The organism is Geodermatophilus sp. SYSU D01036 (assembly GCF_054050435.1).
Window position 1 is genome coordinate 1 of sequence record NZ_JBJGZJ010000007.1, and the last position, 182709, is coordinate 182709.

The following is a 182709-nucleotide window of genomic DNA, read 5'->3' on the forward strand; positions in this document are numbered from 1 at the left end:
GGGGGGGCAGGCTGGGACGCGCGGGGGCGGGAGGGCGGCGCCCCGCGGCCGGCGCGGCCGCCGGGGCGCGGCCCCCCCCCCCCCGGCGGCGCGCAGCTTCACCAGCGCGCTGTGCGCGGCCCCGGCCAGTTGCGCGGACTCCCACAGCCGCAGCGCCAGGCCGACGGCGGCGGCCTCCTCGCCGGTGAGGGTGATCTCGGGCAGCTCGTAGTCGGCGCGGGCGATGCGGTAGCCGTCCTCGGTGTCGAAGACGCTGGTGCGGCCGGTCTCCAGCGGGATGCCCATCTCGCGCAGGTCGGCCTTGTCCCGCTCGAACATCCGCTTGAACGCCTCGTCGGCGCGGGCGGTGCCGTCGTCGGGCTCGTAGCCGGGGACGGTCGCCCGGATCCGCGCCGCCGTCACGTACTGGCGGGTGCCCAGCAGCGCGATGACCAGGTTGACCAGCCGCTCCGCCCGCTTCGCCGACACATCCCCACCCTAGACAAAGGACCCCCTGCCCCCCGCTGCTCGCATGCTCGCAGCGGGCCCCTGCAGGGGGCCACGGGGGGCGCGGGGGGCACCGGGGTCCTTAGGCTCGCCCCGTGGGGGAACGGACGACTGAGCAACGGATCCGGTGGCGACGCGGCACGGTGACCGCGACGGGAAGGAGCTGGCGCGACGCGCTGGAGCTCACCGTGGAGGTGCCCGGCGACGGCGCGGTGCGCTCTCTGGCGCACCCGTCGCTGGTGGGGGTGCCCGAGGTCGGCGACGAGGTGCTGCTCAACACCACCGCGTGGGCGCAGCGGCTGGGCACCGGCGGGTACGCGCTCGTCGTCGCCGTGCCCGACCGGCTGCCGCCGGACCCCGCCGGCCCCGGCCACCTGGTCAAGGCCCGCTACACCCCGCTGCAGGTGAGCGTGCAGGGCGTGGACGAGCAGGACACCGAGCACCACGACACCATCGCCGCGGCCGAGGACCTGGGCGGGATGCCGGTCGTCGTCGCCGACCTGCACTCGGCGCTGCCGGCCGTGCTCATCGGCCTGTTCGCCACCGACCCCGACCTCAAGGTCGCCTACGTGATGACCGACGGCGGCGCGCTGGTGGCCGGGTTCTCCCGGACCTTGCACACCCTGGCGCCGTCGCTGGCCGGGGTGGTCACCGTCGGGCAGGCCTTCGGCGGCGACCTGGAGGCGGTCACCCTGCACACCGGGCTGCTCGCGGCGCGGCACGTGCTCGGCGCGGACGTCGCCGTGGTCACCCAGGGGCCGGGCAACCTGGGCACCGGCACCCCGTGGGGCTTCTCCGGGGTCGCGGCCGGGGAGGCGTGCAACGCCGTCAGCGTGCTCGGCGGCGAGCCGATCGGCGCGCTGCGGATCTCCGACGCCGACCCGCGCCCCCGCCACCGCGGCGTCTCCCACCACTCGCTGACCGCGTTCGGGCGGGTGGCCCTGGCCGGGGTGACGCTGGTGGCCCCGCGCGGGCTGGGCTCGGAGCTCGGCCGGCAGGTGGAGGAGGACCTGGCCGGGCAGCCCGAGCGCAACCGGGTGGTGTGGGTCGACGTCGAGGGGCTGGACGAGGCGCTGCAGCTGTCGCCGGTGACGCTGTCGACGATGGGCCGCGGCTGGCCCGAGGAGCGCGCCTACTTCCTCGCCGCCGCGGCCGCCGGCCGCTACGCCGCCGTCCGGGTGCCCCTGCCGGACTGACCCTGCCCGGCTGACCCGCGCGCGTCCCCGCGGACGGGCACCGTGCCCGCCCGCGGGGGGGGGGTTCGCGGACTACATGGACGCGATGAGCTTCTCCACGCGCTCGTCGACGCTCTTGAACGGGTCCTTGCACAGCACGGTGCGCTGGGCCTGGTCGTTGAGCTTGAGGTGCACCCAGTCGACGGTGAAGTCCCGCCGCTTCTCCTGGGCCTTGCGGATGAACTCCCCGCGCAGCTTGGCCCGGGTGGTCTGCGGCGGCACGTTCTTCGCCTCGAACACCCGCGGCTCGTGCGCCACCCGCTCCACCTGGCCGTTGCGCTCGAGCAGGTAGTACAGCCCGCGCCGGCGGGAGATGTCGTGGTAGGCCAGGTCCATCTGCGCCACCCGCGGCGAGGACAGCGACAGGCCCCGCTTGCCCCGGTACCGCTCGATCAGCGACAGCTTGGTCGCCCAGTCGATCTCCCGGTCGATGAGCGAGAGGTCCTCGGTGTCGACGGCCTTGAGCACCCGCCCCCACAGCTCCAGCATCTGCCGGTGCACCGGGCCGAAGCCCTCCCGGTCGACGAACTCCGCGGCGCGGGAGTGGTACTCCCCCTGGATCTCCAGCGCGCTCATCTCCCGGCCGTTGGCCAGGCGCACCTTGCGGCGGCCGGTGACGTCGTGGCTGATCTCCCGGATCGCCCGGATCGGGTTCTCCAGCGCCATGTCCCGGATCGGCACGCCGGCCTCGATCATCCGCAGCACCAGGTCGGTGATGGTGACCTTGAGCAGCGTCGTCGTCTCGTTCATGTTCGAGTCGCCGACGATCACGTGCAGCCGCCGGTAGCGCTCGGCGTCGGCGTGCGGCTCGTCGCGGGTGTTGATGATCGGCCGGGACCGGGTGGTCGCCGAGGACACGCCCTCCCAGATGTGCTCGGCGCGCTGGCTGACGCAGTAGATCGCCCCGCGCGGGGTCTGCAGCACCTTGCCCGCGCCGACGATCAGCTGCCGGCTGACCAGGAACGGGATGAGCACGTCGGCCAGCCGGGAGAACTCCCCGTGCCGGCCGACCAGGTAGTTCTCGTGGCAGCCGTAGCTGTTGCCCGCCGAGTCGGTGTTGTTCTTGAACAGGTAGATGTCGCCGGTGACGCCCTCCTCGGCCAGCCGCTGCTCGGCGTCGACCAGCAGGCCCTCGAGGATCCGCTCACCGGCCTTGTCGTGGACGACGAGCTCGGTCAGGTCGTCGCACTCGGCGGTGGCGTACTCGGGGTGGCTGCCGACGTCGAGGTACAGCCGCGAGCCGTTGCGCAGGAACACGTTGGAGCTGCGCCCCCACGACACGACCCGCCGGAACAGGTAGCGGGCCACCTCGTCCGGGGACAGCCGCCGCTGCCCCCGGAAGGTGCACGTGACGCCGTACTCGGTCTCGATCCCGAAGATCCGTCGGTCCACGGACCGAGCCTAGGCGCCGGATGCGACTCCGGCCGGTTCCCGGGCGTCCCTTCGACGGCGCCGCTCAGCTGCCCCCGTCGGTGCCGCCGCCGACCCCGTCGGCCGGGCCCGGCTGGGGGCCGCTGCCCTCACCGGACCCGCCCGTGCCGCCGGCGGTGTCCGGCGCCGAGGGGTCGCCGAGACCGGCCGGGGTGCCGGGCATCGCCGCGCTCGGGACGTGCGTGTGCGTGGTGCCCTCGGGGGCGGCCTCGCCGGCGCTGCGGTCGCCGAGCAGGGTGCCCAGCGCCGCGCCGACCACCCGGCGGAAGGCCCGCTTGGGCCGGCGGCGGTCCAGGACGGCGACCTCGAGCTGCCCGGCCGGCAGCAGGCCGCCGGCGCCGTTGCCCGACATCGCCGGGCTGGACGCCGACAGCGCCCGGACGCCGACCATCAGCGCGTCCCGCAGCGCCAGGCCGGGGCGGAAGTCCTCCCGCAGCCGGGCGGTGACGGCCTCGGCCTGCCCGCCCATGACCACGAAGTCCGGCTCGTCGACGACCGACCCGTCGAAGGTCAGCCGGTACAGCTGGTCCTGCTCGGCGGTCTCGCCGACCTCGGCGACGCAGAGCTCCACCTCGTAGGGCTTCATCTGCTCGGTGAAGATCGCCCCGAGGGTCTGCGCGTAGGCGTTGGCGATGACCCGGCCGGTGACGTCGCGGCGGTTGTAGGAGTAGCCGCGGACGTCGGCCAGGCGCACCCCGGCCACCCGCAGGCTCTCGAACTCGCTGTACCGGCCGACCGCGGCGAAGCCGATCCGGTCGTAGATCTCGCCCACCTTGTGCAGCGTGGAGCTGGGGTTCTCGGCGATGAACAGCACGCCGTCGGCGTAGGTGAGGACGGCGACGCTGCGGCCGCGGGAGATGCCCTTGCGGGCGTACTCCGAGCGGTCGCGCATGAGCTGCTCGGGCGAGGCGTAGTACGGCATGGTCATGGCGCTCAGCCCTGCCCCTCGGCGGCGGCCCGCTCGTCGACGATGGTCTTCGCGATGGCGGAGACCTCGTCGTCGGTCAGGCGGACCGCGCCCTCGGCGTCGACGCGGTACACGATCGGGTACAGCCGGCGCACCGGGTCGGGGCCGCCGGTGGCCGAGTCGTCGTCGGCGGCGTCGTAGAGCGCCTCGACCAGGCTGCGGGTGGCGTCGTCGCCGCCCATCCCCGGCCGCCACGTCTTCTTCAGCGAGTTCCGGGCGAACAGCGAGCCGGAGCCGACGGCGGCGTAGCCGCGCTCCTCGTAGTTCCCGCCGGTGACGTCGTAGCTGAAGATCCGGCCCGGGCTGGTGCCGGGAGCGGCGTCGAGGTCGAAACCGGCGAACAGCGGGACGACGGCCAGGCCCTGCAGCGCGGCGCCGAGGTTGCCGCGGATCATCTGGGCCAGCCGGTTTGCCTTGCCGTCGAGGCTGAGGGTCAGCCCCTCGATCTTCTCGTAGTGCTCGAGCTCCACCTGGTAGAGCCGGACCATCTCGATCGCGATGCCCGCGGCGCCCGCGATGCCGATCACCGACCAGGAGTCCGCCGGGTACACCTTCTCGATGTCGCGGCTGGAGATCAGGTTGCCCATGGTGGCCCGGCGGTCGCCGCCCATGAGCACGCCGCCGTCGTAGGTGACCGAGACGATCGTGGTGCCGTGCGGGGTGAGGTCGCCGGCGTGCACCGACGGCACGGGGCGCCGCCCGGGCAGCAGGTCGGGCGCGGCCTGGGCGAGGAAGTCGGTGAACGAGGAGCCCACCCGGTCCAGGTAGGCGGGCGGGAAGCCGCTCCGGCCGGTGTGCGACTGGGTCAACCCGTCTCCCCTTCCCGCGCCCCTCCCGGGGTGCTCCTCAACGTGCCGTCGACAACGTGCCGTCGACGTGCCGCGGACGTGCCGCGGCGGCTCGTCGCCGACCCTACCGGCGCGACTGGCAGGCCACCCGGGACGCGGGCGGGCCTGGTCGGCCGCGACCGCCGGGTCTACGGTGCGCCGGCCTCGATCGACCGGAGGGGAGCTGGCGTGACCGACGGACCGCACCTGCAGGAGGCGGGGAGAGCACCGCACGTCCCTCGGGTGCCGGCGGCGCGCCGCCGCGCCGCCCTGGCCGCGACCGGGGTGCTGGTCGCCCTGCTGTGCGGGCTGTGCGCGGTCTCGGCCCGCGCGGCGCTCGAGGGCCGGGCCGGGTGGACGGCGGCCGGGGCGGCCCTGGCCGGGCTCCTGGCCGCCCAGTCCCTCTGGCCGCGGGTCCGGCAGGACCGGGCGGGCCGGCTGCGGCTGGAGGGGACGGTGCTGGTCGGGCGGACCCTGCTCGGCGAGCAGGGGGTCGACCTCGCCCGGCTGACGGCGGTGTCCGCCGGCCGGGACGTGGACGTGGACCAGATCGTCAGCGTCGGGCTCACCGACGGCGGTCGGCACCTGGTGGTGCCCTGGTCGCGGCTGGACGGCCTGCCGCAGGCACGCCGGCTGCTCGTCGACCGGCACCGGCGGGGCGTGCTGCTGCCGCCGGCAGTGTGCGACGCCTGGGACCTCCCCGCGCCGCCCGAGGTCCCCGCGCCCTGGCCGGTGCGCCGGGACGGGGTCGAGCGCGCCATCGGTGCGCTGACCCTCGTCGGCTCGGTCGCCGCCGTGGCCGCCGGCGTCCTGCTGGCGTGACCCCGCCGGCGCGGTGGTGCCGCGGGTGCCAGTGGTGCCGCGGGTGCCAGTAGTGCCGCGGGTGCCGGACCGGCGCCGCGGCCGGGCGCCGGCCGGGGCGGGGCGCTGCTCGTGCTCGTCGTGGCGCCGGCGGCGGGCTGGGCGCCGGCGAGCCGGCCGGGCGGGCTGGCGGTCCCGCTCGCCGGCGCCGGGGAGGCAGCCGCGGTGCTGCTGTTCGCCGCGGTCCGGCTGCTGGTCGACGGCGGGAGCCCGACCGCTCACTCCCCGGCCTGCGGTCTCACCGACGGAGCGGCCTGCAGTGCGCGGTGGTGGAGGACGTAGCGGGCGGCCGCGCGCAGGATCTCCGGGTCGTCCTTGAACTGTCCGAGACCACCGTTGCAGTCGAAACACAGCAGCGCCCGCACCGCACCGGTCACGTGGTCGTGGTCCACGTGCTGCGCCGCTGCCCGACGGCAGATCGCGCACCGGCCGTCCTGCTGAACGAGCATGACGTCGGCCTCGGCGGCCGTGATGCCGTAGCGCCTCTTGAGGTGATAGGTCCGTGACCCGCCGACCTTCTCCTTCGACGCCTTGCCGCGGGCGTTGTGGCAGGGCTTGCAATAGGGCTGGCGCCCCGAGGGCTGACTCCGGTTGCGCACGAAGTCGTCGATCGGCTTCACCGAGCCGCAGTCAGGACACCACTTGTGACCGTCCGGCACGGCGATCTCGCGTCTGTGCCTGCTCTTCGGCGGCCCCTGGCGCGCGTCCTTGGCGCGGAGGAGGCGACGGCGAGCGTGCACGCAGCAGTAGAAGCTCAGGCCGTCCGAGCGCGACCGGTCGGAGGAGAACTCCCCGACCGGCCGCTCCTCACCACAATCCCGACAATACTTGGTATTGTTTACTGCACGAGGAGTGCTGTCGGGAGAATGGTCTATTGGCCCCCCTTTTGCACATAACTGCGCACAAATTCCTCTGCGTTCTCCTCGAGCACGTCGTCGATCTCGTCGAGGATGGCGTCGACGTCCTCGGACATCTCCTTGTGCCGCTCGGCGACCTCGGTGTCGACCGAGGCCTCGACCTCGTCGGCCTCCTCGCGCGTGCGCGTGGTCCGCTGCTGCCCGCCGGTGTCCCTGGTGGCCATGTGCCCTCCCCTGGTGCGCGCCGAGTGCGTGCTGCCGCCGAAACTACCCGCAGGTACCGACACCCGGCGGCCTCAGCGGGCCGCGCCCAGCCGCGCCAGCAGCGACGCGCGGATCGCCGGGCGCGAGCCGAACACGAGCAGGAACACCGCCTCGCGCGCCGTCCGCTCGGCGACCGAGCCGGCGCGCGCGGCGCCGCTGCCCGTCGCCACCACCAGGGCCGCGGCCGCCCGGTGCGCCAGGGCCGCGGCGGCGGCCCGCGCCTCCGGCAGCTCCCCCGGCCCGGCCGCGTCGAGCCGGGCGCGCGCGTCGGCCAGGTCGTCGTCCAGGGGTGAGGGGCCGAGCAGCCGGGCGCACCGGAGGACCAGCCCCAGCGCCAGCGAGCCGTTGAGCCGCAGCCCGGCCGCGTCGCCCGCGCGGACCTCGGCCAGCGGGGTCGCGCCCAGCAGCCGGGCGGCGGGCACCCGGTGGCCGCGCAGGTGCAGCTCCACCGTGGCGCTGGCCTGCACCGCCGCCAGCGCCTGCGGCACCGCCGCGAGCGTCGGCCCCTCCGCGGCGTCGACCAGCACGAACGCGACGTCGTCGCCGTCGCGGGCGGCCACCAGCAGCACGTCGACCAGGCCCCAGCCGGTCACCCACGGCACCGCGCCGTCGAGCACGAGGTCGCCGCCGTCCCGGGACAGGATGACGGGCGCCGCGTCCGGGCGGGTCGCGGCCTGCAGCGCGATCCCGGCCCGCCGGCGCCCGGCGCACAGGTCGGCCAGCAGCTCCGGGTGCGCCCCGGATGCGGTCAGCCGCCCGACGACGCCGTGGTGCTGCAGCCAGACGAACGCGGTCGCGAGGTCGCCGGCCGCGAGCTCCTCGACCACGGCCGCCAGCGTCGCGCCGTCGCCGTCCAGGCCGCCGGCGTCCGCGGGCCCGACCAGGCCGTACAGCCCGGCCGCGGCGAGCGCGTCGAGGTGGCCGCACGGCAGGACGCCGGTGGCGTCGACGGCGGCGGCCGCCGGCGCGAGCAGGCCCCCGGCCAGCGCCCGCGCGACCTCGACCGGCGAGGCCACTAGGCGCCGGTGATGGTGTCGACCAGCTCCTGGGCGCTCGCCGTGGACTCGAACAGCAGGCCCACGTGGTCGCGGGTGCCGCGCAGCGGCTCCATCGTCGGGATGCGCACCAGGTTCTCCCGGCCGAGGTCGAACACCACCGAGTCCCACGACGCCGCGGCCACCTGGGCGGGGAAGCGCCGCAGGCACTCGCCGCGGAAGAAGGCGCGGGTGTCGGCCGGCGGGGTGACCATCGCCCGGGTCACCTCGTCGTCGGTGAGCAGCCGCTGCATCGAGCCGCGGGCCACCAGCCGGTGGTAGAGCCCCTTCTCCGGGCGGACGTCGGAGTACTGCAGGTCCACCAGCTGCAGCCGCGAGTCGCCCCAGGACAGCCCGTCGCGGGACCGGTAGCCCTCCAGCAGCCGCAGCTTGGCCGGCCAGTCCAGCCGGTCGGCCAGGCGCATCGGGTCGGTGGCGAGGTCGTCGAGGACCTCCGCCCAGCGGCGCAGCACGTCGGTGGTCTGCTCGTCGGCCTCGCCGTTCCGGTCGACGAAACGCTCGGCGTGGTCGAGGTAGACGCGCTGCAGGTCCAGCGCGGTCATCCGCCGCCCGTCCCGCAGCCGGACCTGGGTGGCCAGCGACGGGTCGTGGCTGACCGCCTGCAGCGTGGCGACCGGCTCCTCCAGCGAGAGGTCCTCGCGCAGCGCCCGCGCCTCGATCATCGCCAGCACCAGCGACGTCGTCCCGACCTTGAGGTAGGTCGACAGCTCGGCGAGGTTGGCGTCGCCGATGATCACGTGCAGCCGGCGGTACTCGTCGGGGTTGGCGTGCGGCTCGTCGCGGGTGTTGATGATCGGCCGCTTGAGGGTCGTCTCCAGGCCCACCTCGACCTCGAAGAAGTCCGCCCGGGAGGAGATCTGGAAGCCCTGGGTGCGGCCCTCGGTGCCGATGCCGACCCGGCCGGCGCCGGCGAACACCTGCCGGGTCACGAAGAACGGGATCAGCCCGCGGATGATGTCGATGAACGGCGTCCGCCGGTCCATCAGGTAGTTCTCGTGCGCGCCGTAGCTGGCGCCCTTGCCGTCGGTGTTGTTCTTGTACAGCTGGATCGGCTGGGTGCCGGGGATGCGGGCGGCCCGGTGGGCCGCCTCGGCCATGACCCGCTCCCCCGCCTTGTCCCACAGGACGACGTCGCGCGGGTTGGTGACCTCCGGCGTGGAGTACTCCGGGTGCGCGTGGTCGACGTAGAGCCGGGCGCCGTTGGTGAGGATGACGTTGGCCATCCCCGAGTCCTCGTCGAGATCGGTGTGGTCCAGCGCCTGCGCCGGGGACAGGTCGAAGCCGCGGGCGTCGCGCAGCGGCGACTCCTCCTCGAAGTCCCAGCGCGGGCGGCGGCGGGTCGGGGCGTCGGCGACGGCCCAGGCGTTGACGACCTGGCTGGACAGGGTGGTCGGGTTGGCGGTGGGCTGCCCGGGCACCGAGATGCCGTACTCGACCTCGGTCCCCATCACCCGGCGCACGCTCATGCACCGAGCCTAGGCGTCCGGCGCCGGGCCGCCGGAGCGCCGCCCCGGGCCCCGGGCGCACCGGCGACGTCGTCCGGCCGCCTCCGGCGGGGACCAGCACGCACCGCGCGTACGGCGTCTGCGCCCACTCGCCGGGGATGTCGACCGCACGTCGACGACGGCGCCGCCGGGCACCTCGCCGCCGGGGTGCGAGGGCGACGATCGGCCGCCTCGCCGTCCGGCCGCCCCGCGCGGACGGGACGGCCGGCCCGGCCTAGAGGTACTGGCCGGTGTTGGTGGCGGTGTCGATCGCGCGGCCGGAGTCGTTGCCCTTGCCGCTGATGAGCGTGCGGATGTAGACGATCCGCTCGCCCTTCTTGCCCGAGATCCGCGCCCAGTCGTCGGGGTTGGTGGTGTTGGGCAGGTCCTCGTTCTCCTTGAACTCGTCGACGCAGGCCTGCATCAGGTGGCCGACCCGCAGGCCCGCCGTCCCCGTCTCCAGGTTCTCCTTGATGGCCATCTTCTTGGCCCGGTCGACGATGTTCTGCAGCATGGCGCCGGAGTTGAAGTCCTTGAAGTACAGGACCTCCTTGTCACCGTTGGCGTAGGTGACCTCGAGGAAGCGGTTCTCCTCGCTCTCGGTGTACATCCGCTCGACGGTGCGCTGGATCATCGCCTGGATGGTGGCCTCGGTGCTGCCGCCGTTCTCGGCGAGGTCGTCGGCGTGGATGGGCAGCGTCGGGGTCAGGTACTTGCTGAAGATGTCGCGCGCGGCCTCGGCGTCGGGCCGCTCGATCTTGATCTTCACGTCCAGCCGGCCGGGCCGCAGGATCGCCGGGTCGATCATGTCCTCGCGGTTCGAGGCGCCGATGACGATCACGTTCTCCAGGCCCTCGACGCCGTCGATCTCGCTGAGCAGCTGCGGGACGATCGTCGACTCGACGTCGGAGGACACACCCGACCCGCGGGTGCGGAAGATCGAGTCCATCTCGTCGAAGAACACGATGACCGGGGTGCCCTCGCCGGCCTTCTCCCGGGCCCGCTGGAACACCAGCCGGATGTGCCGCTCGGTCTCGCCGACGTACTTGTTGAGCAGCTCCGGGCCCTTGATGTTGAGGAAGTAGGACTTGGCCTGCCCCTCCCCCTTCACCGCGGAGACCTTCTTGGCCAGCGAGTTGGCCACCGCCTTGGCGATGAGCGTCTTGCCGCAGCCGGGCGGGCCGTAGAGCAGGATGCCCTTCGGCGGGCGCAGCTGGTACTCGCGGAACAGGTCCGCGTGCAGGAACGGCAGCTCGACGGCGTCGCGGATCTGCTCGATCTGCCGGGCCAGGCCGCCGATGTCGGAGTAGTCGATGTCGGGGACCTCCTCGAGGACGAGCTCCTCGACCTCGCTCTTGGGGATCCGCTCGTACACGTAGCCCGACCGCGACTCCAGCAGCAGCGAGTCACCGACCCGCAGCGGCTGGTCGGTGAGCGAGTCGGCCAGGTAGACCACCCGCTCCTCGTCGGTGTGGCCGATGACCAGGGCCCGCGGCGTGACGCCGTCGATCGGCTCCAGCAGCTCCTTGAGCATGACGACGTCGCCCTGCTTCTCGAAGCCGAGCGCCTCGACGACGTTCATCGCCTCGTTGAGCATGACCTCCTGGCCGGGCCGCAGCTCCTCGGCCTCGACGGCCGGGGACACCGAGACGCGCAGCTTGCGGCCGCCGGTGAAGACGTCGACCGTGCCGTCGTCGTGCTGCCCGAGGTAGACCCCGTAGCCCGACGGCGGCTGGCCGAGCCGGTCGATCTCCTCCTTGAGCGTGAGCAGCTGCTCACGGGCGTCGCGCAGGGTGCCGGCGAGCTTGTCGTTGCGCTCGGACAGGAAGGCCGCGCGGCCCTCCGCCTCGGCGATCCGCTCCTCGAGCGCCCGCACCTGCCGGGGGCTGTCGGCCACCTTGCGGCGCAGGAGAGCGATCTCCTCCTCGAGGTAGGAGATCTGGGAGAGCAGGGCGGAGACGTCACGTTCGCGCCGCGCTCGGAACTCGTCGGGACCGCTGACAGGACCGGGGCCCATCGCGCACCTCCGCACATCGGGGGGAGCCAGGAGGCAAATCTATACACGCCTGCCGACACCGTGCCCGACGCTCGCCGGAGGTCGACTCCCCCCTGCAGGGCTACTTCTGGGGACGCCGCTGGCGGACCGGGGCGACGACGCCCTCGGCCAGCCGGCGGGCGGTCACGAGGAACGCGGTGTGCGCGACCATGCGGTGCTCGGGGCGGACGGCGAGGCCGACGGCGTGCCACGGGCGGACCAGCGACTCCCAGGCGTAGGGCTCGGTCCACACGCCCTGCGCGCGCAGCGCCTCGACGTAGGTGGACAGCTGGGTGACCGTCGCGACGTAGCCGACGAGCACGCCGCCGGGCCGCAGCGCCGCGGCCACGGTGGGCAGCACCGCCCACGGCTCGAGCATGTCCAGGACCACCCGGTCGACCACCTCGTCCGCGGGGTGGTCGGCGAGGTCGCCCAGGCGCAGGTCCCAGGTGTCCGGCACCCCGCCGAAGAAGGCGGCCACGTTGCCGCGGGCGACGTCGGCGAAGTCCTCGCGCCGTTCGTAGCTGGTGACCCGGCCCGACACCCCGACGGCGCGCAGCAGCGAGCAGGTGAGCGCGCCGGAGCCGGCGCCGGCCTCGAGGACCCGCATGCCGGGCCCGATGTCGCCGCTGCCGACGATCTGCGCGGCGTCCTTGGGGTAGATGACCTGCGCGCCGCGCGGCATGGACAGCACGAAGTCGGCCAGCAGGGGCCGGAACGCCAGGTAGCCGGTGTTGGCCGTGGAGTGCACGACCGAGCCCTCCGGCGCCCCGATGAGGTCGTCGTGGGCGATGGCGCCGCGGTGGGTGTGGAACTGCTTGCCGGGCTCGAGGACGACGGTGTGCAGCCGGCCCTTGGGGTCGGTCAGCTGCACCCGGTCGCCGACGGCGAAGGCGCCCGGCACGGTCGGAGGACCCTCCTGCCCCCCACCGCTCGCAGGCTCGCGGCGGGCCCCGGCAGGAGGGCCGTCCTCGGCGGGGGCGGCGCTCGGCGCGTTCTGGCTGGGCTCGGGCTGCGGGTCCACGGGCGGCCAGCCTAGGCGAGCGGCGGGACGGGTCCGTCCGGCGCGGGCACTCGGAACTGTCGGCGGGGCGACGTAGCGTCGGGTGCATGACGGCAGTGGCGCAGGACCCGGCGCGCAGCGGCACGGTCTTCCCCGACACGGCGTCCGACGGCGGCGAGCAGGCTCCCGACGGGCGCAGGGCCCCGCGCCGGCCCTCGCTGTCGCCGAGCCGGGCGGCGGACTTCAAGACCTGCCCGCTGCTCTACCGGTTCCGCACCATCGACCGGCTGCCGGAGAAGAAGAGCGCCGCGGCGGTGCGCGGCACGCTGGTGCACGCGGTCCTGGAGCGGCTCTACGACCTCCCGCCGGCCGAGCGGACCGTCGAGGCGGCCCGCGGCCTGGTGGCGCCGGCGTGGGACGAGCTGCGCGCCGACCCCGAGGTCGAGGGGCTGTTCACCGCCGGCGAGGAGGGGCAGCAGCCGCCGTCGCTGGAGAGCTGGCTGGACTCGGCCGGGAAGCTGGTGGAGACCTACTTCCGGCTCGAGGACCCCACCCGCATCCAGCCGGAGGGCCGCGAGCAGCTGGTCGAGGTGACCCTGCCCGACGGGCTGCTGCTGCGCGGGTACGTCGACCGGCTCGACGTCGCCCGCAACGGGGCGCTGCGGGTGGTCGACTACAAGACCGGCTCGATGCCGCGCGAGGCGTTCGAGTCCAAGGCCCTGTTCCAGATGAAGTTCTACGCGCTGGTGCTGTGGCGCACCCGCGGCGTGGTGGCCTCCCAGCTCAAGCTCATCTACCTCGGCGACGGCGACGCGCTGACCTACGCCCCCGAGGAGGCCGAGCTGGTCCGCTTCGAGCGGACGCTGCTGGCGATCTGGGCGGCGATCGAGCGGGCGGTGGCCACCGGCGACTTCCGGCCCAACCGCACGCGGTTGTGCGACTGGTGCGACCACCAGGCGCTGTGCCCCTCCTTCGGCGGCACCCCCCCGCCGTTCCCCGCCGAGGCCGCCGCCCGCGCCGGCTGGGCGACGCTGCCGATCGTCGAGCGCGACTGACGCACCCGGCGCCCGCTCCCGTGGCCCGGCGGACGCACGCCCGGGACGATCACGGCGCCGCGGTCGCGCCGCGCCGTCGCCGTCCGGCGTGTCGCCACCGGGCCCCGTGACCACCGGACCGCGGCGCCGGGGGGTCCTCCGGCAGGTGCTCTCCCCCTCGCTCGCAACCGGCCGACCAGGTCGGCGCCTGAGTTGGGGATAACGGTTGACGTCGCGGACGGCGGCGTGAGCGAGACGCGCCGGTCCACGTCGACCCGGCGGCGCGGCCGGTCCTAGCGTCGGCTCCCCCGCCATCCCTGGGAGGACCGGCATGCGCGGCTACCGGGCCGACCGGGCCTTCGACGGCGAGCGGGTGCGGCGCGACGGGGCCCTGGTGCTGGTCGACGACGGCCGGATCGTCGCCGTCGAGCCCGCGGGGACCGCCCCGCCCGACGGCGTCCCCGTCACCGCGCTGCCCGGGACGACGCTGCTGCCCGGGCTGGTCGACACGCACGTCCACCTGTGCGGCGACAACGGCCCCCGCGCCCTGGACCAGCTCCCCGAGCTGGAACCGGCACAGGTCGACGCGATCGTCGCTGCCGCCCTGCGGCAGCACCTGGCCGCCGGGGTGACGGCGGTGCGCGACCTCGGCGACGTCGGCTGGGCGGTCGTCGAGCGGGCGCCGGCCGACGGCCCCACCGTGGTCGCCTCCGGCCCGCCGCTCACCTCCCCCGCCGGCCACTGCGCGGGCATGGGCGGCGTCGTCCGGGGCGTCGAGGCGCTGCGGGCCGCGGTCCGCGAGCGCGCCGAGCGGGGCGCGGACGTCGTCAAGCTCATGGCCAGCGGGGGCGTCATGACCCCGGGCACCGACATGGCCGCCTGCCAGTTCAGCACCGCCGAGGTGCGCGCCGTCGTCGACGAGGCGCACCGGCTGGGCCTGCCGGTCACCGCGCACGCGCACGCGCTGAGCGCCGTCCGGCAGGTGCTGGCCGCCGGCGTCGACGGCATCGAGCACTGCTCGTGCCAGACCGCCACCGGCTGGGGCGTCCCGCCCGCGCTGGCCGCGCAGCTCGCCCGCGCGGGCACCGCCGTCTGCCCGACGCTGGGCCTGGCCGACGGCGTGGTGCCGCCGCCGCGGATCCGGGAGCTCCTCACCCGGATGGACATCACCGACCCGGCGCGCGCCGCCGACGCCGCCCGCATGCACCGCGCGGGCGTCCGGATCGTCAGCGGCGTCGACGCCGGCATCGGCCCCGGCAAGCCGCACGGGCTGCTGCCGCGGGCGGTCGCCTCGCTCGCCGGCGGCGGGGTGCCGGCCCCGGAGGCGCTGGCGACGGCGACCTCCGCGGCGGCCGCCGCCTGCGGTCTCGGCGGGCGCACCGGGCGGCTGGCGCCCGGCCTGGACGCCGACCTGCTGCTGGTGGACGGCGACCCCACCGTCGACGTGACGGCGCTGGAGCGGGTGCGGCTGGTGGTCTCCCGCGGCCGGGAGGTCGTGCCGGCCGGCTGAGGGGTCAGCGGCGCCGCGCGGCGTCCCGCCCGAGCAGCAGCGCCTCCAGGTCGGCGAGCCCGACGCCGGCCAGCGTGTCGCGCAGCACCAGGCCCGGCGCGGGCTCCAGCGGCTGCAGCGCGGGCACGCCGAGGACGGTGGCGCCCGCGGCCAGCCCGGCGGCCACCCCGGCCGCGGAGTCCTCGACGACGACGCAGTCGGCCGGGTCCACGCCGAGCGCGGCGGCGGCCTGCAGGTAGGGCGCCGGGTCGGGCTTGCGGGCGGGCACCTCGTCGCCGCACACGGTGAGGTCGAACGGCGGCACGTCCGGGAACGCGCGCTCGATGTGCGCGATGACCACGTCGGCCAGGCGGCGCGACGTCGTCGTCACCAGGGCCGTGGGCAGCGCGGCGGCGCGCACCTCGGCCAGCAGCTCGCGCGCGCCGGGCCGCCAGTGCAGGTCGGTGGCGAGCAGGCCGGCGACGGTCTCCTCCACCCAGGCGACGTCGGCGCTCGTCTCCCCGGGGGTGCGCTCGATCCCGAGGTCGGCCTGCAGGATCCGCATCGACGTCGCCATGCTGGTGCCGACGGTGGCCTCGCGGGCGGGGGCGCTGAGTTCACCGCCCAGGCGCCGGGCGAGGGCGAACAGGGCGTGTCCCCAGTGCTGCTCGGACTCCACCAGCGTGCCGTCCATGTCGAAGAGCACCGCGCGCAGGTCGGTCCGGGCGTCAGGGGCAGGGAGGGTCACGGCAGGTCTCTCGGGCAGGGAGCAGGGGCACGACGGCCCAGGCCGGCCGACGTCCCCAGTGTCCCACCGCCCCGGCCCGGGCCGGTGCCCGCACGGGGAGCGGTCAGTCCTCGACGCGGAACCCGATCTTGAGCGTCACCTGGACGTGCGCGACCTCCCCGTCGGCGACCTGCCCGCGCACCTCCTGGACCTCGAACCACTCGACGTTCCGGATGGTCTGGCACGCCTTGCCGATCGCGGTGCGGATCGCGTCGTCGACACCGGTCGGGCTGCTGCCGACGACCTCGGTGAGCCGGTACACGTGGTTGGCCATGGCGGTCTCCTCCCCGCACCCGGCGGCACCGGGCGCGGGTCGATCCTGGCCCGGCGGCGCCGGCCGCGGAACGAGGCGGTCAGCCGGGCAGGATGTTGACCACCCGGGCGAGCACCACCACGAGGACGCCGAGGGAGATCGTCGACTGCAGTGCCATCAGGCCCTTCACCCGCAGCGTCAGCGGCAGCGTGTCGGTCGGGCTGAAGGCGACGAGGTTGGTGAACGCCACGTACAGGTGGTCACCGAAGCGCGGACGCCACCCCGGCGCCGCGAGGCCGGGCGCGCCGGTCTGGGGGAACTGGAAGTCGGGATAGGGCCGCGGCTCCGCGACCCGGCCGGCCGGCCCGCCGCCGTCGAGCTGCCAGTAGAGCAGGGCGAACGTGACCACGTTGACCAGCAGCACCAGCCCCGCCGCGACCAGCAGCCGGTCGGCGGTGAGCGGGACGTGGTCGACCTCGCCGTCGCCGAGCACGAGGACCACCAGCCGGGCGGCCGCGGCGGCGTTGGCGACCACGAGGGTGCCGAACAGCGCGAGCACCAGCGACCGGGCGCCGCGGGGCACCGGACCGGGCCGGGCCGCGACGGCCACCAGCACCAGCAGCGCGGCCCCCTCCACGAGCGGGACGAGCAGCGGCGGGCCCACCCGGTACCGGGCGGGGATCAGCACCTGCAGCAGGATGACCAGCACGCCGGTGAGCAGCGGCCAGGTGTAGCTCTCCGGGGTGCCGGACCGGGTCCGGCCGACCGTGCGGTCCATCGCACCACCGCGTCCCTTCGGTCCCACCCCCCAGCATCCGCGGGTCGCGTCCCGGGCTCGTCACCCGGCGCGGACGAGTGCGCCGGTCAGGCGGGGCGGACGGGGGCGCCGGTCAGGCGGGGCGGACGGGGCCGCCGGTCAGGCGGCGCGGCGGCGGGCCCGCCGCAGCAGCACCGCGCCGACCCCGCCGGCCACGGCGACGCCGATCGCGAGCCCGGTGCCGTTGCCCTCGGCCGGCATCTGCGTCGAGGGCGGGCACTCCGCGCCGGCCTTGCGGGCGGCCAGGTTGGTCTCGCCCAGGTGCCACATCGGCCCGCCGCCGTTCTCGACGGTCACGGAGAACACGGCGTGCCGCACCCCGGGCGCGAAGGTCGTCGGCTGCGGCTCCCCGAGCGGGGCCGGCGTCACCTGGTTGGCCGGGCCGACCGGGATGTCCACCGTCTCGCCGGTGCGGTTGTCGTAGCCGAACACCGCCGTCCAGCTGCCGTCGGCGTGCCGGACGACGCAGTCGACCAGGGGCACCACGTCCGGCGGGTCCGACCGGTTCGGCGCCGCCCCGGCGACACCCGGGGTCAGGGCGACGACCGCCCCGACCGCGGTGGCCGCGAGTCCCCGCGCGAGGCGGCCCCGTCGCGTCGTCGAGCGTCCCGTCGTGTCCATGCCGTCCCTCGTGTCGCTGGTGAGCTGCACCTGACACGGGTCCATCGGCAGACGTGGAGGCGGCGGGGAGCCGGATCCCGGGATCCCACCCGGGCGGGTGAGCCCTACTCGAAGCGCACCGGCTGCCCGGTGGCCTCCAGCACCGACATCCACAGGTCGCCCAGCGGGTCGACGTGGTTGCGCCGGCTGACCGCCAGGGACATCGGGAGGTGCACGAACCGCCGCCGGCGGCGGGCCACGATCACCTCGGTGCGGCCGGCCATCGCCGCGTGCACGGCGGCGTGCGCCAGCCGCAGGCAGTAGGCGCTGTCGTAGGGGTTGGCCGGCACGCTGCGGATGGCGTAGCTGGGGTCGAAGTAGCGGACGTTGTTCTCGACCTTCGCGTCGTCGAGGTGCTCGGTGATCAGCCGGCGCAGCAGCCGCCCGATGTCGCCGAGCCGGACGTTGCCCGACGCGTCGCGGCCGGGCTCGTGCTCCTCGATGTGCTCCTGCCCGGCGCCCTCGGCCACCACGACCACGGCGTGCCCGCGCTCCTCCACCCGGCGGCGCAGGTGCTCGAGGAAGCCGTGCTCGCCGTGCAGCGCGAACGGCACCTCGGGGATGAGCACGTAGTCGGCGTCGTCCTTGGCCAGCGTCGAGTAGCAGGCGATGAAGCCGGAGTGCCGGCCCATGAGCTTGACCAGGCCGACGCCGCCGGGCGCCGACCGGGCCTCCACGCTGGCGGCGTGGATCGACTTGGTCGCCTCCGACATCGCGGTCTGGAAGCCGAAGCTCTGGTCGATGTAGGGGATGTCGTTGTCGATGGTCTTGGGCACCCCGACGACGGCGATCTTCAGGCCGCGCTCCTCGACGACCCGGACGACCTCCATCGCGCCGCGGATCGTGCCGTCGCCGCCGATGACGAACAGCACGTTGATCGCCAGCCGCTCCAGGGCGTCGACGATCTCCTCGGGGTCCTGCATGCCGCGGGAGGTGCCGAGGATGGTGCCGCCCTCGTCGTCGATGTGCTGCACCACCTCGGGCGTGAGGTCGACGACGTCCTCGCCGTAGTGCGGGATGAAGCCGCGGTAGCCGTTGCGGAACCCGACGATCCGGCGCACGCCGTAGTGGCGGCACAGCTCGAGGACCAGCCCGCGGATGACGTCGTTGAGGCCGGGGCACAGCCCGCCGCAGGTGACGATGCCGACCCGGGTCTTGGCCGGGTCGAAGTAGATGCGCTTGCGCGGCCCGCCCGGCTCCAGGCTGGGCAGCCGGTCGACCGGCACGCCCCGGGTGCCGGCCATCGACAGGGTGTCGTCGAAGAGGATCCGGTCGTCCTCCTCCACCGAGTGCTGCGTGGTCTCCCGCGCGGCCAGCCGCTCCGCCAGCGGCGAGTCGATGCGGCACGGACCCAGCGTCCGCACGGCGAGGTCCTCGTGTCCGATCACACACGGAACGCTCCCACACACGGGTCACGCCGCTGCGCGCGGCACCCCGGTCGTCAGGACGTCATGTCGACCTGGATCTTGGGGCCGGGCCCGGACCCCTCCGGCCGGCGCCCGGCGAGCACCTCGCCGACCTGCGCGAGCCCCACGGTGGCGGCCACCAGCGGCCGCGGGTCGACGGTGCCGGCGGCGTAGGCGGCGACGGTGTCGGCGAGCCCGGGCGAGGCGGAGAGCACGCCGACGGCGGTGACGTCGGCGAGCACCAGTGCCCGGGTGTCGACGGCGCTCGGGCTGCCGGCCAGCCCGATGCAGACCACCCGGCCGGCGGGCTCGACCAGGTCCAGCGCCCGGGCGGGGGCGCCGGCGTCGGTGGAGGCGTCGACGACGGCGTCGAACGGCCCGGCCGGCACGGTGTCGGCGGCGGCGAACCCGAGCCCGCGGGCGAAGGCCAGGGACCCCGGTGTGACGCCCAGCAGGTGCACCTCCGCGCCGGCCGCGCGGACGAACATCGCCGTCAGCAGGCCGATCGTGCCCGGCCCGACCACCAGCACCCGGTCGCCGGGCCCGGCCGCGGTGGCGCGGGCCGCGCGCAGCGCGTTGCCGCCGGGCTCGACCAGCGCGCCGAGGACGGCGTCGACCGCGTCGGGCAGGGCGTGCAGGAAGCGCGCCGGCACCGCCAGCCGCTCGGCCAGCGCGCCGGGCCGCCCGCCCCGGATGCCGACCTCCTGCCGCTGCGCGCACACGTGCTGCTGCCCGCGCCGGCAGCGCCGGCAGGTGCCGTCGCCGAGCATGGTGTCGCCGGTGACCCGCCGGCCGGCCCAGCCGGGGTCGACCCCCTCCCCCACGGCGGCGACCGTGCCGGCCCACTCGTGGCCCAGCCGCATCGGGTAGGCGGCGTGGCCCTGGTGCAGGTAGGCCATCTCGCCGGTCCAGAACTCGACGTCGGTGCCGCACACGCCGACCCGCTCGACGTCGACGACCACCTCCCCCGGCGCCGCGACCGGCTCCGGGACCTCGGTGACCCCGCCCTCGCCCGGCCCGGTGACGACGAACGCGCGCACGCTCAGTCGACGAGGTCGAGCGCCGCGCCGACCAGCGAGTCGACGTCGAGGCCGTGGTGGCGGTACACGCTGTCGAGGTCGCCGCTCTGGCCGAACCGGGTGACGCCCAGGTGCGCCGCGGGCACCCCGCGGACCCCGGCGAGGAACGCCAGCGTGTGCGGGTGCCCGTCGAGCACGGTGACCAGCGGCGTGGCCCGGTCGGCGGGGAACGCGCCGTCGAGCACCCACGGCGCGGCGTCGTCCAGGCCGCGGCGGGCCTGCACCGCGCGGAACAGCAGCCCGGGGCTGGTCACCACGACGACGTCGGCGGGGAACCCGAGCCCGTCGAGCCGCTCGGCGGCGGCCAGCGCCTCGGGGACGACGGCGCCCATCGCGGCCAGCGTCACCGCCGGGCGCGGCACCCGGCGCAGCGGGTAGGCCCCGGCCACCACCTGCCGGCGGCGCCGCTCCCGGGCGGCCGGGTCGGCGGGCACCGCGGCCAGCGCCTGGTCCACCGGCCGGGTGGACAGCCGCACGTACGCCGACTGCCCGCCGGGGCGGCCCATCTGGCCGAGCGCGGCGAGCAGGCACCACTCGGTGTCCAGGGCGAACGCCGGCTCGTAGGACAGGCAGCCGGGCTGCTCCAGCCCGATCGACGGCGTGGTGACCGACTGGTGCGCGCCGCCCTCGGGCGCCAGGGTCACCCCCGACGGGGTGCCGACCAGCAGCGACTGCCCGCCCGCGTAGATGGTGAACGACCACGGCTCCAGCGCCCGCTCGACGAACGGGTCGTAGAGGACGCCGACCGGCAGCAGCGGCTGCCCCCACCGCGACCAGGTGGCGCCGAGCTCGCCGATGGCGCCGACCAGGTTGGTCTCGGCGATGCCGAGCTCCACGTGCTGGCCCGAGGGCTTCTCCCGCCAGTGCAGGATCGTCTCGGCGTCGTCGGCGAACCAGTCGCGGCGGTCCTCGTGCGACCAGACGCCGACCTTGTTCACCCAGCCGCCGAGGTTGGTCGAGCTGGACACGTCGGGGCTGACGGTGACCACCCGCCGGCCCACCTCCGGGGCGGCGCGGTTGAGGTCGAGCAGCGTGCGGCCGAGCGCCGCCTGCGTGGTGGCGGTGCCCGACGGGGTGCGGCCCAGGTCGGCCGGCACGGGCGGGACGACGGCGTCGTCGACCGGCGGCCGGGCCAGCCGGGCGGCCGCGGCGGCGAGCAGCTCGGCGGGGCGGCTGCCGGCCGGGAACCCGGCCCACGGCTGGCCCGGGTCGACACCCACCCGGGCGGCCAGCTCGTGCAGCTGGGCCTCGGTGAGCAGCGCGGAGTGGTTCTGCGGGTGGCCCTCGGTGGCCAGCCCGTAGCCCTTGAGCGTGTAGGCGATGACCACGGTGGGGCGGGTGTCGTCGATCTGCGCGAACGCCTGCCGCAGCGCGGTGAGGTCGTGCCCGCCGAGGTTGCGCACCGCGGCGACCAGGTCGGCGTCGGGCACCCCGGCGACCAGCTCGGCGATCGCGGCCGCGCCGGGCCCGTCCCCGGGCAGTTCGCGGCGGACCTCCGCCGGCGTGCGGCGCAGCAGCCGCTGGTACTCGGCGTTGCTCATCCCGTCGATGCGGTCGCGCAGCGCGGGCCCGCCGGGCCGGGTGAACAGCTCCTCCAGCAGCGCGCCGTACTTGACGGTGAGCACCTGCCAGCCGGCGGCGGTGAACATGCCCTGCAAGCGGGTGGCGCCCATGGTCGGGACGACGCGGTCCAGCGACTGCCGGTTGAGGTCGACGATCCAGTTCACCTCGCCGAGCTCGGCGACCATCGGGTCGAGCACGGCCTCCCACACGGCGCCCTCGTCCAGCTCGGCGTCGCCCACCAGCGACCACTGCCGGCCGGTGCCGCCGGCGCCGAACTGGGTGTTGACGTAGCGGCGGGCCAGCGCGCCCCAGACCGGCGCGGTGGCGCCGATGCCGACCGAGCCGGTCGAGTAGTCCGCCGGGACGGGGTCCTTCAGCCGCGACGGGTAGGACTGCAGCCCGCCGAACGCGCGCAGCGTGGTCAGCCACGAGGCGTCCAGTTGCCCGAGCAGGAACTCCAGCGCGTGCAGCACCGGGCTGGCGTGCGGCTTGACGCTCACCCGGTCGTCGGCGGCCAGCTGCTCCAGCCACAGCGCGGTCATGATCGTGACCATCGAGGCGCTGGACGCCTGGTGCCCGCCCACCTTGAGCCCGCTCGGGTCGGGGCGCACCCGGTTGGCGTGGTCGACGATCGCCGTGGCCAGCCACAGCACGCGCTGCTCGATCTCGCGCAGCGCGGCGTCGTCCGAGCCGGTGGCGGGGGGCCGCGGGGCGGCGAGCGTCATGGTCACTCCTGTCGGGTGGGCGGACGACCAGCATCGCGCGTGCGCGCGACCTCCCCGGAGGGAGGGCCGGTGTGCCACCGTCGCTCCCCGTGACCACCCCGGACCGCCCCGCCCTGCTGCGCTCGCTCTACCGGGCCTTCACCGCCCGCGACCTCGACGCGGTGGTGGCCGCCATGGCCCCCGACGTGGACTGGCCCAACGGCTGGGAGGGCGGCCGGGTGCGCGGCCACGACGGCGTGCGGGACTACTGGGAGCGGCAGTGGGCGCAGATCCGCCCGCTGGTGCGGCCGACCGGCGTCGAGGAGCGCCCGGACGGCTCGGTCGCCGTCACCGTGGCCGTGACGGTGCGCGACCCGGGCGGCGCGGTGCTCTCCCGCGAGACGGTGCACCACGTCTACCGGTTCACCGGCGACCTCGTGCAGCGGATGGACATCGAGAGACAGGACGCCGCGCGACAGGACGCCGCGCGGTAGGACGCCGGGCGGTCGGGCGTCCGGTGGGGACGCGACCCCCGGCCGGGGCGGGCCGGGGGCCGCGCCCGCTCACGGCACGAGGATCGCGCGTCCCCGTACCCGTCCGGCCGACAGGTCGTCGATCGCGGTCTGGAAGTCGTCGAGCTCGTACCGCTGGGTGTGCAGCGTGACCTTCTGCTGGGCGGCCAGCGCCATGAGCTCGACCAGGTCGTTGTAGCTGCCGACCAGGTTGCCCAGGATGTTGATCTCGCTGGAGATGAGGTCGATGGTCGGCACGTCGATGTTCTCGCCGTAGCCGACGACCAGGTAGTCGCCGGCCCGCCGGGTCATCGCCAGCCCCTCGGCGGTGGACCCGCCCTCGCCGACGAAGTCGATGACGACCTCCGCGCCGGCCACGCCGGTGAGCGACAGGACCTGCTCCACCTGGCCGCCGTCGGCGTGCACGGTGTGGTCGGCCCCGACCGACTGCGCCAGCTTCAGCGCCTCGGGGTTCCGGTCGACGACGATCAGCTCGGCCGGTGAGAGGGCGACCATCACCTGGATGCCGATGTGCCCCAGCCCCCCGGCGCCGATGATCACGCACCGGTCGCCGGGGCGCAGCCGGCGGGCCGCCTTCGCCGCGGCGTGGTAGGCGGTCAGGCCGGCGTCGGCGAGCGCGGCGACGTCGGCCGGCTCCAGCGACTCGTCGATCTTCACGCAGCTGCGCGCCGAGGTCTTGAGGTACTCGGCGTACCCGCCGTCGGTGTCGATGCCGGGGAACCGCGAGTCCTCGCAGTGCACGTCGTCCCCGGCGCGGCAGGCGCGGCACAGCCCGCAGGTGACCAGCGGGTGCAGGATCACCTTGTCCCCGACGGCCACGTTGGTCACCGCGTCCCCCACCGCGTCGACCCAGCCGGCGTTCTCGTGGCCGATCGTGTACGGCAGCGTGACCTGCGACTTCTCCGCCCACTGCCCCTCGAGGATGTGGATGTCGGTCCGGCACACCCCGGCCCCGCCGATCCGCACGACGACGTCGTGCGGGCCGGTCACCTCGGGCTTCGGGACGTCGTCCATCTGCAGCGGCTCGTGGTAGCCGACGACGCGGACGGCCTTCATGGCAGCACCTCCAGGGGGATGAGCGGACGCTCGTCGGGACGGGGGGTCTGGTCGGCCTCGGAGCCGGGGTAGCGGGTGGTGAGCAGGCCGCGGCAGAAGTGCGCGTTGCCGTCGACGGAGATCCGCACCGAGCGGGCCCGGCGCAGCACCGTCGGCGCGTCGTCGGGGCCCGGACGGGTGCCGTCCTCGCGCAGCAGCACCGGGGCGGCGTCGTCGACCGGCAGGCCGAGGGCCGCCCGCCGGCGGCGCAGGGCGGCCGCGGCGTCGGCCGGGAGGTCGCCGAGGGTGACCGCCCGGACGTCGGCCGCCGGGTCGGCGCGGAGCAGGGCGGTGAGCGCCCGCTCCATGGCGGCGGTGTGCGCCTTGCGGGTGAACGTCGCCCGCAGGTCGTCCAGCGACTCCTCCGCCTCGTGCCCGAAGGTGCCGCGGTAGCCGAGCCCGGCGGCCAGTCCCCGGTTGATGAGGTCGGAGTCGTGGTGGTCGTCGAGCTCGACCACCACCCGCCGCACCCCGGGGACGGCGGAGAGGGCGTCGTGCGCGTCGGAGACCATCAGCCAGGCGAAGTTCGGCGCGCAGAACGACGTCGGCAGCCGCAGGTGCACCTCGACGGTGCCGCCGTGGACGGCCACCGAGCGGACGAACCCGAGGTCGGTGATCGGCTCGTCCAGCTCGGGGTCGACGACGGACCCGAGGGCCGCGCGGACCTCGGCGGCGAGGTCGGGCAGGACGGCGGTCACCGGACGCCCGCGAGGTCGGCCGCGGCCGGCTCCCGGGGGCCGGTCTCGGTCTCGTCGGCCAGGGGCAGCCGCAGGTGCTCGGGCACCGGCAGGTCGTAGAGGCGGGCGGCGTTGAGGCCGAGCACCTTCTTCTTCTCCTCGGTGGTGATCGGCGCGTACTCGGGGCTCATGTCCTCCGGGATCTGGAAGTCCACGAACTTCTCGACCAGCCACTTCGGCGTCCAGAGCGCGTAGTCGCTGGAGAACAGGATCCGGTCCACGCCCAGCCAGTAGACGAGCTCGCCCATGATCTGCGCGAAGTACCGCGGGCGGCTGTGGATGAACGGCATGGCCACGGCCAGCCCCGCGTACACGTTGGGCTCCTGGGTGGCGATCCAGCAGAAGTCCTCCAGGCGCGGCAGCCCGCAGTGCTCCACCACGAAGGTCAGGTCGGTGAAGTCGCTGGCCACGTGGTCGACGTCGGCGACGTCGAAGGCGTCCCGGTCCAGCGGCCGGATCGTCGGGCCCTTGTGGATGTGGATGTTGCGGATGCCCAGCTCGCGGCACAGCTCGAAGTAGCGGTAGGCCATCGGGTCGGTGAGCTTCCAGCCCCGGGACTCGCCGTGCCAGTCGGCGGTGTAGAGCTTCACGCCCTTGAGGTGCATCCGCTCGGCGTTCGCGCGCAGCGCGTCCAGGCCGTTCTCGCCGTCGCGCGGGTCCCAGTAGTGGTTGTAGGTGAGCTTGTCCGGGTGGGCCTGCGCGAGGGCGAACGCCTCCTCGGTCTGGCCGAACCCGCGGTGGTAGAACTCCGCGAGCCGGGCCGGCTGGAAGACCGCGTGGTCGACGATGCCGTCGACGAACACGTCGCGCATCAGCCGCTCGCCGCCCTGGTAGAGGTACTCCTCGTAGCCCCAGGTCTCGGACTCCGGGCTGAGGTTGCGGTGGTAGTCGTAGAAGCAGTCGATGAACTGCTTGCCGTGGACGTTGCGCTGGTTCTCGGGCCGCGCGTCCCACAGCGCGATGTGCGCGTCCACCACGTAGTACTGCTCGCCGTCCTTGGTGTACATCCGTCGGCCTCCGTCGGCTCCGGTTGTGAGGCGGGTCACCTCTCCGCCGCCGACGCTAGGGCGGGTCGCGAGGCGCCGAGAACCGTCCCGGTGTCCCACTTTGAGACGCCCCGGCCACCGCGGCGGCGGGTACCTTCCGGTGACACAGGCCACAGGTGTCCTGCTGTCCGGAGGTGACCGTGGACGAGCTGGTCACCCCGCCGGAGCCGCTGCCCGCGACGGCCGGCCAGGGCAGCGCCCCGCGGGTCCGCGCGTCGTGGCGGCGCAGCCAGGGCTACGGCGTGCCGCCCGACGAGGTGGTGCCGGTGTTCACCGGGAGCCCGGACACCGGGTCGCTGCTCTACGAGTGCGCGCACCGGGTCCTCACCGACCTGCAGTCGACGATCGCCAACGAGCCGGTGAGCCTCATGGTCGCCGACCCCGCCGGGTTCGTGCTGGCCCGGATCGGCGACGACACCTCGATCCAGCGGGCGCTGGACCGGGTGCACCTGGCGCCGGGCTTCTCCTACGCCGAGCGCAACGCCGGCACCAACGGCCTGGGCCTGTCGCTGGCCGACCGGGCACCGTCGCTGGTGCGGGCCGACGACCACTGGGTCACCGACCTGCGCGGCTACACCTGCGCCGCCGCGCCCGTGCTGGAGCCGGTGACCGGCGAGCTGGCCGGCAGCATCAACCTGACCACCTGGTCGGACTCCTCCTCCGACCTGCTGCTCGGCCTGGCGCAGACGGCGGCCAGCGCCACCAGCGCCCTCATGGCGGTGCGCTCGCGCGGCCGGCTGCTGCGCCCGGCGCCGCGCGGCGAGGTGTTCCGGGTGGTCGGCGGCTCACTCGCCCCCGACGACGGCGACCCGTGCGTCTCCCCCGCGTGGCGGGCGGCGGTCGACCGGGCGGCGGTCGCGGTCGCCTCGGGCCGGCTGGCGGTCGTCGTCGGCGAGGAGGGGGCGGGCAAGGCGACGGCGGCCGCGCTGGCCCGGCGGCGGCTGCCGGGCCGGCAGCGGCTGCTGCAGGCCCGCGCGCCGGAGGCCGGGGACGTCGCGCCGTGGCTGGAGCTGTGGACCCCCGAGCTCCGCGACGCGGACACCTGCGTGATCGTCTCCGGGCTGCACCGGCTGCCGGCCTGGGCCGCCGGGGAGCTGGCGCAGGTGCTGGCCACGGTCCGCCCCGCCGGGCGCCCGCAGCCGGCGGTGCTCACCGCGCCGGAGTACGCGGCGCTGCCCGAGCCGATCGCCCGGCTGGCCGACGCCGTCGTCGAGGTGCCGCCGCTGCGCGACCGCGCCGACGACGTGCTGCCGCTGGCGGCCTGGACCGCGCGGCAGGAGCGGCACCGGGACGTGGCGTTCACCCCGCGGGCGGCCCGGGCGCTGGCCGCCTGCGGCTGGCCGGGCAACGTCGCCCAGCTGCGGCGGGTGGTGCGGGAGGCGGCGGCCCGCGCCGACGTCGTCGACGTGCACCACCTGGCCCCGGAGGTGCTCGACGGCGGCGCCCGGCCGCTGTCCCGGCTGGAGCGGCTCGAGCGCGACGAGATCGTGCGGTGCCTGACCGAGCCGGGCACCACGATGACCCGCGTCGCCGAGGAGCTCGGCATCGGCCGGGCGACCCTCTACCGCAAGATCGCCCAGTACAAGATCACCGTCCCGCAGCGCTGACCCAGCCCGGGCGACGTGCGGGAACGGCCCCGGTGCCCCCCACGCCCCGCGCCGAGCCCGCGAGGCGTGGGGGGCACCGGGTCCTTCACTCCTCGTCGGTGCGGTAGCCCAGGTTGGGGGCCAGCCAGCGCTCGGCCTCGGCGAGCGTCCAGCCCTTGCGGCGGGCGTAGTCCTCGACCTGGTCGCGGCCCAGCCGGCCCAGGTTGAAGTACCGCGCCTCCGGGTGCGAGAAGTACAGCCCGCTGACCGCCGCACCCGGCCACATGGCCATCGACTCGGTCAGCTGCAGCCCGATCGAGGCCTCGACGTCGAGCAGCTCCCAGATCGTCTGCTTCTCGGTGTGCTCGGGGCAGGCCGGGTAGCCGGGCGCGGGCCGGATGCCGCGGTAGCGCTCGGCGATCAGCGCGTCGTTGTCCAGCCGCTCGTCGGCGGCGTAGCCCCAGAACTCGCGGCGCACCCGCTCGTGCAGCCGCTCGGCGAACGCCTCGGCCAGCCGGTCGGCGAGCGCCTCGAGCATGATCGCCGAGTAGTCGTCGTGGGCGGCCTTGAACGCCGCGACCCGCTCGGCCGACCCGAGCCCGGCGGTGACGGCGAAGGCGCCGACGTGGTCGCGCAGCCCGGTCTCCCTGGGCGCCACGAAGTCGGCGAGCGACTTCCGCGGGGCGCCGTCGCGGCCCTCGGTCTGCTGCCGGAGCTGGTGCAGCACCGCGCGCACCCGCGTGCGGGACTCGTCGGCGTAGACCTCGATGTCCTCGCCGTCGACCCGGGCCGCCGGGAACAGCCCGAACACGCCGGAGGCGGTGAGCCAGCGCTCGGCGACGATCCGGTCGAGCATCTGCTGCGCGTCGGCGTACAGCCGCCGCGCGGCGTCGCCGGTGGCCGGGTTGTGCAGCAGGTCGGGGAACCGGCCGCGCATCTCCCAGGCGGTGAAGAACGGCTGCCAGTCGATGTAGCCGCGCAGCTCCTCCAGCGGGTAGTCGCGCAGCACGCGGGTGTGCGCCACCTCGGCGTCGCCGTGCGCGTGGTCGCAGGCGGGCCCGGTGCACACGTCGCGGGTCTGCTGCAGCAGCATCCGCGGCCGCGGCGGGGTGTAGGCCGACCAGTCCAGCGCCGGTGCGGCGGCGCGGGCGGCGGCCAGCGGCAGCAGCGTCCGGGTGTCGGTGCGCGCGGCGTGCCGCTCGCGCAGCGCCTCGTACTCGGTCCCGGTGGCCGCCAGCAGGCCGGGGCGCTGCTCGTCGGACAGCAGCGCCGCGACGACCGGCACCGACCGCGACGCGTCCTTCACCCAGATGACCGGCCCGTGGTAGCGCGGCGCCACCTTGACCGCGGTGTGTGCCCGCGACGTGGTCGCCCCGCCGATGAGCAGCGGCACCTCGAAGCCCTGCCGCTCCATCTCGGCGGCCAGGTTGACCATCTCGTCCAGCGACGGCGTGATCAGCCCGGACAGGCCGATGACGTCGGCGCCGACCTCCTTGGCGGTGTCGAGCACCTTCTGCGCCGGCACCATGACGCCGAGGTCGACGACGTCGTAGTTGTTGCACTGCAGCACGACGCCGACGATGTTCTTGCCGATGTCGTGGACGTCGCCCTTCACCGTCGCCATGACCACGGTGCCGTTGGTGCGGTCGGCGTCGCCGGGCTGCCTCTCCGCCTCGATGAAGGGCACGAGGTGGGCCACGGCCTTCTTCATCACCCGCGCGGACTTCACCACCTGCGGCAGGAACATCTTCCCGGCGCCGAACAGGTCGCCGACGACGTTCATCCCGCCCATCAGCGGGCCCTCGATGACCTCGATCGGCCGGCCGCCGCGCGCGGCGATCTCCAGCCGCAGCTCCTCGGTGTCGGCCTCGACGAACTCGTCGATGCCCTTCACCAGCGCGTGGGTGATCCGCTCCCCGACCGGCAGCGCCCGCCACTCCTCGGCGGCGGCCTCCTCGGCGGCGCCGGAGGCGGCGTACTCCCCGGCGATCTCCAGCAGCCGCTCGGTGGCGTCGGGCCGGCGGGCCAGGACGACGTCCTCGATCCGCTCGCGCAGCCGCTCGGGGACCTCCTCGTACACCTCCAGGGCGCCGGCGTTGACGATGCCCATGTCCATGCCGGCGGCGATCGCGTGGAAGAGGAAGACGGCGTGGATGGCCTCGCGGACCCGGTTGTTGCCGCGGAAGGAGAACGAGACGTTGGAGACGCCGCCGGACACCAGCGCGCCCGGCAGGTTCTCCTTGATCCAGCGGGTGGCCTCGATGAAGTCCAGGCCGTAGCGGGCGTGCTCCTCGATGCCGGTGGCGACGGCGAAGACGTTGGGGTCGAAGATCACGTCCTCGGCGGGGAAGCCGACCCGGTCGACGAGGACGTCGTACGCGCGACGGCAGATCTGCTGCCGGCGCTCGAGGGTGTCGGCCTGCCCGTCCTCGTCGAAGGCCATGACGACGACGGCGGCGCCGTACTTCCGGCACAGCCGCGCCTGCTCGACGAACTCCGCCTCGCCGTTCTTCAGCGAGATCGAGTTGACGATCGACTTGCCCTGCAGCTGCTGGAGGCCGGCCTCGATGACCTCCCACTTGGAGGAGTCGACCATCACCGGCACGCGGCAGATGTCGGGCTCGGCGGCGATCAGGCGGGTGAAGCGGGTCATCGCCGCGACGCCGTCGATCATGCCCTCGTCCATGTTGACGTCGATGACCTGCGCGCCGGCCTCGACCTGCTGGCGGGCGACGGCCAGCGCCGTCGGGTAGTCGCCGTCGCGGATCAGCCGGCGGAAGCGGGCCGAGCCGGTGATGTTGGTGCGCTCGCCGACGTTGACGAACAGCGAGTCGGCGTCGACGGTCAGCGGCTCCAGCCCCGACAGCCGCAGCGCCGGGCGGACCACCGGCGGCGTGCGCGGCGGCAGCCCGTCCACGGCCGCGGCGACCGCCGCGATGTGCTCGGGCGTGGTGCCGCAGCAGCCGCCGACGACGTTGACGAAGCCGTCCTCGGCGAAGCCGTGCAGCACGCCGGCGGTGTCGGCGGGCGCCTCGTCGTACTCGCCGAAGGCGTTGGGCAGCCCGGCGTTGGGATAGCAGGAGACGAAGGTGCCGGCCATCCGCGCCAGCTCGGCGACGTAGGGCCGCATCTCCTTCGCGCCCAGCGCGCAGTTGAGCCCGACCACCAGCGGCCGCACGTGGCGGACCGAGTGCCAGAACGCCTCGGTCGTCTGCCCCGACAGCGTCCGCCCGGAGGCGTCGGTGATGGTGCCGGAGATCATCACCGGCCAGCGGCGGCCGCGCTGCTCGAACAGCGTCTCCAGCGCGACGATCGCGGCCTTGGCGTTGAGCGTGTCGAAGATCGTCTCGACCAGCAGCACGTCCGCGCCGCCGTCGACCAGGCCGCCGGCCTGCTCGAGGTAGGCCGCGACCAGCTCTAGGAAGGTGACGTTGCGGGCGCCGGGGTCGTTGACGTCGGGCGAGATGGACGCCGTCCGGGTGGTGGGGCCGAGGGCGCCGGCCACGTAGCGGCGCCGGCCCGGGGTGCGCGCGGTGGCCGCGTCGGCCTCCCGGCGGGCCAGCCGGGCCGCCGCGACGTTGATCTCCCGCGCGAGCCCGGCCATGCCGTAGTCGGCCAGCGAGACGGCGTTGGCGTTGAAGGTGTTGGTCTCGACGAGGTCGGCGCCGGCGTCGAGGTACTCGCGGTGGATGCCCGCGACCAGCTCCGGCCGGGTGAGCACCAGCAGGTCGTTGTTGCCCTGGACGTCGACCGGCCAGTCGGCGAAGCGCTCCCCGCGGTAGCCGGCCTCGCTCGGGCGGTCCCGCTGGATCGCGGTCCCCATCGCGCCGTCGAGCACGAGGATCCGCTGCTCCATCAGGGCGGTGAGCTCCGCCGTCGCGTCGGGCCGGAGGTCGGGGGCGTCGGTCACGGGCATCCTCGGGGTGCGTTCGGGACGGTGCCGGGAACTCCTGTGCAAGCGTGCCCCACACCGGAGCCGGGTGGTCCGGGGAGCAACCCGGGACGTCCGGGACATCTTCCCATCCCGCTCCACCCCGGCCGGGCCGCCCGACCGACGTAGGCTCGCAGGGGTGATCGACCCGAAGTCCGCTCCCGAGGAACTGCCCCAGCTGAACCAGCCGGTGGCGGTGGTCGCCTTCGAGGGCTGGAACGACGCCGGGGACGCCGCCACCGGGGCGCTCGAGCACCTGGAGCTCATCTGGGACGCCACCCCCCTGGCGGCGCTCGACCCCGAGGACTACTACGACTTCCAGGTCAACCGGCCCACCGTCTCGCTCGTGGGCGGGGTGAGCCGGCGCATCGAGTGGCCGACGACGCGCATCTCCGTGGCCCGCCCGCCGGGCAGCGACCGCGACGTCGTCCTGATCCGCGGGATCGAGCCCAACATGCGCTGGCGCGGGTTCTGCGCCGAGCTGATCGAGCTGTGCGAGGAGCTCGGCGTCCAGACCGTGGTGGCGCTGGGCGCGCTGCTCGCCGACACCCCGCACACCCGGCCCACCCCGGTCTCCGGCTCGGCCTACGACCAGGAGTCCGCGCGCACCTACGGCCTGGAGACCTCCCGCTACGAGGGGCCCACCGGCATCCTCGGGGTCTTCCAGGACGCGTGCGTGCAGGCCGGCCTGCCGGCGGTGAGCTTCTGGGCGGCGGTCCCCCACTACGTCTCCCAGCCGCCCTCCCCGCGGGCCACCGTCGCGCTGCTGCAGCGGGTCGAGGAGGTGCTGGAGCTGGCCGTGCCGCTCGGCGCGCTCCCCCAGCAGGCCGACGAGTGGGTGAAGACCGTCGACGAGATGGCCCAGGAGGACGCCGAGGTCGTCGAGTACGTGCGCTCGCTCGAGGAGCGCGCCACGGAGAGCGACCTGTCCCAGGCCGACGGCGACCAGATCGCCCGCGAGTTCGAGCGCTACCTCCGCCGCCGCGGCTCCTCGCCCAACTGAGCGGCCCTCCCCCGGCAACCGGCCCCGCCTCCGGCGGTGCCCACCGGCCGGGGTCGGGGCCGAGTTGGGGATAACGGTCGGGACGGCGACGGTGCGGGCGTTCCCCGTGCCCTGCCGGTCCTGCAGCACCGGCAGGGCACGGGCGGCCCCGGCGACGGCCCGGCGTCAGGCGGGCGCGGCGCCGAGGACCCGGCCCCGCACGCTCACTCGCGGCGCAGCAGCGGGGCCATGCGGGCGGCGGCGTCGTCGCCGAAGAGCCGGTCGTGGGTGGCCAGCGCGTACCGGTCGGTCATCCCCGAGACGTAGTCGACGACCTGGGTGACGACGTCGGCCTCGGTGTCCCGGTAGGACGCCGGGATGAGGCCGGGCGCGGCGAGGTGGTGGTCGACCAGCCGGCGGATGACGTCGACCGCCAGCTGCTTCTGCCCCGCGGCGGTCTCGGACAGGTAGACCCGCCGGAACATGAACGTGCGCAGCTCGTCCATCGCGGCCAGCGGCTCGGCGGCCATGACCACCGCGCCGCCGTCGGCCAGGGACCCGGCGACGACGGCGTCGACCATCGCGCCCACCATCGCGCTGCCGGGCTCGCCGAACAGCTCGCAGGCGCGGGCGGGCAGGTCGGGGACCCGCAGCACCCCGGCGCGGACGGCGTCGAGCGCGTCGTGGGACAGGTAGGCGATCCGGTCGGCGTACCGGACGCACTCCCCCTCGCGCGTGGCCGGCGGCGGGGCGATCTTCCAGCTGTGCGCGCGGATGCCGTCGCGCACCTCCCAGGTGAGGTTCAGGTGCTCGAGCACCTCGACGATCCGCACCCCCTGCGCCGCGTGGTGCCACCCGCCGGGCACGTAGGGGTCGAAGGCGTCCTCGCCGATGTGCCCGAACGGCGAGTGGCCGACGTCGTGGCCCAGCGCGATCGCCTCGGCGAGGGTCTCGTTCAGCCCCAGCGCGCGGGCGATCGCGCGGGCCACCTGGGTGACCTGCAGCGTGTGGGTGAGCCGGGTGACGAAGTGGTCGCCGTCGGGGTTGAGGAAGACCTGGGTCTTGTGCTTGAGCCGGCGGAAGGCCTTGGCGTGCAGGATGCGGTCCCGGTCCCGCTCGAACGCGGTGCGCAGCGGGTCCTCGGGCTCGTCGACGGCGCGGCCGCGGGTGGCCCCCGACCGGGCCGCGGCCGGGGCGAGGCCCTGCTCCTCCCGCTCGCGCGCGGCGCGGTCGGTGAAGCAGAAGCCCCCGCCCATCAGCCCTCCTGCAGCGCGGTGTCGAGCTCGATCCCGAGCAGCGCGTCGACGGCGTCGGCCACCATCGCCGGGGCGCCGTCCTCGGCCTCCCCGTCCCCGGCCAGCGTGGCGGCCGCCCAGGCGTCGACGCCGGCGATCGCGCCGGGGCTGTCGAGGTCGTCGGCCAGCCGCTCGCGCAGCGCCGCCAGCACCGGCGCGGCGGGAGCGCCGGCGTCGCGGGCGACGGCCCGCCGCCAGGTGGCCAGCCGCGCCTCGGCGGCGGACAGCAGGTCCGGCGTCCAGGCGCGGTCGGTGCGGTAGTGCCCCGACAGCAGCGCCAGGCGGATCGCCATCGGGTCCACGCCCTCGCCGCGCAGCTTGGAGACGAACACCAGGTTGCCCCGGCTCTTGCTCATCTTCTCGCCGTCCAGGCCGATCATCGCCGCGTGCACGTAGGCCCGGGCGAAGGGCTTGGTCCCGGTCAGCGCCTCGGCGTGGACGGCGGAGTACTCGTGGTGCGGGAAGACCAGGTCGCTGCCGCCGCCCTGCACGTCGAAGCCCATGCCGATGGTGTCCAGCGCGATCGCGGCGCACTCGACGTGCCAGCCGGGCCGGCCGTCGATGCCGCGCGGGCCGGGCCAGGACGGCTCCCCCTCGCGGGCACCGCGCCACAGCAGCGGGTCGAGCCGGTTGCGCTTGCCCGGGCGGTCCGGGTCCCCGCCGCGCTCGGCGGACAGCGCGAGCATGGTCGCCTCGTCGTAGCCGGACTCCTCGCCGAAGCCGGGCGCCTGCGCGACGTCGTGGTAGACGTCGCCGGTGCCGTCGTCGAGGACGTAGGCCAGGCCCGCGTCCAGCAGCGTCTCCACGTGGGCGACGATCATCGGGATCGCCGCCACCGCGCCGACGTAGTCCTCGGGCGGCAGCACCCGCAGCGCGGTCATGTCCTCGCGGAACAGCGCGGTCTCGCGCATGGCCAGGACGACCCAGTCCTCGCCGTCGCGCTCGGCGCGCTCGAGCAGCGGGTCGTCGATGTCGGTCACGTTCTGCACGTAGTGGACCGCGTGCCCGGCGTCCCGCCACACCCGGTTGACCAGGTCGAAGGCCAGGTAGGTGGCGGCGTGGCCGAGGTGGGTGGCGTCGTAGGGGGTGATCCCGCAGACGTACATCCGCGCCACGGCGTCGGGCTCGGTGTCCACGACCTGCCCGCGCGCGGTGTCGTAGAGCCGCAGGACCGGACCGGGGCCCGGGAGGGTCGGCAGGAGCGGGGCGGGCCAGCTGAGCACGTCATCGAGCCTAGTTGCGGTGCCGGCGCGCCCGCGGGCGCCGCCCCCACCTGGGGACGGCGCCCGCGGGCCCCGGCCGGCTGCCGGTCGGCTACTCGTCGTCCTCGTCGACCCACTCGAGGGTCCGGGTCACCGCCTTCTGCCACTTGCGGTACTGCCGGTCGCGGGTGGTGTCGTCCATGCCCGGGCTCCACCGCTTGTCCTCGGCCCACTGGCTGGTGAGCTCCTCCTCGTCGGCCCAGAACCCGACCGCGAGGCCCGCGGCGTAGGCCGCGCCCAGCGCCGTCGTCTCGGCGATCTTCGGGCGGACGACGTCGACGCCGAGGATGTCGGCCTGGAACTGCATGAGCAGCTCGTTGACCACCATGCCGCCGTCGACCCGCAGCTCGGTGAGGGCCACCCCCGAGTCGGCGTTCATGGCCTCGACGACCTCGCGGGTCTGGTAGGCCGTGGCCTCCAGCACCGCCCGGGCCAGGTGGCCGCGGTTGACGTAGCGGGTGAGCCCGACCAGCGCGCCGCGGGCGTCGGAGCGCCAGTGCGGGGCGAACAGGCCGGAGAACGCCGGCACGAAGTAGGCGCCGCCGTTGTCGTCCACCGACCGGGCCACCGCCTCGATCTCCCCGGCGCCGCCGATCAGGCGCAGGTTGTCCCGCACCCACTGCACCAGCGACCCGGTGACGGCGATCGAGCCCTCCAGCGCGTAGACGGGCTTGCGGCCGCCGATCTGGTAGCAGACCGTCGTCAGCAGGCCGTTGCGCGACGACACCGCCTCCTCGCCGGTGTTGAGCAGCAGGAAGTTGCCGGTGCCGTAGGTGTTCTTGGCCATGCCCTGCTGGAAGCAGACCTGCCCGAAGGTGGCCGCCTGCTGGTCACCGAGGGCGCTGGCGATCTTCACGCCGGCCAGCGCGCCGGCGTGCCGGCCCTCGCCGTAGACCTCCGAGCTGGACCGGATCTCCGGCAGCATCGACATCGGGATGCGCATGTCCGCGGCGATGGACTCGTCCCACGTGAGGGTGCGGTAGTCCATGAGCATCGTGCGCGAGGCGTTGGTGACGTCGGTGATGTGCTGGCCGCCGGTGGTGCCGCCGGTGGCGTGCCAGAGCAGCCAGCTGTCGACCGTGCCCATGAGCAGGTCGCCGCGCTCGGCGCGCTCGCGGGCGCCCTCGACGTTGTCGAGGATCCAGGTCACCTTGGGCCCGGCGAAGTAGGTGGCCAGCGGCAGGCCCACCTTCTCCTTGTACCGGTCCGCTCCCCCGCCGAGCTCGCCGAGCTCGGTGCAGATGCGGTCGGTGCGGGTGTCCTGCCAGACGATCGCGTTGTAGACCGGCTCGCCGGTGGTCTTGTCCCACACGACGGTGGTCTCGCGCTGGTTGGTGATGCCGACCGCGGCGAGGTCGGAGCCGACCAGGTCCGCGCGGGCCAGGGCCTGCCCGACGACCTCGCGGACGTTGGTCCAGATCTCCATCGGGTCGTGCTCGACCCACCCGGCGCGCGGCATGATCTGCCGGTGCTCGGTCTGGCCGACACCGACGACGGCGCCGTCGTGGTCGAAGATCATGCAGCGGGTGCTGGTGGTGCCCTGGTCGATGGCGGCGATGTAGCTGCTCACGGTTCCTCCGGGTGCGTCGTTGCAGGGGGACGGTGCAGGGGTCGGGTGCGGACGGTCGGGACGGGGGCCGGCGGGACGGCCGGGCGGTCAGAAGCCCTGGGCCAGCAGGCCGGCCAGGGCGCCGCCGACGAGCGGGCCGACGACGGGGACCCACGCGTAGCCCCAGTCGCTGCCGCCCTTCTTCGCGATGGGCAGCACGGCGTGCGCGATCCGCGGCCCCAGGTCGCGGGCCGGGTTGATCGCGTAGCCGGTCGGCCCGCCGAGCGAGTTGCCGATGCCGATGACCAGCAGGGCGACGGCGACCGGCCCGATCTCGCTCGGCGTGTTCCCGAACCTCAGGATGATGTAGACGAGCGCGAAGGTGCCGATGGCCTCGGTGAGCGCGTTCCACGGAAGGCTGCGGATCGCCGGGCCCGTGGAGAAGGTCGCCAGGATCTCCCCCGGCTCGTCGTGCCTGGCGTAGTGCTTCTGGTACGCGAGCCAGGCGACGACGGCGCCGAGGAACGCGCCGACGAACTCGCCGGCGAAGTAGACCAGCGTGCTGCCGAACGTGACGTCGACACCGGGGGCGTACTCGTCGGCCCCGGAGGCCCACAGCCCGACGGTGACCGCCGGGTTGAGGTGGGCACCGCTGCGGTAGGCCGCGTAGACGCCGGCGAAGACGCCCAGGCCCCAGCCGAAGTTGATGAGCAGCCAGCCGCCGCCGTGGCCCTTGGAGTCGGTGAGCAGGACGTTGGCGACGACGCCGACGCCGAAGAGCAGCAGCATTCCGGTGCCGAGCACCTCGGAGAAGAAGACGGAGGTCAGTGACACGCTGAGACACCTCTCTGTGTCCGGTTGTGCCGTGATGGGGGCCCGCCCGGTGCGGGCGGGTCGTGCCGAGCCCTCTGTCCACCTCCTCTCCGGCAGCGGCGGTCTCGCCGGGCCGGCGGGACGCCCCGCCGGCCCGGGGTCTCAGGAGGCGCCGGCGAAGGGCCGGATCTCCGGCGCCCGCAGCCGGGCCTGCTCGGCCGAGGTGTCGTCGGGCATCGCCTCGGCGGCGCGCTCGGCCTCCACCCGTGCCAGGTAGGTGCTGATCTCCCGCTCCCGCTGGTCGTCGTCCCAGCCGAGCAGCGGCGCCATGAGGTCGGCCGCGGCGCGGGCCGAGGCGGTGCCCCGGTCGGCCTGCTCATAGGACAGCCGGGTGCGGCGGGTGAGCACGTCCTCCAGGTGCAGCGCGCCCTCGGCGGTGACGGCGTAGACGACCTCGGCCGGCAGGTAGTCCGGCGCGCCCTCCAGCGGGCGGCCGAGCTCGGGGTCGGCGTCGACCAGGGCGAGGACCTCGTCGACCAGGCTGCCGTAGCGGTCGAGCAGGTGCTCCACGCGCTGCTCGGTCCAGCCGTGCGCGGCGGCCAGGTGCGCCTTGCGGTTCCAGCGGACCCGGTAGCCGTCGGCGCCCACCAGCGGCAGCTCCTCGGTGAGCGAGGCCGGGATCGGTGCGTCGGGGTCCTCGCCGGGCGCCCGGTCGCGCAGCGCCATGTCGACGACGTCGCGGGCCATGACGCGGTAGGTCGTGTACTTGCCGCCGGCGATCATCGTCAGGCCCGGCCGCACGGTGGCGGCGGTGTGCTCGCGGGAGACCCGGGTCGTCCCCCCGGCCTCCTCGTCGACCGGCTGCAGCAGCGGGCGCAGGCCGGTGTACACGCCGAGGACGTCGTCGCGGGTGAGCGGGCGCTCGAGCACCGCGTTGGCGTGGTCGAGCAGGTAGTCGACGTCGGCGGCCGAGGCGACCGGGTGGTCCTTGGCCAGGTCCCACGGGGTGTCGGTCGTGCCGATCACCCAGTGCGTCGGCCACGGGATGATGAACAGCACGCTCTTCTCGGTGCGCAGGATGAAGCCGTCCTCGCCGGCGATCGCCTCGCGCGGCACGGCGATGTGCACGCCCTTGGAGGCGCGCACGGTCAGGCCCTGGGCACGGAAGAGCTCCTCCGTCTGGTCGGTCCACACCCCGGTGGCGCCGACGACGTGGCGGGCGCGGACGGTGAGCTCGCGGCCGGTCTCGAGGTCCACCGCGCGCACGCCCGCGACCCGGCCGTCCTCCTCCAGGTAGCCGGTGACCTGGGTGCGGCTGGCGGCCAGCGCGCCGTGCCCGACCGCGGTGCGCACGAGCACCTGCACGAGGCGGGCGTCGTCGACCTTGGCGTCCCAGTAGCGGATGGCGCCGACGGCGACGTCGTCCTTCAGCGAGGGCGCCACCCGGCGCAGCGCCTTCTTCGACAGGTGCCGGTGCAGCGGCACGCCGTGGCCGTCGCGGCGGCCGAGCAGGCCCCCGAGGGTGTCGTAGAGGGCGATGCCCGCGCCGATGTAGGCCCGCTCCCACACGCGGTGCCGGATCGGGTAGAGGAAGGGCACCGGGTGCACCAGGTGCGGGGCGAGCCGGCCGACGAGCAGGCCGCGCTCGTGCAGCGCCTCGCGGACCAGCGCGAAGTCCAGCATCTCCAGGTAGCGCAGCCCGCCGTGCACCAGCTTGCTGGCCCGGCTCGAGGTGCCCGAGGCCCAGTCGCGCTGCTCGAGCAGGCCGACCGTCAGGCCGCGGCTGGCCGCGTCGAGCGCGGCCCCGGCCCCGGTGACCCCGCCGCCGATGACCAGGACGTCCAGGACGTCCCGGGACATGCGGTCGAGGGCGTTGGTGCGGACCTCGGGCGAGAGGGCTGTGGACACCGGGCACTCCTGAGGTGGTGCGGGGGTGGTGCGGGGCGCCGGCGGGGTGCCGGCACCCGGGGACGAGGGTCAACCTGCACCTGTTGGCCTCGCAGGGCAACCACCTGCACGTCCGTGCACCGCGGCGTTAGCGTGGGACCGGTGCGTGGGGTCGCCCGCGCCGGGAGGGAGCCAGGGCGTGGCGGCCGACGAGGACCTCGAGCGGGTGGCCCGCCGGTACTGGCTGGACCGCGTGCGGATGGAGGACATCGCCGCCGAGGAGGGGGTCTCGCGGTCCACGGTGTCCCGGATGCTGGACGCCGCGCGGGCGCTCGGCATCGTCACCGTCTCGGTCAGCGCCGTGCACGGACGTGCAGCCTCGATGGCGAGCGAGCTCGGCGCGCGGTACGGCGTCACGGCGCGGGTGGTCTCGGTGCCGGAGGACGCCCCCGACGTCGCCCGGCTACAGCTGGTCGCCGGCCGGACCGCGGCGGTCCTCGACGAGGCGATGGGCGACGGGATGACGCTCGGGCTGGCGTGGGGCACCACCACCAGCGCCGTCGGCCAGCACCTGCGGGCCCGGCCGCTGCGGGACGCGCACGTCGTCCAGCTCAACGGGGCGATGAACACCCACAGCAGCGGCGTCGGCTACGGCAGCGACGTCCTCGGGCGGTTCGGCACCGCCTGGGACGCGCAGGTGCACCACTTCCCCGTGCCGGCGTTCTTCGACCGGTCCGAGACCCGGCAGGCGATGTGGCGCGAGCGCAGCGTGCGCCGGGTGCTGGCCATCCAGCAGTCCGCCGACGTCGCCCTGTTCGGCGTCGGCGCGATGGCCGGCCCGGTGCCGAGCCGGGTCTGGGCGGAGGGGTACCTCGGCCCGGCCGACCGCGCCGACCTCGCCGCCGCCTCGGTGGTCGGCGACGTGTGCACCGTCTTCCTGCGCGGCGACGGGACCTGGGAGGGCATCCCCATCAACGCGCGCACCAGCGGCCTGGTCCCGCCGGCGCTGCGCCGCATCCCGCGGCGGGTGTGCGCGGTGGCCGGCGTCAACAAGGTCACCGCGCTGGCCGCGGCGCTGGCCGGCGGGCTGGTCACCGACCTGGTGCTCGACGAGCGCACCGCCGCGGCGCTGCTGCTGCGCCGGGCCGCGCCCCGCCCGGTGCCGGCCCTGTGGGCCCGCTGACGGGCTAGCGTCGGGGCCCGTCCCCGCGCGAGGAGGCCGCGATGGAGCTGTCGGGCTACCTGCCGGTGCTGCGCCGCACCGACGCCCGGTTCGCCGACGCCGCCGCCGAGGCCGTGCTGGCCGGCGGCTGGACCGCCCCGGTGCCCGGGTGCCCCGGCTGGACGCTGGCCGACCTGGTCTGGCACCTCGGCACGGTCCAGCACTTCTGGGCCTGGGTGGTCCGCACCCGCGCCCAGGACCCCGGCGGGTACGGAGAGCCGCAGCGCCGGCCCGACGACGAGCTGCTGGGCTGGGCGGCGGGACAGTCCGCGGAGCTGGAGGCCGCGCTGGCCGGCGCCGACCCGGCCGAGCGGGTGTGGACCTGGGCGCCCCGGAAGGACGTCGGTTTCGTGCTGCGCCGCCAGGTGCAGGAGGCCGTCGTCCACACCGTCGACGTCGAGCAGGTGCTCGGCGACGTCCGCCCCATCCCCACCGACGTCGGCCTCGACGGCATCGACGAGTGGCTGGAGGTGATGGTGCCCGGCGCGCTGCCCGACGGCCCGCCCGAGGGCGCGCACCCGGTGGTGCTGCACGCGATCGACGCCGGCGTCGAGCGGACGCTGTTCGCCGGCACCCGGCCGCAGCCGGTGGCCATGCTGCGCGGCACCGCCGGGGACCTGCTGCTGGCGTGCTGGCGGCGGGTGCCGCTGGAGGTGCTCACCGTCGACGGCGACGGCCTGCAGGCGGCCGCGATGATCGCCGCGGTCGACCTGTCCTGAACCCGCGGGGGCCGGCGACGGCTCCGAACGGGTGCGCCGAGGCCGCGTTCCGGCGCCCGGGATGCGGCGTCGGCGCACACCGTCGCCGCGGCGGGTCAGAAGGGGGGCCAGGGCAGGGCGGGCCAGTCCCCCGACGGCTCGGGGTGCACCTGCGTGCGCAGCAGCTCGGCCACCCGCTGCTGCGTGCACCGGACCTCCCGGCGGGTCAGGTGCTCGTGCAGCGCCTCGCCGAGGTCGCCGCGCAGGTCGTCGGCCAGCCGCTCCAGCACCGCCAGCGCCTCCAGCAGCAGCGGCTTGCCCGCCCAGCGCCACAGCAGGGTGCGCAGCTTCGGGTCGGTCGAAAAGCAGATGCCGTGGTCGACGCCGTACACGTGGCCCGACGCCGTCGGGATGATGTGCCCGCCCTTGCGGTCGGCGTTGTTCACGACGGCGTCGAACACCGCCATGCGGCGCAGGCCCGGGTGGTCGGAGCGGACGAACGCGGCCAGGTCGACGCCCGGGTCGCCGTCGATCCACAGCTGCACCATGCCGGGTCCGAACGGGCCCTCCCGCAGCACGGTCGGCGGGACGACGTCCCAGCCGGTGGCCTCGCTGACCAGGGCCGCCGACACCTCGCGCCCGGCGAGGGTGCCGTCGGGGAAGTCCCACAGCGGCCGCTCGCCGGCGACCGGCTTGTAGACGCACTCGGCCTCGAGCGTGCCGGTGCGGACGGTGCCGAACAGGGTCACGTTGCTCGCGTCGAGCATGCGGCCCTCGACGTCGATCTCACCCTCGCGCAGCAGGGCGCGCGCCTCGGCGGCGGTGGCCGGGGCGCGGAGGTCCTGCGCGGGCTCGCTCATCGCCGTCGTCCGGGGATCAGCGGCGGTAGCCGTTCTGCCGGGGGCAGACGTGCCCGGTCGGGTCCAGCGGCAGCGAGCACAGCGGGCACGAGGGCCGGCCGGCGGCGACGACGCGGCGGGCGCGGGCCACGAACGAGCGGGCGGCGCCGGGGGTGATGGTCACCCGCAGCGCGTCGGGGCCCTCCTCGGCGTCGGACAGGATCGTCTCCTCGTCGACCGGCTCGTCGGTGGCGGCCACGGCCTCGACGACGACGGCCTGCGCCTCGCCGTCCCAGGCCAGGCCCATGGCCGCGACGCGGAACTCCTCGTCGACGGGCGCGGTGAGCGGCTCGAGGTCGTCGACGTCGGCGGTGGCGGGGACGGCGGTGCCGGGGCGGGTGGCGATCTCGTCGAGCAGCTCGTCCATGCGCTCGGCGAGGACCTGCACCTGCGACTTCTCCAGCGCGACGCTGACCACGCGCCCCTCGGCGTCGGACGCCTGCAGGTAGAAGGTGCGGTCCCCGGGCTGGCCCACCGTGCCGGCGACGAACCGGGACGGGCGGTCGAAGCGGAAGACCTGGCGAGGCACGCGCCCAGGTTACGCGGGGAGGCGGACGGTTGCGTTCAGGTCGTGGCCGCCCCGGCCCCGCCGCCCACCACGGCGTCGGAGTCGGCCGTCCCCTCCTTCGGGAGGAGTGCCGCGACGTCGCCGCCGGTGTCGTTCATCCGGACGACGAACGGGCGGGTCTCGGTGTAGGTGACGACCGAGATCGACGCCGGGTCGACGACGATCCGCTGGAAGGCGTCCAGGTGCAGGCCGAGGGCGTCGGCGAGGACGGCCTTGATGACGTCGCCGTGGCTGCACGCCAGCCACACCGCGTCGGGCCCCAGCCGGGCGTTCCACTCGCGGACGGCGGCCACCGCGCGGGCCTGGGTCTGCGCCAGCCCCTCCCCCTCCGGGCCGGGGAAGACCGCGGCGGAGGGGTGCTGCTGCACGACCTTCCACATCGGGTCCTCGACCAGCTCCTTCAGCGGCCGGCCGGTCCAGTCGCCGTAGCGGGCCTCGCCGAGCCGGTCGTCGGCCTGCAGCTCCAGGCCGCGGTCGGCGAGGACGGCCTCGGCGGTCTGCCGGCAGCGCTCCAGCGGGCTGCTGACCACCGCGGCCAGCGGCACCGGCGCCAGCCGCCGGCCCACCGCGGCCACCTGCTCCTCCCCTGTCTCGTCGAGCCGCACGCCCGGGGTCCAGCCGGCCAGCACGCCGCCGGCGTTCGCCGTCGTCCGGCCGTGCCGCAGGAGGATGACGGTGGTCACGACGTCCGAGCCTAGGCGCTAGCGCGGGGCGAGCACCCCGGCGCCGACCAGCGCCAGCAGGGCCAGGCCGAGCACCACGCGGTAGACGACGAACGGCGTGAACGTGCCGCGGTCGAGGTAGCGCAGCAGCCAGGCGATCACCGACAGGCCGACGCCGAACGCGATGGCCGTGGCCAGGATCGTCGGCCCCCAGGAGACGGTCTCCCCCGCGACGTCGCCGGTGAGCGCCTCGTAGACCTGGAAGAAGCCGGACCCGAGCACCGCCGGGATGGCCAGCAGGAACGAGTACCGGGCGGCGGCCGCGCGGGTGTAGCCGAGGAACAGGCCCATGGTGATCGTGCCGCCGGAGCGGGACACGCCCGGCACCAGCGCCATCGCCTGGGCCAGGCCGAACAGCAGCCCGTCGCGGACGCTGAGGTCGGCCAGCTCGCGCTTCTTGCGGCCGACCCGGTCGGCCCAGTACAGGACCAGCGAGAACGCGACCAGCGAGATGGCCACGATCCGCAGGTCGCGGAACGTCGTCTCGATGTCGTCCTGGAACAGCAGGCCGAGGACCACGATCGGGATGCTGCCGACGATGATCAGCCAGCCCGTGCGGGCGTCGGGGTCCGACCGCCGCGACCGGTGCCGCAGCGCCCGCAGCCAGGCGACGACGATCCGCGCGATGTCCTTGCGGAAGTAGAGGAGCACCGCGGCCTCGGTGCCGATCTGCGTGATCGCGGTGAACGCCGCCCCCGGGTCACCCCAGCCCGCGGCCTCCCCGACGACGCGCAGGTGCGCGCTGGAGGAGATCGGCAGGAACTCGGTGAGCCCCTGCACCAGCCCCAGGACGACGGCCTCGAACCACCCCACCGCCGCTCAGCCCCGGGTTCCGGGGGTCGGGCGGGACGCGGTGCGCGGGTTCGGTCGGAGCACGGGAGGACAGCCTAGGTCGGGTCGCCGGGGCGGGGGCGGGCACCACGCGGGTCGCCGTCCTCACACCGCCGCGCCCACCGGCCGGTGTCGGTCCGCGACGGTAGGTTGGCCGGTCGTGGAACAACGGGCGCTGGGACGCAGCGGCCTGGTCGTCTCCCGGCTGGCGCTGGGCACCATGACCTGGGGCCGGGACACCGACGAGGACGAGGCGGCGCTGCAGCTCACCGCGTTCGTCGACGCCGGCGGCACGCTCGTGGACACCGCCGACGTCTACTGCGACGGCGACAGCGAGCGGACCCTGGGCCGGCTGCTGGCCGACGTCGTCCCGCGGTCGGAGGTGCTCGTCGCGACCAAGGCCGTGGGCCGCACCGGGCCCGGGCCGCTGGGCCGCGGCGCCTCCCGCGGGCACCTGCTGGCCGCGCTGGACGCGTCGCTGGCCCGCCTGGGCGTCGACCACGTCGACCTGTGGCAGCTGCACGCCTGGGACGACCACACCCCCGTCGAGGAGACCCTCGCCGCCTGCGACGCCGCCGTCGCCAGCGGCCGCGTCCGGTACGTCGGCGTGAGCAACTACACCGGCTGGCAGACCGCGCAGGCCGCCACCTGGCAGCGCGCCTGGCCGGGCCGGACGCCCCTGGTGAGCACCCAGGTCGAGTACTCGCTGCTGCAGCGCGGCGTCGAGCGGGAGGTCGTGCCCGCCGCCGAGGCGCTGGGCCTGGGCGTGCTGGCCTGGTCCCCGCTGGGCCGGGGGCTGCTCACCGGCAAGTACCGCACCGGCACCCCGCCGGAGTCGCGCGGGGCCTCGCCGCAGTGGGCCGGGTTCGTCGACGACCTGCGCTCGGCCACCGCCGACCGGATCGTCGAGGCGGTCGCCACCGCCGCCGACGGCCTGGGCACCACCCCGCTGGCGGTGGCGCTGGCCTGGGTGCGCGACCGTCCCGGCGTCGCCGCGCCCGTCGTCGGCGCGCGCACCGCCGTCCAGCTGCAGGCCTCGCTCGACGCCGAGAGCGTCCGGCTGCCCGCGGCCATCCGCACGGCGCTGGAGGACGTCTCCGCGCCGCACTTCTCCTACCCGGACCAGCGCACCGCCCGATGACGACGACCTCCGTGAGCACCGCTCCCGCCCCCGACCCCGTCTTCGCCGCCTTCGTCGCCGCCGGCCTGTGGCCGGGCCTGGGCAGGCGGGCGGCCGCCGAGCTGCCCGCCGCCGGCATCACCTCCCCCGACGACGTCACCGCCGCGAAGCTGCTCAAGATGCCGCGGGTCGGCAAGCAGCGCGCCGAGCGGCTGTTCTCCTCGTTCCTGTCGGCCCAGCCCACCTACGGCGTGGTCGAGCTGCTGGTGCGGGCCGGGCTGGAGGCGAAGCTGGCGTCCTCGGCCGCCGACGCCCTCGGCGACGACGCCGCGCGGCGGCTGCGCGACGACCCGTGGGCGCTGCTGGGCCTGCACGGCGTCACCCTCACCGACGCCGACCGGCTGGCGATCTCGCTGCTGCCCGGCGCCGACCGGCAGGACTCCCGCCGCGGCCGCGCGATCGTCGTCATGACCCTGCGGACGGCCAGCCGCGACGGGCACACCGTGCTGCCCGCCGACCTGGTCGTGGCCGCCCTGCGCGCCGAGGGCGTCAGCGACCCGGCGGCGGCGATCGTCGCGGCGGTCGAGTCCGGCGAGGTGCTCGACCACGAGCCGCCGGAGCCGGAGTGGGACGAGTCCTCCGACGAGGAGCCGCCGGAGCCGGACCCCGCGCTGCGGATGCTGTCGCTGGCCCGGTTCGGCATGGCCGAGGAGGCCGTCGCCGAGGGCGTGGCCCGGCTGGCCGCCACCGCCGAGCGGATCGCCGACCCGGCCGCCGTCCGGTCGGTGTCCAAGGGGCTCGACGAGGCGCAGAAGCAGTCCGTGGCGCAGGTGCTCGGCGCCGGCGTCTCGCTGCTCACCGGCGGCCCGGGCACCGGCAAGAGCCGCACCGTGGCCGCGATCGTGCGGCTGCTGCGGGCCAAGGGCACCGAGGTCGCGCTGGCCGCGCCCACCGGCCGGGCGGCCAAGCGGCTGGAGGAGCTCACCGACCACCCCGCGGTCACCGTGCACCGGCTGCTCGGCGCGCAGGGCTTCGGCGGCGGGTTCGCCCGCAACGAGGAGTGGCCGCTGGACGCCGACGTCGTGGTGGTGGACGAGGCGTCGATGCTCGACGTCGAGCTGACCGCGGCGCTGATCGAGGCCTGCCCCGACGGCACCCACCTGCTGCTGGTCGGCGACCCCGCGCAGCTGCCCTCGATCGGCCCCGGGCACGTGCTCGGCGACCTCATCGACTCCGGCGTCGTCCCGGTGACCGAGCTGACCACGCTCTACCGGCAGGCCGAGGGCGGCGCGATCGCCCGGCTGGCGTCGGCGGTGCGCAGCGGGCAGCTGCCGCCGGTGGACTCCCCCGACCGCGAGGTGGTGGTGGTGCCCGCCACGGGCAGCGGCGAGGCCGCCCGGCGGGTGGTGCAGCTGGTCACCGACTCGATCCCGCGGGCGCTGGGGATCGACCCGCGCCACGTGCAGGTGGTGACGCCGGTGCACCGCGGGCCGGCCGGGACCATCGAGCTGAACAAGGCGCTCAAGGAGCGGCTCAACCCCGGCGACGGCACGGTGTTCGGCTTCGACGTCGGCGACCGGGTGGTGGCCACCGCCAACCACCTCGACCTCGAGCCGATCGGGTTCGCCAACGGCGAGGTCGGCGTGGTCACCGGCACCGGCGAGGGCTCGCTGACCGTCGACTTCTCCTCCGGCCCGGTGACGGTGACCGGCGACGCGCTGCCCGACCTCAGGCACGGGTGGGCGATCACCGTGCACCGCGCGCAGGGCTCGGAGTGGCCGGGCGTCGTCGTGGTGCTGCCGCCGGAGGCGGGCGGGATGCTGTCGCGGCCGCTGGTCTACACCGCGCTCACCCGGGCGCAGCAGCACCTGTCGATCGTGCACGCGTCGGGCGCGGCGCTGGCGCGGGCGGTGCGGGAGGTCGACGTCCGCCCGCGGCGCACCCGCCTGGCCCGGCTGCTGCGCGAGAACCTGGACGCCTGACCGGCCCCCTCGCGCGCGCGGACGGCGTTCAGTCGCGGCGGGCGAGGCCCGCACGCAGGGCGCACAGCAGCTGCGACGTCGCCGCGCGCAGCTGACCGGGGCAGGTCAGCGGCCGCGGGAAGGGCACCCGGACGTCGCGGTGCCCGCCGGGCCGCTCCACCCGCAGCCGGTAGCCGAACCGGTCGACGCCCAGCGGGCGCACCGTCTCCCCCGGCCCGGCCGGCACCCGGCTGCGCAGGACGGCGAGCACGTCGGGGTGGTCGCGGTCGAGGTGCTGCAGCATCCGCGCCTCGACGGCGGCGAGCGGGTCGGGGCGGGCGGCGGCGAACTCGCCCGGCGAGACCTCGGCGCACGCATCCCTCTCGCGCAGCACGACCTCGGCGAGGTCCACCCGCAGCAGCGCGGCCGACGTCCCGACGTCGAGCAGCGCGCCCTCGGGCCGGACCTCGGCGAAGGCCACCGCGGCCGCGCGCCGGTCGACCTCGGGCACCGGGGTGAGCCAGCCGGCCAGCCACAGGGTCGCCCGCACCGGGTCGCGCAGCGGCACCGGCGCGCGGTCGCTGACCATCAGCAGCGCCGACACGTCCCGGTCCGGCGCGGCCTCGAGGGCGGCGGCGACCTCGCCGTCGGCGGGGACCAGCACGAGCACCTGCCCGGCGGCGGTGGTGGCGTGCGCGAGGGGGCGGCTCGGCTCGCGGCCGGCGACGCACAGCGCCGCGGCACTGCGGGTCGCGGCGGTGCGGGCCCGTTCGGGGGCGCCGGCGACGGAGAGCGCTGGAGGACCCGGGCAGGTGGTCATGGCTCCCCCTCGAGACGACGGTAAGGGAAGCCTAACCACACCCACCGGCGGAGGGGAAGCGGAACGTCATCCGCCGTTGGCGGTGCGCGCCCGCCGCAGGTTGCGCCGGACCGTCGCCGGGAGCAGCGCCAGGTTGCCGATCGTCCCCGCGGCGAGCACCACCAGCAGGTAGACCACCCCGCCCGCGTCGAGCACGACGGCCAGCACCACCGCGGCCAGCAGGCACAGCCCGGCCAGGCCGAGGACGACGGAGGCGGCGCGGTCGCGCCCGGCGTGCGCGGCGCGCTGCTCGTCGAGGACGGTGAGGGTGGTGCCGGCCCAGTCGGCCGCCGCCGGGCGCAGCCGCGCGTCGTCCACCGGCCGGCCGCGGGTCACCGCCGTCTGCACGCTGTCGGCCTCGGCGCCGCTCAGCCCGTGCCGGGCGACCACCTCGGCGCGCAGGTCGCGGGTGCCCGGGCCGCGCAGGTCCGCCCAGAACCGGCGGCCGGCGAGCGACCAGGCCAGCAGCGGCAGCACGAGCGCGACGAGGAGCAGGAACACGAGCACGAGGGGCACCCGCCGAGCATGCCGGGCGGGTGCCCCTCCGGGGACGCGGCCACCCCGGACGGGTGTGCCGGACGCTCCCGTGGGGCACGGGGGCGCCGACCCGACCGGGAGGGGGCCGCGTGCACGCACTGGTGACCAACGACGACGGGATCGACAGCCCGGGAGTGCACCTGCTGGCCCGCGTGGCGGCGGAGGCGGGCCTGGAGGTGACGCTGGCCGCGCCCGACCAGGAGTACAGCGGGTCCAGCGCCTCGCTGACCGCGCTGCTGCAGGGGAACCGGCTGGCGGTCCGGGAGCACGCGCCGCCCGGCGGGGGCGCCGTCCGCACCCTGGCCGTCGAGGCCTCCCCCGCGCTCATCGCCTTCGCCGGGGTGCGCGGCGCGTTCGGGCCGCGGCCGGACATCGTGCTCTCCGGCGTCAACCGGGGCCCCAACACCGGGACGGCGGTGCTGCACTCGGGCACCGTGGGCGCCGCGCTGACCGGCGCCACCCACGGGCTGCCGGCCCTGGCGGTGTCCCTGGCCGACACCGCCGACCCGGCCGCGGCGCACGCCTGGGCCACCGCCGAGGAGGTCGCCCGCCGGGCGCTGCGGTGGACCCTCGGGCACGCGCCGGGGCCGGTGGTGGTCAACGTCAACGCCCCCGACGTCCCGCCGGAGCGGCTGCGCGGGCTGTGCCCGGCCCGGCTGGCGACCTTCGGTGCGGTGCAGGTCGAGGTCGGCGAGGCCGGCGAGGACTTCGTGACGCTCACCTTCCACGAGACCCCCGACGGGCCGGTGCCGGGCACCGACGACGCCCTGCTGCAGGAGGGGTGGGCCACCGTGACCCTGCTGCGGCCGCCCGCCGAGGCGCCCGGGGCGGACTACCCGGGGCTCGACGGCGCCTGAGCGAGCAGCGGGCGCAGTTGCTCGTGCGCCCAGGCGGCGAGCGCCGCCGGCGTGGTGGGTCGCCGGTGGGCGTGGTCGCCACGATCGCCGTGCCGGGGGTCTGCTCGCCCCCACGGACGATCCCCCGGTCAGACGGTGCGGTCCTCGTCGTCGAAGGGGACGTCCGCCTCCTGCTCCAGCACGTCGGCCTCGTTCGCGTCGACGTCGCCGACGGGGCGCAGCGGGCCGGCCGAGCCCGGCGCGGTCGACAGCTGCTGCTCGAGCGCGTCGGCCTCGTTCGCGTCGAGGTCGCCGACCGGTCCCGCGTCGCCGGCCCCGGCGGGTTCCGCGGGCTCGAGGAGGGCCTCCTGCTCGGCGCGGTCGGCGTCGGTGGCGGAACCGGGATCGGTCACGTCGTCCTCCCTCGGGTGCGGATCGGGTCGCCGTCCATCCTGCCGCCGGTCCCCGGCCGCGGCAGTCCGGGGACCGGCACCCGGGTGACCAGCAGGTGTCCACCGTGGCAACATCGGGCGGGTGAACGCCGCCGACTGGGAGTACGCGCCGCTGCGGATCCCCCCGGGCACGTCCCGTTCCGCAGCGGCGACCATGTTGAGCCTCCAATCCGACGTCGGCGGGTGGGAGCTGGCCCGCCTCCAGCTACACGCGGACGGCACCCGCAAGGTCGTCCTGCGGCGCCGCGCGCGGCTGTCCTACCTGCCGATGCCGGTCACCTAGCCGGCTCGCAGACGACGCAGGGCGTGCTCCCCGGGGTGGGGAGCACGCCCTGTCGTGTCCTCAGGGGTCGCGTCCTCAGGGGACGAGCACGACCTTGCCGACGGTGCCGCGGTCGGCCAGCGCGGCCAGCGCCTGCGGCGCCCGGTCCAGCGGCAGCACCTGGCCGACGAGCGGGTCGATCGCGCCCGCGGTGACCAGCCGGACCAGCTCGTCGTGGGTCTGCCCGATCACGGCCGGGTCCTTCTTCTTGTACAGGCCCCAGTGCAGGCCGACGACGCTGTAGTTCTTGACCAGCGCGTGGTTGGCCGGCGCCTCGGGGATCCGCCCGCTGGTGAACCCGACGACGACCAGCCGGCCCTCGAAGGCGATGCACTTCCGTGACCTGTCGAACACGTCGCCGCCGACCGGGTCGTAGACGACGTCGGCGCCCTCGCCTCCGGTGAGCTCCTTGACGACGGGGACGAAGTCCTCGGCCGTGTAGTCGACGACGTGGTCGGCGCCGAGCTCGCGGCAGACCTCGACCTTGTGCGCGCCGCCGGCGGTGGCGATCACCTTGGCGCCGGCGGCCTTGCCGAGCTGGATCGCCGCCGAGCCGACGCCGCCGGCGCCGGCGTGCACCAGCAGCCACTCCCCCGCCTGCAGGTGCGCCCGGCGGTGCAGGCCGACGTGCCCGGTCTGGTAGGTCAGGTGGAGGGCGGCGGCCTTCTCGTCGGACAGGCCGTCCGGCACCGGCCAGGCGTCGCGGGCGTTCATCAGCGCGTACTCGGCGAAGGCGCCGGGACCGCCGGCCGGGCCGCCGATGACCCGCCGCCCGTCCTCGGTCTCGCCGCACAGCTCGACGCCGGGCGTGAAGGGCAGCGGCGGGCGCTCCTGGTACCTCCCCTGCGCCATGAGGACGTCGGGGAAGTTCAGCGCCGCCGCGCGGACGCGCACCTTGATCTGGCCCTCGGCCGGGGTCGGCTCCTCGACGTCCTCCAGCCGCATGACCTCCGAGGGGTCGCCGAGCTCGTGTACCCGCCATGCACGCATGCGCCGACCCTGCCAGAGGCCGGGTGACGCCGGTCACCGGCCCCCGGCAAGAGCGGTCAGAGCATGGACGGCGGCCGCAGCGCCTCGGGGACGACGGCGGTCTCGCCGGTCGCGGTCTTCGCGCTGGGCACGCCCTTGAACTTGTAGGGCACGGTGCCGACGCCGGGCTGGATGACGTACGCGGCGCCGGGCTCCCCCGAGGTCCAGGCCATGACCATCGCGTCGGCGACCTCGGCGGCCGGGATGACCGGGAAGTCCGCGGCCTCGAACTCGTGCCGGATGCGGTCGATGATCGCGGTGTCGGCGAAGCCGGGGCAGATCGCGGTGATGGTGATGCCCTCGCGGGTCAGCCGCGGCGCCATCGACCGGACGAACGCGATCGCGCCGCCCTTGGCCACGCTGTAGCCGGGGTCGGTGGGCATCGGCGACAGGCCGGCCAGCGACGCCGTCACCACGATCGCGCCGCCGCCGGCCCGCTTGATCGCCGGGCGCGCGGCCTGCACGCCGTAGACGACGCCGAACAGGTCGATGTCGACCACGCGCATGAACTCGTCGAGGTCGAGGGCGTCGTCGCTCTTGGCGGCGGAGATGCCGGCGTTGAGGTAGGCGGCGTCGAGCCGGCCGTGCTCGGCCTCCACCTGCGCGACGACGGCCTCGTTGGCGGCGCGGTCGGTGACGTCGAGGGCGACGAAGTGCGCGCCGAGCTCCTCGGCCACCGACCGGTTGCGCTCGGAGTCGAGGTCGGCGGCGACGACGGTGACGTCCCGCTCGCGCAGCTTCTGGGTGAGGGCGCGGCCGAAGCCGCCGGTCCCTCCGGTGATCAGCGCGACGGAACCCGGGGCGGGAGGTGTGGGAGAGGTCACCCCGGCATCACACCACGGGCGCCCTCCCGTGACGCCGCCCCTCCCGTCCGTCCCCGCGCCACCGGCCCCTCCGTTCCGTTCCCGCGATCACGGCGCCGTGACGGCGACACGCCGACGTCCGACGGCGTGTCGCCGTCACCGCGCCATGATCGTTGCGGAGTGCCGAGCGTCAGACGCCGCGGAGGAACCGGTCGAGCACCCGGACGCCGAAGCGCAGCGACTCCACCGGCACCCGCTCGTCGATGCCGTGGAACAGCGAGGCGAAGTCGAGGTCGGCGGGCAGCCGCAGCGGGGAGAAGCCGAAGCAGCGCATGCCCAGGCGCTCGAAGCTCTTGGCGTCGGTGCCGCCGCTCATGGTGAACGGCACCGGCCGCGCGCCGTCGTCCTCGGCCGTGAGCGCCTCGGCCATCATGTCGACCAGTGGGCCGTCGAACGTCGTCTCCACGGCCTGGTCGTGGACGATCCACTCGCGCTGGACGCCCTCGCCGACGAGGCTCGCCAGCTGCCGCTCGAACTCCTCCTCCTGGCCGTGCAGGAAGCGGCCGTCGACGGTGGCGCTCGCCGTCCCGGGGATGACGTTCGTCTTGTAGCCGGCGGTGAGCATCGTCGGGTTGGCGGTGTTGCGCAGCGCCGCGCCGATCATCCGGCTGATGCTGCCCAGCCGGGCCAGCGCCTCCTCCGGCTCGTCCGGGTCGATCTCGATGCCGTAGGCCTCCTCGACCGCGGCGAGGAACTGGCGCATCGGCGGGGTGAGCACGGTGGGCAGCCGGGTCGAGCCCAGCCGCGCGACCGCCTGGCACAGCCGGGTGACGGCGTTGTCGTCGTGGACGAACGAGCCGTGCCCGGGCCGGCCACCGGCGGTCAGCCGCATCCACGCCAGCCCCTTCTCCGCGGTCTGGACGAGGTAGAGGCGCAGGTCGTCGCGGACGGTGATGGAGAAGCCGCCGACCTCGCTGATCGCCTCGGAGCAGTCGGCGAACAGGTCGGGGTGCTCGTCGACCAGCCAGCGGGCGCCGAGCCGGCCGCCGGCCTCCTCGTCGGCGACGAAGGCGAGGACGACGTCGCGCGGCGGCTGGACGCCGGTGCGGGCCCACTCGCGCACCAGCGCCAGGACCATGGCGTCCATGTCCTTCATGTCGACGGCGCCGCGGCCCCACACGTAGCCGTCGCGCTCCTCGCCGGAGAACGGGTGCAGGCTCCACTCGGCGGGGTCGGCGGGCACGACGTCGAGGTGCCCGTGGACCAGCAGCGCCGGGCGGCTGCGGTCGGCGCCGGGGATGCGGGCGACGAGGCTGGCCCGCCCGCGCTCGGACTCCAGGATCTGCGAACCGATGCCGACCTCGTCCAGCCTGCCGGCGACCCACTCGGCGGCGACCCGCTCGCCGGCGCTGGTGGCGGTGTCACCGGTGTTGGTCGTGTCGATCCGGATCAGCTCGCTGAGCAGCTCGGCGACCTCGGCCTGGGCCTGGACGGGACCTCGGTTCTCCACCCCGGCGACACTACGGGCCCGCCCCCGCCTCCGATGGGCACGGGACGACCGGGCGATGCGACACGGCGGGGTACCCGTGCCGGGCCGCGCAGGGCGTCGGGTAGTCTTGGCCTCGCACTCGTCCGGGTGGCGGAATGGCAGACGCGCTAGCTTGAGGTGCTAGTGCCCTTTATCGGGCGTGGGGGTTCAAGTCCCCCCTCGGACACCGCACCGCCCCGGTGTTCCTGCAGGTCAGGGACCCGGGGCGCTGTCGTGTCCGGACCCCCAAGGCCCTCGTGACACCGCTGTGATGCTGCGCGGCCCCGGTCAGCCGTCGAGCAGGGCCGCGAAGCGGTCGGCGGCCTCCCGTCCCACGCCGGGGTGGACGTACCGGTAGGCGGTCAGCGTGATGGTGGCGCTGGCGTGCCCCAGGCGCTCGGACACGACCTCCACCGGCACGCGTCGGCGAGCAGCAGCGTGGCGTGCGTGTGCCGGAGATCGTGCAGCCGGATGACCGGTGACTGCTCCTCCCCAAGGCCTCTCTCGCCCGGGCCACCTGGGCGGTGAAGCGGCGGGAGAACCGCTCCGGATGGCGGTGGGTGCCGTCGAGCCCGCTCAGCACCAGCGCGGAGTCCCGCACCGGGCCGGGTGACACCTGCTCACGGACCATCCGGTAGGCACGGAGCGGGGCCACGGTGCCGGCGTCGACGTCGACGACCCGGGAGCGGAGCAGCACCGCGCGACCTGGGCGTTCCTAGGGAGCGAGAGCGAAGTCCGACCTCTCGGTATCCGCCACCAGTGTGGTCTCCCGATTCGGGGTCTCCCGATTCGTCGTGACACCGCATGCGGCGGCTGCGGACACGACGTCCCCGCGAGGAGCGATCCCGGTGGCGTCTGAGAGGCCGGCCGCGAGTCCCACGGCGCCGGTGGCGCTGATCAGGACGACAACGAGGCGACGGAGGAGAGACATGTGCGCACCCTGGCCGCGCACCGCGGAGGATCCGCAGAGCCGCCCCTTCCGCGCGAGGTCCCGGCTCACCGTCGAGCGCCGCTGCGTCCGGGCATCACCGTTCCGTCCTGTGCGGCGCCACGACGATCTCCTCCATGGTCAGTGCGGCGATCTCGTCGTCGTGTCCGGCTGCTGGGGCGAGTGCGTCGGCGGCCATGAGCGCCTCAGCGGCCAGTTGCCGCGCGCCGAGCCTGGTGAACTCGCGCGCCACGGCGTGGAGCCGGTCGACGTCTCGATCGAGCGCGGCGAGGCCGTGGTGCGCCATGGCCGTCGACACAGGGGCGTCGAGCCTGCCTGCCGCGTCCTGCAGCCCGGCGACGGCGTCGTCCGGGCGGCCGAACCGGACCGCGTCGTGGAGGAGCGGAGCCGCGTAGAGGGGAACGTGCCGGATGACCTGGGCGGCGGCACGGATCGCGTGGCGAGCGGCGGCATCCGGCCCGGACGCGCGGAGCAGCAACCAGGCCCGGGCGCGGTCGGCGAGTGCCGTGCTCTTCTGCTCGCTGGCGCGCAGGTCCCGGTCGTAGTGCTCCAACCAACGGTCCCCCTCGGCAGTGTCGCCTGCCATCGCTGCGGTCAGGGCCGCGACGGAGACGGCGAGGGAGTAGACGTTGCTCACGTCCCGACGCCGGAGGAGACGAACCGCCTGCTCGGCGAGCTTCCTCGTCTCGGCGGTCACCGATCCCGTGAGGCACGCGAAGTCCGCCGCGCCGAAGGACCAGACGCCCGCCCAGTCGGGGTGCTCGATCCCAGCCGCAGAACGCTCCGCGTGGGCGGCAGCGTCCCGCACCGCCTGATCGATCCCCCCGTCGAAGGCGCGCACCTGGTACGTGGCCAGTTCCAGCCACTGCAGGAACTGTGGCTGCGGGATCGGGCCGACCGTCAGGGCCTGTCGGGCTCGTCGTGTTGCGGCGAGCGCCGTGGCGTGGGTGCCGGCGAAGGAGGCGGCGAATGCGGCGATGCAGTCGGCTGCGAAGGCGATGTCGACCGGTACGTCCGACGACTGCAGCGCGAGCGCGAGGTCCCGCGCGTCGGCCCACTCCCCGGTGAACCCCTTGAGCTCGGCGCTGGCGACCCGGAGAGCGGGTCCCGAACTCGTGGCCGACAGGCGCTGGTGTGCGCGCTCGATGAGCTGGAAGGCGCTGGGGGCGTCGTTGTCGTAGAGCCGGCCGCGAGCCTGGCTGATCACGATCCCGGCGTCGTCCTCGTCCGAGACGGCCCACTGCGCCGCTTGCCGATAGAAGCCACCGACGATGTCCGTCTGGCCCAGGGCGGCTGCTGTCTCGGCCGCGATCAGGGCGGCCCGGGTGCCGGCACCGGCGTCCAGCGCCGCCTGCGCGAGCCGCAACGCAAGCCGGTGGTCCCCGCCCGCCTGTGCTCGTCGGGCGCCGAGCTCCAGCAGAGACCGGGAGGCGGCGACGCCGCCGTCCAGGCAGAGGACGGCGTGCTGGACCGCAAACCCCTCCGCGAGAGGAGAGTCGGTGAAGGCCCGCGCGAGCCCGGCGGAGACATGTCGGCGTCGCAGCCGGGGCAGGCGGGCCCGCACCACCTCGCCGTAGATGGGATGGGCCGGCAGGACCAGGACTGCGTCCGCTCCCTCCTCGACCCGGACCAGGCCGTGCACCTCGAGCCCCAGGATGGCCTCGGGGGCCGCGACGCGCTCGAGCACCTCCAGCGGAACCGGCTCGGCGGTCGCCACGGCCTCCAGTGCGTCGGCCTCTCCTGGTGCGAGGCCGCGGAGGCGTTCTCCGACGATGTCCAGCAGCCGGTCGGAGGGCCTGAACTCCCTGCCGAAAGTCCATTCGCCGGCATGCCGCTGCAGCGCTCCGGACGACAGCGCACCCGCCAGGAGCTCGCGCAGATACAGCGGGCTCCCGCTGGCCAGGCGGAGGATGCGGCTGCGTGTCCGGGCCTCGGAGGGACCGCCCAGGGCCGCGTCGAGCAACTGGCTCACGTCGGCGTCGGACAGGGGGTCGAGATCGATCCGCTCGATCACCCTGTTCTTCCACAGGTCGACGAGCGGATCGCGGTCCTGCCAGCGCTCCGTCGCGAGCAGGAAGGCGTTCGACGCGCGGACCACCTGGTCGAGCACCGTGATCGTCGCGGGATCGGCGAGGTGCGCGTCGTCGAGGAAGATGATCAGTCGCTCGGGTCCGGTCGTCCTCGCGATGATGCTGCTGACCGTCGCATGGAGCAGGTCGCCCTGCACGAGGCTGGTCTCCCGGCCCGGCCCCGCCGAGGAGACCAGGTGGGCCATGCACCCCAGCGGGATCTCCCGTCCACTGCTGGTCGCCGACAGCCGGATGGTGGGCTGCCCGGCCTCCGACCGCCTGCGGACGAACTCCGCGCACAGCCGTGACTTGCCCACTCCCGGTGGTCCCACCACCACCACCCCGCTGCCACCGGAGGCGAGCAACTCCTCCAGGCGGCACATCTCCGCCCGCCGGCCGAGAAGCTGCCACTCCCCCGAGGTCGCCGGTGTCGGGTCCCGGCCCGTCCGTGGCTCGACGCCGGCGGCGCCGCGCGGGGACAGCTGCGTCGCATCAGGCTGGGAACGCCGCGCCGGAGGCACCTGCGGCCGGACCACAGGGGTGTGTGCCGCCTGGAACTGCGGGTCGTGTCGGAGGATCGCCTGCTGGAGGCGCTGGAGGTCCGCACCCGGGACCACGCCCATCTCGTCGGTGAGGCGCCCGCGCAGCGACTGGTAGACCGACAGCGCAGACACCTGTCGCCCACACCGGTAGAGGGCCAGCATGAGCTGGCCGGTCAGTCGTTCTCGCAGCGGTTCGGCCTCGACCAGGGCGTGGAGCTCTCCCACCAGTGACGCATGTCGGCCGCAGGCCAGGTCCGCCTCGATCCGGTCCTCGACCGCCTGCCACCGGTCCTCGTTCAGCCGGTGGGCGTGGCCGCGCAGTGCCCCCAGGTCGGCCAGGCCCATCAACGCCGGTCCCCGCCACAACGCCAGCGCCTCGCCCAGCAGGTCCGCCGCCTGCCCGGGAGCTCCCTCAGCCAGCGCGCGCCGTCCCGCGCCGGCCAGCTCTCCGAACCGCTGTGCATCGACTTGTCCCCCGCTGATCTGCAGGAGGTAGCCCGGTCCCTGGGTCAGCAGGACGTGCCACTGCTCGGAGCCTGTCGCCTCTGCAGCGTCGTCCGGACGCCGGGCGCCGGTCGGCTCCATGGCGGCCCGCAACTGGGCGATGTAGGTGCGGAGGACGGCCGGCGCGGTCCGCGGCGGCCGCCCGTTCCAGCCCTCCTCGATCAACTGCTCCTGGGGGACGACCCGGCCGGCGTGCACGGTGAGCAGGGCGAGGATCGCCTGCGGGCGCAGGCCTCCCAACCGGACGACGCGCCCGTCCCGGAGGACCTGCAGCGGACCCAGGATCCGCACCTGCAGGTCGACCGGTTCTGCGTCCCGTGCCACGTGCGGCTCCCCCGGACCGCGGATCAGGCACCACCACGACCGCGCGCGACCCGCCGCACGACCTCGGGTCCTGAACCCGTCCTGTGCACTTCCTCTGCGTGCGGTCAGGAGGCTAGTGGCGCTGGAGGACGAGGGAAACGCACAACCGGACCGGGAGGGCACCGTGACGACCCGAGTGCTGTACGCGGGGATCTTCGCTCTGCTGCTGCTCGTCGCATTGACGCTGGTCGCCGTCCTGCTCACCGTCCCCGGTGAGCACCCCTCGCCCGGGGCCGACCTCGCCTTCTGCCAGCCTGGCGAGGTCCGTGAGGACTGCTACCCGGTCGAAGCCTGAGGTGGTGCGCCCGCACGGACGAGGCTCGTCGAGGCCACTCCGGCGCCCGGAGGTGACGGTGGTCGGCGTCGGTGGTCCGACCTGCTCCTGATCGTCCGGTCGCATCGGGGCTCACGTTGCCGAGGGCAACACGGCCCGTGGACCGACACCGACCTCGGCCTCCACCTCGGCCCGGACGCCTGGCGTCCCTGGACGGCCGGCCGGACCGCGACGCCGGGCCGGCACGGGCTGCGCGTGCGCTGCCGGACCGCTGCAGGCCAGAGGCAGTGAGGAGACCGTCACGACGCCGTATCCGGAGGGGTCCGCGGCGTCCACGCCGTTCCTGTCCACCTCGTCGGCAGTCCGGTCGGGCCGTCGGTCCGACGACTGACCGCCGGGGCCACGATCCGCCTGCGCCGGGCCGCGAAGACCACGGCGGCGTGGTGGAGCCGGGACACAGCGGGCCGGACGGTCGGCTCGCGCGGAGCGCCCCTGACCGCGGCTGTCCCGTGAGCCAGGCCGATGCGGGATCGCGTCGTCAGGCGCCGACGTCCGGCCGGTCGCTGGCGAGAGGCGCGAGTCAGCCGGGGAGCGCAGGTCCGCGGTCCGTCGCGTCCTCGAACGGGCCCAGCTCTCCGGAACATCATGTCCTGCTCGGGAGCTCCCGCGTCGATCAAGTTGACCACAGCAGTGTTGTGCCTCACCATTTCGTCATCGGTACACCCGGCCTGAGCACCGACCACGGACGTTCGCAGGCGGCACCCGGTCCCCTGCGCGACCAGGGGGATCCATGTCGTCCCAGCACACCAGCGCCCGCCCGCACTCGGCCGGTCCGCCGTCGTTGACCGTGCAGGTCGACCTGGTCGCCGGTCGCCGGTCGCCTGAGCGTGGCCGGCCGTCTCGAGCGCCGCAGCACCCACCTGCTCGCCGCGGCGGTCACCACCCTGCTGGTCGCCGGTCCCCGGCAGTGGCACCTGGACCTGGCGGGGGTCACCGCGGTCGACACCGCCGGTCTCCGGGCGCTCGGAACCGCCTACCGCCGTGCGGTGCGCCACGACCGGCAGTTGATCGTGCACCGTCCTGCACCGGACCTGCAGCGCGCGCTGCGCCGGTTGCGGCTGGACCGGCACGTGCTGGTGCCCGAGCCGATCGCGCCCGCCGCCTGACCGTCGGCGCCGCTCCGTCCGGAGGCGGTGAGGGGCTGGGCTCCCGAGGAGTGGCGGGTCGGCGTGGCTCCCGCTGAGACCCCGCCGGAGTACGGTTCCGCTCACCATGATCGGCAGCCCGCGCCGGATCGCTGCGCTCGTCGCCGCTGTGGTCCTCGCGCTCACCACGGTGCTGGCCGTGCTGGCCGGCCAGGTCAACGCCCGCGCCGAGGCCGACCTGCTGCACCGCCAGGTCGCCCAGGCCGGCGCCGTGCTGACCACCCAGATCGCGGTGCTGACCACCCAACTGTCCGACGCCGGGCAGATCGCCACCGCCACCGACGCCGATCCCGACGCCTTCCAGCGCTTCGCCGCCGCCCGGGTCGCCGACTCGGAGGGCATGTCGCTGTCGCTGTGGCGCATCGGCGACGACGGGCGGACCGAGCTGCTGTCGGTGCAGGGGCCGGACCCGGTCGCCCCCGACGGTGACGGGTTCACCGCGTTCCTCACCGGCGTGCCCGCCGACGGCACGCTGGCGGTCACCGGGATCCTCCCCGGCGAGCCGGCCCGGCTGGGCTACGCGCTGCGCCCGGCCGGCGACGCCACCGGGCTGGTCGTCTACGCGGAGTCGCTGCTACCGCCGGATCGGCGCATCCAGGTGCCGCCGTCGGACGACGCGTTCGGCGGCCTGGACTTCGGCGTCTACCTCGGCCGCGGCACACACACCGAGGACCTGCTGTACTCCACCGGGCCGGTGCCGATCGGCGGGAACACCGAGAGCACCTCGGTGCCCTTCGGCGACACCGCGATCACCGTCGTCGGCGCCTCCCCGATCAGCCTGACCGGCGCGCTGTCCTCGGCGCTGCCGTGGATCGTCCTCGGCGTCGGCGCCGCACTGGCCACCGCCGCGGCCGCCACGGCAGCCACCATCGCGCGGCGGCGCGCGGAGGCCGAGCGGCTGGCGGAGGAGAACGAGCGGCTCTACCGGCAGCAGCGGAGCATCGCCGGCACCCTGCAGCACGCGCTGCTGCCCGCGGTCCCCCCGCTTCACGGGCTGGAGGTCGCGGCCCGCTACGTCGCCGGCGTCGACGAGCTGGACGTCGGCGGCGACTGGTACGACGTCATCGCCCGCGGGCCCGGGTGGTGCGTGTTCGTCGTCGGTGACATCTCCGGCCGTGGGCTGCCGGCGGCCACCACGATGGTCGAGCTGCGCTTCGCGGTGCGCGCCTACCTCGCGCAGGGCGACGACATCACCGTCGTGCTGGCCAAGCTGCGCCGGCTGCTCGACGTCGGCACCGACCACCGCTTCGCCACCGTGCTCATCGGCGAACTCGACACCGGCACCGGGCGGCTGCGGCTGGTCTGCGCCGGACACTTCCCCCCCGTACTTCTCGCCGGCGGCTCCGCCCGCTCACTGGCGGTGCCCATCACCCCGCCGATCGGCGTGGACGACCCCGCCCCGCCGCCAGCGGCCGAGGTGCGCGTGCCACCCGCCGGCACGCTGCTGGCGTTCACCGACGGGCTCGTCGAGCGCCGCGGCGAGGTCATCGACACCGGCCTGGACCGGCTGCGCACCGCCACCGCCGCCCTCGACGGCCAGCCGCTGCCGCAGGCCCTCGACGACCTGGTGGAGGCGCTCACCGCCGACGGCGGGAAGGACGACACCGTGCTGCTGGGGATGCGATGGACGAGATGACCGGCACCCCCCAGGCCCGGCTCGACGTGGTCGAGGCCGACGACGGCGCCCCGCTGCTGGTGCGCCTGGGCGGCGAGCTGGACCTGGCCGGTGTCGAGGACATCCGCCCGGCCCTGGACGAGCTGCTGCGCCGTCACGCCCAGCCGGTGCGCATCGACGCCGCCGAGCTGACCTTCGCCGACTCGTCGGGGGTGGCGGTGCTGCTGCGCATCGCCAACCACTTCGCCCCGGTCGAGACCGTGCACGCCACCCCCGTGGTGCGCCGCGTACTGCAGGTCCTCGGCCTCGGCGGCCGGCTGGGGCTGCGCGAGGAGGCCTGAGCATGGCCCGCCGCACCTTTCCCGCGGTGGCCGCCTCGGTGCCCGCGGCCCGCCGCTTCGCCACCGAGGCCGTCGCGCACCTACCCGGACAGCTCGGCCAGACGGTCGCCGTGCTGGTCTCCGAACTGGCCACCAACGCCGTGCGCCACGCCGGCGGCTCCCCGTTCGCCGTCGACGTCGACGCCGCCGACGGGCGACTGTGGGTGGGGATCACCGACACCGGCACCGGTCAGCCGATCCCCCGCTCCCCGGCGATCACCGACGAACACGGCCGCGGCCTGCACCTGGTCGCCGCCCTCGCCGACCGCTGGGGCGCCCACCGCCGCCGGGACACCGGCGCCAAGACCGTGTGGTTCGAGCTGACCGTCCTCCCCGACCGACCGGACGAATCCGGGACCGGCACCCACCCCGCCATCCTCCCGGCCTGACCGCTCCGCACGGGAGGTTCCCGCTGGGTGCACCCGAGCGCCCCGCCGCCCCGGATCTCCCGCTGATCCGCTGTGGTTCCTCGAAGGGCGCCCTCCGGTCCGAGGGCGCCGCGGCGAGCCGGCGCGGTGCGACTCGCAGTGCGGCGAGGTCGCGGCCCGCGCCCGAGCAGACAATCCTGTGCCGTATCCCACATCCCGTGAGGAGTTGGTGCCGGTGCAGTCGGACACGACTGTCGTACGGGTCCTGGTGCTGGAAGAGCAGGAGGTGGCGCGCCGCGGCGTGATCCGGGTGCTCACCGACGACCCGGGCCTGTCGGTCGTCGCCGAGGCGTCCTCGGTCGCCGAAGCGGTGGCCCGGGGCCGGGCCGTGCGCCCCGACGTCGCCGTGGTCGGCATGCGGCTGCCCGACGGCACCGGAGCGGACGCCTGCGCACGGTTGCAGGCGGACGTTCCTGGCGTGCGGTGCCTCGTGCTCAGCCAGTACGTCGACCCGGACACGGTGGCGGCGGCCCGGCGGGCGGGGGTGTCGGGATACCTGGTCAAGCACGTGCGCGGCCCGGCCCTGGCGGCCGCCGTCCGCCGGGTGGCCGCCGGGGGCACCGTGTTCGCCCGGGAGGTCACGGCAGTGCTCTCGCCCGGAGCCGGCGCCCGGCGGCGGGATCCGCTGGCCGGTCTCACGGCACGGGAACGCGCCGTGCTGCGGCTGATCGGTGAAGGGCTCAGCAACCGCCAGATCGGCGAGCGCCTCGGCCTGGCGGAGAAGACGGTGAAGAACTACGTCAGCCACCTGCTGCCCAAGCTCGGCCTGGAGCGCCGCACCCAGGCCGCCGTCCTGGCCACCCGGATGCGGGATCACGAGGCCGCCGGGGGCCGGCCGCTCGCACCCCGATGTCTCCCGTGACCTGGGTTCGGGAGCACGCCGCTGCGCAGCGTGCTCGCGCTCTCCCGGTGGCGGGCGGCTGAAGGGGATCGACTGCACGGACCTCCACCTCGTCGATCCTGAGTCGATCCTGACGGGGTGCCCCGTCGACGTCTTCGGGGCGCGATGCGTCACGGGAGCCGGTCTTCGACGACCACCGTGGCGCCGACCGATGGCTCTGGACGCCGACCGAGCTGCCGGCTGGTCGGACACCCGGCCGCACGGCGCCGCGGCCGGCTGTGGATGGCCGTCGGCATGCTCCTGCCCACCCTCGAGGCACAGCCTCTCGGCGCTTGCGGTGCTGCGTGGCTCCGCCTCCGCGGCCGGGCAACCGGCCGACGACGTCACCGACGACCTGGTCGAACTGGACCGCGAAGTGCGGGAACAGCGCTGGCAGTGCGCATCCGGAGCAACGGTGCGGCGTGGGCGGATCAGCTGGACCCGTGGCTGGAGTGCTCGCAGTGGGCGGCGGAAGACCTGGGGATGTCGAGGGCGGGGTTGCGGTCGAAGAAGCCGAACGGCGCGAGGGTGAAGCCACACGAGTCGACCGGCATCACAGGCCACTCCTCAGGCCGCGGGAAGTGGACCATCCCGAAGGTGTGCCACACGACCACGTCCTGCTCCTCGAGCGGCCGGTCGCCGGCGACGAACTCCGGCAACCCACCGGCCCCGGCGTGCTGGTTGACCAGGTCCCCGGCGGGGTGCCGCTGGGCAGGGTCGTACTGCGTGACCCACAGGTGCTTCGTGGCGAACCTGGCCCGCTCGTGGATCGACGAGGACTCGTCGGCCAGCAGGACCGGCTTGCCCTCCGGGACCAGGACGTAGCCGACCGGCTGCCCGAGTCGGTTGGTCACCGACGGATTGACCACCTGCCACACCCGGTCGACCGACGGATCGGCCATCCGTTGTGCCTCCGACTCCCGGGCCAGCAGCGTCATCCGGCGGCGGAACGCGTTGCCGTGGGGATTGACGTCACCCACCGCCTCGGGGACGGCGTCCACCTCGTAGACCGAGTTGGCCGCCCCGTCGACGGCCATGTCCAGCCGCGCGGAGAACAGGTGCTGGTGGAACGGGGCGCCCAGCCCGGGGGCGACCTCGGTCGCGAAGGGATGGTCGGCCCCTCGGTAGGAGCTGGTCCAGAGGATGCCGGTCGCCTTCACCTCGACCTGGATCCGTCCGTCCAGGTAGAGGTACCAGTAGAAGCCGTAGTCGTAGTTCCCGACCGTGGTGACGAAGCTGATCACCAGTCGGCGCTGCCGCCGCGTCTCGGCCATGTCGAACCACACGTCGCTGTGCTTCCAGAGCAGCCCGAAGTCCTCCTCGTGCATGCAGATCGCGTTGCGGATCACCCGCGGGTGGCCCATCTCGTCCGCCAGCGTCGCGTCGAAGTAGTGGATCTCGCCGAGGCAGTCGCAACCCAGCTCGAGGCTGTTGGCGAACCGGCCGAAGAGGTACTCGCCGCCATCGAAGTAGTTCTGCCAGTAGCGAGCCGGTGCGGGGTCGGCGTAGGGCACGACCATCTCGGCGATCGATGCCCGGTAGATCACCGAGCGGCCGTCATGCGTGAGCTGGTGGAGGGAGAGTCCCTCGCGGGCGTCGAAGCCGATCCGGAACCGCCACCCGGCCCAGCTGACCTCGTCATCGACGACGAGGAAGCTCGGGCCCTCGGGCTGGGTGATCTCGATCGGCTTGATGTCGGTCCTCGGTTCCCCAGCATGCGGCGGGCCGTCCCAGCGGCCGCGCTCGGACGGCACCGGGAGGTCGAGGAGGTCGTGGACCGCGGTCACCACTCCCGCGGTGAGGTCGATGACGCCGACCAAGCCGTCGACCGGGTGGGCGAACGGGTTCTCCTGCGGATCAGGCTGGTGGAAGGGAAGCACGCGGACGAGCCGCCGGCCGACCTCGTCGGGGAGGTCGTACGCGCCCGCGGACATCGGCGCGCAACGGACCTCCGCAACGGCCAGCCCCCGCCGGGCCAGTGCCTCAGCCCAGCGCTCGTCGGCGGCCACGATCCCGTCGAGCTCCACGAACTCCTCGACGAGGAGGGGCAACTGCCCCTCGGTGGCCGCGTCGATCTCGACGTCACCGGCGATGCCGCTCCTCGTCAGAGAGACCGACAGGTCGCGGGCGACCCCGGTGGCACGGTCGAGCAATAGGACGCGCACCCGCCGGTCCACCTCCGCACCGGGCCGCCAGCCGAGCACGTCGCCCTTGTTCGGCTCCTCGAGCCCGACGTGGACGAAGCGGGTGCTGGGGGTGAGCAGGCCGGCGTCCGCGATGAGGTCCCGGACCTTCTCGATCTCCGCCGCGGTCAGCCGCGTCAGTGGGTGGCGGACAACGGTGGCCCGGGCGGATGTCGCGGTCATCGGGAACTCCTCGCGCGGGATGCCCACGCTTCTCCGGTCCGCGGCCACGGGTCAACCGGCTCCAGCCCCAGGAGGTCGGGTTTCCGGGTCAGCTCACATCCCGAGCCTCTCGCGTACGCACCGTGCTCCTGTCCCCGGCGCCAACCCGTGGTCGCCACTCCGGAGGGCGCTGGCAGCCTGGCCGCTTCCTCACCCACGCCCAGGCGGCTGCACTCGACCGCCCGACGCTGAGGTGACGCAGCCGGCGCTCATCACGTCGTGGTCGCCCTGCCGCCGACCGACACGGTGGCTCTGCCCGCGCCTCCCTCACTGGAGCAGACACGAGATCCAGTGCAACACACCTCATGCACCTCAGGTTCGATGGGTCTCGCCCGCCATCGACGGGGTTCGCGCCGCCGCCGGGAAGGCTCTACCTCTTGCTGCCCGGCTCCCCCGGTCGAGGCTCTGTTGAGTGGGTGCCTCCCGGCGGCGGTTCCAGTCCGGGCAGTTGACGCTCGACAGAGGCGTGGGGACGCGACTGGTGGTCCCTTGAGGGTCGGCGGCGCCGCCGTGGTGGTGATTGCCGACGCGGAGTCGGACCGGACCGGTGCGACCATGCCCCGCCGCATCGCCCCAGCTCCACCGCTGGCCCGCTCCACGCAGCCGGCTCTGCCTCGCCTGACCGCAGCCGCTGTCACGGCAACTCCGGCCCACACCCCTGCTGCTCCCCTGTCGCCGGTCCGGTCCGCCGGCCCGCGACCGAAGGCCGCCGGCACGCTGCCCGGCAGCGGGGCGTTCGGCGGCAGCGCCCCGTCAGCGGCCGAGCCCGGCGAGCTGTACCTCAACACCGACCGGGGAAGGCGCCTCGTTGTCGACCGATGCTGCCCCGTCGACGACCTCACCCCCGAGCTCAGCCGTCCGGGCCCGCAGGGCCGCCTCGGCCCCCCTTCGATCCGCGCGTCACCACGCTGCGACCGTCCGCGGCCGGGCAACGCGGAAGTGCGCCCGGCTGTGCCGACCACCACTGATAGCCGGGTTGCGGATACCCCCGGGGGTATTCATGATGGAGTGCGTGGACATCCCCCAGGGCGAGCTCGCCGACGTCGTCAAGCGCCTCCGCCGGATCGAGGGGCAGATCGGCGGCATCGTGAAGATGATCGAGGACGGCCGGGACTGCTCGGCCGTGGTCACCCAGCTGGCAGCGGCGTCGAAGGCGCTGAGCAAGGCCGGCTTCGCGGTCATCTCCACCGGGATGCGCCACTGCTCGACCACCGAGGACGGCGAGGCCCGCGAGGTCGACCTGCGCGAGCTCGAGCGCCTGTTCCTGACCCTCGCCTGACCATCGCCACCGGAGCGGCCACGACGTCGCCGGCCTCGCCGGCGGCATGGCCGCCTGGACCGCCGACGGCCGGCCGGTCACCACCCGCTGACCGCTCTCCCGTGTCACCCCCCGATACCCCTGCCCCGTACCGTACCGAGGAGCTTCTCGTGCAGATCGACGTCATCGAGACCACCGGCCTCGGCGACCGCAGCTACCTGATCAGCGCCGACGGCGTCGGCGTGGTCATCGACCCGCAGCGCGACATCGACCGGGTCCTCGCCCTCGCCGAGGAACGGACCGTCCGCATCGCGCTCGTGGCCGAGAGCCACCTCCACAACGACTACCTGACCGGCGGCCTGGACCTGGCCCGCACCACCGGCGCCGACTACGCCGTCCCCGCCGGGGATCCCGTCACCTACGAACGGACCCCGGTCGCCGACGGCGACGTCCTCACCGCCGGCCCGCTGCGGCTGCGGGTGCTGCACACCCCCGGACACACCCACCACCACGTCAGCTACGTGCTCACCGACGCCGACGGCGCGGTGCAGGCGGTGTTCACCGGCGGCTCCATGCTCTACGGCGCCACCGGCCGCACCGACCTGGTCGGCCCCGAGCACACCGACGAGCTCACCCACGCCCAGTACCACTCGGTGCGCCGGCTGGCCGCCGAGCTGCCCGCCGGCACCCCGGTGTTCCCCACCCACGGCTTCGGCAGCTTCTGCTCGGCCACCCCGACCAGCGGCGAGTCCTCCACCGTCGGCGAGCAGGCCCGGGTCAACCCGGCACTGACCCAGGACGAGCAGACCTTCGTCGACCAGCTCATCGCCGGCCTCACCGCGATCCCGGCCTGGTACGCGCACATGGGCCCGGCGAATGCCGCCGGCCCCGCGCCGGTGGACCTGTCCATGCCGCGACCGGTCGATCCCGCCGAGCTCGCCGACCGGCTGGCCGCCGGCGAGTGGGTGCTCGACCTGCGCACCCGCACCGCGTTCGCGCACCGCCACCTGCCCGGCGCGCTGAACTTCGAGCTGGCCGTCGCCAGCTTCGTCACCTACGTCGGCTGGCTCGTCCCGTGGGGCGCGCCGCTGACCCTGATCGGGGAGACCGAGCAGCAGGTCGCCGACGCTCGCCGCGAGCTGGTCCGCATCGGCCTCGACCGGCTCGTCGGCGCCGCGACCGGCAGCCCCGAGGCCCTCGCCGCCGGCCGCGAGCTGGGCTCCTACCCGGTCAGCGACTTTCCCGGCCTGGCCGCGGCGCTGGCCGCCGACCCCGACCTGGTCGTGCTCGACGCCCGCCGCGACGACGAGCGCGCCGGCGGCGGAGTGCGCGGCTCGGTCCACATCCCGATCCACGACCTGGCCGACCGCCTCGAGGAGGTCCCCGCCGGAGACGTGTGGGTGTACTGCGGCTCGGGCTACCGCGCCTCCATCGCCGCCTCCCTGCTCGCCCGCGCCGGCCGCCGGCCGGTGCTGGTCGACGGGAGCTACCACGACCCCGGCACCGGCGCGGCCGCCGTCGGCCTGCACGCCCAGCCCGCCGCCACCTGACCGCCCGCCCCCGGGCCACCTGACCGCCCGCCCCCGGGCCACCGGGCGCCCCCGCCCCGGTGGCCGCCGGCCCCTCGCGGCCCGCACGACCTCAACCCCTGATCCAGAGGACATCGCACCCCGTGAACTCCCGCACCACCGACCTGATCACCCCCGCCGAGCTGACGGCCCGGTCCGCCGGCACCGCCGGCCCCACCCTCATCGACGTGCGCACCCCGGCCGAGTACGAGACCGCGCACATCCCCGGCTCGATCAACATCCCGCTGCCCCTGGTCCAGCAGCACGCCACCGACCTGGCCGGTGACCTGGACGGGCCGGTCGTGCTCGTCTGCCAGGCAGGCGGCCGCGCCAGCACCGCGCACGCCGCGCTGACCGACGCCGGCGCCCAGCACCTGGCCGTCCTCGACGGCGGCATCGCCGCGCACACCGCCGCCGGGCAGCCGGTCCGCCGCGGCCGTCCCCGCTGGGCGCTGGAGCGCCAGGTCCGCCTGATCACAGGCAGCCTGGTCGCCGCCAGCATCCTGGCCAGCCTCCGGTTCCCGAAGGCCCGGTTCCTCGCCGGCGGCGTCGGCACCGGCCTGGCCACCGCCGCGCTCACCGACACCTGCGCGATGGGCGCGGCGCTGGCCCGGCTGCCGTACAACCGCGGCGGGCGCCCGGTCACCGTCGACGACGCCCGGGAAGCGCTGCGGTCGTGATCGTCGCCGTCGTCGCCGGGCTGGGCATCGGCGCGCTCGTCGGCCTGCTCGGCGGCGGCGGCTCGATCCTCGCCGTCCCGGTCCTGGTCTACGCGGCCGGCCAGGACCTGCCACAGGCCGTCGCCACCTCCCTGCTGGTCGTCGGCACCACCTCGCTGGTCGCGCTGCTGCCCCGCCTCCGGGCCGGCCAGATCGCCTGGCGCATCGCGGTCCTGTTCGGCGCGGCCGGCGCCGCCACCGCCTTCGCCGGCGCCGCGGTCAACCGGCTGCTGCCCGCCGACGTCGTCCTCGGCCTGTTCGCCGCCCTCATGATCGGCGCCGGGGTGCGGATGCTGGCCGCGAAGCCGGCGACCGGCGCGGCCTGCGCGGTCGACGGCGGGCGGGTGAACTGGCGCCGCTGCCTGCCCCGCACCCTGGCCGGCGGGCTGGTCGTCGGGTTCCTCACCGGCCTGCTCGGCGTCGGCGGGGGCTTCCTGATCATCCCGGTGCTGGTCCTCGTGCTCGGCCTGCCGATGCCCACCGCGATCGGCACGTCGCTGGTCATCATCGCCGCCAACTCCGCCGCCGGGTTCGCCGCGCACGCCGGCCAGGCACCGCTGGACGTGCCGATCACCATCGCGTTCACCGCTGCGGCCGTGGTCACCGCACTGGCCGCCGGCCGACTCGGCAGCCACCTGGACACCGCCCGACTGCGCCGCTGGTTCGCCTACCTCGTGTTCACCGTCGCCGCCGGCATCCTCGTGCAGATCGGCGCCGCCCTGGCCACGGCCTGACACGCGTACCGCCTGCCCGTCGGGACTGCGCCCTCGCGCAGCGGGAAGTGCTGTCGGGACGCCCAGGTCCGCTGACCGGCAGCGGTTGCCCCTGCGACACGCCCACCGTGACCGGGGAGCGGTCCGGCGTCCGGGCAGGCGCTGACCGCTACCCGCTCCCACCTCGACCCATCCTGGCCCCGAACGGCGAGAACGCCGAACACCGGCCGCGGGACCGGCCCGCGCCGAGCGTCCCCGGGCGCCGAAGGCCGGGCCACGGGTCACTCCCGGGCGCCAGCAGACGCGGGCCATCCAGAACCGACTGTCGGCGCCCGACGCCCTCCCCCGACACTGCGTAGCAACCTCCGCGCCGTCTCACTCCCCCGCTACGACCCTTCGGTCATCCCTGCCCTGACGCGCCGCCGCAGGGTCGCATGGGCCTGCCCAGCCGCACCGACGCGCGCCAGGAGTGCGGTCGATCCCGAGCGGAGGACACATGGAGCTCAACGAGATGGACCTCGGCACCCTCGCCGCGGTCAAGGCCGGCCTGACCCGCGACCACGAGGACGGAACGATGCTCTGCGACGACGCAGAGACCATCTTCTTCTTCACCTGCGAGGTCGCACCCGACCACTGGCTCTCCGTCGAACTGCAGGCCCAGCATCAGCATCAGCACCGGCATCTTCCGGCGCTCCACCGACTACATGCGTCGCATGATGCGAGCCGAGTACGCCGGCCTGCGCATCCACCGCGACCGCCAGCACCTCGCCGGCGAGATCGGCGACCTCGTCGACGACCTGGACGACGACCTGGACGACGAGGAGCGTCCCATCCACCCGACCCAGATGGCGGAGTACTGGCGTCGAGACGACGCCATCGCCGAGCAGGCCCCCTCTTCAGCAACGACTGGCGGTCGACCTCGACGCCCCGTCGGCGCACAGCTGCTGCCCCCTCCCACGCCGAGGAGCCGGCGCGGTGCCACCTCATTGGCCCAGCAGCGCCCTGGCCGCGCGTGTCGCTCGGGGCTGACCGTCCTGAGCGCGGAACTGACAGCTCCCACCCCAGTCTCTTGGGCACCCCACCAAGTCGCCTCGACCGGAGCATGGCACTTCGACCCACGTCTCGTGCCTGAAGGCGTGGAAGAGATCCGGCCGCTCCCGCCCGGGCCCTCCCTCCTGGCGGACGAGGTCGGAGGCGGCCGGTTGGGCCTGGAGCAGCGCCAGTGCACTCCGCGACCGGCGTGCGCGGGCAAGGAGCGTCGCACTGCGGGACCCTCAGACCGTCGTGCCCGACATGTCGGAAGGACTGCCCCGTGGGCGGCCGAGGAGGCGGCAACAGAGCGATCCGCGTAGTCAGCGCGCGGCTACGCAGCGCGCTCTGGCCCATCCCGATCCTGGGTGTCCTGCTGGCGGTCGGGATCGGCATCGGACTGCCGGCCGTGGACGAGCTGCTCGAGCGCGGTGAGGGGCATCCGCTGGCGTTCGTCTTCGGCGGCGGTCCGTCCGCGGCCCGCGATCTGCTCGCCGCGATCGCGGGATCCCTCATCTCCGTGACGGGCCTGACCTTCTCCCTGACCGTGGTCGCCCTCCAGCTCGGCAGCAGCCAGTACTCACCCCGGCTCCTGCAGACCTTCGCCACCGACCGGGTCGTCCAACTCACCCTGGCCCAGCTGACCGCGACGTTCGTGTACGCACTGACCGTGCTGCGGACCGTCCGGACCGAGAGCGCGACCGAGCTCGAGACCGCGTTCGTCCCGCGCCTGTCGATCACCGTGGCCTACGTCCTGACGCTCGGCAGCGTGCTGGCGCTGGTCCTCTTCCTCGGGCACCTGGCGCGCGCGCTACGGGTGGAGACCATGCTCCGCGACGTTCACGAGGAGGCCGGCGCCACTCTCGAGCGAGAGCTGCCCCGTGACGTCGAGCGGCCGTCCCCCCGGCTGCCACCGGGGCCCGGGGTCCCGGTCACCTCTTGGTCCAGCGGCTTCGTCGTCGACGTGGACGACGGGCGGCTGTTGTCGGTCGCCGTGGAGGCGGATGTCGTCCTCCATCTCGCCGCCCGGATCGGCGACTCGGTGGTGACCGGAACGCCGGTGGCCCACGCGTGGGCGCGGCGCGGGAACCGGCAGGTCGACCCCGGCGCCCTGCAGGCGGACCTCGGCCGATCGGTGCGGCTCGGCTACGAACGGTCGCCGACCCGCGACGTCGCCTACAGCCTACGCAAGGTGGTCGACATCGCCGTCCGGGCGCTGTCCCCGGGGATCAACGACCCCACGACCGCGGTGCACGCCCTGTCACACGCCTCGGCGCTGCTCGGTGACCTCCTCTGCCGGCCCCTCGCTCCCCTGTGCCGGGTCGACGACGACGGCGTCGTCCGCGTGGTCGTGCCGCAATGGACCCCCGAACAGCTGCTCGACCTCGTCCTGGAGGAGCCCCTGCAGTATGCGCCGGGGCAGCCGACCGTCCTGCGCCGGATCGCCGCCCTGCTCCGCGAGGTGGCCTGGCGCGCCCCGCGGGGACTGCTGGACCAGGCCCTGCGCGACCGGCACCAGGACGTCGTCACCGTCACCGCCGACTCGACGCGGATCACCGCCGACGAACGACACTCCTGGGAGGAGGGGTTCGACCTCGCCCTCAGCGGCAGGTGGCCGGCCGCCCGCCCGGCCTGACGTCGGTCGCAGATGCTCGGACGACAGCCCGACCACGTCACCACGCGAGCGGGCGACCTGCTCGTGCTGCTCGTCGTCCCGGGCTGTCGCAGTCACCGGAGGGCGGGGATGAGCCGCCGTATCCGGTCGCCGAAGAGATCCATGCTCCCTGCGTTCCCGCCTTGCTCGTGGCCGGGCTGGACCTGCGGGCCACCATGCCCCCGGGGCCCGCGTGCGCAGGCGCGCTGACGCACCAGGGGAGCCGTGGACATGCTTCCACCCTCCCGGGAGCTGACGCCGGCACCGGAATCCGGAGGCAACGGCTCGACCGCACGCTCCGTACCTCCTCCGCATCGACCACCGATCGGGCGTCGGCCGCGCGCCGGGGCTGCAGGCCCAGGTGCGGCGCGCCAGTGACCAAGAGGCCGCTGGGGGCGACCACCGTGAGCCAGATCGGGCTGAGACGGCGGTGTCCACCACCGCGCGCACGAACCGGACCACCAGGACCGCGGACACGAATCGCGAGCGGTGCACGCGAGGCCGGTGCCCGCGGGCGGCGACGCGGGCCAGGGCGTCATGCCACAGCCACAGCACGTAGGTGAGCCCATCGGCGAGCACGGCGGCGATGTCGAGTCGCACGGTGACCCCATCCCCCATCTCGATGCCGACCATCGCGTGCCCGGTGCCAGCCACCTGCCCTCATCGGTCACCGTCCACTCAACCGAGCACCCACGGGTCTGGCCGGCCCGGACGGCGGTCGGCTCGACCGCGGTCTCGCAGGCCCGTGACGATGGCTCAGCCCTACGCCTCAACCGTGGAGGTGGTCACGACACCTGCGCGCAGGTACGGCTCGCCCTCCCACGTCCCGTAGGACTCCGCAGTCGGCGCGGCCGAGCGGTCGTCGTCCAGGACCGACACGTCGAAGTCGTCCTGCGGAACCGCTGCGATGACGACCTCGTGGCCCGGCTCGAGGCTCGGGAGCGGCTCGTTCGCGAGCACCAGCAACGAGCCGACGTCCTCGCCGTCGGGGCCGGTGATCGTGAACGCGACGGGGGGGGACGACACGGTCCACGGCCGCCTCGAGTGTGACCTCCTGGCCGACGTAGGCCTCGACGTCCTCCCGGAAGTCCGACGTGTAGGGACCGTCGTACGGGTCCTCCAGGTCCTCCGACCCGCGGACGTCCGGCGCAGCGCTCCCCGTCTCGGGCTGTTCGGGGTCGCCCCCGCACGCCGACAGGGCGACCGGTCCGGTGACGAGGACCGCGGCCGCGAGCCGCAGTACGAGGGCTCCCCGTCGAGGGGAGACAGACATGCCGTCCTCCCAGTGGCTCCCGGGCCGAGCTGCCCGGGTCGGGTGTGCGCGACGCCAACGAGCGACGCGTCCGGTCTCCTGGGGACTGCCCTGCACCGACGACCGGAGGACGCCGGGCACCCTCTCCGTCACAGAACCGACATCCGGGTACGGGCGCGGCACGTGACGATGTGACCGCGACGAGGAGAGACCATGCCGACGTGGCTGGTGGGACAGGCGGACACCCTGGTCGGGGTCGTGGCGAAGGCGCTGTTGATGTACGGCACCGCGGTCCTGGGGCTGCGCATCGCACACCGCCGCACGCTCTCCCAGTGGACGGCGATCGACTTCGCCGCAGCAGTCGCCATCGGTGCGGTGATGGGCCGCACGGCCGTGGCCGAGGGGCAGTCCTTCCTGGTCGGCGCGGTGGCGCTGGTGACCTTCCTCGCGGCGCACGCGTTGGTGACGCTCGGTCGTGGCAACCGGTGGATCGCGAAGGCGGTCGACCACCGGGTACGCGTGCTCGTCGACCACGGCAGGCTGCGCCGGGACCAGCTGCGCCTGTGCGGACTCACCAAGAACGACGTGGTGGCGAAGCTGCGCGAGCTCAGCGTCCGAGAACTCGGCGACCTCCGCTACGTCCTGTACGAGACCAAGGGCGAACTGACCGTCGTCCGCGAGACGGGTGACCGCGACGGAGCCCTGGTCGGCGCCGGCCTCGCCGACGCCGCTGGCTTCCGCTCGCAGCCGCCGCCTCCTGGTGCCGCGGACCCGCGCTCATGACGGTGGCCACGTCCAGGCGGCCTCGTGCACCAGCTGCAGGAGGCGAGCCCGCCGGTCGGTCTCGGCGGCCAGCCGCCCGGCGAGGACAGCCGGCGGCTGCAGCGGGATGCCGGCAGCGAGGAGCGGCGCCACGGACGGTGGCGGAGGCGGGCCCTCGGAACGGGTGGCGGTGATGCTGCCGAGCGTCCGCACGTACTGGTCGATGACCTTCCGCACGGGTCCGTAGGCGGACCTGTCCGGTGCGACCGCCGGTTCGACCGCGGCGAACAGCAGGAGCAGCGCGTCGTCGAGGACGGCGATCGCCACGGGCGCCGACTCCTCGGGGGACCGGCTGCGGAAGAGGTGCAGGACCGGATAGGCGACGTGCTGCTGGGCCACGGTGGCGAGCGGTGCCGCGAGGCCGACGAGGTACTGGGTGAACGCCGGGCTGAACGATCCTCCCGTCCACCCGGCGACCACCACCTCCCCCGCCGTGGACCCGAGCGCCCTGATCTGGGTGGCCAGCGCTCGCCGGGTGACCACGGCGGAGATCACCGACAGCAGGTAGGTGATGGCCAGTGTGACCAGCGCGAGGCCGCCGAAGCTGGCCACGTTGGTGACGACCCGCCACACCGGGGAGTCGGCCACAACGTCCCCGACGCCGAGGGTGAACACGGCGAACCCCGCGTAGTAGGCGACGTCCCAGGGGCCGGCGAGGGCCCCGGTGTCCGCCGACACGATCGACCGGCTGCCCAGGAAGACCAGCCACCAGCCCATCCAGGTGATCAGGCTCCAGAGGACGACTGTCAGCACCAGGAGCACGGGGCCGGCGTTCGACAGGACCCGCGAGCGGCTCCCTCTCCCCCGCAGCCGCACCGCCGCACGCCACAGCGGGCCCAGGAGGCGCCGGGTCACCGGGCCGGCCCCGCGTCCGAGGGTGAGGGTGGTCGACAGGACGTCGAACAGGACGACGAGGACCAAGGCCACGCCGGTCGCGACGGCGAGCGCCGCCATCACGTCAGCAGCCCGCCAGGCCGGCGTTCCCGGTCACGCCTCGGTCCCGCGGACCCCGACCAGGCTCGACCCGTTCCCCAGCTTCGAGTCGGGGATGACGCTCAGCGAGCCGTCGCTCTCCAGGACCACGGCCGCGATCGAGGACAGGTCTCCCGAGCCGGCGGCCCGCACCGCCTGCCGCACCTCGTCCACGGTCATCCGGGTGTCCCGCAGCGCCGCCGGCAGGACGCAGCCGGACCGCAGGAGCAGCGTCGGCCGGGCGGTCATCAGCCGCCGGGCTGCGGGGCGGCGCACGGTCACCCAGGCGACCAGGGACTGCAGCAGCGCCAGGAGCGCCAGGGCCAGCGCCCCCTCGGTCCAGGAGACGTCGCTGCTGAGCAGGATGGTCGCCAGAGTCGAGCCGAGGGCGACGGTGACGACCAGGTCGAAGGCGTTGAGCTTGGCGAGCGTCCGCTTCCCCGACACGCGCAGGACCAGCACCACCGTCACGTAGGCGCTGGCACCGACGGCGAGGATGCGTCCGAGGTCGGACCACGCGTCGAACCACACGTGTGCCGCCTCCTCAGCCGCCGGGCCTGTCGGCCGTCACCACGCCGGCGCGCCGGTAGAGCACCCGGCCGGGCGAGGAGCTGACCCCGTGGACGACCGTGCTGGCCGCCACCACCAGGCTGCCGGCGGCCAGCACCACCGGGTCCACGGCCAGCCGCTCGGCCTCCAACGCCAGGTAGAACAGCGCCGACACCCCGATGGGGCCGAACCAGCCCAGGAACGCGGCGTCCGCGCGCCCCAGACCCAGCGGCCGGCGCAGCAGCCACACGATCGGCAGGCGGCGCAGCAGCAAGACCGCCAGAGCGAGGACCGGACCGCTCCACCCCAGGTCGGCCCACGCCGACCACGGCAGGACGACGCCCAGGGCGACGAACAACGGGAGCACCAGAAAGCGATTGACCGCCTCGTCGATCGGGACGTCGTCGGTGCGGTCCGGTCCGGTGGCCACGGCGTTGAAGGCGAGCCCGGCGACGAAGACCGCGAGGATCCCGTGGACGTGGAGCGGACCGGCCGCGCCGAGGACGGCGAAGGCGAGGACGGCCGTGAACAGCAGCCGGGGACCGGCGTCGGTGGAGCCGTGCTCCTCCCCCGCCCGCAGTGCCCGGGCACCGAGCCAGCCGAGCAGGACCCCGAGGAGGACCGCGCCGGCGACCTGCCACAGCGACTCCGTCAGGGCCGCCCCGATCCCGTCGGGGCCGGCGACGGCGACCGCGATCAGGACCAGCGGCAGCGCGAGACCGTCGTTGGCGCCGGACTCCAGGGACAGGATCTGCCGGTCACGGGCCGGGAGGTCCTGCTCGGCCGGCTTGCCGGTGACCACGCTGGAGGCCAGGACGGGGTCCGTCGGACACAGGGCGGCGCCGATCAGCGCCGCGGTCCCCAGCCCCACGCCCAGCACGGCCGCCGCCAGGCCCGCGGTCACGACCGCCATCACGGGCATCGCGACGGCCAGGAGCAGGAGCACGGGACGCACGTTCGCCCGCACGTCCCGCACGGGGTACCGCAGGGCCACCGCCATCACCGAGATGGCCAGGAGCAGCCGGGTGGCCGTGTGCAGCCAGGTCGTGTCCTCGGTCAGCGGGGGGACGTCGACCGCACCGAGCACCGCCGGGCCGAGCAGGGCACCCAGCGCGAGGGCCAGCACCGGCTCGGACACGGGCCACCGGCGCAGGCGTCCCGACACGGCCGCGATGACCAGCCCGAGGCCTCCCGCGGCGAGCAGGACGACGTCGACGGTCACGCAGCAGCCACCCCCGGTCCCTCGGTCACAGCTGCGGCCGGACGCCGGCCTCCGCCGCCAGGTCGTCCGCGCCGAGGGGCCCTCGCCCGCGGACGGCGGAGCGGCCGGCGCCGTGCCGGCCGAGCGGGAGGACCGTGCGCCGCTCGCTGCCCTCGAGCTCGAGGGCCAGCGCCGCGTACAGCGCCAGCACGCCGAGCGCCAGACCCACCCAGCCCGCGGCCGTCTTCCAGGCCGCCGAGCCGGTGAGCTCGTACGCCCCGGTGACGGCGAACCGGATCCCGGCCAGGCACATGACCGCCGCCGGGATCAGTTTGCTCGCCGCGGCGGAGATCGCCGGCACCTGCATGGCCACCGCGGCGGTGAGCAGCAGGACGCCCAGCCCCGTGCTGGTCGCCCCCGGCGGTGCGGTGAGGGTGGTGAACCCGACCACGCCCCAGGTGCCGGTCAGCACGCCCATGCCGGTGGCGGCCACCGGGTCCCGGGCGGTGAACCCGACCACCGCGGCCAGCAGCTGCAGCGGCACGGTGGCCGCCAGCGCGGTGAGCGCGGCGACCCGGCCCTCGGCCGGCGGCACCCAGCCCAGCTGGACGGCGGCGAAGACGGTGGTGGCCAGGGCCAGCGCGAGGAAGCCCAGCGGGAGGGGTGTCGCGACCGGCCGGAGGACGACCCGGGTCTGCGGGGCGTCCATCAGCTCACCAGCGCCTGGGTCGCGGACTCCTTGAGCTTGGCGTTGGCCCACCGCATCTGCCGCAGCGTGTCCGGGTGGCAGCGCTCCGCCAGCTGCAGCAGTTCCCGCTTGCGCGCCCCCTGCGCGGCCTGGGCCAGCAGTTCCCAGTCCAGCGAGACGCCGGCCGCCTCGCGGTGCACGTGGCGGAGGTCGGCGAGCAGCAGCAGGCCGGGCTCGGGCCGGCGGCCGAGCAGGTCCGAGGTGGCCTGCCGCACCCTCTCGAGGATGCCGGGGTCGCCGGGCGGTTCCGGGTCCAGGTCGACGCCGAAGTCGGCGCCGGCGCGGGCCAGCTCGGTGACGTGCCGCTGGGACCAGCGGGCGACGTCGCGGGCGACGTGGAAGACCTCGTGGTCGGCCTTGTGCCGGTCGGAGACCGCGAACAGGACCCGGGCGAGGTGGTTCTCGGCCCGGTGCAGCTCCTCGATCGCCAGTCCGAGCTTCACCGGGCGTCCTCCTCCTCGACCGCCAACGCGTCGTCGCCGCCGCGGGTTGGTGGCACGTGCGCGGCGACCGGCCGCGACCCGGTGGTCGTGGGCGCCGGCGCGGGACCGTCACCGACGGCCACCCGGGTCACCGCCGCTGCCGCCGTCTTGAAGATCGGTTGCTTGGAGCAGGCGTCCCAGTCGGTGAGGGTCAGCTCGTTGGCGGCCCGGCCGCGACCGTCCGGCGCGGAGCCGCCCGGCTCGTCCCAGTAGCCGTAGTGGAACGGCAGGAACACCACCCCCGGCCGGATCCCGCTGACGCGCAGCCGGCCCTCGACCGCGCCGCGCGGGGTGCGGACCTCCAGCAGGTCGCCCTCGCCCCAGCTGCGATCGGCGGCGTCGGAAGCCGACATCTCCACCCACACCTCCGGCGCGGCGGCCTGCAGCTGCGGCGCGCGGGCGGTCTTGGTCCGGGTGTGGAAGTGGTACAGCGTGCGGCCGGTGATCAGCTGGAACGGGAACTCCTCGCTGATCACCTCGTGCGGGGGCAGGTACTCGGCGGCCTTGAGCACCGCCTTGCCGCCGGGGTTGAGCGCCCGGTACTCGGTCTCGTCCAGGGGCGCGCCGGTGACCAGGTCGCGGCCGTAGCTCTCGCAGTAGTCGGGTGCGGCCCAGAACTGCCCGTCGACGTAGATGTGCTCGGTGCCGTCGGGCGCGTCCTCGGTGACCGGCCACTGGATGCCGTTGCGCTCGCGCAGCTTGGCGTACGACAGGCCGCTGTAGTCGCAGGGCCGGCCGCGGGAGCACTCCTTCCAGCCCTCGAACGCGCCCTCCGGGTCGGTCCACGTGACCAGCGGGGCGCCGTCCTTGTCCTCCAGGCCGAGGCGCTGGGCGAAGTCGATGAGAATGTCCAGGTCGGGGCGCGCCTCGCCGGGCGGGTCGACCGCCTTCTCCGACAGGTGCACCGTGCGGTCGACGTTGGTGAACGTGCCGGTCTTCTCCCCCCACGTCGCGGCCGGCAGGACGACGTCGGCCAGCTGCGCGGTCTCGGACAGGAAGAGGTCCTGGACGACGAGGAACAACCGGTCCTGGGACAGCAGCGAGCGGATGCGGGCCAGCTCGGGCAGTGACACCGCTGGGTTCGTGGCGGTGACGTAGAAGAACCGGATCGAGCCCTCCTCGATGTAGCGCAGCTGCTGCATGACGTGCGTCGGCGGCGAGTAGTGCGGGATGTCGAGCGGGTCGACGTTCCACACCCGGGCGAGGTCGGCGACGTGCGCGTCGTTGGACCAGTTCCGGAAGCCGGGCAGGTCGCCGTCGGCGCCGGCCTCGCGGGTGTTCTGCGCCGTGGGCTGGCCGTTCATCTGCAGCAGGCCGCAGCCGGGCCGCCCGAGCATGCCGCGCAGGACGTGCACGTTGTTGACCTGGACGGCGGCCGCGGTGGCCTGGTGGGACTGGTAGAAGCCCTGCAGCACCGTGGACAGCAGCCGCTGCGCGGTGCCGATGAGCCGGGCGGCCTCCCGGATCCGCTCCGCGGGGACGTCGCACACCCCGGCGGCGACCTCCGGGGTGTAGTCCGCGACGCGCGCCGCCAGCTCTTCGTAGCCGACCGCGTGCGCCTCGACATAGCCGGTGTCGACCCAGTCGTTCGCGACGATCTCGTGCAGCAGGGCGTTCATCAGCATCACGTTCGTGCCCGGGCGCGGGGCCAGGTGCACGGTCGCCGCCCGGGCCACCGGCGTCTCCCGCGGGTCCACGCAGACGACCGCCGGCGGGTTCGGCCCCGCCAGGCGGTCCAGCACCCGGGTCCACAGCACCGTCTGCGTCTCGGCCATGTTGTGCCCGTACAGGCAGATGACGTCGGCGGAGTCGACGTCGGTGTAGCTGCCGGGCTGGCCGTCGGAGCCGAAGGTCTCCTTGAGCGCGGCCGCGGCGGTCGCGGTGCACAGCCGGGTGTTGCCGTCGACGTGGTTGGTGCCGATGCCGCCGTGGGCGATCAGGCCCAGGGTGTAGTACTCCTCCAGGAACAGCTGGCCGGTCGTGTAGAAGCCGATCGCGCTGGGCCCCTGCTCGTCGAGCAGCTCCCGGCAGCGGCCGGCGACGGCGTCCATCGCGGTGTCCCAGTCGGTCTCGACCAGCTCGCCGTCGCGGCGGACCAGCGGCCGGGTCAGCCGGTCCGGGGAGTTGTTGGCCTGCCAGCCGAACAGGTCCTTGGGTCCCAGCCGGCCGTGGTTGACCCGGTCCACCGCGCGCCCCCGGACCCCGACGATGCGGCCGTCCTTGACCGCGATGTCCAGCCCGTCGCCGTTCGAGTGCAGGATCGTCGCCGACTGCACCCAGCGGTCGACGTCGTCCTCGGTCAGCCCGTCGGCCAGGAAGGTGTCCACGCGGGTCGGCCAGGTCTCCCCCGGCCCGTACGGGGTGCGGGTCCCCCACGGCTCGGCGATGCGGTCGATGCGGGCCATCGCGGCTCCTCCCTGGCGTGTCCGGCCGGCCCGTGGCGGGCCCCGTCCCGCCTACCCGCACGCGCCCAGGAGGCGCGGCGACGCACATGACGGTTCCGTGACATCGCCCGGCTCGCCAGCCGGCGCGGGTAGGGCGCAGCGGGTCGGTGCCCCCCGCGGACGTGCACCGGACGTCCGCCACCGGCACGAGGAGGAACCCGTGACCGTTGCCGGGCAGATGCTGGAGACGTATCCGAAGGACCTGGGTGGGGTCGACCGCCAGGCGCTGCAGGAGTGCATCGAGGCCTGCGTCGAGTGCGCGCAGGCCTGCACCGCATGCGCCGACGCCTGCCTGTCGGACGAGATGGTCGCCGATCTGAGGAAGTGCATCCGCACCAACCTCGACTGCGCCGACGTCTGCGAGGCGACGGGCCGGGTGCTGTCCCGGCACACCGGCTACGACGCGAACCTCACCCGGGCCGTCCTCGAGGCCTGCGCTGCCGCCTGCAAGGCCTGCGGCGCCGAGTGCGGGTCGCACGCGGAGATGCACGAGCACTGCCGGGTGTGCGCGGAGGCATGTCGGCGGTGTGAGGAGGCCTGTCGTTCGCTCGTCGCCGGGCTGCAGTGACGGAGGGCCGACCGTGATCGCCGACGGTCCGTCCCTCACACGACGGGCCGTCGGCGATGACGAGAGCGCGACGGCGAGGTGGACGCCAGGCGGACCGTGACCGCCGTGGGGCGCCTCAGCCCGTCCGGCCCGGATCGCCGGTGTGGCCGTCGAGCCGACCAGCCCCACGGTCCTGCCAGTTCACCAGGGTCACGTGACCGCCGTCGGCGACCACTCCCCTCTCCAGCGAGCGGACGGCGTCCGCTCCGTCGTCGTCGGCCTGCACGCCGTCCAGGTCCACGACGACCCACGTGCAGCCTTCCCGACGCAGCGCGTCCACCGTGCCGCGAAGCATGTCCGCCGCCCTGGTGTCGAGGCGCCCGCTCGCGCGGATGCGACCGGTGCGGCGGTCGATCGCCTCGGTGAAGGAGACCGCCGGCGGTGCTGCGTCTCGCGGCCCCTCGGGAGCCCCTCGGAGGCCGCGACCGTTCTCCTCTCTGCTGTCCATCGTGCGTGCCCTCCCATCCTCGCGGTCTGGTGGTCGACGTCCCGGCCGCAGGCGGCCGATGACCACGGTCCCGTGTTCGCGCGCCGGCCCCAACGGGTCAGGGGCTTTCGTCATGGATCTGTCGCGCAGCCAGGTGCTGACGAGGTCCCCGCTCGAGCCGCGGGCCGCCGTCCCGGGACGCCGCGCCGTCACCGCTCCACCACCGTGGACCGGTCGGTGTCGACGCCGACATGACGATCCCGTGACAGACGGGCGGCCGAGGGGGTGACCGCCGTTCCCGCCGGTCACGGTCGATCCGGCCGCCCACCGTCGGGCGGTCAGCGCCGAGAGGCTGGTCGAGCAGGAGCCGAGTGAGCAGACTCAGTGACGTGCCGCGGTCCGTGCTGATCGTCGAGGACGACCCCCGGGTGCGCCGCATCGTGCAGATGACGCTGCAGCGGGAGGGGCTGGACGTCACCGAGGCCGACAGTGGCGAGGCCGGGCTGAAGCGCCTCGGGGAGCGCGACTTCGACGTCGTCCTCCTCGACCTCATGCTGCCCGGCAAGGACGGCTTCGAGGTCTGCCGGGAGATCCGCCGCACCTCCAACGTGCCGATCATCATGGTCACCGCCCGGGGGGACAGCCACGACGTCGTCGCCGGCCTGGAGGCCGGTGCCGACGACTACGTGTCCAAGCCCTTCGTGGCGAAGGAGCTGTCCGCACGGATCCGTGCCCTGGCCCGCCGCACCCGCGTCCCGGAGCCACGGACCCACATCACGATCGGCGGCCTGGACATCGCCCCGCAGGACGGCACCGTCACCCGGGACGGGCGACCGGTCGACCTCACCCGCACCGAGTTCCGCCTGCTGTGCGAGCTGGCTGCCGATCCCGGGCGCGTGCTGAGCCGGGAGGAACTCCTCGAGCGCGTCTGGGGATACGACTACTTCGGCGACTCGCGGCTGGTGGACGTGCACGTCCGGCGGCTGAGGAAGAAGGTCGAGGAGGACCCCGGCAACCCCACCGTGGTGACCACCGTGCGCGGCATGGGCTACCGCGTCCCCGGATGACGATCCTCCGGTCCCCTCCGGACCCGACCCGGACCGCCGACGCCCGCATCGAGGAGGCGCCTGCCGACCCGGGACGTCGCGCGGGGCGCAGACACACCCTGCGCGGGCGCGCCACGCTGGCCTTCACCGCGGTCACCGTGGTCATCTCCACCCTGCTGGCCGTGGCGGTCTGGGTCGCGGTGTCCCAGTACCTGCTCGTGCAGCGCGAGCGGACCACCCTCGTCCAGACCGCGGCCAACGCCGCCCAGGTCCAGCGCGCCCTGGGCACCGAGGGCCTGACGATCCCCCAGCTGCTCGCCCAGCTCCCCCACGAGACGGGCTCCGTCTCGCTGTACGTCGACGCCGGCGAGTGGGTGACGACGTCGCTGCTCATCGGACGTGACGCCGTCCCCGCCGTCCTCGCGGAGACGGTCCTGGACGGCACGGCGGCCCGGCAGCGGATCGAGGTGGAGGGCCGCACGATGATGGCGGTCGGCATCCCGCTCGCCGATCCCGGCCAGGCGTACTTCGAGGTCTTCCCGCTCGACGAGCTGGACAAGACCTACCGCGTTCTCGGTGTGGGCCTCACCGTGGCGCTGATCGGCCTGGTGCCGCTGTCGCTGGCGGTGGGCTGGTGGGTCACCGGTCCCGCCCTGCGGCCGCTGGACCGCGTCGCCCGGGCCGCGCGGGCCGTCGCCGGCGGTGACCTGTCCGCCCGCATCGATCCCCGCGGGGATCCCTCCCTCGCCCCCATCGCCTCCTCGTTCAACCGGACCGCGGCCGCCCTGGAGGCCCGGGTCCGCGCCGACGCCCGCTTCGCCGCCGACGTCAGCCACGAGCTGCGCACCCCGCTGACCGCCATGTTGGGTGCTCTCGATCTGGTCGACAGCGGCGCCGACCGGCTGCCACCCGACGGCCAGGAGGGACTGGCCATGCTCCGCACGGAGGTGCTCCGCTTCGAACGGCTGGTCGCCGACCTCCTGGAGATCTCCCGCGCCGACGCGGGCAACGCCGACCTCGCGGTGGAGGAGGTCCGCCTGGCCGCCCTGGTCGAGGAGGCCCTGACGCGCCGCAGGCTGTCCGGCCTGGGAACGGCGCAGCTCGAGGTCCGCACGGACGCCGGCGAGGCCGTGATCGAGGCCGACAAGCGCCGCCTCGAACGCGTCCTGGGCAACCTCCTGGACAACGCGGACAAGCACGGCGGAGGGCTGTCCCGCGTCACGGTCGCCCGCGGGGACAGCACCGCCTGCGTCCTGGTCGACGACGACGGCCCCGGCGTTCCGGAGGAGGAGCGGAGCCGCATCTTCGAGCGGTTCGCGCGCGGCAGCGGAGGGCTCCGCACCCGCACGGAGGGCGCCGGCCTGGGGCTCGCCCTCGTGGCCCGTCACGTCCAGGCGATGGGAGGCACCGTGACCGTGGGACAGAGCCCGTCCGGAGGAGCCCGCTTCGCGATCGAGCTCCCGGTCCGGCCGGCCCCGTGAGCACCTCGCGCGGTTCCGTACGTCCCGTCGCGCTGCTGGTCGCCGCGCTCCTCGCCGGATGCGGAGTCCGCCCGCAGGGCGCACCCGAACCCGTGACGGCCGCAGCCGAGCCGTCCGCCCAGACCACCGACGGCTCCTCCGCCGGCGGCCCCCGGGTGACCCTCTTCCTCGTGAGCGGCGCCGACCTCACCCCGGTGGAGCGGCGGACCGACGCCGCCACCGCCCAGGCGGCGCTCGAGCAGCTCGTGGAGGGCCCCTCCCGCCCCGAGGCCGGCAGGGGGATCCGCACCGCGCTGCCTCCCGAGGTCGTCGGGGTCGAGGACGTCGGCGCCGACGGCGTCGCGACGGTCGCGGTGACCCGCGGGTTCGCCGGCATCACCGGCGGCAACCAGCTGCTCGCGGTGGCGCAGGTCGTCTGGACGCTCACCGACCTGCCGGCGGTCACCGGCGTCCGCTTCGTCGTGGACGGGACCCCCGTCGAGGTGCCGACCGATGACGGTCTGACCGACCGGCCGGTGGGCCGCGACGACTACCGGTCCGTCGCGCCTCCCGAGCCGGCCGCGTCCTCCCCCGCCGAGGCCGGGACCCCGTCCAGCGCGACGACCACGCCGGGCTGAGCGCGGGCATCGCGGAGGGTCGGCACAGGTCGTGTGAGGAACAGATGACAATCCGGCCGAACAGGTGAGGTCGCGCGTCGAGCCGAGCAGGTCCGAGGTCGACGGTGCACACCTGTGATCCGGACGGAGGACTCCATGGCCGCCCGCGCGCTCTCCGTGACGACCCCCGGCCTCAAGGCCGCTGCCCGCCGGGCACTACCGCCGGTCGCGGCCGTCGTCCTCGGCCCGCTCGTCGTCCTCGGGGCGGTGATCCACCCCGCCCCCTCCCTGCTGGTCGGGACGGTCTTCGCCGCACTCACCGGGGGCTTCGTCCGCCTGCTGCACCGTGCGGAGGTCTCCGACCTGCCGCCCCTGCCCCACCCCGCGAAGGCCGCCGTGTGTGCCGCCCTGCTGCCGCCGGCCGTGGCCGGGACGGCGGCCGTCGGCCTCCTCCCCCTCGGCATGCTCGCCGGCTCCCTCGCCCCGACGCTGGCCGTCGGATGGTGGTGTGGCTCGGTTCCCGACCCACACCACGCCTCCCGGCAGGCCGCGGCCCCGGAAGCCAGCCGGGAGGACCCGCACGACTTCCTCCGCACCCTCCCGGTCGACGTCCTCTTCCGTGAGTGGCGCGACCTGACGGCGGCGCCCCTGTCCGGCAGCCCGGCCCCCGGGGACCGCGACCGGTGGCGGGGCGTCCTCATCGCCGAGCTGCAGCGGCGGGACCCGGCCGGGACCAGCCGGTGGCTGTCGGAGGACCCGGACGTGCCGCCCGACGACTTCGTCCGCGAGCCGGGGGACGGGACCACCTGAGCAGAGGTCCCGGCACGCAGGCGTCGATCCGGTCACGCGAGTGACGGGGAGGGCGCCGTCGCAGGGGTTGTCGCGGGTCACTCCCCCAGTGCGGTGACCAGTGCGAGCAGCCCCGCGTAGAGCACGAGGCCGGTGAGGAACCATGGGTAGCTGGACCGTCCCGTCGCCGGCAGCTCCTCCTTGAAGACGTTGAGCAGGATGGAGCCCCCGAGCAACGCGGTCAGCACCGCGACGACCAGGGTGCTCGTGGGTGCGAAGAAGGCGTCCAGGAGCCACCCGGCGACGAGCGCGCCGGCGAGGACCGGCCGGCCGGTGCGGGGGAAGCGCCGGGGGTAGTGCTCCTCGAGCGAGCGGTCGGTGAGGACGAAGTGCAGGCCCATCGCGACGGTGAACAGGAGCGCGAAGACCAGCCCGGTCCGCAGCCGCAGCGCCATGGTGTAGGTGATGAGGGCGTTGTAGACGGTGAACGCCCCGACGTGCAGCCAGTAGACGCGGCCGGGCTCGTCCGTCCGCATCGGCTGCCCGTTCGGCGTGCGCGACGGGGCGGGCGCCCGCCGGTCGGCCATCCGCTGCAGGCCGTAGAAGGCCGCGAAGCCACCGAGCGCCACCAGGAAGATCCCCAGGTCGACCAGGGGTGTCGGGGCGACGACGTCGTCGAGCGCCTCCCCGATCGCCTGGTTCCCCTCGGCGATCTCCGGCAGGAGGTGCAGGAAGACGTAGGCCACGGCGAGCCCGCCGGCGAACGAGGCGGTCGCCCGCTCCGGGACGAGCGGCAGCCGTCTGAGGTGCGGTGCGGACAGGTGCAGCCCGGCCAGGAGGGCCGCCAGGACGAGCGCCCCGACGACGCTCTGGGTGGTCGTCACCTCGACGTCCATCACCGCGCCTGACCGGCGTCACAGCCCGCCACGCCGGGCGACGGGGCGGCGGCGGGCGCCGGGGCTCCCCCGCCGCGGTACCGGGTGCTGGTCATGCTCCCTCTCGTCTCACAGGCGTCGTCGACGGCGAGAGGACTGCCCACCACACGGCCGGCCGTGTCGGGCCCGGCCGCTTCGTCACACGGTCGCAAAGCCGCTGACCGGCTGCCCGAGCCGCCACGGCGACGCGCGTCCCGCGCCCCGGCGGTGCCGGGAGACCCGGTGGCCGTGCGCAAGGACACGTGCGGTGGTCACGCAGCCGTCACATCCGGGGCCCGCGCAGCGCAGCCGTGTGACATCCCGCTGACGACGTCCGCGACCGAGGTTGCGATCACCACCCGGGGGCCACGGTGGGGACGCCGGTCCGGTGTTCCCCCGTCACCGGACCGGCCCGCACAGGACGACCACCGGAGGCGATCGTGGTGCTGCCCGTCAACCGCCCTCATCCCGGCCGGCGCGGCGGATCCGGTTCCCGCGCTCCCGCGTCCGGCCGGCGAGCCGGGTGCCTCCTCGCCGGCCTGCTCGTGGCGTCGACGTTGGCGGCGTGCGGTGGCAGCGACGACGACGGCGTGCCGTCCCTCGCCTGGTACACCAACCCGGATTCCGGTGGGCAGGCCGAGATCGCGCGCCGGTGCACCGGAGCAGCCGACGGCGCCTACGAGATCCGCACCGCCCGGCTGCCGCGGGACGCCAACGCCCAGCGCGAGCAGTTGGTACGCCGCCTCGCGGCCGAGGACGACGCCATCGACCTCATGAGTCTCGACCCTCCGTACATCCCGGAGTTCGCCCAGGCCGGTTTCCTCGCCGACATCCCCGACGACGTCGAGGAGCGGGTCACCGATGGGGTCGTCGAGAGCGCCGTCGAGGGCTCCACCTGGGACGGCGCGGTGGTCGCGGTCCCCTTCTGGGCGAACACCCAGCTGCTCTGGTACAGGAAGTCCGTCGCCGAGGCCGCCGGCCTGGACATGTCCCGCCCGGTGACCTGGGACCAGGTCGTCGATGCCGCTCAGCGCACCGGTACCGACATCGGCGCCCAGGGCGCCCGCGCGGAGTCGCTGACCGTGTGGCTCAACGCGCTCGTCGAGTCGGCCGGGGGCTCGATCATCACGCAGCACGCCGACGACCCCGGGGGCATCGAGCTCGGACTGTCCTCCGACGCGGCGGTGCGGGCGGCCGAGGTGATGAAGACGGTCGCCACCTCCGGCGTCGCCGGCGCGGCCTTCTCCAACGAGACCGAGGACGCCTCGGCGAGCGCCTTCGAGGGACCGAACGGCGGCTTCATGGTCAACTGGCCGTTCGTCTGGCCCCGCGCCCTGTCCGCGGTCGACGCCGGCAGACTCGACCCCTCGGTCCCCGCCGACTACGGCTGGACGCTCTATCCCCGGGTGAACGCCGACGATCCCGCCCGCCCGCCGTACGGCGGCATCAACCTGGGCGTGAGCGCCTTCAGCCGCCATCCCGAGCTCGCCCTGGCCGCCGCCGAGTGCATCGTCTCCGACCAGAACCAGGCCTACTACTTCATCACCAACGGCAACCCGGCCTCCTCCATCGCGGTCTACGACGACCCCGAGGTCATCGAGGCGTTCCCGCAGGCGCCACTGATCCGGGAGTCGCTCCGCCAGGCGGCACCGAGACCCCAGACCGCCTACTACAACGAGGTCTCCTACGGCATCCAGCGCACCTACCACCCGCCGGAGGCGATCGTCCCCGGGGTCACCGGCGAGCAGGCGGCCGCACTCATCCAGGCGGTCCTGGCCGGGGAGCAGTTGCTCTGACGCCCGAGGTGCTCCGGCGGACGGTGCGCCGTCCGCCACACCCCGTGCCTGCCACAGGCCGACACGGATCAGCCATCCGTGTCGTCGTCGTCGTCCAGGCCACCGGTGCCCGGGTCGATGCCGTCCGCGTCCTCCTCGCCTCCGTCCACCGGATCCCGGTCGCCCGACGAGTCGGCTTCCTCGCTCGGCACCGCGTCCCCGGGCGGGTCCCCCGCCGAGCTCCCGGAGCAACCCGTCACTCCCAGTCCGACCGCGAGCACCACTCCGGTCAGGATCCTCCGCGTCCTGCGCACGTCCACGCCTCCCTCTCTGCGACCAGCCGACGAGGGGCGCTCTGCCCGGCAGCCAGGTGGTCATGCCGGGCCGGTCGCAGGCGACATCGCTTCGTCACCTGCGACCTCGCCGCCCGTCCGCGACGCGGCAGCAGAAGCCCGCGACGGTGCGCCGCTGGTGCCCACGACGACACCGGAGGCGTGTGTCAGGTCCGTGACGACCCGACCACCTGCGGATGCGGCCCGGCGCGCGCGGACACGTGTCGGGGTGCACACCCGAGCCGGGACCCCCGGCGCGCTGAGAGGACCACCATGCACAGCGTCCGATCCCGCGGACCGTGTTCCACCACCCGCCTCACCCTGGCTGTCGCGGCAACCACCCTCACCGTGGGACTTGCCGCCTGCGGCACCGACACTGCCGGCGCGGGAGCCGGCCCCGACGTCGCAGACGTGCCGCTCATCGAGGAGCCCTACATCGGCCCCTACGACACGTCCTTCGCGGCCGAGGTCGACACCCGCGTCGGTCAGGTGGTCAGCCTGTCCGCCGACGTCGCCCAGGTGCTCACCCCGGAGGCGTTCACCATCGCCGCTGCCGACGACCCCACCGTCGAGGAGCTGCTGGTCGTCGGCGCCACGGGGGACACCGCGCTCTCCCCCGAGAAGACCGTCGAGGTCACCGGCACCGTCCAGGAGTCCTTCACCGTCCGCGAGGCGGAGGCGGAACTCCGGGCTGACCTGGACGATGCTCTGTTCGCGGAGTGGGAGCAGGAGCCCTACCTGATCGCCGACAGCGTCGAGGTCCCGGGAGACGCCCAGGGCTGAGACCCGCCGGGGCCGGACTGCTGCTGGCCGCCGCCGTCCCCGTCGTCGCAACCGTCGCCACCCGCGGCACCCAGCCGGCCGCCCCTGCCACCGATCAGCCCGGACGGCCGCCGCCTCGCGGCCGGGTACCTGCCCGACCTGCACGTGACCGACCGAGGAGCACCGATGGACCACTCCCTGCACGACGGGCGCCCGACCGGCGCCCCCCTGACGCGACTGGCCGTGTCCGCCACCCTGCACTGCCTCACCGGTTGCGCGATCGGCGAGGTCCTCGGCATGGTCGTCGGGACCGCGTTGGGCTGGTCGGACGTGCAGACGATCGTGCTCGCCGTCGCGCTGGCGTTCGCGTTCGGCTACGCGTTCACCATCGGGCCGGTGATGCGCTCCGGGCTGGCGCTGCGAGCGGCGATCCCCGTCGCGCTCGCCGCCGACACCGTCTCCATCACCGTCATGGAGGTCGTCGACAACGCGGTCATGCTGCTGGTGCCCGGCGCGATGGACGCCGGCCTGGACAGCCCGCTGTTCTGGGGCGCGCTGGCCTTCGCACTCGCCGTTGCCTTCGTCGTGACCGTGCCGGTCAACCGCTGGCTGATCGGCCGCGGGAAGGGACACGCCGTCGTGCACCGGTACCACGGCGGCGGGCACGGGTCGGCCGAGCAGCAGCCGACCGGCGAGCAGGTACACGGGCACGACCGCCACTGATCCTGCCGGACCACGGCGTCCGCAGGCGGCGTGCGCCCGGGCGCGGTCGCCGCACGTTCGGCGGCCCAACGGGGAGGTCGAGGTGCCGCAGCCCCCCGGCTCCCGGCCGTGGAGCCGACGAGCTGCACCGAGGTGACGGTCGCGTGACATCCCCGAGGGTGCCCGCGTCCGGCGGTCCGGACGGGGCAGCAGAGGACGGCACCCACCCGCCACCGGTCCCGACCCTCGTGAGGAGTCGTCATGCCGGCGCCTGCTGCGCCCCAGCCCGCACACCGCCTTCCCGACCCGAACTCCCGCGGTCACCGCTACGGGACGAACCCCCGGCGCCGGACCGGCACTGCCCGGTGGCGGTCCCCGGACGAGCCCGCGCTGGATCCCGCGACCGACCGGACGAGGCACTCGAACCGTGTCCGCGGATGGGTCCTCGCCGCCGGCGCCGTGCTCGCCGTCGCCGGGTGCGGAGGCATCGACGACGAGGCGCCGCTCGAGGATCCGGGACCGGAGGTGGAGGGGGGCGCCATCGGGCCCGACCTCCGGATCGGCGAGGACCTGACCCTCGCCCAGGTGCAGCTCGAGTACCCGCTGGACGGCGTGTACGAGGAGGGCGAGGACGCCCGCTTGTTCTTCGCGATCACCAACACCGGCATCGAGCCGGCCTCGCTCGTCGAGATCAGCGGACCGGACGTCGGCGGTGTCCGCGTCGAGAGTGGGGACGGGACCGGCCTCCCGCTCCGCGTCGACCCGAACGACAACCTCTACGCCGGCGCGGAGGGGGCACCGGACGTGACCCTGCTCGACCTCGGCCGGTCCCTCCGCTCGTCACAGTCCATCCCCGTCACCTTCACCTTCGCCGAGGCCGGCGAGGTCACCATCGAGGTCCCGGTGTCCGCCGAGGAGCAGGACCCCACTCCGCCCTACGACTTCCCCGGCGAGGAGTCCGACCAGGACCCCACCGAGGACGGCGCGGCAGCGACCACGGCCACGTCCGCCGAGGCGTCCTGACCGACGCCGCCGGAGCTCGACGCCGAACTGCCGCGCCGTGTGGTGCCGCCAACCGTGCCTGCGCCGGTCAGGTGACCGTCCACAACGCCCAGGAGGAGGCTCCGATGTCCGAGTCCCCGTCCGACCGCATCGTGCACATCGACAACCGCCTGCGCGCCCTCCACTCAGTCGTGGAGGACGCCCGGACGGAACTGGACGAGGTCCGACGGCGCCAGGCCGAGCTCGCCGACATGGAGGCGGCGCTGCTCGCGACGATCGACGCCCGGTGCCGCCGCCTGGACGACCTGCTCGACGAGCGGCTACGAGCAGGCGCTGATGTCCGGGAAGGTGACCGGACCGGCTCCGGTGCTGCGCGGACACCGGTCCAGGGTGTCCGACGGACACCGCTGCCGCGCTGCGCAGGCACTCGGCCAGGAGTGGTGGACAGGAGCGGCGTCGACCTGCGGGACTCCGGGGACGACCGGCACGACTGACCTCTGGGAGCGCCCGGCCCCGCCCACGGCGCCGCCCGGTTGAGGGACCGTCAAGCAGCCGGCTGGGCGAACCGGGGCCGCAGCAGCACCATCGGGATGACCAGCGTCGCGTTGGCAGCGAACATGAGGGGCAGTCCACGGGCTTCCGCGTAGCCGCCGAGCAGAGGGAGTCCGACCACCGCACCGAGGGCCAGGGCGCACAGCGCGGCGCTGAAACCGGTCGCGGGTCGTTCCGGGAAGACCTCGCCGGACCAGATCACCAGCAGTGCGGAGAGGACCATGAAGCTCGAGCCGAAGAGCACCGCGGAGGTTGCCATCAGCGGCCAGGACGGCGGTAGGACCAGCAGCGCGGAGGCCAGGCCGAGAGCGATCGAGGTGGTGACGAGCGTTCGGCGCAGTCCGCCGGTGGCCACCAGGTAGCCGGTGGCGGTGCCCACGATCCCGCTGCCGCCGACGAGCACCCAGAACACCGGTGCCGCGACATCCGGTAGGTCCGCTGCACTCGCGATGCGGTCGACGGCGTAGGTCCAGTACACGGTGCTGGTGAGACCGAACCCAGCGCTGCCGAGGAGGAGGGGGGCGCTGCCGACGCACCACAGCCAGCGCCACGGCGCTGTGCCCGCCGATGGGTCCGTGCGTTGCGGGTCGGGTCCGCCGGGCAGCAGCAGCACGTTCCAGACCGCCGATCCCAGGGCGAGGACGGCGAAGCCGGCCCACGCCAGGCGCCAGGCGGAACCCTCGTCGGTCAGCCAGGCCGCCGGGGCGGAGACGAGCACGCCGAACGTCGTCCCGGACGTGATCACCGAGAGCGTGCGGTGTCGCCGGTCCCGCGGCACCCGCCGGGCGACGGCGTCGGAGAAGGGCGCCCAGCACCACCCCGGGCTCGTCGCGGCGACGCAGACCCCGATCGCGAGCACCACCGTGTTCGGCGCCGCGGCGACCAGGGCCGTCCCCAGGGTCGCCGCCGACGTGCCGATCAGGACGGGCAGGCGCGGCCCTGTCCGGGCGACCACCGCTCCGGTGGCCAGCAACGCCAGCAGGTAGCCGGCATACCCGCCGGCGGCGAGCAGTCCCGCAGCGTGCGTGGACAGGCCGAAGGTCTCTCGGAACTGCGGCAGGAAGAGTCCGTACCCGTACCGGGCGAAGGCGAAGGACACCGCGATCGCCGTGAGACCGGCCGCCGCCAGATGACCGGGAGATGCCGCGATCCGCACGCCCGGATGTCCCCGCACCACCGGTGACAGCCTCCTTGGCCGGTGCACGGGCCGCCGCGTCGCCCGGCGGACCCGGTCACTCCCACGATCAGACACGTCGGCGATCGCGGGCTGCCCACGAGTGGCAGTGGGACAGCCGATGGGACCGGAGCACCCTCGCCAGGTGTCCCCGCCGTGGCCATCGCCGGTGGGCGCGCAGGAGCGGGACGGCGACCACGGGGACCCGCCCCGTCGCGTGGTCGGTCACCACCTCCTGGCCGAGGACGGAGGGGCCGGCAGCACCCGCCCGCCGGAGGCGAGGTGACCGGCCCCTCAACGGGCGTGGCCTCCGCGTCAGCCGAGCGAGGCGGTCATGGTGACGGCGTCCTCGGTGACCGTCTCACAGGCGAGGGTCAGCGGCCCGGCCGAGACGCTCTCGCCCTGACCACACGTGAGCTCCTGCTCCCCGACCCGGAAGGTCGCCTGCCCGTTCTCGACACCGCCGAGCACCACGGGAACCCCGAGGATCTGGGCCGACGCGCCGTCCCCGGACAAGCTCACCGAGCACGAGCTCCCCGAGCACTGCACGTCGGCGTCGGTCCCTTCGGTCTCCCCGGCGGTCTCCTCCGGCCCGTCGGCGCCGGCGGTGTCCTCCGGCCCGGCCGTCTCGGTGCTCCCGCCCGTTCCCCCCGCGGGCGCGCTCTCCGTCGCGGTGGCGTCAGGCGTCGGGGCGGCGTCCTCGGATCCCGACGAGTCCCCGCAGGCGGCCATCGGCACCAGCAGCAGGGCACCGGCGAGCAGCCCCGAGGAGAGCCGCCTGCGTCGCGTCGTCCTGGTCTCCATGCTCCGACGGTAGGAGCGGGGACCGCGGTGCCCCGCCCGGACGGCGGAAGCGTCATGGCTCTGTAACGCACGACCCCGAGCGCCACGTCCGGTTCACGACCCGAGGCGGACGGCGGCGCCGGAGGTGCGGACGGCCAGCCCCGCCGGTCCCACCTCCACCGCCTCGACGACCTGCGCCAACGGCAACGGGTCCAGGGGGATGCGCACGGTGAACCGCTGGGTGACGAGGAGCTCCGACAGCCCCTCCAGCGGCTCGGCGGCCTCCAGCCGGACCGGCCGCAGGACCAGCGCGGCGCCCTCGGCCCCCACGTCGACCAGCGCGGACACGGCGCGGTCCTCGCCGAGCACGTCGACCGTCCCGCCGGCCCGCAGTCGACCGTCCTCCGCGGCCTCGACATCGAGGCGTCGCCCGGTGAAGCCCAGGTAGCGGGCCAGGTCGTCGTGGGTCAGGAAGGCCGCCTCGGACGCCCGCGCCACGTGGACCCGGGCGGTGTTGCCGTCCAGGAGGTCGTGGAAGGAGAGGTACACGCCCTCGAGGTCGGCCGTGTAGTCCTCCACGCGCAGCGGCCCGGACGACAGCGCGCCGACGCCGATCTCGACGTGGTCGTAGCGCCCGCGCAGCGCCTGGAGCAGGACCGGGCCGCCCTGCACGCGCACGGTCGGCCGCTCGAGGACACCGGTCTGCTCCTGCACCGCGCGTGCCAGCACCGACTCAGCTCCCCAGCGGGCCAGCCCGTCGGCGGCCCACAGCACCAGGCAGGTGCCCAGCACGACGGTGAGCGCCAGCCCGGCGGTCCGCCGGCGACCTCCCGTCCCCGAGGGCGCCGGGCGCGGACTGGTGGCGCCGGCCCGGCGCGGGCCGCCGGTCACTCCGCCCGCCCGCGGGACCCGACCGGTGCCGGGGGCTCGTCGGTGCGCCGGCGCGCGGCCTCCTCCTCCAGCAGCCCGGCCTGCGCCTGCGCGTCGGTCCGGGCAGCCGTGGTGCGGATGCGCCGGCCGGGCCACCCCGCGGTGCGGCCGAGCAGTGTCAGCACCGCGGGGGTGAGCACCGGCCGGATGAGGAAGGTGTCGACGAGCAGGCCCACCGCCATCGTGAACGCCACCTGGCGGAAGGTGCTCAGCGGGATGATCGCGACCATGGCGAACGTCGCGGCGAGGATCATCCCCGCGGCGCTGATCGCCCGTGCCGTGGCCGGCATGGCGACCACGATCGCCTGGGCGAGTGGGCGGCGTGCCGCCTGGTCCCAGATGGCCCCGACGGCGAACACGTTGTAGTCCGAGCCCAGCGCCAGCAGCAGCACGGCCGTGGCGAAGGGGACGTAGAAGGTGAGCCCGGGCTGGCCGAGCAGGACCTGGAAGACCAGGACCGTGAGGCCGAGCGCAGCGGCGACCCCCAGCACGCTCAGGGCCAGCAGCGCGACCGGCGCGACCAGGGAGCGGAGGAACAGCGCCAGGACCAGCAGCTCCACGGCCAGGACGGCGACCGCCGTGCGCTCCAGGTTCTCGCGGGTGACGGCCGCCAGCTCGGCGGCGATGGCGGTCTGACCGGTGATCCCCACGGTGACGCCCTCGACCCCGGCCTCGGCGAGCAGGGAGTCCACCCGGTCCTGCAGCCGTTGCAGGTCGGCGATGGCGGTGGCGGACAGGGGGTCGCTGTCGAGGACCACCACGAAGCGCGCGGCGGCGCCGTCCTGCGAGAACACGACGCCGTACTCGGCGGGCAGCGGGTTCTGCGCCGGGCCGAGCACTTCGGCGACGCCCGGCAGGGCAGCCAACCCCGCCTGGAACCGGCCGAGAGCCTCGCGCTGCCCGGCCACCCCCTCGCCCTCCACGATCACCTCCGTCGGCGCCACGACGCCGCGGACCCCCGCCTCGTCGAGGACCCCGGCTCCGCGCGCCACCGGGTCGTCGTCGGGCAGCCCGCTGGTGAAGGAGACCCCCAGGCGCAGGTCGGAGAGGGGTGTCGCGGCGGGGACGAGCACGGCCAGCCCCAGGACGAGCGCGACCAGCGCACCCCTTCGACCGGCGACCTGCCGGGCCAGCCACCGCGTCCCCCGGCCGCCGCTGTGCTCGAGCGCCCGGCCACCGGCGACCCGCGAGGGCGCGAACAGCCCGGCGCCGAGAACGGCCAGCACGGCCGGGACGAGGGTCAGGGACACCAGCAGCCCCACCACCACCGTGAGCGACAGCGCCGGGCCGAAGGCCCGGAACAGGTCGAAGTCGGCGGCCAGCAGGGCGATCGTGCCGGCCGCCACGGTCACGCCGGCGACCGCCACGATCGGGCCCTCGGTGAGGACGACGCGTCGGGCCGCCTCGTGCCGGTGCAGGCCCCGGTCGAGGTGCCGGCGGAAGCCGGAGAAGAACAGCACGCAGTAGTCGGTGACCACCCCGATGAGCAGCGCCGCGGTCAGGGGCCGCAGCTGGTCGGGCAGCGCGAAGCCGAACGCCCCGGCCGCGGCGGCCAGCACGCGCACCGCGACGACGTACGCCAGGCCGGCGACGAGCAGGACGACCACCGGCGCGACGACGGAGCGGAACGTCAGCCCGACGACGACGGCGATGAGGACGAGGGTCGCCACCTCGAACACGTGCAGCCGGGCCTCGAGGTACTCCGCCTGCGCCACCCGGGCCGGGGTGAAGCCGGTGACGGAGGTCTGCACCGACGCCTGGTTGTGGAAGTGGCTCGCGTACTGACGCGCCAGGGCGGTGGCCTCCGACAGCGACGTCCCTCGGGTCACGTACAGGTAGGTCACCGCGGTGCCGGGTGTCGACGTCGGGATCGGCACCGCCGCGACGATCTGCTCGCCGCTCGGGGACACGCCCCCCTGGAGGGAGGCCTGCGTGTGCGCCAGCGCCCAGAGGGCGACGTCGGCGCGGGTGAGCGGGTCGAGCCCGGCCGGGTCGTGGACCACGACGGAGGTCTCGGAGAGGACCGGCACGCGGAACAGCTCGAGGCTGCGCTCCTGGACGGCGACCGCCTCACTGTCCGGGGGCAGCAGCGCTCCGACGTCGTCGCCGCCGGCGCCGCTCCCCGAGGACGGCAGCACGACCGCCGCCACGGCGACGGCGACCCAGCCCGAGACCACGATCCACCGCCCGGCCACCACGGTCGCCCGGAGGGCGCGTGCCACCGCGCGGACCGCCCGCCGGGCCCACCGGAGGACCGGCGGCACCTGCCGTGGGGACACTCCCGCCTCCCGCCTCGTCATGAACCGGGCGCGTACCGCTGTTCCGGCCGGGTACGACCGTCGTCCCCGGGACCGTCTGGTGGAGGGATCCCCATGGCCCAGACCCCGTCCGAGGGCCGGCGGGCCGAGCGACCGGGCCGAGCCTGGTCGGGATGGCTGGCCGCCGGGACCTTCGTCGTCGGGCTCCTCGTCGGCGCGCTCCTGGTGGGCCTGCTCGGGCAGGACCCACCCGCGGCCCCGGCAGCGCAGCCGGACCGGCCGACGACGGCCGGACCGGCGACTCCGCCGGCGGAGACGACCGGCGGGGTGGACGAGACCCGGGTGAACGCAGCGTGCCTCCGGGCGATCAACGCCGCGCAGGACATCGCCGCGACCGTCGACGAACTCGGCGCAGCCGCCGCGGCCCTCGACGCCGCCCGGCTCGACGAGGTCATCCGGAGGCTGCAGCCGCTGCAGCAGCGACTGCGAGAGGACAGCGCTGACTGCGAGGTCAGCGAGCCGGCCTCCTCCTCTCCCCCGCCCGCGACGGCCACCCCGACCCCTACGGACTGACCGCCGGGGGCAGGGCGGCGTCGGGACTACGCCGCCCGGTCGACGCCGCCATGCCCGGTCCGGTCGCCGCGTGCGGCCCCGTAGCCGGTGCGGACCAGGCGCAGGTGGCTCCGCCGGGCGTTCGCCGGGGCGTCGTCGTCCGGGACGCCGACCCGGCTCACCCCCACGGCGCCCGTGCCGAGGATCCCGGCGAGGGCGACGAGCGTCAGCCAGAAGAGGCCGGTGACGAGCGTGCCCACCAGCGCGGCGCCGAGGAACAGCGCGAGGAGTGCGAGGACGGTTGCGACCATGCTGGGCTCCGGGAGATCGACGGCCGCCGGCCACGGGCGGGTCTGGCTCGTCGGCCGGTCGCGGTCGTGCTCGAGTCGGACCGTCCGCCCGGGTCCGGTGTCCTGCCGGAGTTCCCCGGTGCCGGCGACGTCGTCCCCGGCGGACACCGCCGGGCCCGGGTCCCTCCGGCCGGACCGCCGGTTCCCTGCGGACACCTCCGACGATGCCCGCCCGGTGTTGCGGTCGACACGCCACCCCCTTGCGATCCCGTGACATCCGAGGGGACCGGTGCCGGCACGACGCGCCACCGCTCGCCGCGTCGGGCCGGTCACCGGTGTTCCCGACGGCTTCATGACACGGGCGAGACACCTCTGTGACGACTCGGTCCGGCACGCGGCAGCGCCTCCCGGAGCGCCCGAGAGTGGGGGGACAGGGCGGACCTGTACCACCACGAGCGGAGAAGACCATGATCGGCACCGAGAGCATCGACCGCGTCACCGGCCGGGACGTGTACGACCCGAGCGGCGAGAGGATCGGCGCGGCGTCCGAGGTCTACCTCGACAACGACACCGACCAGCCGGAGTGGCTGACCGTCCGCACCGGTCTGTTCGGCACCCGGGAGTCCTTCGTCCCGATCCGTGACGCCGCCCTGACCGGCGACGGGATCCGCGTGTCGGTGAGCAAGAGCACCGTGAAGGACGCCCCCCGGATCGACGCCAAGGGCTATCTGTCCCGCCAGGAGGAACTGGATCTCTACCGCTACTACGGGATGGACCTCGGCGAGGCCGCCGGGCCGGCGCCCACGAGCGGGGTCGCCGGGGACGAAGCGCTCACCGACGAGGCGCTCACCGACGACGCGATCACCCGCTCCGAGGAACGCCTGGTCACGGGCACCCGGGCGGAGGAGGTCGGCCGGGTGCGGCTGCGCAAGTACGTCGTCACCGAGAACGTCACCGAGACGGGGCCCGTCTCCCACGAGGAGGTCCGGGTCCGACGGGAGCCGGTCACCGACGCCGACGCCCCCGACGGGCACGCCTTCGTCGAGGAGGAGCGGGAGGTCACCCTCCACGCCGAGCGGCCGGTCGTGGCGAAGGAGGCCGTGCCGGTCGAGCGGGTCAGCCTCGACACGGAGACCGTCACGGAGGAGGAGCAGGTCAGCGCGGACCTGCGCAGGGAGGAGATCGAGGTCGAGGGCCCCGCCACCACGGACGGGCGCCTCTGACCCCCGCCGCCGGCCGCCGCGCGGCCCCGCCCCCGGCGCCCGGCGCCGGGGGTCGGTTCTCAGCGGGAGGCCAGGTGGAGCCGGACCAGGGGATGTCGACCTCGCGGCCGGGCCCGGCCGCCGTGATGACCTCGGTGAGCGGGCGCAGGGCAGCACGGTGTTCACGCGCGTAGCGGCGCAGGAGCGTCACCCTCCGCTCGGCTCACCAGCTCGGATCGGGCCGGCCGGTCACGCATCGTCCCGAGCTGACCCGGACGGCCGCGTTCACCACCCGATCCGATCGGCGGTCGGTGCCGGCGCCGCACGACGGTCCGACGACCGTGCGAGGCGGGTCGCCCGCGTCACGCCGAGCTCCCCTCCGACTCGTCACCGCGTCCGTCGCCCCACGACCTCCGGCGCGCCACGGAACCGGTCGACCACCGAGCCCGCCGACGTCCTCGGGCCGGGCGGCACCGTGGCATGCGGACGCGGGAGGACGGACCTCGGCCGGCCCGCGGTGACCGGCCGGACCACCCGCCGGCCACAGCCGGTGCAGAAGCGCGCCCCCCGGCGCTCCACGCCGCAGTCCCCACACGTCATCTCGACTCCCTCCTCGACACGGAGGACCAGGCTCGCCCGCCCGCCCGGCTCCGGGCGCCCGCGACCCGGAGGTGGGACGAGTCGTCAAGGAACCGTCATCGACCGGCGGGCCGGCCCCGTCCTCGCCGGTCACCCGGGGAGGTCCTGGCCGCGGCGGCGCCCCGGCTGCAGCTGCAGGACGCGCCACAGCCCCGTCCGGGCGAGCACGTCCCGGGTGCGCCGCCCGGCCCCGCGCAGGACCACCGCGCCGCCCCGCGCCCGGCACACGCGGTGCGTTCCCAGGAGCGTGGCCAGCAGCGGGCTGTCCAGGTGCGGCACCCGGGCCAGGTCGACGACCACGGTGCGTGCGCCGCCCAGCAGCGCGTCGTACAGCAGCCAGCGGACGTCGGCCAGGCCGTCGGCCACCAGCGCCGGCGTGAGTACGACGACGACCTCGTCGCCGTCGTACGCAACAGACGGGAACGGCCCGGTGGGCGCGGCTGCGGTCATGACACCGAGCCTGTCCAGCCGTGATTGCGACGGCCCGGTCGAGACCTTTGCGATCCCGTGACGAACCCGGGTCCCGCACCGGGGCGGGCCGGAGGCCGGTGGCACAGTGAGCCGGTGCCGCCCTCGCTGCTCGTCGTCGAGGACGACGACGCCATCCGCACCGCGCTGCGGTGGGCACTGGAGGACGAGGGCTACGCCGTCGCCGAGGCGGTCAGCGGGGAGGACGCCGTCGGGCAGGTGCGCGTCGCCGTCCCCGACCTGATGGTCGTCGACCTGATGCTGGGCCGGATGGACGGGTTCGCCGTCGTCCGCGAGGTCCGCCGGCACCACGACCTGCCGATCATCGTGGTCAGCGCCCGCGCCGACACCCACGACGTCGTCGCGGCCCTGGAGGCCGGCGCCGACGACTACGTGACCAAGCCGTTCGAGGTCAAGGAGATCACCGCCCGGCTGCGGGCGCTGCGCCGCCGGGCCCGGGCCGCCGCGCCGCCCCAGCCCCGCCCCGTGGTGCTCGAGCAGGACCCGGCCGCCCCGCTGGTGCTCAACGTCGAGGCCGGCACCGTGCACCGCGGCGCGGCGCTGCTGCCGCTCACGCTCACCGAGTTCCGGCTGCTGTGCGAGCTGGCCTCGGTGCCGGGACGGGTGCTCAGCCGGCAGGACCTGCTCGCCCGCGTGTGGGAGCACGGCTTCTTCGGCGACGAGCGGCTGGTCGACGTCCACATCCGACGGCTGCGCACCAAGGTCGAGCGCGACCCGGGCGCGCCGCGCGTCGTCGTCACCGTCCGGGGGCTGGGCTACCGGCTGGACCCGCGGTGAGGCGCGCGCCGCGGCCCCGGGGCCTGCGGGCGCGCATCGTGCTGGGCTTCGCCGCGGGCACCCTGCTGGTGTCGGCCGTCCTCGTGGTCACCACGTTCCTGCTGGCCCGCGGCTACCTGCTCGACCAGCGCGAGCGGGCGCTGACCCGCCAGGCCTTCGCCGAGGCCGACGTGGTGCGCAGCCGGCTGGCCACGGCCGGCACCGAGGTCGGCACGGTCCTGGCCGAGCTGGAGCCCCGGGGGTCCTCGGCCGTCGTGGTGCGCAGCGGCGACGCCTGGTACTCGACGAGCCTGGAGGTCGGCCGGCGCGACGTGCCGTCGTCGCTGCGCGAGGTGGTCGCCGCCGGCGCGGCGGGCACGGTCCGCACGCCCGGGACGGAGGCCCCGCAGCTGGTGGTCGGCGTCCCGGTGCCCGCCGCGGACCTCGAGTTCTACGAGGTGACCCCGCTGCTCGAGCTGCAGCAGGTGCTGCGCACGCTCGCCGCCGTGCTCGGCGCCGGCGCGGCCGCGGCCACCCTGGCCGGGGCGGCCTTCGGCCTGTGGGCCAGCCGGCGCGCGGTGCAGCCGCTCGAGCAGGTCGCCGGGGCGGCCACGCGGATCGCCGGTGGCGAGCTGGGCACCCGGCTGCCGGCCACCGACGACCCCGACCTGGTCGCCATCGTCGGCAGCTTCAACGCCATGGTCGATGCGCTGGCCGCCCGCATCGACCGCGACGCCCGCTTCGTCGGAGACGTCAGCCACGAACTGCGCAGCCCGCTGACCACCCTGGTCACCAGCGTCTCGGTGATGGCCGCGCGGCGCGAGGAGCTCCCCGAGCGGTCGCGGCAGGCGCTGGCCTTGGTGGAGACCGAGCTGCGCCGGTTCCGGCAGACCCTCGACGACCTGCTCGAACTCGCCCGGCTCGACAGCGGGACACCGGACGGGCCGGTCCCGCCGGTGAGCCTGGCCGACCTCACCCGGGAGGTGCTGGTCAGCACCGGCCGGGACCCCGGTCTGCTGGCGACCGACGGCGACCCGGCCGACATGCGGGTCACGGCGGACAAGGGCCGCCTGGAGCGCGCGCTGCGCAACCTGCTCGACAACGCCGACCGGCACGGCGGCGGCACCCGGCGGGTCGAGGTGGCCGCACGCGGCCACGTCGTGCTGCTGTCGGTCGACGACGCCGGCCCGGGCGTGCCGACTGCCGACCGCGAGCGGGTGTTCGAGCGCTTCGCCCGCGGCTCGGCGTCGGCACGGGGGTCGCGGCCCGGCGCGGGGCTCGGGCTGGCCATCGTGGCGGAGACGGCGGCGCTGGCCGGCGGCACCGCGTGGGTGACCGATGGCCCGTGCGGCGGCGCCCGCTTCACCCTCTCCCTCCCTCGGGACGACGAGTGAGGCGCGCGGCTGCGCCGCCGGTTCTGGCGGCACTGCTGGTCGTCGCCGGGTGCGGCGTGCCCACCGGGCAGGCCCCGGCCACCATCGCCCCCTCCGACGTCCCGTACGGCCTGGCCTCCCCCTCGACCCCGTCCCCGCCGGCACCCACCACCACGCCGCGCACGGACCAGCCGCGCATCCTCCTCGTCGGGCCCGGCGACGTCCTGGTCCCCCGCGGGCGTGAGGTCACCGGTTCCGTCCCCGATCAACTGGCCGCCCTGCTCGCCCAGCTGGCGGACGGCCCCACGGCGGAGGAGCGGCGGCAGGGCCTGTCCACCGCGTTGCCGCCCGGCGTCACCCTGTCCGCGGCCGAGGTCGAGGACGAGGACGAGGTCGAGGACGGGACGGTCACCGTCGACCTCGGGGGCACCGCGGAGGCGCCGTCGGGGCGGGAGAGCCGCACAGCGGTGGCCCAGATCGTGCTGACGGCGACGAGCGTGCCGGGCATCGCCGCCGTACGGCTGACCAGCGACGGCGTACCGGTCGAGGCGCCGCTGCCATCAGGCGAGCTGACGTCGACGCCGCTGACCGCGGCGGACTACGCGGGCTTCCTCACCGCGCCGCCGGACTGATCCTCCTCTCGTGAAGACCTCGTGACGACCCACCGTGCAGGCTCGGCGGCGCTGCCCCGGACTGGGAGGGTGAGGTCGAACTCCAGCCGTGCCACCCCCTCGGGAGGACCGCATGACCCCCCGCAGCCCGTCAGGGCACGAGGCCCCCCGCACCGAGGTGGTCGTCCCGCGGGCCGGCGCGATCCAGGTCAGCGGGCACCTCACCACCCAGGGCGCGGATCTCGTGCGCGGCACGGTGGAGACCGTGCGGCGCACCGGCTCGTCCGCCGTGGTGGTGGACCTGGCCGGCGTCCGGACCGCCGACGACGCCGGCCTGGACGCCCTCCACCTCCTCCGGGACAGCCTCTCCACACGGGGCACCCGCCTGCTGCTGCGGAACGAGCCGGGAACCTCCCAGCGCTAGCACCCGCCGCGACCGGCGCTCGATCACCGATCGGTGCGCGGCGTGACGACGTCCTGCTCGTCGTGCCGGCGCGGGCCCGGCGCTGACACCGGCGGCTCCGGCCTGATGTTGGCGTTCCGGTGGAGCAGGTTGCCGGGGTCGTACCGCGCCTTGATGCGGGCCAGGCGCTCGTACTTGGCCGGGCCGTAACTCGCACGTACCCGGTCCTGCTCGTACTCGGTCATGAAGTTGACGTAGCTGCCGGTGTGCGGGGCGAAGGGTCGCAGCGCCGACCAGATCGAGCGGACCCATTCCCGGTCCGCGGCGAGGGCCTGCGGATCGGAGGCGACCGCGTCGATGTTCACCGCGTAGCGGGCCGCGCGGCGCCCGCCGAAGGCGGTGGCGTCGTCATCGACGTCGGTGAAGGCTCCGCCCAGCGGGAAGATCGGCATCAGGCTCAGTGGAGAGCTCCTCCTCGGGAGCAGCGCGGTCACCGCGTCCACCGCCGCATCGGAGAACTCGTCGAGGTAGACGGCCTTGTTGTAGGCGAGCAGGCCGGGCGCCGCCGCGTCGTCGAGCATGCTCTGCAGCACGGTGTAGGGCATGTCGGTGGTGAACGCGAACAGCGGGGGAAGCGCGTCGCGGCCGGCGCCGAGGAGCGCGGCATGGGCCGCCGCGCCGGACAGCCCGACGACGGCGAGCGCGACCCCGGGACGGAAGTGGTGCTCTCCGGGCACGAAGGGCGCGGGCGGGGCGTTCACCACGAACGCCAGTCCACCGGCGTCCCGCGGCAGGGCATTCAGGACGTCCCGCGCTGCGCGCAGCGCCGCGGCGGCGCGTTCGAGTTCCCAGAACAGCATGCCGAAGTGCACCAGCGGGCCGACGGGGTGGAGCTGGAACTGGAACTCGGTGACGACGCCGAAGTTTCCGCCGCCCCCGGTCAGCGCCCAGAACAGGTCCGGGTGCTCGTCGGCCGACGCGCGGACGCACCGCCCGTCGGCGAGCACCACCTGTGCGGAGACCAGGTTGTCCACGGCCAGCCCGCACGCGTGCGTCAGCCAGCCGATGCCGCCGCCGAGGGTCAGCCCGCCCACTCCAGTGTGGCTGACCGTCCCGCCGGTGACGGCCAGGCCGTGCTCCTGGGTGGCCGCGTCCAGTTCCGCCTGCAGCGCTCCTCCGCCGCAGCGGGCTCGCCGCGCGGCGGGGTCGACCGCGACGGAGTTCATCGCCCGCAGGTCGATGGTCAGGCCTGCGTCGGGCACCGCGGCTCCGCCGTAGTGGTGCCCGCCACACCGCACGCCGACCTCGAGCCCCGCCCGCTGCGCGTGGGCCAGGGCAGTGGCCACGTCCGTGGGGCTCGTGCAGCGCGCGATCAGCGCCGGCCGCGCGTCGACGGCACCGTTCCAGACCGCCCGGGCCCAGTCGTAGTCTGGGTCCCCGGGCTCGACGAGCGCACCGGCGAACCCGGCCCGCCGCAGTTCCTGGGTCATCAGTTCCTGGTTCATCTCGGTCCTCCCTCCGACGTCACGGGGAGGATGGGGCTTCCGGCGTTCCACCGGCGTTCCGCCGCCGGGTGCCGGGATCAGGTGCTGACGCTCAGGTCGGCGTGCACACGCCCGGCGAGCGGCGCCCAGAGCCGGGCGGGGCCGTCCATCGCCAGCAGCCGGTCGGCGGCGGCGCGCGCAGCGGCGGTGTCGCCCGCCGCGAGCTGGGCCGCGAGCAGTACCCGTTGGATCATGGCGTGCTGGCCGGGCGCGGCAGCAGCGACCGCTGCGTGGGCCAGTGCGGTGTGGACCGAGTCGAGCCCGGCCCGTCCCTGGCCGTCGAGCACGGCCAGGTAGCCGGTGAAGGCCCGCGTGACGTCGCCGTTGATCCCGTCGGAGCCCATCTCGGCCAGCTCAGCGGTGAGCCGGCGGAGCTCGGCCTCGTCACCGGTCTCCAAGGCGAGCAGGGCGCCGAAGGTGAGGGCGACGAGGCGGCTGAAGGGGTCCGCGACCTCGCGCGACCAGGCGAGCGCGGCGGTGTGCGCTCGGCGGGCGTCGGCGGGCAGGCCGAGGAACCAGTAGGTGCAGGCGAGTCGGCCCAGGCAGACGACCTTCGGGTCCTGCCCGTAGTGCAGGAGGTGCGTCGTGCGGTCCTCCGGCCGGTACCGCCGCACCGCCGACTCCAGGTGGCGGCGTGCCGCGGTGAGGTCCGCCTGCCAGAACGCGGCCACGCCGAGGACGTAGTCGCCCTCGACGACCAGGACGTCGTCCCCGCGTCGCTCGCCCGCGGCGCGCAGCTGCCGCCCGCACCGGGTGGCGGCCGCGAAGTCCGCCCGGGTGAGCGCGTGCAGGGCCAGCGAGCGCACCAACTGGGGCGACAGGTCGACGCCCAGCGAGCGCGCCAGCTCCGTCGCCCGCCGCTGCGTGGTGGTGATCCCGCGCGAGGTGTACCCGACCAGGGGGACCAGGGGCGCGAGCGCCGCCGTGCGCAGCTCCAGCTCGACCCGGTCGCGGTCGGGCGAGGCGGGCAGCGAGCCGACGAGCGCGAGCGCCCGGTCCAGCAGCTGCACCGCCCGGCCGTTCGCGTGGAGCAGCTGGGCCGCCGCGGCGGCCCGCCCGTACCAGGCGACGGCCTCGGCCGTGGCGCCTGCCCGTTCGTGGTGGGCGGCGATCTGCGCGCTCACGGGTTCTGCCGCCGTCCGGTGCAGTTGCTCCAGAGCGGCGGCGATGCGTCCGTGCAGCAGCCGCCGCCGGGCCGGGCCGATCCCGCGGTAGGCGACCTCGCGGATGCGGTCGTGGGCGAAGTCGTAGGTCGGGGCCTGCCCGTCCGTGCCGTGCTGGCGCACGACGCGGCGGCGCCACAACTCGTCGAGGCCGGTCACCAGCGTGTCCTCGTCCACGCCGGAGGCGGCGGCGAGGACGTCGGGGTGGAACTCACGCCCGATGGCCGCCGCGCAGGCGAGCACCGCGCGGGCGGCGTCGCCGAGCTGGGCGAGCCGCGCCTCGATGAGCGCCTGCACCCGCGGGGTCAGCGCGTCGCCCCCGCGCTCTCCGGCGCGGAGCGCCTCGACGACGAACAGGGGGTTGCCCTCGGTCTGCCGGTGCAGTCGGCGGGTGTCCTCGGCGGACGGGCGCGCGCCCGTGAGCCGCTCGGCGAGCGTCGCGGTCTCCTCGGGCGTGAACGGGGCGAGCTCGATCGCGGTGAGCAGGTCCTGGTCGCGCAGCCCGGTGAGCAGGGCGCGGACGTGGGGGGTGACCTCGACGTCCTCGGTCCGTGCCGTGGCGGCGACGACCAGCCGTGCCCGTCGGTGGGACCGGAGCAGGTGGTGCAGGAGCCGGCACGTCTCCCGGTCGGCGTGCGGCAGGTCGTCGACGACGAGCAGCACCGGCCGCCCGGGACCGAGCACGGCCGCCGCGACGGCGTCGAACAGCCGGGACCGCTGCTCGGTCTCCGGCAGCGGCGGCGGCTCCACCAGGTCGGGGACCTCGTCGAGCAGTTCGGGCAGCAGCCGCGACAGCTCGGTCAACCGCGCCTCCTCGAGCGCGCGCAGCGACGCCCGCAGAGCCGGGCGGCGCAGCCAGTCCACGACGGGGCCGTAGGCCAGCGGTCCCTCGGCGAGGTAGCAGCGGGCGTCGGCGACGGCGGCACCGCGGCGTGCGCACCACGCCCGGTACTCCTCGACCAGGCGGGTCTTGCCGATCCCGGCCTCGCCGGTGACCAGGACGAAGCGTGCGGCTCCGGCCTCGGCCGCCCGCCACACCTCTGCCAGGTGCGCGCGCTCGGCCGTGCGGCCGACCAGCGGAGGCCCCGCCATGCGGACCGTGGTCGCGGCGGGGTACTCGGCCGCGACGAGCTCCTGGTAGGCCCGCCGCGTCTCCGCCGACGGCTCGACCGACAGCTCGCTCTCCAGCGCGGTCACGCACTGGTGGTACGCGCGCAGCGCGCTCGTCCGGTCACCGCCGCTGCTGTGCACCCGCATCAGCAGGCGGTAGCCGTCCTCGGCGAGCGGGTCGTCGCGGACCATGCGCTCGGCGAGCGCAACCGCCGCAGTTGCGTCGCCGCCGGCCTCGGTGAGCGCAGCCAGCTCGCCCAGCGCCTGCCGGTACCGGCGGCGCAGCCGCTCCCGGTCCTCGCGCAGCCACTCGTCGTCGCAGCCGTCGACGAGCTCTCCGCGGTACAGCGCGACCGCCTCGCGCAGCGCGGTGACCTTGGCCGGCGGGGCGTCGCAGCTGCCGTCGAGCAGCCGCTCGAACGCGGTGACGTCCAGCCACAGCGGCTCCTCGGCGCGCCAGCACAGCGTCCGTGCGGTGGTCTCGAGGTACCGGTCGACGGCCGGGAGGTCGCGACGCAGGGAGTGCACCAGGTGGCGCAGGTTGGTGCGGGCCTGTCCCTCCTCGGAGTCCGGCCAGAGCACGGCGGCCAGGCGCTCCCGGGACACCGGCACGCCCCGGCGCAGCACGAGGCAGGCGAGCAACGACTCGGCGCGACCTGACCGCAGCGTGCCGCTGCTCACCTCGTCGAGCTGCACCTGCACGCGCCCGAACAACCGGATGCACGCCGTCGGCGCCACGGCGCCCAGTGTCCCGCGCCGGGGCGGCGCCTGGAGGGTGAGGAGACCTCCGCCATGAGCCCCGCGCCGCCAGGTGGGCGCGGCCCCGGTGGCCCGGTCGTCAGCCGGTGGCCACGACCCGGAACGTGCCCGGCCGGCCCTCCTCGCAGAGCTGCATCAGCTCGTCGAGGTGGCGCCGGGCGTCGGGCCGGACGCGCATCGCCCGGACGTCGTCGAGCGTCCGCCACGGCCCGAAGGAGTAGAACTGCCGCGGCTCGTCGAGGCCCTGCAGCAGGGTTCCCTGGGCGGGCGGACGGGGCAGGCTCCGGAAGAAGCGGCTGAGCCGCTCCCACGCCTCCACGAACGCGTCCTGCCTGCCGTCGGCCACCCGCCAAGCACCCAGCGTGTAGACCTCTTCGGATCCGTCCTCCCCCCTCTCCGCCCGGGGCGTCGGGGCCGGTCCGGCCTCGGGTGGCGGGACGGCCGGGTCGTGCAGGAAGGCGAGGACCTCGGTCGCGAACAGGTCCGGCGCGGTCAGCATCGCGACGTGTCCCTGGCCCGCCACGGTGACCACGCGGGAGCCCCGCAGCGCCGCGGCCACCGTCGCCGCCGACTCCACCTCGGCAGCGGGGCTGTCCGAGCCGACCAGCAGCAGGGTGGGCACGTCCAGATCGGCGAACCGCTCCGGCCGGAGGCGGTAGCCGTCGTGGGCCCGCACCTCGCGGACGACGGTGTGCGCGGCGGCCACCCGGTGCGGCCAGGACGGCAGCGCCCGCATGCGGGCGAGCTGGTCGGCGGGCACCCCGGCGGCCACGGTGAGCAGCCGGACGACGACCTCCTCGCGCCGGCCCGCAGCCAGCAGCGCCGCCAGCTCGTCGGCGAACCCGGGCGAGGTGGGCACTCCCGCGCCCGGCTCGTAGAGCACCGCCCGGCGGATCCGGGAGGTCTGCACCAGCGCCTCGAGCACGCACAGGCCGCCGTACGAGTGGCCGAGCACGTCGACCGGGCCGCCCGTGGCGTCGGCGACCGCCTCGACGACGGCGGCCACGTCGGCGCCCTCGTCCTCGATCCGGTAGGAGGCGCCGTCCCCGCTGCCCCCGCGGCCCCGCCGGTCCATCGCGTACACGGTGACGTGCGGGTCGAGCAGGGGCAGCACGGTCTCCCACCGGGTGTGGTCGGCGGTCGCGCCGTGCACCAGGACCAGCGCCGGCCCCTCCCCCGTGCGCCAGCAGGCGATGCGGGTGCCGTCCCGGGACGTGATCGTCAGTCGGGTCTCGGTCTGGACGTCCATGGTGATCCCCTCCCGCCGGTCGGATCGGTGCACCGAGGGTGGGCCGGGGCCGTCAGGACGGCATCGGGTGATCGCCCCATTCCCCGAGCAGGTCGTGCTCCATGGCGAACAGGGCCGCGGCCGGCCGCGTGGTGACGCCGATCTTGGCGTAGACGTGCTCGACGTGGTGGCCGACGGTCTTCGTCGAGATCCACAGCCGGCGCGCCACCTCGCGGTTGGAGTGGCCGCGCGCGATCAGCCGGAGCACCTCCACCTCCCGCTCGGAGAGACCCGCCGGGCGCGGGGCCCGCGGGCGGCGGGCGGCCGCGCCCTCGACCGACAGGACCGCCTCGACCGCCGTCCGGTCGAGCCTGCCCTCGGCCGCCTCACGCCACAGCACGTCGCGGGCCGCCGTCGCGGCGATCGCCGGACGGTGCGGCCGGTCCTCCCGGAGCGCCGTCCACACGTCGGCGGCGGCGAGCAGACGTGCGGGGCCCGGGAGCTGCCCGGCCGCGCTGCCCCGGTGGTAACCGGACCCGTCCAGCCGCTCGTGGTGGGCACCGGCGAGCGCGGCGACCGGCCGCAGCTGCGCGCACCTCCCCAGGACCCGCTCGGACAGGTAGGGGTGCAGCCGCACCCGCTCGGCGTCGTCCACGCCGAGCGGCCCGCGGCGCTGCCAGATCCCGCTCGGGACCCCGACGGCGCCGACGTCGGCGACCGCGGCGGCGCGGGTCAGGGTCGCGACGTCCGGGGCGGGCAGCCCACAGGCGGCGCCCGCGGCCCGCGCCGTCGCGGCGAGGCGCGCCGACCGCCCCAGCGTCCACGTCGACCGCAGGTCCGCGAAGTCACCGACCGCGGCCATCGCCCGGTCCAGCCCGGCGGACCCCACCCGGCGCACCGGGTCGGGCTCCCCCGCGAGGACCTCCTCCCACACCGCCGGGTCGTCGGCCGCGGGGATCCCGACGGCCCGGACGGCGTCCACGACCGCCGGGTCGTAGGCGCGGCCGCGGCGGCGGGCCAGGACGTCCGTCGCCGCCGCGCTGCCCGTCCGGTGCCAGAGCACGGCGTCGCGGGCGACGACGACGACCCGGATCGCCGCCGGGATCTCCGCCCCTGACAGCCCGTCCGGCAGCCCACGGCCGTCCCACCGCTCGTAGGCGTGCGCCAGCGCCTCCACGACCCCCGGGCCGAGCCCGAGCCGGGCGGCCAGCCGCGCGCCCACCTCGCAGTGGGACACCTCGGTGCGGGAGGAGGCCAGCGCCCCGGCCACGAGGCCGGCCCGGCGGGGCAGCGGGGAGTCCCGCCCCGTGGTGCGCACCAGCGTCCGGACCCCCTCCGCGGCCGAGCCCATGTAGACCGGTGCCATCGCGGCCATCAGCCCGAGGTTGTCCCCTCCGGCGAGCCGCGCCAGCTCCGGGGCGTCGGCCGTGCAGCCGAGGAACCGCAGCAGGGCGACGAAGTGGACGTCCGCGACCGTGCCGTCGTCCAGTCCCAGGGACCGGGCGACGGTCACCGACAGCCGACAGGTCCGCAGCGCATGCTCCAACGGCTGGCCCGACACCAGGTCCGTGGCCAGGGAGATCGACGCCACCAACTCGGTCAGCCGGAGCCCGTCGCCGTCCGTGGAGCGACCGCCCACGGCGCCCAGTGTCGCAGGAACACGGGACGGCGACCGTGCCGCGCGTCGTCCCGCGCACGCGGGATCAGTACCGTCCGGGCGTCCCGGTCCGGCGGGCGGCGAGCAGCCAGACCGCGGCGCCGAACCGGACCCCGTCCGGGCCACTGTGCGCGTCGACCGACCGACGCAGGACGCCCACCGCACGGTCCCGCGCGTCGCGGTCGAGCCCCTCCAGCATCCAGCCCAGCAGCCCGAGCACGAAGTCGTGGGCGCCCGGGCGGTCGCCGCCGAGGTCCATCACCCCGTCGATCCCCTCCACGGTGATGTCGGTGTAGCCGGCCGCGGACACCACCTCCCGGGCGACGGCGGGGTCGGCCAGGGTGAACGGGTGCGGGGCGTCCGGCGGCGGGGTCGGCAGCTGCCGGCCGGCGGCCAGCGCGCCGGTCAGCTCGAGGAACCACTCGTTGCGCTCCGGCGGTTGCCACACCAGCAGCGACAGCCGGCCGCCGGGCACCAGGGCGCGGCCGACGTTGGCCAGCGCGGCGACCCGGTCGGCGAAGAACATCGCCGCGGTGCGGCTGATGGCCACGTCGAAGGTCCGCGGCGGGAAGGGATGGACCTGCGCGTCAACCTGCACGAAGTCGACGTGGGACAGCCCCTCCTCCGCCGCCCGGCGGCGGGCCACTGCGAGCATCGCCGCCGACAGGTCGACACCGAGGACCGCCCCGGCGGGCGCGCGGCGGGCCGCTGCGCGCGTGGTGCCGCCGGTGCCGCAGCCGACGTCGAGGACCCGGTCGGCCGGGCCGATCGCCGCGGCGTCGAAGAGGGCCGCATCGAAGCCCGCGACGGCCCGGTCGAAGGCGTCGGCGTGAGCCGCCCAGTAGGCGCCCTCCTCGCCGTCCCAGGCACGGAGCTGCTCGAGGTTGCCCGGGTGGACGGGGAACGTGGAGGTGGTGATCATCGGGGGCCTCCTCGTATAGTCCCTTTGGGACTATCAAGGGGCCTACTCCGGAGGAGGGCACGTGTCAAGCGCCCGCTCCTTGACGACGACGTCGTTCGCGATCCTCGGGATGCTGGCCGTCAGGCCGTGGAGCAGCTACGAGCTGGTCCGGCAGATGAACCGGAACCTCGGCCGGGTCTGGCCGCGAGCGAACAGCAAGCTGTACGAGGAACCTAAGAAGCTGACACGGGCCGGGTTGGCGACCGCGGTGACCGAGATGGTCGGGCGCCGCCCGCGGACCGTGTACGCGATCACCCCGGCCGGCCGCACGGCCCTCGCCGAGTGGCTGCACGAGCCCGGTGAGGGCCCGGTGCTCGAGTGGGAGCAGCTGATGAAGGTGTGGTTCTCCGATCACGGCACGAAAACCGACGCGCTGGCGTCCCTGGCGGCCGCACGGGCCTGGGCGGCCGCGCTCAACGAGGAGAACAAGGCAGCCGCGCGCGCCTACCTGGCCGGGGAGGGCCCGTTCCAGCACCGGGCGGCGCAGAACCTGCTCGCCGGCGCGTTCATCACCGACTTCACCGCGCTCGTCGCCCGGTGGGCGGAGTGGGCCACGGTCCAGGTCACGGGGTGGCCCGACGACCCCGCCGAGGCCCTGCCCGACCCGGCCGAGATGGACGCCGTCGCGCGCCGGGCGGACTGGTGAGGATCCGCCGATGGACCCGGGCGCACGACGCTCCCCTGTCCCCGGGTCGTTCAGCTGTCGTCCCGTGCCCTGATCGGCCCGCCCGAGGGCCTGTGCCAGGACACGCCTGACCGGTCGCCGCGGGTGATCGCCACGCACGACGTCGCCCTACTCGGGCATGGCGCTGAGCACTCGCCGTCCGCTGCGAGTCCGAGTCCGGATACGACGGGCTGGCCGACGACGTCCAGGCCGCCAGGAGTCGCACGCGAGCCCGGGCCGCCCGTGCGGCCCCTCAGCCGTGGATCCGCGTACGCCCCTCGGTAGCCGTCCGCAGCTCGGCCGGTGCCCGGAACTGCACTGGACCTTGCCGGACCCTTGAACGGCTCACGCCGGTGATCGAGTTCCGTTCGAACCGGTCCTCACGTCGGGAGCGGATAGGACGCCGTGGTCGTGGGACCTGACCGGTGGGAGTGGCCACAGCGCCAGGCTGGCGGGGTGGCAGCACCCACCCGTGGGGCCGGACCCTTGCGCGGAGCGGCTCTCATTCCGCTCAAGACGTCCAGGGCGAGGTGCAAGGACGGTAGAGCTGCGTCCCACGGGTACGCCGTTGCGGCCGGACAGGGTCATCCGGGGCCGACGGTGCACGCGGACAAGCCCATCTCGCCGATGACAGGGCAGGGGGAGCGTCAGGCCTAGCGGCCGACCGTGGAGCGACCCTGCAACTAGGGCTCGTCGTCGCGTCCGCCGGGACCTCTGCCATGGCCGGTGAGACCCCTGCCGTACTGCGTCAGCGCCCATGCTCCACCCGACAGCAAGATGAACACCACGCCGAGGGTCGACTGCCCGAGGACGAAGAAGATCACGGCGACGACACCGAGCAGGGTGGCCACGATGCTCAGCTGTCCAGCGGTCATGGGGGCACCTCGTCATCCACTTCGCACTGTCCCACCGTGATCCGCCGTCCGTCCACGGGCCTAGGGCCTGTCCTGTTGATGGTGCGTTGTGTGGGTCAGGCTCGGTCGATGGTCGGCCGGCATGAGCTCACCGATGCGGCCCGGGCGCGCACCGAGCCACTGCTGCCCGTGAAGGACGCCGACGTCACCGGTGGTTGCGGCGGCGGTGGGCCAACGGTCACGGTGGCCGGGTGAGCCGCTTCCGTACTGCCGGACGTCACGGTGCCCGCCTCCGGTGAGGCCCGGGCCACGGGATCGGCCGCGGACGCGGTGGTGGAGGAGGTCACCGCGGCGTCGGCGGGCGAGCACGGCATGGCGACCGCGCTGCTGGACGGGTACCTGACGGCCCTCTGGACGGTGGCGCGGACCGGTCGCCGGCTGAGCGGCGACGAGGAGGCGTCCTGCCGCCGCCTGGGCGGCCGGGCGGCGGCCGCGGGGGTGGGGCTGCCGGCTCTCGTCGACCTGTACATGACGGCCTCTCGGCGGCTGTGGCCGCGGCTGCCCGAGCTGCTGGCGGAGGTCCGGGGCAGGCCGCTGCGGGCCGCCGAGTTGGTCAGCACCGGCGAGGCGGTGTGGCGCGCCGCCGACACCGCCCTGGCCGCGCTGGCCGCCGGCTACCTCGAGGCCCAGCGGGAGGTCGTCCGTCGGGAGGAGGCCTTCCGACGCGAGTTCGTCGACGACCTCCTCAGCGGCCAGTCCGACGTGGGGTCACTCGTCGAGCGCGCGGAGCCGTTCGGGCTCACGCTCACCGGTACGCACGTCGTCACCGTCGCGGCCACCGACCGGCCGATCGACTCCGGCATGCGGGTGACCGGATGGCTGGCGGACGCCGTGCGCGCGCGGTTCGGGGAGCGGGGACTGCTGGCCGCGGCGAAGGACGGGTGTCTGGTCTGTGTGCTGTCGGTGCCGGCTCCGGGCACCGGCCGGTCCGCTGCCGGCGGCCAGGAGCTCGCGGAGATGGCGGGCCGAGCCGCCGCCGACCTGACCCACAGGCCCCGGTGGCGCGTGGGGGTCGGCCGGCCGCATCCGGGGCCCGGCGGCGTGCGGCACTCCTACCGCGAGGCGCTGGAGGCGTTGCACCTGGCCCGCCGCCTGGGACTGCCGCACCCGGTCGTGCACGCCCGGGACCTGTTGGTGTACCGGGTCCTGGTGCGGGACGAGGCCGCGATGGCGGACCTGGTCTCGGCGGTGCTGGGCCCGCTGACCGCCGCGCGCGGCGGCGCGGAGCTGCTGCTGGACACCCTGGAGGCCTACTTCGCGAGCGGCGGCAACACGACCGAGACGGCCCGACGTCTGCACCTGAGCACCCGCGCCGTCAGCTACCGGCTGCAGCGCGTCCGGGAGCTCACCGGGCACGCGCCCGGCGATCCCGCGCACGGGCTCACCCTGCACGTCGCGGTGACCGGCGCCCGGTTGCTCGACTGGCCACGGCAACCCCTGCCGAGCGACGGCTAGGCCGGCGGCTTGCCGGATCCCGGCAGTTCTCCGGCTTGGACCTGTCCGCTGTCAGGCCCTGCCGGCAGCCATCGACGTCCCTAGCCTCGCGCCATGCCCGTTCCCGCGGACCCGGTCGTGGCCACCGGCAGGACGTCGCCGCCCGCCGGGTCCAGCCGGGTGGATCCTGCCGGGCCGGACGACTGCTGCGCCGGCCGCCGGTGCGAGGTCCTCCTCCGACCTGACCTGGATCGCCAGGGCACCGTCATCTCCGTCGCCGGTCCCCTGGGCCGCTCGGGCGGCGCGCTGCTGGCTGCGGTGCTCGAGTACGTGTGCGACCGGGAGGACGGGACCGTCCGCGTGGACCTCCGCGGCGTCACCCATGCCGAGCGGTCAGGCGTGACACCGCTCCTCGAGTTCGGCGCGACGCTCGCCGGTACGTCGGCGCCGGTCGACGCGGCCCTCGCCGGCGCCTGCGCCGACATCCGCACGCGGCAGCGCGCCCGCGGCACCGCCGGCGGCCGGCCTGCGCGCCCCGGTGCGGCGTCGCGACCCCGAGGCTCGGACGACCGCGCCGTGAGCCCGTACCCGATCTCGTCCGGACCTCCGGGCCCGACCCCCTGACCCGACGGAGGCGACCGTGTCCTCGCTCCTCTGGCTGCTGCTCATCGGTCTCGTCGCCGGGCTCCTCGCCCGCGCGCTCGTGCCCGGCAAGGACGCGATGGGGTGGCCGGCCACCCTGCCGCTCGGCGTGGCCGGTTCACTCGTCGGTGGCCTGCTCCTGGGCCTGCTCACCGGAGGCCTGCGGGACCGCGGATCCGGTCCGGCGGGCCTCGTCGGGTCGGTGGTCGGCGCGGTGATCCTGTTGGTGGGGTACAACTGGCTGGCCGCGCGCCACCGGCTCCGGCGGGGTGCCGGTCCGGGCCCGGCCTGACCAGCGGACGCCGTCGTGGCCGACTCGTCCCGGCGCCCGGACGGCGCCCACGTCCCTCCAGGGCGCCGGCCCGGCCCGGTCGTCCGGGTCTGCCGCCGTGCGCTGTTGGGGACAGCGATCGCCTTCGCGCTCGTCGGTGCCGTCACCGCTCCCCCGTCCGTCGTGCTGGTCGCGGCGCCCGCCTTCGGGGTGTTCGTCGGCATCGTGGTGCTGACGGCGAACCCGGCGTCTCCTCTGGGCCCCGCGGTCCGCCGCACAGCGGTGTCATCGGGAGCGGGCGCCGCGCTGGCCGTGCCCTGCATCGCGGGCCTGCGGCAGTTCGGCACCCTCGGGTCGGTGGCCGCCACGGTGCTGATCGTGCTGAGCTGCGTCGCGGTCGTCGGGTGGATCGCGGAGTCCGCTGGTCGCGCCGTCGGACCCGCCCTGGACCTCGACGTCGCAGAGCTGCGGCCGTTCCTCCAGGTGGTCGGGACACCGTTGCTGCTCGCCGAGTGGCGCGCGGCCGGCGAGCACCTGGGGCCCGGCGCGGACCCCGACCTCCGCGCCAGAGCCCTCCTGGTCCGCCCTCTTCTCCTCGAGGAGCTGACCCGCCGGGACCCGGCGGGAGTGGCCCGGTGGTTGAGCGACGGGGACGAGGGGGCTCCCGAACAGCACCTGCGAGGGGACTCCGGTGCGCCCCCGTGAGCGCGCCCGGGTCCCGGGTGCTGGTCGGGGACGACCTCGACAGCGCCGACACGACCGGCCTCGGCGTGCACGTGCACCTGAGCAGGGCCTGCCAGCCGCATGCCGGCCGGCTCCGCGGGGGTCACCGGGCCGGACGCCGCCGGTCGCCGGCCCCGCGGCGAACCGCGACGACCACCGCTGGACGCGCCGACCGCCCCCCTCGCCCCTGGTGCGTCGGGAAGCGTGGTCAGCGGTCGTCGTCCCGACTGCTCGGAGGGCACCGTGTCCGCCCTGTCACCGCCCGTCCCCGCGGTGCGCCTCCAGGGGCTGGGCAAGCGGTTCGGCGTCACCGAGGCGGTGGTCGACCTGTCGCTGAGCGTGCCGCCCGGGGAGGTCTTCGGCTTCCTCGGTCGCAACGGCGCGGACAAGTCGACCACCATCCGGGTGCTCCTCGGACCGCTGCGGCCGATCGCGGGCGTGGCCTGGGTGTTCGGCGCCCCGGCCGGTGACGTCGAACGGGCGCACCGGCAGCTGGCGTACGTGCCGGCCGACGTGGCGCTGTGGCCGTCGCTGACCGGCCGGGAGTGCCTGCGGCTGCTGGCCGGTGTGGGCCCGGGGACCGACGCCGCCTACCGGGACGAGCCGCTGGAGCGGTTCGCGCTGGATCCGGACCGGCGGGCCCGCGCCTACTCGACGGGCGACCGGCAGAAGGTCGCCCTGGTCGCCGCGTTCGCCACCCGTGCGCCGCTGCTGGTCCTGGACGAGCCGACCAGCGGCCTGGATCCGCTGATAGAGCGCGAGGTCCGGGCCTGCACCGCCGAGGCCCCCGCGCACGGCCAGACGGTGTTCCTCAGCTCCCACCAGCCGGCCGAGGTGGAGGCGATCTGCTCGCGGGTGGGCATCCTGCGCGGCGGCCGGCTGGTCGAGCTCGCCGGACTGGCCGACCTCCGGCGCCTGCGCCGCACCGTGGTCGTCGCCGACCTGGCCCCACCGGCGCCCGAGCTGCAGCGCCTCGCCGAGCTGCCCGGCGTCAGCGACCTGCGGTGGCCCAGTCCGGTGCGACTGGAGCTGTCGCTCACCGGTCCGCCCGGGGCGGTGCTGGGAGCCCTGGGCGACGCCGGTGTCGCCCGTCCGGAGGCCCGGGACCCGTCGCTGGAGGAGATCTTCCCGGACTACGACGGCGCGGAGCCGGCATGACCACCCGCAGCGCACCCGGCCGCGCACCAGAGGCCGCCCGTCCGCCCACTCCGCTCCGGTCGGCGGGCCGCACGGCGACCGCGGCCACCGTCCGGCAGGCCCGCCGCGGCACTGCGGTCGTCACCGCCTGCTGCGGCGGCCTGACGGCCCTCGTGGCGGTGCAGTACCGGGGGTGGGACGGCGCCGTCGGCGCCGACTCCCTCGCCGCCCTGGCGGAGAGCCCGGCGATCCGTACGCTGTTCGGCCCTCCGGTCGGTCTGGACACCGTCGGCGGCTTCACCGTCTGGCGCACCGGCACCGTCCTCGCGGTGCTGGTCGGGATCTGGGCGGCACTGACCGCCAGCCGGCTGACCCGCGGGGAGGAGGAGGCCGGCCGGTGGGACCTGCTGCTGGCCGGGCGGCTGCGGCTGCAGTCCCTCGTGGCCCGGGTCCTGTGCGTCGTGCTGGCCTCCTCGGCGCTCCCCGGTGTCGCGGGCGGGCTCGGTCTGGTCCTCGCCGGGGCGGAACTGCCAGGGGCGGTGCTGTTCGGTGGCTGTCTGGCCGGGACGGGCATGGTCGGTACCGCGCTCGGGATCCTCACCGCGCAGCTGCTCGGTGACCGGCGCTCGGCGTCCGGGCTGGCCGTGGCGGTCCTCCTCAGTGGCCTGCTCGCCCGCATGGTGGCCGACGGGGTGCCGGCCCTGGCCTGGCTGGCGTGGCTGACACCGTTCGGCCTGCTGGGGCGGGCGGCGCCGTTCACCGGGGCCCGCTGGTCGGCGCTGCTGGTGCTGGCCGTCCTCGTCACCGCGCTGGCCGCCTCCGCCGTCGCACTCGCATCCGGACGGGACGTGGGCCGTGGCCGGGTGACCGGTCGCGACCGCCGGGCCCGTCCCAGCCGGCTGCTGACCTCGCTACCCGGTCTCGCCGTGCACCGCACGCGCCGCCCACTGGCCGGCTGGGCCGCCGGCGCGATGGCCTACTTCCTGCTCATCGGGCTGCTGGCGACGGCGATGACCGACTTCCTCCGCGACAACCCGCTGTTCGCCGATCTGGCCGCACAGGCCGGCTTCGCCGGGCTCGAGTCGGTGGAGGGCTACGTGTCGGCGCTGTACACGGTGCTGGCCGTCGCCGTGGGCGTCTTCACCGCCGGCCAGGTCGCCGCGACCGCGGCCGACGAGACCGCCGGCCGGCTCGCCCTGCTGTACTCCCGGCCGGTCGGCCGGGCCCGGTGGGCGGCGACCGAGGCCGTCGCCATCGCCGTCGCCGCCGCCGTTCTCACCGCCGCGGCGGGCCTGGCCGCATGGGCCGGGGCCTCCCGGGTCGGCGCCGGCCTGGGCCTGGGCGATGCACTGGCCGGCGCGCTCACCGTCCTCCCCGTCGCGCTGCTGTGCCTGGGGTCAGCGCTGGCCGCCCTGGGCTGGGCACCCACGGCGGTGCTCGCCATCGGGGTGACGCCGGCCGTCGGCGGCTACCTGCTGCTGGTGCTCGCCGACACCTTCGGCTGGCCGGGCACGATCCGGTGGCTGTCCCCGTTCGCCCACCTCCACGCCGTTCCGGCTGAGCCGTGGAACGTCCCGGGCGCCGTCGGGATGCTCACGGTCGCGGTGGCGCTGGCCGCTGCCGGGTGTCTGCGCTACGCCCGGCGGGATCTGCGCCCATGACCCACCGGCCGCCACGGATCGCCACTTCCCACGGGGACTGCCTGCGCCCTGCCGCGGGTCGGCCGGGGGTGCGCCGAGCACCCCGGTCGGCGGTCCGCCGACCCCCGCCACCCCTGGGAGCAGGTGCGCCGTGACCACCCGCGCCCGCCGCGCCTTCCACCTGTTCTCCCCCGGCTCCTGGCCGGAAGTCAGCCGCATCGCCGGCATCCTGCGCCGGGAGACCGTCGGCGGCGTCCTGCTCATCGTCGGCGCCGCCACCGCGCTCGCCTGGGCCAACAGCCCGTGGTCCGCGGTCTACGAGACGATCCGCGACACCCGGGTCGGCCCGGCGTCGCTGCACCTGGACCTGACCCTGGGCACCTGGGCCGCCGACGGGCTGCTGGCCATCTTCTTCTTCGTCGCCGGTCTGGAGCTCAAGCGCGAGTTCGTCGCCGGTGACCTCCGCGACCCGCGGCGGGCCGCGCTGCCGGTCGCCGCCGCCGTCGGCGGCATGGCCGTCCCGGCGCTGCTCTACGTCGCGATCAACGCCGGCGCCGGCGACGGCGCGCTGGCCGGGTGGGCCATCCCCACCGCCACCGACATCGCCTTCGCCCTGGCCGTGCTGGCCGTGATCAGCACCCGCCTGCCCGCCGGGCTGCGCACCTTCCTGCTCACCCTGGCCGTGGTCGACGACCTGTTGGCGATCACGATCATCGCGGTCTTCTACACCGCCGCGCTGTCGGTCATCCCGCTGCTGCTGGCGCTCCTGCCGCTCGCGCTGTTCGGGTTCCTGGTCCAGCGCCGGGTCCGGTCGTGGTGGCTGCTGTTGCCGCTGGCCGGCCTCACCTGGGTGCTGGTGCACGAGTCCGGGGTGCACGCCACCGTCGCCGGGGTGCTGCTGGCCTTCACCGTTCCCGTCGCACGCCGTCAGGCCGCCGGCGGACCAACTGCCGGCCCCGGTTTGGCCGAGCACTTCGAGCACCGGTTCCGCCCGCTCTCGGCCGGGGTGGCGGTGCCGGTATTCGCGTTCTTCTCCGCCGGGGTCACCGTCGGCGGGCTGTCCGGGCTGGGCGCGGCCCTGACCGACAGCGTCGCGGTCGGCATCATCGTGGGCCTGGTCGTCGGCAAGGCCGTGGGCATCACCGCGGCCACCTGGCTGGTGGCCCGGTTCACCCGCGCCGAGCTCGACCGCGACCTCGGCTGGCCCGACGTCATCGGGCTGTCCGTGCTCGCCGGGATCGGGTTCACCGTCTCCCTGCTGATCGGCGAACTCGCCTTCGGCGCCGACTCGCTGCGCACCGAGCACGTCAAGGTCGGCGTCCTCACCGGAAGCCTGCTCGCGGCGCTGCTGGCCGCCGTGCTGCTGCGCCTGCGGGACCACCGCTACCGCCGCATCTGCGACGCCGAGGCCGCCGACACCGACGCGGACGGCGTCCCCGACGTGTTCGAGGGTCCGGACGACCGCGCCCCCGCCGGGACCGACGTCGCCCCGGCCGCCCGCCGCCGGAAGCCCAGCGGTGGCTCCGGCACGTCGAGGTAGACGCCGGCCACCGCGCGACTCGACGGACGGCCACGGCGCCGCGCGGCGCGTCCCCCGACCGCGACCGGCACCCGATCCGCGCTCTCGGCCGCACGGAGCCGGGAGCGCGTCACACGGCCAGCAGGCGGTGCACCTGCTGGATCGCGATCGACCCCTCCCCCACGGCGGAGGCCACCCGCTTCACCGACCCGGACCGCACGTCGCCGGCGGCGAGCACCCCGGGGAGGCTGGTCTCCAGGGGCAGGGGCGGGCGACCGGTGGCCCGGCGGGCGTCGTCGCTCAGGTCCGCGCCGGTCCTGATGAAGCCGGCGTCGTCGCGCTCGATCGTCGTGGGCAGCCACCCGGTGTGCGGCCGCGCGCCGATCATCAGGAACAGCGCGTGGGCGCCGACCGTCACCCGCTCGCCGCTCGCGCGATCGCGCAGGACCAGGCGCTCCAGCCACCCCTCGCCCCCGCCGTCGACGACCTCGGTGCCGGTCCGCACCTCGACGTTGGGGGTCTGCTCGACCTGGTGCGCCAGGTAGTGCGACATCCCGGCACCGAGCGTCGCGGCACGGATCACCAGCGTGACCCTCCTGGCGTACCGGGCCAGGTGGAGCGCGGCCTGCCCGGCGGAGTTCGCGCCGCCGACGATGTAGACGTCCTCGCCGGCCACCAGCGGCGCCTCGGACGCGACGGCGCCGTAGAAGACACCCGCGCCGTGCAGCGCCTCGAGCGACTCGACCCCCAGGCGGCGGTACGTCGCCCCCGTCGCCAGGACGACGGCGCGGGCGACGACGAGCCCACCGGTGCGCAGCGAGACCACGATGCCGTCCGGCCCCCGTGCCAGGTGCGCGACCTCCTGCATGAAGCCGAAGCGGGCGCCGAACACCCACGCCTGCTGGTACGCCCGGCGGGCCAGGTCCGCCCCCGTGAGACCCCGCGGGAAGCCGAGGTAGTTGCGGATCGAGGAGCTCGACGTGGCCTGCCCGCCGATGCTGCCCGAGTCGACGACGACGGTGCGCAGCCCCTCCGAGGCGCCGTAGACGCCCGCGGACAGGCCGGCCGGTCCGCACCCGACGATCACCAGGTCGTACCGGTCCCCGGAGGGGTCGATCGTCGTACCCGACGCCCGCGCGATGTCCGCGTCGGTGGGGTCCTCCATGACCCTGCCGGTGGGCATGACCAGCAGTGGCAGCCTCCCGCCCCCCGCGCCGGCGAGCAGGGCGCGTCCCTCCTCGGAGCCGGCCAGGCAGAACCGGTGCGGCATCGCGCAGCGGCCGAGCACCTCGCGGAGCTCGTACGCCCGCCCCGACCAGGTCTCCCCCACCACGTCGATCGTGTGCGGCGCGCGGCGCTGCTCCTCGGCCCAGGCGAGCAGGAAGCTCGACACCGCCTGGTGGAACTGCTCGTCCGGGGGCGGCGCCGGCCGCACCAGGTACTGGTCCATGCGGCCGCGGGCGATCGCCTCGAAGACCGCGTCGCCGGTGGCCGGGTCACCGAGGTGGCCCCAGCCGATGAGCAGGCCGCGGACGGCGTCCGGGAAGAGAGCCGGCACCTCGGCGAGCAGGTCCGTGCCGGATGCCCCCTCGAGCCGCTCGGCCGCGAGCACGAGGGCGATGTCCTCACCCGCCGCCGCGCACGCCTGGAGGGTGGCGCGCGCCTCGCGGGCGGAGGTCAGGCAGGAGATGCGGTAGTCGACCGAGTGGCGGTTGTGCAGCTCCCGGTGGACGTCTGCGAGCAGGGCGGGGTCGTCGTCGACCGCGACCAGCAGAGGAAGGCTCATGGCGGCTCGCCGGGTGGTCGGGTCGGCCTCGCCTCGGCGCCGTGAGCCTAGGGGTGCACGACGTCGCCGCACCAGGGCCGACCCGCGATGGGTCGCCCGCGAGGTCGGGGACCGTCGGTGGCGGGTTGGGCTGCACCTGCCGGTCCCTCGCAATCCTGCTGACGAGCCGGCCCACCCGGCACCGCAGGGATCGGGCGCGGTGGCGTGCACGGTCCTTCGCCGGCTCACGGCGCGCATCCGCAAGTCCCGGACGGCGATGTGCGCGGCGGCCACCCGGGCCGGCCAGGACGGTGCCGTCATGACCAGCTGGACCCGGTGCCCGACGGCACCGACGATCGCGGGGAAGAAGCTCTCGACCACGTCGGCCCGCCGGCCCTCAGCGACCAGCCGCGCCATCCGGTCGTCCGCGGCAGACCGGGCGGCTGCAGCACCCGGGGGTAGGGCACCAGACGGCGCATGCCGGCGGTGCGCACTACCGCTCCGAGTGAGCAGAGCGCGCCGTAGGAACGGGCCACCATGTCGACCGGGCTCCCGATGGCGTCCACCACCGCAGCCGAGGGCGCAGCCAGGTGGTCAGACCGGACGCCGCGGCCAGGACGACCCAGGCGACGGCGCTCCTGTCGTCCGGCACTGGTGCCCCCGGTACGCGTCAGTGCCGGAGTGGGTGTGCCGCCAGGAACCTGGCGATGGCACGGGCGACCGGCTCGGGACGTTCGATGTGGAGCAGGTGCCCGACGCCGTCGATGACCGCCTCCTCCGCATGAGGCACCGCGGTGCGCAGGAACTCGGCGACTTCCATCCACAGCGGCGCGGTGTTGCTGCCGTAGACGGACAGCAGCGGCTGCCGGATCGCCGACGCCTCCTCGGCGCCGAACGCCCACGGGCCGAGGCCGGGGAGCTCGACGCCGAAGAGCGTGTCGGCGTCCTTGACCGCTTGCTCGGCCGAGCCGGGGACCCGGTCGTCGAGCAGCGCTCGGCAGCGGTCCCATGCCATGCCGCTGGCGACGCTGAGGAAGGACGCCAGCGCGCGCTCGGGGTCGCCGGCGGTGTAGGCGTCGAAGGCCGGCTGCGCCTGCGCGAGGAACGCTCCGCCGGCCGGCACCGAGAGCAGCGACAGTTCGAGCAGTGCCACGGTCGAGACGCGCTCCGGCGCCTCCAGCGCCATCTGCGCGGCCACGGCGGCACCGGTCGAGTGCCCGACCACGTGAGCCGACGGGATGCCGAGGTCGTCCAGCAGGGCGACGGCGTCCGCGACATGGTCGGAGACCTCCACCTGTTCCGGCACGTGGGTGCTGCCGGCCCAGCCCCGCTTGTGGTAGCGGATCAACCGGTATCCGTCCCGCAGAACCGGCTCCCGGACGAGCGGGGTGAACCCGTCCGCCAGGACCGGGCTGATCAGCAGCACCGGTTCCCCGGACCCGGTCGTCTCGTACTCGAGCTTCACTCCGTTGACTGCTGTGGTGTCCACAGCGCCCTCCCTGTGTCGGTCGCAGTAGGTTCTGCTGACTCGTCCCGGAGGCGTGAGACACACACTTACGGCCGTAAGCACCGTGGCGGGCGGCGGAGGGTCGGATGGCCGACGTCGGGCAGGCCGGTGGCGCAGTGGAGCGCGCGCGGGCAGCCGCGTCCCGCGGGGCCTGGGCGGATGCGTACCAGGAGCTCGTCGCAGCTCGGGACGCCGACGAGTTGACGGTCGCCGACCTGCCCGACCTGGCCACCGCGGCGTATGCGGCCGGGCATCTCGACGACACCATCGCGACCTGGGAGCGGGTGCACGGCGAACTCCTCGCCGCCGGTGACGCCACTGCCGCAGCCGGCGCGGCCGTTCGGGTGGCGATGCACCTGCTGTTCGACACGGCGCTGATGGCGCCGGTCCGGGGCTGGCTGCGCCGCGCCGAAGGGCTGCTCGAACCGGGCGAAGAGACGCCCGCGCGCGCGTGGCTCGACGTGGTGCGCGCCTACGAGCGCCTGCTCAGCGGGGACCCGGAAGGAGCACGCAGGTGTGTACGGCAGGCGGTCGGGGTCGGCTCGCGAGCCGACCCCGCCGCCGCGGCGATCGCACGGGTCGCCGAAGCCCGGCTGCTCCTCATGGCCGGCGAGGTCGAGCCCGGCCTGGCGCTGCTGGAGGAAGCAGCGACCACCGCGGTGTCCGGCGACCTGGACCCGCTGTCGACGGGGGTCGTCTACTGCGAGGTGGTGTGCGCCCTGCAAGGGTCGGCGCACTACGACCTGGCCGAGCAGTGGACCGACGCGATGGAGCGCTGGGGGCACCGCAACGCCATCGGCAGCGTGCACGGCCGGTGCCGCGTGCACCGCGCCGAGATCCTGCGGCTGCGCGGCGCCTGTCCGGACGCCGAAGAGGAGGTCCAGCGCGCCTGCGACGAGCTGCGGCCCTACGTCCGCCGCGAGCTCGGCTGGCCGCTGACCGAACTGGGCCGCATCCGCCTGCACCGCGGCGACCTCGCAGGCGCCGAGACGGCGCTGCTGGCGGCCCACCGGGCCGGATGGGACCCGGAACCGGCCCTCTCCCAGGTCCGTGCTGCCCAGGGCGACCTCGATGCGGGGGCAACGGCGATCCAGCAGGCGCTCGACCGTCCCCCGCTCGTGCCGTCGAAGGAGTCACCGCCCAACAGCCAGCTGCGGCGGGCGCCCCTGCTCGACGCCCTGGTCGACATATCCACCGCCCGCCACGACACCGCCTCGGCACGCACCGCGGCGGACGAGCTGGCGACGATCGCGGAGCGCCACGGGAGCAGGGCACTGCGCGCCGCGGCCACCCGTGCGGACGCGGCGGTGCTCGTGGCTGCAGGCGACGCGGCCTCGGCGGTCGACCGGTTCCGCGACGCCATCCGCGCGTGGACCGAGATCGGCGCGCCGTACGAGGCGGCGCAGGCCCGGCTCGGGCTGGCCGGGGCACTCGCCGCGCTCGGCAACGCCGATGCGGAACGACTCGAACGACGTGCCGCCGAGGCGGCGCTGCACGACATCGCCACAGCTCCCGACGCCGTCACACCGCAGCCCGAGACCGGGCGGGAGGCCGACGTCTTCCGTCGCGACGGGGACTCCTGGACGGTCGAGTTCGACGGCCGTCGCGTCCAAGTCCGCGACGCGAAGGGGATGCGCCACCTGGCACGGCTCCTGGCGGCTCCCGGCCGCGAGCTGCACGTCCTCGACCTGGTCTCGGCGGAACGCGGTGACGCGGCGTCCCCGGCTGGCGATGTGTTCGGCGACGCCGGTGAGCTCCTCGACGCTCGAGCGAAGGAGCAGTACCGGCGACGCCTGGCCGAGATCGACGACGACATCGACGACGCGCGGGCCGACAACGACGAGGGGCGCATCGCGCAGGCGCAGTTCGAGCGGGAGTTCCTCGTCCAGGAACTGGCCCGGGCGATTGGTCTCGGCGGACGGGACAGGAGGGCCGCGGCGGCCTCCGAGCGCGCTCGCTCCGCGGTCACCCAGTCGGTACGCAAGGCGATCACCCGTGTGGCAGCGCTGCACCCGCCCCTCGGTGACCACCTCCGGCGCACCGTCCGGACCGGCACGTACTGCAGCTACCTGCCGGACTCGCGCGTTCCTCCCTCCTGGCAGTTCTGACGTCGGCACCGTGGAGTTCTGCGCGGTGTGGAGTCACGGGTGGTGAGGCGTGGTGGTCCCTGGGCACCGCGACGGAATCCGTAGCCCAGAAGCTCCGTGCTCGACTCGATGGACCGGGCCTCTGCCACCTGCTGTGGACCGCAGCCGGCGTCTCAGGGACCCGGACCGGATCTCGCGGTCACTCAGGGATCCACCAGGTCGGCGCGGTGGTCTCCCGGATCACCCGCCGGGCGGACGCACTCGCCTCGTCGAGCGGCAGGCGTGCGCCCTCGGCGGAGCGGCTGCTCTACGGGTTCAGCACGTCGGTCTGCTTGCCCGACGCGCGGTCACACGCACCGTCTGCGGCCACGGGCACGGTCATCCGGGCGTCGACGGTGCGTGTCCTCGGGGCCGAGGCCGGGTTCGCCGCCGTCGACGTCCTCCTGATCGAGGGCTTCGGCTTCTGGCGGTTCCATCCCCTGCAACCCCGGCCACTGCTGCCGAAGCCGGCGATCGCCCTGCGCTGACCCCACGGGCGCGATGTCCCTGCTCTGGTGCGGTCCGGTTGCTCGTGTTCGCGGTCACGCCGGGCTGCACCGATTCGCGGCGCAGTCACCCTCGTCGGCGAGAACGCGGTGGCCAGCACTGTGCTCGGCACGCTAGGGCGTCGGTGGTTGGCCAGGGGTGCTCGTGGCGAGGAAGCGCTCGATCTCGGCGACGACGTCGTCGAGGGCATCCCACGCGGGAGCCAGGTGGGTCAGCGGGAGGGACAACACCTCGACCATGTGGTTCGTGGCGCTGAGGGCGGCGAGCTCACGGTCGAGCACCGCGGGCGCCCCCGAGTCAGTGCACCGGATGATCAGCGTCGGGCACCGGACATCGCGGTACATCCGCAGGACGTCGAGGTCGCCGTCGTCGGCGAAGGCGTCGGCGAACAGGTGACGGGGCGGGCGACGCCGGAACCGTCCATCGCCGAGGTCGACGAAGTTGCGGAGCGCCATCGTCCGGCCGTTCGGCGCGGTGTAGCCCATCCGCGGGTAGAGCTCCGTCAGCAGGTCCACCTGCTCGTCGCGCCAGGCCCGATCCCCCGTGTCCGGCGCCGAGGTCATCTGGAAGAAGGCGGCCCTCATCCGGCCCTGGAAGGCGCGGAACTCGGCCCGGTCAGCCGCCGACCCGACGGTGGTCGTCCCCGGTCCGAACCCGTCGATGCTCACGATGCGGGCGTCGGGATGCGCGGTGCCGTAGAAGCCGGCGACGAAGCCACCCATCGAGTGTCCGACCACGTCCGCCGGCCCCATGCCGAGCTGCTCGACCACCGTGGCGACGTCGCCGGCCGCATCCGTCAGGGTGAAGTGCGGCGGATCGTCCGACTGGCCACAGGAACGCACGTCGATCGCCACCGTGCGGCGTGAGGTCCCCAGCCGTGTCGCGTACTGGTCCATCGACACCAGGTTGGCGCCCCCGCCGTGCAGCAGGACGAGGCCACGACCGGTCCCGCCGTGATCGCGGTAGGCGATCCGGGTGCCGTCCGAGGCGGCGAGCCACCCGTCCTCCACCGGCGCCGTCATGGCCGTCCCCCGGCCCCGGGCGCCTTCGCCAGTGGGGACCCGCCGGCGGCGGCGAGCCGGCGTGCGTCGGCCGGCCGTTCACCGGGCGCGACGCGACACCGCACGGACCCCACCCGTGCGGTCTCCCGCCCCGGGCGGAGGTCCGGTACGGCGTGGGGCTCGCCGGGCCGTTCGTGACGGCGCCGGATCCCCTCAGCGGCACCGTCCGCAGGCCGCCGACCACGGGCCGGGCGGACCGCCGCGCCGGAGGTCACGAGACCTCCCGCCTCGGTCACCGGCCCCGTGGACCGTCCCGTCGTCCCCTGTGGCCCGGGATGTCCGGCGATCCCCGGCGGCTGGGGGGTGGGTAGCCGGAGCCTGCGGGGACCGGTCCCCGCGCCCTTCGCGCCGGTCGGTGAGGCGGTGCGTTCGGCCTCGGTGCTGCGGCCGGCGGGCGCAGCGTCGCGGCGGGTGTGGCCCAGCTCGAACCACACCGTCTTGGCGTCGGTGTCGCGGCGGCGGTAGGCGCCCCAGCGGTCGGCGAGCGCGGCGACCAGGCGCAGGCCGCGGCCGTGCTCCTCGGTGACCGACGGCGAGCGGAGCACCGGCAGGTCGGGGTTGGTGTCGGTGACCCCGCACCACACCCGGTCGGGCTCGGTGAGCTGCCGGACCGTCACCTCGAAGGGTCGGCCACCGTCGTGCCGGACGGCGTTGGTGGCCAGCTCGGAGACCAGCAGCGCGGCGGTCTCGCACACGTCGGGGGCGAGCCGTGCGAGCAGCGCGGTGACGTAGGCGCGCGTCTCGGGCACCGAGGCGGGGACGGCGGGGAAGACCTGACTGGGCATCTCAGGTCCCGTCCAGGCCGAGGCGGGCGCCCAGGCCGAGCACCTGCACCACCCGCCGCACCGCCGGGGTGGCGCGCACCACCTCGACCGGGGCGAAGTGGTTGGCGAGCCGGATGAGCACCGCCACGCCGGTCGAGTCCAGGAACGTCAGCGCGCCGAGGTCGATGCACGCCGGCTGCCGGTCGTGGGCCAGCAGCCGATCCAGGGCCGGCTGCACGGCGGGCAGGGCGGCCAGGTCCAGCTCGCCCGCCAGTCCGATCCGCAGCGGCCTGCCGTCCGGGAACGCGTCGGCCGTCAGCTCGGCCCGCGGCTTCTGTGCTACCTCGTCCATCGCATCCCCATCAGCACCGTGTCGTCGCTTCCGCCGTCGCCGGTCAGCGTGTGCAGCAGCGTGTCGAGCAGTTCGGGCAGCGGCTGCCCTCCGGCCGCGGCCGCGGCCGCGGCGCCCAACCCGTCCACCCCGGCGTCGCTGACCTAGCCCCGGGGGTCCACCAGCCCGTCCGTGAACGCCAGCAGGGTGCCGGAGGCGGGGAGCGGCACGGTGACGGCCGCCAGCCGGGCGACGGGATCCACCCCGATGGGCGGGTCGACGGGGACGTCGAGCAGCCGCGCCTCGCCGTCGGCGAGCAGCAGCGGCGGGAAGTGACCTGCGCAGATCACCCGCAGCCGGCCCGCATCGAGCTCACCGAGGAGCACGGTGGCGAACCGGTGGTCCCTGTCGACGTGCAGCAGCGGGCGCAGCTTGGCGGCGACGGTGGCGATGTCGTCGCCCACGGCGAGGTGGGCCCGCACGGCGAAGCGCAGCGCAGCCATCGTGGTCGCCGCGTCCAGTCCTCGCCCGGAGATGTCGCCGACGACGAACACCGCGCAGCCCGGCCCGCGGGGGATGACGTCGTACCAGTCGCCGCCGACGTCGAGCTCGTCGACGCCGGCGACGTAGCGGGCGGCGACCTCGACGCCGTCCACGCGGGGCAGCTCGGGCAGCAGCGCGTGCTGCAGCGTCCCCGCGATGCCCCGCTGCTGGTGGAACAGGCGCTCGTTCTCGGCGGCCAGCCGCTCGGCCTCGACGCGCCGCCGGCCGATGGCGGCCACGGCCCCCGCGGCCGCCGCGGCCAGCCCCGCCCCCACCCCCAGCACGATCCACCGCACCGCGCGGGCCAGCCCGCCGATCACCCCGGTCGGGGACGCGCCGACGACCGTGAACCCGGTGTACCCGAACGGCACCCTCGTCTCCGCGGTGTCCCCGCCGATGGGCACCGGCCCGGTGGCGTACAGCAGCCGGTCGGTCGCGGTGGTCCCGCCGAGGTAGACGGCGAAGTCCAGCCCGCCGAACGCCTCGTCCGGCGGCACCTCGACGCGCCGGTTCGGCGGCAGCGCCGACTCGGCGTAGATCACCAGTCCGGCGGTGTCGCCGGCCGGCCGCAGCGCGTAGCCGAGCCGGTCCGGCTGGCCGGGCAGGATCTCGGTGACGGCCAGCGTGCCGTCGGCCGGCACCCCGGCGAGGAAGGTGGCGGGGTCCGGCGGGCCCACCGGGTCGGGACCGTGCACCGCCACCCGTTCGGCGGCGCCGCCCCCGATCCGCCACAGCGCCAGCGACATGCCCGGCGTTCCGGCGACGCGCGCCTCGGCGAAGCGCCCGAACGGGCCCGGGTCCGTGGCGGTGGCGGTGGCCACCTGCCCGGCATCGGCGAGCTGGGTCTGCAGGACCGAGATCTGGGTGGTCAGCACGGCCCCCGCCTGCGCCACCTGCCGCTGCAGCAGCGCGGCCTCGGCGCGGGCGTTGACCTCGGCCGCCAGCCACGCGAGCACCGCCGCGGCCGCGAGGATCACGACGGCGACGGCGACACCCAGCCGGCGCGGCCCCCCGCCGATCATGGCGGCGGAGGCGTGGCGCCGGGGCGGCGACGCCGGAAGTGCGGCCGAGTAGCGCTCAGCGGCCGGACGGCGCGCGTGCGGCGGACGTCGCGCCGACCCGGCACACCAGCGACGGTCATCGGGCTCACGCTCAGCTCGGGAGGGGCTCCGCGTCGGCCCGGAGGGCCGAGGCGAGTCCCGTGAGGTCCAGCATCCGGCGGACCGGTCCGGTCGTCGGGAGCAGGACGGCCAGCTCGCTGCGGGGTCCGGCGCGGTCGGCCACCTCGAGCAACAGCCCGGCGCCGACGCTGCTGACGAAGCCGAGCCGGGTGAGATCGAGGGTGATCGGCCGGTGACCGGTCAGGTGCGGGAGGAGGAGCTCGCGGATCCCGCTGGTCCCGGCGAGGTCCAGGTCCCCGATCAGCGCCAGGCATCGGCGGCCCTGGACGTCGGTGACCTCCAGGGTGGCCGGCTGCTCATGGGGGCGCTGCGCCACCGGCATCTGCTCCACGGTGGTCCGGGGCCGGGGGACGACCGGTACCGGGGCCACGGGGGTGAACACGAACCGCAGGGTGGTACCGGCGGGCCCGGGCGAGAGGTCGACGTCGCCGGTGAGCGCAGCGACGATCTGCAGTCCGCGGCCACGGAAGCCGGGATCGGACGGTGGCGGACGCCAGGTGCCGGTGTCCGTGACCGAGACGGCGACGTCGCCGGCGGTGCCCAGGTCCAGCCCGACGAGCATCCGGCCGGGAACACCCGCGTCGCGGTAGGCGTGCTCGACGGCGTTGCCGGTGGCCTCGCCGAGCGCCAGCAGGAGGTCCTCGATCGCATCGGGCTGCAGCCCCGCCGTGGGAGCCCATCGCCGCACCGCCCGTCGCACCACGGGCAGCCGTACGGGTTCCGCGGGCAGGTCCAGCCGCAGCGGAGCGGGCAGCAGCCGGACGGCGACCACCGCGACGTCGTCGGTGCCGCCGCCCCCGTCCACGAGCTCGCCCAGGACACCGTCGACGAGGGCCGGCAGCGCGGCGTACCGCCGCGCGGTGGCCGCAGCGGCCAGCCGATCGAGCCCGTCGTCGAGGGTGGCGCCACGACGCTCGACCAGCCCGTCGGTGTAGAGCACCAGCGTGGCCCCCGGCGAGAGGGTCAGGGTCGCCTCCGGGCGGGATCCGGGAGCGTGCAGGCCCAGCGCCGGACCCAGCCCGCCGTCGAGGTACCCGTCGCGCCGTCCGGTGTCGCCGTCGCCGGGGGCGGCGGTGTCGACCAGCAGCGGCGGAGGGTGCCCGGCGGAGCTGTAGGTGAGCCGGCCGGTGTCCGGCTCCAGCCGCAGGCAGGAGACGGTGCTCACCCGGGATCCCGACACGTGGCCGGCGAAGCGGTCCAGGACCTCCAGCGCCTGCGCGGGTGAGAAGCCACCCAGCAGCAGGCCGGCCAGCGCGCTGCGCAGCTGGCCCATCACCGCGGCAGCGGGAGCGCCGTTGCCGACGACGTCGCCGACGGCGACCGCGACGGCACCGCCGGCCAGCGGCAGGACGTCGTACCAGTCGCCACCGGCGGAGGTGCCCTGGACCGCCGGCAGATAGCGGGCGGTGACCGCCAGCCGGTCCACGGCCGGGAGGTCGCCGGGCAGCAGGCTGCGTTGCAGGGTGTCGGCCATCTCCCGGCGCACGTCGGCCAGCGCGGCCCGCTCGAAGGCCAGCGCGGCCTGATCGGCGACGGTGAGCAGGAACGCGCGCTCGTCGCGCTCGAAGGGCCTGGGCGTCCGGAAGGTCACCGCGAGTGCACCGACCAACCGGTCGCCGACGAGCAGCGGGAGCGCGGCGATGCCCTGCGTGTGCTCCAGCAGGCTGTCCACGACGGCGGGATACCGTTCGGCCACGGTCGCCCGGTCGGGCAGCCAGACCGGCCGGCGGGTCAGCGCGGCGTCGGTCACCGGCAGCGAGGGCGTCAGCCGCATCCCGCCGAAGCCGTCCCAGCGCCCGGCGGGTGCACCGACGACGTCGATCGTGTGCAGCTGCCCGTCGCCGCCGAGGATGCACACGGCGACGACGGAGGCGCCGAGCGTGTCGCGGAGCCCGGCAGTGAGGGCGGCGGCTGCCTCGGCGACCGTGCCGGCCGCCGACAGCGCCACGGTGATCTCGTGCAGCTGCCGCCGCTGGGCGGCCAGCCGCTCGGCGGCCACCATCGTCGCCAGGCGCTGCCCCAGATCGGCGGCCAGTGCGACGTCGGCCTCGTCGTAGCGGTGCGGGGCCTGCGCGGTGAGGGTGAGCAGGCCGACCACGGCCTCGCCGATGGTCAGCGGCGCGGCCAGCCAGCTGGCGCCGCCGATCGCGGTGAGCGCTGCCGACTGGGCCTCGTTCGTGGTGGCGGCGCGGAACATCTGCTCGGTGACCTGGGGGACGGCGAACGCGCGTCCGGCCCGGAACTCCGCGGCGAACTCGTCGGGCACCCGCACCGATCCCAGCGCCCGCACCCCGTCCGCCCGCCCGGCGGGGGTGACGGCCACCGGGCGGTACCGCTCGTCGTCGCCACGCAGCCACACCGCGGCCCAGTCACACAGGTCCGGCACGAGCAGCCCGGTGACCGCCGCGAGTCGTTCCTCCACGCTGCCCGGGCCGGTGAGCGCGCCACCGGCGCCGGCCAGGAGCGCCGCGGCCTGTTCCCGCCGCTTGGCGTCCGTGACGTCGACGAGGACCGAGTGCACGGCGGTCGCCGTCCCGCCCTCGTCGCGGGCGACGTGGGCCAGGTGCTGCAGCCACACCCAGCGGCCGTCGACCGCGCGCACCCGGTACGTGAGGGACAGGTCCTCGCCGTCGGCGATCGTGGCGCGCACGGTGGACAGCACCTGCTCGGCGTCGTCCGGGTGGAGGATCCGCTGCCACAGGCCGGGCTCGTCCAGCCACTGCCGGACCGGATAGCCCAGCACCTCCTCTGCCCGGGCGTTGACGAACCGGAAGCGCCACGTCACCGGGTCGCGCTCCCACACGATCGCGTGCAACCCGGCGACCATCGCCTGCATCCGTGCCGCGCCCGCCTCGGCGGCCCAGCGGGCCGCCTGCGCGGAATCGGCGTCCCGGCGGGCCCGCTCGGCTCCCTGGCGGACGTCGGCGATCTCGGCACGGACCACGGCGCCGGCGGGCTCCGGTGGAGCGACCTCGCCGGTCGTGTGCGCTCCGGGATCGTGCGTTGACGCCACCGCTGGGCCCCTTGCCTGACGGCTCCGCGAACGGTCCCGTGCGGGATGTCGCCCGACGGCCGCCGCGGAGAACTCCCGCGAACCTGGTGGGCACGCCACTAGCGCGCCTAGACTGCGATCACGGTCAGCAGTGGTCGTCCTGGGCGGTCACCGTGCGTCGCCCGACCTGGCGGTCGGCTGCGCAACGGTGCGGGGTCCTCGTGGATGGCACCGCGACCGTACCCCGGCTCAGCGGTCGAAAACGCGGGCCGCTGGGCCGCCGTTCAGGAAAGGCGAGCCGCCCTCCTCCCGGAACTGCGCCGGCGAAGCCGGTCTGCACCGCGGTGCGGTGCACGGCGTTCCGGCCGCTCAGCCCGCCTCCGTGCGCTCCGTCTGGCCTCCAACCCTCGGGGTGGGCGCCTGGCGGGGTTGGTACCGAGCTGATCTCGTCGAACAGGCGCGCGGGCCCTTCAGTGCCGGAGGCCGGGATGACGCGCCTGTCAGTGCCCTGGCGACTGGTCCTCGCCGTAGCCGCGGGGTATGCCATCGGGTCGATCACCTCGTTCCTGCTGTTCGAGTCGTCGGGCACCGGGGCGGTGCTGTTCCTGCCGGCCGGGGTCACCCTGTCCGCGCTGGTGCTCAGCGACCGGCGCCGGTGGCCCTGGATCCTGGCCACGGCCGCGCTCGTCGAGGTGCTCATCGACCGGACCCAGGACATCGGGCCGGTCGCGGCCTGGGGATTCGCCCTGGCCAACACGGCCGAGCCCCTGGTCGGCGCGCTCCTGCTGCGCCGGTTCGCCCCGAACCCCGACCTGAGCCGGCGCCGCGACCTGACGGCGTTCCTGCTCTGCTGCGTGCTGGCCGGCCCACTGGTCGGCGGGGTGATCGGCTCGCTGACCATCCAGTGGTCGCAGGGGCCGGCCGTGCTCGACCGTCTGTTCCCGTTCTGGGCCGGCGACGGGCTCGGCGTGCTGGTCGTGGGCGGCGCCGTGCTGACCTGGCAACTGGACCGGGGGCGCCCCGGCGCCCCCGGCCCGGTCCGGCGTGCACTCCTCCTGCTGGGCACCGCCGGGGTGACGGTGGCCGTGTTCTGGCCGGTCGTCCTCCCGCTGGCGTACCTGACGATCCCCTGGCTCTTCTGGCTGGCCGTCCGGTACGGGGTCGCCGTCGTCACCGAGGCCGGCCTGGTGGTCGCCGTGACCGCGAACGTCATGACCGTGGTCGGGCGCGGCCCGTGGGCACCGCTGAGCGACACCCCGCGGATGGAGGCCGCCCTCCTGCAGCTGTTCATCGCCGCGGCCGTCCTCGGTGCGTGGCTGCTGGCCGTGGAGATCGCCGAACGGGAGCGGGCCCGGTCGGTGTCCCGCCGGGAGACCGCCGCGCGGCGCCGGGTGGAGGCCCTCCAGGAGGTGACCGCAGGGCTGGGGACCGCCGCCACGACCGACGCCATCGCCGAGGTGCTGGTCCGCTCCGGCATCGGCCTGCTCGCCGACTCCGGCGCCGTGGGGATGGTCGACCGGGAGAGCGGCCGGCTGCGGGTCTGGACCACGGAACGGCACGCCGTGGCCGACCTGCCGGTGGGCGACCCCTCCCCCCTGGCGACCGCCGTCCGGCGTCATGCCCCCGTCCGGGCCTGGTCGCCTGCGGCGCTGGCGGTGCCGGCTCGGGCCGCCGGCACCACGTTCGGGGCACTGGAGTTCCGGTTCACGGACGACCACGCGATCGACGAGGACGTCGCCGCGACGTCGGGCACGCTGGCCGAGCTCATGACCTCGGCACTGCACCGGGCGCGGCTGTACGAGGAGGAGCGGGAGGCCGCTCACCAGCTGCAGCGGGCCTTCCTGCCCGTCGTGCCGGACGAGCTGTCCGGAGCGGAGCTCGCCGGCTGCTACCGCCCGGCCGACCAGCACCACGACGTCGGCGGCGACTGGTACGACGCGTTCGCGCTGCCGTTCGGCCGGGTCGGGTTCGCCGTCGGCGACGTCGTCGGGCACGACCTGCGGGCCGCCGCCACGATGGGGCAGCTGCACGCGGCGCTGAGCGCCCTGGCCGCCGTCCCGCACGACGGCCCGGCCGCGGTCCTCGACGCGCTGGACCGGGCGTCGTCGACCATCGCCGGCGCGGCGCTCACCACCATCGGCTACGGCGAGTACGACCCGGCCACCTGCCGGCTGCGCTACGCCTGCGCGGGCCACCCGCCGCCGCTGCTCGTCACCGACCACCACGCCCGGTTCCTCACCGGCGGGCGGTCCCGTCCGCTCGGCGCCGCAGACGAGCCCCGCCCCGAGGCCGCGGTCGACGTCCCGCCCGGTTCGATGCTGCTCTGGTACTCCGACGGTCTCGTCGAACGCCGCGACGCCGACCTCGACGCCGGCCTGGGCCACTTGTCGTCGATCGCCACCCGGCTCGACGGCGCCCACCCCCGGGCCTGGTGCGACGCCGTGATGGCCGAGCTGACCGGCGGGCAGCGGCTGCACGACGACGTCGTGCTCATCTGCCTGCGGCTGCAGCCGCCCACACCTGACACCGCCGTCCCGCGGGCCGTGTCGCCGGCGGCCGGCAGGACGTCGTCCCCGCTGCACCAGACACCCGTCCTGGGCCGCCCGCAGCAGTCCGCGCCGAACCCCCGCGGGTCGGCCTTCGGCTCTCCGCGACCAGCAGTGAGCCGACCCGATCGGTCCCGGGCGACGGACGCGTCACGCGGGGGGTGGTCGTGATGCGCTCGGAGGTGGCCGTGCGGTCGGGAGACGCCGTGCGGGTGCTCGTTCTCGACGAGCAGGAAGTGGTCCGCCGCGGCGTCAGCCAGGTGCTCGGCGACGACCCGGCGCTCACGGTGGTCGCCGAGGCCACCTCGGTCGCCGAGGCGGTGGCGCGCGGGCTGGCCGTCCGCCCGGACGTGGCGGTGGTCGGCATGCGGCTGCCCGACGGCTCCGGCGCCGAGGCCTGGGCCCGGCTGCGCGCCGGCGTGCCCGGCCTGCGGTGCCTGGTGCTCAGCGCCTACTGCGATCCCGCCACGGTGCAGGCCGCGGTGCGCCTGGGGGTGGCCGGCTACCTGGTCAAACACGTCCGCGGCCCGGCCCTGGTGGCCGCGGTCCACCGGGTGGCCGCCGGCGGCACCGTGTTCCATCCGGAGGTGACCGCGGCCGTCTCCGACCCCACGGATCGGCGGCCGCACCCGCTGGACCGGCTCACCCCGCGGGAACGCGAGCTGCTGCGACTGCTCGGCGAGGGACTGACCAACCGCCAGATCGGCGAGCGCCTGGGGTTGACCGAGAAGACGGTGAAGAACTACGCCAGCAACCTGCTGGGCAAGCTCGGCCTGCAGCGGCGGACCCAGGCCGCCGTCCTCGCCACCGAGCTGCGCGACCGCCTCACGGCGATCCCGCACGCCGGCGGCGCCGGAGACCGTCGTCCACGTGGGCGCCGACCGACCGGGACCGCGCAGCCGGGAAGGGCGTCCGGCGCCGTGGCGGCACCGGACGCCAGTGGCTCCGGATCACCTCCCGCCCGCCGACCGGCCGGCCGGTCCTGACGGACGGCGTCGCCACCCCGGTGCTCCCCGCTGCCGACGGCGGTCGGCAGGCCGGCGGGCCTCGGGGCGTGCACCAGCCGGTCCCGCAGCAACCGGTTCTCCCGGTGCAGCAGCACCTTCTCGGCGCGCACGGCGCACGATGGGCGCGGTGCTCAGTAGGACACCGCGACGGTCCGTCCGACGTGCTCGCGGCTCGTGGCCTCGGCCAGCAACAGGTGGGCCAGGCTCGACCGGGACAGCGTGCGGTCGTCGGGCACCGGCTCGTCGACCGAGATCCGGTAGTCGGTGCGCCGGGCGTCACCGACGAGGAACGACGGCCGGACGACGGTCCAGGCGACGGAGGACTCGCGCAGCAGCTGCTCCATCACCCCCATGTCGCGGTGGAGCGGCTCGAGGAAGAAGCGCTTGAGCACTGGGCGGTAGAACCAGCCGTCGCCAGGCTGCGGGACGACGCCACCGCTGGTCACCGCGACCACCCGGTCCACCTCGGCGCCGGCCATGGCCTCGAGCAGCGCACGGGCTCCCACGGAGTGGACCGTGGTCCCCTTGCGGGCGGCGAGCAGGCCGGACCCGCCCACCGCGGTGACCACGGCCTCCGCCCCCTTGAGCCCCGCGGTCAGCGCCACGACGTCGGTCGCATCACCGGCGACCACGGCCAGCCCCGGACGCTCGGGCACCGCCTCCGGCCGCCGGGCCACGGTGACCTCGTGACCGGTGTCGAGGACGGCACGCTGGCCGAGGACCTGGACGTGGACCTGGCCATCTCCCAGCTGAGGGGCCCCTCGCCTTCCGGCAGATGCTGTCCTTCGAGCCCGTCGACGACGAGCTCTGCCGCGCCCTGGTCCGAGACCTCGCCGCCGCTCACCCCGGACGTCGTCCCTCGCCCCGCGGCAGCGCCTGACAGGCAGGTCCCCACGTCACGCAGGTGGCGGGTGCCCTGCTCCGCCCGACGACGTGCCCGACCGCAGGAGGGGGACGGCGACCCCGACGGGGGCTGCCGCCGCCGGGCGCCCGCGCGCGCTCACCCGTCGGCCGATCGGCCCGCCGCCGATCCCCCGGTACTCTGGGGACCCGGTCAGCGGGTCCCGGGAGGACGACACCTCATGCCCTTCGCGCCGCGCCGCCGCTCGGCTGGTGACGTGCCGGGTGAGCGGCGGCGGACGGACCGGGTGCCCACCCGGCGCACGCCGCGGCCGGTGGCCGACCACGACCGGCCCGCGCAGTACGGCGATCCCTGGGCGGGACCTCCGCCGTCCGACCCGTGGGGCGCGCCGCCTCCCCGATCCCGATCATGGCCGCCGCCACCGCCGCCCGGTCCGGGGACCACGCCTCCGGACCAGCGCCGGCGTCCGGGCACCCGGCCGCGCGGGGACGAGGTCCCGCCCCAGGACGACCCGAAGCGCGACCGGCGTCGTCGCCTGCGCCGCCGCACCGGCCGCATCCTGGTGATCGCCTTCCTGCTCCAGGCGCTGGTCCTGCTGTCGCTGCGCTGGATCGACCCGCCGACGACGGCGTTCATGCTGGCCAACGACCAGGGGGCCGTCCAGCAGTCGGTGCCGGTCGAGCACGTGTCGCGCAACTTCCTCGCCGCCGTCATCGCGCACGAGGACCAGCCGCTCCCCTACCGCGACGGTGCCTTCACCTGGGACGAGCTGTTCGGCCGCGCCGAGGCGCACCTGCGCGGGGAGGAGGACCCGTCCGGGTCGACGATCCCGCAACAGGTGGCCAAGAACCTCTTCCTCAACCAGGAGATGAGCGCCTGGCGCAAGGCGGTCGAGGCCGGCCTGTCGATGGAGCTGGCGCTGGTGCTCGACGACCGCCGCATGCTCGAGCTGTACGTCAACTACGCCCAGCTCGGACCGCAGGTCTACGGCATCTGCTCGGCCAGCTGGTACTACTTCGACACCCCGCCGTCCACGCTGTCCGTCGACCAGGCCGTCCAGCTGGTCGGGCTCCTGCCGTCTCCGGGACACGTCCAGCGAGCCCCGGGCGGCGGGCTCGACTTCGGCGTGGACGACGGCCTCGGCTGGCTGTCGCGCTCGCACGTCGTCAACGCGCAGAACCGGGTGCCGCGGCACATCGCCGAGAAGGGCTTCCGGCCGGTCGAGGACGCCGGCGTCGAGGGGCTCGCCCAGGACCAGCCGGACACCGACGACGACTGCTCGCAGATGCCCGACGACGTCGCCGAGCTCATCGCCGCGGAAGACAGTCGGTAGGCCCCGTCCCGGACGCGGTCCTGCCGGGGCCGGACCGGTGCCGGACCCGTTCCGACCGGACGGCGGAACGGGCCCGGCGACGGTCGACCTGGGATCAGGCGGCAGTCGCGCGGGCGGCCTCGTCGATCAGCCGCGCGACGACGTCGGGCCGGGAGACGGTCACGGCGTGGGAGGCGTCCACCTCGACGGTGTGCGACGCCGCCCGCTCGGCCATGAACCGCTGGGCCTCGGCCGGGACGGCCAGGTCCTGGCGCGTGACGAGGGTCCAGGACGGGATGGTCCTCCAGGCCGCCTTCGTCGCCTTGTCCGCCAGGGCGTCCCCGATGATCGGCCGCTGCGTGACGGCCATCAGCCCGGCGACGTCCGCCGGCACGTCCGCGGCGAAGACCGCGGGGAACTCGTCCTGCTCGATGTAGAGGTCGTCGGCGGTCTGCCCGTCGGGACCGCGGACGGGCACCGGGCGCAGCGCCGTCCCGAGCTCGTTGCCCGGGAACCTCCCGGCCAGGTCGCCGGTGCTCTCGCCCTCGTCGAGCAGGAAGCTGGCGACGAACACCAGCGCCCTCACCCGCGGGTGCCCATCGGCCGCCTCGCTCATCACGCTGCCGCCGTAGGAGTGGCCGGCGAGGACGATCGGCCCGTCCACGCCCTCCAGGACGTCGCGCAGGAGTGCGGCGTCCCCGTGCAGCGAGCGGAGCGGGTTGGCCACCCCGATCACCGGATAGCCGTCCCGCCGGAGCTCGGCGATCACGCCGTTCCAGCTCGACGAGTCGGCGAAGGCCCCGTGGACGAGCACCACCGTGGGCGTGACGGCGCGGGTCTCGAGCGTGCTGCTGGTCATGGCTGCTCCCTCTCGGTCAGCGGGCGCTCCGTCGTCGCCCCTCCGGTCGCACACCCGGTGTGCGCCCCCGTCGACGCACCCGGTATGCGATATATTGCATTCATCGTCGGAGGCCGGAAAGGCTCCTTTCCGCGCTTCCTCGTTCCGTCTCGTTCCCCGCCGGTGCGCCGGCTCGCCAGGGAGTCCGCCCGTGCCGATCCCCCCGACCGACCCCGGCGTCGACCGCAGCCTGCTGCGGGACGACGTCTACCGCCGCCTGCGCGACGCGATCGTCGACGGCACCTTCGCTCCCGGCGAGCAGCTGCGGGACCTGGAGCTCGCCGCCTGGCTCGGCGTCAGCCGGACGCCGGTCCGCGAGGCACTGCTGCGCCTCGCGCACAGCGGGCTGGTGCTGGCCCGGCCGGGCCGGTCGACGGTCGTGAGCCCGCTCGACGTCCGCGCGGTCCGGGACGCCCGCGACGTCGTGGCGGCGATGCACGGGCTCGCGGTCCGCGAGGCCGTCCCCGTCCTCACCGAGGCGGACCTCGCCGCCCTGCGCGAGTCCAACCGCCGGTTCGCCGCCGCCGTCGACTCCGGCGACGTCGAGGCCGCCCTCCGGATCGACGACGAGCTGCACGGCGTGCTGGTGCGCATCTCCGGCAACCGGGCGCTCGCGACCGTCCTGGAGCAGTTCACGCCCACGGTGCGCCGTGCGGAGCGGTTGCGGTTCGGCTCCCTCCGCGGCCGGGCCTCGGTCACCCGGCACGACGAGCTGATCCGGCTCTGCGCCGCCGGGGACGGCGAGGGGGCGGCCGCCGTCGCCTACGACACCTGGCACAGCCTGCCGAGCGCCGGGGCGTGACCGCCGGACGGCGGTCGTCACGGGGCGATGACCAGCTCCGCGACGAGGTCGCCGTCCATCGCGAAGCGGAAGCGGAGGTCGACGACGCCGCCGGGGAAGTCGCCCTCCAGGCGGTGGACGGCGACCCAGTGCGCGTCGTCGGTGCGCTCCGTGGCGACGAGCGTGGTGGTGTACCCGAACTGGGCGCCGGCCCGCGTCAGGAAGCCGCGGATCTCGTCGGTCCCGCGGTAGGTCGTGCCGTCGTCGACGACCACCGCGGTCGGGGTGAAGGCGCGCAGCGCGGCGTCCGCATCGCGGGCCGCGTGCGCGGCGAGGTACGCGCGGATCGGGGCCGGGAGCTGGTCGGGCCGGGTGCTGGTCGGTGTGGCCATGCCGCGACGGTGCGTCCTCCCGGGGCGGGAGGGTCAACGGCTGGACCCTCCCCCGGGGGGAGGGTCCACAGTGCTCCGGTGCTGGCCATCGGTGAGTTCTCCCGGCTGACCCACCTCAGCGTGCGCACCCTCCGCCGCTACCACGACGCGGGCCTGCTGGAGCCGGCGACCGTGGACGAGGCGACCGGCTACCGCTACTACAGCGCCGACCAGATCCCGACCGCCCAGGTCATCCACCGGCTGCGCGAGCTCGACGTGCCCCTGCCCGACGTCCAGCGCATCCTGCGCTCCCCCGACCCCCGCGCCCGCGCCGGCCTCGTCACCGACCACCTGCGCCGGCTCGAGGCGGAGCTGGACCGCACCCGCGCCGCGGTGGCCTCCCTGCGCCGGCTGCTGCGGCCGGAGCCGCCACCGCTCGAGGTCGAGCTGCGGGCGGTCCCGGCGGCGACGGTGGCCGCGGTCGAGGACGACGTCGACCACGCCGACGTCCTCGGCTGGTACTCGGGCGCCGTGGCCGAGCTGGACGCGGTGGTCGGCGAACCGGCCGGGCCGCCGGGCGGGCTCTACGACAACGCGCTGTTCGAGGCCGGCCGCGGGCACGTGCTCGTGTACCGGCCGACGGCGCGGCCCCCGCGCAGCGGCCGCGTGCACCCGGTGACCCTGCCGGCCGTCGAGCTGGCCGTCGCCACCCACGTCGGCGAGCACCACGACATCGACGTCACCTACGGCGAGCTGGGCGCCTGGGTGGTGGCCAACGCGCTCGCGGTGGCCGGACCGGTGCGGGAGACCTACCTGGCCGGCCCGCGCGACACCCCCGACCCGTCGGCCTGGCGGACCGAGATCGGCTGGCCGGTCTTCCGCGTCGCCCCGCGCTGAGGGTCAGGCGTGCGGCGCCAGGCCCCGCCGCAGCTCGTCCAGGGCCTGCGCGAGGCCGACCCGGGGCACCCAGCCCCACCGCCGGGCGCGGTCGGTGCGCAGCTGCCCGGTCCACACCGGCTCGTCGGTCCACTCGGGGGCGACGCCCAGCGCGTCGGTCACCGTGCCGAGGTAGTCCCGCCACGTCGCGGGCTCGCCCGCGACGATCACCGGGGTCGTGCCGCCGGCCACGGGGCCCCGCTCCGGGTCCTCGGACGTCGCGACGGCACCCGTGGCGACGTCCGCGACGAAGGCCGCCAGGTCCTCGACGTGCACCCAGGGCCAGGTCTGCGACGGGTTGGCCCGGGGTGCACCGCCGTCGCGGATCGCCTGCGGTCGCAGCGTGTTCCAGACCGAGGTCTCGCCGGCGCCGGTGATCGCCGGCGGGCGGACCAGCACCGTCGTGAGCCCGCCGACCCGCGCCAGCGCGGCGTCGGCGGCGTTCTTGGTGTCGGGGTAGTCACCGCTGCCCTCGGGCAGGAGGGGACCGTCCTCGGCGACGTCCCCGACCCCGGCCGAGCGGTCGTAGACCCCGGCCGTGGAGACGTGCACCAGCCGGGCGACGCCGGAGTCGCGGGCGGCCCGGGCGACGACCGCCGTGCCCTCGACGCCCACCCGGTGCTGGACCTCCCGCGGCGAGCCCATCGGGTGGACCGTCGTGACGACCGCGTCGGCGCCCCGGGTCACCGCGCGGGCGAGGGACTCGTCGGCGAAGTCGCCGACGTGCTCGGTGACGCCGTCGAGCGCGGGCGCGCTGCCTGCGCGGCGGACCACGGCGCGCACCTGCGCCGACCGCTCGACCAGCGCCCGGCACACCGCGGCGCCCACCAGACCGTTCGCACCGGTCACCACGACGACGGGAGGGACGCTGGCCATGTCGCCCACCCTGACAGCGAGCCGGCGGCGGCGCTCGTCGCACGGCGCGTCGTCGCGGCGTCGCGGGCTGGAGTGGGGCCACGGCTGACGCCGTGGCCCCGGGGACGGTCACCGGCGGGCGAGGACGGCCATCGCCGCCGCGCAGCCCCACCCGGTGACGACGATCGGTGTCTCGACCCGGTCGACGCCGTCCGGGCTCACCCGGACGCGGCTGCACCGCTCGCTCAGGTAGCCCAGCGTCAGCCCGGTGCCGAGCCACCGGAGCACCCGGCGGGCGCGGTGGTCCGGCCCTCCTGCCAGCCGGGCGACGGCCCAGACCTGGGGTCCGACCAGGTAGGGAGGAGCGCTGTAGGCCGTGCCGAACCAGAGCCAGTCCCGGACGAGGTGGTCGGGACTGCCCGTCAGGAACGGCACGTCGAAGTGCCGCCGCCGCCGCAGGGCGACCACGTGCCCGGCCAGCTGGGCGACCAGCTGGGCCGAGGCAACCGTCACGAGCGCCGACCGCCGGGCCATGCGCCCGGACGGTAGGGCCCTCCCGCCCCGGGCGGGCACGGACGGCGCGCCGCGGTGCTCGTCAGCGAGCCACGCTGAGCGTGGTCAGCCAGGCGGCGGTCCCGAGGACGAGGCACCCGGCGATGGCCGGCGCGTAGGACCCGGAGGCGTCGACGGCCGCCCCGGCGAGCGGCGCTCCCACGGCGGACCCGATCCCGGCGCTCGTGTAGAGCACCCCGAGGAGCCCACCCAGGCGGGTGGTGCCGAACCGCTCGGCGACCACCGCGGGCCCGAGGGCGACGAAGCCGCCGTAGCCGATCCCCAGCACGACGGCGAAGGCGACGAGCACGCCGTACCCGCCCGCGAGGCCCCACAGCGCGAAGCTCGCGCCCATCGTCAGGAAGCACCACCGGAACGCGCGCAACGCACCGGTCCGCGCGGCGACCGCCCCGAGCACCAGCCGGCCGGCGGTGCTCGCGGCACCGATCACCCCGACCAGCGCCGCGGCCGCCACCGGGTCGGCCCCGCCCTGTTCGGCGGAGCCGGGCAGGTGCACGAACGGGACGAACAGCGCGACGGACAGGAGGCCCGACGCCAGGTACAGCCGCCGGTAGTCGCGGTTCCGCACCGCCTCCGCCAGCGTCAGCGCCGCCGGCCCGGCCTGTACCGGAGGGCGGGCGACGACCGCGGCGCAGACCAGGAGCACCGCCGCGCCGACCGCCCCGAGCACGAGGTGGGTCCGCCGCCACCCCAGCTCGTCGATCAGCGCGGCGGCCACCGGAGCGACGGTGAGGGTGCCCAGGCCGATCCCGGTGACCGCCACCCCGATCGCGAGCGTCCGGCGCCGCTCGAACCACCCGCCGACGACGGCCACCATCGGGACGTAGGCGCAGGCCACCCCGATCCCGACCCCCAGGCCGTAGGTCACCAGTCCGATCCACAGCTCACCGGCTCGCGAGGTCGCCGCCAGCCCGGCGCCGAGCGCGATCCCACCCACGAGCAGCACCCGCCGGGGGCCGTAGCGGTCCACCGCGACGCCGCTGAGGGCGCCCAGGCCGAAGTACGTGAGCGAGGTGAGGGCGAAGAAGACCGACGTGGCGCCGCGACCGGCACCGAACTCCTCCGCCATCGGCTCGAGGAACGCGCCGAAGGAGTAGGCGATCCCGAACGAGGCGAACATCGCCGCGAACGCCGCGGCGACCATCACCCAGCTCCGGACCGAGTCGACCGCCACCAGGGTCCGCATGCCGGCGGAGGATACGAGGCGCCTCGCCGACGGCCGTCGCCTGATCACCGTCCACGCTCGTCGGCGTCCAGGCGGGGCTATCGGCCGGGGCGTCACCGGTCAGGGCGCCACGTCATCCCGGGTCGATGTTCTGGTTGCGCCGGAAGACGTTCGTCGGGTCGTACGCCCGCTTCAGCGCGGTCAGTCGCCGGAGCTTGGCCTCCCCGTAGGCCTGCCGCACGCGGGCCTGCCCCTCCTCCATGAGGAAGTTGACGTAGACGCCGGTGTGGAACGGGGCCAGGGCCGTCCAGTAGTCACGCGCCCACTGGCGTTGCTCCTCGAACCCGTCCGGACCCGCCGTGTTGCCGTTGATGTTGAAGGTGAAGCCGGCGGCCCGGCCGTTGAAGGCGGTGGCGTCGTCCGGGACCCGGGCGACCGCCCCGCCCATCTGCCACAGGGCCACGCTGCTCAGCGGCGACGTGATCCGGCGGCCGTGCTCGACGACGACGTCGATCACGTCGTCGCTCAGCGCCGCGACGTCGCAGGAGCGGACGGAGTACCAGCAGCCGGGCCGGAACGAGGGGTCGAACATCTGCTGGTGCGCCACGAACGGCTTGGGCGCGACGACGTCCAGCACCGGCGACCCGAAGCCGCGCATCGGCGCCAGGACCCGCTGCCCCTCGTCGACGTCGCCGGCGTAGCAGGCGGCCACCGCCACCACCGGCCGGCCGACCAGCTCCGGCGGGACCACGGGCAGGGGCGGGGCGAGCCGCTGGACGACGATCGTCATCAGCTCGTCGGGACCCTCGGCCGCCCAGTCGCGGTAGGAGCGCAGGACCCGCTCCGCGTCGTCCATGGACCAGAAGGTCGCCCCGGCCACCACCTGCGGCCCCAGGGGGTGCAGGCGGAAGCGGAAGTCGGTGACCACCCCGAAGTTGCCGCCGCCGCCGCGCAGCCCCCAGAAGAGCTCGGCGTTCTCGTCCTCGCCGGCCCGGACGACCTCGCCGTCGGCGGTCACCAGGTCCGCCGACAGCAGGGAGTCGACGGTGAGGCCGTAGCGGCGCATGACCCAGCCGATGCCACCCCCGAGGGTCAGCCCGGCCAGGCCGGTGTGGGAGACGATGCCGGCCGGCACGACCAGCCCGTGTTCCTGGGTCCGCTCGTCCAGCGCCCCCAGCAGCACCCCGGCCTGCACGGCCGCCACGCGTGAGGACGGGTCCACCCGGACGCCGTTCATCCGCCGGAGGTCGATCACCAGGCCGCCGTCGCAGGTGGACAGCCCCGGGAAGCTGTGCCCCCCGCTGCGGACGGCGATCGGCAGCTGCTGCTCGCGGCCGAACCGGATGGCGGCCCGCACGTCGTCCGCGCCCGTGCACCGGGCGATGACGGCGGGACGTCCGTCGATCGACCCGTTCCAGAGCTTGCGGTGCTCGTCGTACCCGACGTCTGCGGCGGTGACGACCTCGCCGTGCAGCGCGGTGCGGAGTCCGGCGACGGCCGTGGCGCTGACCGCAGCCGCTGTGGTGGTCATGGGACCAGTGTCGGGACGTCGGGGGCGCGCGACAGGGACCAAGGTTCCCCTCTGCCGGGCACCCGGGACACCTCGGCCCGCGGCGCGCACGGCACCCTGGCCCCGTCGACCGCCGGGGGCCACACTCCGTGTCCCGCCCTCGTCCTGGAGCTCGCGATGCTGCGGACCCGGTTGTGCGACCTGCTCGACGTCTCCGTGCCGGTGGTGGTCGCGCCGTTCGGCCCCTGGGACGAGACGGCGCTGGCGGTGGAGGCCTGCCGGGCCGGCGCCCTCGGCAGCCTCGGCACGGCGCTGCGCCGGCCGTCGGAGCTGCGTGCACAGTGGCAGCGGGTGCGGGAGGGCACCGACCGCCCCTTCGCGGTCAACCACACCGGGCGGCCGTTCGACCCGGAGGCCTTCGCGGCCACGCTCGAGTTCGCGCCCGCGGCGATCAGCTTCCACATGGGCGTCCCCGCCGAGCTCGTCGCCCGCGCGCACGACGCGGGGATCCGCTGGATCCAGGCGGTCGGCGACGTGCGGGCCGCGGAGGCCGCGCTGGAGGCCGGTGCCGACGTGCTGGTCGCCCAGGGCACGGAGGCCGGCGGCAACGCCGGCTGGGTCAGCACCCTGGTCCTCGTGCCGACCGTCGTCGACCTGGCCGGGGACGTGCCGGTGGTCGCCGCGGGCGGCATCGCCGACGGCCGGGGCCTGGCCGCCGCGCTCGCGCTCGGCGCGCAGGGCGCGAGCCTGGGTACCCGCTTCCTCGCCACCCCCGAGATGGGCGTCGACCAGGAGTGGAAGGACCGGATCGTGGCCGCGGACGCCACCGACGCGGTCAAGGTCCCGCACAGCGAGCGGGTGATGCCCCGGTTCACCCTCCCGCAGATCGGGGAGCCGTACGCGCCGCGGGCGCTGCGGACCGAGCTGGTCTCCCGCCTGCAGCGGGCGCCGGAGACGGTCGACCCCGAGCGCGTGGGACACGAGCTGCGCGCCCGCGTGCGGGCCGGCGGCGGCCACGACCTGCTCCCGTTCGCCGGGCAGTCGGTACAGCTCGTCCACGACGTCGTCCCGGCCCGGGAGCTGGTCGCCCGCCTCGTCGCCGAGGCCGAGGAGGCCCTGCGGACGGCGGGACGGGCGGTCACGGCCGGGCCGGCGCCGCGGCCGCGGACCCCGGAGCCTCCCGCCGCGCGCGAGCCCGCCGACCAGCAGGCGTGACGGGCGGCGCGACGGCGCGGCGCCGACCCGGCCGGCGGTCGTGCGGTCAGGGGATCTGCGCCGGTATGCGGCGGCCCTCGACGAGCAGGCACACGTGCTGCAGCCCGACGATCGACGCCGCCTGCAGCAGGGGCAGCCGCACGAACACCGCGCCGAGGGGACCCAGGAAGGAGGCGAAGAGCCACATCGAGGTCGCCAGGCACAGCAGGTGCCGGCCGGACCCGTCGACGTCGACGCCGTGCCGGGCGAGGGGCAGCGCACCCACCCCGAAGGCCGCGCCCAGGACGACCGTCAGGAGTGCGGCGCTGTCGGCTCCCCCGAGCCAGTCCGCCGGGAGGACACCCAGCACGGCTGCCGCGATCGCCGCCGACCACCACAGCCGTCCGGCGGGGCGGCCACTCCCCCGGCCCGGCCGCTCGTAGCAGTCCAGCTCGGTGGGCGGGTGCTCCGCGACCATCCGGGACCGGTTCTCGTAGACCGCCACGGAGGGGTGCTTCCGCCGGACCCGCTCGGTGAGGTCCCCGGGCACGGCACCCGACAGCCACAGGGCCTCGATCCGGCAGTACTCGGCCCGCACACCACGGGTCCCCGCGATGACGTGACCCCAGCAGGCGACCACGGCGAGGACGTGGCGGCTGCGCGGCTGGTCACCGGTCCACTGCTCCGCGCCGAAGGCGTAGAAGCCGCACGTGCAGTCCGGGGCCGGGCTGGGGTGCGGCGGGCGGTCCCTGCTCAGGCAGCGCGCCTGGTTGGCACCGTCGTGCCACGGCTCGTCGGAGAACAGCGGGTAGAGGGCACCGTCCGGACCGATCCGGAAGGTGCGCAGCGCTCTGATCTGTCCCACACGTGGCTCGAAGCCACCGTAGGGATCCACCGCCGCTACTTCACGGGCGACGGGGTCCGGGGCGGCTCGGGTCGCTCCGGTGCGGCCGGTTCGAGGGGCGGCTCGGGCACGGGCAGGACCTCGATGCGGCGGACTTCCTTGCCGATGTTGCCCACGACACCAGCGTAGGGACCCGCTCCGCGTTCGGGACCTCTCTCGTCCCCGCGAGATCCCGGCAGCGCCGCAGGGTCAGCGCACCGCCCCGTGGTCGTGGCGTCCGCTCCCCGCACGGGACAGCTCGTCGCGGGGAGCGCCCGGTGGGAGGATCGGGCGTCGGTGAGGAGAGGGGACGCCGTGGACGGCCAGCAGCCGATCGAGCCGAGCGAGATCTACCGGGCGGACGGCAGCCGCGTGCCCCGTCGCCGTGCACCGCGGGGCCCGCTGCCGGCCGCGGTGCGGTCCCTGCTCCCGGCGCTGACCCGCGGCACGACCGCCGGGTCGCTCGTCACCGCCTCGGCGTTCGCGGTCGCGGCGGCCGTCACCGCCCGGGCCGCCGAGGCGGCCCGCCACGTGCTCGAGCAGGCGGCCCGGGAGGCGCTGTCCACGCGCCCCACCGGGACGTGGGTCGAGGTCTCCGTCACCCGCATCGAGGTGCGCTGGCCGCGCTGAGCCCTGACGGGAACGACTCGAGCGGACGCGCCGGACTCCCTGGCGCGGCCGGGCGACCGGCGGTAGAGAGAGTCGTCCCGCCGTCGACGAGGGAGCACTCCGATGGCCGACAAGTCGCCCCACGACGACCACTCCACGAAGAAGTCGGGCAAGGCCGTGAAGGCCAAGCGCAGCGAGCGCAAGGAGAAGCAGCGGGCCGCCGCCCAGATGGAGCGGCTCATGCACCCGCGGAGGACCAAGAGCTGACCGGCCCCGCCCGCGGTGCACCCGCGTCCCGGCCCGTCCGGCACGCGGCGTCCCGGGCGGTCACCGTCAGGCCGCCGACGGCCGCTCCTCCGCCGCGAGGCGGTCGGCGAACAGCGGCGGGAGACAGCGCAGCATCAGGCTGGACCACACCACGTGCGTGAGCACCGGCGCCTGGATCCCCCCGGTGATCCTGCGCTGGATCCCGAACAGCAGCCCCATCGGCAGGCTGGCCAGCACGAGCGCCGGGTTGCGGGTGGCCACGGTGGCCAGGCCGTAGACCGCCGTCGAGACCAGCACCGGGCGCTCGGCGCCGGCCGCCGCGTAGAGCGCGCCGCGGAAGAACACCTCCTCCGCCACGCCGTTGGCCAGCGTGGTGGTGGCCACGAGCGGGGCCGACCCCTGGTCGGCGTAGCGGAGCACCGAGCCGATCGCCCGCTCCAGCACCGGGATCCGCCGGGCGACCAGCGCCGCGGCGTAGAACGCGCCGAAGGCGCCGACCCCGAGACGACCGGCGTGAGCAGCGGCCGCTGCAGCCGGTCCCCCGGCCCGAACATGCGGCCCAGGTGCAGCGGCCCGGACGCCAGCCCCCCGGCCACCCAGGTGCCCGCGACCCCGAGGGTCAGCCCGTAGAACCGCGGGGAGCCCGGGGGCGTGGACAGCGACACCCCCAGCAGCGACGCGCCGGCCACCGCGACGGCGCCGGTGACCCGCCGGCGGCGCCGGAACGCGGCGTCGGTCTCCCAGTGGTCCCGCGGCACCTGCCGCAGCAGCGGCCCGGCCACCCGCCGCATCCCGGCCTCCAGGGCCCGGACGGCCCGGCGGCGCGTCACCGCCGGGCTCCGCGGCTCAGCCATCCGCCGCGCCGCTCCCCGACCCGTCGCCGGCGTTCGCGCGCCCGCTCGACCAGGGCGGTGAGCACCATGTGGTCGTAGTCCATCGGCTCGAAGGGGACGACCGAGCGGATGGCGTCGTCGGTGACGACCACCTCGTTGCTCATCGAGTCGATGAGCGACCGGCCGGTGGCGACGTCGACGTCGGTGACGAGGGCCAGCCAGCGCGAGGACAGCTGCGGGCTGAGCAGCGGCACGGGGACGACGAACAGGTGCCGGTTCTGGACGTCGGCGACGCGGGTGAGCATCTGCAGGTAGGTGAGCACCTCCGGGCCCCCGACCTCGAACACCCGGCCCTCCGCCTCCGGCGCGTCGAGGACGCCGACCAGGTACCGGACGACGTCGGCGACCGCGATCGGCTGGGTCCGCGTGCTGACCCACCGGGGGGTGACCATGGCGGGCAGGTGGGCCACGAGCTGGCGGGTCATCTCCCAGGACACCCCGCCGTGGCCGACGACGATGCCCGCGCGCAGCACGGTGACCGGCACGCCGGTGCCGCCCAGCAGCCGCTCGACCTCGCGCCGGCTGCGCAGGTGCCGCGACAGCCGGTCGGCGTCCCGGCCCAGACCCCCGAGGTAGACGATGCGGCCGACGCCCGCCGCGGCGGCGGCGCGGGCGAAGGCGCGTGCCGCCTCGGCGTCCTTGCGCTCGAAGTCGGGGTCGCCCAGGGAGTGCACGAGGTAGTAGGCGACCTCGCACCCCCCGAGCGCCGCCTCGAGCGACGCCTCGTCGCCGACGTCCCCGGCGACCGGGCTGCCGGCGCCCTCGTACCGCTCGGGCCGGCGGGTCATGGCCCGGACGTCGTGGCCCTCCCGTTCCAGCGCGGTGGCCAGCCGGCCGCCCACGAACCCCGACGCACCGGTGACCAGTACCTTCACCGGTCCAGGGTGACCCGCGCGGGCGGTCGGTGCGACCCGTCCCGCCGGACGGTCTCGGCCCGGTCCCGGATCCCGAGCAGCATCCGCCGCATCATCGGGTAGTCGGCGACCTCGCACAGCAGCACCGTGCCCAGCACCCACCCGGGGCGCGACCACTCGTACACGACGTGCATCCGGCTGACCAGCCGGGTCCGGCCGCCGGCCAGCGGGACCAGCCGCCACGCCCACGTCCGGTTGGGCGACCGCCACAGCAGCCACTCCGGGGCCTGGAAGCCCTCGACCCGGAACGACGACCGCTCCGAGGCGCGGGGCCCCCAGGCCAGGTGCTGGCCCACGTGGAGGTCCTGCAGCTCCGGGCGGACCTCCCGGGCACTCGGCCACCCGAGGTTGTCGAGCAGGTCGTCGGCGTACCAGCCGCCGCGGCGGTAGCCGACCTGGACCAGCCAGGGCCACACCGCCTCGGGTGGCGCGGCGACGGTGACGGCCCGGGTGCACCGGTACCGGGCACGGGGCAGCAGGTCGTCGCCGGGCATCGGCGCGGCGACCTCCTCCGCGGTGGCCCCCCACCTGCGGTGCCAGGGGCGCAGCAGCGGGGTGACGACGAACCGGGGCAGGTCACCGAGCACCGCCAGGACCTGCGGGAGCAGGTCGGCCGCGGCCCTCGCGGGGGTCCGGTGGGGCGGGCGCGGGGGCAGCTCGATCCGGACGACGGGGCCACGGCGCCGCGCCGCCGCGCGGCCCGTCCGGCCGACGTCCGTGCTGGGGAGGGACATCCGCGCTCCTCCGGGGTGCGGATCCGTGACGTGTGCGGATCCGTGACGAGGTGCCGACCCCAGCGCGGCCGGCCCGCCGCCACCTCATCCGGGGCGGACGATCCGGGCCGGGGCGGTGTGTCACGACGCCGCGCGCAGCACCGTGCCGATCTCGTCGTCGGTGAGCACCACGGGGTTGCCGCGCATGCTGCTGGAGCGCGCGGCCTTCGCGGCGACCTCGGCGTGGTCGGCGGGGCGGAGGCCGAGCGCCCCGAGGGGCGGGACGCCGAGCGCGGCCACCGTCCCGCGCAGCCAGGCCACCGCGTCCTCGACGGTCGCGTCGTCCCGCCCGGTCAGCAGCCGGGCGACCTCCGCGTAGCGGCCCACCGCGGGCGACGCCGGCGCGCGCTCCCGCAGTGCCCTAACGTTCGCCTCGACCACCGGTGCCAGCAGGGCGGCGCACACCGCGCCGTGCGGCGCGGAGACCAGGCCGCCGACGACGCCGGCGACGCCGTGCACCGCCCCCAGCTTGGCGTTGGCCAGCGCGATGCCGCCGAACAGGCTGCACAGCGCCATCTCCTCGCGGGCCGCCCGGTCCCCGCCGTCCTCGTAGGCGGTCCGCAGCGCCCGCGCACCGCGCCGCAGCCCGGCGGCCGCGACGGCGTCGGTCACCGGGGTGGCCTGCGGCGCGACGTAGGGCTCCAGGCACTGGGTGAGCGCGTCGAGCCCGCTGGCGGCGGTGACCTCCGGCGGGCAGGTCAGCGTCAGCAGCGGGTCGACCAGGGCGACGGCCGGCAGCAGGTGCGGGCTGCGGATGCTCGCCTTGACGCCGTGCTCCGGGGAGGCCAGCACCGCGTTGGCGGTCACCTCGGCGCCGGTGCCCGCGGTCGTCGGGACGGCGACGCAGGGCAGGGCCGGCCGCCCGACGGGCACCCCGCGGCCGACGACCTCCAGGTGGTCCAGCGGGTCGGTGCCGTTGCCGAGCAGGGCGGCGACGGCCTTGCCGGTGTCCAGCACGCTCCCGCCGCCGATCGCGACGACGACGTCGACGCCGGCGTCCCGCGCCGCCCGGGCCGCCGCGCGCACCGCGTCGACCGTCGGCTCGTGCGGGACCGGCACGACGGTGACCGGGTCGAACCCGCCGAGCAGCGACCGGTGGCGCGCGGGGTCCCGCCCGGTGCAGAGCAGCACCCGCCGTCCCAGGGTGGGCAGCACGTCCGCGAGGTCGCCCGCGCGCCCGGGGCCGAACAGCACCCGCCGCGGGAGGGCGAGGTCGAAGCCGCTCACCGGCCGGCGTCCGTCACGAGCCCGCGGCCAGGCGCCGGCCCATCTGCTCGTGGACGGCCTGGATCGCCTGCAGCGGGCGGATCATCACGCGGAACTCGACGATCCGCCCGGCCTCGTCGCAGCGCACGATGTCCACCCCGTTGACGTACCGGCCCCCCACGGTGGTCTCGAACTCGAGGACCGCGGTGTCGCCCGCGACGACCTCCTTCGTGTACCGGAAGGCGCCGTCGGGGCCCTCGCCGGCCAGCGCGTCGGCCGCCGCCTCCAGGTAGCGGGTGGTGATCGCCTTCCCCTCCTGCGGCGTGAACACCACCGGCGACCAGAAGACGACGTCGTCGGCGAGGAGTTCGTCGAGGGCGCCCGGCGCGTGGTCCTCCGTGTAGCGGTGCCAGCGGGCGACGACGTCGTCGATCACGGGGGCCTCCTCGGCGTGTCAGCGGACCGTGGTCCCCGAGCCTGCCGGGGACCGTGCAGGTCGAGCCAGTCGGCCACCGCGCCGGCCGGCGGTGCCGCGCGGAACGGATCGGCGGTTTGCCGGGAACGGACGGCTGCAGCACGATTCTCCCGGGCGGGAGAGCCGGCCCGCCGATCCGATCGGGTGGTGGTGTGTGGCCCGCGACGAGGACTCCGCCTCCGCTGCGGTGACGACCGACTGGGCGGATGCCGACCGCCTGCTGCGCGCCCTGGGTCACGCGGTCATCGCCACCGACCTCGACGGCCGCATCGTCCACTGGAACCCCGCGGCCGAGCAGCTGTACGGCTGGACCGCCCGGGAGATCCTGGGCCGCGACATCGCGGAGGTGACGGTTCCCGAGTCCGGGCAGGAACAGGGCCAGGAGATCATGCGGTCCCTGCGCGAGGGCAGGCCCTGGTCCGGCGGCTTCACTGCCGTCCGCAAGGACGGCTCGACCCTCTCCGCGCTCGTCACCGACGTCGGCGTGCGGGACGACGACGGCCGCCTCGTCGGGATCGTGGGGGTGTCCACGGACGTGGGCAACGCCCTGCGCCCGCTGCTGGCCCGCTCGTCCGACGCGGTCCTCGTCCTGTCCCGCAGCGGTGCCGTCTCGTACGCCAGCCCGGCCTTCACCCGGCTGTTCGACTGGCCCCAGGACCGCGTCCTCGGGATGCACCTGTGGGACCTCGTGCACCCCGACGACCGGCCGGCCGCCGTGCGGCCGCCCGCCCGGGAGCGGGACGAGGAGTCCCGCACGCTGGAGTGCCGGCTCCGCTGCCCCGACGGCTCCTGGCGGCACGTCGAGATGGTCGTGACCGACCTGCTCGACGACCCCGCGGTCCGGGCCCGGATCTGCAACATCCGGGACGTCACCGAGCGGCGGCAGGCGCAGGAGCGGCTGGCCGAGCTCAACGAGCAGCTGGAGACCGCCCTGACCTCCCGGGTCGTCATCGAGCAGGCCAAGGGCATGCTCGCGGAACGGCGCAGGATCTCCGTCGAGGAGGCGTTCTCGGTCCTGCGCAAGCACGCCCGCGACCACAACGCGTCCCTGCAGGACGTCGCGGCCGCGGTCGTCACGCTCGGGCTGTCCCCCTGACACCGGCCCCCTGACGCCGGCGGTCCGCCGACCCGTCCCCCGGCCATCTGCCGGTCGCGTGGCACGACGCCGGGAGGGTGGCTAGCCTCGGAGACGGCCGCTCAGTGGCCCTCCGCCCCGGTCCCCGGCGGAGCCCGGTCGCTCCGGTCCACGGCGACGTCGTTCAGATGTCGACTGGATGGCGCGATGCTGACCCCCACCCCGAGCCCGGCCCTCCTCGACCGGCAGGTCGCCGCGGCCGTCTGGCCCCACCCCTCCCTCTTCCCGGTGGCCCGGGCGATCCGGGCGGAGCTCCCGGACGATCGCCTCCACCTGGTCGACGGGGACGGCGCCTCGTTGTGCGACGCGTTCCCCCCGCAGCAGCTCGAGCGGCTGCACCTGCCCTGGGAGGCCGTCCTCGCCGGTGCCCGGTGCCTCGCCTGCGAGCTGCTCGGCTCCCCGACCCTCGCGACCCACCCCGGCCGGGCTGACCCGGGGCCCGGCGTCCCGCTGCCCCGAGGGCGCCCGCTCGCCCCGGACGGCACCACCGACCGTCGCGGACCCGCGATCGGCCGGCGTCGCGTCACACCGGGAGGACGTCGTCCGCGCTGCCCGCCGCCAGGCGGCCGGCAGCGAGGTACCCGTGCGCCTGCCGCAGCCGGGCGCCGAGGTCGGGCAGCTCGTCGTGGGCCGCCCGACCGGCGAGGTGGGTCAGGGCCGTGAGGTCCGCGTCAGGCCATCGGTGACGGTCCAACCGGTCGACCATCGCCGTCCGGCTGGCGGCCGGCTGGCCGGTCAGTGGCCCGCCGGCGGGGCGCTACGACCTGGCGATCGCGCACGTGCTGGTCGAGGAGGTGGTCGCGTACGCGCCGACGTTCGCCCCGGCCACGTCGGTCGAGGCGGCCGGCGTGCCGCTGCTCGACCCCGTCACCTCGCTGGTCGCCTCCGCCGACAAGCTGGTGACCCACGCCGCGTGGGCGGCCGCCGGCGTGCCGCAGCCGGCCGTGTGGGACCTCGCTCGGGTCCGGGAGTGCCCGGGCGGCAGATGGTGCTCAAGCCCTCCCTGGGCGACGGCGCCCGCTACATCGAGCTGGTCGGCGACCTCGACGCCGCCCGCCGGGTCGAGGCGGGCTGGCGGGAGCACGAGGCGGCCGGCGGGCCCCGGCGCGGCACGTCGCTGCTGCAGGAGTGGATCGCCGAGCCGGCGTGCGCGCGCGACTTCGCCACGCCCACCTCCCTGGTCTACGAGAAGTCGCGGGAGGAGGGCGCCCTCGTCACCCACGGGACGGTGTACCCGAGGGTGTACGAGGCGCCGCCGGACATGGCGCAGCTGGCCTCGCGGATGGTCGCCGCGCTCGGCGGCGGGCTGATGGGCGTGGACGTGCTCGTGGAGCCGGACGGCCGGCTGCTCGCGCTGGAGGCCAACGCGCCCTTCGGCTTCGACGTCACCGACCCGGAGCAGGGCCGGTGGGTGGCCCGCGCCGCCCTCACGGCCGCCGAGCGCGCGGCCGCGCACCGCCCGGCGGCGGCCGCGTGAGCCCGGAGGGCGGCCCGGACGAGGCGCTGCTGCCCGACGGCTCCGACCGGCCGCACGCGGCACCGGCGCTGGCCGCCGTCCGCGCGTACGGCCCGGGCCCGCTGGCCGCCGACGTGGCCCGCGCGGCCGCCGGGCTCGGCATGGAGCACGGCCCGCCGGCGAGGCGCACCCGATCACCGTCGACCCGGTGCCGCGCGTCCTCGAGCGGTCCGAGTGGGAGGAGGTGGCCGCGGGCCTCACCCAGCGGCTGCGTGCGCTGGAGGCCCTCGTCGCCGATGCCCGCGGCCCGCGCGAGGCGGTGCGGGCCGGCGTCGTCCCGGCCGCGGTGCTCGACACCAACCGGTAACTGGCCCCGGGCCTGCCGCCGCCGCGGCGCTGGATCGGCATGGCCGGGCCCGACCTGACGGGCGCCGGGTGGACGTGCTGTGGCGGCGCACTAGCGAGGAGCGGCTGACCGGCGACGACGGCCGGCCCAACGAGCTGGGCGAGCTGCTGCTGGGCCCGCTGCGCGCCGGCACGGTGGCGGTGGTCAACGCGTTCGGCCCCGGCGTCGCCGACGACAAGCGCACCTTCCCCTACGTCGAGGACCTGGTCCGCTTCTTCCTGGGCGAGGAGCCGCGGCTGCGCTCGCAGCCCGCCTACGACCTCGGCGACCCGGCGCGGTGCCGCGAGGCGCTGCACCGGCTGCCCGAGCTGGTGCTCAAGCCGCGCTCGGGCTCGGGCGGCTGGGGCGTGGTCATCGGCCCGCGCGCGGACGCCGGCCGGCTCGAGCGCGCCCGCGCCGCCGTCCTGGCCGACCCCGGGGAGTGGATCGCCCAGGAGCCGGTGGCGCTGTCGACCCACCCCACGGTCGTCGACGGCGCGCTCGTGCCGCGGCACGTGGACTACCGGCCGTACGCCTTCTGCGCCGGCGACGAGACGACCGTGCTCCCGGGCGGCCTCACCCGGGTGTCCCTGACCGAGGGCGAGCTGGTGGTCAACGCCTCGCAGGGCGGCGGCACCAAGGACACCTGGGTGGTCGGCTGAGCGCTGCCCGGCGCCGGGATGGGCGAGCATGCACCGGTGGGCTCCCCCTCCCGCACCCGCCGGGTCACGGCCGTGGTCGTGGCCGCCGGGTGCACCGCCGCCGTTCCCGTGTCCGGGGAGCTGTCCACCGGCGCGCTGCTGGCCGTCGGCGGCACCGGCCTCCTGGCGACGGCGGCCGGGCTGGCCGCGCGCGCCGGCGCGGCCGCCCCGCAGGTCGGCCGCCGGGCCCTGCCCTGGCTCGCCTGGCTGGCCGCGGCCCTGGCGTGGGAGGCGGCCGCCCTCCTCGACGGCGACCTGCCGGCCCTGAGCGACCTCGCCGACCCGCTGCTCGCGCACCCGGCCGCCCGGGCGGCGGCGACCCTGGGCTGGCTGGCGGCCGGTGCCTGGCTGCTGACCCGGCCCGCGGTCCCTCCGGAGCGGTCGTGACCGGCACCGCGGGATCCGTCACGGCGGTCGTGCTGCTCCTGGCCGCCGGCCTGTCCCTGGAGGTCTCCGCCCGCCGGAGGGGCTCCCCGGCTCCCCTGGCGCAGGCGCTCGGTGCGGCGATGCGGACCACCCCCGGCCGGCTGACGGTGCTGCTGGCGTGGGCCTGGCTCGGCGTGCACTTCCTGGCGCGCTGACCGCGCCGTCCGGGCGGCCGGGCAGCCGTTGCAGCGACGTCCGGTCCTGTCACACCCCCGGACGACACTGTGCCTGTCCGGAGCACACCGCAGGTGTCACCACCGCACACCCCGGGGCACCGCGTCGGCGGGATCCGGGAGGAGGTGAGGACGAGGTGAGGACCTACGACCCCGCGGACGGCATCCGCTACGTCCACCTGGCACAGCACCCCGGCACTCCCCCGGCGCCACCGCCCTCCCCCGAGCGGTGCCACCGGCTGCCCTCCGGCTACCCGAACGCCTCCCTCCGGGCCCGGCTCGGGTGCCCCCGGGCGACCGCGTCCCGCCCCGCGCTCGTCCTCCTCCCTGGAGGATCGGCAGCGGCCGACGGCCCCGCCCCCGCCGCACCGCCGCTGCGCCTGGCCCGGTAGCGGGCAGCCGACGGACCAGCGGCCTCGCGCGGACGCCGGTGCGCCCGGCGGCGCTCACTCCGCCCCGACCGGGACCGGGCGGAGGCGCGGGTGCGGCCGGTTCCCCGGGCCGACGAGCTCGGGCTCGAGGAGGACCTCCAGATCCGACCCGTCGGCGTCGATCCGCGCGACGGCCCGGTCGAGGTCGCCGTCCCCGGTCACGTAGGTGAAGAGGATGCGGCCGTCGGCCGTCCAGGTCGGCTGGGAAGCCCGCTCCTCGCCGGGACCGAAGTCCGTGACCGGGCGCCGCTCGGTGCCGTCCGGCCGGATGGTGAACAGGTTCGTCGGCTCGTCGGTGTCCTGCTCGCCGCCGATGTCGTGGTCGCCGAACACGATGAGGTCCTCGTCGGGGTGCCAGTCGACCCGCCCGAACGGGCCGACCTCGGTGATGGCCGCCGGCGGACTCCAGCCGCCGTCGCCGGAACGGCTCACCGCGACGGTGGAACCGTCCCAGACCTCGCCGGTGAAGTGGTCGACGTTCATGACCAGCGCATCGCCGTCGGGCGACCAGCGGGGGAAGCTGTGCAGCCGGCCGTCGGCGAGCACGAGTTCGCCGGCGACGGTGAGCTCGCCGGTGGCGACGTCGACGATCGCGAGGACGGACCGGGCGGGTGCTGTCTCGTTCGGGTCGCCGTCGTAGCCGACCATCGCGATGCGCGCACCGTCGCGGGACCACGCCGGGTTCTCCCAGTAGAGGTCCTCGAGGCCGGCCGGGGAGGACTCCAGCAGCGGCCGGGGCTGCTCGCCCGCGACGTCGGTCACCCAGACCTGGCCGGGGCCGTCCTCGGCGTCGACGTAGGCGATCTCGGCGCCGTCGGGCGACCAGTCGGGGTGCAGCGTCTCCCCGTCGAGGATGGTGTGCACGCCGGATCCGCCGGGGCGCGCGAGCGTGAGGCCGAGCTCGACGCCCTGGAACACGATCCACGGCGCGTCCCGGCCCACACTCGGCGGCGCGCCGGTCGGCGACGCGCCTCCTGCGGCCTCGTCGGCCGACCCGCACGCGGCCGCGGCGACCAGCACGACGAGCGCGACAGCGCACCGGGCGCGCCGTTCGGGCACGCAGCGATGCTCCCACCGGCACCTCCGCCGGAACAGGCCCGCGCTCCCGGTGGTCCGAGGGCTCGGCCCCGGGCGTGCCCGGGGCCGAAGTGCCCTGGAGCGGCGCACTACCGAAGGGCTTGGCTGGGACGCGCGGAGCGGGGATGCCGGTGCACGTGCCCCAGGCCGTGGACCACCGGCGGGCACGACGTCCCGAGGAGCCGATCCGATGGTCACCACCCTCCCGGCCTTCACGCCGCTGGAGGAGAGCCTCCTCGTGACGCTCCGCGCCCGGGCGGCGGACTCCCGCTCGCCGCGCCCGGTCCTCGGGGACACCCTGGCGGACGAGATCGTCCGGGAACTCGGCCCGGGCGCCACCGGGAGCCGGGTCGACGCCAACCTGGTCACCAGCTGCGCGCTGCGCGCCAAGCGCCTGGACGAGATCGCGCTCGACTTCGTGCACCGCCACCCGGACGCCGTCGGGCTCGACCTGGGCGCCGGGCTGGACACCCGGTGGGCGCGGATCGCCCCACCGCCCACCGTGGCCTGGTCCGACGTCGACCTGCCCGCCGTCGTCGCCGCCCGGGACGCCGTGGTGCCCGCTCGCGCGCGGACCCGCACGATCGCCGCGGACGTGCGGGACGGGCACTGGCTGGACGCCGTCCCGTCCGGCCGGCCGGCGGTGGTCGTCGCCGACGGCCTGGTCGGGTTCCTCGACCGGGAGGAGGTGACCGCCCTGCTCGACCGGCTGACCGGCCACTTCCCCTCCGGGGAGATCGCCTTCAACAGCTACTCCCGCTTCGCCCTGCGGGCGACCCGGCTCGTGCCCGGCACGAGGGCGGTCTCCGGGCTCCTCCGGTTCCCCGGCCTCGACGACCCGCACGAGCTCGAACGCTGGGCCCCGCGCCTGCACCTGGTCCGGGAGATCCTGCTCAGCCGGGAGCCCGAGGTCGCCCTGTTCCCGCCGTTGCTGCGGCTGTACCACCGGCTCGCGGCGCACAGCACGGCCTGGTCCCGCCGGGGGACGGTCGTCCTGCACTACCGCTTCGAGCGCTGACGGGGCGCCGCCGCGGCCGGGGCGGCGGGCGTGAGGGCGCGGCCGACGCCGGCCAGGTCGTCCGCCGTCGTCAACAGCCAGCCCCAGGTGTCGAGCAGGCGCAGCGCGTCGTCCGGGGCCGCGGCGAGCTCCTCCGGGGGCACCGGGTCCACCCGCACGGTCGGCCGGGCCGAGGGCACCCGGCCGGCGCCGAGGGCGGCCGCCGCTCCCCGGTAGCCGGCGGCGACGTCCGCGGCCGCGGTCCGCAGCTGCGCGGTGGGCCGCGGCCAGGGCGGTGCCGCGGCCGCGGGGTACCGGGACCGCAGGGTCCGGGCGTAGTGGTCGAGGCGGTGCACCACGCCGAGCACGGCCAGCCAGTCCACCCGGGCTCCCGGCCGGGCCGGTTCGGACCGGTACTGCGCGTAGGTGTGGTCGAGCAGCCCGGACAGCCGGCCGAGCGCGGTCGGGGGCGCCGGCCCCGCCCCGGTCAGCTGGCCGACGACGGTCACGACCTCCGCCGCACCCGCCCGCAGGCACTCCCCGGCGGCCCGGACGAGCTCCCCCCGCCCCCCGCGGGGCCACACCGCGGTGCCGATGAGGATGCCGACGAGCCCGCCGACGAGGACGTCCTCGAAGCGGACCGCGGCGATGCGCCAGTCCGCCGGCCCGACCTGGGCGAACAGCAGGGCGACGACGACGGTGAACCCGGCCTGCCCCGCCGCCACCCCGAACAGCGGGCCGGCCGCCAGGCAGACCCCCATCAGGACCGGCAGCGCCCACGCGTAGACCGCCGTGTCCCCGCCGACGAGGAACAGCGCCACCCCGCTGACTACCGCGCCCACGGCGGTGCCGGCCACCGCGCGGGCCAGCACCGAGCGGTCGGCGACCGCGCTGGTCCGCATGAGGCTCAACGTCGCCAGCAGCACCCAGAAGCCGTGCGCGAGGTCGAGGACCCCGGCGACGGCGCGGGCCGCGGCGAGGCCGAGCGCCAGCCGCACCGCGTTCTGCAGGTACACCGACCGCGGGGTCAGGTGCGTGCGCAGCCGCTGCCACCACAGCCGGCCCCGGGGGGCGGTGAGGAACCAGAGGTCGCCGGGGACGTCGCCCGGATCGGCGACGGGGGCACCGACCGCGCCGCGGACGGTCAGCACCAGGCTCCGGGCGGCCTCCGCGACGGCGACGGCGCCCACGCCGGCCCGCAGCGCCGGCGGGTCGACGGCGACCGCCGGCAGCTGCTGCCTGCGCCACGTGCGGAGGGCGGCGAGCGCGGCCTCGAGGGGGCCGGTCGACGGCGGCGGTCCGGCGCCGCGCAGGGCCGCCCCCGCCGCGGCCACGGCGTCCCCGACGGCCGCCACCAGGTGCGCGGTGGCGGGGTGCGCCCGCCGTCCGCCGGCGGGCCACGCGTCCGCGAGCGCGCCCAGGCGGCCGGCGACCACGCGGAGCGCCGCCGCGGCCCGCACCAGGCACCGGTCGCGCACTCCGGGCCCGAGCGGCCGTTCCGCGACCGGCAGCGCGCTCAGCCGCAGGGCGGCCGCGGCGTCCGCCGCGGCGGCCCGCGGCGCGGACGACCCCGCCCCGCCGCCGCCCCGCAGCTCGCGGGCGAGCACCCGCGCGTACGCGGCCACCCGCCCCGCGGCGCCGGCCAGGCGGGCGGCGGGGTCCGCCGGCGCCGGGGCCGGCCACAGCACCCGGTCGGCGACGGCGAGGAGCGCGATGCCCAGCCCGATCCCGAGCAGGCGCTGGCCGAGCGTGCCGGGCGCGTACGGCGGGAAGCACGGCAGCACGTAGAACAGCTGCAGCCCGCTGACCACGCCGGCCACCCGCGGCCCGCCGACGCCGGCGAAGGCGACGAGGAACCCCACCGCCAGCATGCCGAGGACCGCCGTCCAGGTGGTGACCGCGAGCAGGGTGCCGAGGGTGACCAGCACGGCGCCGGCCACGAGGCTGCCGGCGTGGACCCGGGTGCGCTCCGCCGGCCGTCCCGTGACCTCGGAGAGGCTGCCGAGCGCGACCGCGGCGAAGACCCCGTAGACGGCGGCGACCGGGGCGTCGAGCAGGTACCGGCAGGAGTAGAACGCGGCGCAGGAGGCGACGGTCACCCGGCCGGCCCGCCGGACGGCGGCCAGCGACGGGTCGCGTCGCCGCAGCCGGGTCAGCGCCCGGGCGGCTGCTCCTCCGCCCGGCCGGGAGCCGGTCCCCGGGGTCATGTCCTCTCGGACACCGGGGACCGGTCCGGTCGCCCGGTGCGCGCCGCCACCCGGCAGCCCCCTACGGCGTGGCCGCCGCCTCCACGGGGACCGACGTCCCGTCCGGCCGGGCGTGCGCCGGCATCATCGGGCCGTCGCCGGCGGGGTCGAGCACGCCCTCCTCGAACCACGCGTAGCGGCCGGCGAGCACCCGCTGCGCGGCCGCGTACTGGCGGTCGTCGTCGTTGGCCCACAGGTCGTGGAACAGCCGGCCGGCCCGGCGGCGGGCCTGGCCGCAGAACAGGCCGGCCAGCTCGACCGCCTCCTGCCGCCGCTCGGGGCGCTCGCGCCCGAGGGTGTCGGCGTACACGCAGGCGCAGGCGACGGCGTACACCTCGGCGCCGATGTCGACGATCCGCCCGAGCAGCCGGCCCTTGCGCTCCAGGCGCCCCTGGTGGCGGGCCATCGCGTAGAAGGTCGAGCGGGCCAGCTTGCGCGCGGCGCGCTCGGCCCAGCGCAGGTGCCCGGCCAGCTCGCCGAACTCGGCGAAGGCGCCGGGGCGCCGGCCCGGTCCCGTGGTCAGCGTCGGGAACCACCGGGCGTAGAAGGCACCGGCCTTCCCTGCGGCCCGCGCCTTGTCGGCCAGGCCGGAGTCGCCGAGCAGGCCGCCCGCGACCTGCAGGTGCTGGTCGACGGCCTCGCGGGCGATGAACAGGTGCATGATCTCGGTGGAGCCCTCGAAGATCCGGTTGATGCGCATGTCGCGCAGCATCTGCTCGGCCGGCACCGGCTTCTCGCCGCGCCGGGCGAGGGACTCGGCGGTCTCGAACCCGCGCCCGCCGCGCACCTGCACCACCTCGTCGGCGGCGGTCCAGGCGAGCTCCGAGGCGTAGAGCTTCGCCAGCGCGGCCTCGATCCGGATGTCGTTGCGCTTGTCGTCGGCCAGGCGGCTGGACACCTCGAGCACCGCCTCCAGCCCGAACGCCGTGCCCGCCAGCCAGGCGATCTTCTGCGCCACCGGGTCGTGCTCCCCGATCGGCCGCCCCCACTGCCGGCGCTCGGCCGACCACTCGCGCGCGATCTTCAGGGCGTACTTGGCCGTCGACACGCAGATCGCCGGCAGCGACAGCCGGCCGGTGTTCAGGGTGGTGAGGGCGATCCGCAGCCCCTTCCCCTCGCCCCCGATGACATCGCCCGCGGGGACGAGGACGTCGTCGAAGCGGGTCACCGAGTTCTCGATGCCCCGCAGTCCCATGAACGCGTTGCGGTGCTCGACGCGCACGCCCTCCCGGTCGGTGGGGCAGATGAAGGCGGTGATGCCGCCCGGGTGCCCCTCGGACCGCGGGACGACGGCCAGGACCACCACCACGTCGGCGATGACGCCGTTGGTCGCCCAGAGCTTCGTGCCGGTGATGCGGTAGCCGGTGCCGTCGTCGGTCGGGACCGCCGTGGTGCTCATCCGCGCGGGGTCGGAGCCGACGTCGGGCTCGGTGAGCAGGAACGCCGAGAGGTGGTCCCGGGCCAGCCGGGGCAGCCACTCGCGCTTCTGCTCCTCCGTGCCGAACAGCCGCAGCGGTTCGGGCAGGCCGATCGACTGGTGCGCCGACAGCAGCGTCGAGATCGAGGAGTGCCAGGTGCCGGCCAGGGCCAGCGCCCGGTTGTAGTACACCTGGCTCAGGCCCAGGCCCCCGTACTCCTCGGGGATCTTCATCCCGAGGGCGCCGAGCTCCTCCAGCCCCCGGACGACGTCGTCGGGGATCCGGGCGTCACGCTCGATCTCCCGCGGGTCCACGCGCTCGGTGAGGAAGACCCGGAGACGCTCCAGGAACGCCTCGCCCTTCTCGACCGCGGCCGGGTCGGCCTCCGGCTGCGGGTGGACCAGGTCCAGGCGGAGGTTCCCGAGGAACAGCTCCCGGCCGAACGACGGTTTGGTCCAGGAGGTCTCACGGCTGGCCTCGGCGACCTGCTTCGACTGCTCGTACGTGGGGTTCGACGCCATGGGGCAGCATCGCGCCGGTCCCCACGCCGGGACAACGGTCCCCGGCACGGGGACCGGCGCGGGGACCGGCGCGGTGCGGTCAGGCGCCGAGGGCCTCCTCCTGCCCGGACGACGTCCGCAGCGCGTCGGTGAGCAGCGCGACCAGCGCCTCGAGCTGCACGTCGGCCGACGAGGACACCTCCTCGTCGGAGCCGTCCAGCGCCCGGGCAGCGAGGCCCGCCTTGGTGTCGATCAGCTCGGCGATCCGCGCGTCGAGGGTCTGCGCGGCGATGATCCGCCACGCGGTGACCGGCTCGGTCTGGCCGATGCGGTGGCTGCGGTCGATCGCCTGCGTCTGCTCGGCGTCGGTCCACGACAGCTCGGCGAGCACGACGTTGGAGGCGACCTGCAGGTTCAGGCCCACACCGGCCGCGGTCAGCGAGCACACCGCGACGTGGACGTCGGGGTCGGTGACGAACGCGTCGACCTCGCGCTGGCGCGCCGTCGGCGTCTGGTCGCCCCGGATGGAGGAGAACCGCACGCCCGCCCGGGCGAAGGTCTCCTCGGCGGCGTCCATGACGTCCACGTGCTTGGCGAAGAAGACCACCTTGCCGGCGCTGCGGGCCAGCTGGGCGGCGTAGTCGGCGGCCAGCCCGGCCTTCGCCCGGCCGATCCGCCGCATCATCCCGAACACGTTCTCGCCGGTCGTGGTGGTGGCGTCCTTGAGCTCGGAGCGGGCCACCCGCCGCACCAGGTCGGCGTCGATCCCCTCGACGACTCCGGAGGTCCGGGCCGCCAGCGCGGTCTCGTACTGGCGCACCAGCCGGCGGACCAGCTCCTGCTCGGCCGCCCGGATCGACCGGCCGGCCGCGCCGTCCAGCTCGACCGGGAGGTCGGCGATGCGGCGGGCGGGGATGTCGGCGGCGACGTCGACCTTGCGGCGGCGCACGATCCCCAGGTCGATCACGCGCTGCCGGGCGGCGGCGGAGAAGCCGCGGTCGGCGGGCGTCAGGCCGGTGTCCTCGAGGGCGTCCATCAGCTCGCCGAGCGGCTTGGCGTCGTCGATCCAGCCGAGGAACTGCCAGATGGCCCGGAAGTCCTCGATGTCGTTGATCAGCGGGGTGCCGGTGAGGGCCATCAGCAGCGGCCGCACGGTGCGCGACCGGATGCGCTCGGACAGGGCGAGGACGTGCTGCGACCGCTGCGAGGTCTTGTTCTTGATGAAGTGCGCCTCGTCGACGACCATCCCGCGGAAGCCGAAGTCGCCGAGCCAGCCCACGTGGCGGTCGAGCACCTCGTAGTTGACGACGACGACGTCGGCGAAGCCGTCGACCGTCTCGCCGTCGCCCTGCACCACGGTGGCCGGGCGGTGCGGCGTCCAGCGGCCGGCCTCGCGCGCCCAGTTGGTCTTGACGACGTTCGGCACGACGACGAGCAGCGGGTAGGCATCGGCCGCCTCCGCGGCGAGCAGCGCCTGCGCGGTCTTGCCCAGGCCGGGCTCGTCGGCGAGCAGGAACGTCCGGTGCCCGGCCGCGGCCGCGGCGACCAGCTGCCCCTGGTGCGGCATCAGCTCCAGCCCGGGCGGGGTGAAGCGGTCGGTCGGGAAGGGCAGGTCCATGCACGCCGGGGCGCCGCCGCCGGCGCGCTCGAAGGAGGTCAGCAGCGGGCCGAGCAGCTCCCAGCCGGCCAGGCGTTGCGGGCGCGGGGCGCGCACGGGGGCGGCGGAGAAGTCGGGTGCCAGGAAGGGGTTGGCCAGCTGCCGGGAGATCACCGACTGCGGCACCGCGCGGCGCGGGGGCGCGGCGGGCGCGTCCGGCTCCTCGGCCGGCGGGGCCTCCTCGAGCACCGGCTCGATGCCGGCTGCCTTCTGCATCTCGCGCACGAGCGACCGGGCCGCGTCGGAGACGACGGCGTCCTCGCCGAGCAGCGCCAGCAGCCCGGCGTCGCGGACGGCCGTCGTCGCGAGGATGGTCGCGACGCCGTCCAGGCGCTTGAGCTGCTCGGTCCGGCGGCCGTCGCTGAGGCCCGTGTCCGCGCGGACGCGGGCGCGCTCGTCGCGCAGCAGCAGCGCGACGGCCTGGAACCGCGTGCGGACGGCGGGCGTGACCCGCCCGCGCCGGGCGGCCGCCTCCACGTCCCGGACGGTGCGGGCGAGCACCGCGACGACGTCGTCGTCACGGCGGCCCCGCCGCTGGTCGCGCGGGGCGCTGCGGCGAGCGCCTGACTGGCGCTGGCCTGGTCGAGCCAAGGATCCTCCTCTGCAGTGCCGGGCACGGTCGCCGCGGCAGCACGGCGCACGGACCCGCGGCCGGAGCGGGGATGCTCCGGACGGGACCGGTGCCCCGGGTCCGGCGGACGCCTCCGGGGTCGCCGGAGGCCACGATCGGCCGGCCGGGCGCCCCGGCCGGCGGGGCGCCGGGTGTGGGTCGGCCCGCTCCGGTCCCGGGGGCGGGGCCTCCATGGTGTCAACACCCGGGGCGCCGCGCTGTTCCCGCCCCCTCGCCCGCGGGTCCGACGGGGCCGGTCGCGGCGGAACCCCTGGTCCGGCTGTGGCACAGGTCACACCATGGCGGCATGACGCAGCCGTCCCCCGCGGTGCCCGGGTGGGCCGCCCGCGCGCTGTCCACGGTGTTCGACCCCTGCTGCCGGGAGAAGGGCATCTCCGTCGTCGACATGGGCCTGCTCCGGTCGGTCAACGTCCGCGACGGCCACGCCCGGGTCGAGCTGCTGCTCACCTCGGGCTGGTGCCCGTTCGCGGCCCGGGTGCTCACCGACGTCGAGACGGCGATCCGCCGGCAGCCCGGCGTCGAGACCTGCGAGGTGGAGGTCGTCTGGGACGAGGTCTGGACGACCGACCGGCTCTCCCCCGCGGCCGCCCGCCGGCTGCGATCCCTCCCCGACCCCGTCGCGGTCCCCGACCGCGACGCGTTCCTCTCCGCCCACCGCCCCCAGCTCGGCCCCAGCACAGGAGGACGACGATGATCGGCGACGCTTTCGTGTTCGACGGGGTCGCGCACCCCTTCAACTTCACGGCCAAGAACGCGTTCGGGTCGCCGGGACAGATGTTCGCCAACCACCTGTACGCCTTCCACACGACGCTGACCCCCGACGGCGAGCCGACGCTGTCGGCGGAGGAGTTCCTCCGGGAGTGGACGCCCGCCGACATCCGGCAGATGGTCTACGAGCAGTCCGACACCGACATGCTGGCCGCGATGCCGCTGCCGCTGACCGACCTGTTCCGCGACGGGCTCTCCCCGTGGGAGACGTGCGCGGAGCTCGCCCAGCGGGACCCGGACCGGACGGTGTTCTGGGGCTCGGTCAACCCGCTCGAGGGGCGCCGGGCGCTGGACCTGATGGAGCGCCAGGTCGGCGAGTTCGGCGCACGGGCGTTCAAGTTCTACAACGTCCGCTACGACTACGGCTCCCCGTTCCCGTGGCGGATGGACGACCCGCGGGTCGCGTTCCCGGTGTTCGAGAAGGCCCAGGAGCTCGGGGTGAACCTGATCGGCGTGCACAAGGGCGTGCCGCTCGGCCCGCAGCCGGTCGAGGCGACCCAGACCTGGGACATGGACGGCGCGGCGGCCGCCTTCCCCGACATCAACTTCGTGATCTTCCACGTCGGGCTGCCGTTCCTCGACGAGACCTGCTGGCAGCTGATCCGCTGGCCCAACCTGTACGCCTCGCTGGCGGCGACGATCAACTTCGTCGTGCGGGCGCCGCGGATGTTCGCCGAGATCCTCGGCAAGCTGCTGTTCTGGTGCGGCGAGGACAAGATCGTCTACGGCTCGGAGGCGCCGATCTTCCACCCGCAGTGGGCGCTGCGCGCGTTCATGGACTTCTCCATCCCGCAGGATCTGTGCGAGGGCTACGGCTACCCGCAGCTCACCGACGTCGCCAAGCGGAAGATCCTCGGCGAGAACCTGCTCCGCCTGCACGGGTTCGACGTGGAGGAGACCAGGTCGCGGCTGGGCCGCCCCCCGGCGCACTGATCCGGGCCGGGTCGGGCGGCGCACCGCTCACCGGTGCACCGGTCCGGCGTCGCCGCCGGCCGCGTCCCGGTCGCCGTGCCCCACGAGCCGGTGCTCGTAGGCGTAGGCGGTGGCCGCGGCGCGAGAGCCCACCCCGATCTTGGTGAAGATGTGGTTGAGGTGGCTGGCGACCGTGCGCTCGCTGATGCGGAGCTGCCGCGCGACGGCCCGGTTGGTGGCCCCGCACGCGACCCGCACGAGGACCTCGACCTCCCGGGCCGAGAGCGGGCCGGCGGACCGGTCGGCGGCCGGAACCGGCGCGGGTGCCACCCGGTCGGCGTCCGGCCGGGCACCCAGGTCCAGGAAGGTCGCCCGCGCCGCCTCCAACTCGAGGTCCGCGGACTCCCGGTCCCCCAGGGCCCGGCATACCCCGGCGAGCAGGACGCGGGTGCGCGCTCCCTCGTACGGCGTGCGCAGCTCGCTCCAGTGGCGCCACGCCTGGCGCGAGAGCACCAGGGCCGCACGGGCCTCCCCCGCCGCCAGCAGCACCGCCGCCTGAGCGTGGGCGGCCGCGGCGGCCAGGTAGCGGGATCCCTGGACCCGCGCCGTCGCCGCCAGCTCGTCGGCGGCCGCGCCGGCCGCGGTCCCGTCCCCGGCCGCGAGCACGATCTCGGCGAACGCCCCGAGCACGCGCGCCCGGGCGACGGGCTCGGTCACCTCGGCCTCCAGCCGGCGGACGGCCGCCTCGGCGAGATCGGTGCGCCCCTGCCCCAGGCGCAGCAGCGCGAGCCCGGGCTGGGGCTCGCACCCGAGCTCGTGCGCCCTCCGGTAGTCCCCGTCCGCGGCGTCGAACTCCCCGCGCACGCGGTGCACCTCCGCCCGGACGTAGTGGGCCCCGCCCAGGGTCAGGACGTTCCGCGGCCGGCCCAGCCGGCCGACCGCCCGGTCCGCCTCGGCCGCGGCGTCGGCCCAGGTCCCCCGGAGGAGCGCGAGCTCGGCCCGGTGGAGGGAGCAGTGCCCGTCGTAGACGGTGAGTCCGGCCTGCGACCGGAGCCACCGCGTGAAGGACTCGGTCCACCCCTGGAAGCGCGGCACGTCGAACAGCTCGTGGCAGGCGTCGATGACCGTGCAGTAGGAGTCGCCGACGGCGACCGGCGGGACCTCACGGCCCTCGACCGCCACCATCGCCTCGTCCAGCAGGCGCAGGCCCTCGGCCGGCTCGCCGAGGTAGATGCGGCACCGGCCCAGCCCGATGCGGGCGAGGGTGTCCAGCTCCCGGTCCTCGAAGCGGGCCGCCGTCGCCACGGCCCGGACGAGGCCGACGTGGGCGCCGGCGGCGTCGCCGGTCTCGACGACGCGGCACATCGCCGCCACGTAGTCGAGGTAACCCCGTTCCACGCAGTCGGCCTCCGCGTCGTCGAGCAGCCGCCGCGCACGGCCCACCCACCCGCGGGCGCGGGCGAGGTCGCCCGTGAAGGCCAGGCACCGCGCCAGGCCGATCCCGACGCGCGCGGCACGCGGCACCTGCCCGGCGTCGAGGCAGGCGCGGTGGGCCCGCGCCCACAGGGCGAAGCCCTCCTCGTCGCGGCCGGTGAGGTACGCCGCCGTGGCGACCACGTCGAGGTCGTCGGGGGACGGCTGGCCGTCGGTGAGGACGGCCGAGAGGTCGCGGTAGGCGCTCTCCCAGTCCGCCGGACCACCGGTGCGCCAGCCGACCGGCTGTCGCATGGGCACAGTGTCGCGCCGGCCCGGACGCGGCACCAGCACCCCGGACCGGCGCGGGCACCGCCCCGCTAGGCGAAGAACTCCTCACTGCCCGGAGGCGCCCCGATGAACATCCACATCTCCGCGATCCGGTCGTCGGCGAAGCGGTAGACGAACGCGTTGTCCGACTCCAGGCGGCGGCCCCGGCGGCCCAGGACCGCGTGCTCCCACTCGGACACCCACTCGCCGACAGGCACGCAGAACCGCTGCTGCAGGTCGACATCGCCGCCGGTGGCCTCGACGACCGCGCCGATGACCTCCATCAGCCCGGCCGCACCGGCGTGGTCCCCGGGCTTCGGGTACGGCCCGCGGTAGTGGAACGTGAAGTCGTCCGTGAGGAGCTCGTCGAGCACCTCCCGGTCGCCCCCGAGGACGGCGCCGGTCATCCGGTCGACCGTGGCAACGTGCGGGTGCTGGCTCATGTCCGCCTCCTGCGCTGCTCGTCGCATCCGTTCACCGGCACGCTAGGGAGACGGGGGCGAGGGCACATCGGCAGGATCGTGGAGCGCGGCCGCCGGTCGGGTCGGCACTTCTGCGCACGGCGCGGCTCGACCGTGCTCAGCGCGACGGCGCGGGGACCGCGCGCCGCGCGGCGCGGGCGAGGCGGGAGGGCCGGGGGTGCCAGGCGTCGGCGTCCCGCGGGTCCCAGGCGTAGGCCGGGGTCGGCCCCGGGGAGGCGAGCAGCGCGGTGAGTCCCGGGAGCCCGAGCTCGCGGGCCGACCACCCGTAGAGGGCCTGGAGCCTGGGGACGACCATGCCGACGTCGAGCAGGTGGCCGAGGCGGTGCTCGGCGGTGACGTACCTGCCCAGGTCGTCACCGAGCGGATAGCGGTCCGGCAGCACGCGCGACAGGGACAGGAAGATGCCCGTCATGCCCAGCCGCGGGTCCCCGAGCGCGCGGCCCGCCGGCGCCAGCCAGCCGAGGGCCAGCCGCGGCGCGGCCACCAGGGCGTGCGCGTAGAGCACACGCACGAGCACGAGGTTGAGGAAGAACCGCTCGACGCGGCCCTCGCGGCGGGCGAGGTCCTCGTGGGCCAGGTACGCCGACACGATGCTCACGTTGTGCGCCCGGTACCAGGTCCGGGCGGTGGGGGCGTGGATGAAGTCGAGGGTCGCGGTCACCCCCGCGGTGCGCGGCTCCCCGGGCCGGCCGAAGGCGAGCTCCCGCGCCTCGCTGGTGTCCCTGAGCAGCGCCTCGTTGAGCGCCCGCCACCACGGGCTGCCCGGCGTGGAGCCGGACTCGGGGGCCAGCAGGCCCCGCCGCAGCTGCCAGCCCATGAACGCCGCCGCGGCCCGCCGGTAGGGCAGGTAGCCGCGGTCCACCTCGACCGGGAGCTCGTACAACCGGCACAGGAGCGCCCACCGCGCCGGGGGGTCGTCCCGGACGAGCGACACCTGCTCGTCGGCCAGCGCCGCGGCCGTGTCCTCCGCCACCCGTCGATCCTGGCAGCAGGACACCCTGGGGCGGCCGCTCCGGCGACGGGACACGGCGCGGACGGCACCCTCAGTAAGGGATGACGGAGGGAGCACCCGGCGAGCCCGCGCTCCAGCAGGTGCTCGCCGACGTGCGGCAGCTCTGGCCGGGCGCCGGCCTCGCCGAGCTGGCGTGCGACGCGGGGGCGGCGGAGGCTCTCGGCCGCGACGGCGCCGAGCACGCCGTGGCCGTGCGTACTTCCCCACCGAGCAGCACGTCACCGGGTTCCGCAGGCGCTGGGGGGCACCGTTCGTCGGAGCCACCCAGGTGACCACCGGCTGCGCCGACCGACGGCGTGGCGCCGCGCGCCGGACCCGGTCGGCGCGCTCCCCGGGCCGGCGGGCGACCGTCGGACGCCGAACCGTTGGTGCCCCAACGGCCTACCCTGGCGGGGTGACCACGAGCCAGACGCCGCAGGCCCCCGCCGGGTCCGGGGAGCTGCTCGCCCTCGCCTCGGAGGACGTGCTCGCCCTCGACCGGCAGGTCTGCTTCGCGCTCTCGGTGGCCGCGCGCAACGTGGTCGCCGTCTACCGCCCCGTCCTGGAGCCGCTCGGCCTGACCCACCCGCAGTACCTGGTGATGCTCGCACTGTGGCAGCACGGGTCGCTGTCGGTGAAGCGGCTGTCGGGACTGCTGCAGCTCGACCCCGGCACCCTCTCCCCGCTGCTCAAGCGGCTCGAGGCGGCCGGCCTGCTGCGCCGCGAGCGCGATCCCGCGGACCAGCGCAACCTGGCGCTCGCGCTGACCGAGGAGGGGCTCGCCCTGCGCGCGAAGGCCGAGGCCATCCCGGCGGGCATCGTCGAGCGGCTCGGGATGCCCGTCGAGGAGCTGATGAGCCTCCACGGGGCCCTCACCCGGGTCATCGCCGCCTCGCAGGAGGCGCTGGCGGCCCGTGACCCCGCCTGACCTGCCTCCCCAACTGTCTGGTCCGACACATGGCCCCCCAATGCTTGGTGCACCATGCGTTCGGGGGGACGATGGGGGCATGGCCGTCACCGAGCAGGAGCACACCACCGACATGACCGAGCACAGCCCGGGGTCCGGCGCCCCTGCCGACCCCGTCGTCCGCCCCGCCCCGCACCGGTGGCTCTGGTACGCCCTTGGTGGCGGGCTCCCCCGGCGCAACCGCGGCTGGGTCCTGTTCGACACGACGACGAGCACCTGGTGGGCGCGGCACGTCGTGCGCAGCCTCGTGCAGATGGCGGTCCCGATCGCGGTGGTCATGCTGGTCCTGCCGGCCGGCTGGGGGCTGCGCATCGCCGTGGCCGGCGGCGGCATCGCCCTCGGGCTGGTCTACTCGCTGGCCTACATGGTGGAGGCGACGGAGAACCGCGTGGTCAAGGCCGGCTACCCGGTCGGCACCGCCGCCGCGCACCGCGAGGCCCGGTGGGAGGTGCGCGAGGAGCGCGACCGGCAGCGCCGCCGGGCCGCTGCGGCCAGGCGCGCCGCCCGCTACCGCGACCGCACCAGCCGCTAGGCGCCGGGCCGCCGGGGGCGCTGACCAGCGGCATCGGCCGCCGGCGGGTGCACCGCGGTGCTGGTGCCCGCCCCCTCCACGGGAGCAGACTGCCCTCCGTGACCTCGGCACCGGCCACGACGGCCGGGAGCGCACGCCGCCGGCTCCGGGAGGAGTCCCCGCGGCGCGGGCGCCCGCGCGCCCGTCCCGGGGACGCGCGGTGACCGGCCGGCACCGCGACCCCGCGACCGGGTCGCCGCTCCGCCACCGCCGGGAGGACGTCGCCCCGGCGCTCGCAGGCGCGGGCCGGACCACGCCGGGCACCCTCACCCACCTGATCGCCGTCCACGGACGCCGGCCGACGGTCGCGGCGATGGTGCTGGTCGCGCTGACCCTCCCCCTGGCCGGGCTGGTGTTCCTGCTGCGCAGCGACTTCGAGGGGCTGTACTGGAGCGGGCCGGCGCTGCACTTCTCCGTCTTCCTGACCGTCGGGGGCGTGGCGGCCAGCCTGTCGCTGGTCGCCGGGGAGGCGGCGCGCCGACGCGGGGACGCGCGCGTCCTGCTCCTGTCCCTGGCGTTCCTCGCGACCAGCGGCTTCATGGCGCTGCACGCCATCGGCACCCAGCACGTGCTCACCCACGACGCGCTGCCCGGCTTCACCGTCGCCATCACGATCGGACTGCTCGTCGCCGCCCCCTTCGCCGCGGCGTCGGCCCTGGTGGACGCGCGGCCACCGACCGAGGCGTGGGTGGCGCGCCACCGGCAGGCGCTGCGGGGCGCCGTGTTCGGGGCGATCGTCGTCTGGGGGCTGTGGTCGGTGGCCGAGTGGCCACCCCTGCAGCAGGTGACCGCCGAGGGCGGGGAGCACCTCGCGCTCACGGTGGCCGCGACGATCGGCGCGCTGCTCTACCTGCTGGCCGCGGTCCGCCTCTGGTGGGTCAACCGGAGCCACTTCGGGCTGCTCCTGTTCAGCGTCGTGGCCTGCTACGGCCTGCTCGCGGAGGCCCTGGTCGGCGTGGCGCTGGCCGGTGAGCGCAAGTGGCACCCCGCCTGGTGGGTGTGGCACGCGCTGATCGTCATCGCCTACCTCCTCGTCTTCACCGCCGCGCGGCGGGAGTGGCGGGACGAGCGCTTCCGCACCCTCTACCTGCCGACGACGCGCGAGCACCGCGGCGAGGTGTCGGTGCTGGTCGGCGACCTGGCGGGCTTCACCGCCTTCACCGCCCGGCACGACGCCGTGGAGGTCGCGGCCATGCTCCGGGCCTACTACGAGCGGGCCGCGCCGCTGATCTCCCGGCGGTTCGGCGGCGAGGTGGAGAAGTTCGCCGGCGACGGCGTGTTCGCGACGTTCAACCGCGCCGGGGACCAGCCCGACCACGCGCTGCGCGCGGTGGAGGCGGCCGCGGCGCTGCAGGCCGAGGTGGCGCGGATCCGCGCCGCGCACCCCGACTGGCCGGGACTGCGGATCGGCGTCGACAGCGGCCCCGTCGTGTTCAGCGAGATGGGCGGCAGCGGCTACCTGGTCTACCCCGCCGTCGGGGACACCGTGAACGTCGCGGCCCGGCTGCAGCAGCACGCCCCGGTCGGCGGCGTGCTCATCGGCACCGGGACGCGCGACCAGCTGCCGGCCGCGGTCGACCTCGTGCCGGTGACCGGCCTGCGGCTCAAGGGCAGGGACGCCGCGGTCGACGCCTACCTCGTGCAGCTCCCCCTGCGGACCTCCCCCGTCCCGGCACCGCGGTCCGGGGGCAGGCGCGGCGCCGCCTCGGCCCGGACCCCGCACTGACCGGCCCGGACGGGCCCGGCCCGCGTGGTCGAACCCGGTGCGGGACCGGGCGGTCCCTGGCACGGTGCCTCCTGCGCGAGGGGAGGCGCAGGAGGTGTGGCCGCGGCGAGAGGAGCCGACATGGGCACCAGGGAGGTCGCGCCCCGGGCGGCGCGCGCGCTGACGACGGTCCTCGGCGCCGGCGGGCTCCCCGTCCGGCTGCGGGCCTGGGACGGCAGCGAGACCGGCCCGCCCGGGGCGCCGGTGGTCGTCCTCCGGTCGCGGCGGGCGTTCCGCCGGGTCCTGTGGTCGCCGGTCCAGCTCGGCCTGGCCCGCGCCTACGTCGCCGGCGACGTCGACGTCCCCGGTGACGTGTTCGCCACCCTCACCGCGCTGCGCGTGCTCTCCACGTGGGGACAGGGGGAACCGGCCCCGCCGCTGCGCCCGTCCGCGCGCTGGGCGCTGCTGCGCACCGCCGCCCGGCTCGGCGCCGTCGGACCGCCGCCGCCCCCGCCGGCGGAGGAGGCCCGCGTCGGCCGGGCCGGACCCCGGCACTCCCGCCGCCGGGACGCCGCCGCCATCGCCCACCACTACGACGTCGGCAACGACTTCTACGCCCTGGTCCTCGGGCCCACGCTGGTCTACTCGTGCGCGGTCTGGACCGACGAGTGGACCGGCCTCGACGCCGCCCAGGAGGCCAAGCTCGACCTGGTCTGCCGCAAGCTCGGGCTCCGGCCCGGCATGCGCCTGCTCGACGTGGGCTGCGGGTGGGGCGGGCTGGCGCTGCACGCCGCGCGGCGGTACGGCGCCGACGTCGTCGGGGTCACGCTCTCCGCCGAGCAGGCCGCACTGGCGCGCAAGCGGGTCGCGGAGGCGGGCCTGACCGACCGGGTCGACGTCCGGGTGCAGGACTACCGCGAGGTCACCGACGGCCCCTTCGACGCGATCGCCTCGATCGGGATGGCCGAGCACGTCGGCCGGCAGCAGATGCCCTCGTACGCCGCGCACCTGCGCGACCTGCTGCGCCCTGGCGGCCGGCTGCTCAACCACGCCATCGCCTGGCGCGACGGGCGGTGGCGGCCGGACCCGGACTCGTTCATCGCCCGCTACGTCTTCCCCGACGGGGAGCTGCTGGGCCTGGCCGAGACCGTCGGCGCGCTGGAGGACGCCGGCCTGGAGGTGCTCGACGTCGAGGCGCTGCGCCGGCACTACGCCCTCACGCTGCGCGCCTGGGTGGCCCGGCTGGAGAAGCACTGGGACGAGGCCGTCGCGGCCGCCGGCGAGGGGCGCGTCCGGGTGTGGCGGCTGTACATGGCGGCGTGCGCGCTGGCGTTCGAGGCGGGCACCATGGGCGTGGACCAGGTGCTCGTCCAGCGGCCCGGCGGCGCGCCGCCCCCGCTGCGGCGCACCGCCTGGGTGTGAGCGTCAGGCGACGTCCTGCGCGGGCGCACCCGGCCCCGGCTCGGCGAGGATCCAGCTGGTGCGCCCGTGCAGCGGCGGGGTCTTGGTGCCGTCGGTGAACCAGACGACGACGCCGCCGTGCGCCCGGCAGCGCGAGCGCACGACCCGCACCCGGCCCCCGCGTGCGGTCTTGACCGGACGGACCAGCGGGAGGCCGAAGTCGGTGCCGATGACGTCGCCGGTCAGGACCGGCTCCCCGGCGGACAGGTGGGACGTCGGGACGGTGGTCATCAGTGCCTCCGGGACGGTTCTCGAACGTGTGTTCGATGGTGCACCCAGGGGGTGACGTCGCGCCACCGGGTCCTCAGTCGGGCCGGATCCCGTTCCGCGTGACCCGGATCGTCGACGCGCTGCGGGTCCGCCGGGTGGGCACGACCTCGCCGAGCTCGGCCAGCCGCTCCACCGCGGCGTCCTTGTCGACCTGCGTGCGCATCCCACCGCCGGTCCACTCGCAGTGCAGGTCGCCGGCCGGCCCGGACCGGCCCCGCAGCCGCTCGCGGGCGAACTCCTTGTGCCGCCGGGCCTCGTTCTCCGCCGCCCGCCAGGCGTCGTAGTCGTGGACGGCCTCGACGTAGTCGGCGTCGGTGACCGTCAGCCGGGACTGGCGGGAGACCTCGCCCTCCGTCCCGGGGTCCACCGGCGGGCCCCAGCACAGGTCGAGGAACGGGCACCAGTCGCACATCCCGTCCACGCCGGGCCCGAACCCGTCGCGCGGGACGGCGTCCACGCCGTCCTCCTCCACGGTGGCGTAGACGTCGGTCAGCCACATGAGCGCCTCGGCGGTCAGCGCCGGGTCGTGATCGGCCTCGAAGACGACGTCCTCGCCGGAGTCGCGGGACAGGTAGCGGATCCGCAGGCCCTCGACGTCCTGCCCGTCCCCCGACGGCAGCCGCCGGTCGGCGGTCTGCCCGGTGCGCAGCAGCCACGCGTAGAGGGCCACCTGGAACCAGTGCCGGACCGGCACCCCGCGGGTGAGGACCCGCTCGAAGCCGAACCGCGACGTCGTCTTGAGGTCCTCCACCACCGGCTCGTGCCACCAGTCGCAGCGGCCCTTGACCTGCTCGCCGCGCAGGCCCACCTCGGTGAGCCCGCCGTACTGGCGGCGCAGCGCGCGGAGCACCCCGCGGTGCAGCTCGGTGCCGATGAAGGCCTGCAGCCCGGCACGGGCGTTGGTCGGCCGGCGCCGGGCGATCCGGTAGGCCGCCCGGCGCCGGCACTCGCCGACCTCCGAGGCGCCGATCATCCGCTGCCGGGAACGGGCCCGGCGGCTGTCGAGGTCCCGGACCGCCGCGGCCAGGCTGGGCGCGGCCCGCCGCTCGGCGGCGCCGGGACGCGCGGGCAGGACGGCGGTCACCGTCCCGCTCCCGGTCGGGGGCGGCGGGGCGGGGCCGGGAGGTCCGGCCCCGCCCCGCCGCGCGGCTCAGGCGACGTCCGCACGACCGTCGTCGCCGTCCCGGCGCTCGGCGATCACCGCGCGCACCAGCGCGGTGAGCCGCTTGGTCGCCACGTGCTCGACGGACCGGCCGAACCGGGCGCCGATCTGCTCGTCGGTCACGCCCAGGCTCTCCAGGCTGGCGAGCACGCCCCGGCGGGCCGCGGTGTTGCGCCGCTCCCGCGGGTCGTCCGGGGTCGGCGAGGACTCCAGCAGCGGGTTCGCCGGCGCAGCGTCCTCGGCGTCGGGCCGGGGAGCCGAGACGGCGGCCTGCGCGGCCGCCGCCGCGGCCTGGGCGGCCTGCAGCACCGAGGCGGGCGTCTGCGGGACCGACGGGTCGCCGGCCGCGACCCGGCGCCGCCCGGCGGGGTGGGTCGTCATCGACGACTCGACCAGCTGCTCGTGCCGGGCGCGGATCAGCTCCGCGACCGTGTACGAGCCGCCCGGGGTGGGGACGTCGGCCTGCAGCAGGCCGTTGCGGTTGGCCACGGTCCAGACCTCGCGCAGCTCGTCGTCGTCGCGGGCGTCGTCGATCCGCGCGACCAGGTCGGCGGCGTCCGGCTCGCCGCGGCCGCCGGCCCGGGCGGCCGGGCGGGCCTGCTGCGCCTCTTCCGTGCGCTCGTGCTCGAGCAGCCCGCCGCCGTGGAAGGAGACGAGGTCGCGCACGTGCGCGGTGCCCGGGTCGCACTTGAGCGCGTCGAACACCAGCCACTCCAGCAGCCGGCCGGTCGCCTTCGGGTCGGTGACCTCGCGCGCCGGGTCGTCGTTGGGCTTGATGCCCACGTGCACGCTGCGCGCGCCGACGATCAGCGGCCGGCGGCCGCGGCGCAGCCGCATCCACACGGACGCGGCGTACGGGAACTCCCGGTGGGTCTGCACCGACCAGGTCTTCTGGCCCTCGATCGGGCGGCCGTTCGAGTCGACCTCGGTGACCTCCTTGCCGCGGGCGGTCACGACGACGATGCCGGGGAAGGTCAGCAGCTCGGTCTGCAGCTTCCGCCAGCGGGCGCCGGCGTCGTTCCACAGGTTCTGGCTGATGGTGACCTCGGCGTTGGGGTCGCGCTTGAGCAGCTCGCGGTTGCGGGCGGACTTCGCGGCGCGCTCGCTGGCCCAGTCCTTCAGGCCGTCCCAGATCGCCGAGCCGGTGTCGATGCCGAGCACGACCGGGGGCTCGCCGGCGTCGGAGGCGCGGCGGGCCTCGGCCTTGACCGCCTGGACGGCGGCCAGCACCGCGGCGTACGAGCCGTCGTGCTCGATGAGCTGGTACCGCGCGCCGGGGATCGCGCCGTACTCGTCACCGGCGCCCTCGTTGAGGTCGATCCAGTAGAGCGCGCCGATCCGGTCGCTGCTGCTGAACTGGGCCAGCGCCCAGCTCTTGCCTGCCTTCTCCTCGCCCTCGAGGAGGATGCACGGCCACGGCACGCGGCCGGTGGGCTTGCGGGTCTTGAGGCCAGGGACGGCCATGTCGGACTCCTTGGATGACACGGGGAAGATGTCGACCCCGAATCTAGGAAGGGGTACCGACAAAACGGCGTGTCGACTTGACACCCCGTGCCGGCGATCGCGTCAGCCCTGCTCCGGCCCGTCGTCGGAGGACACCCGCCCGCGCAGCCGGTGGGCCAGGGCGGTGTGCCGGCGCCCGGACCCGGCGGCGCGCACGGCCTGGGCCAGCGCCCGGGGCGAGCCGACCAGCACGACGAGCTGCTTGGCCCGCGTGACCGCGGTGTAGAGCAGGTTGCGCTGCAGCATCATCCAGGCGCTGGTGGTCAGCGGGACGACGACGCACGGGTACTCGCTGCCCTGGGAGCGGTGCACGGTGACCGCGTAGGCGTGCACCAGCTCGTCGAGCTCGGCGAAGTCGTAGTCGATCGCCTCGGCCTCGTCGGTGACCACGGTGACCTTCTGGTCCACCGGGTCGATCGCGGTGACGACGCCCTGGGTGCCGTTGAAGACGCCGTTGCGGCCCTTGTCGTAGTCGTTGCGGATCTGGGTGACCTTGTCCCCGACGCGGAACACCCGCCCGCCGAACCGCTTCTCCGCTCGGTCGGGCCGGGCCGGGGTGAGCGCCTCCTGCAGCAGCTCGTTGAGCCCGGCGGCGCCGGCCGGCCCGCGGTGCACCGGGGTGAGCACCTGGACGTCGCGGCGCGGGTCGAGGCCGAACCGGGCCGGGATGCGCCGGGTGACGACGTCCACGGTGAGCCGGGCGGCCTCCTCGGCGTCGTCGGTGGCGAACAGGAAGAAGTCGTCGAGGCCCTGCACCTGCGGCGGGGTGCCGGCGTTGATGCGGTGGGCGTTGGTCACCACCCCCGACAGGCTGGCCTGCCGGAAGACCTGCGTCAGGCGCACGTGCGGCACCGGGGTGCCCTCGGCGAGCAGGTCGCGCAGCACCTCGCCGGCGCCGACCGACGGCAGCTGGTCGACGTCGCCGACGAGGAGCAGGTGCGCGCCCGGCGGGACCGCCCGCACCAGCTTGTTGGCCAGCAGCAGGTCCAGCATCGAGGACTCGTCGACGACGACCAGGTCGGCGTCCAGCGGCCGGTCCCGGTCGTAGGCGGCGTCGCCGCCGGGGCGCAGCTCCAGCAGCCGGTGCACGGTCACCGCCTCGACCCCGGTCAGCTCGGTGAGCCGCTTGGCCGCCCGGCCGGTCGGCGCCGCGAGCACGATCCGCGCGCCCTTGGCCTTCGCGAGGGTGACGATCGAGCGCACCGTGAAGCTCTTGCCGCAGCCGGGCCCGCCGGTGAGGACGGCGAGCCGCTCGGTCAGCGCCAAACGGACGGCGTCCCGCTGGCCGGGCGCGAGCTCGACGCCGGTGCGCCGGTGCAGCCAGGCGAGCGCGGCGTCCCAGTCGACGGAGGCGAAGGCCGGCATGCGGTCCTCGGCGGCGGTGGCCAGCCTCCGCAGCCCGGCGGCGAGCGAGACCTCGGCGCGGTGGAACGGCACGAGGTAGTAGGCCACCGTGGGTGGGCCGCCGGCGCCGGGCAGTTCGTCGCGGATCAGGCCCTGGTCGGCGACCAGCAGGGCCAGGCAGTGGCGCACCAGGTCAGCGGGGACCTGGAGCATCTCGACCGCCCGGGCCATGAGGTCGTGCTCGGGCAGGAAGCAGTGCCCCTGCCCGGTGGCCTCGGACAGCACGAACTGCAGCCCGGCCTCCACCCGCTGGGTGCTGTCGTGCGGGATGCCGACCGCGGCGGCGATCGTGTCGGCGGTCTTGAAGCCGATGCCCCAGACCTCGGCAGCCAGGCGGTAGGGCTCGCTGCGGACGACGCCGATCGCGGCGCCGCCGTACTGCTTGTAGATGCGCACGGCGAGCGAGGTGGAGACCCCGACGCCCTGCAGAAAGACCATCACCTCCTTGATGGCCCGCTGCTCCTCCCAGGCCTCGGTGATCAGCCGGGTGCGCTTGGGGCCGAGCTTGGGCACCTCGGCCAGCCGGGCCGGCTGCTCCTCGATCACCCGCAGCGCGTCGGCCCCGAAGTGGTCGACGATCTGCGCGGCCAGCCGCGGGCCGATCCCCTTCACCAGCCCGGAGCCGAGGTAGCGCCGGATGCCCTGCACCGTGGCCGGCAGCACGGTCGTGTAGTCCTCGACCTGGAACTGGCGGCCGTACTGGGGGTGCGCGCCCCACCGGCCGCGCAGCTGCAGCGTCTCCCCCGGCTGGGCGCCGAGCAGCGAGCCCACCACGGTGACCAGGTCCCCGCCGCGCCCGGTGTCGACCCGGGCCACGGTGTAGCCGGTCTGGGCGTTCGCGAACGTGATCCGCTCCAGCGTCGCCTCCAGGACCGCCCCCGTCCGCGCCTCTGCCACCTGCCGTCCTCTCGCTGCTCCGCCGTCCTCCCTCGATCGTCACACCGCCCGATGACGGAATCCGCGGAGCGCACGGAACTGTCGGACGGTGCTCGTAACCTCCGGACGCTCACCTGAGCGATGCACTGACAACACGGAGGACCGGATCATGGCCGGCGACACTGTCATCACCGTCATCGGCAACCTGACCAGCGACCCCGAGCTGCGTTTCACGCCCTCGGGAGCGGCGGTTGCCGACTTCACCATCGCCTCGACCCCACGCACCCTGGACCGCCAGACCCAGGAGTGGAAGGACGGCGACGCGCTCTTCCTGCGCTGCAGCTGCTGGCGCCAGATGGCCGAGAACGTCGCGGGGTCGCTGACCCGCGGCTCGCGGGTCATGGCCCAGGGGCGTCTCAAGCAGCGGTCCTTCGAGACCAAGGAGGGCGAGAAGCGCACCGTCATCGAGCTCGAGGTCGACGAGATCGGCCCGTCCCTGCGGTATGCGACGGCGACCGTCGCCAAGGTCGCCCGCTCGGGCGACGGTCCCGGTGGGGGCTCCGCTGGCGGACAGACGCCCCGCGACGGCCGCAACGGTGCCGGCCGGGGCAGCTCGCCCGATCCCTGGGCCGCGGCGCCGGTCGGCGGCTTCGCCGAGGAGGAGCCGCCGTTCTGACCGGGACCGGCCGGCCCCGCGGTCGGTGACCGCGGGGCCGGCACCGTCCCGGTGCCCGGCTCGCCCGGGTCCGCTGCCCCGAGCGCGGGCCCGGGCGGGCTCCAGCCGGTGCGGGCGACTGTGATCCCGTCGGAGCGCGGTCCGACACGGCCCGCGCGGGGACCCGCGGTGCCGGGCACCGCCTAGCCTCGGACCCGTGGCGTTCACCGTTCCCGACGCCCACCTCCTCGCCCTGGCCGCCCACGAGGGGCAGACCGACGAGCACGGCCGGGACATCTACCTGGTGCGGTTGCGACCGATCGCCGAGTTGCTGCGGCCGCACGGTCCGGAGGCGGAGATGGCCGGCGTGCTGCAGGACGTCGCCCGGACGACCGGCGACCATCCTGATCCCGCCCGCCGCTACGACCTCCCCCGGCTGCTCGCCCTGGGTGTCCCGGCGGTCGTCGTCGAGGCGATCGACGCCGTGACGCCGCGTCCGGGCGAGCCGTACATCGCCGGCCTCATCCGGCGGTGCGCGGCGCACCCGCTCGGGCGCCTGGTCAAGTTGGCCGAGAACCAGCACCTGCTCGCGGCCGCCGCTCAGCAGGCGGCCACCGACCCGGCCCGGGCGCGCAGCCTGCGCGAGGGCCGCTACCGCCCCGCCCGGCGGATCCTGCTCGCGGCCGAGGCCGCGGACCCGGTCCACGGCCGGCGCATCCTCGTCTGAGGCACCAGCAGCAGTTCCGTCAGGACGGAACCGGGGCGTGGTGCAGTCTCGTCGGGCCGTGTGCGGGAATGCAGAAGGGGGGGGGCCCCCCCCGGCGGGCGGGGGGGGGGGGGGGGGGGGGGGGGGGGGGGGGGGGCGGGCGCGCCCCCCCCCCCCCCCCCCCCCCGACCCCCCTCCGCCACCCCCCCCATCACCGCGACACCCCCCCCCCCCCCCGGGCCCGCGCGCGGGCGGCG

166 protein-coding genes and 1 tRNA gene are annotated in these 182709 nt (G+C 75.5%); 74 read left to right on the top strand and 93 right to left on the bottom strand.

All coding sequences use genetic code 11. The annotated features are described in order from the left end of the window. The coding region (locus tag ACI8AR_RS09385; protein ID WP_457050772.1) for a helix-turn-helix transcriptional regulator at nt 1-468 on the bottom strand (468 nt) is incomplete at its 3' end. A 161-nt stretch (nt 469-629) separates the two neighbouring features. Between ACI8AR_RS09385 and ACI8AR_RS09390 the strand changes: the two genes are divergently transcribed. Further along, complete coding sequence (locus tag ACI8AR_RS09390; protein ID WP_457050773.1) at nt 630-1682, top strand: DUF3866 family protein; 1053 nt, start codon at nt 630-632, stop codon at nt 1680-1682. Nucleotides 1683-1754: 72 nt separating this feature from the next. Here the strand turns inward: ACI8AR_RS09390 and pafA are convergent, their stop codons facing one another. The 3 genes from pafA to prcB form a co-directional block, all read right to left on the bottom strand. Continuing rightward, the gene (gene pafA, locus ACI8AR_RS09395; RefSeq protein ID WP_456929672.1) at nt 1755-3113 is read right to left on the bottom strand and encodes a Pup--protein ligase; all 1359 of its coding nucleotides are present in this window, start codon (nt 3111-3113) and stop codon (nt 1755-1757) included. A gap of 64 nt (nt 3114-3177) precedes the next feature. After that, nucleotides 3178-4080 carry a proteasome subunit alpha gene (prcA, locus tag ACI8AR_RS09400; protein WP_457050774.1) on the bottom strand — a complete coding sequence of 301 codons (903 nt, stop codon included), beginning with the start codon at nt 4078-4080 and terminating at the stop codon, nt 3178-3180. A 5-nt stretch (nt 4081-4085) separates the two neighbouring features. Further along, nucleotides 4086-4928 carry a proteasome subunit beta gene (prcB, locus tag ACI8AR_RS09405; RefSeq protein ID WP_457050775.1) on the bottom strand — a complete coding sequence of 281 codons (843 nt, stop codon included), beginning with the start codon at nt 4926-4928 and terminating at the stop codon, nt 4086-4088. 207 nt (nt 4929-5135) lie between these two features. Between prcB and ACI8AR_RS09410 the strand changes: the two genes are divergently transcribed. Further along, on the top strand, nt 5136-5768 hold the full coding sequence (locus ACI8AR_RS09410) for a hypothetical protein (protein WP_457050776.1): 633 nt from the start codon (nt 5136-5138) through the stop codon (nt 5766-5768). 257 nt (nt 5769-6025) lie between these two features. Here ACI8AR_RS09410 and ACI8AR_RS09415 read toward each other — a convergent pair whose 3' ends face one another. The 6 genes from ACI8AR_RS09415 to ACI8AR_RS09440 all read right to left on the bottom strand — a co-directional run bounded on the left by ACI8AR_RS09415 (nt 6026) and on the right by ACI8AR_RS09440 (nt 12406). Beyond that, the gene (locus ACI8AR_RS09415; protein ID WP_457050777.1) at nt 6026-6427 is read right to left on the bottom strand and encodes an endonuclease VII domain-containing protein; all 402 of its coding nucleotides are present in this window, start codon (nt 6425-6427) and stop codon (nt 6026-6028) included. Nucleotides 6428-6678: 251 nt separating this feature from the next. After that, nucleotides 6679-6888 (bottom strand): ubiquitin-like protein Pup, encoded by a 210-nt coding sequence (locus ACI8AR_RS09420; RefSeq protein ID WP_456935958.1) that lies wholly within the window; start codon nt 6886-6888, stop codon nt 6679-6681. 72 nt (nt 6889-6960) lie between these two features. Continuing rightward, nucleotides 6961-7944: an acyl-CoA dehydrogenase family protein gene (locus ACI8AR_RS09425; RefSeq protein WP_457050778.1), complete on the bottom strand. Its 984-nt coding sequence runs from the start codon at nt 7942-7944 to the stop codon at nt 6961-6963. Further along, nucleotides 7944-9449: a depupylase/deamidase Dop gene (gene dop, locus ACI8AR_RS09430; RefSeq protein WP_457050779.1), complete on the bottom strand. Its 1506-nt coding sequence runs from the start codon at nt 9447-9449 to the stop codon at nt 7944-7946. Before dop ends, ACI8AR_RS09425 begins: the two co-directional genes overlap by 1 nt. A gap of 253 nt (nt 9450-9702) precedes the next feature. Then, complete coding sequence (arc, locus tag ACI8AR_RS09435; protein WP_457050780.1) at nt 9703-11484, bottom strand: proteasome ATPase; 1782 nt, start codon at nt 11482-11484, stop codon at nt 9703-9705. Nucleotides 11485-11584: 100 nt separating this feature from the next. Then, entirely contained in the window at nt 11585-12406 is an 822-nt protein-coding gene (locus ACI8AR_RS09440) for a tRNA (adenine-N1)-methyltransferase (RefSeq protein ID WP_457050781.1), read from the bottom strand. A 206-nt stretch (nt 12407-12612) separates the two neighbouring features. On the opposite strand from ACI8AR_RS09440, the gene ACI8AR_RS09445 reads away from it, so the two are divergent. Together ACI8AR_RS09445 and ACI8AR_RS09450 are read left to right on the top strand one after the other, a co-directional pair. After that, nucleotides 12613-13560: a RecB family exonuclease gene (locus tag ACI8AR_RS09445; protein WP_457050782.1), complete on the top strand. Its 948-nt coding sequence runs from the start codon at nt 12613-12615 to the stop codon at nt 13558-13560. A gap of 310 nt (nt 13561-13870) precedes the next feature. Then, nucleotides 13871-15049 (top strand): amidohydrolase family protein, encoded by a 1179-nt coding sequence (locus ACI8AR_RS09450; protein ID WP_457050783.1) that lies wholly within the window; start codon nt 13871-13873, stop codon nt 15047-15049. Nucleotides 15050-15053: 4 nt separating this feature from the next. On the opposite strand, the gene ACI8AR_RS09455 is transcribed toward ACI8AR_RS09450, so the two are convergent. The 7 genes from ACI8AR_RS09455 to ACI8AR_RS09485 all read right to left on the bottom strand — a co-directional run bounded on the left by ACI8AR_RS09455 (nt 15054) and on the right by ACI8AR_RS09485 (nt 22318). Next, nucleotides 15054-15776, bottom strand: a complete 723-nt coding sequence (locus ACI8AR_RS09455) for an HAD family hydrolase (RefSeq protein WP_457050784.1) — start codon at nt 15774-15776, stop codon at nt 15054-15056. A 103-nt stretch (nt 15777-15879) separates the two neighbouring features. Then, nucleotides 15880-16089, bottom strand: a complete 210-nt coding sequence (locus ACI8AR_RS09460) for a dodecin (RefSeq protein WP_456929013.1) — start codon at nt 16087-16089, stop codon at nt 15880-15882. A 79-nt stretch (nt 16090-16168) separates the two neighbouring features. Continuing rightward, on the bottom strand, nt 16169-16846 hold the full coding sequence (locus ACI8AR_RS09465) for a hypothetical protein (protein ID WP_457050785.1): 678 nt from the start codon (nt 16844-16846) through the stop codon (nt 16169-16171). Nucleotides 16847-16984: 138 nt separating this feature from the next. After that, nucleotides 16985-17506 carry a hypothetical protein gene (locus ACI8AR_RS09470; RefSeq protein ID WP_457050786.1) on the bottom strand — a complete coding sequence of 174 codons (522 nt, stop codon included), beginning with the start codon at nt 17504-17506 and terminating at the stop codon, nt 16985-16987. Nucleotides 17507-17610: 104 nt separating this feature from the next. Next, nucleotides 17611-18933: an ATP-dependent 6-phosphofructokinase gene (locus ACI8AR_RS09475; protein ID WP_456929016.1), complete on the bottom strand. Its 1323-nt coding sequence runs from the start codon at nt 18931-18933 to the stop codon at nt 17611-17613. Between the two features lie 53 nt (nt 18934-18986). Further along, the gene (locus ACI8AR_RS09480) at nt 18987-19991 is read right to left on the bottom strand and encodes a zinc-dependent alcohol dehydrogenase (protein ID WP_457050787.1); all 1005 of its coding nucleotides are present in this window, start codon (nt 19989-19991) and stop codon (nt 18987-18989) included. Between the two features lie 2 nt (nt 19992-19993). Further along, on the bottom strand, nt 19994-22318 hold the full coding sequence (locus ACI8AR_RS09485; RefSeq protein WP_457050788.1) for a transketolase-like TK C-terminal-containing protein: 2325 nt from the start codon (nt 22316-22318) through the stop codon (nt 19994-19996). Nucleotides 22319-22407: 89 nt separating this feature from the next. Here ACI8AR_RS09485 and ACI8AR_RS09490 point away from each other — a divergent pair, with 89 nt between their 5' ends. Next, on the top strand, nt 22408-22791 hold the full coding sequence (locus ACI8AR_RS09490) for a nuclear transport factor 2 family protein (RefSeq protein ID WP_457050789.1): 384 nt from the start codon (nt 22408-22410) through the stop codon (nt 22789-22791). A gap of 69 nt (nt 22792-22860) precedes the next feature. On the opposite strand, the gene ACI8AR_RS09495 is transcribed toward ACI8AR_RS09490, so the two are convergent. The 3 genes from ACI8AR_RS09495 to ACI8AR_RS09505 are packed head-to-tail and all read right to left on the bottom strand — an operon-like array spanning nt 22861 to nt 25669. Then, nucleotides 22861-23886, bottom strand: a complete 1026-nt coding sequence (locus ACI8AR_RS09495) for an NAD(P)-dependent alcohol dehydrogenase (RefSeq protein WP_457050790.1) — start codon at nt 23884-23886, stop codon at nt 22861-22863. Continuing rightward, nucleotides 23883-24623, bottom strand: a complete 741-nt coding sequence (locus tag ACI8AR_RS09500) for a metal-sulfur cluster assembly factor (RefSeq protein ID WP_457050791.1) — start codon at nt 24621-24623, stop codon at nt 23883-23885. Before ACI8AR_RS09500 ends, ACI8AR_RS09495 begins: the two co-directional genes overlap by 4 nt. Next, entirely contained in the window at nt 24620-25669 is a 1050-nt protein-coding gene (locus ACI8AR_RS09505; protein WP_457050792.1) for an amidohydrolase family protein, read from the bottom strand. The genes ACI8AR_RS09500 and ACI8AR_RS09505 overlap by 4 nt, the downstream gene beginning before the upstream one ends. Nucleotides 25670-25848: 179 nt before the next feature. Between ACI8AR_RS09505 and ACI8AR_RS09510 the strand changes: the two genes are divergently transcribed. Further along, nucleotides 25849-27315 (top strand): AAA-type ATPase lid domain-containing protein, encoded by a 1467-nt coding sequence (locus ACI8AR_RS09510; protein WP_457050793.1) that lies wholly within the window; start codon nt 25849-25851, stop codon nt 27313-27315. A gap of 85 nt (nt 27316-27400) precedes the next feature. On the opposite strand, the gene metH is transcribed toward ACI8AR_RS09510, so the two are convergent. Then, complete coding sequence (gene metH / locus ACI8AR_RS09515) at nt 27401-31204, bottom strand: methionine synthase (protein WP_457050794.1); 3804 nt, start codon at nt 31202-31204, stop codon at nt 27401-27403. Between the two features lie 160 nt (nt 31205-31364). On the opposite strand from metH, the gene ACI8AR_RS09520 reads away from it, so the two are divergent. Next, nucleotides 31365-32228, top strand: coding sequence for a PAC2 family protein (locus ACI8AR_RS09520; protein ID WP_456938530.1), 864 nt, complete (start codon nt 31365-31367; stop codon nt 32226-32228). A 203-nt stretch (nt 32229-32431) separates the two neighbouring features. Here ACI8AR_RS09520 and ACI8AR_RS09525 read toward each other — a convergent pair whose 3' ends face one another. From ACI8AR_RS09525 to ACI8AR_RS09545, 5 genes are all read right to left on the bottom strand, one after another. Further along, the gene (locus ACI8AR_RS09525; protein ID WP_457050795.1) at nt 32432-33463 is read right to left on the bottom strand and encodes an HD domain-containing protein; all 1032 of its coding nucleotides are present in this window, start codon (nt 33461-33463) and stop codon (nt 32432-32434) included. Next, on the bottom strand, nt 33463-34725 hold the full coding sequence (mshC, locus tag ACI8AR_RS09530; protein ID WP_457050796.1) for a cysteine--1-D-myo-inosityl 2-amino-2-deoxy-alpha-D-glucopyranoside ligase: 1263 nt from the start codon (nt 34723-34725) through the stop codon (nt 33463-33465). Before mshC ends, ACI8AR_RS09525 begins: the two co-directional genes overlap by 1 nt. A gap of 91 nt (nt 34726-34816) precedes the next feature. Continuing rightward, nucleotides 34817-36334: a glycerol kinase GlpK gene (gene glpK / locus ACI8AR_RS09535; protein ID WP_457050797.1), complete on the bottom strand. Its 1518-nt coding sequence runs from the start codon at nt 36332-36334 to the stop codon at nt 34817-34819. A gap of 87 nt (nt 36335-36421) precedes the next feature. Beyond that, nucleotides 36422-37147 (bottom strand): MIP/aquaporin family protein, encoded by a 726-nt coding sequence (locus ACI8AR_RS09540; protein ID WP_457050798.1) that lies wholly within the window; start codon nt 37145-37147, stop codon nt 36422-36424. A gap of 141 nt (nt 37148-37288) precedes the next feature. Beyond that, nucleotides 37289-39034, bottom strand: a complete 1746-nt coding sequence (locus tag ACI8AR_RS09545; RefSeq protein ID WP_457050799.1) for a glycerol-3-phosphate dehydrogenase/oxidase — start codon at nt 39032-39034, stop codon at nt 37289-37291. 178 nt (nt 39035-39212) lie between these two features. Here ACI8AR_RS09545 and ACI8AR_RS09550 point away from each other — a divergent pair, with 178 nt between their 5' ends. Both ACI8AR_RS09550 and ACI8AR_RS09555 read left to right on the top strand, forming a co-directional pair. Next, nucleotides 39213-40196, top strand: coding sequence for a sugar-binding transcriptional regulator (locus ACI8AR_RS09550; RefSeq protein WP_457050800.1), 984 nt, complete (start codon nt 39213-39215; stop codon nt 40194-40196). Between the two features lie 41 nt (nt 40197-40237). Next, nucleotides 40238-40954, top strand: a complete 717-nt coding sequence (locus tag ACI8AR_RS09555; protein ID WP_457050801.1) for a maleylpyruvate isomerase family mycothiol-dependent enzyme — start codon at nt 40238-40240, stop codon at nt 40952-40954. Nucleotides 40955-41049: 95 nt separating this feature from the next. Here ACI8AR_RS09555 and ACI8AR_RS09560 read toward each other — a convergent pair whose 3' ends face one another. Genes ACI8AR_RS09560 through ACI8AR_RS09575 form a run of 4 tightly spaced genes read right to left on the bottom strand, consistent with a single transcriptional unit; the run spans nt 41050 to nt 43935 of the window. Further along, nucleotides 41050-41793 carry an SCO1664 family protein gene (locus ACI8AR_RS09560; protein WP_457050802.1) on the bottom strand — a complete coding sequence of 248 codons (744 nt, stop codon included), beginning with the start codon at nt 41791-41793 and terminating at the stop codon, nt 41050-41052. 16 nt (nt 41794-41809) lie between these two features. Continuing rightward, nucleotides 41810-42361 (bottom strand): DUF3090 family protein, encoded by a 552-nt coding sequence (locus tag ACI8AR_RS09565; RefSeq protein WP_456938521.1) that lies wholly within the window; start codon nt 42359-42361, stop codon nt 41810-41812. A 35-nt stretch (nt 42362-42396) separates the two neighbouring features. Further along, entirely contained in the window at nt 42397-43083 is a 687-nt protein-coding gene (locus ACI8AR_RS09570; RefSeq protein ID WP_457050803.1) for a histidine phosphatase family protein, read from the bottom strand. Between the two features lie 18 nt (nt 43084-43101). After that, the gene (locus tag ACI8AR_RS09575) at nt 43102-43935 is read right to left on the bottom strand and encodes an undecaprenyl-diphosphate phosphatase (protein WP_457050804.1); all 834 of its coding nucleotides are present in this window, start codon (nt 43933-43935) and stop codon (nt 43102-43104) included. A 178-nt stretch (nt 43936-44113) separates the two neighbouring features. On the opposite strand from ACI8AR_RS09575, the gene ACI8AR_RS09580 reads away from it, so the two are divergent. Further along, nucleotides 44114-45094: an aldo/keto reductase gene (locus tag ACI8AR_RS09580; RefSeq protein WP_457044645.1), complete on the top strand. Its 981-nt coding sequence runs from the start codon at nt 44114-44116 to the stop codon at nt 45092-45094. An 11-nt stretch (nt 45095-45105) separates the two neighbouring features. Further along, nucleotides 45106-47055, top strand: a complete 1950-nt coding sequence (locus ACI8AR_RS09585; protein WP_457050805.1) for an AAA family ATPase — start codon at nt 45106-45108, stop codon at nt 47053-47055. A gap of 28 nt (nt 47056-47083) precedes the next feature. Here ACI8AR_RS09585 and ACI8AR_RS09590 read toward each other — a convergent pair whose 3' ends face one another. Both ACI8AR_RS09590 and ACI8AR_RS09595 read right to left on the bottom strand, forming a co-directional pair. After that, entirely contained in the window at nt 47084-47854 is a 771-nt protein-coding gene (locus tag ACI8AR_RS09590) for a DUF2470 domain-containing protein (protein ID WP_457050806.1), read from the bottom strand. A gap of 66 nt (nt 47855-47920) precedes the next feature. After that, on the bottom strand, nt 47921-48409 hold the full coding sequence (locus tag ACI8AR_RS09595) for a hypothetical protein (protein ID WP_457050807.1): 489 nt from the start codon (nt 48407-48409) through the stop codon (nt 47921-47923). A gap of 110 nt (nt 48410-48519) precedes the next feature. Here ACI8AR_RS09595 and surE point away from each other — a divergent pair, with 110 nt between their 5' ends. After that, entirely contained in the window at nt 48520-49287 is a 768-nt protein-coding gene (gene surE, locus ACI8AR_RS09600; protein WP_457050808.1) for a 5'/3'-nucleotidase SurE, read from the top strand. A 128-nt stretch (nt 49288-49415) separates the two neighbouring features. Here the strand turns inward: surE and ACI8AR_RS09605 are convergent, their stop codons facing one another. Continuing rightward, nucleotides 49416-49679 (bottom strand): hypothetical protein, encoded by a 264-nt coding sequence (locus ACI8AR_RS09605; protein ID WP_457050809.1) that lies wholly within the window; start codon nt 49677-49679, stop codon nt 49416-49418. Nucleotides 49680-49800: 121 nt separating this feature from the next. Here ACI8AR_RS09605 and ACI8AR_RS09610 point away from each other — a divergent pair, with 121 nt between their 5' ends. Further along, nucleotides 49801-50001, top strand: coding sequence for a DUF5703 family protein (locus ACI8AR_RS09610; RefSeq protein ID WP_387989578.1), 201 nt, complete (start codon nt 49801-49803; stop codon nt 49999-50001). Nucleotides 50002-50076: 75 nt separating this feature from the next. Here the strand turns inward: ACI8AR_RS09610 and ACI8AR_RS09615 are convergent, their stop codons facing one another. The 3 genes from ACI8AR_RS09615 to ACI8AR_RS09625 form a co-directional block, all read right to left on the bottom strand. Further along, nucleotides 50077-51030 (bottom strand): NADPH:quinone oxidoreductase family protein, encoded by a 954-nt coding sequence (locus ACI8AR_RS09615; protein WP_457050810.1) that lies wholly within the window; start codon nt 51028-51030, stop codon nt 50077-50079. Between the two features lie 56 nt (nt 51031-51086). Next, on the bottom strand, nt 51087-51893 hold the full coding sequence (locus ACI8AR_RS09620; RefSeq protein WP_457050811.1) for an SDR family oxidoreductase: 807 nt from the start codon (nt 51891-51893) through the stop codon (nt 51087-51089). Nucleotides 51894-52062: 169 nt separating this feature from the next. Then, nucleotides 52063-53382 (bottom strand): M20/M25/M40 family metallo-hydrolase, encoded by a 1320-nt coding sequence (locus tag ACI8AR_RS09625; RefSeq protein ID WP_457050812.1) that lies wholly within the window; start codon nt 53380-53382, stop codon nt 52063-52065. Nucleotides 53383-53502: 120 nt separating this feature from the next. Here ACI8AR_RS09625 and ACI8AR_RS09630 point away from each other — a divergent pair. Then, nucleotides 53503-53587 (top strand) — tRNA-Leu (locus tag ACI8AR_RS09630). Between the two features lie 838 nt (nt 53588-54425). Here the strand turns inward: ACI8AR_RS09630 and ACI8AR_RS09635 are convergent. Next, nucleotides 54426-57788 carry a BTAD domain-containing putative transcriptional regulator gene (locus tag ACI8AR_RS09635; RefSeq protein WP_457050813.1) on the bottom strand — a complete coding sequence of 1121 codons (3363 nt, stop codon included), beginning with the start codon at nt 57786-57788 and terminating at the stop codon, nt 54426-54428. Nucleotides 57789-57951: 163 nt separating this feature from the next. On the opposite strand from ACI8AR_RS09635, the gene ACI8AR_RS09640 reads away from it, so the two are divergent. The 6 genes from ACI8AR_RS09640 to ACI8AR_RS09665 all read left to right on the top strand — a co-directional run bounded on the left by ACI8AR_RS09640 (nt 57952) and on the right by ACI8AR_RS09665 (nt 62591). Further along, nucleotides 57952-58122, top strand: coding sequence for a hypothetical protein (locus tag ACI8AR_RS09640; protein WP_457050814.1), 171 nt, complete (start codon nt 57952-57954; stop codon nt 58120-58122). An 866-nt stretch (nt 58123-58988) separates the two neighbouring features. Then, nucleotides 58989-59267 (top strand): STAS domain-containing protein, encoded by a 279-nt coding sequence (locus tag ACI8AR_RS09645; RefSeq protein ID WP_457050815.1) that lies wholly within the window; start codon nt 58989-58991, stop codon nt 59265-59267. Nucleotides 59268-59373: 106 nt separating this feature from the next. Next, nucleotides 59374-60942, top strand: coding sequence for a PP2C family protein-serine/threonine phosphatase (locus ACI8AR_RS09650; RefSeq protein ID WP_457050816.1), 1569 nt, complete (start codon nt 59374-59376; stop codon nt 60940-60942). Next, complete coding sequence (locus tag ACI8AR_RS09655) at nt 60939-61262, top strand: STAS domain-containing protein (RefSeq protein ID WP_457050817.1); 324 nt, start codon at nt 60939-60941, stop codon at nt 61260-61262. The genes ACI8AR_RS09650 and ACI8AR_RS09655 overlap by 4 nt, the downstream gene beginning before the upstream one ends. Nucleotides 61263-61264: 2 nt before the next feature. Beyond that, nucleotides 61265-61690 carry an ATP-binding protein gene (locus ACI8AR_RS09660; protein ID WP_457050818.1) on the top strand — a complete coding sequence of 142 codons (426 nt, stop codon included), beginning with the start codon at nt 61265-61267 and terminating at the stop codon, nt 61688-61690. A gap of 214 nt (nt 61691-61904) precedes the next feature. Beyond that, nucleotides 61905-62591: a LuxR C-terminal-related transcriptional regulator gene (locus ACI8AR_RS09665; protein WP_457050819.1), complete on the top strand. Its 687-nt coding sequence runs from the start codon at nt 61905-61907 to the stop codon at nt 62589-62591. A gap of 449 nt (nt 62592-63040) precedes the next feature. On the opposite strand, the gene ACI8AR_RS09670 is transcribed toward ACI8AR_RS09665, so the two are convergent. Continuing rightward, a complete protein-coding gene (locus ACI8AR_RS09670; RefSeq protein ID WP_457050820.1) occupies nt 63041-64975 on the bottom strand; it encodes a primary-amine oxidase in 1935 nt (644 codons plus the stop codon). Nucleotides 64976-66017: 1042 nt separating this feature from the next. On the opposite strand from ACI8AR_RS09670, the gene ACI8AR_RS09675 reads away from it, so the two are divergent. The 5 genes from ACI8AR_RS09675 to ACI8AR_RS09695 all read left to right on the top strand — a co-directional run bounded on the left by ACI8AR_RS09675 (nt 66018) and on the right by ACI8AR_RS09695 (nt 71937). Continuing rightward, on the top strand, nt 66018-66293 hold the full coding sequence (locus ACI8AR_RS09675) for a metal-sensitive transcriptional regulator (protein WP_457050821.1): 276 nt from the start codon (nt 66018-66020) through the stop codon (nt 66291-66293). A gap of 149 nt (nt 66294-66442) precedes the next feature. Then, nucleotides 66443-67822 carry an MBL fold metallo-hydrolase gene (locus tag ACI8AR_RS09680; RefSeq protein WP_457050822.1) on the top strand — a complete coding sequence of 460 codons (1380 nt, stop codon included), beginning with the start codon at nt 66443-66445 and terminating at the stop codon, nt 67820-67822. A gap of 122 nt (nt 67823-67944) precedes the next feature. Next, on the top strand, nt 67945-68520 hold the full coding sequence (locus tag ACI8AR_RS09685; RefSeq protein ID WP_457050823.1) for a rhodanese-like domain-containing protein: 576 nt from the start codon (nt 67945-67947) through the stop codon (nt 68518-68520). Further along, nucleotides 68517-69293: a sulfite exporter TauE/SafE family protein gene (locus ACI8AR_RS09690; protein ID WP_457050824.1), complete on the top strand. Its 777-nt coding sequence runs from the start codon at nt 68517-68519 to the stop codon at nt 69291-69293. Before ACI8AR_RS09685 ends, ACI8AR_RS09690 begins: the two co-directional genes overlap by 4 nt. A 1291-nt stretch (nt 69294-70584) precedes the next feature. After that, nucleotides 70585-71937 (top strand): DUF2254 domain-containing protein, encoded by a 1353-nt coding sequence (locus ACI8AR_RS09695; protein WP_457050825.1) that lies wholly within the window; start codon nt 70585-70587, stop codon nt 71935-71937. A 780-nt stretch (nt 71938-72717) separates the two neighbouring features. Here ACI8AR_RS09695 and ACI8AR_RS09700 read toward each other — a convergent pair. After that, the gene (locus tag ACI8AR_RS09700) at nt 72718-72981 is read right to left on the bottom strand and encodes a hypothetical protein (protein WP_457050826.1); all 264 of its coding nucleotides are present in this window, start codon (nt 72979-72981) and stop codon (nt 72718-72720) included. A gap of 439 nt (nt 72982-73420) precedes the next feature. Here ACI8AR_RS09700 and ACI8AR_RS09705 point away from each other — a divergent pair, with 439 nt between their 5' ends. After that, nucleotides 73421-73990, top strand: a complete 570-nt coding sequence (locus ACI8AR_RS09705) for a DUF421 domain-containing protein (RefSeq protein ID WP_457050827.1) — start codon at nt 73421-73423, stop codon at nt 73988-73990. On the opposite strand, the gene ACI8AR_RS09710 is transcribed toward ACI8AR_RS09705, so the two are convergent. Genes ACI8AR_RS09710 through ACI8AR_RS09735 form a run of 6 tightly spaced genes read right to left on the bottom strand, consistent with a single transcriptional unit; the run spans nt 73985 to nt 80386 of the window. After that, nucleotides 73985-74983 (bottom strand): hypothetical protein, encoded by a 999-nt coding sequence (locus ACI8AR_RS09710; RefSeq protein ID WP_456937521.1) that lies wholly within the window; start codon nt 74981-74983, stop codon nt 73985-73987. The genes ACI8AR_RS09705 and ACI8AR_RS09710 overlap by 6 nt on opposite strands. 33 nt (nt 74984-75016) lie before the next feature. Next, the gene (locus tag ACI8AR_RS09715; RefSeq protein ID WP_457050828.1) at nt 75017-75532 is read right to left on the bottom strand and encodes a DUF421 domain-containing protein; all 516 of its coding nucleotides are present in this window, start codon (nt 75530-75532) and stop codon (nt 75017-75019) included. Between the two features lie 13 nt (nt 75533-75545). After that, nucleotides 75546-76772 (bottom strand): cation:proton antiporter domain-containing protein, encoded by a 1227-nt coding sequence (locus ACI8AR_RS09720; RefSeq protein WP_457050829.1) that lies wholly within the window; start codon nt 76770-76772, stop codon nt 75546-75548. A gap of 25 nt (nt 76773-76797) precedes the next feature. After that, nucleotides 76798-77460 carry a hypothetical protein gene (locus ACI8AR_RS09725; RefSeq protein WP_457050830.1) on the bottom strand — a complete coding sequence of 221 codons (663 nt, stop codon included), beginning with the start codon at nt 77458-77460 and terminating at the stop codon, nt 76798-76800. Beyond that, nucleotides 77460-77942 carry a hypothetical protein gene (locus ACI8AR_RS09730; protein ID WP_457050831.1) on the bottom strand — a complete coding sequence of 161 codons (483 nt, stop codon included), beginning with the start codon at nt 77940-77942 and terminating at the stop codon, nt 77460-77462. Before ACI8AR_RS09730 ends, ACI8AR_RS09725 begins: the two co-directional genes overlap by 1 nt. Beyond that, on the bottom strand, nt 77939-80386 hold the full coding sequence (locus ACI8AR_RS09735) for a molybdopterin oxidoreductase family protein (protein ID WP_457050832.1): 2448 nt from the start codon (nt 80384-80386) through the stop codon (nt 77939-77941). Before ACI8AR_RS09735 ends, ACI8AR_RS09730 begins: the two co-directional genes overlap by 4 nt. Before the next feature lie 199 nt (nt 80387-80585). Between ACI8AR_RS09735 and ACI8AR_RS09740 the strand changes: the two genes are divergently transcribed. Further along, on the top strand, nt 80586-80993 hold the full coding sequence (locus ACI8AR_RS09740) for a four-helix bundle copper-binding protein (RefSeq protein WP_457050833.1): 408 nt from the start codon (nt 80586-80588) through the stop codon (nt 80991-80993). Nucleotides 80994-81108: 115 nt separating this feature from the next. On the opposite strand, the gene ACI8AR_RS09745 is transcribed toward ACI8AR_RS09740, so the two are convergent. Next, entirely contained in the window at nt 81109-81594 is a 486-nt protein-coding gene (locus ACI8AR_RS09745; protein ID WP_457050834.1) for an STAS domain-containing protein, read from the bottom strand. Between the two features lie 254 nt (nt 81595-81848). Here ACI8AR_RS09745 and ACI8AR_RS09750 point away from each other — a divergent pair, with 254 nt between their 5' ends. The 4 genes from ACI8AR_RS09750 (at nt 81849) to ACI8AR_RS09765 (ending at nt 85392) form a co-directional block, all read left to right on the top strand. Next, nucleotides 81849-82526: a response regulator gene (locus ACI8AR_RS09750; RefSeq protein WP_457050835.1), complete on the top strand. Its 678-nt coding sequence runs from the start codon at nt 81849-81851 to the stop codon at nt 82524-82526. Next, the gene (locus ACI8AR_RS09755; RefSeq protein WP_457050836.1) at nt 82523-83986 is read left to right on the top strand and encodes an ATP-binding protein; all 1464 of its coding nucleotides are present in this window, start codon (nt 82523-82525) and stop codon (nt 83984-83986) included. The genes ACI8AR_RS09750 and ACI8AR_RS09755 overlap by 4 nt, the downstream gene beginning before the upstream one ends. Before the next feature lie 92 nt (nt 83987-84078). Then, on the top strand, nt 84079-84603 hold the full coding sequence (locus ACI8AR_RS09760) for a GerMN domain-containing protein (RefSeq protein ID WP_457050837.1): 525 nt from the start codon (nt 84079-84081) through the stop codon (nt 84601-84603). A gap of 135 nt (nt 84604-84738) precedes the next feature. After that, nucleotides 84739-85392 (top strand): hypothetical protein, encoded by a 654-nt coding sequence (locus ACI8AR_RS09765; protein WP_457050838.1) that lies wholly within the window; start codon nt 84739-84741, stop codon nt 85390-85392. A 77-nt stretch (nt 85393-85469) separates the two neighbouring features. Here the strand turns inward: ACI8AR_RS09765 and ACI8AR_RS09770 are convergent, their stop codons facing one another. After that, entirely contained in the window at nt 85470-86255 is a 786-nt protein-coding gene (locus tag ACI8AR_RS09770; protein ID WP_457050839.1) for a hypothetical protein, read from the bottom strand. Nucleotides 86256-86830: 575 nt separating this feature from the next. On the opposite strand from ACI8AR_RS09770, the gene ACI8AR_RS09775 reads away from it, so the two are divergent. Further along, a complete protein-coding gene (locus tag ACI8AR_RS09775; protein WP_457050840.1) occupies nt 86831-88081 on the top strand; it encodes an extracellular solute-binding protein in 1251 nt (416 codons plus the stop codon). A gap of 68 nt (nt 88082-88149) precedes the next feature. On the opposite strand, the gene ACI8AR_RS09780 is transcribed toward ACI8AR_RS09775, so the two are convergent. After that, nucleotides 88150-88344, bottom strand: a complete 195-nt coding sequence (locus ACI8AR_RS09780; protein WP_457050841.1) for a hypothetical protein — start codon at nt 88342-88344, stop codon at nt 88150-88152. A 396-nt stretch (nt 88345-88740) separates the two neighbouring features. Between ACI8AR_RS09780 and ACI8AR_RS09785 the strand changes: the two genes are divergently transcribed. The 4 genes from ACI8AR_RS09785 to ACI8AR_RS09800 all read left to right on the top strand — a co-directional run bounded on the left by ACI8AR_RS09785 (nt 88741) and on the right by ACI8AR_RS09800 (nt 91352). Beyond that, nucleotides 88741-89175, top strand: a complete 435-nt coding sequence (locus tag ACI8AR_RS09785; RefSeq protein WP_457050842.1) for a hypothetical protein — start codon at nt 88741-88743, stop codon at nt 89173-89175. A gap of 165 nt (nt 89176-89340) precedes the next feature. After that, the gene (locus ACI8AR_RS09790; RefSeq protein ID WP_457050843.1) at nt 89341-89877 is read left to right on the top strand and encodes a DUF4396 domain-containing protein; all 537 of its coding nucleotides are present in this window, start codon (nt 89341-89343) and stop codon (nt 89875-89877) included. A 504-nt stretch (nt 89878-90381) separates the two neighbouring features. Continuing rightward, entirely contained in the window at nt 90382-90879 is a 498-nt protein-coding gene (locus tag ACI8AR_RS09795; RefSeq protein WP_457050844.1) for a hypothetical protein, read from the top strand. A gap of 104 nt (nt 90880-90983) precedes the next feature. Beyond that, on the top strand, nt 90984-91352 hold the full coding sequence (locus ACI8AR_RS09800) for a hypothetical protein (RefSeq protein ID WP_457050845.1): 369 nt from the start codon (nt 90984-90986) through the stop codon (nt 91350-91352). 50 nt (nt 91353-91402) lie between these two features. Here ACI8AR_RS09800 and ACI8AR_RS09805 read toward each other — a convergent pair whose 3' ends face one another. From ACI8AR_RS09805 to ACI8AR_RS09820, 4 genes are all read right to left on the bottom strand, one after another. Beyond that, nucleotides 91403-92509, bottom strand: a complete 1107-nt coding sequence (locus ACI8AR_RS09805) for an MFS transporter (RefSeq protein ID WP_457050846.1) — start codon at nt 92507-92509, stop codon at nt 91403-91405. Between the two features lie 390 nt (nt 92510-92899). Continuing rightward, nucleotides 92900-93388, bottom strand: coding sequence for a hypothetical protein (locus ACI8AR_RS09810; RefSeq protein ID WP_457050847.1), 489 nt, complete (start codon nt 93386-93388; stop codon nt 92900-92902). Nucleotides 93389-93481: 93 nt separating this feature from the next. Beyond that, nucleotides 93482-94258 carry an LmeA family phospholipid-binding protein gene (locus ACI8AR_RS09815; protein WP_457050848.1) on the bottom strand — a complete coding sequence of 259 codons (777 nt, stop codon included), beginning with the start codon at nt 94256-94258 and terminating at the stop codon, nt 93482-93484. Beyond that, entirely contained in the window at nt 94255-96519 is a 2265-nt protein-coding gene (locus ACI8AR_RS09820) for an MMPL family transporter (protein WP_457050849.1), read from the bottom strand. The genes ACI8AR_RS09815 and ACI8AR_RS09820 overlap by 4 nt, the downstream gene beginning before the upstream one ends. A gap of 150 nt (nt 96520-96669) precedes the next feature. Between ACI8AR_RS09820 and ACI8AR_RS09825 the strand changes: the two genes are divergently transcribed. Beyond that, entirely contained in the window at nt 96670-97128 is a 459-nt protein-coding gene (locus tag ACI8AR_RS09825; protein ID WP_457050850.1) for a hypothetical protein, read from the top strand. 26 nt (nt 97129-97154) lie between these two features. Here ACI8AR_RS09825 and ACI8AR_RS09830 read toward each other — a convergent pair whose 3' ends face one another. Then, a complete protein-coding gene (locus tag ACI8AR_RS09830; RefSeq protein ID WP_457050851.1) occupies nt 97155-97418 on the bottom strand; it encodes a hypothetical protein in 264 nt (87 codons plus the stop codon). A gap of 446 nt (nt 97419-97864) precedes the next feature. Here ACI8AR_RS09830 and ACI8AR_RS09835 point away from each other — a divergent pair, with 446 nt between their 5' ends. Further along, a complete protein-coding gene (locus ACI8AR_RS09835; RefSeq protein WP_457050852.1) occupies nt 97865-98620 on the top strand; it encodes a DUF2382 domain-containing protein in 756 nt (251 codons plus the stop codon). Nucleotides 98621-99328: 708 nt separating this feature from the next. Here ACI8AR_RS09835 and ACI8AR_RS09840 read toward each other — a convergent pair. Continuing rightward, nucleotides 99329-99688, bottom strand: a complete 360-nt coding sequence (locus tag ACI8AR_RS09840; RefSeq protein ID WP_457050853.1) for an STAS domain-containing protein — start codon at nt 99686-99688, stop codon at nt 99329-99331. Nucleotides 99689-99802: 114 nt separating this feature from the next. Between ACI8AR_RS09840 and ACI8AR_RS09845 the strand changes: the two genes are divergently transcribed. From ACI8AR_RS09845 to ACI8AR_RS09860, 4 genes are all read left to right on the top strand, one after another. Continuing rightward, nucleotides 99803-100504: a response regulator gene (locus ACI8AR_RS09845; RefSeq protein ID WP_457050854.1), complete on the top strand. Its 702-nt coding sequence runs from the start codon at nt 99803-99805 to the stop codon at nt 100502-100504. Beyond that, the gene (locus ACI8AR_RS09850; RefSeq protein ID WP_457050855.1) at nt 100501-101877 is read left to right on the top strand and encodes an ATP-binding protein; all 1377 of its coding nucleotides are present in this window, start codon (nt 100501-100503) and stop codon (nt 101875-101877) included. The genes ACI8AR_RS09845 and ACI8AR_RS09850 overlap by 4 nt, the downstream gene beginning before the upstream one ends. Then, nucleotides 101874-102488: a GerMN domain-containing protein gene (locus ACI8AR_RS09855; protein ID WP_457050856.1), complete on the top strand. Its 615-nt coding sequence runs from the start codon at nt 101874-101876 to the stop codon at nt 102486-102488. The genes ACI8AR_RS09850 and ACI8AR_RS09855 overlap by 4 nt, the downstream gene beginning before the upstream one ends. A 112-nt stretch (nt 102489-102600) precedes the next feature. Beyond that, entirely contained in the window at nt 102601-102891 is a 291-nt protein-coding gene (locus tag ACI8AR_RS09860; protein ID WP_457050857.1) for an STAS domain-containing protein, read from the top strand. A 23-nt stretch (nt 102892-102914) separates the two neighbouring features. On the opposite strand, the gene ACI8AR_RS09865 is transcribed toward ACI8AR_RS09860, so the two are convergent. The 5 genes from ACI8AR_RS09865 to ACI8AR_RS09885 all read right to left on the bottom strand — a co-directional run bounded on the left by ACI8AR_RS09865 (nt 102915) and on the right by ACI8AR_RS09885 (nt 111253). Further along, on the bottom strand, nt 102915-104375 hold the full coding sequence (locus ACI8AR_RS09865; protein ID WP_457050858.1) for an FAD-binding oxidoreductase: 1461 nt from the start codon (nt 104373-104375) through the stop codon (nt 102915-102917). A 77-nt stretch (nt 104376-104452) separates the two neighbouring features. Beyond that, nucleotides 104453-107425 (bottom strand): ATP-binding protein, encoded by a 2973-nt coding sequence (locus tag ACI8AR_RS09870; RefSeq protein ID WP_457050859.1) that lies wholly within the window; start codon nt 107423-107425, stop codon nt 104453-104455. A 100-nt stretch (nt 107426-107525) separates the two neighbouring features. Beyond that, on the bottom strand, nt 107526-108695 hold the full coding sequence (locus ACI8AR_RS09875) for an alpha/beta fold hydrolase (RefSeq protein ID WP_457050860.1): 1170 nt from the start codon (nt 108693-108695) through the stop codon (nt 107526-107528). Nucleotides 108696-108747: 52 nt separating this feature from the next. Next, a complete protein-coding gene (locus ACI8AR_RS09880) occupies nt 108748-110313 on the bottom strand; it encodes an HD domain-containing phosphohydrolase (RefSeq protein WP_457050861.1) in 1566 nt (521 codons plus the stop codon). A gap of 64 nt (nt 110314-110377) precedes the next feature. Beyond that, nucleotides 110378-111253, bottom strand: coding sequence for a class I SAM-dependent methyltransferase (locus tag ACI8AR_RS09885; protein WP_457050862.1), 876 nt, complete (start codon nt 111251-111253; stop codon nt 110378-110380). Nucleotides 111254-111314: 61 nt separating this feature from the next. On the opposite strand from ACI8AR_RS09885, the gene ACI8AR_RS09890 reads away from it, so the two are divergent. Beyond that, complete coding sequence (locus tag ACI8AR_RS09890; protein ID WP_457050863.1) at nt 111315-111938, top strand: PadR family transcriptional regulator; 624 nt, start codon at nt 111315-111317, stop codon at nt 111936-111938. Nucleotides 111939-112639: 701 nt separating this feature from the next. On the opposite strand, the gene ACI8AR_RS09895 is transcribed toward ACI8AR_RS09890, so the two are convergent. Next, nucleotides 112640-112831 carry a hypothetical protein gene (locus tag ACI8AR_RS09895; protein WP_457050864.1) on the bottom strand — a complete coding sequence of 64 codons (192 nt, stop codon included), beginning with the start codon at nt 112829-112831 and terminating at the stop codon, nt 112640-112642. A gap of 261 nt (nt 112832-113092) precedes the next feature. Between ACI8AR_RS09895 and ACI8AR_RS09900 the strand changes: the two genes are divergently transcribed. From ACI8AR_RS09900 to nhaA, 6 genes are all read left to right on the top strand, one after another. Beyond that, nucleotides 113093-114325, top strand: coding sequence for a PucR family transcriptional regulator (locus ACI8AR_RS09900; protein WP_457050865.1), 1233 nt, complete (start codon nt 113093-113095; stop codon nt 114323-114325). A gap of 619 nt (nt 114326-114944) precedes the next feature. Beyond that, a complete protein-coding gene (locus ACI8AR_RS09905; RefSeq protein ID WP_457050866.1) occupies nt 114945-115238 on the top strand; it encodes a GlsB/YeaQ/YmgE family stress response membrane protein in 294 nt (97 codons plus the stop codon). 105 nt (nt 115239-115343) lie between these two features. After that, the gene (locus ACI8AR_RS09910) at nt 115344-115922 is read left to right on the top strand and encodes a hypothetical protein (RefSeq protein ID WP_457050867.1); all 579 of its coding nucleotides are present in this window, start codon (nt 115344-115346) and stop codon (nt 115920-115922) included. A 261-nt stretch (nt 115923-116183) separates the two neighbouring features. Then, entirely contained in the window at nt 116184-117098 is a 915-nt protein-coding gene (locus ACI8AR_RS09915) for an ABC transporter ATP-binding protein (protein ID WP_457050868.1), read from the top strand. After that, nucleotides 117095-118738, top strand: coding sequence for an ABC transporter permease (locus tag ACI8AR_RS09920; RefSeq protein WP_457050869.1), 1644 nt, complete (start codon nt 117095-117097; stop codon nt 118736-118738). The genes ACI8AR_RS09915 and ACI8AR_RS09920 overlap by 4 nt, the downstream gene beginning before the upstream one ends. A gap of 130 nt (nt 118739-118868) precedes the next feature. Continuing rightward, on the top strand, nt 118869-120257 hold the full coding sequence (nhaA, locus tag ACI8AR_RS09925) for a Na+/H+ antiporter NhaA (protein WP_457050870.1): 1389 nt from the start codon (nt 118869-118871) through the stop codon (nt 120255-120257). A 109-nt stretch (nt 120258-120366) separates the two neighbouring features. Here the strand turns inward: nhaA and ACI8AR_RS09930 are convergent, their stop codons facing one another. Further along, on the bottom strand, nt 120367-122022 hold the full coding sequence (locus tag ACI8AR_RS09930) for an FAD-dependent oxidoreductase (protein ID WP_457050871.1): 1656 nt from the start codon (nt 122020-122022) through the stop codon (nt 120367-120369). Between the two features lie 649 nt (nt 122023-122671). Next, nucleotides 122672-123490, bottom strand: a complete 819-nt coding sequence (locus ACI8AR_RS09935; RefSeq protein ID WP_457050872.1) for an alpha/beta fold hydrolase — start codon at nt 123488-123490, stop codon at nt 122672-122674. A 104-nt stretch (nt 123491-123594) separates the two neighbouring features. On the opposite strand from ACI8AR_RS09935, the gene ACI8AR_RS09940 reads away from it, so the two are divergent. Continuing rightward, nucleotides 123595-125616, top strand: a complete 2022-nt coding sequence (locus ACI8AR_RS09940; RefSeq protein WP_457050873.1) for a transcriptional regulator — start codon at nt 123595-123597, stop codon at nt 125614-125616. Nucleotides 125617-125990: 374 nt separating this feature from the next. Beyond that, complete coding sequence (locus tag ACI8AR_RS09945; RefSeq protein WP_457050874.1) at nt 125991-126122, top strand: hypothetical protein; 132 nt, start codon at nt 125991-125993, stop codon at nt 126120-126122. Nucleotides 126123-126254: 132 nt separating this feature from the next. On the opposite strand, the gene ACI8AR_RS09950 is transcribed toward ACI8AR_RS09945, so the two are convergent. The 6 genes from ACI8AR_RS09950 to ACI8AR_RS09975 form a co-directional block, all read right to left on the bottom strand. Next, entirely contained in the window at nt 126255-127163 is a 909-nt protein-coding gene (locus ACI8AR_RS09950) for an alpha/beta fold hydrolase (protein ID WP_457050875.1), read from the bottom strand. Continuing rightward, entirely contained in the window at nt 127160-127987 is an 828-nt protein-coding gene (locus ACI8AR_RS09955) for an ATP-binding protein (protein WP_457050876.1), read from the bottom strand. Before ACI8AR_RS09955 ends, ACI8AR_RS09950 begins: the two co-directional genes overlap by 4 nt. Nucleotide 127988: 1 nt before the next feature. Further along, nucleotides 127989-128318, bottom strand: coding sequence for an STAS domain-containing protein (locus ACI8AR_RS09960; RefSeq protein WP_457050877.1), 330 nt, complete (start codon nt 128316-128318; stop codon nt 127989-127991). Next, nucleotides 128306-128446 carry a hypothetical protein gene (locus ACI8AR_RS09965; RefSeq protein ID WP_457050878.1) on the bottom strand — a complete coding sequence of 47 codons (141 nt, stop codon included), beginning with the start codon at nt 128444-128446 and terminating at the stop codon, nt 128306-128308. The genes ACI8AR_RS09960 and ACI8AR_RS09965 overlap by 13 nt, the downstream gene beginning before the upstream one ends. Nucleotides 128447-128461: 15 nt before the next feature. Further along, nucleotides 128462-129862, bottom strand: a complete 1401-nt coding sequence (locus tag ACI8AR_RS09970; protein WP_457050879.1) for a PP2C family protein-serine/threonine phosphatase — start codon at nt 129860-129862, stop codon at nt 128462-128464. Nucleotides 129863-129992: 130 nt separating this feature from the next. Further along, complete coding sequence (locus ACI8AR_RS09975; RefSeq protein WP_457050880.1) at nt 129993-132965, bottom strand: SpoIIE family protein phosphatase; 2973 nt, start codon at nt 132963-132965, stop codon at nt 129993-129995. A gap of 536 nt (nt 132966-133501) precedes the next feature. Between ACI8AR_RS09975 and ACI8AR_RS09980 the strand changes: the two genes are divergently transcribed. Both ACI8AR_RS09980 and ACI8AR_RS09985 read left to right on the top strand, forming a co-directional pair. Then, nucleotides 133502-135730 (top strand): SpoIIE family protein phosphatase, encoded by a 2229-nt coding sequence (locus ACI8AR_RS09980; RefSeq protein WP_457050881.1) that lies wholly within the window; start codon nt 133502-133504, stop codon nt 135728-135730. 35 nt (nt 135731-135765) lie between these two features. Further along, nucleotides 135766-136545 (top strand): LuxR C-terminal-related transcriptional regulator, encoded by a 780-nt coding sequence (locus tag ACI8AR_RS09985; RefSeq protein WP_457050882.1) that lies wholly within the window; start codon nt 135766-135768, stop codon nt 136543-136545. A gap of 152 nt (nt 136546-136697) precedes the next feature. On the opposite strand, the gene ACI8AR_RS09990 is transcribed toward ACI8AR_RS09985, so the two are convergent. Continuing rightward, nucleotides 136698-137453, bottom strand: coding sequence for an NAD(P)-dependent oxidoreductase (locus ACI8AR_RS09990; protein ID WP_457050925.1), 756 nt, complete (start codon nt 137451-137453; stop codon nt 136698-136700). A 537-nt stretch (nt 137454-137990) separates the two neighbouring features. Here ACI8AR_RS09990 and ACI8AR_RS09995 point away from each other — a divergent pair. Further along, a complete protein-coding gene (locus tag ACI8AR_RS09995) occupies nt 137991-138761 on the top strand; it encodes a transglycosylase domain-containing protein (RefSeq protein WP_457050883.1) in 771 nt (256 codons plus the stop codon). A 94-nt stretch (nt 138762-138855) separates the two neighbouring features. Here ACI8AR_RS09995 and ACI8AR_RS10000 read toward each other — a convergent pair whose 3' ends face one another. Next, nucleotides 138856-139599: an alpha/beta fold hydrolase gene (locus ACI8AR_RS10000; RefSeq protein WP_457050884.1), complete on the bottom strand. Its 744-nt coding sequence runs from the start codon at nt 139597-139599 to the stop codon at nt 138856-138858. A 190-nt stretch (nt 139600-139789) separates the two neighbouring features. On the opposite strand from ACI8AR_RS10000, the gene ACI8AR_RS10005 reads away from it, so the two are divergent. Beyond that, complete coding sequence (locus tag ACI8AR_RS10005) at nt 139790-140440, top strand: GntR family transcriptional regulator (RefSeq protein WP_457050885.1); 651 nt, start codon at nt 139790-139792, stop codon at nt 140438-140440. A 17-nt stretch (nt 140441-140457) separates the two neighbouring features. Here ACI8AR_RS10005 and ACI8AR_RS10010 read toward each other — a convergent pair whose 3' ends face one another. Continuing rightward, on the bottom strand, nt 140458-140811 hold the full coding sequence (locus ACI8AR_RS10010; protein ID WP_457050886.1) for a nuclear transport factor 2 family protein: 354 nt from the start codon (nt 140809-140811) through the stop codon (nt 140458-140460). 78 nt (nt 140812-140889) lie between these two features. Here ACI8AR_RS10010 and ACI8AR_RS10015 point away from each other — a divergent pair, with 78 nt between their 5' ends. Continuing rightward, nucleotides 140890-141687 carry a MerR family transcriptional regulator gene (locus tag ACI8AR_RS10015; RefSeq protein ID WP_457050887.1) on the top strand — a complete coding sequence of 266 codons (798 nt, stop codon included), beginning with the start codon at nt 140890-140892 and terminating at the stop codon, nt 141685-141687. 3 nt (nt 141688-141690) lie between these two features. Here the strand turns inward: ACI8AR_RS10015 and ACI8AR_RS10020 are convergent, their stop codons facing one another. From ACI8AR_RS10020 to ACI8AR_RS10035, 4 genes are all read right to left on the bottom strand, one after another. After that, nucleotides 141691-142602 (bottom strand): NAD-dependent epimerase/dehydratase family protein, encoded by a 912-nt coding sequence (locus tag ACI8AR_RS10020; RefSeq protein WP_457050888.1) that lies wholly within the window; start codon nt 142600-142602, stop codon nt 141691-141693. Nucleotides 142603-142710: 108 nt separating this feature from the next. Further along, a complete protein-coding gene (locus ACI8AR_RS10025) occupies nt 142711-143115 on the bottom strand; it encodes a hypothetical protein (RefSeq protein ID WP_457050889.1) in 405 nt (134 codons plus the stop codon). A gap of 61 nt (nt 143116-143176) precedes the next feature. Beyond that, on the bottom strand, nt 143177-144340 hold the full coding sequence (locus ACI8AR_RS10030; protein WP_457050890.1) for an MFS transporter: 1164 nt from the start codon (nt 144338-144340) through the stop codon (nt 143177-143179). A 112-nt stretch (nt 144341-144452) separates the two neighbouring features. Next, a complete protein-coding gene (locus ACI8AR_RS10035) occupies nt 144453-145850 on the bottom strand; it encodes an FAD-binding oxidoreductase (protein ID WP_457050891.1) in 1398 nt (465 codons plus the stop codon). Between the two features lie 156 nt (nt 145851-146006). Here ACI8AR_RS10035 and ACI8AR_RS10040 point away from each other — a divergent pair, with 156 nt between their 5' ends. Next, a complete protein-coding gene (locus ACI8AR_RS10040; protein ID WP_457050892.1) occupies nt 146007-147044 on the top strand; it encodes an NAD(P)H-dependent flavin oxidoreductase in 1038 nt (345 codons plus the stop codon). 46 nt (nt 147045-147090) lie between these two features. On the opposite strand, the gene ACI8AR_RS10045 is transcribed toward ACI8AR_RS10040, so the two are convergent. Next, nucleotides 147091-147888, bottom strand: coding sequence for a hypothetical protein (locus ACI8AR_RS10045; RefSeq protein ID WP_457050893.1), 798 nt, complete (start codon nt 147886-147888; stop codon nt 147091-147093). A 333-nt stretch (nt 147889-148221) separates the two neighbouring features. On the opposite strand from ACI8AR_RS10045, the gene ACI8AR_RS10050 reads away from it, so the two are divergent. Continuing rightward, nucleotides 148222-148536, top strand: coding sequence for a hypothetical protein (locus tag ACI8AR_RS10050; RefSeq protein WP_457050894.1), 315 nt, complete (start codon nt 148222-148224; stop codon nt 148534-148536). A 102-nt stretch (nt 148537-148638) separates the two neighbouring features. After that, the gene (locus ACI8AR_RS10055; protein WP_456929094.1) at nt 148639-148782 is read left to right on the top strand and encodes a hypothetical protein; all 144 of its coding nucleotides are present in this window, start codon (nt 148639-148641) and stop codon (nt 148780-148782) included. A 66-nt stretch (nt 148783-148848) separates the two neighbouring features. On the opposite strand, the gene ACI8AR_RS10060 is transcribed toward ACI8AR_RS10055, so the two are convergent. From ACI8AR_RS10060 to ACI8AR_RS10080, 5 genes are all read right to left on the bottom strand, one after another. After that, on the bottom strand, nt 148849-149226 hold the full coding sequence (locus ACI8AR_RS10060; RefSeq protein WP_457050895.1) for a CPBP family intramembrane glutamic endopeptidase: 378 nt from the start codon (nt 149224-149226) through the stop codon (nt 148849-148851). A 382-nt stretch (nt 149227-149608) separates the two neighbouring features. After that, nucleotides 149609-150550, bottom strand: a complete 942-nt coding sequence (locus tag ACI8AR_RS10065) for an NAD(P)H-binding protein (RefSeq protein WP_457050896.1) — start codon at nt 150548-150550, stop codon at nt 149609-149611. Then, nucleotides 150547-151323: a hypothetical protein gene (locus ACI8AR_RS10070; RefSeq protein ID WP_457050897.1), complete on the bottom strand. Its 777-nt coding sequence runs from the start codon at nt 151321-151323 to the stop codon at nt 150547-150549. Before ACI8AR_RS10070 ends, ACI8AR_RS10065 begins: the two co-directional genes overlap by 4 nt. Before the next feature lie 120 nt (nt 151324-151443). After that, nucleotides 151444-152589 (bottom strand): iron-containing alcohol dehydrogenase, encoded by a 1146-nt coding sequence (locus tag ACI8AR_RS10075; RefSeq protein WP_457050898.1) that lies wholly within the window; start codon nt 152587-152589, stop codon nt 151444-151446. Nucleotides 152590-152602: 13 nt separating this feature from the next. Continuing rightward, on the bottom strand, nt 152603-153004 hold the full coding sequence (locus ACI8AR_RS10080; RefSeq protein ID WP_457050899.1) for a nuclear transport factor 2 family protein: 402 nt from the start codon (nt 153002-153004) through the stop codon (nt 152603-152605). Between the two features lie 193 nt (nt 153005-153197). Between ACI8AR_RS10080 and ACI8AR_RS10085 the strand changes: the two genes are divergently transcribed. Further along, nucleotides 153198-154139, top strand: a complete 942-nt coding sequence (locus ACI8AR_RS10085; RefSeq protein ID WP_457050900.1) for a PAS domain S-box protein — start codon at nt 153198-153200, stop codon at nt 154137-154139. A 562-nt stretch (nt 154140-154701) separates the two neighbouring features. On the opposite strand, the gene ACI8AR_RS10090 is transcribed toward ACI8AR_RS10085, so the two are convergent. Then, nucleotides 154702-154872 carry a hypothetical protein gene (locus tag ACI8AR_RS10090; protein ID WP_457050901.1) on the bottom strand — a complete coding sequence of 57 codons (171 nt, stop codon included), beginning with the start codon at nt 154870-154872 and terminating at the stop codon, nt 154702-154704. Nucleotides 154873-155148: 276 nt separating this feature from the next. Here ACI8AR_RS10090 and ACI8AR_RS10095 point away from each other — a divergent pair, with 276 nt between their 5' ends. From ACI8AR_RS10095 to ACI8AR_RS10115, 5 genes are all read left to right on the top strand, one after another. Next, on the top strand, nt 155149-155655 hold the full coding sequence (locus ACI8AR_RS10095; RefSeq protein WP_457050902.1) for a hypothetical protein: 507 nt from the start codon (nt 155149-155151) through the stop codon (nt 155653-155655). A gap of 187 nt (nt 155656-155842) precedes the next feature. Next, nucleotides 155843-156001 (top strand): circularly permuted type 2 ATP-grasp protein, encoded by a 159-nt coding sequence (locus tag ACI8AR_RS10100; protein ID WP_457050903.1) that lies wholly within the window; start codon nt 155843-155845, stop codon nt 155999-156001. Nucleotides 156002-156069: 68 nt separating this feature from the next. Then, nucleotides 156070-156681, top strand: coding sequence for a circularly permuted type 2 ATP-grasp protein (locus ACI8AR_RS10105; protein ID WP_457050904.1), 612 nt, complete (start codon nt 156070-156072; stop codon nt 156679-156681). Nucleotides 156682-156717: 36 nt separating this feature from the next. After that, entirely contained in the window at nt 156718-157107 is a 390-nt protein-coding gene (locus ACI8AR_RS10110) for a hypothetical protein (protein ID WP_457050905.1), read from the top strand. Beyond that, nucleotides 157104-157301 (top strand): DUF6186 family protein, encoded by a 198-nt coding sequence (locus tag ACI8AR_RS10115; RefSeq protein ID WP_457050906.1) that lies wholly within the window; start codon nt 157104-157106, stop codon nt 157299-157301. Before ACI8AR_RS10110 ends, ACI8AR_RS10115 begins: the two co-directional genes overlap by 4 nt. A gap of 464 nt (nt 157302-157765) precedes the next feature. Here ACI8AR_RS10115 and ACI8AR_RS10120 read toward each other — a convergent pair whose 3' ends face one another. Beyond that, complete coding sequence (locus ACI8AR_RS10120) at nt 157766-158809, bottom strand: TolB family protein (RefSeq protein WP_457050907.1); 1044 nt, start codon at nt 158807-158809, stop codon at nt 157766-157768. Between the two features lie 208 nt (nt 158810-159017). Here ACI8AR_RS10120 and ACI8AR_RS10125 point away from each other — a divergent pair, with 208 nt between their 5' ends. Continuing rightward, nucleotides 159018-159845: a class I SAM-dependent methyltransferase gene (locus tag ACI8AR_RS10125; protein WP_457050908.1), complete on the top strand. Its 828-nt coding sequence runs from the start codon at nt 159018-159020 to the stop codon at nt 159843-159845. On the opposite strand, the gene ACI8AR_RS10130 is transcribed toward ACI8AR_RS10125, so the two are convergent. The 3 genes from ACI8AR_RS10130 to ACI8AR_RS10140 form a co-directional block, all read right to left on the bottom strand. After that, entirely contained in the window at nt 159827-162031 is a 2205-nt protein-coding gene (locus ACI8AR_RS10130) for an FUSC family protein (protein WP_457050909.1), read from the bottom strand. The two genes, ACI8AR_RS10125 and ACI8AR_RS10130, sit on opposite strands and share 19 nt — an antisense overlap. A 61-nt stretch (nt 162032-162092) precedes the next feature. Beyond that, nucleotides 162093-164009 carry an acyl-CoA dehydrogenase family protein gene (locus ACI8AR_RS10135; RefSeq protein WP_457050910.1) on the bottom strand — a complete coding sequence of 639 codons (1917 nt, stop codon included), beginning with the start codon at nt 164007-164009 and terminating at the stop codon, nt 162093-162095. Between the two features lie 79 nt (nt 164010-164088). After that, complete coding sequence (locus tag ACI8AR_RS10140) at nt 164089-166236, bottom strand: DEAD/DEAH box helicase (RefSeq protein ID WP_457050911.1); 2148 nt, start codon at nt 166234-166236, stop codon at nt 164089-164091. 326 nt (nt 166237-166562) lie between these two features. Here ACI8AR_RS10140 and ACI8AR_RS10145 point away from each other — a divergent pair, with 326 nt between their 5' ends. Then, nucleotides 166563-166970: a metal-sulfur cluster assembly factor gene (locus tag ACI8AR_RS10145; protein WP_457050912.1), complete on the top strand. Its 408-nt coding sequence runs from the start codon at nt 166563-166565 to the stop codon at nt 166968-166970. Then, a complete protein-coding gene (locus tag ACI8AR_RS10150; RefSeq protein ID WP_457050913.1) occupies nt 166967-167977 on the top strand; it encodes an amidohydrolase family protein in 1011 nt (336 codons plus the stop codon). The genes ACI8AR_RS10145 and ACI8AR_RS10150 overlap by 4 nt, the downstream gene beginning before the upstream one ends. A 27-nt stretch (nt 167978-168004) precedes the next feature. Here ACI8AR_RS10150 and ACI8AR_RS10155 read toward each other — a convergent pair whose 3' ends face one another. From ACI8AR_RS10155 to ACI8AR_RS10165, 3 genes are all read right to left on the bottom strand, one after another. Next, entirely contained in the window at nt 168005-169684 is a 1680-nt protein-coding gene (locus tag ACI8AR_RS10155; RefSeq protein WP_457050914.1) for a LuxR C-terminal-related transcriptional regulator, read from the bottom strand. Between the two features lie 65 nt (nt 169685-169749). After that, entirely contained in the window at nt 169750-170142 is a 393-nt protein-coding gene (locus ACI8AR_RS10160) for a nuclear transport factor 2 family protein (protein ID WP_457050915.1), read from the bottom strand. Between the two features lie 136 nt (nt 170143-170278). Further along, nucleotides 170279-171154, bottom strand: a complete 876-nt coding sequence (locus ACI8AR_RS10165; protein WP_457050916.1) for a hypothetical protein — start codon at nt 171152-171154, stop codon at nt 170279-170281. A gap of 433 nt (nt 171155-171587) precedes the next feature. Between ACI8AR_RS10165 and ACI8AR_RS10170 the strand changes: the two genes are divergently transcribed. The 4 genes from ACI8AR_RS10170 to ACI8AR_RS10185 all read left to right on the top strand — a co-directional run bounded on the left by ACI8AR_RS10170 (nt 171588) and on the right by ACI8AR_RS10185 (nt 175837). Continuing rightward, nucleotides 171588-172100: a MarR family winged helix-turn-helix transcriptional regulator gene (locus ACI8AR_RS10170; protein WP_457050917.1), complete on the top strand. Its 513-nt coding sequence runs from the start codon at nt 171588-171590 to the stop codon at nt 172098-172100. A gap of 79 nt (nt 172101-172179) precedes the next feature. Further along, nucleotides 172180-172671: a DUF5313 family protein gene (locus tag ACI8AR_RS10175; RefSeq protein WP_456937434.1), complete on the top strand. Its 492-nt coding sequence runs from the start codon at nt 172180-172182 to the stop codon at nt 172669-172671. A 199-nt stretch (nt 172672-172870) separates the two neighbouring features. Then, a complete protein-coding gene (locus tag ACI8AR_RS10180; protein ID WP_457050918.1) occupies nt 172871-174436 on the top strand; it encodes an adenylate/guanylate cyclase domain-containing protein in 1566 nt (521 codons plus the stop codon). 120 nt (nt 174437-174556) lie between these two features. After that, nucleotides 174557-175837, top strand: coding sequence for a class I SAM-dependent methyltransferase (locus ACI8AR_RS10185; protein ID WP_457050919.1), 1281 nt, complete (start codon nt 174557-174559; stop codon nt 175835-175837). Nucleotides 175838-175840: 3 nt separating this feature from the next. Here the strand turns inward: ACI8AR_RS10185 and ACI8AR_RS10190 are convergent, their stop codons facing one another. The 4 genes from ACI8AR_RS10190 to recD2 form a co-directional block, all read right to left on the bottom strand. Beyond that, nucleotides 175841-176107: a hypothetical protein gene (locus ACI8AR_RS10190; RefSeq protein WP_456937431.1), complete on the bottom strand. Its 267-nt coding sequence runs from the start codon at nt 176105-176107 to the stop codon at nt 175841-175843. A 73-nt stretch (nt 176108-176180) separates the two neighbouring features. Next, a complete protein-coding gene (locus ACI8AR_RS10195; RefSeq protein ID WP_457050920.1) occupies nt 176181-177230 on the bottom strand; it encodes a PD-(D/E)XK nuclease family protein in 1050 nt (349 codons plus the stop codon). A 66-nt stretch (nt 177231-177296) separates the two neighbouring features. Then, nucleotides 177297-178772 carry a hypothetical protein gene (locus tag ACI8AR_RS10200; RefSeq protein ID WP_457050921.1) on the bottom strand — a complete coding sequence of 492 codons (1476 nt, stop codon included), beginning with the start codon at nt 178770-178772 and terminating at the stop codon, nt 177297-177299. A gap of 102 nt (nt 178773-178874) precedes the next feature. Next, nucleotides 178875-181112 carry an SF1B family DNA helicase RecD2 gene (recD2, locus tag ACI8AR_RS10205; protein ID WP_457050922.1) on the bottom strand — a complete coding sequence of 746 codons (2238 nt, stop codon included), beginning with the start codon at nt 181110-181112 and terminating at the stop codon, nt 178875-178877. A gap of 148 nt (nt 181113-181260) precedes the next feature. On the opposite strand from recD2, the gene ACI8AR_RS10210 reads away from it, so the two are divergent. Together ACI8AR_RS10210 and ACI8AR_RS10215 are read left to right on the top strand one after the other, a co-directional pair. After that, a complete protein-coding gene (locus tag ACI8AR_RS10210) occupies nt 181261-181767 on the top strand; it encodes a single-stranded DNA-binding protein (protein ID WP_457050923.1) in 507 nt (168 codons plus the stop codon). 196 nt (nt 181768-181963) lie between these two features. After that, the gene (locus ACI8AR_RS10215; protein WP_457050924.1) at nt 181964-182473 is read left to right on the top strand and encodes a phosphohydrolase; all 510 of its coding nucleotides are present in this window, start codon (nt 181964-181966) and stop codon (nt 182471-182473) included. Nucleotides 182474-182709: the final 236 nt, after the last annotated feature.

Excerpts from the sequence above, each read along its gene's own strand:
- ACI8AR_RS09725 (WP_457050830.1), bottom strand. The coding sequence starts at position 77,460 with ATGGACGCCCCGCAGACCCGGGTCGTCCTCCGGCCGGTCGCGACACCC.
- ACI8AR_RS10135 (WP_457050910.1), bottom strand. The coding sequence starts at position 164,009 with ATGGCGTCGAACCCCACGTACGAGCAGTCGAAGCAGGTCGCCGAGGCC.
- ACI8AR_RS09790 (WP_457050843.1), top strand. The coding sequence starts at position 89,341 with ATGGACCACTCCCTGCACGACGGGCGCCCGACCGGCGCCCCCCTGACG.
- ACI8AR_RS09660 (WP_457050818.1), top strand. The coding sequence starts at position 61,265 with ATGGCCCGCCGCACCTTTCCCGCGGTGGCCGCCTCGGTGCCCGCGGCC.
- ACI8AR_RS09830 (WP_457050851.1), bottom strand. The coding sequence starts at position 97,418 with ATGGTCGCAACCGTCCTCGCACTCCTCGCGCTGTTCCTCGGCGCCGCG.
- ACI8AR_RS10125 (WP_457050908.1), top strand. The coding sequence starts at position 159,018 with ATGGTCACCACCCTCCCGGCCTTCACGCCGCTGGAGGAGAGCCTCCTC.
- ACI8AR_RS09955 (WP_457050876.1), bottom strand. The coding sequence starts at position 127,987 with ATGCCCAGTCAGGTCTTCCCCGCCGTCCCCGCCTCGGTGCCCGAGACG.
- ACI8AR_RS10155 (WP_457050914.1), bottom strand. The coding sequence starts at position 169,684 with ATGCGACAGCCGGTCGGCTGGCGCACCGGTGGTCCGGCGGACTGGGAG.
- ACI8AR_RS09705 (WP_457050827.1), top strand. The coding sequence starts at position 73,421 with ATGCCGACGTGGCTGGTGGGACAGGCGGACACCCTGGTCGGGGTCGTG.
- arc (WP_457050780.1), bottom strand. The coding sequence starts at position 11,484 with ATGGGCCCCGGTCCTGTCAGCGGTCCCGACGAGTTCCGAGCGCGGCGC.
- ACI8AR_RS10055 (WP_456929094.1), top strand. The coding sequence starts at position 148,639 with ATGGCCGACAAGTCGCCCCACGACGACCACTCCACGAAGAAGTCGGGC.
- ACI8AR_RS09555 (WP_457050801.1), top strand. The coding sequence starts at position 40,238 with ATGGAGCTGTCGGGCTACCTGCCGGTGCTGCGCCGCACCGACGCCCGG.
- ACI8AR_RS09450 (WP_457050783.1), top strand. The coding sequence starts at position 13,871 with ATGCGCGGCTACCGGGCCGACCGGGCCTTCGACGGCGAGCGGGTGCGG.
- ACI8AR_RS09735 (WP_457050832.1), bottom strand. The coding sequence starts at position 80,386 with ATGGCCCGCATCGACCGCATCGCCGAGCCGTGGGGGACCCGCACCCCG.
- ACI8AR_RS09950 (WP_457050875.1), bottom strand. The coding sequence starts at position 127,163 with ATGACGGCGCCGGTGGAGGACGGGTGGCTCGCCGCCTCGGACGGCACC.
- ACI8AR_RS09825 (WP_457050850.1), top strand. The coding sequence starts at position 96,670 with ATGGCCCAGACCCCGTCCGAGGGCCGGCGGGCCGAGCGACCGGGCCGA.
- ACI8AR_RS09420 (WP_456935958.1), bottom strand. The coding sequence starts at position 6,888 with ATGGCCACCAGGGACACCGGCGGGCAGCAGCGGACCACGCGCACGCGC.
- ACI8AR_RS09860 (WP_457050857.1), top strand. The coding sequence starts at position 102,601 with ATGACCCCCCGCAGCCCGTCAGGGCACGAGGCCCCCCGCACCGAGGTG.
- ACI8AR_RS09655 (WP_457050817.1), top strand. The coding sequence starts at position 60,939 with ATGACCGGCACCCCCCAGGCCCGGCTCGACGTGGTCGAGGCCGACGAC.
- ACI8AR_RS10200 (WP_457050921.1), bottom strand. The coding sequence starts at position 178,772 with ATGGCCGTCCCTGGCCTCAAGACCCGCAAGCCCACCGGCCGCGTGCCG.
- ACI8AR_RS10190 (WP_456937431.1), bottom strand. The coding sequence starts at position 176,107 with ATGACCACCGTCCCGACGTCCCACCTGTCCGCCGGGGAGCCGGTCCTG.
- ACI8AR_RS09865 (WP_457050858.1), bottom strand. The coding sequence starts at position 104,375 with ATGAACCAGGAACTGATGACCCAGGAACTGCGGCGGGCCGGGTTCGCC.
- ACI8AR_RS09470 (WP_457050786.1), bottom strand. The coding sequence starts at position 17,506 with ATGGACACGACGGGACGCTCGACGACGCGACGGGGCCGCCTCGCGCGG.
- ACI8AR_RS09465 (WP_457050785.1), bottom strand. The coding sequence starts at position 16,846 with ATGGACCGCACGGTCGGCCGGACCCGGTCCGGCACCCCGGAGAGCTAC.
- ACI8AR_RS10010 (WP_457050886.1), bottom strand. The coding sequence starts at position 140,811 with ATGGCCACACCGACCAGCACCCGGCCCGACCAGCTCCCGGCCCCGATC.
- ACI8AR_RS09505 (WP_457050792.1), bottom strand. The coding sequence starts at position 25,669 with ATGTACACCAAGGACGGCGAGCAGTACTACGTGGTGGACGCGCACATC.
- ACI8AR_RS09835 (WP_457050852.1), top strand. The coding sequence starts at position 97,865 with ATGATCGGCACCGAGAGCATCGACCGCGTCACCGGCCGGGACGTGTAC.
- ACI8AR_RS09590 (WP_457050806.1), bottom strand. The coding sequence starts at position 47,854 with ATGACCACCTGCCCGGGTCCTCCAGCGCTCTCCGTCGCCGGCGCCCCC.
- ACI8AR_RS10210 (WP_457050923.1), top strand. The coding sequence starts at position 181,261 with ATGGCCGGCGACACTGTCATCACCGTCATCGGCAACCTGACCAGCGAC.
- ACI8AR_RS09800 (WP_457050845.1), top strand. The coding sequence starts at position 90,984 with ATGTCCGAGTCCCCGTCCGACCGCATCGTGCACATCGACAACCGCCTG.
- ACI8AR_RS09980 (WP_457050881.1), top strand. The coding sequence starts at position 133,502 with ATGACGCGCCTGTCAGTGCCCTGGCGACTGGTCCTCGCCGTAGCCGCG.
- ACI8AR_RS09960 (WP_457050877.1), bottom strand. The coding sequence starts at position 128,318 with ATGGACGAGGTAGCACAGAAGCCGCGGGCCGAGCTGACGGCCGACGCG.
- ACI8AR_RS10070 (WP_457050897.1), bottom strand. The coding sequence starts at position 151,323 with ATGTCCCTCCCCAGCACGGACGTCGGCCGGACGGGCCGCGCGGCGGCG.
- ACI8AR_RS10000 (WP_457050884.1), bottom strand. The coding sequence starts at position 139,599 with ATGACCAGCAGCACGCTCGAGACCCGCGCCGTCACGCCCACGGTGGTG.
- ACI8AR_RS09615 (WP_457050810.1), bottom strand. The coding sequence starts at position 51,030 with ATGCGTGCATGGCGGGTACACGAGCTCGGCGACCCCTCGGAGGTCATG.
- ACI8AR_RS10175 (WP_456937434.1), top strand. The coding sequence starts at position 172,180 with ATGGCCGTCACCGAGCAGGAGCACACCACCGACATGACCGAGCACAGC.
- ACI8AR_RS09875 (WP_457050860.1), bottom strand. The coding sequence starts at position 108,695 with ATGGACGTCCAGACCGAGACCCGACTGACGATCACGTCCCGGGACGGC.
- ACI8AR_RS09675 (WP_457050821.1), top strand. The coding sequence starts at position 66,018 with ATGGAGTGCGTGGACATCCCCCAGGGCGAGCTCGCCGACGTCGTCAAG.
- ACI8AR_RS10160 (WP_457050915.1), bottom strand. The coding sequence starts at position 170,142 with ATGAGCCAGCACCCGCACGTTGCCACGGTCGACCGGATGACCGGCGCC.
- ACI8AR_RS09495 (WP_457050790.1), bottom strand. The coding sequence starts at position 23,886 with ATGAAGGCCGTCCGCGTCGTCGGCTACCACGAGCCGCTGCAGATGGAC.
- ACI8AR_RS10185 (WP_457050919.1), top strand. The coding sequence starts at position 174,557 with ATGGGCACCAGGGAGGTCGCGCCCCGGGCGGCGCGCGCGCTGACGACG.
- ACI8AR_RS10145 (WP_457050912.1), top strand. The coding sequence starts at position 166,563 with ATGACGCAGCCGTCCCCCGCGGTGCCCGGGTGGGCCGCCCGCGCGCTG.
- ACI8AR_RS10040 (WP_457050892.1), top strand. The coding sequence starts at position 146,007 with ATGCTGCGGACCCGGTTGTGCGACCTGCTCGACGTCTCCGTGCCGGTG.
- ACI8AR_RS09485 (WP_457050788.1), bottom strand. The coding sequence starts at position 22,318 with ATGACGCTCGCCGCCCCGCGGCCCCCCGCCACCGGCTCGGACGACGCC.
- ACI8AR_RS10020 (WP_457050888.1), bottom strand. The coding sequence starts at position 142,602 with ATGGCCAGCGTCCCTCCCGTCGTCGTGGTGACCGGTGCGAACGGTCTG.
- ACI8AR_RS09765 (WP_457050838.1), top strand. The coding sequence starts at position 84,739 with ATGGCCGCCCGCGCGCTCTCCGTGACGACCCCCGGCCTCAAGGCCGCT.
- ACI8AR_RS09445 (WP_457050782.1), top strand. The coding sequence starts at position 12,613 with ATGACGGCAGTGGCGCAGGACCCGGCGCGCAGCGGCACGGTCTTCCCC.
- ACI8AR_RS09930 (WP_457050871.1), bottom strand. The coding sequence starts at position 122,022 with ATGAGCCTTCCTCTGCTGGTCGCGGTCGACGACGACCCCGCCCTGCTC.
- ACI8AR_RS09895 (WP_457050864.1), bottom strand. The coding sequence starts at position 112,831 with ATGACCGCTGGACAGCTGAGCATCGTGGCCACCCTGCTCGGTGTCGTC.
- ACI8AR_RS09755 (WP_457050836.1), top strand. The coding sequence starts at position 82,523 with ATGACGATCCTCCGGTCCCCTCCGGACCCGACCCGGACCGCCGACGCC.
- ACI8AR_RS09560 (WP_457050802.1), bottom strand. The coding sequence starts at position 41,793 with ATGAGCGAGCCCGCGCAGGACCTCCGCGCCCCGGCCACCGCCGCCGAG.
- ACI8AR_RS10030 (WP_457050890.1), bottom strand. The coding sequence starts at position 144,340 with ATGCGGACCCTGGTGGCGGTCGACTCGGTCCGGAGCTGGGTGATGGTC.
- dop (WP_457050779.1), bottom strand. The coding sequence starts at position 9,449 with ATGAGCGTGCGCCGGGTGATGGGGACCGAGGTCGAGTACGGCATCTCG.
- ACI8AR_RS09885 (WP_457050862.1), bottom strand. The coding sequence starts at position 111,253 with ATGATCACCACCTCCACGTTCCCCGTCCACCCGGGCAACCTCGAGCAG.
- ACI8AR_RS09525 (WP_457050795.1), bottom strand. The coding sequence starts at position 33,463 with ATGGGCGGGGGCTTCTGCTTCACCGACCGCGCCGCGCGCGAGCGGGAG.
- ACI8AR_RS09710 (WP_456937521.1), bottom strand. The coding sequence starts at position 74,983 with ATGGCGGCGCTCGCCGTCGCGACCGGCGTGGCCTTGGTCCTCGTCGTC.
- ACI8AR_RS09920 (WP_457050869.1), top strand. The coding sequence starts at position 117,095 with ATGACCACCCGCAGCGCACCCGGCCGCGCACCAGAGGCCGCCCGTCCG.
- ACI8AR_RS09670 (WP_457050820.1), bottom strand. The coding sequence starts at position 64,975 with ATGACCGCGACATCCGCCCGGGCCACCGTTGTCCGCCACCCACTGACG.
- ACI8AR_RS09970 (WP_457050879.1), bottom strand. The coding sequence starts at position 129,862 with ATGATCGGCGGGGGGCCGCGCCGGCTGGGTGTCGCCGTCGCCGTCGTG.
- ACI8AR_RS09940 (WP_457050873.1), top strand. The coding sequence starts at position 123,595 with ATGGCCGACGTCGGGCAGGCCGGTGGCGCAGTGGAGCGCGCGCGGGCA.
- ACI8AR_RS09810 (WP_457050847.1), bottom strand. The coding sequence starts at position 93,388 with ATGGAGACCAGGACGACGCGACGCAGGCGGCTCTCCTCGGGGCTGCTC.
- ACI8AR_RS10035 (WP_457050891.1), bottom strand. The coding sequence starts at position 145,850 with ATGACCACCACAGCGGCTGCGGTCAGCGCCACGGCCGTCGCCGGACTC.
- ACI8AR_RS10130 (WP_457050909.1), bottom strand. The coding sequence starts at position 162,031 with ATGACCCCGGGGACCGGCTCCCGGCCGGGCGGAGGAGCAGCCGCCCGG.
- ACI8AR_RS10025 (WP_457050889.1), bottom strand. The coding sequence starts at position 143,115 with ATGGCCCGGCGGTCGGCGCTCGTGACGGTTGCCTCGGCCCAGCTGGTC.
- ACI8AR_RS09460 (WP_456929013.1), bottom strand. The coding sequence starts at position 16,089 with ATGGCCAACCACGTGTACCGGCTCACCGAGGTCGTCGGCAGCAGCCCG.
- ACI8AR_RS09745 (WP_457050834.1), bottom strand. The coding sequence starts at position 81,594 with ATGACGAAAGCCCCTGACCCGTTGGGGCCGGCGCGCGAACACGGGACC.
- prcA (WP_457050774.1), bottom strand. The coding sequence starts at position 4,080 with ATGACCATGCCGTACTACGCCTCGCCCGAGCAGCTCATGCGCGACCGC.
- ACI8AR_RS10150 (WP_457050913.1), top strand. The coding sequence starts at position 166,967 with ATGATCGGCGACGCTTTCGTGTTCGACGGGGTCGCGCACCCCTTCAAC.
- ACI8AR_RS09650 (WP_457050816.1), top strand. The coding sequence starts at position 59,374 with ATGATCGGCAGCCCGCGCCGGATCGCTGCGCTCGTCGCCGCTGTGGTC.
- ACI8AR_RS09840 (WP_457050853.1), bottom strand. The coding sequence starts at position 99,688 with ATGACCGCAGCCGCGCCCACCGGGCCGTTCCCGTCTGTTGCGTACGAC.